Raw genomic sequence first — 226,640 nt, 5'->3', positions numbered from 1 at the left:
AGAAGAGCGTCGGGAAGACGAGCGCCGCCGCCGTGCCGTAGAGGAAGAAGTCGTACCACTCGAGCACGGTGCCGAATGCGGCCGCGGTGAGTGCCCGGCGGCCGCGGCCCGGGCCGGCGGGCGGCGGTGCGTGCTCGCCCGACAGCCCGATGCCGGGTGCGGGTGTCGGGGCCGCGACCGGCGCGCTCGCGCTCATGCGGTCACCGCCGCGGTCTGCGACGCGAGCGGCGCCGCGAAGAACGCGAGCTCGTGCCGCGCCGAGGCGACGAACGCCCGGTGCATCCGCGCGCGGTGCTCGGGCGTCGCGTCGGCCGCAGCCCGGGTCACGAAGCCGATCGCCTCCCGGGTCGCGACGGCGAAGCCGGGATCGCCGTACGTCGCGAGCCACGAGGCGTACGGGTGCGCGGGGTCGAGGGCCGCATCGCCGAACTCGCCTGCGGCGAGGCGTTCGCCGAGGTCGGTGTAGATCCAGAAGCACGGCAGCAGCGCCGCGATGAGCACGGCGTGATCGCCGCGCTGCGCGGTCGCGAGCAGGTGGTCGAGGTACGCCGTCGTCGTCGCGTCGGGCGGTGCGGATGCCGCGGTGCCGGCCTCGCGGCCGAGCCAGCCCGTGTGCAGTTCGAGCTCGCCGATGATCGAGCCGTGCGCCGAGTTCGCCCAGAAGGCCTGCCCCGCGGCATCCGGGGCGAGGCGTGAGGCCTCGGCGAGCACCCGGGCGTAGTCGCGCAGATAGTGCGCGTCCTGCGCGAGGTACCCGAGGAACGGCTCGCGGGCGAGCGTGCCGTCGGCCAGGCTGCGGATGAGCGGCAGTGCGTCGATGCCGTCGCGGATGCCGCGGATCGACGCCCACCACTCGACCTCGACCTCGGCCGGGGTCGGCGCGGTGCGGGTGCCGCCGCGCGACCAGAGCCCGGCGAAGTGGCTGATCGGGCCGTGCCCGCCGCCGACCGCGAGGGCGTCGCCGTGTCGCAGCGACTCGCGTAGCCAACGGCGGGCCTCGGTTACGGCCGCGGGCCACGGGTCGCTTTCGCCGTTGGCTCCGCTCGCGGCGAGCGTCGCGATCGCGGAGGAGAGGGAGCATCCGGTGCCGTGCGTCGCCGTCGTCTCGATGCGCGAGCCTGCGAACTCGACGATCGTCGCACTCGCCGCGTCGACGAGGGCGTCGGGTGCCGTGTCGCCGCCGAGGTGCCCGCCCTTCGCGAGCACGCGCACGCCGAATCGTGCCGAGACGGTCTCGGCCTGGGCGATCGCCTCGGCCCAGGTGGTCGCGACCGGGGGAGCGGTCGGGGCGGCCCCGCCCGGTTCGTCCGGCTCGCCGAGCCCCGCGAGCACCGCGAGCTCGGCGAGGTTCGGCGTCACGAGGTCGGCGAGGGGCAGCAGCTCACACATCGCCTGTTCGGCTTCGAGCGTGAGCAGCCGGTCGCCGCTCGTCGCGACCATGACGGGGTCGAGCACCACGACGGGCGGCCGCACCCGGCCGAGCCACTCGGCGACCACGCCGATCACCTCGGCGTTCGCGAGCATGCCAAGCTTCACCGCGTCGATCGCGATGTCATCGGAGATCGCGTCGAGCTGCTCGGCGAGGAAGGACGCCGGCGGCACGTGCACCGCCCGCACCCCGCGGGTGTTCTGCGCGGTGAGTGCCGTGATCGCGGCCATGCCGTAGCCCCCGACCGCGGCGATCGACTTGAGGTCGGCCTGGATCCCGGCGCCGCCCGAGGGGTCGCTGCCGGCGATGCTGAGCACGCGCGCGGTCATCGGGCGGGCTCCGTCTCGCGGGTCGCCCATTCGGTGGCGAACGCCTCCGCCGCGGCGCGCGGGTCGTCGGCCGCGCAGAGCGCCGACACGACGGCGACGCCCGCGGCGCCCGCCGCGCGGAGCTGGGCGACGTCGGCGAGCCCGATGCCGCCGATCGCGACGCACGGCAGCTCGGTCTCGGCGGCGACCCGGGCGAAGCCGTCGACGCCGAGGGCCGGCGGATGGTCGGGTTTCGTCGCCGTCGGGCGGATCACGCCGACGCCGAGGTAGTCGACGGTGCCGCGCGGCAGCCTGGCGACGGCGTCGAGGTGGGCGCTGCTGTTGGCGGTGAGCCCGATGATGGCGTCGGCCCCGAGCCGCTCGCGCGCAGCCACGACGGTCGCGTCGCCCTGGCCGAGGTGCACCCCGTCGACGCGGATGCGCGCGGCCCGCGCGGCGAGCGCCACGTCGAGCCGGTCGTTCACGAGCAGCGTCGCCCGCCCGTCGATCGCCTCGGCGATCGCCGCGAGCTGCGCGAGCAGCTCGGATGCCTCGGCCTGCTTGTCGCGCAGCTGCACGACCCGCACCCCGCCGTCGACGGCACGGGCGACGATGTCGACGACGCCGCGCTCGCCGCAGAGCACCGGGTCGGTGACGAGATAGAGGGAGAGGTCGAGGGCGGTGCGGGCGGTCATGCGCGGGCTCCTGCGGTCGGGCCAGCGGCGGCGGCGAGTGCGGCGTCGCCGGTGGCCGGCACCGGCGTCGTGGCATCCTCGCGAAGCTCGCCCGAGTCGGTGACGCGTGCCCGCTCGGCGAGCGTCGCCCCATCGACCGCCGCGAGCGCGTCGATGAAGCGCGGGGCGAAGCTGCCGGGGCCGGCCGCGCCCTCGGCCGCGAGCTCGGCCGCGACGGTGTAGACGAGGTTCGCCGCGACCGTCGCCTCGAAGGGGTCGTCGCTCGTCGCGAGGAACGCCGCGGTCACCGCGCCGAGCGCGCAACCGCCGCCCGTGACGCGGGTGAGCAGGGCGTCGCCGTTCGCGATCCGAGCCGTGCGCGTGCCGTCGGTGATGAGGTCGACCGGGCCCGAGACGGCGACGACCGCGCCGAAGCGGGCCGCGAGCTGCGCCGCGGCGCCGGCCGCGGCCTCCGTCGTGTCGGCGGCATCGACGCCGCGACCGCCGGCGCCGCCGCCCGCGAGGGCGAGGATCTCGCTCGCGTTGCCGCGGATCGCCGTCGGCCCGAACTCGACGAGCTCGTGCGCGAGCGCGGTGCGGATCGGCAGCGCGCCGATCGCGACGGGGTCGAGCACCCACGGCGTGCCCGCCTCGCGTGCGGCGGCGACCGCTTCGCGGGCGGCATCCCGCTGCTGCGGATTCGGCGTGCCGAGGTTCACGAGCAGCGCGCTCGCGATGCGCGCGAACGGGCCCGCCTCGCCGACGATGTCGACCATCGCGGGGGCGGCGCCGGTGGCGAGCAGCACGTTCGCCGTGAAGTTCGTCACCACCGTGTTCGTGATGCACTGCACGAGCGGCGGGCTCGTGCGCAGTCGATCGAGCAGCAGTGCGCTCGAGTGGGCAGGGTCGTGCAGGCGCGCGCTCATGGCGACATCCCTTCGCTAGTCCGAACTAGATCAGGTTCGACGGGTGTGATCTCAGCCGCTCACGCGCGGCACCCCGTGTCACTGCGAGCGAGCCTAGTGCAGCCCGAGGATGTTTCGGGGTCGATGTCGATCGCGGCCGTTCCCGTTCGACGTCAGAATGAGACGGAAACTCCGTCGCCACGAAAGGACACGTCATGCGCACCCTCATCGTCAGCGAGTTCATCAGCCTCGACGGCGTCGTCGACTCTCCCGGAGGCGGCTCGCACCCGCGTGCGGGCTGGACCTTCAAGGAGGTCCCGTTCGTCGAGGAGGCGTACGCGATCAAGGGCTCCGAGCAGCTCGAGGCCACGGCGATGCTGCTCGGCCGGGTCAGCTACGACGAGTTCGCCCCGGTCTGGCCGACCATGGTCGACGACTTCGCCGAGTACAACGCGATGCCGAAGTACGTGGTCTCGTCGACCCTCACCGAGGAGGCGCTCCTGCCCGAGTGGCAGAACTGCCACGTGCTGCGCACCCTCGACGACGTCGCCGAGCTCAAGGCCGGCGACGGCGGCCCGATCATCGTGCACGGCAGCGCGACGCTCGCGCAGGGGCTCGCCGCGGCCGGGCTCGTCGACCGCTACCACCTGCTCGTCTTCCCCGTGCTGCTCGGCAGCGGCAAGCGGCTCTTCGGCGACGACCCGGGGCTCACCACCAAGCTCGACCTCGTCGAGCACGAGGCCTACTCGAATGGCATCGTGAAGGCCGTCTACGACGTGGCGCCGTCGGTCTCCTAGCAAGGTCGGAGCATCCCGAGACGCGAGGGCCGGGCGGTGCATCCGGCCCGGCCCTCGCATCGGTTTCGAGATTTCTGCTGCGGCGACCACCCTCTTCTCGCTACGTTGGGGGAATTGGTCGGCCTTCCGGGGCCGCGCGCGAGCACGGGGTTGCGGCCGCGCGTCCATCGGAGGGCTCGATCGTTCTGTTGCAACGACGTAGTTCCAGACGAGATGAGGGCCAGCGATGAGATTCCACCACCGACCCCCGCGAGCGCGAACACGCGCGCTCGCCGCCGCCGGAGCGCTGTTGCTCGGCGCATCCCTGATGACCGCCACCGCGGCGGTCGCCGACGACGACCCCCGTGTCGACCTGCCCGCGGGTCTCTTCGACGCCGGGCTGGCGACGAGCGGCATCGACCTGCTGTCGAGCTCGCCGGGCACCGGCCCGTTCGCCTCGGGCTCCATCAACTCCGATCTCGCATTCACCGGCGACCACGCGATCGTCGGCAGCTACAACGGGTTCCAGGTGTACGACGTCTCCGAGCCGGCGGCGCCCGTGCTTCAGAAGTCGTTCCTCTGCCCGGGCGGCCAGGGCGACGTCTCGGTGTACGGCGACCTGCTGTTCATGTCGGTCGAGCAGACCCTCGGGCGCATCGACTGCGGCACCCAGGGCGCCGCGGGCTCGGTGAACCCCGAGCGATTCCGCGGGGTGCGAATCTTCGACATCAGCGACATCGACAACCCCGTGCAGCTGCCGGGTGTGCAGACCTGTCGCGGATCGCACACGCACACCGTGGTGGCCGACCCCGACGATGCCGAGAACGTCTACATCTACAACTCGGGCACGTCCGGCGTCCGTTCGCCGCTCGAGCTCCCGGGCTGCCAGAACGCGACGCTGACGGCCGACCCGGTGACCACGGGCGACCCGACGCAGTGGCGCATCGACGTCATCAAGGTGCCGCTCGACGCCCCCGAGACGGCCGCGGTCGTCAGCCAGCCGAGGATCTTCACCAACCCCGACACGGGCGCGTACAACGGTCTGCAGAACACCCTCGGCGGGCAGATGCACCCGAGCGGCACGGTCTACAGCCCGACGCCGAACACCAACACCTGCCATGACATCACCGCGTACCCCGAGATCGGGCTCGCGGCGGGCGCGTGCCAGGGCAACGGCATCCTGCTCGACATCAGCGACCCGGTGAACCCGGTTCGCATCGACGCGGTCGCCGACCCGAATTTCTCGTACTGGCACTCGGCGACGTTCAACAACGACGGCACGAAGGTCATCTTCACCGATGAGTGGGGCGGCGGATCCGGCGCTCGTTGCCGTGCGACCGACCAGCCCGAGTGGGGTGCGAACGCGCTGTTCGACATCGTCGACGGCAAGCTGGAGTTCGCGAGCTACTACAAGCTGCCGGTGCCGCAGACAGTGCAGGAGAACTGCGTCGCGCACAACGGCTCGCTCATCCCGGTGCCGGGTCGCGACATCATGGTGCAGGCGTGGTACCAGGGCGGTCTCTCGATCATCGACTTCACCGACACGGCGAACCCGACCGAGATCGCCTACCTCGACCGCGGCCCGATCAACGGGTCGTCGCTGGTGCTCGGCGGCTACTGGTCGACCTACTGGTACAACGGCAACGTGCTCGGCAGCGAGATCGCGCGCGGCTTCGACACCATGGCGCTCACCGCGAGCGACCTGATGAGCGAGAACGAGATCGCGGCCGCCGGTGAGGTGCAGCTCGGTGAGTTCAACGCGCAGGCGCAGATCGCGATCGTGCACGAGCCGAGCTTCGCGGTGGCACGGTCGTACATCGACCAGGCCGAGCGCGACGGCAGCCTGAGCGGCAACGCGCTGGCCGAGGTGCGCAAGCACGTCGACAAGGCCGAGAAGCTGGCGGATGGCCCGGCCGCGGGCCGCGCGGTCGTCGCGCAGCTCGACAACGCGGCGCGCAAGTCCGGTGCTCCGGCCGACTCGAATGTCGTGCAGGGGCTGACCGCGCTCGCGGCGACCTTCGGATGAACCGGTGAGGGGGCCGGGTGACGGCCCCCTCACCCAGAACGAGGCCCGGCGGTCGACGACCGCCGGGCCTCATCGCGTCAGGATCGCGTCAGCCCGCCCGCTCGGCGAGCATCTGCTGCATGCGGGCGATCTCGATGCCCTGGTCGGATTCGACGTGGCGGGCGAACTGGTCGGTCGCCGACTCCTGCCCGCCGCCCGCGGCGTAGAGCTCGTCGACCATCTGCACCGCGCCCTCGTGGTGCTGGATCATGTACACGAGGAACAACTGGTCGAACGCGTCACCGTCGGCCCCCTCGAGTTCGGCCATCTGCTCGTCGCTGAGCATGCCCGGCATCGCGCCCTCGCCGCTCGCGTGCGCGTCATGCCCCTGGTCGTTGACCGGCACCCCGCGGTCCTGCAGCCAGCTCACCATCAGCGTGCGTTCGTCCTGCTGGCTCGCCGACATGCGTTCGGCGAGCAGGCGGATGTCCCGGTCGTCGGTGCGCTGCTCGACGAGGGCGGTCATCTCGATCGCCTGGTCGTGGTGGTGGATCATGTCGAGCATGAAGTCGGCGTCGAGCTCGGTGTGCTCGGGCGCGGTGATCGAGCCGGCCTCGTCAGGCGAGAGCGTGTGGTTCGACTCACCCGGCGCACCGAGCTGCACGACGGGGCTCGTCGGCGCGGGGGAGTCGGGCGTCGTCGTGCACGCGGCCAGTCCGAGCGCGAGCGCGAGCGCCGTTCCGACTCCGAGGGTTCGCCGCATCGCCGTCATCCATCGACCTCGTCTTCTTTGAAGGGCACGTGGGGTCCATCTAACCAGGTGCCTCGCCGATGTCGAGGGTCGAGATCCGGCGAGCTCCGGCTACTCGGCGGCCGCCGCTCGGGTCACCCGCGGCTTCTCGCGCACGTACACCTCGCGGCGCACGCGGGCGACGACGTCGCCGTCGCGGTCGGTGATCTCGGTCTCGAACCACTCGAGCACCTTCGCGCCGCCGCGGGCCCGCTCGCGCAGTTCGTCGGCTTTCGCCTTCGGCACCTCGAAGTGCGCGGTGAGCACGCCCCGGCCGGGCTTCACGAGCTCGATCTCGCCGCAGGTGTCCCACACGACGTAATCGCGTCCGAGCTGGTGCATGATCAGCATGAAGTAGTAGGGGTCGGTCATCGCCGACATCGAACCGCCGAAGGCGGTGCCCACGTAGTTGCGGGTGATCGGGTTCACGTGCAGCTCGACGGTGGCGCTCGTCCAGTCGTCGGCGAAGCGCTTGACGCGGATGCCGCTCCACAGGTTCGGAGCCCACAGGCTCATGCCGATGGCGAGTCGTCGTGGGGTCATGCGCATGCCTCCGATTGTGCGAGAACCGGATGCCTCGGGCGAATCGTTTGTCGGATGTCGCCAGTCTGCTCGCCGGTGCTTCGTGGGGCGTAGGGTGCCGACATGAGCAGTGCAGCAGGAGGCGCCTCGCGCCGGGTACGTCAGCTCCGTCTCGTCGTCGAGGCCGAGGACTGGGAGGCGGCGGTCGCGTTCTACCGCGATGTGCTCGGCCTCACCGAGGAGGAGGCCTACGACGGCGACGACGGCGCCCGGGTGATGATCCTCGATGCGGGGCGTGCGACGCTCGAGCTCTCGAATCCCGCGCAGGTGCGGCTCATCGACCGGGTCGAGACCGACGGCGTGCAGAGTCCGCACTTGCGGGTCGCGTTCGAGGTCGATGACACCGCCGGGGTCACCGATGAGCTCGTCGAGGCCGGCGCCGAGCTGCTCGCCACGCCGCGCGAGACGCCGTGGCGCTCGATCAACTCGCGGCTCGCGGGGCCGGCAGGGCTGCAGCTCACGGTCTTCCAGGAGCCCGGCGAAGGCTGACGCGCCGAGTCGATTCGCACATCCTTCGCCGGGTTCCTCGTTTCCCGGCGACGAACCGCTTAGCATCGGAAGGCGTGCCGCACCCGAGCGCACGCCGACCTCGCCCGCCCCGGCGCCCACCCCCAGGAGCCAGATTGACGATCCCCGCCGACGATCAGTCCATGCCCGGGAGTCCTGCGCCGGCGGCCGAACCCGAGTCGCGCGCGGCGCGCCGCAGCGCCGAAGCCGGCGGAACTCTGCGCCCGCGTCGCATGCCCGATCGTGCGAGCGTATGGGCCCCGCCCCCCGTCGCGCCGGGTGGAGTCGCATCGCCCGCCGCTGCGACGCCCGCACCGGTGCCCGTGGCGCCCGCGCCAGTGGCGCCCGCGCCAGTGGCGCCCGCCGCGCCCGCCGAGGTCGAGCGCTACTACCTCTGCTGCGAGGTGCCGAGCGGCGACTTCGTCGAGGTCATCCTCGCGGTGAGCGACGGCGGTCGTCGCCGCTACTTCACGACCAGCGACGGCGACCGCCTCGCCGAGGTCGACGAGTACTACTTCGTGCGCCGCAGCCTCGGCGACGCCCGCTCGATGCTCGAGCTCGACGCCCGAGAGATGGCCGAGCTCGAGGCCGAGCTGAACTTCGTGCGGCCGCTGCGCGGGCGCGATCCGCTGGCCGAGCTCGCCGCCGAGGCGGCGGGCGCCGCGATCGACGCCGAGACGACGACAGATGCCGCGGTGCCGGCGACGCCCGACGCGGCGGTCGAATCCGTGGTCGTCGACGAGACACCCGTGCCACCCGTCGCTGAGACGCAGGCAGCCGAGCCGGCCCCCGTGGCCAAGCCGGCCCCGGTCGTCGAGCCGACCCCGGTCGTCGAGCCGACCCCGATCGCCGCGCAGACCGCGTTCGTCGAGCCCGTCTCCGTCGAGCCCACCCCGGTCGCGGAGCCCGCGCCGGCGGCCGAGTCCGCGGCCGCCGCCGAGCCGGCTCAGTCGGCCGAGGCGCCGCCGGTCTCGGAGTCCGCGCCGTCCACGGTCGCCTCCGAGGCGACTGCCGCACCCGAGACCGATGCCGAGGCATGGGTCGAACTGCTGCGTCGCGCCGGGTTCGAGCCGCCCGAGCTGGGTCTCGATCAGCTCGATCCCGCGCCGGCCGCCGAGGCCGCCCCGAGCCCGCACCCCGAGTCGCTGATGGTCGAGCCGGTGCTCATGCAGTGGGCGGAGACGATCGACCGCCAGTCCGAGTCCGTGCCCGCGTCGAGCCCGACGGTCGAGCCGGACCCCTCACCGGCTTCGGCGCCGGAACCCGGCCTCGCCCCCGCGCCGGAAGCGGCGCCCGCTCCCGTCACCGGGTCGGAGTCCGCGCCCGCTCCCGCGGCGGAGGCGCCGTCGCAGCCGGGCCTCGACGCCGAGACGGGCATCGAACCGGTGCCGTCGGCACCGCTCGCACCGCCCAAGCTGACGCTTGTGCCCGAGCCGCCCGTCGCGGTGCCCGTGGCGTCGACGCCGAGGCTGACGCTCGTGCCCGGGCCGCCGCCCGAACCGACCACCCCTACTCCCGCGCCGACGTTCCGGTCGGGCGCGGAGGTCATCCCCGAGGCCGTCCCCGCCGCGCATGCGGCGCCGGCCTCCGACCCTGACTCGAACGAGGAGACGAACCCTGTGGCGATGATGACGAACCCGACGGACGCGCTCGCGCCCGCGGCATCCGTGACCCCGATCGCGGCGCCCGCCGCCATGCACTCCGCGCCCGTGGTCGATGCCGACGCGGCGGCGCAGATCGCGCTCGCCAAGGGCATCGCCTTCGTGGCGCACCGCGGCCAGGTCGACCAGGTGGGTGCCGACTACATCGACCACCCCGGTCGCGTGGCCGAGCACTTCGATGCGGCGACCGAGCCGGTCGCGACCGCGGCCGCGTGGCTGCACGATGTGGTCGAGCGCAGTGCGGTCTCCGAGCAGGAGCTGCTCGAGGCGGGCGTGCGACCCGACATCGTCGAGATCGTGGTGCTGCTCACCCGCACCCCCGAGATGAGCGACGACGAGTACTTCGCGCGGATCCGCAGCAACCCGCTCGCACGCCGCGTGAAGCTCGCCGACGTCGCCGACAACTCGTCGCCGTGGCGCGTGCGCAAGCTCGACTACGACGCCCAGCAGCGCCTAGCCGCCAAGTACCGCCACGCCCGCGAGGCGCTCGGGTAGTCGCTCTCGGTCGTGCCCACCGGCACCCCGCGGATGCTCCCAGCAAGGGCAGCACCGAAGTACTGTGCTCCCGCCGCGCACCGCTCCCGTCGTTGCGCCTTGCGGCTTCAGCCGTCACCCGGCGGGAGTTCTCCGTGCATCTTCGGTACCGAAGTACCGAAGTACCGAAGTACCGAAGTGCCGAAGTACCGAAGTACCGGACGTTCGCCGGTGGGATGCCCGCTCGATCCTGCTCGGCGGTGCTGCGTGCGCCGTCGTCGGGATGATGTCGTCGCGCGAGCGGACCCGGGGTGCCGGGGTAGCACTACGTCACTGATGCGCGCTTGGTATCGCCGATACCGGAGGCGGATCAGTGACGTAGTGGTCGTACGGAAGGGCCGAAGTACCGAAGTACCGAAGTACCGGGACCTCGACGGGGGGTGCTTGCCGAGCGATCGCTCGCCCGAGCGATCAGTGCGTCGTCAGGCTTTTCGCGAACCAGTGCTCGGCGTAGGGGCTTTCGTTGAACGGCGTGACCTCGGCGTAGCCGAGCTTCGCGTAGAGCGCGCGGGCCTCGACGAGGTCGTTGCGGGTGTCGAGGCGGATCGTCGTGCGGCCGCTGCGGGTCGCCGCGTCTTCGACCGTTCGGACGAGCACGGCGCCGAGGCCCAGGCCGCGCGCCTCGGGGGCGACGAACACCCGGGTGAGCTCGGCCGTGTCGGCGTCGAGGTAGCGGGCGCCGGCGCATCCGAGCGGCTGCCCCGCCTCTGACGCCACGAAGAAGGCGCCCCGGTCGCCCTGCAGCTCATCGTCGTCGCCCTGGGCGAGCTCCTCGTCGATCTCGGCGTCAGTCGCGGCTCGTCCGTAGTAGCGGGTGATGATGTCGTCGAGGTAGCGGCGGAGGATGACGACGGCCGTCGGGTCGGCGGGGTCGAGTCGGCTGATCACGGGCACCGCCTCACCATACGCGAGGGACCCGCCACCGCCGTCGGATTCGCGGGGATGAGCGCCCCCGGGGTCGCTGCGCGAAGCACTGCGACCCCGGGGCATCCGCCTCGCTACTCGGTCGCGAGCGCGTACTCGCCCTCGGCGCAGCCCGTGACGAGCCAACCGCCATCGACCTGTTCGAGCTCGAGACGGCTGAGCCCGAGCTCCTCGGAGAACTGCGGCTGCGCCTCGCCGGGGATCCACACCTTGAGCCCGCAGAGCGGTTCGTCGACGACGCCGGTGAGCGCGAGCTCGCCGCCGTCGTTACCCGCGACCCCGGCCTTCAGGCTCGTGATCACGCCCGGCGCCTCCTGCGGGTAGGCCCGCGACAGGATGCTCAGCAGATGCTCCTTGCGGGGCGCGTCGTCGCCGGTCGCGCAGTCCTCGGAGAGCAGTGCGTTGCCGAGCTCCTGGATGCCGTTCTGCGGGTCGCCGCAGGCCTGCTTCCACACCCAGTAGGCGCTGCCGAGGACGCGCGCATCCTCTTCGACGGCGTACCGCGAGAGGTGCGCTGCGGTCGACTCCTCGTCGCCCCAGTACCCGTACTCGCCCGACCACATCGGCATGCCGAGTTCGTCGGCCACACGCTGGCCGAGTTCGAACTGGCGCTCGGTGCTGACGATCGTCGGGAGGCCGAGCGAGGCATCCATGGTGATCGACTCGGCGTAGAGGTGCGGCGAGAACGCGACGTTCAGGTCGTCGGTGAAGCCGATCGACGGGCCGCTGTCGAAGCCCAGGCCCGACCAGAGGATGCTCGGCTCGACGAACACGATCTGCGGGGCGCCGGCCTCGCGGATCGCGGCGATCGCCTTCGCCGAGAACTCGCCGTTCTTCTTCGACGTCGTGAGGGGCGCGGTCTCGCCGAAGCCCGGCTCGTTGAGCAGGTCGAAGCCCGCGACCGCCTTCTCGTCGGCGAACTCGCCCGCGAGCTCGCCCCACGTGCGGGCGAGGGCGGTTTGGATGCCGTCGGTGTCGAACCAGAAGTGCTCGAACGCCCGGTCGCCCGCGGGCGAGATGTCGCGGCCCGTGAATGAGCAGCGCGGTGCGCCGTCCCAGTGCGTCGCCCATTCGGGTGCGCCGTCGTAGCCCCACATCGGATCGGTGCCCGGCCGGCACTCGGTGCCCTCGGCGGTGGGCAGGTTCGACCAGCCGTCCTGGTGCATGTCGAGCACGGTGCGGATGCCGTGCTCCTCGCCCCAGGCCACGGCCTGCTTGACCTGCGCGAGGTAGTCGGGGTCGAGCTCGCCCTGCGTCGGCTCGAGCGCCGACCACGACATGCCGAGCCGCACGACGTTGAAGCCGTACGTCGCCATGTCGGCGAAGTCCTGCTCGGTGAGCTCGCGGGTCACGGGCAGGTCGGGGGTCGCCTGGTAGAAGTCGACGAGCTGGTTGACGTTGACGCCGCGCAGCAGCACCTGGTGGCCCTCGCCGTCGGTGAATCGTCCGTCTTCGACCCGCAGGAATCCCGCGGGCACGGAGGCCTCGTTCGCGACGGTCGCGACGGCCGGCGCCGCCGGGGCGAGGAGCGAGGCGGTGATCGCGGTCACCGCGACGACGGCCAGGCCGACGCCGACGGCCGCGGCGACACGTGCGGGCGAGGCATCCTGTTCGTTCGCGGCGTCGCTCGTCGCCTCGCTGCTCGATGAGCTGTCGACGCCGGCGTCGCGCGCCGTGCGCCGCGCGACCACGCGGTCGGCGATGAGGGCGACGACGGCCGCGATCCAGCCGGTGCAGGCGCCGAAGGCGAGCCCGTCGGCGACGTGGATGTAGGTGGCCATGAGCGGCCAGAGGTCGCCGCGGAACCCGCCGTCGACGACGAGGCCGATGACGCCCTGGACGAGGCCGAAGAGGCCGCCCGCGACGAGGGCGCCGAGCCAGGTGCCGAGGAACCCGGGCACGCGCCGGCGCATCCACCGGATGCAGAGCCAGGCGGCGGCGATGAGCAGCGCGATCGCGACGACCATGCCGACGATGCCGAGCGGGTCGGTGCCGGGTCGCGGGGTCGGGATGCCGGGGGCGTACGTCGCGCCGGTCCACCAGGAGCCCGCGAGCAGCGGCGCGATCGCACCGAATGCGACGGCGGCCGGCCAGATCGACCCGCCGTCGGTCGAGTAGCGAGCGCCAGCGAGCGTATCGAGACCCGCGCGCGCCGCGCGCCGCGCCACGATCCGTTCGACGATACGAACGACCCCCGCCACGATCAGCGCCGACGGCACGGCCTTCGCCGCGATGTATCCGGCGGCCCACGCCGACAGCGGGACATCCCCGGTCATCGCGAGGCATGCCGCGAACTGCGCGAGCAGCGCGGCGAGCACGACGCCCGCGGTCAGCGTCCAGAAGCGGTCGCCCGCGCGCACGGCGGCCCACCACACAACGGCGAGCATCACCGGCACGAACACGACGTAGCGGGCGACGGGCCACCACAGGTCGAAGCGCGGCGTGCCGCCGGGCCAGCCGACGAGGGCGAGCAGGCCCGTCGGGTCGATCAGCGCTTGGATCAGCAGGAGGGCGGCGGTCGCGGCGACGGCGACGATCGGGCGGCGGACCTGGGGCATGGCACTCCATCGTGACGAGGTTCGGGTCAGGCAAGCATCCGTACTCAGTACGGCCCCGTCAAGAGAAAAGTGGGACAAGTGACCCAGTTGTGACCTTCGGACTGGGGAGGTCCGGATCCGGCGCCGCGCCACGAGGAGATGGATTCGCTCGGACTTCTGAGCCACGATGGCATCGTGTGCACGCGCGTGATGTGGGAGGAAACCGGGCAGCCGGTCATCGTCGGCCGCAACATGGACTGGAGCCAGCCCATGGGCACGAATCTATGGGTAATGCCCCGGGGTGCCGAACGCGTCGGCATGGGGGTCGACGATCCGAACCCGCTGCGATGGACCGCCCGCTACGGCAGCGTGGTCGCGACAGCCTACGACGCCGCGACCTCCGACGGTCTCAACGAGGCCGGGCTCGGGGCGCACCTGCTCTGGCTGGCCGAGTCTGACTTCGGTGGCCGCGACCCGCGACTGCCGGCGCTGAGCGTCTCACTCTGGACCCAGTACTTCCTCGATCGCTTCGCGACCGTCGCCGAGGCGGTCGCCGCGATCGAGGCCGAGCCGTTCCAAGTGCGTCCCCAGGGCGACCCCAACACGGGTAAGACCGGGACGGTCCACCTGGCGCTGGACGACGCGACCGGCGACTCGGCGATCATCGAGTTCCTCGACGGGAAGCCGTCTGTCCATCACGGACACGAGTATGCCGTGATGACCAACTCCCCGCCGTTCGACCAGCAGTTGACGCACCTTCAGCGATACGCCGGCTTCGGCGGCGAGGAAGCACTGCCGGGCACGACGGAGGCCGCCGATCGATTCGTCCGAGCAAGCTACTACCTTCGCCGCCTTCCGCCCGCGAGCACACCCTCCATCGCCTACGCGGCCCTCCTGAGCGTGATGCGCAACGCCGCGCAGCCGTTCGGAGCGCCGGACCCGGAGCGCCCGAACATCTCGATGACGATCTGGCGGACGCTGAGCGACCTCAGCAACCGCATCTACGCCTTCGAATCCTCGTTCAGCCCCGACATCGTCTGGACTCACCTGGACGGAATCGACTTCACACGATCCGCTCGGCTCGATCTCAGCGCCGGTGGGCTCGTCGGCGATGTCACCGACCGCTTCGTTCCGCAGGAACCGTTCGAGTTCGCCCTGCCGTGACTCGCGCCGGCGATCGTTCTCGTGCGGGCGAACCGGTGCCGGAGCGAATCCTCGGCCCTTGACCCCTGCCCCGAATGCCCGCTAGTGCAGCAAAGCTGCGCCGACCGCGCGGCATCCCCGGAATCTGGAATGGAGGCGGCCGTGAACGTGTATCTGCAGCGCACGAACAAGCCGACCTTCGTCAAGCCCATGAACGAGCCCGCCCAGCGCGGGTTCATCCGTGAACTCGACCAGCTTCTCGACCAGGCACCCTGACGCCCGCGACCATTCGCGAATCCGTCACCCCATGCCGCTCGAGGCCCGCTCGTGACGGGTGCTCATGGGCGGATTCTAGGTGGGCGATGGGTCGGTGCAGGAGCGCATCGAGCCCCGCGCTCAGCGGCGCGGCGATACACGTCGTCTTTCGTTAGTGGCTACCGGATCGGCGAAGGTGTCGATCTCGCCCGCCCCCGTTCGACGCATGAGTAGAAGCACCTGCTTCACGAAGCATCCGAACTCGGCAAGGAGCACGATCATGACCGCACCTCGGGCCCTCCGCCCCCTGCGCAACCCCGCTTACCGGTGGCTCGCCGCCGCACTCGTCGCGTCGATGGTCGGCGCGGGCATCTGGATGGTCGCCCTCGTCTGGCAGATCGTCGCGATCGGCGGGGGAGCGGCCGAGCTGTCGCTCGTCGCCGGCGCGAGTGCCGTCGGGATGCTCCTCACGACGCTCCTCGGCGGCGCGCTCGCCGATCGCATTCCGCAGCGGCGCATCCTCATCACCGTCGAGGTCGTGCGGGCCGCGAGCGTCGGGGCGGTCGCCCTGCTCGCGCTCGCCGGAACCCTCGACGTCTGGCACCTGGCCGTCGTCGCCTTCGTCGGCGGCGTGATGGCCGGCCTCTACTACCCGGCGTACTCGGCGCTGCTGCCGAGCGTCGTGCCAGAAGATGAACTGCTCGCCGCCAACGGATTCGAGGGCATGGCCCGCCCGGTGCTCATGCAAGCCGGCGGCCCGGCGCTCGCGAGCGCGCTCATCGCGATCTCGTCGCCCGGTGCGGCGCTCGCGGTCGCCGCGCTCACCGGAGTGGTCGCGGCGGTGTGCCTGCGACGGGTTCCCGAGCAGCCCCTGCGCCGCGAACCGGCGAGCGGAACGGGGCATCCGGCCGTGGCCTTGCTCGTCGACGTGCGCGAGGGATTCGCCTACATGATGCGCACGCCGTGGCTGCTCGGCACGCTGTCGTTCGCGTCGCTGCTGATCCTGCTCATCATGGGGCCGTTCGAGGTGCTGGTTCCGTTCGTCATCAAGGATGTCGCGGGCGCCGGCCCCGAGGGCCACGCGCTCGTGCTCGCCGCGTTCGGCGTCGGCGGTGCGGTCGGGTCGATGGTCGTGGCATCCATGAGGCTGCCGCGCCGGTACCTCACCGCGATCGTGCTGCTGTGGGGCCTCGGATGCCTCCCGCTCGCCGTCTTCGGACTGACCGACCAGCTGTGGGTGATGGCGCTCGCCGCGTTCGCCGTCGGCGCCGCATTCAACGGCGGCGTCGTGATCTGGGGAACGCTGCTGCAGCGCCGGGTTCCGCCGGAGATGCTCGGACGCGTCTCGAGCCTCGACTTCTTCGTCTCGCTCGCGTTCATGCCCGTGTCGATGGCGATCGCCGGCCCCGCGGGCGAGCTCGTCGGACTGCCCGTCGTCTTCCTCATCGCCGGCATCGCGCCGCTCATGATCGGCGTCGTCGCGATCGTCGCGGCCCGCATGCGCCGCGACGAGGTCGAGCACCCGCTGGATGTCGCGGAGTCGACTGAGGTCGAAACGGTGGATGCCTCGGCGGAGCCGCAGTTCGCGTGAGCTCGTCGGTCGAGTAGGCGCGCAGCGCCGTATCGAGACCACAGCCCCGCGCCCCCTTACGGCATCGTCCAGGAGCTGATACCCATGAACATGCCCACCGACGCCGTGAACGCCGCACCCGCCGAGGCCGCCCGCCGAGTGGTCGAGGCGAACACCTACCTGACCCTCGCGACCGCCGACGCCTCGGGCACGCCCTGGGCGACGCCCGTCTGGTTCGCCGAGCACGAGCTGCGCGAGTACTTCTGGGTCTCGCGCCTCGAGACCCGCCACTCGCAGAACATCGCCGCCCGCCCGGAGGTCGCGCTGGCCGTCTTCGACTCGACGGTCGCCGTCGGCAGCGCGATCGCCGTCTACGTCGAGGGCGTCGCAGGCATCGTGCCCGACGCCGAGCTCGATGCCGCACTCGCCGTGTACGACGGGCGATCGGTCGCGCAGAGCCTGCGCAACTGGACTCGGGCCGACGTGACCGGGTCGGCGCCGTTTCGTCTCTTCCGCACGACGGCGTCGCAGGTCTCCGTGCTCGATGAAGACGAGCGGCGAGTGCCGGTGCTCTAGGAGGCTCCCGCCGCCCGAGTCCGAGGACGAGAGCGAGCCCAGATCGATCGGGCGAGGCATCCCTTCACTCGGGATGTGGAACTGTGGCCGTGTCCACACGGTACGTGTGGATATGTGGAATTGTGGCGGGTCTTCACCCGAGGGCACGCATCGCGGGCACCGGCCGTACGGCGGTGGCATGCAGCACGCCTGGCTCGGCGACATCCGGCGCGCCCAGCACCCTTCAAGCAGCGCCCGTAAGATCAACGGCATGGCTGGATTCTGGGGCAAGCGCAAGCGCGAAAATCTGGAACTGCAGGCCCAGGACGCCGATCTGGCGAAGCGGGCCGGCAGCGCGCTGGTCGCCGCAGACGAGCGGGTGCGCGTCACCACCGATGAGCTCGCCTTCGCCGATGCCGAACTCGGGCACGAGGCGACCGCCGAGCTGAGCGAGGGGCTCGCCGCGGTGCGTGAGCATCTCGGCGAGGCGTTCCGGTTGAACCAGCTGAACTACGACGAGATCCCCGACACCGCCGACGAGCTGCGCACGCGCAACGCGCGCATCGTGCAGCTCTGCGAGTGGGCCGAAGACGTGCTCGACGAGCGCACCGCGGCGCTCGCCGACAAGATCGCGCGTGCGCGCCGGGCTCCCGAGATCATCGCGGGCGTGCGCGCCGACGCCGAGCGTCTGCGCTCGCGCATCCCGCACGCGCGCGAGACCATCGCGCGGCTCGCCGCCCGCTACTCGCACGAGGCGCTCGCGCAGGTCGAGGCCAACCCGGCCGAGGCCGAGCAGTTGCTCGGCTTCGCCGAACACGGCTCCGCCGTGGCCGAACGGCGCCGCGAGGCGGGCCAGCGCGAGCAGGCCAACCTCGCACTCGAGGCGGCGACCGAATCGGTGCGCCGCGCTGCGGCACTGCTCGACGCCGTGGAGACGTTCGAGATCGAGGCGCTGCGCGCAGAGGCGACTCTCGCCGCGATCGTGGAGGACTCGCGGGCCGACATCGCCGTCGCACAGCGCGAGCCCCAGACGCCCGCGGTGACATCCGCGATGGCCGCCCTGCAGGCCGCGTTGGCCGCGCTGCCCGCGGCGGGCGTCAACACCGACCCGTTCAGCCAGCTGAACCGACTGCGCGAGGCGAACGCCGGTCTGGATGCAGCGATCGCGGCAGCCCGCGAACGCGCGGCCCGCCCGATTCCCCCGCTCGAGCACGTGCACAACGCGATCGACGACGCCGACCGGCAGCTCGCCATCGCCCGCGACGTCATCGCCGGCCACCGCGGCTGGATCGGCGCCGACGCCCGCACCCGGCTCGCCGAGTCGGAGCGCATCCGCGCCGACCTCGACCACTTCCTCGGCGCGCCCGCGGCCGCCGTCACCGTCATCGGCGAAGACCACCGCGAGCAGGCGATGGCCATGGCCCGCCGCGTCGCACAGCTCGCCGCCGCGGCGTTGCAGCTCGCCCAGCGCGACATCGACTCGTCCCGTCCGCAGGGCGGCCCCGGCCAGTGGGGCGATCCCGGCTGGGGCGGCGGTCGGCGCGGCAGCGGGAGCTCCGACGTCATGGGCGGCATCCTCGGCGGCCTCGTCATCGGCAGCATCCTCGACGGCTTCTTCGACTGATCTCGGCCGGTCGAGTAGCGAAGCTCCTCGGCCGGTCGAGTGGCGAACCTCCTCAGCCGGTCGAGTAGCGAAGCGTATCGAGACCCCCGCGCGCTGCGCTCGGCCCCTTACGGCTCCCGCTTGACGGCCCGCCGCGCCGCCCGGTTGCGCGCGAGAACCGCGTACCCCCGGAACATCGCCGGCATGACCCAGTACGAGGCGATCGGCACGACGATAAGGGTGATCACGAGTGCCCGCAGCACCGGATGCCACCCCGTCAGCAGTGGTTCGGACAGGACGCCGATGATGGCGACGAGCGGGAAGATCGTGAGCCACACGATGAGCGCCGTGATGTGGATGCCGGGTCGCGGCGGCGGAGCGGGCGGCTGGTGAGGCTCGGGGCCCGGCTCGGGGTCCGGCGCGTGCGCGCCCTGCTCGGGTGGTGTGGTCGTCATCTCGGCCTCCGCGATCGGGGCACGGCCGGAGCGGGTGGGAGGACGCGCGCGGCCGACTCCCGCATTCTCCTCCCGCGTCGCGGCCGCCGCTACGATATCGGCAACGCCGTAGCGGGTTCTGCGCGCCGATCGTAAAATCGCAGCATGGCCGGGTTCCGGGTCAGGCGCCGACTCGGCGCGCACCAACTCGAGGCACACGACGCCGATCTGGCGAAGCGGGCCGGGGCGGCCCTGTTCGCCGCCGATGAGCGCATCCGCGTCGCCGCCGATGAGTTCGGCTTCGCCGAGGCCGAGCTGGGGGCGGGTGCGATCCAGCGGTTGGGCGAGACGCTCGCCGACGCTCGCGGACAGCTGGGCACCGCGTTCCTCTTGAACCGGCTCAATCACGATGCGGTGCCCGGCACGGCCGACGAGGTGCGTGCCCGATACGAGCGCATCGTGCAGCTGTGCGAATCCGCCGAGGACCTGCTCGATGAGCAGCTCGCCGCGATCACCGAGCGCATCGCTCGCGCCCGGCGCGAACCCGAGTTCATCGCCGGTCTGCGAGCCGAGATCGAGCGTCAGCGCGCTCGCGTCCCGCTCGTCGAAGGGGCGATCGGATGCCTCGCCGCCCGCTATGCGCGCGAGGCGCTCGTCACGGTCGAGGCCGACGCAGCAGAGGCCCAGCAACTCCTCGCGTTCGCAGAGCACAGCCTGCGTGTGGCCGAGCGACGTCGCGACGCGGGGGCGCGTGAGCAGGCGCAGCTCGCGCTCGAGGCATCCGCTCAATCCGTGAGCCGCGCCGCCGCGATGCTCGACGCCGTGGAGACCTTCGAAGTCGAGGCGCTGCGCGCGGAGTCCGCCTTGGCTGCAATCGTCGAGGAGTCACGTCGGCACCTCGCCGTGGCGCTCGAGGCGCCCCCATCCCGCAGCCTCGCGACCGCGATCGACCAACTGCGAGCAGCCCTCGCGGGCCTCCCGCCCGGCGTCAACACCGACCCGTTCGCCCACCTGAGCCGAATGCGCACGGCGCACGCGGCGTTGGAGTCGGCGATGGCGGCGGCCCGCGAGCGCGCGATGATGCCGAGCCCGCCCGTCGACCAGGTGAGCCCCGCGATCGAGGCCGCCGACCGGAAGCTCGACGTCGCCCGCGACGCGATCGCCCGCAATCCGGGCCGCATCGGCGCCGAGGCCATGAAGGCGCTGGCCGAGTCCGAGCGCATCCGCATCGACCTCGGCCACTACCTCGGCAGCCCCGCGGTGACGGTCTCGGTGACCGACCAGGATCACCAGGCGCAGGTGGTGGCCATGGCCCGGCGTGCCGCGTTCCTCGCGAGCGAGGCCCTGTTCTTGGCGCGGCGCGACATCGATGCATCCCGACACCGCGGCCTCGGCCGCGGGGCGATGTCGGCGGTCTCGTGACTCCGGTCACGGCGTGTTCGTGAAGACCACGGCTGGGTAGAGGAAGCTCGGCGCCGCTTCGAGCGTGAGCGAAGTCGGGTCGTCGATCGACCAGGCGGCCCGCCAACTGACCGATGCGCCCGGCTCGAGCGTCTTGGCCGGAGGAAAGCCGACGTCATCGCCCGTTGCGAAGACGTCGCTGCCGACGTCGAAGATCTGGCTCACCTCCTGATCGCCCGCAGTGACGGTCGGCAGGGGCAGGAGCGCCACGTCCTGCGTCGAGCCGTTGGTGATCGTGAGGGTGAACACGACGCTGTTCGCTCGCGTCGCACCGACCGCGAGATCGCTCGGCGTGTACGGCTCGGGTGCCGAGACGGTGAGCGCGACACCGTCGTCCCAGGTCATCGTCTCGCCGAAGGCGAGGTCGCCCTGCCCGGGGATCTCGAGCTGCTCGGGTGCGGGCTCCGTGCCTGGGTCGTCGGGCGCGGGTTGCGGAAGCGCGGGCGCATCGGGAAGCGGATCCTCGATTCCGCCGAACACGGTGCCGAGCGACCCGATCAGCGCCGTGACGAGCATCACGAGCCCGACGATCGCGGCGATGATCGACACGACGAGCCCGATGACCGCCGGCCACTTCGCGGCGCGCAGAAACAGGCCGATCAGGGAGAGCACGAACGCGGCGGACACGACGACCCACATGAGCCCGCTCACGGCGGGGGTGAATGCGAGCGCGAGCCCCACGACCGCGGCGACGAGGGCGATGATGCCCACGAAGTTCGGGCCGGGCTTCGAGGGTTCGGTGAACGGATGCCCCGGCAGGGTTGTCAGGGGAACGGCACCGTACTCCTGAGTCGCTGCATCGGGGTTCGTGGCGGTCGCCGCGACGGGCACGGTGGGCGTGGAACCCCAACCCGCGGCATCTTGCCCCTGCGAACCCCAGACGAACGGAATCGTCGGGCTGTCGTCGCCGGTCGGCAGCACCGCCGTCACGGCCGTCACGGTCGCCGGCTCGGCGTCGAGTTGCGCCGTCGGCGCGGTCTCCGAACCCGCCGCGACGTACTGCGTCCAGGCGGCGCCGTCCCAGTACCGCCGTGCGCCGGACCCGTCTTCGTACCACCCGGCGGGCACCCGCATCGGGTCGCTCATACCTCGATGGTACGAGCGCGGGCGCGTGAAGGCACGTCGCGCACCAAGGACGGCGTGCGGCTGCGCGCGAGCTTGAGGTTCAGGCCAGGGCCGACATCACCGACGCCCACGCCGCGAGTGCCGCGAACGGCAGCGCCGCGAAGATTGCGAGCAGAGCGGCGATCGCCCACCCTCGGCGACGCGTGCGGGCACCGTCGACCTCGCGGCGCAGCCTGTCGAACGCCGCGACGTCAGCGGGTTCCAGCGAAGGAGCATCGTGCCAGGTCGACGGTCTCGCCGCAGCATCCGCAAGTTGTTCGATCGCATCGGGCGGCACGACCGCCGGGAGCGTGCACAACCACCTGACCAACTCGCGTTCCCGCAGCACGAAGATCGTGGCCGGGCGCTCGCGCACCGTGATGCGTCGGGCGCCGACGATCACGATGACCGGCGCGACGTCGACGAGCGCGTGCGCCGCGACCGACAGGCGTTGCGACGCCCGCTTCGCCTCGAAGCTCGCGTTGCGCAGGTGGTCGGTGCGCTGCCCGTTGACGAGCAGTCGCTTCGAACCGAGCCAGATGTCGCGGCCCTCGTGGTGCTTCGTGTTGATCGTGAAGACGCCGGGCGGACCGATGACGACGTGGTCGATGTCGCTCGACCCACGTCCGACGGGCACCGAGTGGAACACCCGCCAGGCGGGCCCGAGCGCCTCGAGTCGCCGGGCGACGTCGAGTTCGCCGAGCGCCCCGAGGAACCAGGGTTCCGATTCGGCGCTCAGCGGCGTGCGCCCGAAGATTCGTGCCGCCGCCGAGCGTGGCGGAGCGCTCATCTGGGCACGCAGGCATTCGGTGATCACGGATGCCGCGGCCGCGCGAGCGGCGAGCGTCGAAGTCTCGGGCTGGGTCGAGGTCACGGGGGTTCGAACTCCTGACGTTGCGTCGTTGCACGGTCGGCGGGCCGCTCGGGCAGCGGCTTGATCTCCGACCGTATTGGTCGGCGGTACCGCCGCGTGAGCCCCCGTTCGCGTGTGAAATGCCGAACGAGGTTGGCGCGATCTCGCGCTGATTCGACGGTCTCGCGGGGGTCGCCGACCCCCGCCCGGCGCCAGAATGATCAGGTGACTCGCCGCGGACTGCTCCTCTTCATCGCGCTCGGAATCGCTTGGGGCATCCCATATCTCTTCATCAAGGTCGCCGTGTCGGAGCTCGACCCGGGCATGGTCGTGCTCGCGCGGTCTGGGCTCGCGGCGATCCTGCTGCTGCCGCTCGCGATCTTCCGCCACGAGGTCGGCCCGGTGCTGCGCCGCTGGAAGCCGATGCTCGCGTACACCCTCGTCGAGATCGTGCTGCCGTGGTACTTCCTGAGCTCGGCCGAGCAGACCCTGCCGAGCTCGACCGCCGGCCTGCTGCTCGCCGCGGTGCCGCTCGCGGGCGTCGCCATCGCGTTCCTCATGGGTCGCCCCGAGCGCCTCTCGGGCACGAACTGGATCGGCATCGCCCTCGGCATGCTCGGCGTCGCCGCGCTCGTCGGCTTGGATGTCGCGGGCTCCGACCTCCTCGCCGTCGCCCAGATGGCCGTGGTCGTCGTCGGCTACGCGCTCGGCCCGGCGATCCTCGCGCGCTGGATGCCCGACCTGCCCGGCATCGGCATCGTCGCCGTCTCACTCGCGGGCGCCGCCATCGCGTACGTGCCGTTCGTGCTGCTGACCGGCGGAGTACCGACGGCGTGGCCGTCGCCGCCCGTCATCGTCTCGGTGATCGTGCTCGCTGTGATCTGCAGCGCCCTCGCGTTCCTGCTCATGGTCGGCCTCATCGCCGAGATCGGCCCGGTCAAGGCGACCACGATCACCTACGTGAACCCGGCCGTCGCGATCATCGCCGGCGTCGTCGTGCTGGGGGAGCGGGTGACCGTGTGGACGATCGTCGGCTTCGTGCTCGTGCTGGCCGGGTCGTATCTCGTGACGAGGAAGCACTCCGCCGAGCGGGTTGAGGATCGAGCGCCGGCGAGCGCCTTGAAGTAGACCGGTTGAGCGGATTGAGCGACGACCAAGAAGTGTCAAATCACCGCCGGTCACGTCGAGCCCCGTCCCCCGCGCCCCTGGCGCGGCCGGCCTCAATGGCCTACCACCCTCGATTGTCGAGCACCGAAGCAGCCGTGCCACCGAGCGATTCCCTGCGCGCGCCTCGAACGTCCGTTGAACCTCGGAACCGGGCGCCGAGGGAAGGAACGTTGGCCCTCAACTCCTGAGCCAGGCCGTTCCTCGCCCGCGGTTCGGAATTAGCGGACAGCGCTCTTCAGCTCTCGCGTCCATCGGTCGGTGATATCGTCATCGACCTCAAGGGTCAAGCGCATCTCGATCGTGAGCGACGTCGATTCACCGCTTGCAAGCTGATGGAGACCTCGCTCAAGGTCTTCCACGAATCTGTGTACGAAGTCGCGAACGGCCTGAATCGGCTGGGCGGTCATCGCGACCGCTAGCTCCGCGAGGCCGCTGGCCTTGCTTGGGAGGCGAAGCGATCGAATCTCAGTGGCCCAGTCGATGAGTTGCTCGTAGAGCTGAACTAGTCGGCCAGCCATATGCTCGATCAGCGCAGCATCTCCAGACGCCCCCGGTTCGCCGAACGCTGCCGATTGCGCCTGCAAACTGATCACACGCTCTATGTTCGAGGCGATAAATGTAAGGCGCGACAGCCTTTCTGAGAACTCGGGAGACAGGTTCTCCTGAGCTATCCGGGGCCCCACGGTCATGCTGTAGCCGAGGCTGTAATCTCGCCATTTCGGCTCGATCTCGCCCAACCGCCGGAGTAATTCGGCTCCAAATAGCAGATACTCCCACGCTGGCGGTCTAAGACCAAGAAGCTCCCTCTTTGCGGTCTCGTCCTTCGGAACGACCGTCACCCACGTGCCGTCGGCGTCACTCACCTTCGCTCGATTCAGGTCGATGAAGCGTCCGTTCCAGGTTCGCAGGAAGCATCATGGTCGCAAGTTGAGCAATCTCGGCTCGGACCCGCATCCCCCGGTCCCTTGTCAGAATGGTGATCTGATTTCGCCCGACAGCCTGCAGGTACTCCGCCTGACGAACTATCTCGTCATCGTTTCGGGCAACTCGCTGGTGACCTCGTGGCTCCGTCACAATCTGCAGTCGGACGCCGCTCCTGACGGAGACAGACTGGCTTGCTGCGCCCGAAGTGAGAAGGCGGTCTATTGCCTTTAGTGGCTGTCTTGCTCGCTCCTGACGTCCGTCCTTGAGTTTGTCCAGCTCGTCGATAATGAGGATTGGAAGCAAGATCTTTACCCGCTTCGAGTTGAGCGCGTCATTCCAGCGGACTTCATCAAACGGTCGACCGTGCACGAGCACATTTGTATCGAGAATGACAAGGGCTTCTGATTCATCGACTTCGACGACTCTGCGAGCGCGATCAAGCTCGTCCAAGAGGTCCTTGAACGAATCCAACAAACGCTCGATTTCGAGATGAATTAGCTGAAGCGGTCGTTGCGTGCGCGAGTCGATCTCACGTATGCGCCAGAAACGTTCGGTTCGCACGAGCGAGGTAGCCGTCGGGTTTCCGTAGGCGGTCGTGAGGCCGCGCTCGGCCGATTCTGACCAACGAATGAACTGACTTGCGGCGATCTCAACATCAGCATTAAGCGAACCTCGAAGACTTTCGAGATTCGCAATCTCCTCTGATAGGCGCGAACGCGCATACGCACCGTCGACTCCACGGGCAAAGAAGTGCCACGACATCCAGTCAGCCTATCGAGCAGTCTGCGCCACCACATTCATCGTCTACCAGCACGGCTGTAGCGTCATTCGGGGCAACAATGCGGGTGACGGGAGGGCGCGTCACACACGGGGTCGAGAGTGCCCCGCGTCGGATGCCATGGCAGCACCTCGTTGCCGTGGCAGTCGTTGGGACCACAGCCGAGCCCAGATCTGGATCGAACCTATGCCCTTGACGCCGGCGCCCGTCCGCGGCATCCTCGGGCGCGAGACAGGCGGGGGAGATCGCATGCAGATGCTCAAACCAGGTGACGACGGCTACGACGACGCGCGGCGCGTGTGGAACGCGATGATCGACCGCAGACCCCGCTACATCGTCGCCTGCTCGAGCGCCGAGGAGGTCGCCGAGGCGATCCGCTTCGCGCGGGCGAACGACCTCGAGATCGGCGTGCGCTGCGGCGGGCACAGCATCGTCGGGCACGCCGTGCCCGACGGCGGGCTGATGATCGACCTGCGGCCGATGGGGTCGGTCGAGGTGGATGCCACGGCCCGGCGCGCTCGTGTACAAGGTGGTGCGCTGCTCGGCGCCCTTGACCGGGCCGCGCAGGCGCACGGCCTCGCGACGACCGCGGGCAACGTGTCGCACACCGGCATCGGCGGACTCGCGCTCGGCGGTGGCATGGGCTGGCTCGCCCGCCAGCACCGACTCACCTGCGACAACGTCGTCTCGTTCGAGGTCGTGACCGCCGGCAGTGAGATCCTGCGCGTCGACCGCGACAATCACCCAGACCTGTTCTGGGCGCTGCGCGGCGGCGGCGGCAACTTCGGCGTCGTGACCGAGTTCGAACTGGTGCTTCACCCTGAGCCGGGCGAGGTGCTCTCGGTGGAGTACCTCTACCCCGTGGCATCCGGCGCGGCGGCGATGCGCCGCTGGCGCGATAAGAGCACCCGAGCCGATCGGCGAGCGACCTACAACGCGACCATCTCCGACGGCACGCTGTCACTCGGCTTCGTCTGGGTCGGCGACCCGGTCGACGGCGAGGCTGCGGCAGCCGGACTCGCGACGAGTATCGCCGAGGTCGACGCCGGCTTCGAGCGGGTGATCGTGCCGATGACGTACCTCGAGCTGCAGACCCGCGAGGACGACGTCGAGGCGCACGAGTGGCGCCGCTACTGGAAGGGCCACTACTTCAGTGAGCTGACCGACGACGTCATCGACGCGGTGCTCGCGCGCGACGGCGACGACCTGCCGAACGCCAGCCTGCAGGCGTATGGCGGGGCGATTGCCGATGTAGCGTCGGGTGAGACGGCGTTCTCGCGGCGGGATACGGCGTTCGAGTTCGTGTGTGCGTCGAAGTGGGTCGATTCCGCTGATGATGAGACGCGCATCGCGGGCGCACGCCGGTACGCCGCGGCGATGAACCCGTTCTCTAGCGGCGCGTACGTTAACGCGCTTGCCGACGAGGGCTCAGCGGGAGTTCGGCGGGCGTACGCGCCCGAGCATCTCGCGCGGCTGGCGGCGGTGAAGGGCAAGTACGACCCCGAGAACGTCTTCCACCTGAACCAAAACATCGTGTCGTCAGAGCGATAGGCCCTCGTCGCTCTCGCTCTGCGACCGAGGACAGAATGAGCAGTACACGCGGAATGAGGTGCGCTCGTCCGCAGATCTGGTCGGCCACTCTGAGCCTTCGCCACCATGTCGGGCCGTCGGTGTACGCTCCGACCGTGGTAGATCAACGGGTGGTTCAGGAGCTTCGGGACTTCGTCGAAGAACGTGAGTGGGGCCAGTTTCACTCCCCGGAGAATCTCGCGAAGAGCATCAGCATTGAGGCTGCTGAGCTGCTTGAGTGCTATCAATGGCATGCCGAGGCGCCCGCTGAGCGCGTCGTTGAGGAGCTCGCCGATGTGCTGACATATTGCCTTCTGCTCGCAGACAAGATCGGTGTCGACGCTGACCAGGTTGTGCTCGACAAGCTCCAGCAGACCCGAGCAAAATACCCGGTCGATCGTTCGCGTGGGCGGAGCGCCAAGTATGACCAGCTTTAGGGTAGAGCACTTCCCGTTCAGCAGGCAGTCGATCAAGACCTGGGCCGAGCCCGACGGGCGGCATGCAAATTGGCCGGTGGTCTATACGCTGAGCAGCAACCGCGAGATCTACGTTGGCGAAACGTTGAACGCAGCAGGTCGTCTGCGCCAGCATCTCGACGCTCCGGGCAAGAAGGATCTCAGTGCCGCCCGAATTGTGATCGACGACACCTTCAATAAGTCGGTGTGCCTCGATCTCGAGTCGTACCTCATCCGTCTCTTTGCCGGCGACGGTAAGTTCACCGTGATCAATCGCAACGAGGGCATCACAGATGCCGACTACTTCGAGCGTGTGCGATATCGCGCAACGTTCGACGAGATCTTCGAAGAACTGCGCGAAGCGGGGATGTTCACTCGTGACATCCCCGAAATCGAGAACAACGACCTCTTCAAATTGTCGCCCTTCAAAGCGTTGAACCAGGAGCAGGCGATCACGATGGAGGGCATCCTCGAGGCGCTTTTCGCTGACATTGACTCTGGTGAGCGGGGCACGATCGTCGTGCAGGGTGACCCAGGTACGGGCAAGACGATCGTGGGCATATTCCTCATGAAGCTGCTCAGCGATATCGAGCGCGCTGACCCAACTGAGCGCACCGAGAACGACTCGCTCTTCTCCGACTTCTTTATGGAGGGGTACGTAGAGAAGCTGAAGGACTTCAAGATCGGGATCGTGATTCCGCAGCAGTCGCTACGGAAGTCGGTGCAGAAGGTCTTCGCGAAGACGCCTGGCCTTGAGAAGAGTATGGTGCTGACGCCGTTCCAAGTTGGCGAGTCTGACCACGATTTCGACCTTCTGGTCGTCGACGAAGCCCATCGGCTGAACCAGCGAGCGAATCAACCGTCGGGCGCACTCAACAAGAAGTTCCCCGAGATCAACATGAGGCTCTTTGGTCATGACGACCTCGGCAAGACGCAGCTCGACTGGATTCGCGCGAAGAGCCGGCACCAGGTGCTGCTACTCGACGAGGCACAGAGTGTACGGCCGGCCGACCTGCCGAGCCACGTCGTCGGCCCACTCGTTCGCGATTCAAAGAAGCAGCATCGGTTCTATCCGCTCGTATCGCAGATGCGGGTCGCAGGGGGTGCCGACTACATCGATTTCATCCGACGGATGCTTCGGGCTGAAGCGAAGGAACCGCGCGAGTTCCCCGGGTACGAGCTTCGGATGTTCGACGACCTCGCTGAGATGCACGAGGCGATCCGTGAGCGAGACCGTGAGCACGGTCTCGCGCGGTTGGCGGCCGGCTACGCCTGGCCATGGAAGAGCAAGAATGACGCCTCGGCCGTCGACATCGAGCTCGACGGCATCGGGCTGCGGTGGAACACCACCGCCACGGACTGGGCGAGTTCGACGAACGCTCTCGAAGAGGTCGGGTCGATCCATACACTGCAGGGCTACGACCTGAACTTCGCCGGCGTGATCATCGGCCCCGACCTGCGCCTCGACCCCGTGAGTGGCGAAGTCGTCGCCAATCTCGACAGATACTTCGACAAGAAGGGCAAAGAGCACAACGCCCAACTCGGCATTAGGTATGACGGCGATGACGTGCTTCAGTACATCTTGAACATTTACGCGGTACTGCTGACGCGGGGTATGCGCGGGACGTTTGTCTACATTTCTGACCCGTCCTTGCGTGAGTACGTACGAACGGTGATCCGTGGTGCAGAACCGTGATTGCAGCCATTCCTGGGGGCCTGCGATGGATTAGGTTTCTGCGCGCCAAAGTGACCGATGATAGGCGACGTTGGACAACTCGACGCGATGATTTCTCCGCCAACTCAGTTCGTTCACCACGACACCTGAGTTTGCATCGATGGCGACCAAATCATCAGATATCAGGAGCCCGCCGAGGTCCAACTGTGAATGATGATTTGGGCAGAGGCACAAGAGATTCTCGGCGCGGTCATGACCTAGGTGAGGTCGCCCGAGCGGCCGAACATGTGCGCCCTCCGCATACACACGGCCTTCAAAACCGCCAACTTGGACACCGCATATTTGACATGAGTGGTCGTAGAGCTCTTTGATTTCACGGGACATCGCTGTATCTCGGATTCGTCGACTGACCACCGCTGTGCGGTACGCAGGGTCAAACTCAACTAGGGGTGCTGGCTCGACGGCGGTCTGTTGTTCGATGGCATCAAGCCGAAACTGCACGATCTGAAAGCCGTCTCGCCCAGTCTTGCTCCACCAGGACGTGACGCTGTAGAGGCCTGAATAGACGTAGCCACGAGACGGCGCGAATCGGGAACTACGGTGAGGTCCCCGCACGACGCGGACCGGCAGTCCGGAGATCATGCTCGTGATGAGACCGGCATTGCCGGGGGCATCGGGCGTTTGATCTGCGATTTGACGCCTTGTGTTCGGATCGTTCCCACCGTGCCCCGTGTATATGACGTAGGAGCCGTAGTCCTGGTCATCGACGTAACCGCCGGACATGACGATCGAATCCGCGCCATCTTTTCCAGTTCCGCTAATACCGGCCTGGAGCGGGCGATGGACGAACGCGTCGTGGAGTTCGCGGCGATCAATGAAGAACTGCCCAGGTGTGACACCGTCAGGTGTCCCGAAGAACCGCGCCATGCTTGCACCGTATTGCTCGCAAAGAGCGATCAAGTCAGAACACGCCCGATGCTGCGCTAATGGACTTCTTTGCCAGAGAGCGCTGATACTGCCGGGAGATCAGGAGCGGCCCAGTCGAGCTGCGGGAGCTCAGCGGGTGTGAACCACCCGAGCAAGTCATGATCTGTACTTTGTTCTGGCCGCCGGGTGCGAAGCCGCGCCGCATAGGTGGAGAGATCGATCGTTACCTCGCCGACGCGAGTGCTCGATCGATCGATGAGCTCCAGGATCTCGACTTCTATCCCCAGCTCTTCGCGGAGCTCGCGCACGAGTGCTACTCGAGGCCCCTCACCAGGTTCGACTTTCCCTCCAGGAAACTCCCATTTGCCGGCCGCAGCTCTTCCTGATGCTCGCCGGCAGGCGAGGGTAAGCCCATCGTGCACAACGGCGGCGGCGACAACCCTGAGTGCGCTTGTCATGTTTGGACCCTACCTCCGGGCAGAGGTGGCCAACACAGGCGGATGAGCGCCTGAGTTTCACTCCGGGCTCTGGGACTTCGTCTGACGGCCAAACTGCCTCGGATCAACATTCGGTACCGCTCAGCCCGCCACGGCGACCCCAAGCGACGCCGCCACCCCGAACACCACGCCCCAGATCACGATCGATACGATCTGCCACGCGATCACCGCGTTGCGGTTCGCGCCGAACGAGACCATCGCCGCCGAGGTGAACTGACTGGGCAGCACGAACGGGCCGAGCAGGCTCACGCCGGCGACGCCGTACTTGTCGAATGCGCGGCGCACCTTCTCATTGCGAGACGACGAAGCGTCAGACGACACCGAACCAGCCGAAGCGCCGGCACCAGCCGCAGCCGCCTTTCCCGCAACCACCTTCGACCGCACCCCGTGCGCGGCGAATACGAAGCCGAGCATCGAGATCACGTTGCCGATGACGGCGACCCCGATCGCGACCGCCGGCGGCAGGCCGATCAGCACGCCGACGACCGAGCCGAAGTACGAGTCGACGAACGGGATCGCCGAGATGAGCATCACCCCGAGCCACTGCATGACGCCGGGAAGCGAGCTGGCGAAGTCCTGGAGTGCGTCGATCATGACGAGTCCCTTTCAGTAGGTGAAGCGAGAAGCCGGAGCCGCACGGGGAGCGGCGAGCTGATGCTTCAAGCCTCCGAGAACCGCGCTGTTCGCGTCAGTGCCGTCGCGTCATGCGTTCCCGTGCGAAAGTGCACGCGCCCGGCGTGACAAATGTCACTGGCATAGGCTCGGCCCCATGCCTGCCGAACCAGCCGCCCGCAGCGTGCACACGACCTGGCTGTACACGCTCGCGTCGATCGTGTTCTTCTTCGGGTTCTTCGATTTGATTGTGGTGTTGGCGATGGGGGAGACGGTGATGGGTCTCGAGACGCGTCCGACTGCGTCGGGCGCTCCTCGACCAGCGGACCTCGCGATCGCGGTGCTCTTGCTCACACTCGTCGCCACGGCGACGCAGCTGCGCTATTGCTGGTTCCTCCGCGTCGGACGCGGCGGCGGACTGCCCCACCCCGGCTGGACGGCAGCGCTCATCGCCCCCGCCGTACTCGTCTGGATCCTCGGTCTCGCAGCCCCGGGCGAGGCGCTCACCGCGGCCGTGCCGCTGTGGGCCGCGGCATCCCTCATCGCCGCCCTGTTGCCGAAGACGCCGCGGCGACTGGTGCTGCTCGCAGCCCTCATCCTGACCGTGACGCACGTCGCGATCTTCACCGCGCTGCACGGCGCACCCGCCGGGCCGCAGAGCTCGAACACCTTCATGATCGGCCTCTTCGCCGTGATGCTGCCGATCATGCTGCTCACGAGCCTCTGGTGGTGGGAGGTCGTCGTGCAGCTCGACCGCAACCGGCGCACGGCCGCCGAGCTCGCCGTCACGCAGGAGCGGCTGCGCTTCGCCTCCGACCTGCACGACATCCAGGGGCATCACCTGCAGGTCATCTCGCTGAAGTCCGAGCTCGCCGAGCGCCTGCTCGAGCGCGATCCGGCGGCCGCGCGCGAGCTCGTGCATGAGACCCGCATGATCGCGAAGGAGGCCCTCGAGGAGACCCGCTCGCTCGTCGCCGGCTACCGCAAGGTCGCCTTTGACGACGAGCTCGAGAACGCACGCGAGGTGCTCACCGCCTCGGGCGCTGCGTGCGAGCTGCGGCTCGGCCCGCTTCCGGCGGATGCCGCCGCGCAGAGCGCGCTCGCCTCGGTCGTGCGCGAGGCGACGACGAACATCCTGCGCCACAGCGAGGCGACGGCCGTCACCATCGCGCTCACGACCGACGGTGGGCGCTGCGAGCTGCGCATCGCGAACGACGGCATCACGACCGCGGATGCCTCGGCGCCGCCCACCTCCCGCGGCGCCGGGTCGCGCACGCCCGGGTCGGGACTCGCGGGCCTGCGCGATCGGCTCGCCGCCGTCGGCGGCACGCTCGAGCACGACGAGGACGCCTCGGCCGGCACCTTCGAGCTCCGAGCCACCGTGCCGGTGCGAGCGGGGGTCGTGGCGTGAGCGGCGCACAGGTCGGCGCGGTCGAGAGCGACGCGGCACCTGGCATCCGCCTCATGGTCGCCGACGACGAGCACCTCATTCGCGGCGCCCTCGTCGCCCTGCTGAACCTCGAGCCCGACATCGAGGTCGTCGCGAGCGCCGACAACGGCGTCGCCGCCGTCGAGCAGGCGATCGCGGCGCGGCCCGACGTGTGCCTGCTCGACCTCGAGATGCCCGAGGCCGACGGGCTCGAGGCGGCCGCGCGCATCCTCGCGCAGGTCTCGACGCGGGTCGTCATCGTCACCCGTCACGCGCGCCCGGGCGTGCTGCGGCGGGCGCTCGCGACGAAGGTCTCTGGCTTCGTCCCGAAGTCGACGCCGGCCGAGGAGCTCGCGCACGTCATCCGCGACGTCGCCGGCGGGCGCCGCTACATCGACCCCGAGATCGCCGCGGCCGCCCTCACCGCCGAACGCTGCCCGCTCACCGACCGCGAACTCGACGCGCTGCGTTTCAGTCGTTCGACGATGAGCGTGCAGCAGATCGCCGAGCGCCTGCACCTCGCGCAGGGCACCGTGCGCAACTACCTCTCGTCGGCGATGACGAAGCTCGACGCCACCTCGCGCCACGAGGCCGCCGAGAAGGCGTGGCAGCAGGGGTGGATCTGATGGTTGCGCGCCTGCGCGCCTGCGTGGCCGTCAGGCCGCGGCCGACGCCGGCGCGGGGATCGACGACCGCTGCACGATGCCCTGAGTGATCCCGCGGATGACGAGCCACGCCATCGGTGCGGATGCCAGCATGAGCAGCTCGCCGGCGAGGCTCAACCACATTCCGGCACGGAAGCCTTCGAGGTCCTCGGCGAACAAATAGGCACGGCTGGAGAGCTGGATGGCGTAGTTGCCCACGACCCAGAGCAACCACCAGACGATGAGCCACGAGGGTCGAGTGCGCCCGAGGGCCCGCCAGAGGTCGGAGACGTTCTGGTACGGGAACCAGAAGCTGACGATGGGAATGAACCACGATCCGGCGTGCCAGCCCGGTGAGCGGCGCGTCTGCCCGGTGACCTGCTTGGCGACTCGGAACTGCCAGATGACCCAGATCACGCCCGCGGCGATGATGGCGAGCGACGACAGGATGCTGACCACGGCCGTGCCCTGGTCGTACAGGTCGAGTCGGTCGACCGTCGTGTCGATGCCGCTCAGGTAGTCCGCGACCGCGGTGAGCCCGAAGATCTCGACGCCGATGGTGGCGACCGACGTGACGACCCACACGAGAATGAGCACCTGGGTCGCCGTCGCGAGCTTGGCGATGGCATTGATCGCCGCCGGTGACGGTTCGGGCTGGTACTGCGCTTGCGTCGGCGGCTGCGTCCAGCCGGCGCCGTCCCACCACCACGTCTGCGACGATCCGTCCGGCGCCGGGTACCAGCCGGGAGCGGGGGACGTGGGGGTGTTGGTCATGCGGGCTCCTCGGATGGTCGTCTTCGACACGGCGTGCGATCCGGACGGTTCTCTCCGCTGGATCGGCTGCAACTCTAGCGATCGCGCGGGGCGCTGAGAAGACGTGGCGTCAGGGAGATCAGAGCGCGTGTCCGTCGGCCGCGCGGGTGGGGAGTCCTGCCCATTCCCGGGGCTTCCCGCCGCTGGATACGCTGACCGCGCTCGGCAACTGCGCTGAGCGACCGGCCCGCCGCGGCGTGCCGACGAACACCGAAAGGGAGCGTGCGTTGAAGACACTCAAGAGCCGACTTGCCGGGGGAGCGCTCGCGCTCGCGATCGCCGTGGGCTGCGCCGTCGCGCCGGCCGCCGCGGCCAGCGCCAACACCGGGTCGACCGGCAAGGGCTGCACCGCCTACCAGTACTCCTCGGGCGGCTACGCGACCTGCGTCGGATACATCCAGCGCATGCTGAACGGCATCGCCTACTCGCGCGGCCCGGTCTACGGCGGCTACCAGCTCGCCGTCGACAACAGCTTCGGCGGCAACACGAACACGAACGTGCGCCGCTTCCAGAGCTACGTCGGCCTGACCTCCGACGGCGTCGTCGGCCGCAACACCTGGTACCAGCTCTGCCGCTACGCGGGCACTCGCTCGTTCGCCCTGTCCAACGCGCACGCGCTGCAGAAGTCGGCGTGGAACGCCGCCTACGAGGCCGGATGCTACGTCGACGTGCCCGTGGGCCCGGCCGGCATCAAGGTGATCTCCAAGTACTAGTCGTCCGCGACACTCGTCGCCTCCGCCGGCCAGACCCGAAGGGCGGCGGAGGCGACGAACGCTGCGCTGCACCGGCCACATCGCCACATGGCCACACCGCGCGCGACCACATGGCCCATGGCCACACGCTCTGCGAAGCGATGCTCCCGACCGAGCGGGCTGCTCGAGGATGAACTCGATCGCCGCATCTGGCGCCGTATCCGCGACGGGTGGATCGCCGGGCGGCCGGTCACGGTGGTCGCGCCGCTCGATTGACCGAGTCGCCGTCAGACGGCGACGGGTCGCCTCACGCCGCGGTCGCCTCCGCGATCCACTCGGCCGCGATGCGGTCGTAGGTCTTCGCGCCCTCGGTGCGCTCGGCCGCCGGGTCTTCGGGCCACGCCGCGAGCGGGTGGGCGACGCCGTCGACGAACCGCACCTCGCCGACTCGGAGGCGTTCGAGCTCGCGCACCGCCGCGATGAAGTGCAGTTCGTCGTCGGAGCCCTCGACGATCAGCAGTCGGTCGTGGATGAGCTCGGGCGCGCGGGCGACGAAGTCCATGCGTGCGGCGACGGCGTCGGCCGCAGGGCTCCACGCGTACGGCTCAGGCAGGAACTCTGCCATCGCGTCGATCATCGGCCGCAGCTGCAGCATCGGATTGAGCAGCACGCACGCGACGATTCGGTGCGAGGTGGCATGGGTCGCGAACACCTCGGCAGCCACGGATGCCCCGGCCGAACCGCCGAGCACGGCGAGCGCCGAGGCATCCGATGCACCGAGCGTGCCGCGCAGCTCGTCGAGCGCCGCCGGGAACTCGGCGAGCGCCTGCTCGTGGATCGGGCCGAAGAAGTCGGTGACCATGTCGATGCCGCTCGTGAGCAGCGCCTCGAAGTCGGGGTGGGGCGCGCGCTCGCCGCTGAGCGGCAGGCCGAGGTAGATCACGTGCGCGTCGAGCCCGTCGAGCGGCAGCGCGGCGGCCATCCCGGCGGGCGTCGTCGGCGGGTCGAGCAGGTGCCAGCCGACGACGATCGGGGCCTCGGGGCGGGTCGCGGCGCGGGCGCTGTAGGGCACGCCGGCGGAGGTGGTGCCGTGGATCCAGGTCATGGGCGCGAGGCTAGCGCGTGCGGGGGAGCGCGGCCAGTGCCTGCTGCCGAGGGCAGCGGCGCCGTCGCGCGCGACCGATGTCCCTAGCGATGCACGTGCGACGGCTGCCCGGTGATGCCCGAGATGTCCTTCTCCGTCGTGTGCCGCAGCCGCTCCGAGAGATCGTGCAGCGCGCGGGCGACCGCGAGCTCGTCGCCGATCGCGGGCACGTTCGGATCGAGTGGATTTCGATCGGCCTTGCCGACGCCGGTCACCTCCCGACCGGCGGGCGTGCGCACCGTGGCCTCAGCCCTCGTGGTGTTCTCTTCTTCGTCGATGTCGACGGTGACGCTCCACTGCTTCGTCGCATCCATGGAACTCACCACCTTCCGGTCCGGTTCCACCTCTCAGGGTACCGACCTGCCGCCCGCGCGGCGAGAGAATCCTGCACCCATCCCGCCCCGCCAGAGGCACCTCATTCCCGACCTGAGGTACCTCAGACCGGGTAGCTCTGCCACGCCCCGCGAAGATAGGGCACCCGCCCGATACGCACTCGGTACCTCAGCGACGAGTCTGATCTCAGGCGGCCGGAACATCGGCCGCGAAGCATCCGAAAGGGATCGGAACCATGGACCTCGCAGCCGGCTTCATCGCCACCACCCTCCACCGCAACGACGCCGAGTTCGCCGCCACGGTGAACGAGCGCCGCCGCACCGAGCACGAGCGCCGTGCCGTCGAGCGCGCCGACCGCTCGGCACGCGCCGGCCGCGCGCACCGCCTCGCCGACCGCCTGCACCTGCACGCGGCGCACTGACCGAGGCATCCGGTTCACGATCACGGGTCGGATGCCTCGGCAGCGGGCGGCGGCTCGCGCAGGAGCCGGAACTCGTGGCGCCGCAGCAGCTTCAGCACCCACGACGCCGGCGGGCCGAAGGCGCGCAGGCCCGCGGCCGTCTCGATCGGCTCGACGCCGGCGACCGTGAACTCGCGGCCCCGCCAGATCACGGTCGCCCGGTCGGCCGCCACGACGTTGCGATACCAGTTCACCTCGGGGCCGTAGGTGAGCTCGGCGACGAACCCCTCAGGCACTCGCGCGAGGATGAGCGGCGTCTCGAAGGTGCGCCCGCTCTTGCGCCCCCTGTGCCGGATGAGCGCGAACGGCCCGAGGCCGCGCCGCGCCATTCCGAGCGTGAGCGGGTTGAGCGTGTGCTTGATCAGCGTCAGCCAGCCGCGCTTGAACCACCCCATCGCCATGCTCCGATTCTCGCGAGATCGCGAGGCCGTGTGAAGCCCGGCCGTCGTCGTCGATGGCCGGATGTCGGAGGGCCGGTCTAGCGTCGTGATCTTCGGCTCAGTCCGGAGTCACTTCAGGAGACGACCATGGGGTTCGACTCTTCCCGCACCGTTCCGATGGCGCCGACCACCCGCTCGACCACTCCCGCGATCGAGCTCGCCATCACCTCGGCGCGGCTCGCGGCCGCGGCCCGGGAGCGCCTTGAACACTCGAGGTTACCTCCAGCAGGCGCGACCACATGGCCACATGACCACACCGGCGTCGGCCACATGACCACACGACCACACCGAGGTCGGCCACTCGGCCACATGGCCACACCTTGGCCCGCCACATGGCCACATCGCCACAGGGTCCGCGAAGGAGAACCTCCCCTCGGAGACCTGCAAGGCGAGCGATACGAGGGTCGGCGCAGCCGACACCCCGTCAGTCGCCCAGCACTCCCTCCGGGTCCCGCACCGCGACCCGTGCACGCCCGTCGGGCGCCTGCCCGACGAGCTCGGGTGCGGCGACGAACACCCGCTTCGCGCCGTCGCCGACCCGCGTCACTCCCGAGAAGTCGAGCACGAGGCATCCGTGGTCGCCCACCAGGGGCGCGAGGCGCGTGAGCACCTCCTCGGCCTCCGAGAACAGGATCTCGCCGCGCAGCACCGCGATCGTGTCGCCGGAGTCCTCGCGCGTGAGCGACGCGATCGGCGAGAGCGGCGGGCCGTGGTGCTGCAGCATGTGCAGGCCGTGCCGCTGCGACAGCAGTTCGAGGCTCGCGACGCCGCGCACGCTGTTGCCGCGGTGGTCGAGACGCGGGCTGAAGGTCCCGATGCCGAACTGGCCGGGCTGCACCGCGGCGATGCCGCCGCCGACGCCGCTCTTCGCGGGCAGGCCGACGCGCACCATCCAATCGCCCGACTCGTCGTACATGCCGCAGCTCGTCATGACCGCGGTGGTCCAGCGTGCGGCATCCTCGCTGACGACCCGCTCGTCGGTGACGGGGTTGACGCCGCCGGTCGCGAGCGTCACCGCCATGATCGCGAGGTCGCGCGCGGTCACGATGAGCGAGCACTGGCGGAAGTACGCCGTCGTCGCGACCTCGGCGGTCGACCCGAGGGTGCCCGCCGAGCGGGCCAGGTAGGCGAGCGCGCGGTTGCGATCCCCGGTGGATGCCTCCGAGCCGAACACCTCCTCGTCGACGACGAGGTCGTGGCCGACGAACCGCTCGAGCCCGTCGCGCACGACGGCGAACTTCTCGTCGGCGGTGTCGCCCTTCATGAGCGAGCTCATCACGATGGCGCCCGCGTTGATCATGGGGTTGCGAGGCCGACCGGATGCCTCGTCGAGGCTGATGGCGTTGAACGGCTCGCCGCTCGGCTCGAGGTCAGTGTGCCGGCGCACGACGTCGAGTCCGAGCGCGTCGACCGCGAGCGCGAACACGAACGGCTTCGACACCGACTGGATCGTGAACTCCGCCTCGACGTCGCCGGCCTCGTGCACGACCCCGTGCGTGCTCGCGAGCGCGACGCCGAGCTGCTCGGGGTCAACCGTCGCGAGCTCGGGGATGTACGTCGCGACCGCGCCGTCGGTGCGATCTCGAACGGCCTCGAGCACCGACTCGAGTGCGTGACGGACCGGATCCCCCAGAGCGGCAGCCATGCGGTCAGCCTACGACTCCTGACGCTCGCGCGGCGGTTTCGGCTCGGTGCCCGCCCTGATGCGACGGTGCGCCGTTCGGCGCAGCATCGTGGTGATTCCGTCCACGATGGCCGGCCGCCGTGCGCGGCACTCGTCGCAGTCGCCCGACCGACCTCCCGGCACCGAGAGCGAGCACGATCATGGGCCTCATCGACGGCGAACAGCCGAAGGCGGCACGAACGCCGCGCGTCGAATCACGCATCATCGTCAAGGTGCGCGACGACGCGCGTCGCGACTTCACCGAGCGACGACGAACGGATGCCGCGCCACCGCGCCGAGGCAAGGGCAAAGCGGCTCCCGAACCCGAACCCGGCGATGCCGAACTGCTGGACGCGGCCGCCTACCTCGCCGACGTGCTCGCCGAGCAACAGGATGCGCTCGCGCGCGAGGCGCGCCTCGAACCGCTCGCCGGCGAACTCTCGCTCGGCCGCGCCCGCCGCGAGCGCTTCGCCGGCTACGCCGCGATCGTCGTGCCCGACCAGGTCTCGGCCCGACGGCTCGCGAAAGAGCTCGCGGCGCGCGACGACATCGCGAGCGCCTACGTCGAAGGCGGGCCCACTCCGCCGCCCGTCGACGCGAGCGACGACCCGCGCAGCGATGACCAGGGCTACCTCGACGCCGCTCCCGCCGGGATCGACGCGCGCTGGGCCTGGGGCGCGGCCGACGGCAGCGGCATCGGCTTCGTCGACCTCGAACAGGGCTGGACCCGCAACCACGAAGACCTCGTCGCGGCGAACATCACGATCATCTCGGGTGTGAGTCAGGCCTATCACGGGCACGGCACCGCCGTGCTCGGCGAGGTCGTCGGCGTCGACAACGCGATCGGCGTGGTCGGCATCGCGCCGGGGGCATCCGCTCGGGTGGTGTCGCAGTACCGCACCTCGACCTCGTACCGCACCGCCGAGGCGATCATCTCGGCGACCGACGCCATGTCGCCGGGCGACGTGCTGCTGCTCGAGGCGCAGACCACGATCGGCGACTCGGGCTACCTGCCGGTCGAAGTCGAGGATGCCGTATTCGACGCGATCCGCGACGCCACCGACGCCGGCATCATCGTCGTCGAAGCGGCCGGCAACGGCGGCAACGACCTCGACGACTTCACCGACCCCGACGGCAAGCGCGTGCTGCGCCGCGGGCACGCCGACTTCCGCGACTCGGGCGCGATCATGGTCGGCGCAGGGTCATCGACGGCGCCGCATTCGCGGCTGAGCTTCTCGAACTTCGGCAGCCGCATCGACTGCTACGGCTGGGGGCAGGGCATCACGACCACCGGCGACGGATGGACGGGCACCTCGACCACCCAGTACACGAGCTCGTTCGGCGGCACCTCGGGTGCGAGCCCGATCGTGACGGGCGCCGCGCTGCTGCTGAACAGCTGGCACCGCGCCCGCGAGGGCTGGCCGCTCGGGCCGTCGGCGATGCGCTCGTGGCTGTCGTCGGCGATCAACACCCCGAGCGCGATCCCGACGACCGACCGCATCGGCGTCATGCCGAACCTGCGCGCCATCATCGAGGCGATCATCGAGGACGACAAGTTCCGGGTGAACTTCGACAAGTACGTGCTGTGGGCCTACATCCTCTTCGGCGTGCTGAATGACGCGCCCGGAGTGATCTGGGTTCCTGGCAAGGGTCCGGTGCCGATCGACCCCGAATGGAGGCGCCTCGGCACCGCGCAACGGCGCGAACTGGTGAAGCGGCTCGCGCGACAGGTGCGCGCTCTCGATCGCGCCGGCCTCAAGCTCACCGCGAAAGAGGCCGACCGCATCGCCGAGGTCGCGATCGACGGCACCCTCGAGGCGTTCGCGAAGGAGATCTCGGCGGGCGGGATCGGGTGAGTCGGGGGCGTGGCGCCGGGAACAACTCCCGCCCGCCCACGTTGCACTCCTCATGACCACTCTCGGAATCATCGGTGCAGGACACATCGGCAGCCAGGTCGCACGCGCGGCCGTGAAGAGCGGATACGAGGTGGTGATCGCCAACTCGCGCGGACCCGAGACGCTCGAGGGCCTCATCGCCGAGCTCGGCCCCTCGGCCCGCGCCGCGACCGCCGCCGAGGCCGCGACCGCCGCCGACATCGCCGTCGTGACCGTGCCGTTCAAGGCGTACGCCTCGATTCCGGTCGAACCGCTCGCCGGCAAGATCGTGATCGACACCGACAACTACTACTGGGAGCGCGACGGCCACGTGCCCGCCCTCGACGAGGGCCGCGACACCGTCACCGGCATGCTGCAGAAGCACCTGCCGACGAGCCATGTCGCCAAGGGCTTCAACCACATCGTGGCCGCCGACATCACGACCGACGGCCGCGCGGCGGGCGATCCGGCCCGCCGTGCGCTCGCGACGGCGAGCGACCACGAGGATGCCGCGGCCTTCGTCACCTCGCTCTACGACGAGTTCGGCTTCGACACCGTGAACGTCGGCCCGCTCGACGACAGCTGGCGCGTCGAGCGCGACCAGCCCGCCTACGCGGCCGGGGCGCAGACCCGCGACGAGCTCGTCGCGAACCTCGCGAAGGCGGAGCGCGCCGCGGCGGCGTGACCTCGCAGTGCGGCCCGGAACCCGGTGGGTTCCGGGCCGCTGTCGTGTGCCGCGGCATCCGAAAGGACGGTAAAGATCGGATCTCAGTGGGGCGCTATTCCGTCGAATATCGTCGGAATAAAGGCTCTTACGCGAAGCGGGCGCCGCATCGTTGCTTAAACATCGGATAACTACTACGCTCCCCGGCAGGGCGGCAGTGTCGCTGCCCGCGAGTGATCAGCTACTGGAGTGACGTTGACGATGACCGAGCCGAGTACCACGACCGCACCACGAACACCACGGACCTCACGATCCCGCCGCCGGATCCTCGCCCTCGTCGCCGCCCTCGGCGTGACCCTCACGGGGCTCGCCCCTGCGGGCATCGCGAGCGCCGCCGAGGGCGACGACCTCGACATCCGCTTCGGCGGCTCGCTCGTCGGCACGACCGCGTACACGACGACCGAGGGCGAGTCGATGCGCGGCGTCGTGCGCCGCCTCGCCGGCGGTGAAGAGCAGCTGGCGGCCGGGGGAGTGCGCCTGCACGGCACCACCGAGGGCATCCGCTTCGAGGCGGCCGACTTCTCGTTCGGCGGCGCGACGCCGACACCGGGCTTCCTCGCCGAGGTCGAGTTCACCCCGACCGGCGCCCAGGCCGACATGTCGACCATCCTCTCGGCCGCGGGCAACCTCTACGTGCGCACCCAGGGCGGCAAGCTCGTCTACGGCTTCGACTCGTACGACGGCTCGGACTGGTCGACGCATCGCGCCGAGGCGCCGGCCCCGGCCGTGGGCGTCGCGCACCGGCTCTCGGTGCAGTACGTGACGACCGACGACGGCGCCGAGCTGCACACGTGGCTCGACGGCGTCGAGCTGCAGACCCTCGCCGCCGACGCGGGCGTCGGCGTGCAGTCGGCCTCGACGAACGCCTTCGGATTCGGAAACGAGGTGCACCCCGCCGGCGCCGGCCGCGGCATCGTCGGCGAGCTCGGCCATGTTCGCGTCGTCGGCGATGTCGGCGCCTACGACCCCGAGCTCTTCGAGTTCCAGCCGGCGCCGATCACGACGACGCTGCTCGACGTGCAGTTCGATGGCGGCACGGATGCCTCGGCGTACACGCCGGCCGCCGGCGAGCGCCTCGACGGGGCCCTCTCGCTGCGCAGCACCGCGACGGTCACGGGCGGCGACCTGCAGCTCGGCGGAGCGAACCAGGCCGCCGACTTCACGGCGAGCGAAGAGCTCTTCACCGGGGCATCCCTCGACCGTGCCTTCGTGATCGAGACCGAGTTCACCGCCTCGGGCGCGCAGGCCGACCTCGCGACGGTGGCCGCTGTCGGCGGCAACCTGAGCGCGCGCTACCGCAGCGACGGGCTGCAGTACGGGTTCAGCGCGAACGTCGGCGGCACCTGGCGCGACTACATGGGCAAGGTCGCCCTGCCCGCAGTGGGCCAGGCCCACGTGCTCTCGCTCGCCTACGTGCCCGGCTCCGCCGAGACGAAGGTCATCGCCTGGCTCGACGGCAAGGAGCTGCCCGAGGTCACCGCCCCCGCGCCCTCGACCCGCAATGCGAAGGCGACCCAGACCCTCGCGATCGGCAACGAGGTCGCCGCGATCGGCAACCGCGGCTTCAAGGGCAGTGTCGAGCGCACCCGGTTCGCGCTGCTGAACGGCGCATTCGACGATGGGGCGTTCCGCTACCAGGAGCTCGACGAGCCGATGCCGTGCCTGCCGCTCGGCGAGATCTCGCCGGCGAACTACATCCAGGTGACGAGCGCCGACTGCCCGGCGAACGTGCTCGCGAAGGCCGCGCTCGTGCGCCCGACCGACGCGCAGCTCGACTGGCAGGAGCTCGGCCTCACCGCCTTCGTGCACTTCGGCATCAACACCTTCTACAACCAGGAGTGGGGCCACGGCACCGAGGACCTCGGCCGGTTCCAGCCGACGGGCGAGCTCGACGTCGACGCGTGGGTGAAGTCGCTGCGCGATAGCGGTCACCGCATGGCGATCCTGACGCTGAAGCACCACGACGGGTTCCTCCTCTACCCCTCGCGCTACTCCGACTTCGACGTCGCCTCGACGCCGTGGAAGGACGGGAAGGGCGACATCGTGCGCGACTTCACGACCGCGGCGCACAAGTACGGCATGAAGGTCGGCCTCTACATGTCGCCCGCCGACTCGCACGAGGAGCAGTTCGGGGTGTTCGGCAACGGCAGCGCGAAGACGCCCCGGACGATCCCGACCCTCGTCGACGGCGACGACCGCACCGGCGAGGACCTGCCGACGTTCGAGTACCCGGCGACCGACTACGGCGCCTTCTTCCTCAACACCCTCTACGAGGTGCTCACCCAGTACGGCGAGGTCGACGAGGTCTGGTTCGACGGCGCCCAGGGCAACACGGGCAAGCAGGAGTTCTACGACTACCCCGCCTTCTACGACCTCATCTCGAAGCTGCAGCCGAACGCGGTCGTCGCGGTCGGCGGTCGCGACGTGCGCTGGGTCGGCAACGAGAGCGGCACCGCCCGACAGGACGAATGGGCGCCCGTGCCGATCAGCGACGCCGGCGACGGCGGCAAGATCGGCGTCGTCGGCGGTGGCACCTTCGAGCAGGTCGGCTCGGCCGCGATGCTGCAGTCGGCCGTCGCGAGCGGGGCGAACGCGCTGCACTGGTGGCCGACCGAGTCGGACATGAAGCTCACCCAGGGCTGGTTCGCGCACCCGACCGACACCCCGAAGACCCCGTCGGCGTTGCTCGGGCACTACCTCGGCACGACCGGGCGCAACTCGGTGATGCTGCTGAACACCCCGCCGACGACGACGGGCACCTTCGCGCCCGCCTCGGTCGCCGCGCTCGACGGCTTCGCGGCTGAGCGGCGCAAGGCGCTCACCCTCGACCACGCGCTCGGCGTGCCGGTCGCGGTCGGGACCGAGGGCGAGGCATCCAACGCCCTCACCGACGGTGACAGTCGCTCGTCATGGCTCAGCGCGAGCGCCGAGCCCGGCGACGTGACGATCGACCTCGGCTCGCCGAAGTCGGTGCGGCGCATCGCGCTCGCCGAGGGCGTGCTCGAGCACGGGCAGGTCGTCGAGAAGTTCTCGATCGACGCCGAGGTCGACGGTGCGTGGGTCGAGGTCGCGAAGGCGGGCACGATCGGCGTGAGCCGCATCGTGACGCTGCCGCAGGCGGTCACGGCGCAGAAGTTCCGCGTCTCGATCGACCAGGCGCGGGCACCGTACTCGCTCGCGACGCTCGCCCTGTACGAGCAGCTGGCCGACGACCCGGGCAAGCTCAGCGAGGTCTTCCTCGACTGCGCGGCACCCGCCGCGGGCGACGGCAGCGCCGAGCACCCGTTCACCTCGCTCGAGCAGTTCCGCACCGCGGAGCTCGCCGTCGGCGCGGACGTGCGCGTGAAGTCGGGCAGCGAGTGCGCCGACTCGTCGACGCCGTTCTGGGGCTACGGCACCGCCGACGACCCGATCACCGTGTCGGTGTACGACGGTGTCATCGAGCCGAGCTTCGGCGAGCGCACCCTGGAGGAAGTCTTCGGCGGCCTCGCCGCCCAGGGCTGGGTCGTCGAACTGCCGAACCCGGTCGAGCCCGGCTCGGAGGCGATCACGCTCTCGGTCTGCAAGGCCGCGATCGGCGAGGAGCTCGAGGTCGAGATCGCCGGATTCGCGCGCGGCGCGACCGTCGAGCTCGCCCTCGCCTCGAAGACGCCGAAGCACGGCCTCGCCGTCGAGCTCGGCACCGTCACCGCCGGCGCCGACGGCTCGGGCACGGCGACCGTCACCCTGCCCGCGACGAAGCCCGGCATGCGCACGCTGACGGCGACCGCAGAGGATGCCTCGGCGAGCGCCCGCCTCGTCGTGACGCCCGCTGCGGCGGCCGGGTCGGGAGGCGGCTGCGGCGACTGACCGCGACGCGACATGGGGATGTCCCGGGCTCCGGCCTGGGGCATCCCCATGTGTTTCGGTCTCAGCTGAGTTCGCTCACGAACGCCCGCACGCGGGCCGCGAGGTCGTCGGGCACCTCGGCCGCCGCGAAGTGGCCGCCGGCCTCGAGCCGGTCGAAGACGCGCAGGTCGAGGTAGTGCCGCCGCGCGAGCGACTCGGGGTAGGCGGCCTCGTGCCGCTGGATGAACACCGCCGCCGGCACGCTCGTCGGTGGGATGGGTCCGTCGTCCTGGCCCTCGAAGTACGGCCGGAACGAGGTCGCGATCGACTGGGTGACCCAGTAGATCGTCGCCTCGGTGAGGATGCGGTCGCGGGAGATGCGGCGCTCGACGAGGCGCGGGTCGCCCGGCGGGGTGTCGCTCCAGCCGACGTACTTCTCGGCGATCCATGCGAGCAGGCCCGCGGGGGAGTCGTTGAGCGCCGCGGCGAGCACGTCGGGCCGGGTGGCCTGCACGTGGCCGTACGCGCCGTCGGGCCACTCGCGGTCGGCGAGTGACGCGAAGAACGTCAGCTCGGCCGGGTGCGTGAGGGCGGCGCGTTCGGTGGAGGTCGGGAAGTGCGCGTGCGTCGCCACGATGCCCGCGACCTGCTCGGGGTGGGTGGCGGCGATGAGGTCGCTGACGTTGGCCGAGACATCCTCGCCGTAGGTGACGTAGCGCTCGTAGCCGAGCACTTCGGTCATCAGCGTGTGCATCGTGGCCGCCAGTCGCGCCTCGGAGAGCGGGCCCTCGGCGTACGGCGACGAGAAGGCGAAGCCGGGCAGGCTCGCGACGACGACGTCGAACTCGGCGAGCCGGTCGGCGAAGTCGAGCTGCAGCGCGAAGGTGTGCGGCCATCCGTGCATCACGAGCAGCGCCGGGGCGTCGGGCCGCGCTGAACGCAGGTGGGCGAAATGCACCTGGGCGCCGTCGATCGGGGCGATGAACTGCGGGTGGGTGTTGAGCCAGGCCTCGCGGGACCGCCAGTCCCACGTGATCCAGGAGTCGACGAGTTCGCGGAGGTAGGCCGCGGTGATGCCCGACGGCGGGAGCCGCGGTGAGTCGTCGAGGAGGCGTGTGCGCCCGAGGCGATCACGCAGCTCGTCGAGGACGGCGTCGGAGACGTGGAGTTCGAACCGCTCGAGCGCGCTCATGCGCCGACCGTACCGGGTGCCGGTGACGTCGAGAAGGGGGGCGATGCGCGGGGCCTGCCGGGGCTTCCGTCGCGGAGGTGTCGCGTGGATGTGCGCGGTACTTCGGTACTTCGGTACCGCTCGCGCCGGAGGGAAGGTCGCCGACCGGGGGTCTGAGGTACCTCATCCGGCGATCTGAGGTGCTCGGGCAGGGGATATAGGGCACTCGCCCGATCCGACCGCCCCACCTCAGCGAGGAATCTGAGGGTCAGGCAGCCACCACGGCGCCGCACCGAAGGGAATCGGGACATGAACCTCGCAGTCGGCTACATCGCACAGACGCTCCAGACCGCCGACGAGCGCGAAGCCGCCGTCGTGAACGAGCGCCGCCGTCGCGCCCACGAGCGCCGCCTCGAAGAGGGCGAACGCGCGGAGCGCGCGGCACGCGCCGAACGAGCGGCGGGGCGTCGAGGCAGCCTGCACCGCGGCCGTGGAGCCGCAGCGCCCCGCCCGGCCGCCTGAGCAGCGGCACCGGGGAGCGGCGGGCTCACGGTAGGGTCGTCTCGCCGAATCCGGCGCGACCCGACTGTGACTCCACGACCCGAACAGGACCCTTCCCCCATGACCCAGCTCATCCTCGCTGGCGACGACCAGCTGACCGTGCCCGTCGTCATCTCCATCGCCGAGAGCCTCGGCTACACGGCGACGACCCCGGTCCAGGGCAGCATCAAGGTCGAGCGCGGCAGTCTGCAGAAGACGCTGTGGCTCGGGGCGATGGCGGGCAAGGGCTTCCACGTCTCGTTCACCTTCGCGATCGGCATCGACCAGTACGGCAACACCTGGCTGCGCTTCGACGAGAAGGGCGGCCTCGGCGCGGTCAAGGGCGGCGCCATCGGCTACGCGAAGAGCAAGGCCGCGTTCGAGGAGTTCGTCGGCGCGGTGCGCGCGCAGACCAGCGAGCGCGGCATCCTGATCGGCGAGCAGTAGACCGACCATCCCGATTTCTCCATCGATGTGACAAACTCGATGGAAGGGCGCAGCTGCGCGAAGACGGCGGCGGGAGGGGTCGGCGCATGATCGGTTCGGCACCCCCTGCCCCGCGGCGCGGCACCAACCTCCCGCGCATGGGCGACTTCAACCGCTCGGTCATCTTCGACGCCATCCGACGAGCCCCCGAGGGCCGCAGTCGGGTCGAACTCGTCGAGCTCACCGGGCTCTCGACGCAGACCGTGTCGAACATCGCCCGGCGCCTGCTCGACGACGACTACATCGTCGAGGCCGGCAAGACGAGCGCCGCAGGCCTCGGCAAGCCCCGCACCATCCTGCGGCTGAACCCGGTGGGGCTCTACGCCGCAGGCGTGCACATCGACCCCGCTGTGATGACCTTCGTGCTGCTCGGCCTCACCGGGCACGTCGTCGCGCACGCGCGCCACCGCACCCCCGAGGCGAGCGATCCCGAGCACGTGATGGACCGCATCCGCGACCACGTCGAACAGCTCGTCGCCGACTCGGGCATCGCGCGCAAGAAGCTCGTCGGCCTCGGGCTCGCCGCCCCCGGGCCCATCGACCAGGAGCGCGGCACCATCGTCGACCCGCCGAACCTGCACGGCTGGCACCGCGTCCCGCTGCGCGAGGCGCTCGAGGAGGCCACAGGCCTTCCCGTGCTCGTCGACAAGGACGTGGTCGCCGCCGCCGTCGCCGAGACCTGGGTCGGCGGGGAGGGCGGCACCGGATCCTTCGTCTTCCTCTACCTCGGCACCGGCATCGGCGCGGGGCTCGTGCTCGGCGACGACCTCATGCGCGGGGTCTCCGGCAACGCGGGCGAGATCGGCCACATCGTCGCCGACCCCGACGGCCCGCCCTGCGCGTGCGGGCAGCGCGGCTGCATCGCAGTCACCATCACCCCGCAGGCGATGGTCGAAGAGGCTGAGCGCCTCGGCGTGCTGCGGGCCGAAGCCCCGCACGAGTCGCCGCCCGAGATCGACGCGCAGTTCGACCGGCTGTGCGCGGCCGCCGACGCGGGCGACGCGGTGGCCGGAGGCATCCTCGACCTCGCGGCCGACCGCACCGCGCGCGCCGTCGCGGTGATCACGAACCTGCTCGACGTCGATCGCGTCGTGTTCGGCGGGCCGTTCTGGGCGCGCCTCCAGGCGCGCTACCTCGAACGCATTCCGCCGCGGCTCGCGGAGTACAGCGCGACCAGCGCCCTGCGCGAGCTCGATGTCGTCGGCACCGGCGTCGGCGAGGATGTCGCGGCGATCGGCGCCGCCAGCCTCGTGCTCGAGCGCACCTTCGCGCCGACCGCGAACCGCCTGCTGCTCATCTGAGGCCGGCCCGGCTCTTCGCCGAGGGGAAACTTGGGGGTTGCCGAGTAATTCCATTCGATTTACTATGTGCGAGTGGGGATTGCGATCGCCCCGTGGAGCACGGTTCGGGGGAGCCGGCTTGCTCCCCGGGGCGAATCGCTTTCTGCCCCGCCCGAACCGGAGCATCCGCACTGCAGTACTCGAGCAAGGGAGCCGAGCACCATGCAACGAACCCGCGCCACCCTCACCTTCGCGGTCATCGCCGCGGCATCCGTCTCGCTCGTCGGCTGCAGTGCCGACTCCGGCGGCGACGACCAGACGATCCGCATCGTGTACCAGAAGACCGACGCCTTCGTCGCGCTCGACGACCTCTTCAACACGGTGAAGCCGGCCTTCGAAGACGCGAACCCCGGGATCACCGTCGAGCTCGAACCCATCGTCGCCGACGAGGGGGACTACGCCACGAAGCTCGCCCTCATGCAGCAGAGTCCCGACACCGCGCCCGACGTGTTCTACGAGGACACCTTCAAGGTGCGCAGCGACGTCGACGCCGGCTACCTGCTGAACCTCGACGAATACCTCGCCGACTGGGACGACTGGTCGAAGTTCAACGAGGGCGCGAAGGAGGCCGGCCGCGCCGACGACGGCAGCGTCTACGCCGTGCCGCTCGGCACCGACACCCGCGGCATCTGGTACTCGAAGTCCGTGCTCGAATCGGCCGGCGTCGCGCTGCCGTGGGAGCCGAAGAGCTGGGACGAGATCCTCGAGACGGCGCGGAAGGTGCACGCCGCCCAGCCCGACAAGGTCGCGTTCAACGTGTATTCGGGCAAGCCCGCGGGCGAGGGCTCGGTCATGCAGGGCTTCGGCATGCTGATGTACGGCACCGACGACGTGCTCTACGACGCCGACGCGAAGAAGTGGGTCACGGGCTCGCAGGGCTTCGTCGACTCGCTCGCGTTCATCGAGACGCTCTACTCCGAGGGCCTCGCGCCCGCACCCGACGTCGCGCTCGACGGCTCGATGTGGCAGAAGCTCTTCGGCGAGTGGTTCCCCGGCGGGCAGATCGCCGGGACCATCGAGGGCTCGTGGTCGCCGTCGTTCTGGATGGAGGGCGGCCAGTACGCCTGGCCCGAGTACGTCGACGACATCGGCGTCGCCGCGTTCCCCACCCAGGAGGGGCAGGGCGACGGGGCGGTGAGCCTCTCGGGCGGCTGGACCCTCGCGGTCGGCGCGAACAGCGGCAACCCCGACGCCGCGTTCGACTTCCTCGCGATGGCGCTGAACCAGGAGAACGCGCTGGCGTACAACATCGCGAACTCGCAGATCGCGGTGCGCACGGATGTCGCGGAGGACCCGTCGTACCTCGAGGCGAACCCGTTCATCGGGTTCTTCACCGACCTCGTGACGTACACCCACTTCCGGCCGGCCACGGCCGACTACCCCGAGATCTCGGCTGAGATCCAGGCGGCCACTGAGGCCGTCATGACGGGGCAGATGACGCCGGAGGAGGCCGCCGCCGCCTACGACGAGGCGGTGGTCGGGATCGTCGGCGAAGAGAACGTGACCGGCTAGGAGCATGGTCGCGGTCTCGTCGCCCCCGATCGAAGGCGGCCGGCCGACGCGGGATGACCCGAACTTCCGCGCCGGCCGGCAACCCCCTCGGGCGGGGCGGCGGTCGCTCGTGCGCCTGCTGCCGGTCATCCCGTCGATCCTGCTGCTCGCCCTCTTCATGGCGGGCCCGGTGATCTGGGCCGTCGTCATCTCGTTCACCGACACCGCGCTCACCGGCCGCTCGGCGCGCGAGCCGCAGTGGGTCGGGCTCGACAACTACGTCGAACTCGTCACCGACCGCGACTTCCCCGTCTCGCTCCTGCTCACCGTGGTGTTCGTGCTCGGCTCTGCCGTGATCGGGCAGAACCTCGTGGGGCTCGGTCTGGCGCTCCTCATGTCGAAGGCGAACCGCGCCGTGCGCGGGGTCGTCGGCACGACCGTCGTCGCCGCCTGGGTGCTGCCCGAGATCGTCGCGGCGTTCGCCGCCTACGCCTACTTCGCCGACGACGGCACGCTCAACCAACTGCTCGGTGCGATCGGCATCGACGGGGCGAACTGGCTCTACGACTTCCCGATGCTCGCCGTCATCCTCGCGAACGTGTGGCGCGGCACCGCGTTCTCGATGCTCGTCTACGAGGCCGCGCTCAACGACGTGCCGCCCGAGATCAGCGAGGCCGCGATCGTCGACGGGGCCGGCGGCGCGAAGCGCCTTTGGTGGGTGACGCTGCCGATGATCCGCCCGTCGATCGCCACGAACCTCATGCTCATCACCCTGCAGACCCTCGCCGTGTTCACCCTGATCTGGGTGATGACGAAGGGCGGGCCGGGCATGGCGAGCTCGACCCTTCCGGTGTTCGCCTACCAGGAGGCGTTCAAGTTCCAGCAGATCGGCTACGGTTCGGCGATCGCGGTGGTCATGATCGTCGTCGGCGCGGCCTTCTCGATCGCGTACATCAGGATGCTGCGCCCGGAGCGTCGCTCATGAGCCTCGCGTCGCCACGCCGTGCCGTGGCATCCACCGCTCGAAACCTGGCGCTCGCCCTCATCGGCGTGTGCTTCCTCGTGCCGCTCGCGTGGCTCGTGCTCGCCTCGATCGACACGAACCCGAGCCAGCGCACCGAACTGCCCGAGGGCTTCACGCTCGACCACTTCGCCGCGGTGCTCACCCCCGAGGGCACACTGCTGCCGCTGTGGAACTCGACGCTGCTCTCGACCGGCTCGGCGCTCATCACGGTCGTCGTCGCGGTGCTCGCCGCGTACCCGCTGTCGAGATACCAGTCGCGCTTCAACACGCCGTACCTCTACGCGATCCTGTTCGGCACGTGCCTGCCGATCACGGCCATCATGGTTCCCGTGTACAGCCTCTTCGTCAGGCTCGGCTACCTCGACAACCTCGCCGCGGTGACGTTCTTCATGGCGGCGACGAGCCTGCCGATGGCGATCTGGATGATGAAGAACTTCATGGACTCGGTGCCCGTCTCGCTCGAGGAGGCGGCCTGGGTCGACGGGGCCTCTGCGATGGGCACGCTGCGCCGCATCGTGGTGCCGCTCATGCGGCCGGGCATCGCGGTGGTGTTCATCTTCGTGTTCATCCAGGCATGGGGAAACTTCTTCGTGCCCTTCATCCTGCTGCTGAGCCCGGCGAAGCAGCCGGCCGCGGTCAGCATCTACAGCTTCTTCGGGCAGTACGGCACCGTCGCCTACGGCGAGCTCGCCGCCTTCTCGCTGCTCTACTCGTTGCCGGTCATCGCGCTGTACGTGCTCGTGTCGCGCGGCATCGGCGGTTCGTTCGCGCTGCAGGGCGCGGTCAAGGGATAGGAGCCCCCGATGCACGACGATTCCGCCCTGGTCGAGACCCGCATCGCGCGGTTCGTGCGTGAACGGCTCGAGCCGGCCCGCTACCGCGAGCGGGTGCCCGCGACACTCGAGCGGTGGGAGGCGCCCGGTGAACCCGTGCCGTTCGCCGAGGCGGTGGTGCAACGCTTCGAGCCCGTGTCGGCGGGCACGCCGTGGGGGCGCGCGTGGGGCACGACCTGGTTCAGGGTGTCGGTGCCGCTGGTCGCGGATCTGCTCGGCCGCGCGTCGACCGAGGTCGTCGCGACGCGGGGCGGCGGCGTGGTCTCGATCGACGGAGGCCGCCCCGAGCTCGTCGTCGATCTCGGGTTCTCGTCGGTGACGCCGGGGTTCCAGGCCGAGGCGCTCGTGTGGCGCCCCGACGGCACGATCGTGAAGGCGGTCGAGCCGCGCAACCGGGCGGTGCCGCTGGAGCTCATCGGCGCCGCCGACGGGCAGGCCGTCGTGTACCTCGAGGCCGCGTCGAACCCCGACGTCATGCAGGACTGGACCTTCGCGCCGACCCTCCGCGGCGAGTGGGAGACCGCGGGCGACGAACCCCTCTACGTGCTCGGCGCCGTCGAGCTCGCGCTCCGCGACGAGACCGTCGACGAGCTCCTGCACGACGTGCGGGTGCTCCGCCAGCTCGCCGTCGAGCTGCCCGCCGACTCCACGCGCCGCGCGCAGCTCGTGCGCGCGCTCGAGCGCATGGTCGACGCGATGGACCCCGACGACGTCGCCGGCACCGCGGCGGAGGGGCGGAGCATCCTCGCCCCCGTGCTCGCCGCGCCCGCCTGGGCGAGCTCGCACCGCCTGCACGCCGTCGGCCACGCGCACATCGACAGCGCCTGGCTGTGGCCCGTGCGCGAGACGGTGCGCAAGGTCGCCCGCACGTTCTCGAACGTCGACGCGCTCATCGCGGAGCATCCCGATTTCGTGTTCGCCGCCTCGTCGGCGCAGCAGTACGCGTGGCTCCAGCGCGACTATCCCGAGCTGTTCGAGCGGGTGCGCGCGCGGGTGCGCGAGGGCTCGTTCGTGCCCGTCGGCGGCATGTGGGTCGAGTCCGACACGAACCTGCCGGGCGGCGAGTCGCTCGCGCGGCAGTTCGTCGCCGGCAAGCGCTTCTTCATGGAGGAGCTCGGCGTCGAGCCGCTCGAGGTGTGGCTGCCCGACTCGTTCGGCTACTCGGCCGCGCTGCCGCAGATCGTGCGTGCAGCGGGCTCGCGGTGGTTCCTCACGCAGAAGATCTCGTGGAACGAGACGAACCGCTTCCCCCACCACACGTTCCGCTGGCAGGGGCTCGACGGCACCGAGGTGTTCACGCATTTCCCGCCGGTCGACACGTACAACGCCGAGCTCACCGGCGAGGAGCTCGCCCGCGCCGAGCGCCAGTACGCCGAGAAGGGTGCGGCGAACACCTCGCTCGTGCCCTTCGGCTACGGCGACGGCGGCGGCGGGCCGACCCGCGAGATGCTCGCGTCGGCGCATCGCACGGCCTCGCTCGAGGGATCGCCGCAGGTGCGGTTGTCGTCGCCGCGCGAGTTCTTCGAGGCGGCGGAGGCCGAGTACCCGGCGCCGCCGGTCTGGGCGGGCGAGCTCTACCTCGAGTTCCACCGCGGCACGTACACCTCGCAGGCGCGCACGAAGCGCGGCAATCGGCGCTGCGAGCACCTGCTGCGCGAGGCCGAGCTGTGGGCGGCGACGGCCGCGGTGCGCGGTGCGGCCGAGTACCCGCGCGCCGAGCTCGACGAGGCCTGGCAGACGGTGCTGCTGCAGCAATTCCACGACATCCTGCCCGGCTCGTCGATCGCGTGGGTGCATCGCGAGGCCGAACGCCATTACGCCGAGGTCGCCGAGGTGCTCGAGTCGATCATCGAGCGGTCGGTGCGCGCGCTCGCCGGGCAGGGCGATCGGATGCTGCGCCTGAACGCCGGGCCGTACGCGGTCTCGGGGGTGCCGGCGATGGGCGGTACCCCGGGCGGAACCCGCACGACCCCCGGTGCGATGCTCACTCGTGACGGCGACCACATCACCCTCGAGAACGCCCACCTCGAGGCCGTGCTCGACGCCGACGGGCTGCTCGTCTCCCTGCGGCACCGCGAACCCGACGGGCGCCTCGGCCGCGAGGCGATCGCGCCGGGCCGCGCCGGCAACCTGCTCCAGCTCTTCCGCGACACCCCCAACCAGTGGGACGCCTGGGACATCGACGCCCACTACGCCCGCAACGTCGTCGAGCTGCGCGAGGCCGAATCGGTCGAGGTCGTGCCCACCGCGGCGGGCGGGGCCGATGCCGAGCGAGTCGCCGTGCGCATCACGCGGCGCTTCGGGGCATCCGTCATCGTCGAGACCGTGTCGCTGGGGGCCGACGCGCGCGCCCTCGAGCTCGAGTTCGAGATCGACTGGCACGAGCGGCAGAAGCTGCTGAAGCTCGCCTTCCCGCTCGATGTGCACGCCGAGCGGGCGACGAGCGAGATCCAGTTCGGCCACATCCACCGGCCGACGCACGCGAACACCTCGTGGGACGCCGCCCGCTTCGAGACCCCGGCCCACCGCTGGGTGCACGTCGGCGAGCCCCGCTACGGCGTCGCGATCGCGAACGACTCCACCTACGGGCACGACCTCCGCCGCGACGCCGACCCCGCGCGCCCCGGTGCGACCGTGACGACCGCCCGGCTCTCGCTGCTGCGCGCCCCGCGCTACCCCGACCCCGAGGCCGACCAGGGCGAGCACCGGCTGCGCGTCTCGATCATGCCGGGCGCCGGAATCCCCGACGCGATCGCCGAGGGCTACCGCATGAACCTGCCGCTCCGCGAGATCGGCGGTGTGGATGCCTCGTCGATCGAGCCGCTCGTGAGCGTGACCGGGGCGGTCGTCGAAGCGGTCAAGCTCGCCGAGGATGCCTCGGGCGACGTCATCGTGCGCCTCTACGAGCCGCACGGTGCTCGCGCACGCGCGCGCCTCGAGGCATCCTTCGCGGCCGACGTCGTGGCGACCGACCTGCTCGAGCGCCCGCTCGACGCGGCCGACCCCGCCGGGGGAGGCGTCGGCGTCGCGCTCGCCGCTGCCGGCCCGACTGCGTGGGAGTTCGAGCTTCGCCCGTTCCACATCGTGACGCTGCGGCTCAGCCCCTCGACCGCGGAGGGCGAGTAGGCGCCGTGCAGCAGCCCTCCGCGGTGATCGGGTGACACCGCCAGTCGGCCCCTCTGACACTGACCCGCCCAGCGGGTCAGTGTCAGAGCGAGCGGCAGGAGCAACCTCCGGGTGCCGCCTCGGCCCGATCGAACTCGGAATCGCACAAGGGCAGCCGCTGTTCGCGCGACGACGTCACTGATACGTCAGTGGTATCAGTGACCCAGTGCCGCGGTGATACCACTGACGTATCAGTGACGTAATGCTTCGGCGCAATGATGCCGCGAGCCCCGGCCCCGTCTCATGGGCGTGCCGCGGCGGCGATCACCTCGTGGTGCAGGGCGAGCAGTCCCCCGGTGCGCTCGGCCGGGCCGCGGCCGAAGCCGCACTCGGTGCCGACGCCGAATGAGGCGACGCCCGCTCGGGCGAAGGCCTCGCGGGCCGGGGCGATGCGGGCCAGGGCGCCGTCGACGCCGTCCTCGTGGTGCACAAGACCGAGGTACGGCGTGGTCGCGGTGGGCAGCGTCCAGCCGGCGAGCGGCGCGAAGTAGTCGGCGTCGGTGCGCTCGATCGGCACGGGGAGGTGCACCCAGTCGATCGGGCGCCCGACCTGCGCGGCCAGCGCATTCGCGACGGCGACGAGCCGGCCGGCGTCGGTCGGTTCGACGAAGTGCTTCTCGGCGACGTCGCCGTAGCAGAGGTGGAATCCGAGCTGCGCCCCGTCGGGCACGCGGTCGGCGAGCTCCGCGGCGAGGGAGGCGATCGCCGCCACGAGCGCCGGAGCGCCCGCGCCGCCGTCGGCGAAGAACGCCTCGAGCGGTCCGCCGCCGAGGCTCACGCCCTCGAGGTAGGCGAACTCGGTGGCGAGGTCGATCTGGACGGCGAGGTCGCGGGCGGGAACGAGCTCGGCGATGCGGTCGAGCTCGGCGGCGAGGGCCCCGGCGTACGCCGGGTAGACGGCGGCGCGGTCGGCCGGGGCGACGAACGTCGTGACGGGGGCCAGCGGCGAGGGCAGACAGACCTGGAAGCGGGTGCCGTCGGCGATGAGCCCCTCCTCGCGCAGGCGCACGAAGTCGGCGTAGCTCGCGGCCGCGGCGTCGGCGTAGCCGAGCGGGCCGAACGCGAGGGCTCCGGCGTCGACCGTGCCGTCGAGCACGGTGGGGCGCAGGTCGAACCCGGCGACGATGATCGGGTCGATCGGCACCCGGCTGAGCCCGTCGACCGCGTCGAAGGCCGCGCCCTGGAAGAGGATCCAGTGGAACCGCTCGCCGACCTCGCCGTCGGCGATGCGGGCGAGGTCGTCGCCGAGCTCCGCGGCGACGACGCGGAAGGTCGCCTCCGCGCTCGGCTGGTTGATCGATCCGACGAGGTGCGCGCCGGCGACGCGGGGGAGTTCGGGCATCCCGCAATGCTAGATCGACCGGGCTGTACAGTTCGGTCGTGTTACCCGCTCTGACGCGGGCGCGGCCCGCCCACGTTCAGCCGTCGTGCACGACGAGCGCGACCTCGATCTCGTCGCCCTCGCCGATCTGCTCGGCCTTCAGTACCGCGCGCTTCAGCGGGAGCGCGTAGGTGCCGCCGCCGGGGAAGATCGAGGTGTCCCAGGTCGTTGCGCCGACGGTCGCGGTGACTCGCACCGAGTCGAAGCCCCGAGGCATCCGCGGGCGATCGGAGATGTCGGCGCTCGGCTCGGGCGGCACGTCGACGAAGAACCAGTTGCGCCGGGCCGACCACTCGTAGATCACGGCGGTGAAGTCGACCCGCATGCCGCCGGTCGGGCGAGGATCACGCATGCGGCCATCCTAGGTCGAGCCGCCGTCACGGCTCCGGGGCTCGAGCGGGCCGCCTCCGCGACGACGTCCGATTCCCGCTGCAGAATCGCCCCCTGCGCCCGCCCTTCGGGGGCAGGATGGAGTCATGTCCCGCCGCCACGCCACCCTGTCGACGCCGCTCGGCGAGCTGCTCGTGGTCGCGGACGGCGAGGCGCTCGTCGGCATCTACTTCCCGGGCCACTGGCACCCGCCGGCAGCCGGCACGATCGGCGTCGAGGTCTCCGCCCGCGACGACGCCCTCATCACCCGGCTCGGCGTCGAACTCGACGAGTACCTCGCCGGCACCCGGTCCGCGTTCGATCTGCCGACCGCGCCCGACGGCGACGAGTTCCAGCACCTCGTCTGGGGCATGCTGCGCGAGATCCCGCTCGGCGCGACCGTGACGTACGGCGAGCTCGCGACGCGGCTCGGCGATCGCAACCTGGCGCGCCGCGTGGGCAGCGCCGTCGGCCGCAACCCGCTCAGCATCATCGTGCCGTGCCATCGCGTCGTCGGCGCCGACGGTTCGCTCACGGGCTATGCGGGCGGCCTCGAGCGCAAGCGGTTCCTGCTCGAACTCGAGGGCGCCGCGGTCGTGGCGCAGGCCCGGCTGTTCTGAGCGGCCCCGCACGCCCGCCATGTCGGCAGGTAGTGGCAGCGTGACGTCATGGCGACTCATGACCACCGCATCCCGCTCACCATCGACTACGTCGAGATCTCCGTCACCGATCTCGCGGCCGCGCAGGCCTTCTACGGCACCGCGTTCGGCTGGTCCTTCACCTCGTACGGCGACGAGTACGCCGGCATCCGCACGTCGGCCGAGGCCGACGGCGAGGAGGCGGGCGGCCTCACGCTCGTCGAGGAGGTCGTGGCCGGCGGCCCGTTCGTGCTGCTCTACAGCGACGACCTCGACGGCACCCTCGCCGCGATCGTCTCGGCGGGCGGCACGGTGACGAACGGGCCGTACGAGTTCCCCGGCGGCCGGCGGTTCCACTTCACCGACCCGAGCGGCAACGAGCTCGGCGTCTGGTCCGAGCAGTAGCACGGGGCCGACGAGCCGCCTGATTCCTCCCGACTCCTTCTGTTGTGGAATGCAACGCCGAAGCGTAGCGTTGCATATGACAACAGAAGGAGTCGGCCATGGTGAAGCGCACCGCCCGTGACGATCACGCCGCAGCGATCCTGCGCGAGCTCATCGTCGTCTCCCGCCGCGGCGTCGCCGACGCGCGCACCGCGCCGCTCAGCCTGAGCATGACCGACCAGTCGATCCTCGGCTACATCGTCGACCACCCCGAGTGCCGCTCGGTCGACATCGCCGAGGCGTTCCGACTCAACCGCTCGACCGTGTCGCGCCAGCTCGCGGGCCTCACCCGGCTCGGCGTCGTGCGCGAGATCGCGGATGCCTCTGGCCGAGGCCGTCCGCTCGAACTCACCGAGTCGGGTTGGGCCGCGTACCGCGAGGCGATCGACCTCCTGCAGGCGGTCGTCGACCGGCACCTCGGCGGGTGGCGCGACGACGAGGTCGCGCGATTCGCGACCGACCTCACCCGGTTCAACGATGCCGCGACCGACGGCGACCGGCCGAGGCATCCCGAGACGAACGCGGCGGCCGACGACTGACGCGCGCGAAGCCCCCACGAGGGCACCGACCAGAGGCCCCACGAGGGCACGACAGGAAGAAGGAAGAACCATGACCGCAGTGCAGCACGTGACCGTGCTCGGTACCGGAGTGCTCGGCTCGCAGATCGCGTATCAGACCGCGTTCAGCGGCCTCGAGGTCGTCGCGTACGACCTCGACGACGCCGCGCTCGCCGCCGCGAAGCAGCGCTTCGAGAAGCTCGCCGCGACCTACGTCGAGGAGGGCGTCGCGGGCGCCGCCGACGGCGGTGCGCAGGCCGCCCTCGCGCGCCTCTCGTACTCGGCCGACCTCGCTGAGGCCGTCGCGAACGCCGACCTCGTCATCGAGGCCGTGCCCGAGAGCGTCGACATCAAGCGCGCCACCTACGAGAAGCTCGCCGCCGTCGCCCCCGAGCGCACGATCTTCGCGACCAACTCCTCGACGCTGCTGCCGAGCGCGATCGCCGACGCGACCGGCCGTCCCGACCGGTTCCTCGCCCTGCACTTCGCGAACCGCATCTGGGCGCACAACACCGCCGAGATCATGGGCACGCCCGCGACCGACCCCGCCGTGTACCGCACGGTCGTCGAGTTCGCCGAGGCGATCGGCATGGTGCCGATCGAGATCAAGAAGGAGCAGCCGGGCTACGTGCTCAACTCGCTGCTCGTGCCGTTCCTCTCGGCGGCCGGCCAGCTGCTCGTCGACGGCGTCGCCGAGCCCGAGGCGATCGACGCGACCTGGCGCATCGGCACCGGTGCACCGATGGGGCCGTTCCAGATCTACGACATCGTCGGGCTGACGACCGCGTACAACATCTCGATGATGGGCGGGCCGAAGCAGCAGGAGTTCGCCGCGCTCCTCAAGGAGCGGTACATCGACCAGGGCAAGCTCGGCGTCGCCACCGGCGAGGGCTTCTACCGCTACGACGCCTGAGCCTGGTCGCACCGACCGGGGCGCCCCGCCCCGGTCGTCCTTCGTCGACGAGGTGCACCGGCAGCGTATCGAGTCCTGTCCCAGGGTCTCGATACGCTGCGCCTCTCGACCGCCGAAGCGTCAGTCGAGCAGGTGCTCCAGGGCTCGGCCCATCCAGTCGGCCCGAGTGGCGGCATCGTCGATGCCCTCGAAGCCGAAGCCGGTCATGAGCGAGCCCGGCGTCGCGACGACCGCCGCCTCGGGGAACCCGGCGGCCGTCGTGAAGACGAAGTCGTTCGGGTTCGGTGCGCTGCCGGCGGGCGGGCCGGTGACCTCCCAGCCGCCGGTGTCGCCGCCCTCGAACGACGTCGTTCCCTCGCCGGTCGACACCACGATGTCGTCGACGAAGACGCCCAGCCCCTGTGTCGACCAGTCGCTGATGTACGCGATCGCCACCTCGACCTGGCCGCCCGCGTAGGCATCCAGGTCGACCGACCACTGCTGCCAGCCGCCCGAGTTGCCCGACGCGGCCTGCCAGACGCCCGAGGTCCCGGTCGGCTCGCAACTGGCCGCCGCCTCGTCGTAGGTCTGGTAGTGGTCGAGGTGCGGATGCAGCTCGCGCCACCCGGCCGGGCAGCTCTCGCCGACGCTGTCGGAGGTCGCTCCGCCCAAGTCGGGCAGCGTCGTCCAGTTGTCCTGGCCCGGCGTGTGGGCCTCGACGGCGACGTGATCCCAATCGACCTCGGTGTCGTACGACGTCCAGAACGAGAGATCGGCGCCGCCGGCGGGCACGTCGATCGTGCGGGTCAGCCGCTTGTACGACACGTCGCCGATCTGCGAGTACGCGTAGGCGTCGCCCGTGTGCGGCTCGAACGGACCGCCCTCGCGGTCCCACCGACCCGCGACCCAGCTGTCGAACTGCGGGTACTGCTGCGGATCGAGGATGCCGCTCGTCGTGATGAACGAGTTGCTGTGATCCTGGTTCTGCGCGCTGTCGGCGCCGCCGAAGCCCCAGTCGAGGCCGGTCAACGGGGTGTCCACGCCGAGCACGTCGAGCAGCTCGCCGTCCTCGTTCGTGCCCGCGTCGTCGATCACCAGGTAGGCGCCGAGCCAGTACTGCAGCGTGTCGTTCATGCCGTCGCCGGAGCCGTTGAGCGGGCGGCAGCGCGCTGCCACGGCCGGGTCGGCGCTGCACTGCGCGTTGGCGGCGGTCGGGTCGTACAGCTGCGCGGCCGCGTACTGGGTGCCCGCGTACTTGCCGGTGTAGAGCACCTGCCCGCCCTCGTTGAGGAAGTCGCGCACCTCGAGCGTCTGGTCCATCGCGAGCCGCGAGGCGTTGCCACCGCCCCAGCCGGGTTCGCGAGTGATGATGTCATCGCCCGTGTACCAGACGACGGCCTCGTAGTGCGAGAGCACGCCCAGGGCGTCGGGTGCGGTCCTGCCGCGTGCGTCGACGTCGTAGACGTCGTACCCGGTGCCGTTCGCGTCGAGCGCGTCCTCGTAGTAGGCGAGGTAGTTCGGCCCGCCGGCCTGCACCGGCGAGGCGCCCGTGTAGTCCTCGGACGCGAGGATCAGCACGTCGTCGTCGGACTCCTCGACGGCCTGGTAGGTGAACGAGTCGCTCGTCTCGCCGCCGCCCTCGAACCAGACCTCGACCTCGTCGCCGGGCTCGGTGCCCGTCACGAACCCGCTCATGACCCGGTAGTGCACGCCGGTCGTGCCGCCGTATCGCTCGCCGCCGGTCCATTCCTCGGTCGTGGCGCTCACCGCGGGATCGCCGTTGATCGAGTACTTCAGCGTGACGTCGCCCAGGTTGCGCCGTGCGGTGACGCGCACCTCCTGCGGGTCGCCGTAGGAGTAGTCGAACGTGAAGTTCACGAGCGGCAGGCCGGCCTTGTAGGTGTCATCGCTCTCGAGGTAGAAGGGCTTCGTCTCGAGGCCGAGGTGCGACACCGGTTCGGCGGGGTTCGCCGCCGACTTCGCGACGTCGAGCGCGAACGGCAGTGCGCGCTCGAACTCGGCCTGCACCTGCGCCTCGTCGTCGGGGAACACGAACCCGCCGCCGTCGGAGCCTTCGCCGAGTTCGGGCGTCCAGGCGAGCGTGCCGCGCTGGGAGTGCGCGAAGTCCGTCGTCTCACCGTTGGTCACGTAGAGCACGTCCGACGACAGGCCCGGTTCGAAGTCGTCGATGGCCGGGTTGTCGCGGTTGCCCGAGAGCGCGTAGTAGATCGGGTCGTCGGCCGTCGGCGTGCCGGTCTGCCAGCCCTCGGCATACAGCAGCCACTGACCGAACGAGTGGTAGTTGACCTGGAACGAGAAGTCGGCCCGGTCGAACAGCGACATCATCGCCTGCGTCTCGGGCTCTGATCCGGCCGACGGGCCGCGGTACGTGTCGCTAGAGCTCTGCGACGACGACCCCTCCTCGTCGTAGCCGAAGTGCTCGGGGTAGTTGCGGTTGGGGTCGACGCCGTCGGCCCGCGTGACCTGGCCGTCGCCGTCGTTGTCGCGCAGGTTCTTGCGCCACAGCCGCTCGTGGTCGAACGTGTACTGGTAGCCGTCGGGGTTGGCCACGACGACGAACCACAGCTCGTTGTTCTTGAGGAGGTTCTTGATCTCCTTGTCGTTGTTCTTCCAGCCGTCGATGTAGTAGTTCATCAGCCGCCGGTTGACCTCGGTCGAGATCCATTCGCGTGCGTGCTGGGTCGAGCTGTACAGCACCGCCGGTCGTGCGCCGTCGCGAGTGCCCTTCGCGGCCTGGGTGACCTTCATCGCGATGATCTCGCGACCCTCGTAGGTGTGGCCGAGCACCTCGAGCTTCACCACCTGCGGGTTCTTCTTCGCGAGCTGGTACAGCTCGTCGCGGATGCCTCCGCGCTCGTCCCACGACCGGAAGACCTCGTAGCCCGAGGCGGCTTGCTCGTCCGCGAGCTGCTTGGCCGACTTGCCGTCCTTGTTCTTCTTGACCTTGACGTCGACGCCGCGGGCCTTGAGGGCCTTCGCCTCGTCGGCGGTGAGCACCAGGTCGATGCTCACCCCGGTCTCGGTCACCGTGCGGTTCGCGACATCGAACCCGCCCGCGGCGATCTCGGCGGCTTCGTCGCCGCTGACCTCCGCCGTGTACATGTCGAGGGCGCCGTCGTCCTCGGCGGCATTGGCGCCGACGGGACTCAGTACCGTGAACGTCAGCGCGAGTGCGGCGACGACGACGGCGACGCGAGTGCGAATGGAGCGATTTCCAGCCATGAGCGGACTCCTTCGGCCCGTCCCTCGGCCGAGGTCGGATCGTGACGACGTCGTCATTCGACGGCCTGTTCGTCACGCCTCTGGCGCTCCGCGGACCCTAGGGCATAGCCTTCCGCGACTCGCGCGCGGCTGTCAAGGTGATCTTGAGGATTGCTCGCCGGAACTCGACGGGCGTCAGCTGGGATCTCGGTCGCGCCTGCGCCGGCGCGTGCGCGGCTCGTCGAGCCCCATCCGCACGCGGGTGCGCCGACGCTCGACGACGATGAACGCCGCACCCACGACCCAGAGCGGCACCTGCGTGAGGAACGCGAGGCGGAACGCCTCGAGCGAGTACGTGTCGGGGGTGCCGGCGCCCTGCAGGTCCATCGCGAGGCCGATCAGGAAGATCGCGATGAGGCCCGCGATGAACCCGCCGCCGTTGACGATGCCGGTCGCGGTGCTGAGCCGGTGGCTCGGGTTGTGAGTGCGCGCATGGTCGAACGCGATCATCGACGCCGGGCCGCCCGTCGCGAGAGCGAGGGCGAGGGCGAACAGCAGCCACAGCGGCGCGGGGCCCGGCCAGGCGATGACCACGAGCCACACGACCGCCTGGATCGCGATGGTCGGCAGCACGAGCATGCGCGAGCGGCGCAGGGGATGCCGACTCGAGAGTGCGCCCATCACGGGCCCGACGAGCATGCCGAACACGACGAACGCGCTGAGCACGAGCGACGCCATCGCGGGCGTGAGTCCCTCGCCGGCGGTCAGGAACGGGAAGCCCCAGAGCATCACGAAGGCGGTGCCCGCGAACGGCGTCGTGAAGTGCGACCAGAACGCGAGCCGGGTGCCCGGGTGTCCCCACGACTCGCGGAACCCCTGACGCAGGTCGGCGGAGGAGCGGACGACGGCGATCGCCCCGGTCTCGGTGTTGACCGAGACATCCGCATCGCTCGTCGGCGGGTGGTTGCGCACGATCGCGAACGTCAGGATCGTGAAGAGCACGCCGAGGCCGGCGAGGCTGCCGAACGCGACCGTCCAGCTCGTCGCGTGCAGGAGCGCCGCCATCGGCAGCAGCGCGAGCAGCTGGCCCGTCTGGCCGATGATGCCGGTGAGCTGCACCATGAGCGGCGCGCGCTGCTGCGGGAACCAGGTCGCGACGACGCGCAGCACGCTCGGGAAGATCGCGGCGTCGCCCGCACCGAGCAGCACGCGCGCGATGATCGCCGTGCCGACGTCGGTCGACAGCGCCATCACGAGCTGGCCCGACGCCATGAGCGCCATGCCCGCGGTCACGATGGGGCGGGCGCCGAATCGGTCGAGCAGGAGACCCACGGGGATCTGCATGCCGCCGTAGACGGCCAGCTGGATCACCGCGAACATCGACAGCGTCGAGGCATCCGCGTCGAACCTGACGGCCGCGTCGGCGCCGACGGCCGACAGCGAGGTGCGGTTCGTCACCGACACGATGTACGCGGCGACGCTGACGCCCCAGACCAGCCACAGCCGCCAGGTCGGTGCGAGCTGCGGGGTGCCGGTCACGAGTGCGGAGTCTCCTCGAGGGTTTCGGGCCGATGGCCCATCGCGTTCCAGCGTAGTCGCGTCGCCGCGACCGGGATGCCTCAGACCCAGCTGCGTCGGACCGCCTCCGCGCCGAGCTGGATGCGCGTCGACACCTTCGCGGTCTCCATGAGCTCGGCGATCCGGCGCTGCACGGTACGCACCGAGATCCCGAGCTGCGCGCCGGCGGCGGCGTCCGTGAGGCCGAGGAGCAGGAGCTTCAGCAGATCCCGGTCGATCGCATCGTGCGCGCCGGGGATCTCGCCGGAGGTGAGGAACTCGGTCGACGTCGCCCAGAACTCCTCGAAGATCGCGAGGACGAGGTCGAGCAGCCCGCTCGGGTGGATGAGCAGCGCGCCCGAGGCGCGGGCATCTCCGTGCGATCGCATCGGCAGCAGCGCCATCTGGTCGTCGGCGATGGCGAGCCGGGTCGGGAGGGTCGGCAGCACCCGCACCTCCTCGCCGTACGGGGCGGCCTCACGGGCCGATTCGATGAAGCCCGGCCGTTCGAGCACGCCCTTCTCGACGATCACGCGATAGCGCACGCCGCGGTTGAGCGCCCGATCCTCCTCCTCGTTCTCCTCGGCGCCGAGGAACGCGATCTCGCTCAGCATGAACACGCTCACCTGCTCGGTCGCCGACGCCTGCAGCTGCGCGAATCGCTGCCGCACCGCGTCGGCGCCGACGATGACGTCGACGACGTCGGGCGCGACACGCTGCGCGGCACCCTCGCGGTAGATCTCGCTGAGCTGCAGCAGCGTCTCGTGCGCCTGGGCGAGTCCGCGTTCGCGCTCGAGCAGCATGGGGCGCAGGGCGATCGAGGGTGGGGATGCCACGACGCGATCGGGTGCGGAGGCCTGACGGGCGAGGAGGCCCAGCCGTTCGAGTTCGGCGAGGATGCGCCGGATCCGGGCGCTCGTCGACTCCGCCGCGGCGGCGAGCTCGTCGACGCTCGCAGACGGCCGCTGCAGGATCAGCCGGTAGACCGACGTGTGCTCGTCGTCCAATCCGATCGCCTCGAGCACCCGGGCCCTTCCGTTCTCCGCGGCCCGGTCTCCGCACGCGACCGACCTCACGTCGAGCCGGGTCGACTGCGACCCCGTCGTGGCGGATCGAGGCCATGGCATCTCTCCGCCACCACACTAACCGGCGCCGTGTGGAAGCGTGCTCAGCAAGTCAGATCCGACATGCGAGAGGTATCCCTTACATGCCACGAAGCAACAGAACACCAGCATCGCGCCGTTCCCGTTCGATCGCGGCCGCCATCAGCGGCATCGCGATCGGCGTCGCCGGCATCGGCGCCGCCGCCCTGCCGGCGGTGGCCGATCCCGGCGATCCGGGCGGTGGGGGAGGCGCCCCGAACGCGCCCGCCGCCGCCCCAGCCGACGAGCACGCGGTCACCCTCATCACCGGCGACCGCGTGCGCGTCACCGACCTCGCCGACGGCACGCATGCCGTCGAGATCGAGACCGCGCAGCCGGGCGCCGGCGTGCAGACCATCGAGGTCGACGGAGACCTGCATGTGCTGCCCGCCGCCGCGATGCCCTACCTCGCGTCGGGGGTGCTCGATCGCGATCTCTTCAACGTGTCGCAGCTCATCGAGTTCGGCTACGACGACGCCTCGGTCGATGCGACCCCGATCATCGTCGAGCTCGAGGATGCCGCGGCCGGCCGCCGCTCGGCACCGACTCAGGTTCCCGGCGTCGAGATGGGCGCGCCGCTCGCGAGCATCGGCGGCGCCGCGGCGACCGCCGACCACGCGAGCGCCGCCGACACCTGGGCCGCGTTGACCGAGGCGCCCGCCGCGGGCGCCCGCGCCTTCAGCGCCGACCCGGCCGAGGCGAAGCTCGGCGGCGGCGTCGAGGCCATCCACCTCGACGGCAAGGTCGAGGCGACCCTCGACTCGAGCGTGCCGTACATCGGAGCCCCCGAGGCGTGGGCCGCCGGCTACACCGGCGACGGCGTGACCGTCGCCGTGCTCGACACCGGGTACGACGACACCCACCCCGACCTCGCGGGCCGCGTGCTGGCCGAGTCGACGAGCTTCGTGCCCGGCGAAGAGGTGGCGTGGGACCCGAACGGCCACGGCACCCACGTCGCCTCGACGATCGCCGGCAACGGGGCCGCGAGCGACGGCACGCACCGCGGCGTCGCCGACGGTGCCGACCTGCTCGTGGGCAAGGTGCTCGACGCGGGCGGCTCGGGCCAGGACTCGTGGATCATCTCCGCGATGGAGTGGGCCGCCGAGCGCGCCGACATCGTGTCGATGAGCCTCGGCACCCGCCAGGGCTCCGACGGACTCGACGTGATGTCCGAGGCGCTCAACACCATCTCGGCCGAGACCGACGCGCTCTTCGTCGTCGCGGCGGGCAACTCGTCGTCGCCCGAGACGATCGGCTCGCCCGGCGCCGCCGCGAGCGCGCTCACGATCGGCTCGGTCGACGACCCGAGCGGCGAGCTCTCGTGGTTCTCGAGCCAGGGTCCGCTCGTCCGCTCCGGCGCGCTGAAGCCCGACCTCGCCGGTCCGGGCAACGATGTGACCGCCGCCCGTTCGGCCGACAGCCCCGGTGACGGCGCGTACATCGGCATGAGTGGCACCTCGATGGCCACGCCGCACGTCGCCGGTGCCGCGGCGATCGTCAAGCAGCAGCATCCCGAGTACACCGCGGCCCAGCTGCGCGCGGCGCTCGTGAGCACCGCGACCGACGTCGGACTCACCCCGTACCAAGTCGGTGCCGGCGTGGTCGACGTCGCGAACGCCGTCGACTCGACGATCGTCGCCTCGGGTTCCGGCGACTTCGGCATGCTCTCGTGGGGCGAGGCCGCGGAGCCGGTCGCTCGCACGATCGAGTACACCAACTGCGGCGACGCCGAGGTCGTGCTGACGATCGAGGCCTCCCTCGTCGACACCACCCCCGGCTCGGGCGGCGGCGGCCTCGAGCCGATGTCCGCCCGCGCGGCATCCGACGTGCTCGCGATCGACGCCGATGAGGTGACCATCCCCGCCGGCGAGACCCGCACGGTGACGATGACCGCCGACCCGGCGAAGGTGCCCGCGGGCGCGCAGCTGTCGGGCGCGCTCACCGCCTCGGTCGACGGCGAGATCGCCACCCGTACCGCCCTCGGTGTGATCGCCGAGGCCGAGCGGTATGACCTCACCGTCACGGCGACCGACTTCGATGGCGAGCCGACCGACACCTACGGATGGATCTGGAACGCGGCCACGGGCTGGTACGCCTCGTTCGGGGTCGCCGGCGAGACCACCCTGCGCCTGCCGGCCGGTCTCTACTCGGTGATGTCGTTCATGAACGTCGACCGTGACGCCGACACGGCGGCGATCGCGCTCGTCGGTGACCCCGACGTCGTGCTCGACGGGGCGAAGAACGTCGCGTTCGACGCCCGCGCCGCCAAGCCGGTCACGGTCGATGTGGGCGACGACGAGGTCGAGGCGGTCGTGCGCCGCATGGACTTCAAGGTCGACGGCTTCAGCGGCAGCGCGCTCGCGCCAGTGTGGATCGACGAGCTCTACGCGCAGCCGATGGACGCCCCCGAGGCCGAGAGCTTCGACTTCACGACCCGGTGGCGCCTGCAGGATCCGCTGCTCGCGCTGAAGGCGGGCAAGGAGGAGCTCGACCTCATCGCGCAGGCCGGTTCGACGCTGCTCGACGGCGAGGTCCGCGTCCGCGCGGTCGCAGCCGGACTCGGTAGCGCCGAGGAGTTCGCGGCCGCCGAGGTGAAGGGCAAGGTCGCGGTCGTCACGCGATCCGACACGGTGTCGGCGTCGGCTCGTGCCGCGAACGCGGCCGCGGCCGGAGCGAAGCTGCTCATCGTCGTCAACGACGGCGACGGCGAGCTCAGCGAATGGGTGGGCTCGGAGGACTACACGACCGACGTCGCCATCCCGGTCGCCGCGATCAGCGGTGTGCAGGGGCGGAAGGTGCTCGACGCCATCGCCAAGAAGCCCGTCACCGTCACGGGTGAGGGCATGCCGATCGCTGAGGAAGTGTTCGACATCGCCCGGTACAGCGACGGCTCGGTTCCCGAGAAGCTCGCGTACCGTCCGAAGAAGCTCGCGCGCATCGACACCACGTACTACGGCGAGAAGGGGTCGACCGTCGGCGAGTACCGGTACGACTTCGTGCCGAGCACCGAGTACGGCACCGGATACCCGATGCGGACCTCGCGCGGCATCGAACGCACCGAGTGGGTGAACACCGACCAGGTCGAGTGGTACCAGAACGTCAACTCGGTCGACTGGGGCTGGGACATCCGAGACGTCGTCCGGGCGTACGAGCCGGGCGAACAGACCGAGGCGAGCTACTTCGGTTCCGTCGTGCGCCCCTACGTGGGTCCGGGCTACTGGGCGCCGCTGCGCTCGGGCGACGGGATCCAGCTGAACCTGCCCTCGTGGGCCGACGGCGACTCGGCGCAGCGCACCGGCGGAATCGACATGTACGCCGGCACCCCCGGCATCACGCAGTCGATCGAGCTGCACCTCGACGGTGAGCTCGTGAAGACGTCGGAGTACCAGAGCCTCAACGGCTGGGGCATCCCCGACGGCGAGCACGACGTCCGCGTGGTGAACACGACGACCCAGGACGGCGGCGCCCTGCCGTCATCGACGATGACGCGCACCGAGTGGGCGTTCTCGTCGACCTGGGATTCGAGCGACTACACCCGGCAGATCCTGCCGATGATGCAGGCGTACTACGACGTCGACCTCGACGAGCGCGGACGCGTGGGTGCCGACCGCAAGAAGGGCAAGCCCGTCGAGCTCGGGCTCGAGATCGGCCACATCAGCGGTGCCGTCGGTTCGGCGGCCGTGTCGGGCGCGACCCTCGAGGTGCGCACCGCCGGCGGCGAGTGGCAGCCGGTCGACCTCGAGATCGTCTCCACGGATGACTCGGGCCCGGGTGAGGTGCCCGATGGCGGGTTCCCGGCCGGGCGCTCGTACCTCGTGAGCTACGACGCCGACATCAGCGTGCCGGATGCCGGTGGCTGGGTCGACCTGCGGGTGACGTCGACCGACGAGGCCGGCGGCAGCTTCAGCCAGGAGATCGAGCGGGCCTTCGAGGTCGCCCCCGTGAAGAAGGGCGGTCGCTGAGTCCCGACGCCGCTGAGGCGTGCTGAGACATCCTGAGACGGACTGAGGCCCGGACGACGAAGGTCGTCCGGGCCTCAGCTCTGCGTGCCGCGTGCTCGGCTACTCGATCTCTTCGGCCATCTCGGCTTCGATGCCCTTGAGGAGACCGGCCTGCGGCTCGGCGTCGGAGGCCGTGACGACCGTCGAGTCGCCGAGCGCCTGCTCGGCGTCGAGGTCGGTCGCCGCCTGCTCGAACTGCGAGTTGTAGAGGCGGTAGTACGCGCCCTTCGCGGCGATGAGCTCGTCGTGGTTGCCCTGCTCGACGATGTCGCCGTGCTCCATCACGAGGATGAGGTCGGCGTCGCGGATCGTCGAGAGACGGTGCGCGATCACGAACGAGGTGCGGCCTTCGCGGAGCGCGGCCATCGCGTGCTGCAGCAGCAGCTCGGTGCGGGTGTCGACCGAGCTCGTCGCCTCGTCGAGGATGAGCACGCTCGGCTGGGCCACGAACGCACGGGCGATCGTGATGAGCTGCTTCTCACCCGCCGAGACGTTCGACGCGTCCTCGTCGAGCTTCGTGTCGTAGCCGTCGGGCAGCGAGTGCACGAAGCGGTCGACGTAGGTCGCCTTCGCGGCCGCGAGCACCTCGTCGTCGGTCGCCGTCTGACGGCCGTACCTGATGTTCTCGCGGATCGTGCCGGCGAACAGCCACGGGTCCTGCAGGACCATGCCGGTCTTCGCCCGCACGTCGCGGCGGGTGAGGTCGGCGATGTTCTGGCCGTTGAGCAGGATGCGCCCGCCGTCGAGCTCGTAGAACCGCATGATGAGGTTCACGAGGGTCGTCTTGCCGGCGCCGGTCGGGCCGACGATCGCGACCGTCTGCCCCGGCTCGACCCGGAACGACAGGTCGGTGATCAGCGGGTGCTCGGGCGAGTACGAGAACGCGACGTGGTCGAACACGATGGTGCCGTCACCGTCGACCGGTGCCGGAGCGTCCTTCGCGTCGGGCTCCTGCTCTTCGGCGTCGAGCAGCTCGAAGACGCGCTCGGCCGAGGCGGTGCCCGACTGCACGACCGCCGCCATGCCGCCCAGCTCCGAGAGGGGCTGGGTGAACTGCTGCGAGTACTGGATGAACGCCTGCACGTCACCCAGTCGGAGCTGGCCGCTCGCGACCATCAGGCCGCCGAGCACCGCGATGCCCACGTACGTCAGGTTTCCGATGAACATCATGCCGGGCATGATGATGCCCGAGAGGAACTGCGCCTTGAAGCTGGCTTCGTAGAGCTCCTGGTTCTCGGCCTTGAACGCCGCGCGCGAGCTCTGCTCGCGGCCGTAGACCTTGACGAGCGCGTGGCCCGAGAAGGACTCCTCGACGCGGGCGTTGAGGCGCCCGACCTTGCGCCACTGGATGCCGAAGGCCTTCTGCGACTTCGGCCCGATGACGCCGAAGATCACGCCCATGAGCGGCAGCGACACGAGGGCGACGAGCGAGAGCTGCCACGAGATCGAGAACATCATGATGAGCACGCCGACGACGGTGAGCACCGAGGTGATCACGGTCGAGAGCGACTGCTGCATCGTCTGGGTGATGTTGTCGATGTCGTTCGTCACGCGCGAGATGAGTTCACCGCGCTGCACCTTGTCGAAGTAGCTGAGCGGCAGGCGGTTGATCTTCGCCTCGACCGACTCGCGCAGGCGGTACATCGTCTTCACCATGATGACGTTGATGACGTAGCCCTGCAGCCAGGTGAGCACCGAGGCGAGGAAGTACAGCCCCAGCACGATGATGACGACCTGGCTGAGGCGTACGAAGTCGACGCCCGCGCCGACCTGGAAGTTCTCCATCGCGGCGACCATGTTCGCGAAGTCGGTCTGGCCGGCGGCGCGCAGCGCCTCGACGACCTGCTCCTGCGAGGTGCCGGCGGGGAACTGCTGGCCGAGCGCGGTGGACGCGACGCCTTCGAACAGGATGTTCGTCGCCTCGCCGAGCACCTTCGGTGCGAGCACCGTGAGCACGACGCCGAGCGCGCCGAGGATGGAGACGAACACGAACGCGAAGGCGTGCGGCTTCAGGAGGCCGACGAGGCGCCCGAAGCTCTGGCCGAAGTTCTTCGCCTTGCCCGGGGCGACCGCGCCCGACCAGTCGTCGGCGTTGATGCGCGCCTGCTCGCCGAGCTCGATCTCGAGGCGCTCCTCTTCGGTGAGCTCGGGCTCGGGCTTGGCGTTCTTGCCTGCTTCTGCGGTGCGGGAGCTCATGCGCCGGCCTCCACTCCGAGCTGGGATTCGACGATCTCGCGGTACGTCTCGCTCGTGGCGAGCAGTTCGTCGTGAGTGCCGAGGCCCACGATGCCGCCGTCGTCGAGTACGACGATGCGGTCGGCGTCGGTGATGGTCGAGACGCGCTGCGCGACGACGATCTTCGTCACGTTGGGCAACTCCCTCCAGAGTGCTTGCCTGAGTCTGGCGTCGGTCGTGAGGTCGAGCGCCGAGAACGAGTCGTCGAAGACGAGGATGCCGGGGTTGTGCACGATCGCACGGGCGATCGCGAGGCGCTGCCGCTGGCCGCCCGACACGTTGGTGCCGCCCTGCGAGATCTTCGCGTTGAGCTGGCCGTCCATCTCCTCGACGAAGTCGCGGCCCTGCGCGATCTCGAGCGCGTGCCACAGTTCGTCGTCGGTGGCCTCCTCGCGACCGAATCGCAGGTTGGATGCCACGGTGCCGGTGAACAGGAACGGTCGCTGCGGCACGAGGCCGATGGTCGCCCACAGGTGCTCGAGGTCGATCTCGCGCACGTCGACGCCGCCGACCTTGACGCTGCCGCCGGTCACGTCGAACAGGCGGGGGAGGAGGGAGACCAGCGTGGTCTTGCCTGCACCGGTCGAACCGACGATCGCGACCGTCTCGCCGGGGGCGGCCCCGAAGGTGATGCCCGAGAGCACCGGGTGCTCGGCACCCGGGTACGTGAACTCGGCGTCGGCGAACTCGATCGTGCCGGGCGTCGTGAACTCGGTGATCGGGTTCGCGGGGCGCTCGAGGGAGGTGTTCGCGTCGAGCACCTCGGAGATGCGCTCGGCGGAGACCGCGGCGCGCGGGATCATGATCGTCATGAAGCTCGCCATGAGCACACCCGTGAGGATGAGCATCACGTACTGCATGAAGGCGAACAGCGTGCCGATCTGCACGGTGCCCGCGTCGACCTCGATCGCGCCGAACCAGACGACGCCGACGACGGTGACGTTGAGCACGAGCATGAACAGCGGGAACAGCAGCACGAACAGCGAACCGACCTTGCGGCCGATCACCATGATGTCGGTGTTCGCCTCGCTGAAGCGCTCCTCCTCGATGGGCTCGCGCACGAAGGCGCGCACCACGCGGATGCCGGTGAGCTGCTCGCGCATGATGCGGTTCACGTTGTCGAGCTTGTGCTGGTAGCTGCGGAAGAGCGGCACCATGCGGCTGATGATGACGATCGCGATCACGAGCAGCACGGGCACGGCGACGGCGATGAGCCACGAGAGCTCGACGTTCTGCCGGAGCGCCATGATGATGCCGCCGACCGCGAGGATCGGGGCGGTCACGAGGAACGTGGCGCCCATCATCGCGAGCATCTGCACCTGCTGCACGTCGTTCGTGTTGCGGGTGATGAGCGAGCCGGGGCCGAACTTCGACACCTCGCGCTCGGAGAAGCTCGAGACGCGTTCGAAGACGTCGTCGCGGATGTCGCGGCCGGCCTGCATCGCCGCCTTCGCCGCGAAGTAGGTGGCAATGATCGACGCGGTGATCTGACCGAGCGAGATGGCGAGCATCAGCAGGCCGGTCGACCAGATGTAGTCGGTGTCGCCCTTCGAGACGCCGTTGTCGATGATGTCGGCGTTCAGGCTGGGCAGGTTGAAGGTCGCGATGGCCGAGGCGAACTGGAAGACCAGAACGCCGACGAGGAGCAACCAGTAGGGCTTGAGGTACTTGAGCAGGAGTCTTCCGAGCATGTGATCTCCAGGAATCGGCGAAATGGCGGATGCCTCGACCCCGACGCATTCGTGCGCGCGCGACCGTTGCGGAGCTGGTGGCTCTCCCGCCCGAACTGCATCGTCGCACCCCCGTCCGACATTGCAGCGTTACAGCCAAACACGCTGCTGATCAGGAATCAAGCGCACCGGGTCATCCGACCCATTGCGTTCACCGAGGGCGAAATCGGCGGCCCTGCGGGTGCGATTCAGCGCGCGAAGACGGGATGCCGCGCGCCGTTCTCCGGCCGCCGGTCGAGATGTTTGCCGCGCTCGAGGCCGGTACTTCGGTACTCCGGTACCGTCGCCGTCGAACCGAGGACGCGCCCTGTGGATAACCGGCTCGAACCCGCCCGCGCCTCACCTATCGTGGACGCCATGTCGATCCCGAGCACGCGCGTCGCCGCGCTCGCCGCCGCCGGCGCGCTGGCTCTCGTGCTGAGTGCATGCGCGCCCGAAGCGGATCCGTCGCCAGCGCCGACGCCGACCGCCAGCGGGGCACCGATCTTCGCCTCCGACGAGGAGGCGCTCGCCGCCGCGGTGGAGGCGTACGAGGTGTATCTCGCAGTTGTCGATGAGCTCACCCAGACGGGTGGTGAGAACTCCGAGCGGATTCGCGCATTTGCAGAGAGCGCCTACGCGGCGGAACTCGAGGAGTCACTGGCTCAGCTTCGCTTGAGTGGGAAAAGGACATCTGGCGATTCGAGCGTCGACGGCATCGAACTCATCGAGTACGAAGATAGGAGCGGTGGCGCCGCGGTGTCCGTCTATGCATGCCTGGACGTCTCGGAGGTTCGCGTCCTGGATGCCGACGGCGTCGACGTAACTCCGAGCGACAGGATCGAACGTCGCCCACTTCAGCTCGAGTTTGTCTCGGCACTTGACGACCCTGAACGATTGCTCCCCGCGGGATCTGAGCCTTGGCCCGGCGACGATTTCTGCTAGCGGGTGGCGCCATACTCGTGGCGACCGGACTGCTATTCGTTGGTGGGACTGCCGCGTATGCGGGAAACGAGGTCGACTACTTGACGGGCCAAAACACCGACGGAGCGACTGAGATTGAAGCGGGAATCCGCGGTGAAGGTGCGGACGCGCCTCATGCGGTACCCGCCTTGCCTCACGGCGATGGGGACTCGGGTTCAGGCGACGCCGGGCATAGCCCACCACCCGGCGAAGCCGACGTCTGGTCCGGCGAGGACTGGTCCCGACTCTGCGACGCCAACTTCCAGGCGGCGTGCGCGCGGCCCGAGACGACCCCGCCCCCGCCCGCACCCGGAGCACCCGCGACGGTCACGCTCCGCGACATCGCCTCGTTCCGGCCGGCGAAGCCGGGGAACGAGATGCAGCCCGGCGGATGGGCGGTCGCGGGGCTTCCGGCGAACTTCGTGGCGTCGTCCTCCGTGGAGGTCGTGGCGGGAACGCTGCTCGGCCGGCCCGCGGAGGTGCGGTTCACCCCGGTCGGGTACCGCTGGGTGCACAGCGACGGGGCGACCGTGACGAGCCCGACGGCGGGTGCGAGCTGGGAGGCGCTCGGGCTCCGTGAGTTCAGCCAGACCGGCACGAGCCACGTCTACGCCGAGCCCGGCGAGTACACAGTGACGCTCGAGGTCGCGCTCGCCGCGGAGTACCGCTTCGGCGGGTCGGGCTGGCAGGGCATCGCGGGGACCCTCGCGGTCGCAGGCGATCCGCAGCCGGTGCTCGTGGGCGAGATCGACACCGTGCTCACGAAGGACGACTGCGACGCGGACCCCGACGGTCCCGGCTGCTGAGCGCAGCAGGCGCACGGTGTCGGCGGGGCACGTGAGAATCGCGGCATGACCTTCGCGAATGTCGGGCGGCTCGGCGTGCAGCCGGGTGCCCGCGACCAGGTGATCGAGATCCTCACCCGACCGGGTGCCGAGCTCGGGCAGCACGGCTGCCTCCTCTACGAGGTCGGCTTCAACGACGAGCAGCCCGACTTCGTCTACGTCAGCGAGCTCTGGGAGTCGGCCGAGGCGCATCAGGCCTCACTGGAGCTCCCCGAGGTGCGCGCGTCGATCGCCGAGGTCATGCCGCTCTTGAGCGGCGACCACGACGGGCACCGCTTCCAGGTCGTCGGTTCGCCGCTCCGCGGCTGACCGGGGCAGGGTTGAACAGGATGAGCCTGCTGGCAACGCTGTCGGCGGGCCCGCTGCCGCGCTCATCCTGTTCACGCCATGCCCGGCAGCCGAGGCACGCGCAGCGGCGTGCCGACCGAGCGGGTCAGCGCCAGAGATACGGCGGATGCCCCGCCGGCACCTCGCCGGCGGCGACGAGCCGCGCGAGCCGCACTGCACCGTCGAGCGGTGTCGACCGTGCGACGACGAGCGAGGCGTCGGGGGCGAGCCGGGCGAACTCCGCGGTGAACGCCGCGGTGAACTCGCCGCCGGCGGCGAACACGCCGCCGAGGCCCGCCGCGCGGCGGGGGAGTGCGGGGTCGAGCGCGGCGGCGAGGGTGCGGGCGACGAGGGTGCCCGCGTCCGTCATGATGCGTGCGGCGACGACGTCGCCGACCGCGGCGAGCCCCGCGACATCCGCCGCGAACCCGGCGAGCACCGAGCCCCGGTCGTCGCGCGTGTAGAGCTGGGCGGGCCACGTCGGCGCGGCGCCGAAGCGCGACTCCGCCGCCGAGAGCAGCGCCGAGGCATCCGCGGTGACGCCGTCGTGCGTCTGGATCGCGGCCTTCAGGCCCTCGATGCCGATCCACGCGCCCGAGCCCCGGTCGTCGTAGAGGTGGCCCCAGCCGCCGACGCGTCGCCACACCTCGTGCAGGTCGGTGCCGAGCGCGATCGTGCCCGTGCCGACGGCGACGACCGCACCGGGCTCACCCGCGAGCGCGCCGAGATGCGCCGTCACCGCGTCGATCGCGAGCGCGACGGGCGCACCGCCGGCCGCCTCCGACAGGGCGGCGAGCGACGCGGCCGGATTCGTGACGAGCGAGGCGATCCCGGTCGCGCCGATCGCGACGGCGACGATCCGCGCATCGGGCCACCGCACCTGCAGCGCCGCGCGCGCCTCCTCGATGAGCGCCCCCGTCACGGCGAGCGCCGAGCTCCCGCCCGAGGTGATCGCGACGGGCGGCCCGCTGATCAGCACGCGCTCGTCGCCGAACGCGCCTGCGAGCGGCTCGAGCGCCGCCCGGCCGCCGGTGCCGCCCACGTCGATGCCCAGCACGACTTCCGACCGTTCGGAAGTTTCTTGCAATCTTGGCGCCATTCCCGAATACTACTTCCAGAGAGTCGATCTGTTCGCGGATCACGTCTGTCCAGAGAATCACAGCCAGGGCCCCTGCGCCCACGACCAGTTTCAACGAGGAGACCATCCTGATGAACAAGCGCTTCCTCCCGATCGCCGCGCTCGGCGTCGCCGCCGCGCTCGGCCTGACCGCCTGCTCGGGCGGTTCCGGCGACAACGGCGACGGCGGTACGAACGCCGAAGGCCAGACGCTGACCGTCTGGATCATGGAAGGCACCAACCCCGACTCGGACGCCTACTTCGACGAGGTCGCCGACGCCTTCACCGAGAAGACCGGCGCCGAGCTCGACGTCGAGTTCGTGCAGTGGGCCGACGCCCACGACCGCTTCGTCACGTCGATCGCGGGCGGCACCACGCCCGACGTCGCCGAGACCGGCACGACCTGGACCGCGGAGTTCGCCGACGCCGGCGCACTGGCCTCGATCGACGAGTACGTCGCGGCCGACGACCTGGGCGACGACCTCGTCGAGGGCCTCGTCGCTGCGGGCACCTACGACGACGAGCTCTACGGCATGCCTTGGTACGCCGGCGTCCGTTCGCTCGTCTACCGCTCCGACATCTTCGACGAGCTGGGCCTCGCAGCCCCGACCACGTGGGACGAGATCGTCGCCGCGGGCGACAAGATCAAGGCCGCCCACCCCGAGATGATGCCCTTCGCCGTCCCCGGTGACGCCGAGTTCGGCGTGTACCCCTGGGTCTGGGGTGCGGGCGGCGAGGTCTCGACGCTCGAGGGCGACGAGTGGGTCTCCGGCATGGCGAGCCCCGAGTCGCAGGAGGGCGTCGGCTTCTACACCGGCCTCGCGACCGAGCACGGCTTCTCGTCGGCCGGCGCCACCACGTGGAAGGAGACCGACGTGCTCGACAACTTCGCGCAGGGCAACGTCGCCATGGCCCTCATGGGCTCGTGGACCCCTGCCGCGATCGTCGAGAAGAACGCCGAGCTCGAGGGCAAGTTCGCCGCCACCCCGATCCCCGGCAAGGACGGCGGCATCGCCCCGTCGGTGCTCGGCGGCTCGCACCTCTCGATGTTCGAGACGGCTGAGAACAAGGACCTCGCCTGGGAGTTCATCAAGCTGATGACCACGGGTGACTTCGCCAAGCAGTGGGGCGACGAGACCGGGTACTTCCCCGGCCAGACCTCGCTCCTCGACGAGGCGATCGCCTCCGACGACCCGCTGGTGCGCCCCTTCGCGCAGCAGATGGTCGAGGGCGGCGGCACCCCGCCGGTGACCCCGAAGTTCGGCGCCGTCCAGGCGAAGAAGACCACCAACACCGCCATCCAGGCGATCCTCTCCGGGCAGAAGACGGTCGAGCAGGCGCTCACCGACGCGGCCGCGGAGATGGACGAGATCATGAACGGCTGACCTCGTGTCGAACACCCTTCAGGTTCCGACGGCCGCGCCGGGAGCTTCGGCTCCCCGCGCGGCCGGCGGGGCCGCCCGCAAGAGCCTCCTGACCCGGAGCCGCCCCTGGCTCCTCCTCGCCCCCGCGCTCGCGGTGCTCGCCGTGCTGCTGCTGTGGCCGCTCGTGCGGGTGCTCCTCTTCTCCCTCCAGGACTACGGCCTGCGCGAGATCGTCTCGGGCGAGCCCAACTGGATCGGCCTCGCCAACTACGGCGAGATCTTCACGAGCCCAGAGCTCTACACCGTCGTGCTGCCGAACACGGTCGGCTTCGCGGTGCTGGCCGTCGCCGGCACCGTCGCCCTCGGCACCGCGGTCGCCGTGCTCATGGCGAGCCTCGGCGGCTTCTGGCGCACCGTCGTCGGCAGCGCCATCATGATCGCCTGGGCCATGCCCGCGGTCACCGGCACCTACGTCTGGATCTGGATCTTCGACGCCGACCGCGGCATCGTCAACGAGACCCTCCAGGCCCTCGGCCTCCAGGACGAGCCCGTCAACTGGTTCACCAACCGGTACACCTTCTACGGCATCGTCCTCCTCAACGTCATCCACCACGGCTTCCCGTTCGTCGCCATCACGATCCTCGCCGGCCTCCTCGGGGTGCCGAAGGAGATGCTCGAGGCCGCCGAGATGGACGGCGCCGGCCCCTGGCGCCGCTTCTGGCGCATCATCGTGCCGAACCTCAAGCAGGTCTTCGCGGTCGTCATCATCCTGTCGACGATCTGGGACTTCAAGGTCTTCGCGCAGGTCTACCTCATGCCCGGCGGCGCCGGCTCGAATCGCGAGGCGCTGAACCTCGGCGTCTGGTCGTACGTCGAGTCCTTCGGCCAGAACCGCTACGGCTTCGGCTCGGCGATCGCCGTGCTGCTCACCCTCGTACTGCTCGGCATCACCGTCGTGTACGTGCGCACCATGCTGAAGGAGGAGGAGCTGTGAGCACCACCACCACGAACACGCGGTCGGATGCCTCGCGCAGCACCCGGCCCGAGGCATCCACCGATGTCGCGCAGCTGCGCAAGAGCCGCAAGTCGGCGCGCAAGGCGCGCATCGCGGGCGGCAAGGCCGTGCTCGTCGTGCTGCTGCTCGGCTTCACCCTGTTCCCCGCGTTCTGGATGCTCTCGAGCGCCTTCGACGCCCAGGCCGGCGCGGGCGGGCAGCAGCTCCTGCCCCGTGAGTGGTCGCTCGAGAACTTCGAGTACGTGCTCACCGAGGGCGGGTTCGACGTGTTCCTGCGCAACTCGGCGATCGTCGCCGTCGTGACGGTGCTCGCGAGCGCGCTGCTCGCGCTGCTCGCCTCCGTCGCGGTGGCTCGCTTCCGCTTCAAGTTCCGCACGGCGATGCTCCTCATGATCCTGATCGTGCAGATGGTGCCGCTTGAGGCGCTCGTGATCCCGCTGTTCGTGCAGGTGCGCGACCTGCAGCTGCTCAACACGCTGCTCGGCATCATGGTCGTCTACGTCGCGCTCTCGCTGCCGTTCGGCATCTGGATGCTGCGCGGCTTCGTCGCGGCGGTGCCCGTCGAGCTCGAGGAGGCCGCGTACATCGACGGCGCCAGCTGGGGCCGGATGTTCCGTTCGGTGCTGCTGCCTCTCGTCATGCCCGGCCTCGTCGCGACGAGCGTGTTCTCGTTCATCACCGCCTGGAACGAGTTCATCTTCGCCATGACCCTGCTCGGCGGGGCGACCGAGAACTACACGGTCGCGATCGGCCTCAAGCAGTTCTTCGGCGAGCACTCGAACGAGTGGGGCTACATCATGGCCGCGTCCACGATCATCACGATCCCGGTCATGATCTTCTTCGTCATCGTCCAGCGTCGCTTGTCGAGCGGCCTCGTGGCCGGCGCGGTGAAGGGGTGACCGCCGCGGACGATCCCACCATCAGGTCACAGGTGGGCGGAGTGCTCTGGCCCGGCTTCCTCGGCCGGAGCATTCCGGACTGGCTTCGCCGCGAGCTCGACGCGGGCCTCGCGGGCGCGGTGCTCTTCGCGCACAACCTGCACGACACGGCCGGTCGAGGAGCTCCGACCCTCGCCGCCGAGTTCGCCGCCTACTCCGCGGCGACCCGGCCGCTCCTCGTCGGCATCGACGAGGAGGGCGGCAACGTCACGCGCGTCGACGCGGCGCTCGGTTCGACGCTGCCCGGCGCGGCACAGCTCGGCTTCGTCGACGACCTCGCGGCGACCGAGGCGGTGGGCGAACAGCTCGCTGACCGGTCGCGCGCCGTCGGGGCGAACGTGGTGCTCGGGCCGGTCGCCGACGTGAACACCGACCCGCGCAACCCGGTCATCGGCGTGCGCTCGTTCGGGGCCGACCCCGAGCTCGTCTCGCGGCACGCCGTGGCGCAGCTCCGGGGCATCCAGCGGGCCGGTGCGGCCGCGTGCGTGAAGCACTTCCCTGGGCACGGGGACACGCACCTCGACTCGCACCATGCGATGCCCGAGCTCACGATCTCGCTCGACGAGCTCGAGCGCATGCATCTGCCGCCGTTCCGCGCGGCGATCGCCGCGGGGGTCGCCGCCGTGATGACCGCGCACATCATCGTGCCCGAGTGGGGCGCCGCGCCGGCGACCCTGAACCCGATCGCGCTCGGTCGGCTTCGCGAGCTCGGCTTCGAGGGCGTCATCATCACCGACGCGCTCGACATGGCCGCGGTGCGCGAATCGGTCGGGGCCGGCCCCGGGGCGGTGCAGGCGCTCCGCGCGGGCGCCGACCTGCTCTGCATCTCGAACCCGACGAACCTCGGCGCGGCGGCCGTCGCCGACCAGGACGTGCGCGACTTCCGCGAGGTGCAGCAGGCGATCTTCGCCGCGATCGACGACGGGACGCTCGACGTCGCGATCGTCGAGCGCGCCGCCGATCGGGTGCGACGGCTCGCGGTCTCGCTCGACGAGGCTCCGTCGAACACGCGGATGCCGCTGGACACCCGCCGGGTCGCCCGCGAGGCGATCACGGTGGACGCTGAGATCCCGGCGCTCCCGGGATCCCGTTCGGTGCTCGACGTGCGCGGCCGCTCGACGCTCGCCGTCGACAGCGACGCCGACTACGTCGAGCGGGCGCTCGCGGCCGGCGGCCGGGTGCTGCGCGGAAACGCCGCGGTGCCGGGCGACGGACAGCTGGTCGTGATCGTCGACGCCGTCGGCGCACCGGGACCGCAGCGCGACCGGGTCGAGAACATCGCGGCGATCCGTCCCGATGCCGTCGTGGTCGACACCGGGATGCCGGGCGAGCCGCTGCCGCTGCCGACGCTGCACACGCGCGCTGCGAGCCGGCTCGCCGCCGAGGTCGCGAGCGAACTGCTCGAGTCGGGAGCCGGCGCGTGATCGTGCTCTCGCTCCAGTCGGGCACCTCGGCGGACGGCATCGACGTCGCCGTCGTCGAGATCGAACCTGCGCGAGCCCCCGAGCGAGCGAGTGACGCGACGCCGTTGCGGCTGACGCCGCTGCACACGAGCACCGTCGACTGGGACCCCGCGCTCCGCGCGAGGATCCTGTCGGTCGCGGCCGGCGAGGCGCTCGACGCGGGCGGGTGGAACCGGCTCACCACCGAGCTCGGCCAGGCCTTCGCCGAGGCGGCGGCCGGGGGCATCCGTGCCTCGGGCGCGACGCCCGAGCTCATCGTCTCGCACGGCCAGACCGTGCATCACTGGGTCGAGGACGGGCATGCCCGCGGCACCCTGCAGCTCGGGGAGCCCGCGTGGATCGCCGAGCGCGCGGGCGTGCCCGTCCTGTCCGACGTGCGCATGGCCGACATCGCGGCGGGCGGCGAGGGCGCGCCGCTCATGGCGTTCTTCGACCGGCTCTGGCTGGGAGGCGAGGCCCGCGGCGTCGGGCGCACGATCGCGACCGTGAACCTCGGCGGCATCGCGAACGTGCAGCTCGTCGGCGCCGATGGTTCGGTCGTGGCCTTCGACACCGGCCCCGGCAACTGCCTCATCGACGCCGTGGTCGACCGTCATTCGGCGGGCGCGCAGGGCTACGACGAGGGCGGACGGCTCGCCGCCGCCGGGCGGGTGCACGAGGGACTCCTCGCCGCACTGCTCGCGCATCCGTACTTCGCGGCGCGCGCGCCGAAGTCGACGGGGCGTGAGACCTTCGATCTCGGGGTCGTCGACGCGGCGCTCGCCGCGATGGCTGCGACGGCGGGCGGCGAGACCGGGGCCGACCCCCGGGGCGTGCTGCCCGTCGCCGACCTGGTCGCGACGCTCACCGAGCTCACCGCGCGCACCGTCGTCGACGCACTCGTCGACGACGCACCCGTCGTCCTCGTCTGCTCGGGCGGCGGAGCGTTGAACCCGGTGCTGCTCGCGCGCATCGCCCAGCACGCGACCGCGCGCGGCATCTCCGTCGAGTCGAGCGCCGCCCGCGGCCTCGACCCGGCGTTCAAGGAGTCGCTCATGTTCGCGCTCCTCGGGTACTGCAGCCGGCACGGCGTGCCGATCGAGCTCCGCCCCGACCCTGCGGGCGCGCGCGTGCTCGGGCGGTTCTCGCCCGGGCCCCAGCCGCTCGACCTGCCCGCGCCGCTCGCCGGCGTGGCATCCATCGCCATCGAACACCGCACCATCGAACACCGCACCGACGAACACCGCACCAACGGGGGAGCAACACCATGAGCGGTCACGCACCGCAGCAGTCGTCCGAGCATCACGCACTGCGCGAACTGCTCGGCGAACTCTCGACCGAACAGGTCAACGACGCCCACGCCGGATTCGACCTGCTCTCGACCGAGGCGCAGCTCGCCGCCATGCAGGCCGAGAGCGCCCAGGCCGTCGCGGCCGTCACCGAGGCGACCCCGCAGATCGCCGCGGCCGTCGACGCCATCGTCGCCCGCCTGCGCGGCGGCGGCCGCCTCGTGTACGCCGGGGCCGGCACCGCCGGGCGCATGGGCGTGCTCGACGCGAGCGAGATCCCGCCGACCTTCGGCACCGACCCCGCGCTCGTCGTCGGACTCATCGCCGGCGGCGACGGCGCGCTGCGCACGGCCGTCGAGAACGCGGAGGACGACCCGGCGCTCGGCGCCGCCGACCTCGAGGCGATCGGGCTCGGCCCCGCCGACGCGTTCATCGGCATCTCGGCATCGGGGCGCACCCCGTACGTGCTCGGCGCCATCGAGTACGCGAAGCGCGTCGGGGCGCTCAGCATCGGCTTCGCCTGCAACGAGGACTCCGCGATCGGCGCGGCCGCCGACCTCGCGATCGAGACCGTCGTCGGCCCCGAGATCGTCGCCGGCTCCACGCGGTTGAAGGGCGGCACCGCGCAGAAGCTCGTGCTCAACGCGATCTCGACGATCGCGATGGTGCGCCTCGGCAAGGTGCACGGCAACCTCATGGTCGACGTGCAGGCCACCAACGCGAAGCTGCGTGCGCGCGCCGAACGCATCGTGATGCAGGCGACCGGGGTGGACGCCGCTGCGGCCTCCGCCGCGCTCGCCTCCGTCGACGGGCACGTGAAGGCCGCGATCCTCGTCACCATGACTGGGGTGGATCCGAAACTCGCGCTGGCGCGCCTCGCCGCCGAAGATGGAGTGCTGCGCGATGCTCTCTCCAGCGTGCGCGACACGACCGTCGAATAGGGCGCGCGATCACAAGGAGAAGGAACGGAAGGCTGGAGATGTCGGCGAACGTGCTCTCGACCGTGCGCGAGGCGGTGCCGCGCCTGAGTTCGTCCGAGGCGCGCGTCGCCGAGGCGATCATCGCCGACCCCACGCTCGTGGTCGACCTCACCATCACCGACCTCGCGCGCGTCTGCGGCACCTCGCTGTCGACGGTCGCCCGGTTCTGCCAGACGCTCGGGTACTCGGGCTACCGCGAGTTCCGCATGGAGGTCGCGAGTGCCGTGAGCCGCGAGGCCGCGGAGCGCGACCGCTTCGGCCTCGCGAACGCCGACATCGACCCCGACGACACGGCGTCCGACGTCGTGGCGAAGATCGCCTTCCACGAGGTGCTCGCCATCGAGCAGACGGTGGGCGGACTCGACACGACGGTGCTCGACGGGGTCGTCGATGCGATCGTGGCGGGCGCGCACGTCGATCTCTACGGGTTCGGCTCGAGCGGGCTCACCGCCCAGGACCTGCAGCAGAAGCTCTCGCGCATCGGCATCTCGGCGTTCTGCTCGGTCGACGTGCACCTCGCGCTCGTCTCGGCGGCGCTGCGGAAGCCCGGGGACGTCGCGATCGGCATCTCGCACTCGGGGCTCACGGCCGAGACGAACCACGCGCTCGAGGTCGCCCGCGAGGGCGGGGCGACGACCGTCGCCGTGACGAACTCGCCCGAGTCGCCGATCGCCGAGCTGGCCGAGTTCGTGCTGATGACGCACGCACGCGAGTCGAGCTACCGGGTGGGGGCGATGTCGAGCAGGATCGCGCAGCTCGCCGTCGTCGACTTCCTGTTCGTGCGGCTCGCGCAGCGCCTGGGCGACTCGGTCTCGACCCCGCTGCAGCGCACCTTCGAGGTCACCGCGAGCCACCGGGTCCCGTCTCGGCGGCGTCCGGCCTGAGGCCCGGCCGTACGAGTCGCGCGCCGAGCCGCTCGTGGGAACCGTCGCGCGAGCCGTCGCGCGTACGGCGCCGGCTCAGCGTTCGGCCGTGAACGTCGAGGTGTAGAGCTCCCGCAGCGCAGGCATCCCGCCGGCCGTGAAGGCCGCGCGCTGCCGTGCCCCGCCCGTGCCCTCCTCGCGCAGGCGCGCGAAGCCGGCCGCGACGAGTCCGGCGTCGCCGCTCGCGTCGAGTGCGGGGGCGAGCAGCAACTGCGCGCGATCGAGCACCTCGTCGGCGGGGCGGAGCTCGCCGAGCACGGGGTCGAGCACGAGTGCGTCGAGCCCGCTGTGGGCCGCGTGCAGCAGCGCGGCGTTGAGGAGCTCGGGGCCGGGGGCGGCCTCGGCGCTCGGCACGACCGCGTCCGCGGCGCCGAGCGAGACGTCGATCACGCTGTCGACGAGCGCCCGGTACACGGCGGCGTGCAGCACGGCCGACCAGGCCTCGAGCTGGGCGTCGGCGACCCTGACCTCGACGGTGGGCACGTGGTCCGACAGCCGCGCCGCCCACATGATGATCGCGTGGTCCTTCATCCCGCCGATGCCCACGAGCCGTTCGAGGCGCCGGTCGTAGTCGGCCGCGTCGCGGAACTCCGGCGGGCACCCCGTCGTCGTCCAACGGCGCTGCCCGACGTTGCGCCAGCTCTCGTAGCCGGTGTCGTGGCCGCGCCAGACGGGGGAGTTGCCGGTGAGCGCAGACAGCAGCGGCAACCAGTTGCGGATGGCGTTCAGCGCACGCACGCCGTCGTCGCGATCGTCGATCCCGACGTGCACGTGCAGCCCCTGGATCTGGTGGTCGGCGATCACGCCCGCCATGTCGTCGGCGATGCGCTGGTAGCGGGGGGTGTCGGTGATCGTCGGGAACGGCAGCGCATCGGGCGGGCAGCCGACGCTCGCGGCGATCACGCCGTATCGCTCCGCCTCGGCGGCGACCCCGCGGCGGAATCCGACGAGCGCCTCGTGCGCCTCCGTCATGTCGGTGAAGACGGCCGACGCGTGTTCGACCTGCGCGGCGAGGAACTCGCGGTGGGCGAGGGGCCGCAAGCGGGGGTCGGCGGCGAGGTGCGCGAAGGCGCCGTCGGCCACGTCGGCCGGGCGCAGTGTCTCACGGTCGAGGAAGACGAACTCCTCCTCCACCCCGAAGGTGGTCATCGCGGCTCCCTCTTGATGCTCACACTCTCGTCAGCGAGGCGGCGCGCGTCAAGGGCTTGCCGGCATCGCGGCGTCGGAGCAGCGTCGGGGCGGCGCCGGGTCAGAAGAGCAGCAGCACCGCGACGCTCGACGCGAGGGTGACGACGAGCGACCCGGCCACGAGGGCGGCCACGACGATCAGCGCCACACGCCCCCGCGGGAGGCGGTCGCCCGAGTGCACCGGTCTCGTCGTGAACGGCGACGGGGATGCCACGGCGCCGCCGAGCGGAGTCGGCACGGTCGTGTGCTCGGGTACGAGGCGCATGGTCTGCATGAGGGGGTGGGCCAGTTCGTCGGCGCCGTCGGGGGTCGCGGCGAGTGCGCCGACATGCGCCGGTGTGAACGCGGCGACGAGGGCCGGCTCGGAGATCGGCGCGCCCGGCGTCGCGGGTGACGGCGCGCCCGCCTTGGACGCCGTGTGCGGAGTCCAGCCGCGGCCGTCCCAGTAGCGCAGCCACGCGGCATCCGCCTCGTCGTCGTACCAGCCCGCCGAGCGCTCAGCCATACGCGGCCGCGGCGTCGGGAGAGGTCATCCGCCCACTGTAGAGCCGCGCGTCAGGCCGCGCGATCGGCAGAACTCCCCATGGCGACGAGCAGGTCTTCGTGGTCGCGCGGGGTCGCCTCGGCGCCGAGGTCGTGCAGCGCCTCGGCGCCGAGGGCCGCGGTGGGCGGAACGACCTCGGAGGCGGCCACGGCGCCGGCCCGGCGCACCATGCGGGCGGTCTGGACGAGCACCACGCCGAGCACCGCACCGGCCGTGTTCATGACGAGGTCGCGGGGGTCGGAGATGCGATCGGGCTCGGGCACCTGGATGAGCTCGATCACGGTGGTGAACGCGAGGCCGGCGAGCAGGGCGAGCGGCCAGGCCCGCCGGGGGAGGAGGAGGGCGGCGAGCACGCCCACCGGAACGAACAGTGCGACGTTGAACGCGATCTCGGCCAGGTAGCCGGTGGTCCACGTCACCTGGGCGGTCCAGGCGTCGGGGTTCAGGATGCCGCCGTCGACCTGGTTGCCCGTCGTGGTCCAGGGCGCCGGACCGACGGTCGCCCACAGCACGAGCGCCGCATATGCGGCAGCGACGAGACCGAGGGGGCGGCGATCCATGGCCCGATTCTCCTCCTTCGAGCCTTCGAACGGGCTGGATTCACCCCGGGAGTCCGATCCGAACGTCACAATCCGGTCGCGACCGGTGTGCTGCGGCGAAGAAATCGATAGTGTATCTTCACTGATTCCTCCATCAAGCGGGCGCTTGCCCGCGCCTCCATTCGATTGCCCGGAGGCGGACCGATCCGCGTGGCATGACCCGATACGAGACGGCGGATGCCTGCATGGCACCCCGCCCCTCGCCCCCGCTCCGTCTGGCAACCCGCCGTGCGGGGCAGCGATCGACCGTCGATCGCATCGGGCTTGCACCAGCGGCCCATAAGGACAGAAGGACAGCAGTATGGCAACTGGAACCGTCAAGTGGTTCAACGCCGAAAAGGGCTTCGGCTTCATCGCTCCCGACGACGGCTCGGCCGACGTCTTCGCGCACTTCAGCGCGATCTCGGGCAACGGCTACCGCTCGCTCGAAGAGGGCCAGAAGGTCGAATTCGACGTCGCGCAGGGCCCGAAGGGCCTGCAGGCGGAGAACATCCGCGGCCTCTAAGCCCAAAGGCAGTCGAACGCCGTCGCAGCCTCGTGCTGCGGCGGCGTTCGGCGCATCCGGGCGGTATCACAGCTTCACCGTCTAGTGTGGGGCTCGCGAGCCGTCGTCATCTGCACGAACGGCACGCGAGCTCCCGCCGACGGACATCGTCGCTGGGAACCCGCACGACTTGGAAGTCGTGCACGTCGCAGCCGCTCCGGCGGCTCGGCTCTACAGAAGGAAAAGAATATGGCAACCGGAACCGTCAAGTGGTTCAACGCCGACAAGGGCTTCGGCTTCATCGCTCCCGACGACGGCTCGGCCGATGTCTTCGCGCACTTCAGCGCGATCGCGTCGGGCGGCTACCGCTCGCTCGAGGAGAACCAGAAGGTCGAGTTCGAGACCGCCCGCGGCCCCAAGGGCCTGCAGGCAGAGAACATCACCGTCATCGGTTAAGTTCTCCCAGCGCGTTTCAGACGACGGATGCCTCGGCGCCCTCCCGTTCCCGGGAGATGCGCCGGGGCATCCGTCGTTCGTGTGTTCGGCGCCACCGGGCGTCTTCAAAGCTTCGATGCCTACGATCGGAACACATCGACCCCGGCCCGCGGTCGGCCCCGAAGGAGGAGCCCCCATGCAATGCCCCAGTGACGGAACCGTGCTCGTGATGAGCGAGCGCAGCGGCATCGAGATCGACTACTGCCCGACCTGCCGCGGCGTCTGGCTCGACCGCGGCGAACTCGACAAGATCGTCGAGCGGGCCGGCCGGGAGTTCGGCGGTGCGCAGGCCGCACCCGCCGCCGCACCGCAGGCACCGCCCGCCCCGCCGCAGCAGCCGGCCTACGGTCAGCCGGCGTACCAGCAGCCCTACGACAACCGCGGGTACGACAATCGCGGGTACGACAACCGCGGCTACGGCGACAACGGGTACGGCCGCAAGAAGAAGAAGGAGAGCTGGCTCTCCGAGCTCTTCGACTGAACCGTCGAACCCGCGAATGCCGCGTCGGCCGCCACTCGGGCGGCCGGCGCGGCATTCGTCGTCGGTGCGGCCGGCTCAGGCGGCGTTGAACTCGGCCGGGTGGGGGCCGGTGCGTCCGTCTCGCTCGAGCGCGTCGATCGCGGCGAGATCGGCGTCGGTGAGCTCGAAGCCGAAGACGTCGAGGTTCGCGGCGATCCGCGCCGGCGTCACCGACTTCGGGATCACGACGCGGCCCTGCTGCAGGTGCCACCGCAGCACGACCTGCGCAGGGGTCACGCCGAGGCGCGCGGCGATCGACGTGACGGATGCCTCGCCGAGCACGGCGCCCTGCGCGAGCGGGCTCCACGCCTCGGTGACGACGCCGTGGCGGGTGTTCGCCGCGACGGTCGCGCGGTTCTGCAGTGCAGGGTGCAGCTCGATCTGGTTCACGGCCGGCACGGTGCCGGTCTCGGCGATGAGCCGCTCGAGGTGGGTCGGCTCGAAGTTCGAGACGCCGATGGCGCGCACCCGTCCCTCGTCGAGCAGGCGCTCGAGCGCCCGCCAGGTGTCGACGAAGCGGTCGCGCTCGGGCGTCGGCCAGTGGATCAGGTAGAGGTCGACACGGTCGAGCCCGAGCTTGCCGAGACTTGCGTCGAACGCGCGGAGGGTGGAGTCGAAGCCCTGCTCCGAGTTCCAGACCTTCGTCGTGACGAACAGTTCGTCGCGCTCGATGCACGACTCGGCGAGGGCGCGGCCGACGCCGGACTCGTTGCCGTAGATCGCGGCGGTGTCGATGCTCCGGTAGCCCGCTTCCAGGGCGGCGGCGACCGCCGCGGTCGTCTCGGGGTCGGGGACCTGGAAGACGCCGAAGCCGAGCTGCGGCATCTGCACGCCGTTGTTGAGGGTGACGGTGGGCATGGTGGTGGTGGTCATGGATTCGCTTTCCTGGTCGATCGAGCGGGGTGTGGAGGCGGCGCGCTGCGCCGAGATCATGCGGCGGGGACGGGGGTCGGGGAGGTCGCGGGGAAGGCCGGCGCGGAGGCATCCGCTCGCTGCGAGCGACGCGCCGTCGCGGCGGCGACCGCCATCACGAGGAGGGCGGCGAGCGTGATCCCGGCGCCCACCCAGATCGGCGAGGTGAAACCGAGGCCGGCGGCGATCGTGAGGCCGCCCGCCCAGGCGCCGAGCGCATTGCCGAGGTTGAACGCCGCGATGTTCGCGCCCGAGGCGAGCGTCGGCGCTCCGGCTGCGAAACGCATCACCCGGCTCTGCAGGCCCGGCACCGTGCCGAAGCCGAAGGCGCCCATGAGCACGAGCAGCACCACCGTCGCGATCGGGCCGGTGGCGAGCCATCCGAAGAGGGCGAGCACGACGACGAGCGCGGCGATGAAGGCGAGGAGGGTGCCGTCGATCGAGCGATCGGCGAGGCGCCCGCCGGCCCAGTTGCCGACGACGAGACCGGCGCCGAACAGCACGAGCAGCCACGGCACGGCGGTGGCGGCGAAGCCGCTGACCTCGGTGAGGGTGAAGGCGATGTAGGTGAAGGCGCCGAACATACCGCCGAAGCCGAGCACGGTGACGGCGAGCGAGAGCCAGACCTGACCCGAGCGGAAGGCGCCGAGCTCGCGGCGCAGGCTCGGCGCGGGGCCGGCGGCCTTCAGGCTCGGCACGAGTGCGGCGATGCCGGCCAGGGCCACGACGCCGATCGCGGTGATCGCCCAGAAGGTCGCGCGCCAGCCGAACTGCTGGCCGATGAAGGTGCCGAAGGGCACGCCGAGCACGTTCGCGGCCGTCAGCCCGGTGAACATGATCGCGATGGCGGCCGCGGCCTTCTCGGGGGCGACGAGGTTCGCTGCGACCACCGAGCCGATGCCGAAGAAGGCGCCGTGGCAGAGCGCGGCGATGACGCGGCCGGTCATCATGAGCTCGTAGCTCGGCGCGAGCGCCGAGACGGCGTTGCCGGCGATGAACAGCACGAGCAGGCCCATGAGCACGGGCTTGCGGGGGAGTCGGATGGTGGCGGCCGTGAGCCCGAGTGCGCCGACGACCACCGCGAGGGCGTAGCCCGAGATCAGCCAGCCGGCGGTGGCCTCGCTCACGCCGAAGTCGGTCGCGACCTCGGGAAGGAGTCCCATGATGACGAACTCGGTGAGTCCGATGCCGAATCCGCCGATGGCGAGTGCGATGAGTCCGAGTGGCATGGCGAAGCTCCTGCTAGAGTGGAGGGAATTAGTTGCAAGCGCGTTCTATTGCGCAAGCGACGTTAATACTTGCACACGCAAATACAAAGCGCAAGCAACTAAATTTCGAGGAGGCAGCATGGGGATCGCCGACGACGCCGTCGAAGTGCGCGCACAGGGGTGGCGCACGCTCGCCGCACTGCACGGCCTGATCGAGTCCGAGCTCGAGCGCGCGCTCGGGGCATCCGTCGATCTCTCGGTCGTCGAGTACACCGTGCTCGACGCGCTGAACCGGCAGGACGGCTGGCACATGCGCATGCAGCAGCTCGCCCGCGCGACGGCGCTCAGCCCGAGCGCGACGACCCGGCTCGTCAATCGGCTCGAGGACCGGGCGCTGCTCACGCGCATCCTCTGCGCCGACGACCGGCGCGGCATCTACACCGAGCTCACGCCGGCCGGGCTGGCGCTCTACGAGCAGGCGCGCCCGATCCACGATGAGACGCTCGAGCGCGTGCTCGCCGAGGCGGCCGCACAGCCCGAGCTCGCGCCCGTCGTCGACGCGCTGCACGTCGCGGCGCCCGTCGCCGGCTGAATCCGCCGCGCAACGCCGAGCGCGCCCGGGCATCTCGCCCGGGCGCGCTCCGTGTTCGTGGTGCGGCGGGGATCAGCCCTGCGCCTCGCCGGCGATGTTGACGAGCCAGGTGACGCCGTAGGCGTCGGTGCACATGCCGAACGCGTCGCCCCACGGAGCGACTTCGAGCGGCACGATCTGGGAGCCCGACGCCAGCAGCTTCTCCCAGTAGCCGCGCAGCCTCGCATCGTCGTCGTGGCCGCCCGAGAGTGACACCGAGATGTTGCTGGTCTCCGGCGCGGGCGGCATGTGGCTCGGCGTGTCGGCGACCATGATCCACATGCCGCCGTCGCCCTCGACCTGGCCGTGCATGACCTTGTCGGCGTCGGCGGGGTCGTCGGCCTGCCCGAATTCACCGAAGGTGCTGACGGTGAGCTCGCCGCCGAACACCGAGTGATAGAACTCGAGCGCCTCGCGCGCGTTGTCCTTGAGGTTGATGTAGGGGTTGAGCCGTGCCATGGTGCATTCCCTTCGCCGAGTGAGCGGACAGTGCTGATGATTCTCGTCCGCGCGCCGCGCCGCAAGCCCCGATTCGAACCGCTCCAACGGCCTGAAGCGGCGGGATGCCTCGCGGCCGAGCGGGTCTCGACGCGGGTCTCGACGCGGGTCTTGACCGTGGCATCCGATCGTCGTACTCTGTAATCAACCAAATGGTTGATCAATGAACAGGTTGAGGAGGAGCGATGATCGTGGACCCGAGTTCGGACGACCGGCTCGATCGCGCATTCATGGCCCTCGCCGATCCGGTCCGCCGACGCATCATCGCCCGGCTCAGCCGGGGGCCGGCGACCGTCAACGAGCTCGCCGACCCGTTCGAGATCAGCAAGCAGGCCGTCTCCAAGCACATCCAGGTGCTCGAGCACGCCGGGCTCGTCACGCGAACGCGCGACGCCCAGCGGCGCCCCGTGCACCTCGACCCGGCGGCTCTCGAAGCCCTCACCGCGTGGATCGATCGTTACCGGTTGATCCACGAGCAGCAGTTCCGCTCGCTGGACGCACTGCTCGCCGATGACCGCGGTGCGAACGCCGCGGCATCCACCGCCGACCAGGTCGGCGACCTCTCCGAGCGCGGCCGGCCGGCCGCGCCGCACAGGAAAGAGACAGGACAATGACGAACCCCGTCACCATCACCGCCCCCGAGGGGCTTCCCTTCATCGAGATCGAGCGCGAGTTCGCAGCCCCCGTCGCGGCGCTGTTCAACGCGCACCGCGACCCCGCGCTCGTCAAGCAGTGGCTCGGGCCGAACGGCTACGAGATGGACATCGAGCGCTGGGACTTCGTCTCGCAGGGCGGCTACCGCTACGTGCACACCGACGAGAAGGGCGACGCCTGGGCGTTCAACGGCACGTTCCACTCGGTGCGCGAGAACGAGCTCGCGATCCAGACCTTCGAGTTCGAGGGCTACCCCGACGTGGTGGCCATCGAGTCGATGACCTTCGAAGACCTCGGTGACGGCCGGTCGAAGCTGCGCATCCACTCGGTCTACCCGACGGTCGAAGCCCGCGACGGCATGGTCGCGAGCGGCATGGAGACCGGCCTGACCGAGGGCTACGCCCGGCTCGACGGCCTCGTCGGCTGACCTCACCACCACTCCGGGCCGCCTGCGTCCGCTCGTGGGCGACCCGGACCGACCGAAGCACCGACAAGAAGACCGAAGCACCGACAAGAAACGGAGCGCATCATGGACTGGACCCTGGAAGTGGTCATCGTGCCCGTCAGCGACATCGAGCGGTCGATCGAGTTCTACCGCGATCGCGTCGGGTTCGACCTCGACCATCACACCGTGACCGAGCACCTGGAGATCGCGCAGCTGACCCCGCGCGGTTCGGGCTGCTCGATCGTGATCGGCTCGCTGCCCTCGCAGCAGGAGATGGCGCCCGGCTCGCTGAAGGGCGTGCAGCTCGTCGTCGCCGACGCCGAGGCTGCTCGTGCCGAGCTCGTCGAGCGCGGCGTCGACGCGAGTCCGATCCAGGTGATCGACCCGCGCGACGGCGGCACCTTCTTCGGCTTCGCCGACCCCGACGGCAACACCTGGTCGGTGCAGCAGATCAAGGCCAGGGGCGAGCACCCGCTCATCCCGGTCGAGGCGCGTCAGCGCTTCGGCGCCGAGCAGGAGTACTGAGCGGGCGAGCGGGCCCGGCGGAGAGTGCCGGGCCCGCTCGCGCTAGCGCGCCGAGACCCGGGCGACCGGCTGCCGCAGGATCGTCCGGAGCTTCTCAGGCGCCGAGCGCCGCGGGTCGCCGAAGTAGACCTCGTGGTGCCGTCCGTTGAAGCGCAGGCCTTCGGCGGGCATGAACTCGTCGTGCAGGCGTGCGAGCGTCGGGCCCTCGTCGTCGTAGGCGCCGCGGTGCAGGGTCTGCACGCAGAGCCCTTCGTCGAGCGTCTCGAATCGCAGCCGCGCGACGGCCGGTGCTTTCGCGAGCGCCTTGGCGATCGCGGCCTCCTGCACCTCGGGCGTCAGCCAGTCGGGCTGCCAGATCATCATCGTCCAGCTCCAGGCCGACTTCTCGCGCGTCACGAAGGTCGACGGGTCGTCCGCGCTCCACAGTCCCTCGAGCGGGCCGACGGCGTAGTCGAGCTCGAGCTCGCGCTTGCTCTGGAACTTCGCCGCATACGAGACCGCGTAGAGCGCCTCGACCGCAGCGGCGTACTCGGGCACCGTGTTGGGATCGCCCTCGCCGTCGACCATCGCGTAGCGCAACGGCGGCACCTCGACGAGGTCGAAGCGGCCGTGCGCGGCGGTGTAGCTCGGAATCTCACGTTTCGGATCGAACTTCGTCGTCGCCATCCGGCCATCCTCCCGGGCGCCACCGACACCCGCGGGCGTCTGCGCGCGTCAGGCGTCGACGACGGCGGTCGGCGAGGTCGGCGTCGCCGGCGTCGTCTCGCCGGGGGTCGGCCGACGCCGCGCCTGCCCGGCGACGGCGAGGCTCAGGATGATGACGGCGCCCACCACGAGCAGCGCCGAGCGCGCCCCGACCTCGTCGGCGAGCAGCCCGAAGAGCGGCGGGGCGGCGAGCGACGAGATCGTCGAGAACGAGGTCACGACCGAGACGCGCTGGCCGGCACGATCGGGGTCGTCGGAGGCCGCGGAGATCGCGATCGGGTTGCCGAGTGCGGTGCCGCACCCCCAGAGCACGAGCCCGATCCAGGCCACCGCGAGGTCGGGGCCGAAGACGAAGAGCAGGAGGCCGGCGAGCGAGGAGAGCCCTGAGGCGCGCAGCACCGCGACGCGCCCGAACCGGTCGATGAGCCCGGTGCCGATGAATCGGAACACCGTCATCGCCCCGACGAAGGTGCCGTACGCCATCGCGCCCGTCGCCTCCGCTGCGGCGAAGCCGTCGACGACCGCGAGCGAGATCCAGGTGGTCGCCGCCCCTTCTGCGAGCGAGGCGGCGAGCAGCACCACACCGAGCAGCAGCGTGCGGGGTTCGAGCCATGCGCCCAGCGCCGAGCGCACGGCGCTCCGGTTGCGCTCGCGCGTCGAGAGCGCGTCGACCGATCCTGTGGCCGTGGTGACCGGTGCCTGCGGGGTGAGCGTCGTCGCCGGCGCGACGAGCAGTGCGCGCAGCAGGGTCACGACCGCGGTGACGACGAGGATCTGCATCGCGACGTGGGCCCCGGCGAACGCGAAGCCCGCCGCGACGAGCGCGCCGAGCGCGGCGCCGATCGAGAAGGCCGCGTGGAACTGCGGCAGCACGGCCTTGCCGAGGCGCTGCTCGACGGCGGCCGCGTTGATGTTGATCGGCACGTTCACGAGCGCGCCGCACACGCCGTTGACCGCCATGCCGGCGATGAAGAACCCGAGTCCGAAGCCGAGCAGCCCCGTGGCATCCAGGCCGAAGCCGACGACGTTGCCCACGATGCCCGCGATGAGCACGTTGCGGCTGCCGAATCGCGCGATGACCGCGCCGACCGTGAGTGCGCCGATGAGCGAGCCGAGACCGCCGATGATGAGCAGCGAGCCGAGCTGCAGCGAGGTGAGCTCGAGGGCGTCGCGGATCGACGGCATCCTGCTCATCCAGGAGACCTGGATGAGGCCGAACAGGGCGAACTGGGCCATGAGCGCCCAGCGGGCTGAGGAGACGGTCGGCATCCGTCGAACGTAGCAGTAAGGAATCCTTACCGATGGCGGAATCCGGCCATCGAGGCGGGACATCCTGCCGCAGCGCCCGCCCGCCCGCGGCGACCGTCACCCGCCGCGCTGCAGCTCGAACCGCCAGTCGGTGATCCACGCGGGATCCTCGCCGTGCTCGTAGGCGTACGCGCGAGCCGAGACGCGGGCGGCACGCCACTCCTCCGCGAGCGCTTCCACCCCGGGGCGCTCCGCCAGGCCGGGCACCCGGTGGAGGACGTCGAGCGCGAGCCGGTACCGGTCGAGGTCGTTGAGGAGCAGCATGTCGAACGGCGTCGTCGTCGTGCCGCGCTCCGCGAAGCCGCGCACGTGCAGGTTCGCGTGGTTCGTTCGGCGGTACGTGAGCTGGTGGATGAGCGACGGGTAGCCGTGGAAGGCGAAGACCACCGGGGCCGACGTCGTGAAGATCGCGTCGAACGCGTCGTCGGTCAGCCCGTGCGGGTGCCGCGACCGGTCCTGCAGTCGCATCAGGTCGACGACGTTCACGAGACGCACGCGCAGCTCGGGCAGCCGCTCGCGCAGCAGCTGCGCCGCCGCGATCGCCTCGACGGTGGGCACGTCGCCCGCGCAGGCGAGCACGACGTCGGGCGCGGATGCCGCGGGGTCGTCGGCCTCGAACCCGGGTTCGCCGCCCGCCCAGGCCCACACCCCGAGCCCTGCGGCGACATGGGCGTCGGCCTCGTCGGGGGAGAGCCACTGCTGCTGCGGCTGCTTTCCTGCGACGACGACGTTGATGCGGTTGCGGGTGCCGAAGGCGTGCCGCATCGTCGCGAGAAGGGTGTTCGCGTCGGGCGGCAGCGACACCCGCACGATCTCGGCCTGCTTGTTGACGACGACGTTGAGGAAGCCCGGGTCCTGGTGGGAGAAGCCGTTGTGGTCCTGGCGCCACACATGCGACGAGAGCAGGTAGGTGAGGCTCGCGACGTCTTCGCGCCACGGGACCTCGCGGGCCGATTCGAGCCACTTCGCGTGCTGGTTGAACATCGAGTCGACGATGTGGACGAACGCCTCGTAGCTCGTGATCAGCCCGTGGCGCCCGGTGAGCAGGTACCCCTCGAGCATGCCCTGCATGAGGTGCTCGCTGAGCGCTTCGACGACCCGCCCGCGCCGCGCGAGGTGCTCGTCGAGCGGATGCAGCGCCTCGGCCCAGACGCGATCGGTCATCTCGAACACCGCGCCGAGCCGGTTCGACAGCACCTCGTCGGGCCCGAACAGACGGAACGTGTCGGGGTTCTCGCGCATGACGTCGGCGAGCCACTCCCCGAACACGCGCGTCGCCTCGCCGGTGAGCCCGCGCTCGTCGGCCGGCACGTCGAGTGCGTGCGGCCGGGTCGGCGGCAGCTGGATCGGGCGCACGATGCCGCCGTTCGCGTGCGGGCTCGCGCTCATCCGCAGCTCGCCCGACGGTCGCAGCGCGTCGAGCTCCGCGACCGGGCGCCCGCCATCGTCGAAGAGCTCCTCGGCGCGGTACGAGCGCAGCCAATCGTCGAGCATCGCGAGGTGCTCGGGATTCTCGCGGACGCCCGCGAGCGGCACCTGGTGCGCGTGGAACGTGCCCTCGACCTGTACGCCGTCGACGACGCGCGGCCCCGTCCAGCCCTTCGGGGTGCGCAGCACGATCGCGGGCCACCGGGCCGCGCGCGCCGCGAAGGCCCCCGCCGCGGCATCCGCCCTGATCGCGGCGATGCGGTCGTACGCGACGTCGATCGCGTCGGCCATGCGCGCGTGCACGGCCATCGGGTCCTCGCCGTCGAAGCCGCCCGTCACGAGCAGCGGCTCGTAGCCGTTGCCGCGCAGGAAGTCGACGAGCTCCGACTCGGGGATGCGGGCGAGCAGCGTCGGGTTCGCGATCTTGTAGCCGTTGAGATGCAGGATCGGCAGCACGGCCCCGTCGGTCTCGGGGTCGAGGAAGGCGTGGCCGCGCCAGCTCGCGGCGAGCGGGCCGGTCTCGGCCTCGCCGTCGCCGATCACGCACGCGACGACGAGCCCCGGGTTGTCGAGCGCGGCACCGTAGGCGTGCATGAGCGAGTAGCCGAGCTCGCCGCCCTCGTTGATCGAGCCGGGCGTCTCGGGCGCCGCGTGCGACGGGATGCCGCCCGGGAACGAGAACTGCCGGAACAGCCGCGCCATGCCCTCGCGGTCGGCCGTGACCTCCGGGAAGAGCTCGGAGTAGGTGCCGTCGAGCCAGGTGTTCGCGACCATCGCGGGCCCGCCGTGGCCGGGGCCGCACACGTAGAGCGTCGGGGTGCCGCGCTCGACGATCGCCCGGTTGAGGTGCGCGTAGACGAGGTTGAGCCCGGGCGAGGTGCCCCAGTGCCCGAGCAGCCGCGGCTTGATGTCGTCGCGGGCGAGCGGCTCGTCGAGCAGCGGGTTGCGCATCAGGTAGATCTGCCCGACGCTCAGGTAGTTCGCGGCCCGCCACCACCGGTCCACGAGTTCGATCGGCACCGTGCCGCGAGCCCCGCGATCGGATGCCTCGTGCTCGTCGCCCGCCCCTCGCACTGTTCGTTCGTCAGCTCCGGCCATCGTCCCCACCCCGTTCGATCGTCCGCCACCCCGAGCCTAGGTCGGGCCCACGACGCCTGGCCAGCCTCGGCCCCGGGGCGCGCCGTCATGGCACGGCTAGGCTCGAGGGCGATGGGATCGGTGCTCACGGGATTCGCGGTGATCGCGCTCGCCGTGTTCGCGGGCTGGCTGGCCGGGCGCACCGGGGTCCTCGGGCCCGAGGCCCGCCCCATCCTCGCGCGGCTGACCTTCAACGTGCTCGCGCCGTTCCTGCTCTTCTCGGTGCTCGCGACCGCCGACGTCGGAGCCCTCTTCTCCGTGCTGCTGCCGGTGTCCGCCCTCGCCGCCGTCACGATGATGCTCGTGTTCGGACTGGTCGCGATGCTCCTCTGGCGGCGAGACCTCGCCCGCACCGTGATCGGTTCGCTCGCATCCGGCTACGTGAACGGCAACAACTTCGGCATCCCGATCGCGGTGTACATGCTCGGCGACGCGGCCTACTCGGCGCCGATCGTGCTGTTGCAGCTGCTGCTCTTCGCGCCGGTCGCGCTCGCGATCCTGGGCGCCCGGGTCGAGGGGAGGACCTCGGCCCGGCAGATCGTCCGCGGCACCTTCACCAACCCGATCATCATCGGTTCGCTCGCCGGGGTCGCGGTCGCGGTGTCGGGCGTCGAGCTGCCGCCGATCGTGCTCGAACCGGTCGAGCTGCTCGGCCACGCCGCCGTGCCCCTCATGCTCATCGCCTTCGGCCTCTCACTGAACGGCCAGCGGATGCTCGCCGCCGGCAGCGGTCGCCGCGAGGTCCTGCTGGCCTCGACGCTGAAGCTCATCGCGATGCCCGCGGTCGCGTGGCTGCTCGGCCGCTTCGTGTTCGGGCTCGACGACACGGCGCTGTACGCGGTCACCGTGCTCGCGGCGCTGCCCACGGCGCAGAACGTCTTCAACTTCGCGCAGCGCTACGACACCGCCGAGATCGTGGCGCGCGACACCGTGTTCCTCACGACCGTCGGCTGCCTGCCGGTTCTGCTCGGGCTGGCGTTGCTGCTCGGCTGACGTCGGCAGCACGCGGCATGATGGGTCGCGAGCCGAGGAGGTCGCATGCCGTTCCACGCCGACGACGGCGATCGCCTCGCCGAGCTCGGCCTCGCGCAGCGACCGGCGGATGCCCCGAGCTTCGAGCTCACCGCGGCGATCGTCTACCTCGACCCCGAGACGGGCCGCCGCTACCGGGTTCCCGCTCGCGGCGAGGCATCCGCCGCCCCGACCGACCTCGCCTCGGTGCCGACGCCGCTCTGGGGGCTCATCGCGAGCTACGGGCGGCAGTCGGCCCCAGCCGTGCTGCACGACGCGAGATCCCGCGAGGCGGCCGCGCTCGGCGATCGCCGGGCGGCGCTCGTGCAGCGGCGCGAGGACGACCGCGTGTTCCGCACGGCGCTGCGTGAGCAGGGCGTCCCGCGCCTGCGTGCGCGGCTGATGTGGGCGTGGGTGTCGGCCGATCGCGAGCGCGAGTTCGGCGGCGTTCCGGGATGGCTCGTGATCTTCCAGTCGGCGATCGGGGCGCTCGTGCTCGTGGGCACCCTGATCGCGGCGTTCGCGAATCCGATCTGGCTCGTCGCCTGGCCCCTCGTGGGGCTGGCCTCGCTCGTGCGCGGGCGGCTCGCGCCGCTCGTCGCGACCCTCACCTTCTCGCTCGCGCTTCTCGGGCCGCTCGTGCTCGTGCAGCTCGCCGCCCTCGTGCCGTTCCGGCTCGTCGAGGCGGCGGTCGAACTCGTCACCGGCGGCCGGCCGGGCGAGGTGTGGCGGCCGACGGTGGGCTTCGACCGACGCCGTCGCGGCGAAGATCAGGGTTAACCCTGATCCTCGGGCGGCCACTCGCCCAATACCGTTGTGAGCGATCGCCGCCCGTGCACCGCAGGGGGAACTGTCAGCACGGAACCTCGGTGATCCCAGGCCGGCCAGCACCTCGTACCCGAACACGAGGTGCGGCCGGCTTCCCTGTTCCACCGGGCACGATCCCGGTTCGCGCACGATGCCCGAGCGAACGAGAGGATCGGCGATGGCCGAATGGATGACGGCGCCCGTCCGGGCCGAGCGGGTCCCGAGCGACGACGAGTCTCGGCCGGCCGACCTGTTCCTCGTCGCCGCCGCCGCGATCGGCGCGAAGCGCACCGAGCACGGCTGGCTCGGCGAACCCCGGGGACGGCACGAACGACTCGGCGAAGGCCAGCAGTACCTGCGCCGCTTCGACGGCGGGGCCGTGTGCTGGTCGAGCCGCACCGGTGCGCACGAGGTGCACGGACCCGTCGCCGAATGCTGGGAGGCCCACGGCGCGGAGACGTCGATCCTGGGGTTCCCGATCACCGACTCGGCACCGGTCGCATGGCCCGACGGATCGACCCGGCCCGGCGGGCACGCCCACTTCGAAGGCGGCTCGATCTACTGGAGCCCCGAGCACGGCGCCCGCGTGGTGCGGGGCATGGTGCGCGACATCTGGGCGCTGCTCGGGTGGGAGCGCGGGGCGCTCGGCCTGCCGGTCGGCGACACGGAGCTCGGCGACGAGGGGGTGCTCTCGGCCCGCTTCGAGCACGGCCGCATCGCCTGGTCGTCGGCCGACGGGCCGCTCGTCGAGATCTCGGGCTCCGAGGCATCCGCCCACCGCGCCGGTGCGAGCGACGCGACGAGCGCCCTCGATCCCGCGAGCGAGCGTCTGCTCGGCCGGCTGACGCCGGGGTTCGCGCCGCAGGACTGACTCAGCCCGGCTTGGTGACGCGAGAGTGCGGCCGGTGCCTCGAACTCGCACGAGGCACCGGCCGTGATCTCGTGCCGATCAGCCCTTCGGGCCCGCCTTCCGCTCGAGTTCGAGCGTGCGCTCCGCCTCGGCGTTGCCGGCGGCATCGACCGTCCGGTACGCGATGGTCGTCGCACTCTTCGCCGCCTGGATCGGCCCCGAGTAGACCTGATAGGCGCCGTCCGCGATGCGGTACTCGATTCGTCCGACACCCGACGTCGCATCCGTCGCGGTGAGCGTGACGATGCGCTTCTTCGTGTCGACGCGGGCGGTCGTGACGGGATCGACGGTGTCGCGGCGCACGGTGAGCGTCACCACCTCCGAGACGTTGCCCGCGGCGTCGGTCGCCCGTGCCGTCACCGCGGTCTCGCCGTCGGCGGCGATCTCCAACGGTGACGTGTACGGCTGCCAGCCCGAACCGGTCGAGATCTCGATCGCGGGCGCCTCGTCGACCTCGTCGCTCGCGGTCGCCGTGACCGAGACGGCGCCCGTGAACCAGCCGCCCTCGGGCACCTCGGGCGACGTCGCGAGGGCGACGGTCGGCGCCTCGACGTCGGGGACGAGCGGGTGGGTGCGGAACGCGTCGACGATCATGTAGCTGCCTGACTTCATCGTGCCCGTGATCGTGTGCACGCCGGGCTCGAGATCGTCGATCGAGAGCACCGTCTGCTGGTGCAGCCGTGTGGGGCTCGAGAACGACTGTGTCTTCAGGAATTCGCCGTCGATGCTGATGTCGACATCGCCGAGGTCGCTGTTGATCTGCGAGATCACGTCGACGCCGGTGCCGTGGAAGGTCAGCTCCCACGAGTCGCCGAGGTTCTGCGTCGCGTCGATGTCGTCGAGCCAGGCGCCGCCTCCGCCACGAGCAGCGTCGCGCCAGAGCCACGTCTCACGCGTGGGCGAAGCGGCCGTGCGATAGACGACGCCCGCGGTGTTGTTGAGCAGCTCTGGCTCACTCGGCTTCGTGAGCGCAATGGTGACGTCGGTCGAGGCCCGGCGGACGCCGAGCGTGATCGCCTCGCCGGCCGGCAGAGCGTTGTACGCCTGCCAGAACGAGTTGCGCTGCTCGGTGATCGCAGTGCCGTTGATCGTGCGCACCAGGTCGTCGGTGCGCAGACCCGCGGCCGCCGCGATGCTGCCGTCCGGCACTGCGACGAACTTCACGCCCTTGAAGTCGCTGATCGCATACGACGACTGCTCGGCGGTCGTGGTGATGTTCGCGATGCTGCCGCCCCAGAGCCGCTCGACGTACTTGCGGCGGGCGAGCTCGACGGGGTCGGGGCCGGTCGTGCCGGTCGGCAGCACCGCCGCGGGCGGGAGTGCGCCTCCGGGTGCGCCGAAACCGGTCATCGGGATGTTCTCGTAGCCGAGGGCCAGCGCGGGCGATGAACCGCCGACGGTGAAGTCGTACTCGCCCGCCGGATCGGTGCTCGTGAACAGCGGGTTGCCGACGACGGAGTCGCGGTCGAGCCCGGCCGCGTACCAGCTCGTCGCCGTGTTGAGCGTCGTGCCGTCGACGGAGAGCTTCTCGGCGACGCCCCCGCGCGGCCGGATGTCGATCGCGGCGCCGGCGTTCCAGAACAGGTTCTTCCCGATCGCGTACTGGGCGCGGGTCGGGTCGTTGAGCACGTTGTCGTAGGGGACGCGCCCGAGGGTGATGTTGCGGTCGATCTCGTCGCCGCCGGGCATGTAGCTGACCTGCTCGTACGTCGACCCGTCGAGGATCAGGTTGTTGCGGAGCGTGCGGTCGAATCCGTCGCGCAGCTTCACGCCGCCCTTCAGCAGAACGTTGTTCGTCATGACGAAGTTCGACGAGCCGTCGTCGAGGTCGATGGCCCAGTCTCCGTCGTGCCAGAAGCGGTTGTGGTCGATCGTGATCGGCTCGATGGTGTCGAGCTTCATCATCTCCCTGGCCTGCTCGGCGGTCAGCGCGCCGCCGGTGTTGCCCATGAACTCGACGCCGTCGGCGAGGCTCGCGAAGGCGTTGTTCGCTGCTCCGGTCTTCCAGAACCGACTGCGACCCCAGGCGTTGATCGAGCCGTTGTCGCCCGTCTCGCGGACGCAGTCGAAGATGTCGTTGTCCTGGACGAGGTGCCCGCCCCAGGTCGTGTCGGAGAAGTTCAGGCAGGCGCGCGGGCTGTCGGAGAGCGAGTTGCCGCGAACGGTGACATCGAGCGCCATCGAGATGTTGACCGACGACGTCTGCTTCTCGTATCGCCCGTTGTTGCGCATGACGTTGCCCTCGATGAGCACGTCGCGCGGGTAGTCCTCGGTCTTCGGCCCCGCGGCGAGGTCGGTGATGCGGGGCGTCGTGAAGTAGTTGCCGGCGTAGTCGCGCACCGCGGAAGGCGACCCGACGACATGCACATCGGTGGCGCCGTTGTTCTCGAACCGGCTCGCGGTGATCTCCGTGCCGCTGTTGTAGCCGTCGAGGAAGATGGCGTTGCCGCCGAGATCGGTGAAGGAGGTGCCCGTGAACGAGACGCTCCGGCTGTTCTTGACGGTCGCCGCGCCCTTGCGCACGACGGACCAGTCACCGCGCGAGAGGCTCTCGAAGGTGTTGTCGAAGAGGGTCCGATGGGTGCGCTCGAAGGCGAGGTTCTCGAACTCGATGTCGTGGATCGGGTCGCTCGGCGAGGTGCCGGTGAGGGTCACGAGCTCGTCGAGCTCACCCACCTCGACGGTCGCCGAGGCGAGGTCGACGCCCGCAGCGGGCTTCAGGTAGAGCTTGTTCGTGTCGCGGTCGAGGAACCACTCGTTCGCGGCATCGAGCTCCTCGCGGATGTTCTCGACCATGACGGCGCCGCTGTTCATCGGCAGGCCGGAGCCGCAGTCCTGCGGGCGGTTGTTGTCGCCGACGAACTCGAGCTGCAGGGTGTCGGCACTGCGTCCCTCGATCGTGAACGACACGCTGCCCCAGTCGTGGCAGTGCATCGCCCGGACATAGCCGGTCGTCGGCTTCGACCAGCTCGACGACCGGGAGTTCAGCGTCGCCATGGTGGTCGTGCCCTCGAGGCGCTTGGCGCTGTCGTCCCAGTTCGGGTATCGCGCCATCACCTGGCGGGCGTCGTCGACGAACAGCTCGTCGAAGTCGATGCCGGCCGGGACGTCCGTCACCATGATGCTCGAGTCGGCCCCGGTCGGCGTCCACTCGCCGCTGAGCGTGCGCCCGCCGTTCAGGGTGGCCCCGTCGCCGGCGCCGACCCAGCGCACCGGGGCGGCCGCATCGCCCGAGTCGGCGTTCGTGAGCGCGAGCGTGTCGTCGAGGGAGTACTCGCCCTCGGCGAGCAGCACCGTGATCGGCGCGCCGGCGGGGAGGGCGTCGCGGACGAGCTCCTGCGCACGGGCGAGCGACTTCACCGACGACTCCACCGAGTCGCCGGACGCGGCGTCGTCGCCGTCGGGCGCGACGTGGACGGTGACGGGCTCCGCCGCGTGCGCGGGAAGGGCTGTCAGGGTCGAGAGGGCGAGAGCGGCGAGCCCGGCCATCGCGACCGCGCCGAGGAGATGGCGTGGCCGCTGCCGCGTGAACGATGAGTCGATCTGGTCTGACACGGGTGAACTCCCTTGTTCGTCGTGGTGTCGAGCGCCGAGAATCGGCAGAAACATCCGATCTATCGCGCCCACGCTAGACCGCAATTGGCGATATCGTCAAGGATTGGATCCAGAATATCCGTTGATACCTCCGATGTTCGCGGCGCTGACGAGGGGGATCGGCGGCGCGTGACAGACTCGACGGATGACCCAGCCCCTCCTCGACCGTGCCCCGCGCCCGTACGACGCCGATGCGATGTACGACGCCTTCGTCGAGTGGGCCGACGACCGGGGCTTCGCGCTCTACCCCGCGCAGGACGAGGCGGTCATGGAGATCGTCGCGGGGGCGAACGTCATCCTCTCGACGCCGACGGGCACCGGCAAGTCGCTCGTCGCGGTCGCCGCGCACGCGACGTGCGTCGCGCGCGGCGGTCGCTCGTACTACACGGCGCCCATCAAGGCGCTCGTGAGCGAGAAGTTCTTCCAGCTCGTCGAGGTCTTCGGCGCGCAGAACGTGGGCATGGTCACGGGCGACAGCTCGGTGAACTCCGATGCGCCGATCATCTGCTGCACGGCCGAGATCCTCGCGAACCTCGCGCTGCGGCACGGCGCCGACGCCGAGGTCGACCAGGTCGTGATGGACGAGTTCCACTTCTACGGCGACTCCGACCGCGGCTGGGCCTGGCAGGTGCCGCTCATCACGCTGCCGCGGGTGCAGTTCGTCCTGATGTCGGCGACCCTGGGCGACGTCGACGCGATCGCCGACGACCTCGCCCGTCGCACGGGCCGGCCGACGGCGCAGGTCACGGGCGTCGAGCGGCCGGTGCCGCTGCACTTCTCGTACGCGAAGACGCCGGTGCAGGAGACCGTGGAGGAGTTGCTCGAGACCCGGCAGGCGCCCGTCTACATCGTGCACTTCTCGCAGGCGGCGGCGATGGAGCGCGCGCAGGCGCTCTCCTCGATCCGCGTCGTCACGCGCGAGCAGCGCGACGAGATCGCCGAGGCGATCGGCGGGTTCCGCTTCACGACGGCGTTCGGCAAGACCCTGTCGCGCCTGGTCCGGGCGGGCATCGGCGTGCACCACGCCGGGATGCTCCCGCGCTACCGCCGGCTCGTCGAGACCCTCGCCCAGCGCGGGCTGCTCCGGGTCATCTGCGGCACCGACACCCTGGGCGTCGGCATCAACGTGCCCATCCGCTCGGTGCTCATCACGGCGCTCTCGAAGTTCGACGGGCAGCGGATGCGGCAGCTCAGCGCCCGCGAGTTCCACCAGATCGCGGGGCGGGCCGGCCGCGCCGGGTACGACACCGCCGGCACCGTGGTCGTGCTCGCGCCCGAACACGAGATCGAGAACGAGACGGCCGTGCGCAAGGCCGGCGACGACCCGAAGAAGCTCAAGAAGGTCGTGCGAAAGAAGGCGCCCGCCGGCTTCGTCACGTGGAGCGAGGTCTCGTTCGACCGGCTCATCGCCGCCCAGCCCGAGGCGCTCACGCCGCACCTGCAGCTCACCGCGGCGATGCTCATCAACGTGATCGCGCGAGGCGGCGACGTCGTCGGAGACATCCGCGCCCTCGTGTTCGACAACCACGAGTCGCGGGCGCGACGCTTCGAGCTCGCCCGGAGGGCGCTCGAGATCCTGCGCACCCTCCGCGACGCGGAGGTCGTCGTGATCGCCCCGACCGCGGATGCCGCGGCGCACCCGCTGGGCGTCGAGCTGCACCTCACCGTCGACCTCCAGCCGAACTTCGCCCTCAACCAGCCGCTCTCGCCGTTCGCGCTCGCCGCGATCGAACTGCTCGACCCCGACGCGGCGCCCGGCACCGGCATCGCGACCGGCCACTACGCGCTCGACGTCGTCTCGGTCATCGAGTCGACCCTCGACGACCCGCGGCCGATCCTCTCGCAGCAGCAGTACAAGGCCCGCGGCGAGGCCGTCGCCGCGATGAAGCAGGACGGCGTCGAGTACGAGCAGCGCATGGAGGCCCTCGAGGACGTCACCTGGCCGAAGCCGCTCGACGAGCTGCTGCACCAGGCGTTCGAGACCTTCGCGTCGAGCCAGCCGTGGGTGCGCGACTTCGCGCTCTCGCCGAAGTCGGTCGTGCGCGACATGTTCGAACGCAGCATGTCGTTCGGAGAATACGTCTCGCACTACCAGCTCGCACGCAGCGAGGGCCTCGTGCTGCGCTACCTCTCCGACGCGTTCCGCGCGATCCGCCAGACGGTGCCCGACGACGCGAAGGACGAGGAGCTGCTCGACGTCATCGAGTGGCTCGGCGAGCTCGTGCGCCAGGTCGACTCGAGCCTCGTCGACGAGTGGGCCGAGCTCATCGACCCGTCCGCCCACCTGCCCGAGGACGAGCAGGCCGTCGTGCCGCCCGCGCCGCCGTCGGTCGTCACGAACCGCCGCGCGTTCACCGTGCTCGTGCGCAACGAGCTGTTCCGCCGCGTGCAGCTCGCCGCGCTCGAGCGTGACGACGAGCTCGCCGAGCTCGACCCCGAGGTCGACTGGCCGAGCGCGCTCGACCGCTACTACGACGAGCACGACGAGATCGGCACAGGGCCCGCGGCGCGCTCGCCGCGGATGGTCGCGATCGACGAGTCGGATGCCTCGAGCGGGATCTGGCGCGTCGAGCAGACGATCGACGACCCGGCGGGCGACCACGACTGGCGCATCCGCGCCGAGGTCGACCTCGAGGGTTCGGCCGAGGAGGGGGCGGCGGTCGTCCGCGTGACGGAGGTCGTGCGGCTGTAGTCGCGCGGCGAGCCGGCGGCCGTTCGGGGGGCGCGGAGTCGGCGCCAGCCCCTTCCGCTGTCGGCGACGCGAGCCTATGCTGCTCACATCGTCTGCCCGATACCCGAAGGCGGCGAACGCGAACGCCGGAGCGAGCATCGCGAACTCCGGCATCGTCATGCAGAGGAGATCATGCAATGAAGCAACGTTCCCCCGGCGCAGAACCCGCTCGCGCCGATGCCGTCCGGAGGGCGCCCCGTCGTGCCCTCGCGGTCGCCGCACTCGCCACGGCGTCGGCCGTCGGCCTGTCGCTTCTGGGCGCCGTACCGGCGCACGCCGTCCCCGTCACCCACACCATCGCGCAGGTGCAGGGCACCGGCTCGGCATCGCCGGTCGTCAACACGACCGTGACCGTCGAGGGCGTCGTGACGGCGGATCACCGCGTCGGCGGCTACGCCGGCTTCTATCTCCAGACCCCCGGTCCCGACACCACGCCCGGCGCATCCGACGGCATCTTCGTGTCGGTCGGCGCCGCCTCCACGCCCGCCTTCACGATCGGCGATCTGGTGCGCGTGAGCGGGCTCGTGCAGGAACAGGGAACGGTCACCCGGATCAACGCCTCGGGCGCGGGGGCCTCCTTCGAGGTCGTTCAGGTCGGAGTCGGCTCGCCGGCCCCGACCTCACTGGCCGCGACCGTGCTCGGCAGCTCGCGCGAGGCGTTCGAGGGCATGCTCGTACGACCGACGGGCACGTACCGACTGGTCTCCACGCACAACGCGCAGAACTTCGGCGAGATCTGGACGAGCGCCGGCAGCGCCATGCCGGTCGAGGCGTTCGAGACCGGCGCGCCGGGCTCGACGACGGCCAACGGCGTCACCACGGCGAACAACAATGCGCGGCTCCTCCTCGACGACGGCTACAGCATCCGCGTCGACAACGCGGCGCACCCCGGGGACCAGCCGTACCTCACGAAGAACACGGTCGTGCGCAACGGCGACGCCGTGAACTTCCCGGCCGGCGGCGGCGTGCTGAGCTTCGAGTTCAACCAGTGGCGCGTGCAACCGCCCACACCGCTGAACGACGCGAGCCCGGCGGCGTCCAAGCCGACGTTCACCGCGGGCAACGCGCGCCCGGCCACGGCGCCGGTCGTCGGCGGCGACATCACGGTCGCCGCGTTCAACGTGCTCAACTACTTCACGACCCTCACGACGCAGAACCCCGACGCGCGCGGCGCCACGACGGCTGCGGAGTTCGCGATCCAGAAGTCGAAGATCGTCACGGCCATCAACGGCCTCGACGCCGACGTCGTCGCCCTCCAGGAGATCGAGAACTCGGTCAAGCTCGGCGAGAAGGCCGACGAGGCGCTCGCCGACCTGGTGGCCGGCCTGAACGCCGCCGCGGGCTCGCGGGTGTGGGACTACGTGCGCACCCCCGACGCGCTGAAGGATGCGGCGATCACCGACGTCATCACGAACGCGATCATCTACAAGCGCGACGTCGTGAAGCCGTCGGGCGAGGCCAAGACGGTCGTCGACGAGACCGTGTGGGACATCGCGCGCGAGCCGATCGCGCAGACGTTCAAGTACGGCAAGTCGTTCGTGACGGTCGTCGCGAACCACTTCAAGTCGAAGTCGAACAACCCGGCCGACCCGACGCCCGAGACCGGACAGGACCCGTACAACGGCGAGCGCGTCGAGCAGGCGGAGTCGCTCCTGGCGTTCGCGAACACGCTCTCGGAGGGCCGCAAGAACGCGGTGTACCTCGTCGGCGACTTCAACTCGTACGCCAAGGAGGCCCCGATCAAGGTCTTCACCGACGCCGGCTGGAGCGACCTGCTCTTCACCTCGGCGCGCGGGCAGTACACGTACACGTTCGACGGCGAGCTCGGCTCGCTCGACCACGTGATCGCGTCGCCCGCGGCCGCCGACCGGGTCACCGGCGCCGGGGTCTGGACGATCAACTCGCCCGAGTGGTCGCAGCGCGAGTACTGGGGCACGGCCGCCGAGGCGGGCACGCCCTACCGCTCGAGCGATCACGACCCGATCGTCGTGGGCGTCGGCACCCAGCAGCTGCCCGGCACCGTCGACATCGACCTCGTCACGGTGAACGACTTCCACGGGCGCATCGAGCAGGCCACGCCGTCCGGCGGCATCGCCGCGCTCTCGACCGCGGTCAAGCAGATCCGCGCGGGCAACCCGAACACGATCTTCGCCGCCGCAGGCGACATGATCGGCGCGTCGACGTTCACGTCCTTCATCCAGCAGGACACGCCGACGATCGAGGCGCTGAACGCCGCGGGCCTCGACGTGAGCGCCGTCGGCAACCACGAGTTCGACCAGGGCTTCGCCGACCTCACCGACCGGGTGATGCCGCTCGCGCTCTGGGAGTACCTGGGCGCCAATGTGCGCAACGCCGACGGCTCCGCCGCGCTGCCCGAGTACTACACCCAGACCTACCAGGGTGTGACGATCGGCTTCATCGGCGCGGTGACGGACGAGCTCCCGTCGCTCGTGAGCCCCGCGGGCATCGAGGGCCTCGTCATCGAGGAGCCGACCACCGCGGTCAACCGCGTCGCCGACCAGCTCAGCGACGGCAAGCAGGGGAACGGCGAGGCCGACATCGTGGTGCTGCTCGTGCACGAGGGCGCCGCGACCACGTCGCTCGCGTCCGCGACCGACCCCGCCTCGCGCTTCGGCAAGATCGTGCTCGGCGCGAACGACAACGTCGACGCGATCGTCTCGGGTCACACCCACCTCGCCTACAACCACGTGATCGACGGGCGACCGGTGATCTCGAGCGGGCAGTACGGCGAACGCTTCTCGGTCATGGACATCACGTACGACAAGAAGTCGAAGTCGTTCACGATGAAGAACGAGATCCGCGCCCTCATGGACGGCACCACGGCGCTCTACGCCGACGACCCGGCCGTCAAGCCGATCGTCGACGAGGCCGTGGCGGTGGCCAACGAGCTCGGCAGCGTCGAGCTCGGCACCGCGACCGCCGACTTCGGTCGTGCTGTGGCGGCGAACCCCGTCGGTGCGCCGTCGTTCCCCGAGAACCGTGGCGGCGAGTCGACGCTCGGCAACCTCGTGGCCGACGTGCAGCTCTGGTCGCTCAACTCCGACCAGCCGCGCGGGGTGCAGATCGCGTTCATGAACCCCGGCGGACTGCGGGCCGACCTGGCGAGCGGATCGGTGACCTACCGCGAGGCCGCCGACGTGCAGCCGTTCGCGAACACCCTGGTGACCCTCAAGCTCAAGGGCTCCGAGGTGAAGCAGGTGCTCGAGCAGCAGTGGCAGCCCGCGGGCGCCTCGCGTCCGTTCCTGAAGCTCGGCGTCAACAAGGAGTTCACCTACACCTACAACCCGCTGGGAACGCCGGGCAACCGCATCACCGAGATGTTCCTCGGTGGGCAGCCGATCGACCTGGGCGCAACGTACACGATTGGGGCGAACGCGTTCCTCGCGGCGGGCGGCGACAACTTCACCGCCCTCACGCTGGGCACGGAGAAGGCCGACAGCGGCAAGATCGACCTCGCCGCGATGGTCGACTACTTCGCCGCGGCCCCGGCCAAGACGATCACGCCCGACACGGCGCAGCGCGCGGTCGGCGTGGCGGTCGTCGGAGATGGCACCTACGCGCCCGGCGAGACGGTGACGGTGAACCTGTCGTCGCTCGACTTCAGCCGCACCGAGACGGCCGCGGGCACCGTCGAGGTCCGGCACGGCGCCACCGTGCTCGACACCTCGCCGGTCGACCGGGCCTACACGCCGACGGTCGACGAGATCGGCAAGGCGACGGTCGAGTTCCAGGTTCCCGCGGGGCTCTCGGGCGTGCAGCGGTTCGCCGTGGTCGTTCCGAGCACGGGGACGACGAGCTCGTTCACGCTGAACATCGGCTGACCCCGACCACGACGGCCCCGGGCGCGAGCCCGGTGCCGTCGTGGCGTCCGGTGCCGATGCACGAGGTCATGAGAGTGCGAGCATCGCCGCCGCAGCGAGGGCGAGCACGAGCCCGGCCCACTGCACGGGCGCGATCCGCTCCTTCAGCACGATCGCCGCGAGCAGGATCGTGCCCGCCGGGTACATCGCCCCGAGCACGGCCGCGACGGCGAGGTCGCCGGCGCGGATGCCGAGGAGGAGCAGCGTGTTCGCTGCCGCGTTCACGACGCCGCCGGCGAGGGCGAGCCGGATGCCACGGGCGCGGCCCCGTGCGGCGGCGTCGACCGGTTCGGCGTCGGCCCGCGGCATCCGCTCGCGCTTCGAACGGGCACGCAACGCGAGCCCGCCGGCGACCGCGAACATGACGACGGCGGTGACGACGGAGTTCACGAGCAGCGGCGCCAGCCCGCTCTCGTCGGAGGTCTGGTCGATGATGATGAAGAACGCGCCGATCGCGGTGCCCGAGCCGATGCCCATCGCGATGCCGGCCAGGCTCGGGCGCACCGCGCCCTTCTCGGGCACGAAACCGACGAGCACGACGGCGACGAGGGCGAGTCCGAGCGCCCACGGCGCGAGCGGGCCGAGCACGTCGCCTCTCGCGAGGCCCCACACCATCGGCACGATCGCCGAGACCACGGCGGTGAGGGGTGAGAGGATCGACATCGGGCCGATCGCGAGGCAGGCGTAGAGCAGGCCGATCGCGATCGCCCCGACCGCCCCGGCTGCGGCGCCCCACCAGAGATCGGCCGGGCTCCAGACGCCGCCGACGAGCGGGGTGAGCACGGTGAGGGCGGCGACGCCCGCGAGCGCGGCGACGGCGGTCGAGAGGACGGCGCCGATGCGCTTGGCCGCGAGCCCGCCGAGGAAGTCGGCCGCACCGAACACGAATGCCCCGGTGAGCGAGAGCACGGCGGTCAGCATGGTCGGAACAGCGTATCCGGTGCAGGCGGAGCGTGGATCACGCTCGTTCGCGCGGGCCTGCGGGCGGCTCGTGCTCATCTGAGCAAGACGCGTGAATTCCGCGTGAAATCAGGGCGAGCGGGCGATGGAAACCCCTTGGCAGTGTCACAGGGCGGCCATAGGCTACGGAACATTCGTCCTGCCGCCCGGGCGCGCGCTCGGCGCGATCGCGAGGCGGCAAGGTGGTCGTTCGATGAGGAGAGTCATGCAACGTCGCACAAGAAGCAGCCTGCTCGGGGTGGCCGCCGCCGCCGCGGGCGCGCTCGTCGCCGGCACGCTCGGCGCCGCGCCCGCGTTCGCCGCGGTCGACGGCTCGGGCGTGGTGATCAGCGAGATCTACGCGCGGGGCGGCAGCGCCAACCAGCCGTACACCCACAAGTTCGTCGAGCTGTACAACCCCACCGACTCGGCGGTCTCGCTCGAGGGTTGGTCGGTCCAGTACCGCTCGGCCGCGAGCACCGCCCCGGCGACGGGCGTGGTCGAACTGGGCGGGTCGATCCCCGCGAAGGGCAACTACCTCGTCGCCCTGAACAGCAACGGCTCGATCGGAGCGGCGCTTCCGACCCCCGACGCCTCCGAGGCGGTCGCGATCAGCGGCACCGGCGGTTCGCTCTTCCTCGCGAACGTGACGACGGCACTCAATCCCGGCACCGGCTCCATCATCGGCGCCGCCAACGTGATCGACTACGTCGGCTACGGCACCTCGTCGAACTTCGAGGGCGCGGCGGCTGCGCACCCGAACGCGAACACCGTGCCCGGCAGCATCTCGCGCACGGGCGGCGCCGACACCGACGACAACTCGAAGGACTTCAGCTTCAGCTCGACTCCGACCCCGACGAACTCGGGCGCCGGGCCGGTCGACCCCGAGCCCGACCCCGAGACCGCGTCGATCGCCGAGGTCCAGGGCGACGGTGCGGCGAGCCCGCTCGTCGGCAAGACCGTCACGGTCGAGGGCGTCATCACCGCCGACCACCGCACGGGCGGCTACAACGGCGTGACGATCCAGACCCCCGGCGCCGACACCACGCCCGGCGTCTCCGACGGGATCTTCGTCTTCCAGATGCCCGCCGTCGGCTCGATCGGCGACCTCGTGCGCGTGACCGGCACCGTGAGCGAGTACTTCGGCCTCACCCAGCTCACGACGAGCGCCGGCGGCGCCAAGGTCGTGACGGCCGCGGTCGGGCTCCCCGACGCGGTCGAGCTTCCCGCATCGACCGTCGGCTCGGCCCGCGAGCCGCTCGAGAGCATGCTCGTCGCGCCGACCGGCTCGTACCTCCTCTCGAGCACGCACGAGGCGTACAACTTCGGTTCGCTGTGGATGGCCGCGGGCGACACCCTGCCGGTCAAGAGCACCGAGCAGCTCGACGCCGGCGACAGCGCGAACGCGCAGGCCGCCGCCAACCGCGACCGCCTGCTGATCCTCGACGACGGCTGGGGCAGTGCGGTCACCTCCGCCGCGCACCCCGCCGAGCAGCCGTACCTCACGAAGGACGTGATCGTCCGCAACGGCGATCGCGTCATCCTGCCCGAGACGCCGTACGTGCTGAGCTACGGGTTCAACGCCTGGCGCCTGCAGCCCTCGACGCCGATCGACAGCGCGAGCCCGGCCTCGGTCAAGCCGACCTTCGAGACGCTCAACCCGCGCCCTGAGACGGCGCCGGTCGTCGGCGGCGACCTGCAGGTCGGCGTCTTCAACGTGCTGAACTACTTCACGACGCTCCAGAGCGAGAACGCCGCCGCGCGCGGTGCTGCCACGCCCGCGGAGTTCGCCCTCCAGGAGAAGAAGATCGTCAACGCGATCACCTCGCTCGACGCCGAGGTCGTCGCGCTCCAGGAGATCGAGAACTCCTTCAAGCTGGGCGAGGCCCGCGACGAGGCGACCGCGTCGCTCGTCGCGGCGCTCAACGAGGCCGAGGGCTCCGACATCTGGGCGTACATCCCGACGCCCGCCGCACTGACGGCGGCGACGACCGATGTCATCCAGAGTGCGATCATCTACCAGAAGGCTGCCGTCACCCCGAAGGGCGACGCGCAGACAGTGGTCGACGAGAGCGTCTGGGGCAACGCGCGCGAGCCGATCGCGCAGGTCTTCGAGCTGCCGAACGGCAACGACTTCTCAGTGGTCGCGAACCACTTCAAGTCGAAGAGCGGCACGGGCACGCAGCCGGCCGACGGCCAGGGCTTCTTCAACGCCGACCGCGTCGCGCAGGCCAATTCGCTCCTGACGCTCGCGGACTCGCTCGCGGCCGAAGCGGGCGAGGTCTTCCTCCTCGGCGACTTCAACTCGTACTCCGAGGAGGACCCGATCCAGGTGCTCACCGACGCCGGGTACAGCGACCTGCTGCCCGACCGCACCGACGACCAGTACACCTACACCTTCGACGGTGAACTCGGCTCGCTCGATCACGCGCTCGGCAACGCCGCAGCCGTGCAGGGCGTCACGGGCATCGGCCGCTGGGCGATCAACTCGCCCGAGTGGAGCGACCGCCAGTACGAGAACGGCTCGCCCGACGACGGCTCGGTGTTCCGCTCGAGCGACCACGACCCGCAGGTCATCGGTCTCGACAGCTCGAAGCTCACCGACGTCGTCGACATCAGCGTGATGACGATCAACGACTTCCACGGTCGCCTCGAGCAGGCGGCCCCGGCCGCCGGCGCCGCGGTGCTCGCGGGTGCCGCCGACGCCGTCCGCGCCGAGAACCCGAACACGGTCTTCGCCGCTGCGGGCGACCTCATCGGCGCCTCGACGTTCACCTCCTTCATCCAGAAGGACTCGCCGACGATCGCCGCGCTCAACGCGGCCGGACTCGACGTGAGCGCCGCCGGCAACCACGAGTTCGACCAGGGCTGGGCCGACCTGCGCGACCGCGTGCAGAACGAGGCCGACTTCGAGTACATCAGCTCGAACGTCTTCCTCAAGGGCACCGACGAGACGGCGCTCGCGCCGTACTACACGAAGTCCTTCGAGGGCGTCACGGTGGGCTTCATCGGAGCCGTCACCGAGGAGCTGACCTCGCTCGTCAGCCCGGCGGGCATCGCTGAGCTCGACGTCCGTCCGATCGTCGCCTCGGTCAACGCCCAGGCCGCGAACCTCACCGACGGCGACCCCGCCAACGGCGAGGCCGACGTGCTGATCCTGCTCGTGCACGAGGGTGCGGCGACGGCCGACCTCGCGAGCTCGACCGACGCCTCGGTGTTCGGCAAGCTCGTCGCCGGTGTCGACCCCTCCGTCAACGCCATCGTCTCGGCGCACACCCACCTGCCGTACAACCACGTCGTCGACGGCCGCCCGGTCGTCTCGGCCGGCCAGTACGGCGAGCGCTTCGGCCTCATGAAGATCGAGGTCGACGGCAAGACGAACGACCTCCTGTCGATCAGCAACGAGCTGAAGCCGCTCATGACGACGGCGACGACGAACCCGCCGGTCCCCGCCAAGCCGCTCTACCCGGCTGACGCCGAGGTCGCCGCGATCGTCGCTGCGGCCGCGAACACCGCCAACGAGCTCGGCAAGGTCAAGGTCGGCGACATCACCGCCGACTTCAACCGCGGCCAGATGCCCGGCAAAGACGCGAACGGCAACCCGATCATCGTCGAGGCGCGCGGCGCCGAGTCGACGATCGGCAACTTCGTCGCGGATGTGCAGCTCTGGGCCGCGCAGCAGGACGGCACGGCCGACATCGCGTTCATGAACCCGGGCGGCATGCGCACCGACCTGAAGTTCGCGAGTTCGAACGCGACCGACCCCGACGGCAACGTCACGTACCGCGAGGCGGCGAACGTGCAGCCCTTCGCGAACACGCTGTTCGTGCAGACGCTCACCGGCGCCCAGGTCACGCAGGTGCTCGAGGAGCAGTGGCAGCCCGCATCGGCAGCGCGACCGTTCCTGAAGCTCGGCGTCAGCGCCGGACTCGAGGTCGTCTACGACCCGACCGCGGCGGCAGGGTCGCACGTGACCAGCGTGTCGCTGAACGGCGAAGCGCTCGACCCCGCGGCGGAGTACAAGGTCGTGGCGAACTCCTTCCTCGCTGCGGGCGGTGACAACTTCTTCACCCTCGGCAAGGGCACCGGGCGTGCCGACACCGGCAAGGTCGACCTCGAGGCGATGGTCGACTGGTTCACGGCGAACAAGACCGCGACGCCCGACCAGGCGCAGCGCTCGGTGGGTCTCGTGCTGCCGGCTCCGGCCAACGGAACCGCCTACGTGGCCGGCGAGACGGTCGAGCTCGCGCTGAGCTCGCTCGACTTCAGCACCAACGAGGTCGCCGCGGGCGAGGTCTCGGTATCGATCGGCGGCATCGCCGTGGGCACCGCAGCGGTCGACCGCACCGTCGTCGCCACCACCGACGAGGGCGGCCGCGCGAACCTCACGATCACGATCCCCGAGGGCGTCGGCGGCGCGCAGTCGCTCGCGATCTCGGTGGCCTCGACCGGCACCTCGGTCGAGGTTCCGATCACGATCGAGGAGCCCCCGGTGGTCGAGGAGACCGACACCTTCGTGATCGGTCTGCCGAACAAGCTGATCGCCAAGGCGAACTCGGCGGTGCTGTACAAGGGCCAGGTCTTCGCGCAGGACGGTTCGAAGCCGGTCGGCACGCTGACCGTCTCGGACGGGTCGACCGTGATCGCCACGGTCGAGGTGACCGAGAAGGACAAGGGCCGCTTCAGCGTCAAGCTGCCGAAGCTCTCGCGCGGCGTGCACGTGCTGAGCGCGAGCTTCGACGGGGCGACGCCGTTCGCCGACTCGTCGGCGATCCCGGTGCCGATCCTCATCTGGTAGTCACTACCCCTGGGGTGAGCAGTTCTCCCTGACAATGGGGCGGGCGGAGATTCTCCGCCCGCCCCATTGGCGTCCGGGCTGGGCGTCCGAGGTGCTCAGTAGACTCGTCGGGTGAGCAGGAACGCCGAACCCGATCGGGCCGAAGAGGCCGCGTGGAACCTCGACGAACTCGCTCCGCCGCCCGACGACGAGTGGCCGCCGCCGCCGCCCGACGACTACGCGGGCGGGCCGGTCGACTGGGGTACTCCGACGGGCCGTGTCGTGGCGAGCTCCTCGACCGAGCCGCCCCGCACCGCAGCATCCGGCCTGCAGCGGGCGGCGACCGCCGCGCCGGCCCGCTTCGCGAGCGCACAGGAGGCGCTCCACACCGTCTTCGGCTACGACGCGTTCCGCGGCGAGCAGGCCGAGATCATCGAACAGGTGGCCTCCGGCGGCGATGCGGTCGTGCTCATGCCGACGGGTGGCGGCAAGAGCCTCTGCTACCAGATTCCGGCCCTGCTCCGCGAGGGCACGGGCGTGGTGGTGTCGCCGCTCATCGCGCTCATGCACGACCAGGTCGACGCGCTCGTGCGCAACGGTGTTCGTGCCGCGTACCTGAACTCGAGCCAGCAGGCGGGTGAGCGCGCGGCCGTCGAGCGCGCCTACCTCGACGGCGAGCTCGACCTGCTCTACATCGCCCCCGAACGTCTGAACACCGAGGGCGCCAAGCAACTGCTCGCCCGCGGCACCGTGTCGCTGTTCGCGATCGACGAGGCGCACTGCGTGGCGCAGTGGGGTCACGACTTCCGGCCCGACTACCTCGCCCTCGCCGAACTCGCCGAGCGTTGGCCCGAGGTGCCGCGCATCGCCCTCACCGCGACCGCGACCGAGGCGACGCATCGCGAGATCACCGAGCGGCTCTCGCTCGGCGGCGCGAAGCACTTCGTCTCGAGCTTCGACCGGCCGAACATCCAGTACCGCATCGCGCCGAAGCTCGAGGTGCGCCGCCAGCTTCTCGACTTCGTGCGCAGCGAGGGCGTCGACGCCGAGGGCAAGCCGGTGCCGGGCATCGTGTACGCACTGAGCCGCGCGACCACCGAGAAGATCGCGGCCTTCCTCGCCGCGAACGGCGTCAACGCCCTGCCGTACCACGCCGGTCTCGACCCCGAGCTGCGCCGTTCGACGCAAGACCGCTTCCTCCGCGAAGACGGGGTTGTCGTCGTGGCGACGATCGCCTTCGGCATGGGCATCGACAAGCCCGACGTGCGATTCGTCGCCCACGTCGACCTGCCGAAGTCGGTCGAGGGGTATTACCAGGAGACGGGACGTGCGGGTCGCGACGGCGCCCCCGCGACGGCGTGGCTCGCCTACGGCCTGCAAGACGTGGTGCAGCAGCGCCGCATGATCGACGACAGCCCGGGCGATCTCGCGCATCGGCGTCGTCTGTCGGCGCACCTCGACGCGATGCTCGCCCTCTGCGAGACCGTGCAGTGCCGCAGGCAGAACCTGCTCGCCTATTTCGGCGAGGCGAGCGAACCCTGCGGCAACTGCGACACCTGCCTCGAGCCGCCCGCCTCGTGGGACGGCACGGTGCCGGCGCAGAAGTTCATGTCGACGATCGTCCGACTGCAGCGCGAGCGGCGCCAGAAGTTCGGGGCCGGCCACCTCATCGACATCCTGCGGGGCAAAGAGACGCCGCGCGCGCGCCAGTACGGCCATGACTCGCTCTCGACCTGGGGGCTCGGCGCCGATCTCAGCGATCAGCAGTGGCGCGGCGTCGTGCGCCAGCTGCTCGCCCAGGGGCTGCTCGCGACGCACGGCGAGTACGGCACGCTCACCATCACCGACGCCGCAGGCGAGGTGCTCTCGGGGCGGCGCAGCGTGATGCTGCGCACCGAGGTCGAACGCGCATCCCGCTCGCGCGGCGCCAAGGCGGCTCCGGCTGCGGCCGATCTCGAGCCCGCACAGGCCGAGCTCTTCGAGCAGCTCCGCGCATGGCGCGCGGGGGAGGCGCGTGACCAGGGGGTGCCCGCCTACATCGTGTTCGGCGACGCCACCCTGCGGGCGGTCGCCGTCGCGAAGCCCGCGAGCCTCGGCGAGCTCGACGGCATCACGGGCATCGGCGCCAAGAAGCTCGAGGCCTACGGCGAGGCGCTGCTCGCGGTGGTCTCGGCGGCCTGAGCCCGCCGACGCGCGTCAGCGCGTCCGGTGTCGCTCGGGGTTCCGCCGTCGGTGTCCCGAGCCACGGCGCCCGGCACGAACTCGGGCGTGACGAGCTCGCGGAAGTACTCGCGCAGGTGCGTTCCGACATCGATCGACCGGTCGTACAGCCACTGGATCTGCAGTCCGTCCCACACCGCGGGCAGCCACGCCGATTCGTGACGGGGATCGCGATCATCGCGCAGGGTGCCCTCGTCGCGCATGCGACGGAGGAGGCTCAGGAAGTAGCGCCGACTCTCTCGGAATCGGCGTGCGAAGTAGTCGTGCGCCGGATGACCCGGTGTCGCCCCCTCGCACGAGAGCACCGCGTACAGCTCGATCAGCCCGGGCTCGTCGCGGGCCGTGCGGTCGGCCGTGTCGGCGAGGGCGAACAGGCGGTCGGCCGCGGTGTCCGCGCCGACCGGTTCGGGCGTGATCGTGCGCCGGTCGCGGAGGCGCAGCACCGAGGTGAGCAGTTCGTCCTTCGATCCGATGTGGTGCAGGAGCGTCGACTTCGACATTCCGGCGTGCTCGGCGAGCTCGCGCAGGCTCGTGCCGTGGAAGCCGTCGCGGGCGAAGAGCTCGATCGCGCTCGCGACGATGCTCGCGCGGCGCTCACGGCCGAGCCGGCCCGCGGGTTCCTCGTCGACGATCACCGTCGGTGCGATGGCCTCGGCCGGCGCGGAGCGTTCGCCCGCGTCCACGGGGAGCGGATCGCCGAGGAGTCGCCGCTCGTGCCGCTCGAGGTGGGCGACGAGATCGAGCTCGGGGTCGAAGCGCTGCTGCAACTGGAGGCCGTCCCAGGCGGCGACGACGAGGGTCGCCTCGGTGACCGGATCGAGGCCGCCGCCGAGCGGCAGCGCCGCGAGCTGCTCCGTGATCGCATCGCGTACCTGCGCGTAGCGCTCCCGCAGGTGCTCGTGGGCGGGGTGAGTCGTGCTCGCGGCTTCACCGGCGAGCGCCGTGTACAGCTCGAGGTATCCGGGCGTGCGGGCGTTGCGCTCGGCGAGCGCTGCCATGCCGAGGGTGCCTGGCGCGAGTTCGACCTCATCGATCCACTCGGCGTTCGCGCGGTCGAGACGTTCGACGACGGCACCGAGCAGTGCGTCCTTCGAGGCGAAGTGGCGGAGGAGGCCCGGATGGGTGACGCCGGCGAGGCCCGCCACGTCGCGGAGCGACACAGCCGCGATGCCATCGCTGACGAATGCGGCGGTCGCCGCGTCGAGGATGCGCGTGCGGGTCTCGCCGGATCGCGCCTGCCGGGTCGGTGCGGCGGCGCCGCCGAATCCCGCGGTGCTCATCGGGTCATCCTCATCGTTCTCGAGGCTACCGTCGCGGTCGCAGGAGATTTTGTTACCAAGCGGTCGAATTTCGATTAGGCTCCCTGCAATCGCACCCCCAACCCGATCCGAAAGGTCACCGGACAATGTCGTCTCGTCGTTTCATCCGCCTCGCCGCGGCCGGCACCGTCGCCGTCGCCCTCTGCTCGCTCGCCGCGATGTCGGCGCAGGCCGTCGAGCCCGTCGCGAAGAAGCCCAAGGGCCAGCCCGTCACGATCTACCTCACCCGCCACGGCGAGACCATGCTCAACGCGCTCGAACGCGTGCAGGGTTGGTCGGACTCGCCGCTCACCGACGAGGGGCGCCAGGTCGCCGAGCACCTCGGCGCCGGGCTCGCCGAGGCCGGCATCGACTTCGAGGCCGCCTACTCGGCCGATATGGTCCGGCATTGGGAGACCGTGTCGCTCGCGCTCGACGAGGTGGGCTACCGCGGCGAGGCCGTGCGCGACGAGCGCCTGCGCGAGATCTCGTTCGGCAAGTACGAGGGCGGCGACGGGCTCGAGATGTGGAACGAGATCGCCGTCGAACTCGGCTACGCGCACGTCGGCGAGCTCTTCGAGGACCCTGAGTTCGACATGGGCGAGGCGCTCGACGCGATGGCGCGCCTGAACGAGGGCTCGGGTCTGAAGGCCGAGACATCGGGCGAGGTCGCCGAGCGCGCACTCGCGGCGCTCGAGGAGATCGCGGCGAAGCAGTCGAAGAAGGGCGGCGACGTGCTCGTCGTCTCGAGCGGCATCACGATCATCGCAGCGCTCGACGCGCTCGGCGCCGACCTCAGCGAGGTCGTCGAGGGCATCGAGAACGGCGCCGTGTCGGAACTCGTCTACCAGGGCGGCAAGTGGACCGTGCGGACCGTCAATGATCTGAGCTACGTCGAGGCCGGCTCCGACTGAGTCGTCGGAGAACCCGCTGGAAATCGACCGAGCGGCATTCAATACCGAATGCCGCTCGGTTTATGATCGAAGTGTGCCGCCACCTCGGCGGCCTCCCAGCCCGAAGCATGAAGGAGTGCCGGCATGACCGATCTGCAGAACAGGGATGCCGCGGCATCCGCCGATGACACCGCCCCCATCGACACGCGCTACCTCGACGCGAGCCTGCCGATCGCCGAGCGCGTCGAGATCCTGCTGTCGCAGATGACGCTCGAGGAGAAGGCCGGCCTCTTCTTCCAGACGGTCATCGGCATCAACCCCGACGGTACGCTCGCGGAGGAGCGCGGCATGGCTGGCGGCGGTTCGACCGACGAGTTCGTCAACGGGCTCAAGATGAACCACTTCAACATCCACCAGGCGCCCGCCGACCCTGGCGCCTTCGCCGAGTGGCACAACCGGCTGCAGGAGCTCGCCGCCGCGACGCGGCTCGGCATCCCGGTGACGATCTCGAGCGACCCGCGCAACTCGTACAGCGACAACCCGCTCGCGGCGCTGTTCGCCGGCGCCTTCTCGGTGTGGCCCGAGCCGATGGGCCTCGCGGCGATCGGCGACGAGGCGACGGTCGAGCGCTTCGCCGACATCGCCCGCCAGGAGTACACCGCCGTCGGCATCCGCGTCGCCCTGCACCCGCAGATCGACCTCGCCACCGAGCCGCGCTGGTCGCGGGCACTGCAGACCTTCGGCGAGGACGTCGAGCTCGCCTCGCGGCTCGGCGCCGCCTACATCCGCGGCTTCCAGGGCGAGACCCTCGGCCACGACTCGGTCGCGACGATGACGAAGCACTTCCCGGGCGGCGGCCCCCAGCAGGACGGCGAGGACCCCCACTTCGGCCACGGGCGCGAGCAGGTCTACCCGGGCGGCGAATTCGAACTGCACCTGAAGCCCTTCGAGGCGGCGTTCGAGGCCGGCACCAGCCAGATCATGCCGTACTACGGCATGCCGGTCGGCACGGAGTACGAGGAGGTCGGCTTCGGCTTCAACAAGTCGGTCGTCACCGGGCTGCTGCGCGAGCGCTACGGCTTCGACGGCATCGTCTGCACCGACTGGGGCCTCATCACCGACGACGAGATCATGGGCGAGCCGTTCCCCGCGCGTGCATGGGGCGTCGAGCACCTGAGCCCGCGCGAGCGCGTCAAGAAGGTCATCGACGCCGGCTGCGACCAGTTCGGCGGCGAGGCGTGCCCCGAGCTCCTCATCGAGCTCGTGCGCGACGGCGAGATCGCCGAAGAACGGGTGGATGCCTCGGCCAGGCGCCTGCTCCGCGAGAAGTTCGTGCTGGGACTCTTCGACCACCGCTTCGTCGACGTCGAGCGCGCGAAGCGCGTCGTCGGCTCCGCGGAGTTCGTCGCGGCGGGCGAGGCGGCGCAGCGCGCGGCGATCACCCTGCTGGTCAACCGCGAGCGCACGGATGCCACGGGCGCTGCCGCGCCCACCCTGCCGCTCGGCCGTGGGCTGAGGCTCTACGTCGAGGGCGTCGCGCCCGAGGTCGCGGGCGAGTACGGCGAGGTCGTCGCGAGCCCGGCCGAGGCCGACGTCGCGATCCTGCGTCTCGCCGCGCCGTTCGAGGAGCGACCGACCTTCTTCGAGAACTTCTTCCACTCGGGCTCGCTCGACTTCCCCGAGGAGCGCCTCGCGCACCTCCGCGAGATCGCGGCCGCGGTGCCGACCGTCGTGGACGTGTTCCTCGACCGTCCGGCGATCCTCGCGCCGATCGTCGACGAGCTCGCGGCGCTCACGGGCAACTGGGGCGCGAGCGACCGGGCGCTGCTCGACGTGCTGACCGGGGCCGCGGCGCCCGAGGGTCGCCTGCCGTTCGACCTCCCGCGCACCATGGCGGCGGTCGAGGCGAGCCGTCCCGACGTGCCCTTCGACACCGTCGACCCGCTCTTCCCGCACGGGTACGGTCTCCGCTACGAGGGTTGAGCCCGGCATCCGAACCGTCGCAATCGGTCGATCCTCATGACCGGATCTCGCCGATTGCGACGGTTCGCGGGTGCGCTTCGCCGCACACGGGGCTAGCATCGCGCCATGACCGCGAAACGACCCGCCGGGGTGACGATCGTCGCCGTGCTCACCTGGATCTCGGGCCTGCTGGACATCATCGGCGGCAGCATCCTCCTCTTCCAGACGAGCGTCGCCTCGACCGTCGAAGCGTTCGGCGGGGCGAGCCAGCTCATCACCTCGGCGATCGTGTCGATCCTGATCGGCGCCATCGTCATGATCGTCGGCGTCGGCCTCCTGCGCGGCAGCTCGGGGGCGCGCCTCGTGATCACCGTGTTCCAGGTGCTCTCGATCGGCGCCAGCGTCTTCTTCGCGATCACCTACCCGCCGGGTGCGATCGGCGAGTACTTCAGTGCAGCGGTCTCGGTGATCGTCATCGCGCTGCTCTGGACCGGGCGGGCGAACGAGTTCTTCCGCGACTGAGTCGGGGCGGATGGCGGTCGCGGCCTCCCGAGCTCGCTTGTGGATGCCCCAATGCTCGCGCCGCTCGTCTTTGTAGAGGGCGCACAGTCGCTTCCGAGTGCCCTCCGCTCGGGTTTGTAGGGGCCGGACGCACTGTTTCGGGCACGCCGGGCACCGTCCTACCGTGGAATGAGGCGCGCACCGCACGCGCCGGACCGCAGACGAAGGACGAGACCGACGATGGTTGACACGGCACCCCGCACCGCGAAGCAGACCCCCGCGCCGACGCGCGCCGCCGCCCCGACCCCCACGACGGCGTCGAAGCCGGCCGACACCGAGGCATCCTCGCCCCGCATCGACGTCGCTTCGCTGGGCCGCCAGCTCCTCGGAACCTGGCCCGAGGTGCGCCTCGCGGCGCGCGAGCGCGCCGCCCAGCCCGAGCTGCAGCGCATCGAGGGGCTCTCGATGGCCGAGCACCGCGAGCGCGTGCTCGGCCAGCTGAAGATCCTCGTCGACCAGGGTGCCATCCAGCGGGCGTACCCGAAGTCGCTCGGCGGCCTCGACGACCACGGCGGCAACATCGCAGCCTTCGAAGAGCTCGTCATCGCCGACCCGAGCCTGCAGATCAAGTCGGGCGTGCAGTGGGGCCTCTTCGGCGCCGCGGTGCTGCACCTCGGCACGAAGCCGCACCACGACAAGTGGCTCCCCGCGATCATGTCGCTCGAGGTGCCGGGCGCCTTCGCGATGACCGAGATCGGGCACGGCTCCGACGTCGCGGCGATCGCGACGACGGCGACCTACGACGAGGAGACGCAGGAGTTCGTCATCCACACGCCGTTCCGTGCGGCGTGGAAGGAGTTCCTCGGCAACGCCGGGCTCCACGGCAAGCACGCGACCGTCTTCGCGCAGCTCGTCACCAAGGGCGTGAACCACGGCGTGCACTGCTTCTACGTGCCGATCCGCGACGACGAGGGCGAGTTCCTGCCGGGTGTCGGCGGCGAGGACGACGGGCTGAAGGGCGGCCTCAACGGCATCGACAACGGCCGGCTGCACTTCACGAACGTGCGCATCCCGCGCGAGAACCTGCTGAACCGCTACGGCGACGTCGCGCCCGACGGCACCTACTCGTCGCCGATCGAGAGCCCCGGCCGCCGCTTCTTCACGATGCTCGGCACGCTCGTGCAGGGCCGCGTCTCGCTCGACGGCGCCTCGACCGTCGCGAGCGCCATGGGCCTCACCATCGCGATCACCTACGGCAACCAGCGCCGCCAGTTCACGGCGTCGAGCGACACCGACGAAGAAGTGCTGCTCGACTACCAGCGTCACCAGCGCCGACTCCTCCCGCGCCTCGCGACGACGTACGCGCAGGTCTTCGCGCACGACGAGTTCCTCGTGAAGTTCGACGCGGTGTTCAGCGGCAAGGCCGACACCGACGACGACCGCCAGGACCTCGAGACGATCGCGGCCGCCCTGAAGCCGCTGTCGACCTGGCACGCCCTCGACACGCTCCAGGAGGCGCGCGAGGCCTGCGGCGGCGCCGGCTTCATCGCCGCGAACCGCCTCGTCGGCCTCCGCCAGGACCTCGACGTCTACGTGACGTTCGAGGGCGACAACAACGTGCTGCTGCAGCTCGTCGCCAAGCGCCTGCTCACCGACTTCTCGAAGCAGTTCAAGGACGCCGACGCCGGCGCGATGGCCCGCTACGTGGTCGCGCAGACCGCCGAGCGCGCCTACCACGGCACCGGCCTCCGCCGCCTCGCCCAGACCATCGCCGACTTCGGCTCGACCGCCCGCTCGGTGAGCGAGCTCCGCGACGAGAAGTCGCAGCGCGAGCTGCTCACCGACCGCGTCGAGACGATGATCGCCGAGATCGCCGGTCGCCTGCGCGACGCGCGCAAGCTGCCGAAGGCCGACGCCGCGGCCGCGTTCAACCGCAACCAGAACGAGCTCATCGAGGCGGCACGCGCGCACGGCGAGCTGCTGCAGTGGGAGGCGTTCACGCGCGGCCTCGCGAAGGTCTCCGACCCGGGCACCAAGCAGGTGCTGACCTGGGTTCGCGACCTGTTCGGCCTCGGCCTGATCGAGAAGCACGCGGCCTGGTACCTGATGAACGGCCGCCTCTCGCCCCAGCGGGCGCAGTCGGTGACGGCCTACATCGACCGGCTGATCGAGCGCCTGCGCCCGCACGCGCAGGACCTCGTCGACGCGTTCGGCTTCGCACCCGAGCACCTGCGCGCGACGATCGCGACCGGCATCGAGCAGGAGCGGCAGGACGAGGCGCGCGCGTACTTCGACGAGCAGCGCCGCGCGGGCACGCTGCCCGTGCCCGAGAAGGCGAAGTCGAAGAAGAAGAAGTAGCTACGGCCGCAGGGCCGGTGAGCGGGGCCGGGGCATTCGAATCGAGGATGCCCCGGCCTCGCGTCGTTCGGGCACCTGCCCAGTCGCCCGGCGCGGTCGTCGGGCGGCAGACTTGAACGCATGTCGCGTTCCATCCGGATCCTCATTGCCGTCGTCTCGGTGATCGCCCTGCTCGTCGTCGTGTTCCTGGCCTACGCCCACGCGGTGATGCAGGGCGAACGGCCCGAGGCGCTCGAGGCCTGGCGCGACGACGCCGTCGTGATCACCTCCACCGAGACGGGCATCGTGATCGAGCCCGTCGACGGCGCCACCGGCGAGGGGCTCGTGTTCATCCCGGGGGCGAAGGTCGACCCGTACGCCTACCTGTACAAGCTCTCGGGGGTGTCCGAGGCATCCGGCCTCACCGTCGTGATCACGAAGCCGACGCTGAACCTCGCCTTCTTCGATCAGCGCCCACTGTCGACGTTCACGGCGCTTGCGCCGGGCGTCGGCGACTGGTCTGTCGGCGGGCATTCGCTCGGCGGGGTGCGGGCCTGCCAGCTCGCCGCCGAGGGCGCGAGCGGCGCGGGTGACGAGCTGGTGGTCGGCGTCATGCTGTTCGGCTCGTACTGCGCGGACGACCTCGCGGGGTCGGGCCTCGCGGTGCTCAGCATCTCGGGTGCGAACGACGGACTCTCGACGCCCGAGAAGGTCGCGGGGGCGGCGCACCTGCTGCCCGCCGACGCCGATTTCGTGGAGCTCGAGGGCGTGAACCACGCCGACTTCGGCGACTACGGCGTGCAGCCCGGCGACGGCGTCTCGACCCGCGACGACGCCGAGGTACGGCGCGAGATCGCGGCGGCGGTCGCCGCGTTCGTCGGCTGAACCGAGCCGGCGCGGCGATGAACATCGTGCCCCGTACGGGGATTGTATGCTGGCCCGCATGGCCGCTGACACGACCGGGCGCGACGAGCCCGACCTGACGCTCCGACTGCTCTGGCGCGAGCGGCTCGGCCGCCCCGTCGGCAGCCGCGGGCCGAAGCAGAGCTCGAGCATCGACGAGGTGCTCGAAGCGGCCATCCGCCTCGCCGACGACGAAGGCATCGAGGCGCTCTCGATGCGCCGCGTCGCCGACCGGCTCGGACTCAAGCCCATGTCGGTCTACACCTACGTGCCCGGCCGCGCCGAGCTCATCGACCTCATGGTCGACCACGTCGCCGGCGAGGTGCCGCTGCCGCGCCCCCGCGGTGCGCTGCGCGACCGGCTCGCGCTGATCGCCCGGCTCCAGTGGGACGAGTACCTGCGGCACCCCTGGCTGCTCGAGATCGACACCAGCCGGCCGCCGCTCGGCCCGCACATCTCGGACCACTGGGAGTGGTGCCTGCGCACGCTCGACGGCTTCGGCCTCGACGACGTCGACCTCGACCGGGTGCTCACGATGGTGCTCGGGTTCGTCGCAGGACCGGCGCGGTCGCACCTCGACGCCGAGCGGCTGCAGCGCAGCTCGGCGGAGACCGACGACGACTGGTGGGCGCGCAACGCGCCGCTGCTCGATCGCATCATGGACCCCGACCGCTACCCCGTCTCGGGCAGGGTCGGTCAGGCGGCCGGTGCGGTCGTGAGCGCGCCGAACGACTCGTTCGAGTTCGGGCTCGCCCGCCTCATCGACGGCATCGAGGTGTACGTGCGATCGAGCCTGCGCGAGACGGCGTAGAGGCCGAGGCTACTCGGCCGGCGGGCGCATCAGGAGGCCCGCGACGACACCGACGACCGCGCCCGCGGCGAGCCACAGCCAGAACCCGGTCCAGAGGCTGACGCCGACGCCCACCAGCAGGCCGACGACGAGGCCGACGATGATCTGCTTGCGGCGGGCTGCGGGCGACGGGGATTCGGCCATGTCCCCAGTCTAGGAGGCCGGCCGCAGCCCCTCGCGGCTCACCTGCCGGCGAGCAGCTCGGCGCGGGCGGCGGCGCGCTCCTCGCCCGTGATGACCCCTCGGGTCGCCAGGTCGTCGAGCTCCGCGAGCCGCTGCTCGAGCGTCTGCTTCGGCGCGAGCAGCTCGCTGTCGAGCGCACGGGTCGCGAGGTCGGTCTGCAGCGTGAACGGGTCGTGCCCGGCCGAGCGGGCCTTGTTGTAATTGCGGATCGCCAGCACGATCGACACGACGATTCCGCCGACGACGAACAGGCAGGCGAGCACGAAGACCGTGCCGAAGGCGCCGGAGGCGGCCATGAACGGGTCGGGGGCGACGGGGGAGGGCAGGAAGGGGTCGTCCACGGGGATCCTGACATCGGCTCGACGGATGGGTGGGCTCAGCCTAGGGGCCGTCAACGGTCGGAGGGAAGGGCCTCGTCAGATGAGCCCGAGCGCGCGCACCGCCGCCCGCTCCTCCTCGAGCTCGGCGACCGACGCCGCGATGCGGCCGCGCGCGAACTCGTCGACGGCGAGGCCCGGCACGATGCGCCAGCCGCCGTCGACCGACTCGACCGGGAACGAGGAGATGAGCCCCTCGGGCACGTCGTACGAGCCGTCCGAGACGACCGCTGCGCTCGTCCAGCCCTGCGGGGTGCCGAGCACCCAGTCGCGCACGTGGTCGATCGTCGCCGAGGCGGCCGACGCCACCGACGACGAGCCGCGCACCTCGATGATCTCGGCGCCGCGCTTGGCGACGCGCGGAATGAACTCCTCGACGAGCCACGCCCGGTAGCCTTCGGCGCCCAGGCGCGCCGTGAGCAGCGCCGGCACCGAGTCGCCCGCCGCCGTCGCGTGCGCGAGGTCGGGGAACTGGGTGGCCGAGTGGTTGCCCCAGATCGTCACGCCGCGGAGCTCGTGGACCGCCGAGTCGACGGTCGCGGCGAGCTGACCGAGCGCCCGGTTGTGGTCGAGGCGGGTGAGCGCGGTGAAGCGCTCGGCCGGGACATCCGGAGCGTGCGACGACGCGATGAGCGCGTTCGTGTTCGCCGGATTGCCGACGACGACGACCCTGATGTCGTCGGCGGCACCCGCGTTGATCGCCGCGCCCTGCGGGCCGAAGATGCCGCCGTTCGCGGCGAGGAGGTCGCCGCGCTCCATGCCGGCCGTGCGCGGTCGCGCCCCTACGAGCAGCGCGACGTTCGCGCCCTCGAACGCGGCCCTCGCGTCGTCGAAGACCTCGACGCCGTGCAACAGCGGGAACGCGGAGTCCTGCAGTTCGAGCGCCGCGCCCTCGGCCGCCCGCACCCCCTGCGGGATCTCGAGCAGGTGCAGCCGCACCGGGGTGTCGGGGCCGAGCATCGCCCCGGAGGCGATGCGGAACAGGAGTGCGTACCCGATCTGGCCGCCCGCGCCCGTGAGGGTGACGGTGACCGGCTTCTTCGCTGCCATGGTTTCGAGCCTAGCCGCGACCGCGGGTGCCCTGCGGCGCGGCGCCGGGGCGCGGCATCCGGTGCTCGCTAGCGTTGCCGCATGCGAGAGATGTATCCGGAGATCGAGCCGCTGGAGACCGGCATGCTCGACGTGGGGGACGGCCAGCACATCTACTGGGAGGTGTCGGGCAACCGCGAGGGCAAACCCGTCGTGTTCCTGCACGGGGGCCCCGGGGGAGGCACCAGCCCGTCGCACCGACGCCTGTTCGACCCCGAGCGCTACCGGATCGTGCTCTTCGACCAGCGCGGCTGCGGCTTCTCCATCCCGCACGCCTCCGAGCCCGAGGCCGACCTCTCGGCCAACACGACCTGGCACCTCGTCGCCGACATGGAGCGACTGCGCGGGCACCTCGGCATCGACCGCTGGCAGGTGTTCGGCGGCTCGTGGGGGAGCGCGCTCGCCCTCGCCTACGCGCAGACGCACCCCGAGCGGGTGACCGAGATGGTGCTGCGCGGCATCTTCACCCTGCGCAGGCAGGAGCTCGACTGGTTCTACGAGGGCGGCGCCTCGGCGATCTTCCCCGACCTGTGGGAGGAGTTCCTGGCCCCCGTGCCGCCGGCCGATCGCGCCCACCTCATCGAGGCCTACGGCCGGCTCCTCACCGACCCCGACCCGCTCGTCTACGAGCCCGCCGCGATCGCGTGGTCGCGCTGGGAGTCCTCGACGATCACCCTGCTGCCGCAGGCCGAGACCATCGCCCGCTTCACCGCGCCCGAGTACGCGGCGGCGTTCGCGCGCATCGAGAACCACTACTTCCGTCACGGCGGCTGGTGGGAGGAGGGGCAGCTCATTCGGGATGCCTCGCGCCTCCGCGACATCCCAGCGGTGATCGTGCAGGGCCGCTATGACATGTGCACGCCCGTGATGACCGCCTGGGACCTGCACCGCGCCTGGCCCGAGGCCGAGTTCACCATCGTCGACGACGCGGGCCACGCCTTCGACGAACCCGGCATCCTCGACGCGCTCATCACCGCCACCGACCGCTTCGCGGAGGAGTCGGCGCTCGCCGATCGCGCCGTTCGCGCCGGTCGCGAGGACCAGGCCGAGGCCGAGGCTCCTGCGGATGACGCGGATGACGCGGATGACGCGGATGACGCGGATGACGCGTCGGACTCGGCGGACGCCGGGCCGGATGACCCCACCGCCGCCGAGTCGGAGTAGCGTCGGGACATGACGTTCAACCCCGACGCGGACATCAGCGGCGGCAAGGCCTCGAAGCGCGGACGCAACACGGGCATCGCCGTCGGCGGCGGCCTCGGCGTCATCGCGCTCTTCGTGCTCTCCCAGTTCCTCGGCGTCGACCTCACGGGGCTCCTCGGCTCGGGCGGGGGCGGCGCGCCGGCGGCGAGCGACTCGTCGCTCGAGCACTGCCAGACCGGCGCCGATGCGAACGAGTACGTCGAATGCCGCATGCAGGGCGCCTCGGCCTCGCTCGAGGAGTACTGGGAACGGGAGTCGGCGGAGCTCGGGTTCGACTACGCCGGCCCACAGGCGTTCATCCTCTTCGACCAGGCCACGTCGACGGGGTGCGGCAGCGCGTCGTCGGCGACGGGCCCGTTCTACTGCCCGCCCGACCAGACCGTCTACATCGACGTCACGTTCTACGACGAGCTGCGCCAGCGCTTCGGCTCGACCGGCGGACCGCTCGCCGAGATGTACGTGATCGCCCACGAGTGGGGCCACCACGTGCAGAACGTGCTGGGCATCCTCGAACGCGCACAGGACGGCCAGACCGGGCCGGCGTCGAACGCCGTGCGCGTCGAGCTGCAGGCCGACTGCTTCGCGGGGGCGTGGGCGGCGGATGCCTCGACGGTTCCCGACGACAACGGAGTGCCCTTCCTCCAGCCGATCAGCCAGTCCGAGTACCGCGACGCGCTGAGCGCCGCCGCCGCCGTCGGCGACGACCGGATCCAGCAGGCCGCGCAGGGGCAGGTGAACCCGCACACCTTCACGCACGGCTCGAGCGAGCAGCGCGTGCGCTGGTTCGAGACCGGCTTCGAGCAGGGGGCCGCGGCGTGCGACACCTTCTCGGTGTCGGGTTCGCAGCTCTGAGGCGACGAATCCGATGATCGGCGTCATGATCGGGGCGTCGCACGGTCTCTTCTGATGAGGGACGCCATGGAGCGCGTCCGACGGGAGATCCGAGCCATGCGACGACGACGTGCTGTTCCGGTTCCGCACCGCGAGTTCTTCCGCGCGGTGACGATCGAGGAGACCGTTGCGCTCGCCTGCAGCTGCCCCAGGGGCGTGGACCACTGGTACGCGGAGGCGCGCGCCGGAGCCGAGCGGGGTGCGCCGCGCCAGGCGCCGGCCGACGGCCGGGCTGGAGACCCGCTCGACGCGTCGACCGCCGCCCTCGTGCCGCGCCCTACTCGCTGATCGCGGCCGCGATCGCCTGGCCGAGCTGTACGGGCTTCGTGAATTGGGGCCAGTGGCCCGTTGGCAGGTCGACGTAGTCGACGCGCTTCACCTTCGCGAGCTCGCGGGTGAAGGGCACGTCCCCGGCGATCCACTCGGTCAGCATCGCGCTCGGGAACTCGCAGGCGATCACCGTGACCGGAACGTCGTAGCGGCGCTCGTCGGAGAGCTCGATGCCGTCGGTGGCGACCGCGGCCGGCTCGGGGATCGCCCGCGCGCGGAACTCGGCGCGCAGCGTCTCGTCGAGGTCGACGAGGTCTTCGTCGCCGAAGAGCTCCCAGGGGGGCAGCGGGATCTCGCCGTCCACGATCGGCAGTTCGTCGTTGATGGAGTCGCCGTGCGCGAGGGGGCCCGCGTCGACGTAGACGACCCGGGCGATGCGATCGGGGCGGGTGTCGGCGACGCCGTGGGCGATGGCGCCCCCGCCGGAATGCCCGACCAGCACGACCTGCCCGGGCAGCGCGTCGACCGCCGCGACGACCGCGTCGATGTGGGTGCGCAGCCCGATGCCCGCGCGCTCGGCGTCGCGCGACTCGAGGCCGGGCAGCGTGAGTGCGTGCACCGTGTGGCCCGCCTCCTCGATGAGTGGGGTCACCCGCTGCCATGACGAGGCATCGAGCCAGAATCCGGGGATGAGGATGACGTCCATGCTCCGACGTTAGCGGGGCCCGCCGACACGGGAGGGCGGCGGTGCTCGACACCTGTACTGGGGCAGACGCGGGGCATCCCGATGTGAGACCATCGGCGCATCGGGATGGCTCGACCGCTGGAGCGGAGGATGTCATGACAGGACTCGAAGGGGCGAACGTGCTCGTGACCGGCGGAGCCGGCACGGTCGGATCGACCCTGGTCGACCGACTGCTCGACCAGGGGGTCGGCTCGGTCGTCGTGCTCGACAACCTGGTGCGCGGCAGGCTCGCGAACCTCGACGGGGCGAGATCGACCGGCCGGGTCACCCTCGTCGAGGGCGACATCCGGGATCGGGACCTCGTCCACGACGTGACCCGGGGCCGGGACCTCGTGTTCCACGAAGCCGCGATCAGGATCACCCAGTGCGCCGAGGAACCCCGTCTGGCGCTCGAGGTGCTCGTCGACGGGACCTACAACGTCGTCGAGGCCGCCGCGGACGCGGGCGTCTCGAAGCTCGTGGCGGCCTCGAGCGCCTCGGTCTACGGCATGGCCGAGGAGTTCCCGACCGGCGAGCGCCATCACCACCACAACAACGACACCATGTACGGCGCGGCGAAGTCGTTCAACGAGGGGCTCATCCGCAGCTTCCGTGCGATGCGCGGGCTCGATTTCGTCGTGCTCAGGTACTTCAACGTCTACGGTCCGCGGATGGACGTGCACGGGCTGTACACCGAGGTGCTCGTCCGCTGGATGGAGCGGATCGCGGACGGCATCCCGCCGCTCGTCTTCGGCGACGGCCGGCAGACGATGGACTTCGTCTTCACGGACGACGTCGCCCGGGCGAACGTCCTCGCCGCCGCGAGCCCCGTCACCGAGGGCGTCTACAACATCGCGAGCGGGACGGAGACGAGCCTGCTCGAGCTCGCGCAGGCGCTGATCCGGGTGATGGGCGCCGACCTCGAGGTCGAGCACGGGCCGGAGCGCGAGGTGAACGGCGTGGTCCGGCGGCTCGCCGACACCCGCGCCGCCCGCCGCGACCTCGGCTTCGAGGCGCAGGTCGGGCTCGAGGACGGCCTGCGGAGCCTCGTCGAGTGGTGGCGGCCGCTCCGCGAGGAGATCGCGCTCGGGCGCGGACTCGTCTCATGACCGACCGCGTGAACGTAATGCTCCCGTGGCTCGGCGAGGAGGAGATCGCGGCGGTCGCGGCGGTGATCGCGAGCGGGTGGGTCGCCCAGGGCCCGAAGGTCGCCGAGTTCGAGACGCGGTTCGCCGCGGCGATGCAGGCCGACCACGCGGTCGCGACGACGAGCTGCACGACGGCCCTGCACCTCGCGCTCGTCGTCGCCGGGATCGGCCCGGGCGACGAGGTCGTGATCCCCTCGTTCTCGTTCGTGGCGACGGCCAACGCGGTGCGGTACGTGGGCGCGGTGCCCGTCTTCGCCGACGTCGACGCCGTCACCGGTGACCTCGACGCCGCCACCGTCGCCGCGGCGCTGACCCCGGCCACGCGGGCCGTCATCGTGGTCGACCAGGGCGGAGTGCCGGTCGACGTGGAGGCGATCCGCGCCGTCGTCCCCCGGGAGGTCGTGCTCATCGAGGATGCGGCTTGCGGTGCGGGCTCGACGTACCGGGGCGCGCCGGTCGGGCGCGGCGCCGACGTCGCGGCGTGGTCGTTCCACCCCCGCAAGCTCCTGACGACCGGGGAGGGCGGAATGCTCACGACCGGCCGGCGCGAGTGGGCGGACCGGGCGCGCCGGCTGCGGGAGCACGCGATGAGCGTGTCGGCGGCTGAACGGCATCGCTCGGTGCTCCCCGCGCTCGAGGAGTACGGGGAGGTCGGCTTCAACTACCGGATGACCGACCTGCAGGCCGCGGTCGGGATCGTGCAGCTCGCCCGCCTGCCCGAGATCGTCGCGCGTCGTCGCGAGCTCGCCGCACGCTACGCGGACGCGGTGGCCGACCTGCCGGGCCTCCGGCTCGTCGGCGACCCCGAGTGGGGCGAGGGCAACTTCCAGTCGTGCTGGCTCGAGGTCGGCCCCGAATCCGGTCGGACCAGGGAGGGCCTGCTCGAGGCGCTCGCCGCGAGCGACGTCTCGGCGCGGCGGGGCATCATGGCCATCCATCGGCAGCCCCCGTACCGCGACGCGGTCGCCCCCGGTCGCCTGCCGGTGACCGAGCGGCTGACCGACCGGACGCTGATCCTGCCGCTGTTCCACCAGCTCACCGAGACGCAGCAGGATCGGGTCATCGCGGTGCTGACCGCGTGAGCCGCGACATCCGTCGACCGGCCGGGCACCCGGGCGCGGTCGTCGTCACCCGGCGCGCACCGCGGCCACGAGCGCCTCGGCGACGCGCTCCTGCTGCGCCCTGGTGAGGTGGGGCGACATCGGCAGCGAGAGCAGCCGCGGCGCCTCGGTCTCGCTCACCGTGAGCGGGACGGTCCGAGGGCGGTCCCGGAACGCGGGCGTGCGGTGGATCGGCGAGGGGTAGTGGATGCCGGCGCCGATGCCGGCGGCGGCGAGCTCGTCGAGGACGCGGTCTCGCTCGTCGAGACGGACGACGTAGAGGTGCCAGGCATCCTCGTTGCCCGGCAGGACCGTCGGGAGGACGACCTCGTCGACCCCGCCCAGCAGTTCGGCGTAGTAGGCGGCGACGGCACGACGTCGGGCGTTCCACTCGGGGAGCCGCCTGAGCTTCACCGCGAGCACGACGGCCTGCAGGGCATCGAGCCGGGAGTTGAAGCCGACCAGGTCGTGGGCGTACTTCGTGCGGCTGCCGTGCGCGGCGAGGGTGCGCACCGTGTCGGCCAGCATCTCGTCGTCGGTCGTGACGGCACCGCCGTCGCCGGCCGCGCCGAGGTTCTTCCCGGGGTAGAAGCTGGTCGCGGCGATCGCGCCGAGCCCGCCCGCCGCGCGGCCGAACCGCGTCGCGCCCTGCGCCTGCGCGGCATCCTCGACGACGACGGCGCCGCACGCCTCGGCGATCGGGGAGTAGCGCTCGATCGGCGCCACCTGCCCGAAGAGATGCACGGGGACGATCGCCCGGGTGCGATCGGTGACGGCGGCCGCCGCGCTCGCCGGGTCGAGGAGCAGCACATCGGGCAGTGCATCGGCGAAGACGGGCGTCGCGCCGGCACGGACCACCGCTTCGGCGGTGGCGATGAAGGAGTTCGCGGGAAGGATCACCTCGTCGCCGGCGCCGAGGCCGAGCGCCCGGAGGGCGAGCTCGAGCGCATCGGTCCCGTTCGCGACGCCCACGCAGGAGCGGACGCCGATGCTCTGGGCGTACGCCGCCTCGAACGCGGCGACGTTCGGACCGCCGATGAAGGTCGCCGTGCGGAGCACCTCGAGGAGCGCGGGCTCGAGCTCGTCGCGGATCTCCTCGAACTGGGCCGCGAGGTCGAGGAACGGGACCGGTTCGGGTGCTCCCGACGCAGTCGGGTGCCGGGCGGGCGAGGGTCCGTCTCGGGTGCCGATGGGCATGGCCGCCTCCAAGGGTCGTGCTGCTGCCATCGTCCTCGCACGACGTGGCGACGACGACCCCCCGTACGGGTAGGTGCGGCCGGCGACGGTCGGGCCTACGCTGCACGGATGGGGGAGGCGACCCCGACGAGCGGCGCCCCGGACGAGCCCGTCGGCGACGACGAGGGCGCGACCGGACCGTCGCGACTCCGGCGGGCCGCCGCGGTCGCGCTGGTGCTCTACGCCGTGGCGCTCGCGGCGTTCCTGCTCGTGCCCGGCGCACCCAGCACGGCGCTCGACACGTCGTTGGGTGTCGTCCAGGAGGGACTCGGCTGGTCGAGCGTGCGCCGCGGCGCGATCGAGGTCGCCGCGAACGTCGCCGTCTTCATCCCGCTCGGGTTCCTGATCGCCGCCGTCACCGGGCGGCGATCGATCGGCATCCTCGTTCCGGTCGCGCTCTCGCTCCTCGCCGAGGCGGTGCAGCTGATGCTGCCCGATCGCACGGCGAGCCTCCGGGATGTCGCGGCGAATGCGGCGGGAGCGGTGCTCGGAGCGCTGCTCGCGTGGGCGGTCGTGCCGCATCGCCGTCGACCGGCGCGTCCTGCCGCCGAGATTTCGCCCTCGAACGGGTGACGTGCGCGCCGGGCGCGCACGGACGATAATCGGCAGCAGAGCCATTCCGAGCAATCCTCAGCTCATTCCCGGAGTGACGGGAGGAACCCCATGAGCATCGAAGACGTCCCGGTCTTCATCCTCGCCGGTGGCCTGGGAACGAGGTTCCGGGAGCAGACCCACCTGCTGCCGAAGCCCATGATCGAGGTCGGCGGCAAGCCGATCCTGTGGCACATCATGGACACGTACGCGGGCTTCGGCTTCCGCCGCTTCGTGGTGTGCGCCGGCTACAAGGCCGAAGTGATCAAGGACTACTTCCTCAACTACCAGAAGATCCACTCCGATTTCACGGTCGACATGCGCCGGCGAACCGTGACGTTCCACTCCAACGGAGTGGAGGACTGGTCGGTGACGGTCGCGGACACCGGGGCGACGACGATGACCGGGTACCGCGTGCACGACGCAACCGACCGATTCCTCGCCGACTGCGACACGTTCGCGCTCACCTACGGCGACGGGCTGACCGATGCGAACCTCGGGGCGGAACTCGCGTTCCACCGTGCGCACGGCAAGATCGGCACCGTGCTCGGGATCCACCCGCCCTCCCGCTTCGGCGAGCTGAAGGCGAAGCACGACGCCGTCACCACGTTCGCCGAGAAACGGCCGCTCGCGAACAGCTGGATCTCGGGCGGGTTCTTCTTCCTCGACCGCCGCTTCACCTCCTACCTGTCGTCCGACCCCGACCTCGTCCTCGAGGAGTCGCCGATGCGGTCGCTCGTCGCGGACCACGAGCTCATGATGTACCGGCACGAAGGATTCTGGGCCTGCATGGACACCCAGCGCGACCGCGATCAGCTCGACGCCCTCGCGAACGGGCCGAACCCGCCGTGGCGCCCGGAGCTCCAGATCGAGTCGGACCGGCCCCTGCGCATCACGGTCGGTGCCCATTGAATCCGGTCGATCCCAGGGCGGAGGACCTCGCCGAGATCCACGAGCGCTTCACCTCCCGCGCCGCCCTCAGGGACAGCACGGTCGTGGTCACGGGAGCGGGCGGATTCCTCGGCTACACCCTCGTGGGCTACCTCGTCGAGTACGCGGCCGAGCTGGGTCTCGCAGGCGTCGTGGCCGTCGACCGCGCGGCGGGCGCCGACGGGCACTGGCTCACCCGCCTGGCCGCACGGCACCCGCACCTCGAGGTCGTCGCCGGCGATGTCGTCGAGTTCGCGCACGGGCCGCTGGCCGAGGTCCGGGGCCGGGTACATCTCGTGCACGCCGCCTCGATCGCGTCCCCGACCACGTATCGCCGATTCCCGCTCGAGACGATCGACGCGAACGTGTGGGGACTGCGCGCGATGCTCGACGCCGCGCGCGAGGTGGACCTCGGAGGGTTCCTGTTCTTCTCGAGCAGCGAGATCTACGGAGACCCCCCGCCGGAGGCCGTCCCCACCCCCGAGGAGTACCTCGGCAACGTCTCGTGCGTCGGCCCCCGGGCCTGCTACGACGAGTCCAAGCGGATCGGCGAGACGCTCTGCTGGGTCTACGCCACGCAGTTCGGCCTGCCCGTCACCGTCGTGCGGCCCTTCAACAACTTCGGGCCGGGGATGAGCCCCATGGATCGGCGGCTGCCCGCCGACCTCGCGTCACGCGTCCTCGCCGGCGAAGACCTCGAGCTGTACTCGTCGGGTACGCCGAGCCGGACCTTCTGCTACGTCGCGGACGCCGTCGTCGGCTACCTGCTCGCCCTGGCGCACGGCCGTTACGACTGCTTCAACATCGGGGCCGACGGGCCCGAACTCACGGTCGAGGCGTTCGCCGAGCGATTCCGCGCCGTCGCCGCCGAGCTGATCGGCTACCGCGGCTCGGTCGTCCGGCGCACCTCCGACGACCCCGACTACCTGACCGGCAACCCGCAGCGCCGATGCCCGGATCTCACCAGGGCGCGCGCCGTGCTCGGCTACGAGCCCCGCGTCGAGGTGGACGCCGGGATCGCCCGCTTCCTCTCGCACCTCGTGCTCGAGCGCGACGGGGCGATGGCATGAACGTCACGATCATCGGCACGGGCTACGTCGGACTCGTCACGGGGCTCGGCCTCGCCGCGGCCGGGCACACCGTGCTCGGCATCGACTCCCGCCCCGAGGTCGTCGAGCGGCTGAACGCCGGACGCCCCCACATCTACGAGGACGGGGTCGCCGATGCCCTCGAGCGGATGCTCCTGGCCAGGAGCATCCGATTCGCGGAGCCCGACGTGGAGCAGATCGCGGCGACCGACGTCGTGCTGATCGCCGTCGGCACGCCGTCGACCGCGGACGGCATCGACCTCGCCCAGGTGCGCAGCGCGGTGCAGCTCGCGGCCCACGCGCTCCGACGGTCGACCACCCCGATGAGCGTGATCATGAAGAGCACCGTCGTGCCCGGGACCACCCGCGAACTCGTCCCGCGCGTCATCCGGGAGACCACGGGCATGGAGCCGGACGAGTACGGACTCGGGATGACGCCGGAGTTCCTCCGCGAGGGCTCCGCGCTCGCCGACTTCTCGACGCCGGACCGCCTCGTGCTCGGGTACGAGAACGAGCGGGGGCTCGACGCGCTGCGGGAGCTCTTCGCGCGCTTCGAGGCGCCTCGACTCGAGGTGAACACGTCGACGGCCGAGCTCATCAAGTACGCGAACAACCTCTTCCTGGCGCTGCAGATCTCGGCTTCGAACGAGATCGCCGCCGTGGCATCCTCATTGGGCGACGTCGACCCCCGCGTCGTGATGCAGGGCGTGCTCGCCGACCACCGCTGGAGCGGTGCGCCGCAGCCGGGCAAGGCCGCACCGCCGATCGAGCGGTACCTCGTGCCGGGGCCGGGGTTCGGCGGGAGCTGCTTCCCGAAGGACGTGCAGGCGATCCGCGAGTTCGGACGGCAGCTGGGGGTGCCCATGGCGATGGCCACGGCCATCCTCGAGGTGAACCGCCGCCAACCGCGCGCGAGCCTCGACGCCATGCTCGACGGACTCGACGCGATCGCCGGGGCCGAGGCGCTCGTGCTGGGCCTCGCCTTCAAGCCGGGCACGGACGACGTCCGCGAGACGCCGGCGGCGGAGATCGTCCGCGGTCTCCTCGACCGCGCCGCCTCCGTGCGGGTGCACGACCCGATGGCGGCGCGCACGTTCACCGAGGCGTTCGGCCCGTCGGTGCGGGTCGCCGAGCGTTGGGAGGAGGCCGCGCGGACCGCCGACGTCGTCGTGGTCGTGACCCCGTGGCGGGAGTACGTCCGCCTGCCGGAGTTCGTCGGCGGCGGGGCGATCGTGCTCGATCCGCGGCGGGCGTTCGAGCCCGAATGGTTCGCGGTCGGCGTGCGCTACCGATCGATCGGGGTGCGTGCGCCATGACGGAGGTCCAGGAGACGCCGATCCCGGGGTGCGTCGTCGTCGGCTTCCACCGGGCGCACGACGACCGCGGGTCGTTCGAGCGGGCCTACAGCGCCGACGAGCTCGCCGAGGTCGGCCACGGGTTCTGGATCGTGCAGGCGAACGTCGCGACGACCACGCGCGCCGGGACGGTCCGCGGCCTGCACTACCAGCTCGCGCCGTACGGCGAGCAGAAGCTCGTGCGCTGCGTCCGCGGCGCGGTCTTCGACGTCGCCGTCGACCTGCGCGAGGGGAGCCCCGCGCGCGGGCGATGGTTCGGGATCGAGCTCACGCCGGAGAACGGCCTGGCGATCCTGATCCCGCGCGGGTGCGCGCACGGCTATCTCAGCCTGCTGCCGGACAGCCAGATGGTCTACTTCAGCGACGCCGCGTACTGGCCTGCGGCCGAGCGGGTGCTCGCCGCCGAGCACGAGGAGACCGGGATCGCCTGGCCGATCCCGGTCGTCGAGTCGAGTGCGAAGGATGCCGCGGCGTCGCGCACCGACCGGCCGGAGTGGTCGGGCTACTGATGTCCGGCCCCGTTCGGCTGCTGATGACCGGGGCGACCTCGTTCAGCGGTGCCTGGATGGCCCGCGCCTGCGCCGAGGCGGGCATCGAGGTGCATGCGGCGATCCGGTCGGACCGGGCCGCGTACGACGGGGTGCGCTCGCATCGGCTCGCCATGCTCGGCGGCTCGGTGACCCTGCACCCCGGCGCGGTGCACCGCGCCGGGGCGCTCGCCGCGCTCATCGCCGAGGTCGGGGCGGATGTCGTCGGGTACCACGGGTACCCGATGGAGGGCTTCCGCTCGCCGGACTACGACGCCCTCGGGGCCGCGGCGGCGCTGACCGCCGATCTCGACGCCGAGCTCGCCGCCGCCGCCGATGCCGGGTCCGCGATCGTGTACACGGGGACCGTGTACGAACCCGGCCCGGTCGCCGGGGCGGAGGCCCGCGCCGCGGTGTCGGCCTACGGGCTCTCGAAGCGCGTCGCGTACGAGCGGCTCCGTCTGGCGGGAAGCCGCGCCGGGGTGCCGGTGCACCGCTTCGTCATCCCCAACCCGTTCGGACCGCTCGAGGAGGGCCGCTTCGGCAACCACCTCGCGACCGCCTGGGGACGCGGTGAGACGCCGGTGGTGCGCACGCCGCGCCTCATCCGCGACAACATCCCGGTGCGGGAGCTCGCCGTGCGGTACGCCGCCTTCGTGCTCGCGGGCGACGGGCGGGGCGTCTCGCTCGAGCCCTCCGGGTACATCGAAAGCCAGTTCGGCTTCGCCGGGCGCCTGGCCGAGGCGGTCGGCGTCCGCCTCGGCCGCGTCCTCCCGCTCGAGGCGCTGTGGGATGCCCCGGTCGAAGAGCCGCTCGTCGTGGTGAACGACGGCCGCACCTCGGCCTCGTTCGCCGCGAACGAGTCCGCCTACTGGGACGAGTACGCCGAGCACCTCCGTCAGCTGATGGCGGTGAGCGGTTCGTGAGCCGGCGCCGCTTCACCCGTTCGGGGGGACGCGAAGACGCGGGAATCGTGCCATGTTCGAACTGAGCAATTCTCACTGAAGGGTTGGGGCCCGTGACCGACTCGCTGGGCATCGCCGTCATCGGCGCAGGGTACTGGGGACCGAACCTCGCGCGGAACCTCCACGCGAGCGCCGACTGGCGTCTCGACGTGATCTGCGACCTGGATCCCGATCGGGCGGCGGCGCTCGCCGCCCGATTCGGCGGAGCGCGACCGGAGACGGACGTCGGGGCGGTGCTCGCCGACCCGCGCATCGACGCCGTCGCGATCGCGACTCCAGCGCGCACGCACGCGTCCCTCGCGTGCGCGGCGCTCGAGGCGGGCAAGCACGTGCTCGTCGAGAAGCCGCTCGCGGACAGCGGCGCCCACGCGGAATCGATGATCGAGGCGGCGAGCGCGAACCGCCTCGTGCTCATGGCCGACCACACGTACTGCTACACCCCGGCCGTGCTCAAGATCCGCGAGCTCATCGCCGAGGGGGCGCTCGGCGACATCCTGTTCCTCGACTCCGTCCGCATCAACCTCGGCCTCATCCAGCCCGACGTCGACGTCTTCTGGGATCTCGCCCCGCACGACCTGTCGGTCATCGACTTCGTCCTGCCCGACGGGCTCCGGCCCGAGTCGGTCTCCGCGATCGGCGCCGACCCGCTGGGAGCGGGCCGGGCCTGCCTCGGATACCTCACCCTCCCGCTCGGCGGCGGGGCGGTCGCCCACGTCCACGTCAACTGGCTCAGCCCGACGAAGGTCCGGCAGATGATCATCGGCGGAACGCGTCGCACGCTCGTCTGGGACGACCTCAACCCGCAGCAGCGGCTGAGCGTCTACGACCGGGGCGTGGACCTGGAGCTCCAGACGCTCGACGGCGTGGAGCGGGCCGAGGCGACCGTGTCGTACCGGCTCGGCGACACCTGGTCTCCCGCGCTTCCGGAGCGAGAGGCGATCGCCGTCATGGTCGGCGAGTTCGCCGCGAGCATCCGAGAGGGCCGCGCCGCCCGCACCGACGGCGCCGCCGGCGTGCGGGTGCTGCGCGTGCTCGAGGCCGCGACCGCGAGCGCCGCCGGCGGGGGAGCGCCCGTCGCCGTCCGAATCCCGGAGCCGGTGTCATGAACGAGGTCGTGCTCATCGGGGCGAGCGGGCTCGCACGCGAGGTCGTCGCTTCCGTGCAGGGCGCGAACCGCTACATCGGCATCCTCGACGACGACCCTTCCATGCACGGCCGGACGATCGCGGGGCTTCCCGTGCTCGGCGGAGTCGAGCTCGCCGCCGACCGCGCCGAGCGGCTCCTCGTGTGCGTCGGCGCCGGTGTGCTCCGACGCGCGATCGTGCGTCGGCTCGCCCTGCTCGGCGTCGGGGCGGATCGCTACGCCGTCCACGTCGCCGACCGCGCCGTGATCGGCACGGGCAGCCGGATCGGAGTGGGCGTCGTCCTCCTCGCCGGCGTCGTCGTCACCGCGGACGCCGTCGTCGGCGATCACGTCGTCGCGATGCCGAACGCCGTGGTGACCCACGACGACGACGTCGGCGACTACGCCACGCTCGCCGCCGGCGTGGCCCTCGGGGGCGGCGTCCGGCTCGGCGAGGCCGCCTTCCTCGGCATGAACGCCGCCATCGCCCCCGGCGTCGTCATCGGACGGGACGCCGTCATCGGCATGGGCGCGGTCGTACTCGCGGACGTGCCCCCCGCACAGACCTGGGCCGGGGTTCCGGCCCGTCCACTCACCCGCAATGACCCGAAGATCGCGAGGTCGGGATCGTGAGCAATCCCCATTCCCCCAGGAGCCTGACGGCGGTGCTCGCCGCCGGCATCCTCATCGCGGCATCCCTCGTCGTCGCCCCGACCGCCGCGACCGCGGCGGTGGGCTGCGGCACGGCGCCGAACCCCATCGTCTGCGAGAACGCGCTGCCCGGAACCGACCCGTCGGTCTGGGACATCGACGGCGCCGGCGACAGCGGCATCCAGGGATTCGCCACGGACATGAGCGTCAACGTCGGCGGCACGATCGGGTTCAAGATCGACACCTCGGCGAGAAACTACACGATCCAGATCTTCAGGATCGGGTACTACCAGGGCGACGGCGCCCGCAAGATCGCGGATGTCACGCCGTCGGCGACACTGCCGCAGAGCCAGCCCGCGTGCGTCACCGATGCCGCGACCGAGCTCTACGACTGCGGCAACTGGGGGCTCTCGGCCTCATGGGCGGTGCCGGCCGATGCGGTCTCCGGCGTGTACATCGCGCTGCTCGAGCGGCCCGACAACCAGGACTCCAGCCACATCACCTTCATCGTCCGCAAGGACGGGAGCCGCGCCCCCGTGCTCTTCCAGACCTCCGATCCCACGTGGCAGGCCTACAACACGTACGGCGGCTCGGACTTCTACCAGGGCGCCTCGAACGGGCGCGCGTACAAGATCAGCTACAACCGTCCGATCGTCACCCGGGACGCCCAACGCGGCCGGGACTTCTTCTTCGCGAACGAGTACCCGATGGTGCGGTTCCTCGAGCAGAACGGCTACGACACCGCCTACATCAGCGGGATCGACACGGACCGGCGAGGCGGCGAGCTCCTGAACCACAAGGTGTTCCTCTCGGTCGGACACGACGAGTACTGGTCGGGCGCGCAGCGGGCGAACATCACGGCCGCGAGGGACGCGGGCGTCAACCTGCAGTTCCTCTCGGGGAACGAGGGGTACTGGCGCACCCGTTACGAGCCGTCCACCGTCGGAGGCTCGACGCCCTACCGGACGCTCGTCTCCTACAAGGAGACCTGGTCGAACGAGAAGATCGATCCCGCTCCGGAATGGACCGGAACCTGGCGCGACCCGAGGTTCGCCGGAAACGCCGCCGGCGGCGGCCTTCCGGAGAACGCCCTGACGGGTACCGCGTACCAGTCGAACTTCACCGACCTGCCAATCAAGGTCTCCGCGGCCGAGGGGAAGGCGCGACTGTGGCGCAGCACGAGCCTGGCGTCGATGGCGACCGGGACGACGGCGACCCTCGCCGCGCACACCATCGGCTACGAGTCCGATGAGGACGTCGACAACGGGTTCCGCCCGCCGGGCCTCATCCGGCTCTCGACCACGGTCGGCCCGACCCCGCAGTACCTGCAGGACTTCGGCAACGACGTCGCCGAGGGCACCACGACGCACAACGTGACCCTCTACCGGGCGGCGAGCGGCGCGCTCGTGTTCGGCGCGGGCACGGTGCAGTGGACCTGGGGTCTCGATGCCACCCACGACGGCGAGGGCGCGGCGGCCGATTCGCGGATGCGGCAGGCGCAGGTCAACCTGCTCGCCGACATGGGCGCGAGTCCGGGGTCGCTGGCGAGCGGGCTGGTCGCGACCGCGGCCAGCACCGACCAGACCGCGCCGACCGCGACGATCACCGCTCCGGCGTCGGGCGCGATCGCGCACGGCACCGCGGTGACGGTCTCCGGCACCGCGTCCGACGCCGGCGGCGGCATCGTCGCGGGCGTCGAGGTCTCGACCGACGGCGGCGCATCCTGGCGGGCGGCGAACGGCACCACCTCGTGGTCGTACTCGTACGTCCAGAAGGGCGCGGGGGCGCAGACGATCCTCGCGCGGGCGATCGACGACAGCGCCAACCCCTCGGCTCCGGCGTCGCGCGCGATCACCGTGGGCGGGCCGTACTCGGTGTTCGGCGCCACCGTGCCGCCCGTGCCGGATTCGGGCGACACCTCGGGGGTCGAGCTCGGGCTCCGGTTCACGCCCTCGCAGGACGGGTACGTCTCCGGCGTCCGCTTCTACAAGAGCACGGCCAACACGGGCACCCACGTCGGGTCGCTCTGGAGCAGCAGCGGCACCCGTCTCGCGACCGTGACCTTCTCCTCGGAGAGCGCCTCGGGCTGGCAGACGGCGACGTTCTCGACCTCCGTCGAGGTGCTGTCGGGGCAGAGCTACGTCGTCTCCTACACGGCGCCGAGAGGGCGCTACGCGGTGACCCAGTACGCGTGGGCGTATCGCGGCGAGAACGCCGGGCCGCTCCTGGTCGCCGGCGGCTTCGGCGCCGCATCGGCCGGCGTGTACGGCAATGCCGGTGCCTTCCCGTCGTCGAGCTACCGCGGCGGCAACTACTTCGTCGACGCCGTCTACACGACGACCGACGGCTCGCCGCTCACGGCTCGATCCCATTCGCCGCTGCCCTCGTCGTCGAGCGTGCCGACTGACACGGCGATCTCCGCCATGTTCTCCAAGCCGGTGCAGCCCGCCTCGATCGACCTCCGGGTCGTCGACCAGAACGGCACGGCGATCGCCGGCACCACGGGCTACGCGGCCACCACCCGCACGGTCACCTTCACGCCCGCTGCACCGCTCAACGGCAACACGACGTACACGGCGACCCTCAGCGCGACCGATACCACCGGGAGCCCGCTGAGCTCCGGCGGCTCGTGGAGCTTCGTCACCGTGAAACCGGCACCTCCCGTCGGCACCTGCCCGTGCGGGGTCTTCACCGACGCCACGACGCCGGCCGTGCTCGAGGTGAACGACGCGGTGGCGCTCTCGCTCGGCATGCGGTTCACGAGCGCGGTCGACGGCACCGTGACCGGGATGCGCTTCTACAAGAGCGTGAACAACACCGGTGTGCACGTCGGCACGCTGTGGTCCGGCACCGGCACCCAGCTCGCGACGGTCACCTTCGGACCGGAGTCGTCGGCCGGCTGGCAGAGCGCGAGCTTCTCGTCGCCGATCGAGATCACCGCGGGCACCGAGTACCTGGTGTCGTACCGCAACACGGTGGGGATCTATCCGGTCACATCCGGGGTCTTCACCGGCGCGGGCGTGACTCGGACCCCGCTCACCGCGGGCAATAACGCGGGCGCGTACACCTACGGCACCGGGTTCCCGGCGTCGACCTCCACGTCGAGCTATCTCGTCGACGTGATCTTCGAACGCGGCCCGGAGCCCATCTCGCTCGTCTCGACCAGTCCGGTCAACGGCGCGATGAGCGTCGCGGTCGACACCACGGTCTCGGCGACGGTGACCACCGCGATCGTCGCCGGCTACGCGCTCACGGTGCGGCGCGCCGGCACCGCCGTCCCCGGAGCCACCACGCTCTCGGCCGACGGCAAGACGGTCATCTTCACGCCGGCGGCCCCACTCGCCGACGGCGCCACCTTCGAGGCGTCGCTCACGAATGCGACGACGTCGCAGGGCGTCAAGCTGCCGACGCAGACCTGGACGTTCTCGACCGGCGGCCCCGGAGCCACGAGCACGACACTGCTCGGCGACCGGACACCCGCGGTGACCGCGTCGGACGACTCCGCGGCGGTCTCGCTCGGGATGGCCTTCCGGCCGAGCGTCGACGGTGCGGTCACCGCGATCCGGTTCTTCAAGGGCACCGGCAACACCGGCACGCACACGGGCACGCTGTGGTCGGCCGCGGGCACGGTGCTCGGCCAGGTGACGTTCGAGAACGAGTCGGCACTCGGATGGCAGACCGCGACGCTGGCGGCACCGGTGCTGCTGAGCGCGGGACAGGACTACCTGGTCTCGTACCACGCGCCGAACGGCCACTACGCGTACACGAGCGGGGCCTTCACCGATCCGCTGACGGTCGGGCCGCTGACCGCGCTCGGGGGCGACAACGGCCGCTACCTGTACGGTGCGACGCCGGGGCTTCCGGTGAACTCGTGGCGTTCGACGAACTACTTCGTCGATGTCGTCTTCTCGCCGACGGCCGGGCCCGGGCCGACGCCGACCCCGACGCCGACGCCGACGCCCACCCCGACGCCGACGCCGACCCCGACGCCGACGCCCACCCCGACGCCGACGCCGACCCCGACCCCGACGCCCACGCCGACCCCGACGCCCGTACCGACGGTCACGCTCTTCGCGACCTCCGCCGTGCCGGCGCAGCCGAGCCGGCTCGACCTCCGGGCCGCGACCCGGGCCGTCCGCTTCCGCACGAGCGCCGCGGGCGTCGTGACCGGCCTGCGGTACTACCGCGGCCCCACCGACACCGCGCAGCACGTCGGCCGGCTGTGGAGCGCGACGGGCGCCTCGCTCGCCACCGCGACGTTCCCGGCCTCTTCGACACCGGGGTGGCAGGAGGTCTCGTTCGCGACCCCGGTGAGGCTGACCGTCGGTGCCGAGTACCGCGCGAGCTACGTCTCGGGCACGAGATACGCCTACACCGGAAGCGCGCTCTCCGCCGCCGTGCAGAACGGAGTGCTCTCGACGATCCCGAACGGCGGCGCGTACATCTACAGCAGCACCGTGTTCCCGAACAACCTCACCGCGCACAAGTACTGGATCGACGTGAGGTTCAGGCCCGATTGATGCGCATCGTGATCTGCCCGCATTCGCTCGAGCTCGGGGGAAGCCAGCGGAACGCGATCGACCTCGCGACCTCGTTCGTGCGACGCGGTCACGACGTGACGGTATTCGGCCCGGACGGTGAGCTCGTCGAGGTGCTCGACGCCCGTGGCATCCCGTTCGTCGAAGCGCCGCGGCCGCGGATGCGACCGTCGTACGCCGTCATGGACGCCCTGTGCGAGCTCGTCGACCATTCGTTCGCCGACCTCGTGCACGCCTTCGAATGGCCGCCGATCACCGAGGCCGTGTACGGGCCGTACGCACGCCGGCGCATCCCGGTCGTCGGGACCGTCATGTCGATGTCGGTCGCCCCGTTCATTCCCGAGCGGCTGCCGCTCACGGTCGGGACGCGGCACCTCCTCGAGACCGAGTCGGGCGTGCGCCGGAGGCTGCACCTGCTCGAGCCGCCCATCGACACCGCCCACGACCGTCCCCGCGATGTCCGTGAGGCTCGCGCGAGCCTGTCGATCCCCGACGGCGAGCTCGTCCTCGTCATCGTGGCCCGCCTCGTCAGGGAACTGAAGCTGGAGGGCATCCTCGCCGCGATCGCCGCGGTCGGCGTGCTCGCGCGGGAGCGACCCGTCCGGCTGGTCGTGGCCGGCGACGGGCCCGAGTCGGAGGAGGTGGCCGCCGCGGCCGCCGCGGAGAACGACCGCCTCGGCCGACGCGCCGTCGTCCTGCTCGGCAGCGTGCCCGACCCTCGCCGGGTCTACGCCGCCGCCGACGTCGTGCTCGGGATGGGGGGCTCCGCGCTGCGGGCGATGGCCTTCGCCAAGCCGGTGATCGTCCAGGGCGAGCTCGGGTTCTGGCGCACGCTGACGCCGGAGAGCGTCGACGGGTTCCTGGTCGACGGATGGTACGGCCGGGGCGAGGGCGACGACGGGGTCGCCGCGCTCCTGGGTGAGCTGGGGCCGCTGCTCGCCTCTGCCGCCACCCGAAGGGAGCTCGGCGAGTTCTCGCGGTCGGTTGTTGTGCGGCACTACAGCCTCGATGCGGCGGCGGATCGCGTCGAGGAACTCTACGTCGACGCCATCGTCAGAGGCCCGGAGATCGCACGCTGGAGGCTCCTCCGGCCATATCTCGCCGTCACGGCGTACGACCTCGATCGCAAGGTCCGTCGCCGGTTCGGCGCCGGCGTCGCCCGTGACGACTTCAACGCCCGCCCTGCGATCCGCACGGCGCGCGAGGTGGCGCCATGACCGACCCGGCGGAAGGCGAACTGGAATCGGCGATCGGCCGCGGCCTCGCCTGGAGCCTCATCAACACCGCGACCGCCCGGCTCGGTTCGTTCCTGACCGGGATCGTGCTGGCCCGGATCATCGCGCCCGACGCGTTCGGGGTGTACGCCGTCGCCCTGGTGGCGCTCAACGTGCTGCTCAGTGCGAACGAGCTCGGCGTCAGCGTCGCGCTGGTGCGCCATCCCGGGAGCGTCGACCGGATCGCCCCCACGGTGGCGGCCCTCTCCTTGGCCTCCAGCCTCGTCCTGTTCCTCGGGGCGCTCCTGGTGGCCGGCCCGTTCGCCGCGGCGCTCGGCGCGCCCGAGGCGACCGGCGTCGTCCAGCTGATGAGCGTCGCCGTGCTCCTCGACGGCATCGCGGCCGTCCCGAACGCGATGCTCACCCGGGCGTTCGCGCAGCGCGTGAGGCTCAGGATCGACCTCATCGCCTTCGCCGTGAGCACCCCGGTGACGATCGGGCTCGCGCTCGCCGGTTTCGGCGTCTGGAGCCTCGCGTGGGGGGCGGTCGTCGGCAACGCGACCGCCTCGATGCTCGCCCTGCTCTGGACCCCCGAGCGGCACGGGCTCGGATTCGACCGGGCGGTCGCGGCCGAGGTGCTGCGGTTCGGCCTCCCGCTCGCGGGATCCAGCCTGCTGCTGCTCGTGCTCGTGAACGTCGATTTCGCGGTCGTCGGCCGGGTGCTCGGCACCGAGCAGCTCGGCTTCTACTTCATGGCGTTCAACCTCGCCGCCTGGCCGCTCGTGCTGGTCTCCTCGATCGTGCGACGGATCACGACGGCGAGCTACGCCCGCATGAGCGACCGCGGCGACGGCGGCGCGACCTTCCGCACCTCGCTGCGCCTGGTCATGGGCGTCGCCGCGCTCCTGTGCACGCTGCTCGCTGCGTATGCGCCGGCGATCGTCGTCTTCCTCTACGGCGAGCGGTGGCGGCCCGCGGCCGCGGCGGTCCCGGCGCTCGTGGCGCTGAGCCTCGGGCGGATGCTCGTCGAACTGGCCTACGACTACCTGTCGGCCGTCGGCCGGACGGTCGGAACGGTGTGGCTGCACGCGGTCTGGCTCGTCGCGCTCGTGCCGGCGCTGTGGCTCGGCGCAGAACTCCTCGGGATCCGCGGCGTCGCCGTCGCGCATGCCCTCGTCGTGGTCGCGGTCGTCGTGCCCGGGGTCGGCATCGCCCTGCGCCGAGCCGGTGTGCCGGTCTTGCCGCTCGTGCGCGATCTGCTGCTGCCGGCCGGCGGTGCCGTCGCGGTGCTGCTCAGCGGCCTGCTGCTGACCTCGCTCCTGGAGGAGGGGTTCGTGCTGCTCGCCGTCGGCGGGGTGGTCGGCGTGCTCGTCTATGCGGCGATCGTCGGCCCCTGGCTGCTCAGGACCGCTCGGGCCTTCGCGGGCCGGCCGCCGCTCGAGGTGCGGCGTCGCCCACCGCGCCCCCGGAGGGCGCGGTCGGCGCGTTGAGGATGCGTTCGCGTCGCATCGTGTTCGACAGGGCGCCGATCACGCCGAGGGCGAGGAAGAGCACCGAGGTGACCTGTGAGAACGCGAAGGCGTCGAACGTCGCGTAGCCGCATGCGGCGGCGGCCACGAGCGCGAGGAGGGATTGCGCCAGGCTGCGAGTGCGCGGGTCGACGCTCGCACGTCGGCAGCCGACGGCACTCCACATCGCCACGACGAGCAGGCCGATGAAGGCGACCGTGCCGATGACGCCGATCTCGATCAGCAGGCCGAGGTACTGGTTGTCGAGGATCCGGTAGCGGGGCAGGAACGTGCCGAAGCCGCGACCGAAGAGCGGTGACCGCTCGATGAACTCCCACGCCAGGACGTAGCTGTCGGTGCGGGAACGCGCACTGCCGTCGGCGGCGATCCCGGTGAAGAGCCGGGTCAGCGTGCCGAGCATCCCCGGGATCGCGACGTAGACGAAGCCGAGCAACGAGACGATGACCGCGTAGGTGACCCTCCGGCGACCGCGCGGCCAGGTGGGCAGGACCACGGCGAGCGCGATCACGACGGCGAGCATGGCGGAACGGGAGACCGTGATCGGGATGGCGAGGGCGATCGCGGCCACCGGGAACCATCGCATCACCCGGCTGCGATGCGTGTCGAGGATCGCGAAATGCAGCGCGAGGGGGAGGATCATCGCGAGGAGCACGCCGAACTCGAGCGGATGGATCGAGGTTCCCGCCGCACGATTGAATCCGTCTCGGTCGTAGATGCTCGTGAGGTCGGTGTTGGGGGTCAGCCCGGGGATCTGGATCAGGTCGACGATGGGTGCTCCCGTCGCGAACTGCAGGATGCCGACGACGGCGACGACCCCGCCGAGGGAGACGAGCAGCCGGAGGGGCGACTCCATCCTTCGCACGCCGATGAGCCCGTCGCTCGCGAGCAGCATGATGCCGAACAACGAGGCGATGAGGATCAGCCCACGATCCGCCGCGCTCAGCTCGATCGCCTCGATCGGGCGGGTCGTCGCAGCGACGAAGCTCACGAGCACTGCGACCGCGAAGTACAGCATCGCCCGCCGGACGGGTTGCACGGGCGCGAGCGTCGCCGAGGTGCGATTGAGTTGTGCGACGAGCCACCACACCAGTGCGATCAGTCCGAGGACGGTGGCGGGCGGTCCGACTGCGCCGAGGGCGGGGATGGTGAGATTGGAGGGGATCAGCATCACCGCGAGGATGTAGGCGCCGATGAACCATCCACTGTCGATCGCGCCGGTCGGCTCCGAGTCCGAACGGAAGCGGGGCGCCGTTCGCCGGCGATCGCGTCGCACCGCGGCGGCTTTGGCGCGCACCGCGATCACCGACCGCGGGTCGAAGCGGGTTCGGCGGCATCGTCCTCGACGACGTCGCCATCTTCGGCGGAGGCCTCGTCCGGCGGGTCGGCGCCGGCCGACGCGGTCGGAGCCGGAACGCGGGGTTCTGCGGGTTCGGGTTCTTCGTCGGGTTCCGTCGGCTCGGGTTCTTCGTCGGGTTCCGTCGGCTCGGGTTCTTCGTCGGGTTCCGTCGGCTCGGGTTCTTCGTCAGGTTCTGCGGGTTCGGGTCCTTCGTCGGGTTCCGTCGGCTCGGGTTCTTCGTCGGGCTCGGATGTCTCGGGTGCCTCGATCGGATCCGTCGAGGGGTGATCGGTGGGAGTGTCGTCGTCCTTCGACGACTCGTCGGAGGAGGCCCCCTCCGCATCGGCCTGGGGCGTTGCATCCTCAGCGACGGCTGCCGCAGCCCGCTGAGCGATCTTGGCCCTGCGGCGCCGGCGCAGGGCGTCGAACGACACGGCGAACAGCAGCGTGAGCACGAGCCCGGCGGCGCCGACCACGATCATCGCGCGCACCAGGTTGCCGGGATTCGGCTCGGCGACGGTGTTGTCGGTGACCGTCATCAGCCTGAGCTGGAACGCCGGGGCCGCCGCGACCTCGTCCTGGAGCTGCAGCAGGCGTGCCTCGCCGAGTTCGAGCAGTTCGGCGAGCGCGCCCCTCGCCTCCGCCTCGGTGCGGGCGTTCACGGCGAACTCGAGCACCGAGCCCGAGACGCTCGCGTCCTCTTCGACGGTGTACTCGATCCCGGAGCCCTCCGGCGCGATCTGGTCGACGGTGCGCGTGTCGGTCAGCGAGTTCGCGAGCACGCCGGCGGCGATGTCGAGCCCGCCGAGGTCGAGGAAGGGATTCAGGACGGGCTTCGTCTCGCCCGTCGGGGCCACCGCGTTCGCCGGCGGCAGCAGCAGGACCGACGCCGTCAGGTCGTAGGTGACCGGCACGTAGCGGGGCACGAGGGTGAGGAGCCCGGCCGTGGCGATGAGGCCGGCGAGCAGGATGTACCAACGTCGGCCGGCGGTCCGCAGAACGCTCCCCGCTCCCAACATCACCTCCACGATTTGTCGACGATGTTAGGTTGAGTCTATGCTACGCACCCGCGTGTGGTGGAGTGTCCCGTTCGGGGGGTTCCGGTGACCGTCTGGGACCTCCTCGCGCGGCTCGGCCGCCGGTGGTACCTCCTGCTCGCGGTGGCGCTGCTGACGGCGGTCGCCGCGTGGTGGGCGGTGTCCGTGCCCCCCACGTACTTCGCGAACGTGCGCGTCGTCTTCGTCCCGCCGGCGTCCACCGAGGAGAACGTGCTGGTGCACCCGCCGGGGTCGCTCATCGACTTCGCCGGCGTCGTCGGCCGGTCGATCGAATCGACGGGAACGTCCGAGCCGGTCTCCGCGGAGGTCACCCTGCTCGGAGAAGGACGCACCGAGGGCTACCTCGTGCGCCAGGCGAACAGCGGCGGACAGTGGCAGTACGCCTTCGACGACCCGGTGCTCGAGGTGCAGGCCGTCGGCCCGACGCCGGAGGCGGCGATGGCGAGCCTGGAGGAGGGGGTCGCCGCGGTCCGCTCCACGACGATCGAACTGCAGGACGACATGGGGGTCCCCTCCGGGGCGCGGATCGTCACGACGCTCAATCCGTCGACGCCGCGGCTCGAACGCGAGTCGGGGAGCAAGATCCGGGCGGTCGCCGCGATCGCGCTGGTCGGTGGCATCGCCATGCTGGTGGTCGCCGGCGTCCGGCCGCGCAGCGGTGGCGGGGCATCCCCGCGCTCACCGCGCGGAACCGCTGGACCGGCGCTCGATGAGCGCGGCGAAGTCCGCCGCACGTGAGGCCCAGCTCTGCCGCTGCGCATACGCCGCCCGACGGGCGGCGGCGTCGCGATCCGGCTCGGCCCGAAGCGCCCTGAGCGTCAGCTCGGCGAACTGCGCCGGGCTCGACGCGATGTCCACCAGCCCGGGCGGGATCCTCCGCGTCGAGGGAAGGTCGCTCACGACGGCCGGACGCCCGGCAGCGAGGTACTCGAGCGTCTTGAGCGGATGGCTCGCGCGGTTGAACTCGCTGTCGGTGTACGGGGTCAGGCCGACCGAGATCTGTCGCAGGTACGAGGGCAGCGATTCGAACGGCTGTGCGCCGACCCACTGCACGTTCGGGCGTTCGAGCAGGGCCCCCACCCGGTCGAGGTCGAAGGTGAGCTGTCGTGGGCCGACGAGCAGCAGCGACGCGCCCGTGTCGGCGACGGCTTCGAGCATCGTGAGATCGATCCGCTCGGAGAGGTGCCCGATGAACCCGGCGATCGGTGCGGGCAGCGTCACGTCGGCGGCGGGGACCGCTGTGTCCACCGCGGCGAAGCGCTCGGTGTCGCAGCCGTTCGGGATGATCTCGATCACCCGCCCGGGGGCCGCCCAGCGATCGGCGATGACGTCGGAGACCGCGACCGCGAGGTCGGCCTTGCCGAGCTGCCGGGCCTCCCGTCGGCGGAGCGAGGCCGCCGACAGTCCGAGGATGTCGGCGCCCGCCGACCAGTCGTCGGTGCCGTACAGGATCTTGACCGCGGTGGGGCACGCGTCGAACACATCGTCGAGCGAGCCCACGATCAGTGCGCGCGGTTCGCCGCCGAGCCGCCGGACGGCCCGGGCGATCGCGCGCCGCGTCACCCACTCGCCGACCTCGCGGAGGACCGGCCTGGTGATGCCCGGCACGGTGACCGGCGTGAGCCGGACGAGCCCGGGGGCGATCCGTCGCAGGCGCGGCGCGCGCCCGCGGCGGAGGGCGGGCTTTCGCAGCGGGGTGAGCACCGACATGGCGGGGTCGACGAACAGCACGGGCGTCGTCGTCGACAGGTGCAGGGCGAGGTGCTTGTCCGAGAGCCAGGTGTCGTCCCACGAGTTGCCGGACGCGAGGACGACCAGCCCCTCCCAGCCTTCGAGGTCGAGCCCGCCGTCGTCGGCTCCGGCGCGCGTCATACGACCCGGCTCGTCTCGTCTCGGAGCCATCCGCTCCGACCGGAGCGCCGTGCGCGGCGCTCCGCGGAGCGAGCCGCGACGGTCATGAGCAGGAAGACCGGCATGCGGAGGAGCATCCGCGGTTCGCGCACCACGATCGCGGCGAGGTCGCGCGGATGCGTCGCGGAGGACTCCGGCGAGCGGCCCGCCGCGCGCAGTTCCCGCATCCCCCCGATCGCGCGGATGCGGCGCTTCAGCAGCGACGTCCACGTCCGTGCGGGCCAGACGCGGGACTCCGCGCCGAGCGTGATCGTGCGTTCCTCGGGGCGGAATGCGTCCGAGAACGCGGCGTCGTCGGCCGTGTACCGAGGCAGGGCGGAGACCCGCGCCCAGCCCGGTTCCGAGAGCGCGATGACGCCCCGGCCGAACAGCCCCGTCCGGACCTGCGGCAGTCGCTCCCAGACGTCGTAGTACCACTTGGCGGGCATCGAGACCCCGGCGCGGTCGAGGCGGCGGCGGGGGGCCGTCGCGAGGATGCCGCCGTCGTCGCGGAGCGTCGCGACGAGCGCGCGGAGGGCCGTGGTGTCGAGCGCGACGTCGGCGTCCACGAACACGATCGGGAAGGCGTCGGTCGCCGCGCCTCCCGCCTCGATGGCGGCGTACTTCGACGCGGTGGGGATGCTCAGCACCTCGACCCCGGCGAACGTCGCGGCGACCTCGGCAGTGCCGTCGGTGCATCCGTTGCAGACCACGAGCACTCGGAACTCGCCCGGGTGCGCGTCCTCGAGCAGCGGACGCAGCAGCCGCGGGAGGGCGACCTCCTCGTCGTGGGCAGGGATCACCACGGTGCACGCGGTTCCCTGCCGGACCATCTGGGGTGCTCCTCCCCGCAACGGTGGGAATCAGACTACTCTCGCGCTCCTGCGCGGGGCAGTGCCGGAGACGCCCCAGCACGAGGGTCATCCGCCCGGTGCGGCGCCCTTCTTCCGGGCCGCCTCGCGCAGCCGGCCCGCCCACGAGGTGTTCCCGAGCAACGAGTACGCGAGCGCCCTGGCGCCCTGCAGCAGGCTGAGCAGGGCGCCGACGGCGAGGGCCTTCGGCCGCGCCGCGAGCAGGACGACATCGCGCTGGTCGACGGTGCGGGTGGCGTAGTCGCGCTTGTACTCCGCATCGCCGTGGCCGAAGTCGATCGTCCGAGCGGAGGGATCCCTGCAGAGCTCGTCGAACATCGCGTACATCACCGACGTGCCGACCCGATCCTTCGCGTAGGCGCGATCGAACGCGGTGACGTCGACCGACAACGTCCCGCGGTAGAGCGTGCCCCACCAGAACGCGACGGGGGCGTCGTCGAGGTAGAGCATCCAGATGCGTGCCCAGCCGCGTTCGACCGCGAGGGTCGCGAGCGCGTCGCTGAGCGGGGTGCGCTCGGCCCCGACGCCGATCGTCCGCTGGTACGACGCGGCCGCGACGGTCTCCACATCCGACCAGATGCGCTCGATGCCGGTGTCGTCGATCCGCTCGAGTCGAACCGCGTCGGGATACCGCCGACGGAGCCGGCGGTCCTTGAAGCGCGCCTCCTTCGGCGCGCCTGCCGAGCGCCGCAGCAGCATCTCGTCGAGCGTGTCCGGGAGTTCCGCGAACCGGTGCGTCGTCCGCACCATGCCGTGGACGCGGGTGAACGGAGTGGATGCGGCCAGCGCGGCCTGCTCGGTCGGGCCGTCGCAGTCGACCTTCTGCAGCAGCACGGCGTCGGCCGTGCGGTCGTCGAGGGCGCGTCGCAGCGCCCGGATTGCGAGGCGACGGTCGGCGTCGGAACGTGCACCGAGCACGCCGTCGAACGAGACGACGACGGTGCGCAGGCCGAGGTCGGCGACCGTCCGGTAGCCGGCGCGGACGACGAAGCGGTGATCCTCGAGTCGGGCCATGACCATGAGCGGCGAGGCCCCGTCGCGCTCGACGAGGACGATGTGGGGCGCGATCGCCTGGGGCAGTCCGGCGGCGACGGCGAGCACGTGGTCGAGGTCGGCGTCGAGGGCGTCTCCGCGCAGCGACTCCCAGACGGGGCGCAGCGCCTCGGCCTCGGCCGGCGTCGACGCGACCCGCACCCGGATGCCGCTGTCGGCGGGCGACAGCAGCGGACGGGAGGCTGTCGGCCGCGCCATGGTGATGACTATACTGACCGTGCTCTTCCGCGGCGAGCGTCGTGCGCCCGGTCCGCGGCCACCCGGCGAAGGGAGGGGGCGATGGCCCGCGATGCGCGGATCGGCGTCGTCGTCGTCACGTGGAACTGCGTCGACGACATCCCGGGGCTCGTCGAGTCGCTCTCCGAATCGCGCGTCGAGGGCGCCGCGATCGAGGTCGTCGTCGTCGACAACGACTCGCGCGACGCGACGCTCGAGCTCGTGCGGGAGGCGGCTCCGGCCTTCGGCATCGTCCAGCTGGGGCGCGACGGGGGCTATGCGGCCGGCGCGAACGCCGGCATCGCCCACCTGGTGGAGTGCGACGCCTTCCTCATCCTGAACCCCGACATCCGCTTCCGGCCCGACACGATCGAGGCGCTCTGGGCCGAGATGCGTTCGTCGCAGGCGGGCATCACCGTCCCCGTCCTCACCGATGAGCACGGGACGGTGCGCCATTCGCTGCGGCGGGAGCCGACGATCCGGCGCGCATGGGGGGAAGCCCTGCTCGGCGGGGGACGCGCCGGGCGCTTCCCGTCGCTCGGCGAGATCGTCACGGATGCCTCCGCGTACTCGGCGCCGACGGTCGCGGACTGGGCGACCGGGGCCGTGATGCTCGTCTCGGCCGAGTGCTCGGCGGACGTCGGGGAGTGGGATGAGTCGTACTTCTTCTACTCCGAGGAGACGGATTTCGCGCTCCGCGCCCGCGACCTCGGCTATCGACTGGAGCTGGCGCCGCGCGCGGTCGCCATGCACGAGGAAGGCGAGTCGCACCAGTCGCCGGCCTTGTATGCCAGGTTGAGCATCAATCGCGTGAAGCTGTACCGATCCCGGCATGGAATGCTCGCCTCGGCGCTCTTCTTCTCGGGGGTCGCGGCCGGGCTCGCGCTGCGCGCCCACCGGCCGACGCATCGGGCCGCGCTGCGCGCGCTCTTCGGCGCCCAGGGCATCGCCGAGGAGCCGACCCCGCCGTCGCGTCCGGCCCATTCGACAGACGCTCCAGAGGGCGACGACGGCCCACCGCGGGGCAGTCAGTACGCGAGCGGGGCACCCGACGTGACGCCGTCGTCGGAGTAGGCGTTGCCAGACCACTCCACGTCCTCGCCGACGTAGGCGTGCGTGCCGAAGTACCCGACGTCCGGCGAGAACTTCGTCCAGAACAGGTTGCCGGTGATGCGGGTCCCGTATCCGCCGCCGTAGAGGGCGTAGTTGCCGCCGGCGAGCACGTTGTGCTCGGCGACGAGCTCCGGCGAGTAGGCGGGCAGGCCGAGCGCCGCGGTCATGCCGCTCGTGCCGGCGTCGAGCACCCACATCTCGACGGTGTTGTCGGCGACGCGCGCGGCGCGCTCGAGCCGATCACCCGGGTAGTGGAGCCCGTCGTAGTGCACGCCGTCACCGCGAGCGACGAAGTCGTGCACCCAGTTGCCGATCACCTGGGCCCCCTCCCCGTAGATGCTCACGCCGTCGCCCGCGATCAGGTGGAGATCGTTGCGGCTGAACTCGGGGTCGGCGCCGACGAGCTTCACCCCGCTGACCGGCGTACGCCGCCAATCCGTCGCGGACTCGCCGCGGATCTCGTTGTCGACGATCCGAACCCGGTCGCCCGTCGCGTGGATGGCGGCCTGATCCCATTCGACCTCGGTCGGCCCGGTGATGAGGTTGCCCTGCACGGTCACGTCGTCGGCCTCGATCCGGAGTCCGGCCGGGATGACCGAGTTCGTGATCACGGTGCCGTCGTCGGTGACGGTCATGGGCCCCGCGTACGCCGCCGTCGGTGCGAACCCGGCGGCCGCGGGGCCGGTGTTCGACGCGCCGGCGAACGGCCCCGAGGCCGTCGGAGCGCCGGGCGAAGGGCTCGCGGCGGGCTCGTCGGACGGCGGGGCGGTGGCCGGGTCCTGCGGGGCCGGGCCCGGCTCCGGACGGAACTCGACATCGACCCAGTAGCTGCTCGACTGCCAGCTCTGCGTCGGGAAGGTGCCCTGCTCGCCGTACGAGTAGACGCCGCCGGCGCCGGGGCCCACGGTGGAGAGGGACGCGGAGCTCGCCGGCTCGTCGACGTCCGTGGTGCTCGTGTAGGCGCCGTTCGGCGCGTGGTACGACGCCACGTAGGTCTGCCCCGCAGCGATCGCGACGCCCCTCTCGAACCTCACGGTCTGCCAGCCCTGCTCGCTCTCCTCCGCGAAGGTCGCGCTCGCCAGCCGCTCGCCGCGCGAGTTCCAGAGACTGCCGACGTGCTCACCCCGGTTCGCCGGCGTCTTCCAGAAGCGCACGCCGAGCACCCGGCCGTCGCGCGACGCGCGGAAGGCGGTTCCGAGCTCGACGGGCTGGACGTCGTCGGCGACGGTGGTGCCCGTCGGATCCCGGTTCCCGTACAGGGACTCCGTGGTGGCCATGGTGCACGAGCCGAGCGATCCGGCCATCCCGAGCGCGACGACGAGCGCGAGGGCCGCGGCGGCGCCGGGGAAGCGGGCGGGGCGGCGTCGGCGAACGCGGGGCGTGCATTCCGACCGCATGGCGACCTCAGCGCGCACCCCAGTTCAGGCTCCGCTCGGTCTCGCGCTCAGGCTTCCGCATGGCGGCCCGCGCGGGCTGCACCGCCTCTCGCAGCGGGACGACGAGTCGGCTCAGCACCGGGTGCGCTCTCGGCCGGCGGCTCGTCGGTCGGGCCTCGGCCGAGGCGGCTCCGGCGGCCTCCCCGGCGAACTCCTCCAGCGGCTCGTTCAGGCCGAAGTACGCGCCGAGCGCGCCGAGCACGCGCTCCGAAGCCCGCCCGTCGCCGTAGGGATTGACCGCGCGAGCCATCTCGAGGTACCGCGCGGGCTCGTCGAGGAGTTCGCTCGCGGTGTCCACGATCCGATCCTCGTCGGTGCCGACGAGCGCGACCGTTCCGGCTTCGACCGCCTCGGGGCGCTCGGTGGTCTCGCGGAGCACGAGCACCGGCTTGCCGAGGCTCGGCGCCTCCTCCTGGACGCCGCCGCTGTCGGTGAGCACGATCGTCGACGCGGCGACTGCGTGCGCCATGTCGACGTAGTCGAGCGGGGCGGTCACGACCACATTGTCCAGCCCCTCGAGCGGCGGGAGCAGCGACTCCCGGACGATCGGGTTGAGATGGGCGGGCAGGAGCACCCTCGCCTGCGGATACCGCCGTGCGAGCCGGGCGACGGCGCGCCCGATCCGCTCCATCGGGGCACCCCAGTTCTCCCTGCGGTGACTCGTGACGAGGATGAGCCGTTCCGCGTCCCCGATCCGGTCGAGCGCCGGCTCGGTCGTCGGCAGATGCATCCCGTGCACCTGGAGCAGTGCGTCGATGACGGTGTTGCCCGTCACGTGGATGCTCGCCGGATCCACGCCCTCGTGCTCGAGATTGCGGCGGGCGTTCGAGGTCGGCGCGAGGTGCAGGGAGGCGAGCACCGTCGCGAGCCGCCGGTTGATCTCCTCGGGGTAGGGGTCGTAGCGGTGCGAGGTGCGGAGTCCCGCCTCGAGATGCGCGACGGGCACCTGCGCGTAGAAGGCGGCGAGCGCGGCCGCGAACACCGTCGTGGTGTCGCCCTGGACGAGCATCATGTCGGGCTTGTACTTGGCGAGCAGGGGTTCGATCCCCTCGATCGTGCCGGCGGTGATCCCGGTGAGATTCGGCCGCTCGCGCAGCAGGTCGAGATCGTGATCGGGTCTGATGCCGAAGATCCCGTTCACCTGGTCGAGCATGAGCCGATGCTGGGCGGTGACCGCCACCACGGTCTCGAAGCAGTGCGTCCGTCGGAGGGCGGTCACCACCGGGGCGAGCTTGATCGCCTCGGGGCGTGTGCCGTAGACGACGAGGATGCGGGGCATGGGTCCTCCGTTCGTCACCGCCACGCGCCCCGGGTGTCGAACACCACCCGGCCTTCCAGGCGCGATCGCGGAATGGATGTGAATTGGGAATGGTCGACGAGGAGCACCACGATGTCGGCCTCGTCGATGGCCTCGCCGACGGGCTGCATGCGCACGTTCGGCCGCCCCGCGAGGGTGGCCGGCAGTTCTCGGGCGAACGGTTCTGAGACGCGGATGTCGAGTTCGGGGGCGAGGTCGGCGAGCGTCTCCACGACGTCGACCGCGGGCGACTCGCGGAGGTCGTCGATGTCGGCCTTGAACGCGAGGCCCAGGCAGGCGACGGTCGGCTGCCGGAAGCGCGCGGCGCGCTCGAGCACCATCTCGGCGACGTGCCGCGGCTTGGAGTCGTTCACCTCGCGTGCGGTACGGATGAGGCGCGAGAGCTCCGGTGCCATGCCCACGATGAACCAGGGGTCCACCGCGATGCAGTGGCCGCCGACACCCGGGCCGGGGTTCAGGATCTGCACGCGCGGGTGGCGGTTCGCCAGGCGGATGACCTCCCAGACGTCGAGCTTGGCCTGCTCGCAGATGAGCGAGAGCTCGTTGGCGAAGGCGATGTTCACGTCGCGGCTGGCGTTCTCGACGAGCTTCGCCATCTCGGCGCTCGCGGCGTCGGTGGTGAAGATCTCGCCCTGGGTGAAGACGCGGTAGAGCGCGGCCGCCCGCGCCGCGCAGCGTGGCGTCACGCCGCCGATCACGCGGTCGTTCGTGATCATCTCGATCATGATCCGGCCCGGCAGCACCCGCTCGGGGCAGTGCGCGACGTGCACGTCGGGCACGCCCTCGTCCTCGTGGGGCATGGCGAGGTCGGGGCGGAGCCCCTTGATCCAGCGGCTGACCTGCTCGGTCGTCCCCGGCGGCGACGTGGACTCGAGCACGACGAGCTCGCCGCCGCGGAGCTTCGGCGCGATCGAGGCCGCCGCCGCGCGCACGAAGGAGAGATCGGCGGTCCGGTCGCCGTTGAAGGGCGTGGGCACGGCGATCACGTAGGCGTCGGCCTCGGGCACCGTCGTCGTCGCGGTGAGCCGCCCCATGCCGACCGCGCCGCTCACGCCGATCGCGAGATCGGGTTCGACGAACGGGATGCGTCCGGCCGCGACGGCCTCGACGGTCGCGTCGTCGACGTCGACGCCGATGACGTCGACCCCCCTGGTCGCGAGGGCGACCGCGGTCGGGAGTCCGATGTAGCCGAGCCCGAGGATCGCGACGGTGCCGCTGAAGGGTTCATCCATCGGAGTCTCCGGAGTCTCGTGCGCCGGCCGGGTCGGCGGGGTGGGCCGCCGGGCGGTAGGGCGGGGTCGCGTGCAGCCGTTCCCGCACGGTGAGCACGATGAAGGCCGTGTTGGTCGACAGGTATCGTCCGGCGAGCCGCCGGGGCTCCTGCAGCAGTCGGTAGAGCCACTCGAAGCCGAGCCGCTGCCACCGGTCGGGCGCGCGCCGGGTCACCCCGGCGAGCACGTCGAACGAGCCGCCGACGCCGTGCAGGATCGGCACGTCGAGCTCGTCGCCGAAGTGCGCGAGGAACTTCTCCTTCTTCGGGGAGGTGATCCCGAGGAACAGCATGTCGGCCCCGCTCTCGGCGATCTCGTGGGCGAGGTCGCCCGCCGAGGCATCCGGGAAGTAGCCGTCGTGCGCGCCCGCGATGCGGACGCCGGGGAATCGGGCGCGGACCTCCTCGAGCATCCGATCGAGCACCTCCGCCCGGGCGCCGAGGAAGTAGACCGCCCGGTGGTCCGCATCGGCCACCGCGAGCAGGCGCTCGAACAGGTCGCAGCCCGCCACCCGCTCCGGAAGGGGGTGGCCGAGGAAGCGGCTCGCCCAGACGACCGACTGGCCGTCGGCGAGCAGGACGTCGGGCTCGAGCAGGGAGTCGCGCAGCTCGTCGTCGGCGCGCATGTGCACGATCTTGGCGGCGTTGACGACGCCGACGAGCAGCCGGCGATGCGCGCTGATCGCCTCGCGCGCCCTCGCCAGGACGTCGTCCATCGTCAACGGGTCGAACTCGAGGCCGAAGAGGGGTTGGCGGCGGGGGGAGCCGAGGTTCGTCGTCGTCATCGGATCCGCCCCTCCTCGAGAATCGGATGCCACGCGTAGAGCGCCCAGCCGAGCTCGTAGGGCCGGCACTCGTGATCGATGCGCTCAGGCGGGAAGGCCGCGTCGAGGCCGGGCAGGTGCCAGCCGGGACGCAGCGCGGTCGTCGCCGCCGAGATCGTGCGCACGGCCTTCCTCGGCTCCCGCCGGCCGAGCTTGCGCCAGACGAGCGAGTGCGTCTCGGCGACGAGCTCTCCTGCGCCGGGCCGGTCGAGCCAGCCCATGCCGCGCTCGATCGGGGCGAGGTGCTCGACGCCGCCTGCGCGCGCGAGGTCGAAGAGCGCCATGGGCGCCATCGCGTGCTGGTGGACGCTGTACACGGGGTAGCGCTCGACCACCTCCCCGGTCCGCGCGTCGTAGTGCCACCACCACTCGCCCGACCCGCCCTGCAGTCCGATGATCCTTCGTGCGGTGCGCTCGGCCCGCTCGAGGGCGTCGGCGTCGCCGGTCAGCGAGGCGAGTCGTGCGAACGCCTGGAGCGGGTAGACCTGGTCGGCGAAGCTGCCGACGTGCGCGCGGAGCCGCCCGCCGCGTCCCGCGGGGACGGTGTGCGGGTAGCATCCGTGCTCGCCCTGCGCCTCGGCGAGGCGCCGGGCGGACGACTCGGCGAGGCGGGCGGCGTCGGCGTCGGCCGGGTCGAGGCGGAGGGCGGCGACGGCGGCGGTGAGCATCCACGCGAGGTCCACCGTCGGGGTCGCGTCGTCGTCGTCGGCGGCGCCGGCGAGGCGGGCGAGCGGTGCGGGCTCGATCCGGCCGAGCGCTTCCGCGGTCGCCCACACCGACAGGGCGACGGCGCCGAGGTCGCCTCCGGCCATGACCGGACCGCGGAGCCGGAGCAGCAGCGCTTCGAGTGAGCCGCCGTCGAGCGCGGACTCCCGGGCGGCGGCCGGGGCGACGGAGAGCCCGAGTACCGCGATCGCCGTGTAGCGCAGGCTCGTTCCCTCCGCGCGGAGCACTGATCCGGCGTGATCCGGTACGAGGCGGACGGTGTGCGCGAAGGTCTCGGAGCGGGGGTCGTAGGCGAGGCGCAGGCCGGCCGGGGCGAGGCGGAGGATCCGCTCGGCGGTGCGGCGGGTCGTCGGCGAGAGTCGGGACTCAGTGCTCTGCTGCGACTCGCTCATGGGGGATCCGACCGGCGTGAGTGCCGAGGCCTCGGCACGCGTTTCGGGGACGCTGGGTATCGATCGAAGTCGGGCTCACGGGTGCTGCCTCTCCGTACGCGATGGAGTCGGGTGGGGGCGTGGGCTCGGGTCGCTCACCGGTGGGTACCGAGGGTGAAGAAAACTCACGTATTCCCTGTCGTCACGGTAACCCCTCGTGCCCCCGGTCTTCGCGCCCCAAGTCGGGGGGCACTAGCGGACGACCGAGGGGGAGGAGGCGTGCCTGAGGTACTCCGACGCCTCGGAGCGGCCGTCGGCGGCGATCCGCCAGAGGTCGCCGTCGCCGACCTCGGCGCCGGGCATGCCGTAGAGCAGCGTCTCGTCGTCGAGCCACTCGACCTGGTCGTCGACGCTCCGCTGTTCGGGCAGGATCGTCACCTCGCCGCTGTCGAGGTCGAGCACCGCGATCCGCCAGTCGGGGACCGTCGATTCGGCGACGTCGCGCTTGAAGGCGATGCGGGTGCCGTCAGGCGACAGGGACGGGCACTCGGCGTCCTCCTCGATCGAGGTGAGCGTCCGCGCCGCCACATCGCCCTTCACGAGCCAGGTCCGGCCCCCCGAGGCCGCCGTCGCGTAGAAGGTCGCCCCGTCCTCGGCGAAGGTGACGCCCCAGAGGTTCCGGTCGACCGCGTCGAGACGGCTGCCGTCGACGGTGAGCGCGAAGTCCTCGAGGTTCTCGCGGGCGTCGCCGTCGACGGGGCCGACGACGGTCTGGGTCGAGAACCCGGTCGTGGCGTAGGAGTGCCCGGTCACGAACGCCGTCGTCGCCACGAGCTCGCCGTCGGGAGAGAGGCGGGCCCGGCTCGGGATGCCGGCGAGTGGCCAGCTCCGCACAGCCTGCCAGTCGGCGGTGTAGAGCGTGGCGCCGAACGTCGTGACCACGCCGCGATCGGTGTGGAGGCAGATCGCGGCCGCGTCGCTCGCGTCGATGCGGTCGCAGGCGATCGGCAGGATCGTGCGCGCCCCAGCGGGGTCGTCGAGGGCCACGACGGCGGCGTTGCCGTACCCCTGGCCGGCCGCGGTGTTCCGGAACACGAGACGCGGCTCGTCCGCGGCCGGCGCGTCGGTGGTCGTCACCGCCTCGCTGGGAGACGAGGCGCGGGCGAGCTGCGCGAAGTAGGCGGTGAGCCCGTAGGCGAGGGCGCCGGCGAACAGCGCGATCGCGACCAGCGCGATGGTGAGTCGTCTTCGGGGGGTCACGACGTCGTCCCGGCCTTCCGGCGCAGCAGCACCGCGATGACGGGGATGGCCACGGCCAGGCCGCACGCCATCACGAGCACGGCGGTGGTCGGGCCGAGCAGGTACCAGAGCACGCCGAATCCGGTCGAGGCGATGAGGCGCGCGAGCGCGACGACGGTCTGCGCGGCCGCGATCCCGGTGGCGCGCGCCTCGGGCGGGGTGACCATGGCGGCGATGGCCGCGAGGATGCCGTCGGTCGAGGCGTAGAAGACCCCCAGGAGGACGAGGCAGAGCAGCGTCGACGCGAGGCCGAACGAGGGGGCCGCGGCGGCCAGGTACGCCGCGAGCAGGGCGACGTAGCCGAGCACGAACACCCGCGTGCGGCCGAACCGGTCGGCGAGCCGGCCGATGGGCACCGCGAGCGCCAGGAACACCACGTTGGTGCCGACGTAGAGGAGCGGGAAGAACTCGGCGGCGAAGCCGTCGCGCGCCTGCAGCAGCAGGTAGAGGAAGCCGTCGCCGATGGTGAGCAGGCCGAGCACGCCGGTGACGACGAGGAGCCGCCGGAGTTCGGGAGCGAGCAGCGACCGCCAGCGGAACGGGGTGCGCGGTGTCTGCGTCCGCGCGGCGCGGTCGGCGCGCGGGCGCAGGTTCGGCACGGCGAGTCCGAGCAGGACCACGCCCATGACGGCGAACGCGAGGGACACGACGAAGACCGTGCTGAAACCGTCGGGGATGAGGAAGAGGATGAGGAAGGCGATCAGCGGGCCGGCGGCGGCGCCGACGGTGTCGAGCATGCGATGGACGCCGAACGACCGCCCCAGGTCCGACGGGTCGGACGCCGCCGAGATGAGGGCGTCGCGAGGGCCGGTGCGGATCCCCTTGCCGATCCGGTCGGCCGTGATCACCGCGAGCAGCGCGCCGAACCCGGTCGCGAAGACGAGGGCGATGCGGGCGAGCGCCGAGCATCCGTAGCCGATGAAGGCGATCCACTTCGGCTGGTCGATCCGATCGGCCGCCCAGCCGCCCGTGATCCTGACGAGCGCGCTGACGCCCTGATACAGCCCGTCGAGGAACCCGAAGGCGATCATGCCGAGACCGAGCACGCTCGTCACGTAGAGCGGCAGGACGGCCGCGGTCGATTCGGAGGAGACGTCGGTGAGGAGGCTGACCACGCCGAGCACGACCACGGTGGCGGAGACCCGCGCGCCCGAACCGCCGCGGGTCCCGTCCCCGGTGGCCGGGGTGTTCGAGAACGAGATGTACATGGCCGCCGCTCACCCGCCGCCCGAGGTGAGCGTGCCGAAGAGCTCGTAGCTCGAGCCCTTCCCGTCCGGGGTGATGACGAGCGTGACCTGGTCGTCACCGCGCGTGAAGGCGACGGCGGTGGTGCCGGAGGCGGCCTCCGCGGGCAGCTCGGCCATCCCGTAGGCGGCGAGTGCCGTGCGGTAGTGGACGAGCAGCTCGTCGACTCCGCTCGTGGAGCTCGCCGTGAGCGAGGCCTGCACCCGGCCGTCGTCGGTGCTGAGCGAGCTGTGCTCCACCGTCGACGCCGGTGGGGGCTCGAGGCCGTCGGGGAACCCGTCGACCACCTCGCCGTCCGCCGCGGCGTCCCGTGGGGCGGGCCCGGGGATGAGCGTCGGTGCGGCGGTCACCGGCGGCAGCGTGTACCCGGCGGGCGCTTCGGATCCGTCCTGCTCGCCGTCCGACGCGTCGTCCTCGGGGTCGGTCGCCTCCGCGGCGGAATCACCCGCGGGTGTCTCGCCGTCGACCGCGGCTCCTCCGTCCTGCGGCTCCGCACCGGGATCCGCCGTCCCGGAAGCGGCGGTCCCGCCGGTGTCGGACGCGGTGCCCGCCTGCCACACCGCGAGTCCGACGCCGCCCGCGGCGAAGAGCACGGCGACGAGCACGGCGACGACGATCGCGGTCGAACGTTTCATGAGCGGCAGCCTTCCGGTCTCTCAGTACGCGCCCTTCGGACGGACGAACACCTTCACCGTCCTCCACACGATCACCAGGTCGCCCATCAGCGACCAGTTCTCGACGTAGTAGAGGTCGAGTCGCACGCTCTCCTCCCAGCAGAGGTCGGAGCGGCCGCTGATCTGCCAGAGTCCGGTGAGGCCGGGCTTGATCAGGAGTCTCCGCGAGACCGGGCCCTCGTACCCCGCCGCCTCGGTCTCGAGGGGTGGGCGGGGGCCGACGACGCTCATGTCGCCGACGAGCACGTTCCAGAACTGCGGCAGTTCGTCGAGCGAGTACTTGCGCAGGAACGCGCCGACTCTCGTCACCCGGGGGTCGTCCCGGATCTTGAACAGGGCGCCGGCGCCCTCGTCGAGCGCGCGGAGCTCCGCCAGCCGCTGTTCGGCGTCCGGCACCATGGTCCGGAACTTCAGCATCCGGAACGTCCGGCCGTCACGGCCGCACCTCGTCTGCCGGAAGAGGATCGGCCCGGGGCCGTCGAGGCGGATCAGGAGGGCGACCGCGAGGTAGACGGGGATGAGCAGCACCAGCGCGACCGAGGCGAACACGACGTCGAAGCTGCGCTTCAGCGAGTGCCGCCACCCGTCGAAACGCGGGATCTCGACGTGGAGGAGGGGGAGCCCCTCGACGGGGCGGAAGTGGAGCCGCGGTCCGGCGACGTCGGCGAGCCGCGAGGAGAGCACGAGTTCGGCGCCGGTCCCTTCGAGGTCCCAGCCGAGCTGCCGCAGCCGGGCGCCGTCCTCGCTCAGGCGTCCGCTCACGATCACCGCGTCGGCCCGGAGGGCGGAGACCGCCTCGGCCACGCCGTCGAGGTTCGCGAGCCGGGGGATCGCCGCGAGTTCGGGGGAGTCGGCGGAGCGATCGACGTCGGTGGGAGTCGGACGCTGCTCGACCGCACCGTCGTCGACGGCCACCCCGACGACGCGGAATCCCGCGGCGGGGCTCCGGCCGATCTGCGCGACGGCCCACGAGACGTCGGCCGGCCCGCCGACGACGACCGCGCGGGAGAGGTAGCGTCCGGCCAGGCGCTCGGCCATGAGCCACTTGCGCCAAAGCCACCGGGAGAGGATGAGCAGGACGCCGCCGAGCGGCACGGCCACGATGAGATACCAGCGGGCGTCGCGGGCGTCGGCGAGCTGGAGTGCGATGGCGATGAGGGCGAACGCGGTCGCGGTCGCGTTCAGGGTGCGGCGGTACTCGCTCGCACCCACCCCGATCACGTGGCTCGCCCTGGTGTGGAAGTTCGCCAGGGCGAGCAGCCAGGTCACGGTGATCAGCACGGGGACGACGACCGTGGACGGCGTCGGCCGCGTCGCGACCGCGGTGTCGCCGAGCATCGCCATGCGGACGCTCGCGGCGGCCAGCGTCGCGCCGGCGACGATGAGCGTGTCGGTGATGCGGAGCCGGGCGCGGTAGTGGCGGTGCCAGTCTGTGGCGAGTTCTGCCGTGTCGGCCTGTTCCGACGGATGCCGGCGCCGCTCCGCATGGGGGCGGACGAGCCCGCCGATCCGGCGGGTCGAACCGGGCATCGTGCTCATGGCCGTGGCTGTGGCTGTGGCGGTCGGGTGAGCGGGCTGCGGGGCTGGTGGGGGCGGGGCGTCGCGTCGGCCATCGGGAGTCCATCGCTTTCGGGCATGGGGGCGTCGCCGCATCCGGGCGGCGCCGTTCGCGCCCCAAGGCGCCGGGTGTGCCGGTGGGACGGCCGAGCGTGCGTCGCCCTGCGACCGTGGGGTCGGGCGAATGCGGTGTCGAGGTTGGCGAGTACTCGAATATGAAGATAGCTCAGAATAAGATCTTTCGGCTCACCCAAAACGGGGGTGCCCGGCCGGTGCGCGGGTGATCGGATCGTCGCTCCGGGTCACGCCCGAGCGGAGCTCGTGCTCGCTGCCGAGGGTCGTCCTGGGGGCTGATCCGCGCGCCCGCTGCGCCCCGCGGTGCCGGTCGCGAGCACGACGATCCCCGTCGCGAGCACGGCGAGGCCGAGCACGGCGCCGGCGGGGAGGTGCTCGCCGAGCACGAGTACGCCGAGCAGCCCTGCCGTCAGCGGCTCGGCGAGGGTCAGCGTCGAGACGGTCGCGGGGACGAGGCCCGTCAGGCCGAATCCGAAGAGGAGGTAGGCGATCGTCACCGTCACGAGCCCGAGCCAGAGCGCCATCGCGAGGCCCGCGGGCTGCGCGAGCCACGAGGCATCCGTGGCGATGAGCAGGGGGAGTGCGAAGACCGCACCCGTGCCGAAGAGCGCGCCCATGCTGCCGGTGGCGCTCCAGCCGCGGTCGATGAGCGCCTTCGCGGCCAGCGTGTAGACCGCGTACGAGGCGCCGGCGCCGAGTGAGGCGAGCAGTCCCAGCGGGTCTGCCGGGGCGGCGCCGCCGCCTGACGGGGCGCTCGCTGCGGCGATGACGGCGACGCCGGCGGTCGCGATCGCGGTGGCGACCGCCCACCTGTGCCCGGGGTAGCGGCGCCGGAGAGCCCAGTCGAGCGCGCCCGTGAGCACGGGCGCCGAGCCGAGGGCGACGACCGTGCCGATGGCGACGCCGTTCGCCTCGGTGCCGGCGAAGAACGTCGGCTGGTAGGCGAGCACGCCGGCCGCGCCGGCTCCCACGAGCAGCAGTTCGACGAGCGGATGCCTCGTGGCCCGGGTGGTACCGGTCGGCGACGCGACGGGTGTCCCGTCCGCGTCGCGTCGCCGACCGAGTCGAAGTGCGAGCGCGAGCGCACCGAGCGCCCCGCCGCCGATGACGAGCCTCGCCGCGCCGAGCGAGGTCGCGTCGACCTCGGGGCCGAGCGCCTGCGCCGTGCCGGTGGTGCCGAAGCACACCGAGGCGAGGAGGACGGCGATCACGAAGCGCATGCGGAATTGTTACACAATATCGCCGTGTCCACGAGGATTGAGGGACGAATATTGATTAGGGCACTAATCGTCAGTACACTGAAGATCATGAGCAGCACGATGAACCCGTACAAGGGCCGCCCCGGTTTCTGGAATCGGTTGAGTGCTGCGATCTACCCGATCACGGGCCCGGCCGAGGTCGGCATCGGCATCGGCGTGACCGAAGCGCCGTACGTCCCGCCGGAGAACCCGCTGTGCCCGATCTGCTCGGCGCCGATGGCCGGCCACGACATCAAGCGCGGCGACGCCTCGACGCCCACCTACTTCACCTGTCCGCGTCCCTAGCTCTCGCGCGGCCCCGGTCGTGCGCGTGCCGCATTCCGCCACGGTGCCGGTAGGCTCACGGATGTCGCGAACGCGGTGCGGTGAGGGGGCCGCCCGGTCACGCGGCATCCCGGCCCGACCCGACGGGCCCGCCTGACCCGAGAGGACCCCCGTGCGCGCCGTGCTCTTCACCGAATTCGGCGCCCGGCCCGAACTCGCCGACGTCCCCGAGCCCGTCTGCCCGCCACGCGGCGCGATCATCCGCGTGCGCGCCACCGGCGTCTGCCGCAGCGACTGGCACGCCTGGATGGGACACGACGAGGGCGTGAGCCTGCCGCACGTGCCCGGCCACGAGTTCGCGGGCGAGATCGCCGCACTCGGCTCCGAGGTCTCGGCGGAGAGCGGCTGGAACGTCGGCGACCGCGTCACCGCCCCCTTCATCTGCGCCTGCGGGCGGTGCGCCGAGTGCCTCTCGGGCAACGAGCAGGTCTGTGACCACCAGTCGCAGCCGGGCTTCACCCACTGGGGCTCGTTCGCCGAGCTCGTCGCGATCGACGAGGCCGAGCTCAACCTGATCCGGCTGCCCGACTCGCTCGGCTTCGTCGAGGCCGCGTCGCTCGGCTGCCGCTTCGCGACCGCCTACCGTGCGATCGTCTCGCGCAGCCGGCTCGCCCCCGGCGAGCGCATCGCCGTGCACGGCTGCGGCGGCGTCGGCCTCTCGGCGATCATGATCGCCGTCGCCGCAGGGGTCGAGGTCTACGGCGTGGATGTCTCGGACGCCGCGCTCGCCGCGGCCGCGAAGCTCGGTGCGGTACCCGTGCAGGGCGGCGACGGCGCCGCCGAGCGCATCATCGAGGCCTCGGGCGGCGGGGTGGATGTCTCGGTCGACGCCTTCGGCTCGAGCCAGACCTCGTTCGCCTCGGTGCGCAGCCTGAAGAAGCGCGGCCGGCACGTGCAGATCGGCCTCATGGTCGGCGACTCGGCGCTGTCGGCCATGCCGATGGACGCGGTCATCGCCGGCGAGCTCGAGATCCTCGGCAGCCACGGCATGTCGGCGCACGAGTACCCGTCGATGCTCGGGGCCGTCGCCTCGGGCGACTTCCGCCCGATCGAGCTCGTCGGCCGGCGCATCACGCTCGACGAGGTGCCCGAGGCGCTCATCGCGATGGGCACCGGCTCGGGCGGCTCGGGCATGACGGTCGTCGAGCTGTAGCGGCGCTCCGCCGTCGTTCCTCGGGGTACCGGTGCGCTCTACGATGAGCTGGACCCGACAGGAGCAAAGATGAGCGACCCCCGCACGGCCCCGGCCGGCTGGTACCCCGAACCGAGCGGCGCCGAAGGCCAGCGCTGGTGGGACGGCACGCAGTGGACCGAGTACGCGACGCCGCTCGCGGCCCCGCCGGCCGCACCCCAGCCCGTGCAGCAGCAGCCGGCGTACGGCCAATACGCGCCGCAGCCGGCGCAGCAGCCCCTGCCGTACGGCCAATACGCGCCGCAGCCGGCGCAGCAGCCCCTGCCGTACGGTCAGGCGACGGTGTCGACGGTCGACGCTGCGACGCCGACCTCGACGGTCTGGATCTGGCTCATCGTCGCGCTGCCGGCGCTCGGCTTCGTGCCGTTCCTCCTCGTCGACTGGCAGCGGATCCTCGAACTGAGCGTGGACGCGCAGTATTCGTCGTCTCCGGCGGCGCAGCTCGCCGTGTACTCCGACCCCTGGTACATCGTGAGCTCGCTATCGGGCTGGGCGATCGCCGCCCTCATCGTGCTGTTCGCGTACTTCGACCGGCGCGAACTGGTCGAGCGCGGGTTCGAGCGTCCGTTCCACTGGGCGTGGGCGTTCTTCGCCCTGTTCACCTCGCTCGTCTACGTGATCGGCCGCAGCGTCGTCGTGAAGCGCCGTTCAGGGCGCGGCATGGCGCCGATGTGGGTCGCGATCGCGGTCACGGTCGTGATCATGGTCGCGGGCATCGCGTGGTTCGCGATCTTCATGATCATGGCGTTCGAGGCGGCCTACGAGCAGGCGTCGCTGTACTGACCCCTCGGGTCGCGCTACGGTGACGTCACAGTCCACAGGAGGGCGGCTCATGGATCTCGGCATCTTCGTACTCATCGGCATCGTGATCATGTTCGCGATCGTGGCCGCGACGGTCTGGCTCGCCGTCCGCGGGCGGCGGACGCGCTCGCTGCCCGGCGACCCGCACACGGCGTACCACGGTGATCGGGCGAACGTCGATGCGGCGGCCCGGGCGTACGGCGTCGATTCGGCGCGCGACGGCGGCGGCGCGTTCTGAGCTGAGGCGCGACGCGGCGCCCGCACCGGTCGAGCCGGGCGGGCGCCGCACCATGCCGATCAGGCGTCGACCGTCGCTCGGGACGCCGTGTCGTCGGCGCCCGAGGCCGTCGAACGCACCCCGCGCAGCAGGGCGGCCGCCGCGACGAGTCCGCCGAGGGCGACGACGCCCGCCCCGAGGAACGCCGCCGAGAACCCGCTCGTCAGCGCCGTGGCATCCGTGCCGCCCGCCGTGATCGCGGCGCCCACCGCGGTGAGCACCGCGAGGCCGACGGCCGAGCCGATCTGGTAGCTCGTGTTCACGAGCCCCGACGCGACGCCCGTCTCCTCGGGACGTGCGGCGCCGATCGCAGTGCCGAGCGAGGGAACGAAGGCGAGGGCCATGCCGAGCGCGGCGACGAGGGTCGCCGGCAGCACGTCGGCGACGTAGCTGCCGTCCGGGCGGACGAGGGCGAGCCAGCCGAGCCCGGCGGCGAGCAGGGCGAAGCCCGCCACGATGAGCGGCTTCGCGCCGAAGCGGGCCTGGAGCCGCGGCGCCAGCGCGACCATGCCGATCACGATGAGCGCCGTCATCGGCAGGAGCGCGGCGCCCGAGGCGAAGGCACCCGCGCCGAGCACCTGCTGCAGGTAGAGGTTCAGGAAGAACCACATCGGCACCCACGCGGCGCCGAGCAGCAGCTGCGCGAGGTTCGCCGCACCGAGCTGCGGCGCCCGGAAGATGCCGAGCCGTAGCAGCGGCTTGCGACTCCTGGCCTGGATCACGAAGAACGCGACGAGGAGCGCTGCGCCGGTGACGAGCGCGGCGATCGTCTCGATCGAGCCCCAGCCGACCTCGGGGGCACGCACCACCCCGTAGACGACGGCAGCAAGGCCGGCGGTCGCGGTGATCGCGCCGGCCAGGTCGACCGATCCTCCTCCGCCGCGGACTGCGGGGAGTGCGAGCGGGGTGAGCGCGATCACGAGCGCTGCGATCGGCACGGTCACGTAGAACACCCAGGGCCAGCTCGCGTACTCGGTGAGGACGCCGCCGAGGAACACGCCCGCGGTGCCGCCGATCGGTGCCGCGGCGCCGTAGACGGCGAAGGCGCGGGGGAGTTCGGAGGTGCCGCCGAAGAGCACCATCAGGAGGGTGAGGGCGGCGGGGGCGATGAGTGCGGCGCCGGCGCCCTGCGCGGCGCGGCCGGCGATCTCGAGGCCGACGTCGGTCGCGGCGCCGGCGAGCACCGAGCCGAGCGCGAGGGTCACCCAGCCGGCGATGAACACGCGGCGGGCGCCGAACACGTCGGAGAGCCGGCCGCCGAGCAGCAGCAGTCCGCCGAAGGCGACGACGTAGGCGTTGAACACCCACGAGAGCGATTCGGGGGTGAAGCCGAGCTCGGCCTGGATGTCGGGCAGGGCGACGCCGATGATCGACGTGTCCATGATGACGACGAACTGGGCCGCCGCGATGAGTGCGAGGCCGAGCCACCGGCGAGGCGCCGGGGCGGTGGAGGTGGACATGGTCTGCTTCCTTCTCTCGATCTAAATACCCCTAGGGGGTATAGATATACCGAGGTTCCGACGCCGGTGTCAAGCCCGGGCGCTCCGAGCCCGACGGCGCGAGCACTCGCGGCGTGCAGTGCCGCGCGTCACAATGAGGGCATGGACCCCGTCGCGGCGCTCGAGGAGATCGCCTTCCTGCTCGAACGCGACCGCGCCTCGGCGTACAAGTCGAAGGCCTTCCGCAAAGCGGCCGATGCGATCCGCGAGTTCACCCCCGACGGCCTGGCCGTGCGCGCCGCCGACGGCCGGCTGCGGCGAACTGCGGGCGTCGGCGACTCGACCTTCGCGGTGATCGAACAAGCGCTCGCCGGCGGGGTGCCCGAGCGCCTCGCCGGCCTGCGTGCCGAGGCGGGGCTCTCGGCCGAGGGCGCGGTCGCGGGGTTGCGCGCCGAGCTGCGCGGCGACCTGCACAGCCACACCGAGTGGTCCGACGGCACGACGAGCCTCGCCGTGATGGCGAAGGCCGCTGAGGCGCAGGGACTCGAGTACCTCGCGATCACCGACCACTCGCCGAGCCTGAGGGTCGCGAACGGCCTCAGCGCCGAACGGCTGGCCGAACAGCAGGAGCTCATCGAGGTCGTGCAGGCGGGCCTGCCGAAGCTGCGGCTGCTCGCCGGCATCGAGGTCGACATCCTGCTCGACGGCGCCCTCGACCAGACCCCAGAGATGCTCGGGCGTCTCGACGTCGTCGTCGGCAGCGTGCACTCGAAGCTGCGCATGGAGCGTGCCGAGATGACCGGGCGGATGCTTCGCGCCATCGCCGATCCGCGGCTGAACGTGCTGGGCCACTGCACCGGGCGCCTCGTCGAGGGTGCGCGCGGGACCCGTCCGCAGTCGGAGTTCGACGCCGAGGCGGTGTTCGCCGCCTGCGCCGAGCACGACGTCGCGGTCGAGATCAACTCGCGCCCCGAGCGGCAGGACCCGCCCGACGAGCTCATCGCGGTCGCGCTCGACGCCGGCTGCCTCTTCTCGATCGACAGCGACGCGCACGCGCCCGGCCACCTCTCGTTCCTCGAGCTCGGCGCCGCCCGCGCCGAGGCGAACGGGGTGCCCGCCGATCGGATCATCACGACCTGGCCGGTCGAGCGCCTGCTCGAGTGGGCGAGCGGGCGGGCTTGAGCGCCGCCCGGGTCGCGCGGAGTTCGCCTCGTGCTCTTGTCGGTGCCGTCGCGGGCCTGCAGGATCGGGGTATGGGACGCCGACAGGATGGGGAGGGGCGGACATCGCCGAGCGAGACGCGCGCCGCGCAGCTCTCGCTCGTGCGCGATCAGGCGGGGCGTCGGCGGCTCGTCGACGTCGCGCGGCAGTACGACACCGATGCCTTCGTCGCGCCGGCGCCGATCGGCCTGCGCCTCGCGAACACGCTCGATCGGCTCGCCCTCGACGCCGCGGCCGATTTCGAGCCGCTGCTGCTCTCGCCGCTGGCGCCGCTCGGCGCGAGCTCGGTCATGGCGCCCGGTTCGCAGGACCGGGTCGTCTCGACGACTCGCACCACCGAGGTGGTCGCCGACCCCACGAACGTCCTCGCCCTCGAGTGCGCGCGACGGCTCGGGAGGGCGCCCGGGCTCGGGAGTGCCGGCGACCCGCGGCTCGCCACCGTGCAGCAGACCGTGCGCGCGCAACCGATCCCGGTGGGCGGAGGATCGGCCCTCTCGCGGCCCTTCCGGATGTTCGCGCTCGCCGAGGCCGGGCGAGGCCGGCCCGACGACGGGTTCGAGGTCGACGCGGTCGCGCGGCAGCTCGCCGTCCACGATCGGTTGCTCGACGCCTGCGCGACCGAACTGCAGATCGAGATCGGACGGCGACGGGCGATCGTCCGGGCGGCGCCCGGCGCCGAGACCCTCGGAGCGCGGGTGCGCGAGCGCATCACCGAGACCCTGCCCCACGTCGACATCGTGTCCGAGATGCTGGACTCGCCCTACTACGACGGTCTCCGAGTGGGCTTCGGCGCGTTCGGCGCGAGCGGCGGCTTCGTCGAGATCGCCGACCTCGGGCGGTTCGACTGGGTCGCCAGGCTCCGCAGCGATCACCGGCTGCGTTTCGTGGCGAGCGGCTTCGGGCTCCAGCTCGTCCCGCTCCTGTTCGAGGCCTCCGGCGCCTCGTCGTGACCCGGTGGGTCCCACCGCGCACGGCAGCCGTCGTGTGCTCGCGCTCGACGGCAGGTCAGGCGGTCTCGGGCTGCAGCGCCAGATAGCGGTGCGCGTAGGCGATCGCCATGCCGCCCTCGCCGACGCCGGCGGCGACGCGCTTCACCGATCCTGATCGAACGTCGCCGATCGCGAAGACGCCGGGCGCGCTCGTCTCGAGCGAGAACGGGCGGCGCGCGAGGGGCCACGCGCCCGCCTCGGCCGCGTCGGCGCCGGTCACCACGAAGCCGTGCCCGTCGCGGGCGATCTCGGCGGGCAGCCACTCCGTCGAGGCATCCGCGCCGATCATGACGAACACGACCTGGCACTCGCGACGAGCGGTCGTGCGGTGCTCCCGATCCGCGACCTCGATGCCCTCGAGCGAGCCGTCGCCGTGCAGCGCGGTGATCTCGCTGCGGAGCTCGACCCGGATCGCCTCGTGCTGCGCGAGCTGGTCGATGAGGTAGCGCGACATGCTCGCCTCGAGCGAGGGGCCGCGCACGAGCATCGTGACCGAACGGGCGTGGCGTGCGAAGAACAGCGCGGCCTGCCCTGCCGAGTTCCCGGCGCCGACGATGCAGACGTCGGCGCCCTGCGCGACCGCCGAGTCGCTGCGGGCGGCGCCGTAGTAGACGCCGTTGCCGAGGTAGCGGCCGACGCCCTCGACGGGCAGGGTGCGCCAGTCGACGCCCGTCGCGATGAGCACGACGGCGGTGCGCAGCGTGGTGCCGCCGTCGAGGCGGACCTCGTGACGCATCGGGTCGATCGCCTCGACGGTGCGCGTGACGACGATCTCGGCGCCGAGCCGTCGCGCCTGCTTGAGCGCCCGGCTCGCGAGGTCGTCGCCCGAGATCCCGAACGGGAATCCGGTGTAGTTCTCGATGCGCGTCGACGTGCCCGCCTGGCCGCCCGGCGCGAGCGCCTCGATCACGACGGTGCGCAGGCCCTCGGCGGCTCCGTTCACGGCCGCGGTGAGCCCGGCGGGCCCCGCGCCGAGGATGACGACGTCGTATTCGTTCGCCGCGGGTTCGACGTCGAGGCCGACAGCGGTGGCGACTTCGCGCATCGTCGGGTCGACGAGCCGGTCGCGGCCCGTCAGCTCGACGACGGGGTACCGCCCGCCCGCCTCGCCGGGCTCGATCACGAGGCGCTCGAACGCCACTTGGTTGCGGGTGAGGAACGTCGCGACCGCGTGCACCCCCGGGTCCTGCCGGGGCCCGATGACGCGCACCTCGCTCGTGCGCTGCTCGGCGGCGATCTCCTGCAGCGAGTCGAGATAGCGCCGCGCGAGGCCCGCGACGAGCGCCGGCACGTTCGGCGCCATCGCCGCGAGCGTGTAGTACGCCGTGACCTCCAGCTTCACGATCCGGGATGCCTCGGCGGCGCGCCCGCTCGCGGGGAACGGCGTGCTCAGGGTCATCGGCACCTCGCCGAAGAACCGGCCGGGCGTGCGGGTTCCGATCACCCGCTCCTCGCCGTTCACGATCTTCGTGATCTCGGCCCGCCCCTCGATGACGACGAAGAGCGCGCGCTCCTCGCCCTCGTGGGCGAAGTACTCGCCGGGCGCGAGCCGGATGTCCTCGACGGCTCCGGCGAGGTACTCGAGCGTCGGCTCGGGCAGCGACGCGAAGGCCGGAACACCGCGGAGCATTTCGGCCGTGATCATGCTCGGACGCTAGCGAGCGCCGAATCGCGCCGTCAAGGAATCGGGCGTCCCCACTTGTCGGGGCAGCGCGCGGATGAACGGATGTTTACGTTCCCTTTACGGGGCATGTTTACGTTGACATTCGCGCGCTCCGGCCCATAGCCTGACGATTCAGGAGCCGGGTCGGCGCCCCCGCACGACGGCGACGGCGCTGCCCACGGCAGAACAGAGAGGTTCGCAGAATGCATCGTCGTCTCCTCAGGGCAGCGGTCGGTCTCACGACCGCCGTGGTCGCGATATCGATCGCGAGTCCCGTGTACGCCGCAACCCCCGAGAGCCCGATCCCGCAGCTCACGGGCCCCGAGCTCGCGGCATCGTGGACGGCGCCGCTCAGCACCGTCGGCCGCTACATCGTCGACGCCGACGGCGACCGGTTCAAGCTCGAGTCCGCCAACTGGGACGGCGCGCAGGGCCACTGGAGCGGCAGCGGCGACAAGAACGACCCCGCCAACCACAACAGCGGCATGAGCTACGACATCCCCATGGGTCTCGACCGCGTGCCGATGGCGACGCTCATGAGCGACTTCCACGGCCTCGGGCTCAACAGCATCCGGCTGTCGTACTCGAACGAGATGCTCGGCCTGACAGCGCCGGTGCCCGACGTCGCCGTGGCGGCGAACCCCTCGCTGAAGGGCAAGACCCCGCTGCAGGTCTTCGACGCCGTCGTCGACGCCCTCACCGCCGACGGCTTCGCGGTGATCCTCAACAACCACACCACGACGTCCCGCTGGTGCTGTGGCGCCGACGACGGCAACTCGAAGTGGTACAGCAGCCAGACCACCGAGAAGTGGATCAGCGACTGGGTGATGCTGACCGAGCGCTACGAGGACAACCCCCGGGTCGTCGGCATGGACCTCCGCAACGAGGTGCGCCGCGACGTCTGGAACGACGCCAACTGGGGCATGGGCGACGGCAACGACCTCTACCAGGCGTTCCAGCGCGCAGGCGTCGCCATCCAGCAGGCGAACCCCGACGTGCTCGTCATCATGGAGGGCATCAACTGGCAGGGCGTCCCGCTCGACGGCCTCTTCCACGACCGCCCGCACCTGAAGCCCGTCGCGAACCTCTCGAACGCCCTCCCGTACCCCGACAAGCTCGTCTACGCAGCGCACATCTACGCCTACACCGGGCCGAAGCACACCGGGGCGACCGGGCTCGGCGAGACCCACGATCCCCGGTACCGCGACCTCAGCCAGAGCGAGCTCGTGGCCGAGGTGAACCGGGCCGCGGCGTATGTCAACACGGCCGGCCAGCACTACACGGCCCCCGTGTGGTTTAGCGAGTTCGGCATCGGCCACGCCGCCGACACCGGAGCCCTCGACAAGGCGTGGTGGGTCAACTTCACCGACATCCTCGCGGCCAACGACAGCGACTTCGCCGCGTGGCCGCTCGTGGCGCAGGCCGATGCCGCCGGCAACTTCGCCGACGGCTACGCGCTGCTCGCCTACAAGCCCGACGGCACCAAGCTCAGCATCGCCGACGACTGGCGCTACCCGCAGTGGGTGAAGCTCGTGAACGCGAACGGCAAGACCGGCTCCGTGGCATCTGTGCCGCGTTGGAACATGATCGGCAGTGGCAGCTTCGTCGACAGCCAGTCGTCGCTGCGGATGCTGCAGGCCGGCGACTGGTCGCCGGGTCAGTGGAAGGGCACGTGCCCCGACAGCCAACGCCTGCAGGGCATCGCGCGGAGCACCAACCGGGGCCTCTGCACCGACGTCGGCGGCATCGCCACCTCGAACCCGCGCGTGCAGAGCGGGCAGGGCAACATCACGAACGACTGGGCCTCGGGCTACGACAAGCTGCAGTGCAACCCCGGCGAGGTCGCGGTCGGCTACAGCCTCGGAACCGGGACCGGCACCAAGGCCGCGATGTGGAAGCTCGTCTGCGCGACGAGCACCACGGCGCTGCCGGCGAGCCAGGGCCGCCTGATCTGGTTCGACCAGGGCGACAACCGCCCGGCCGGCGGCGGCTCCACCGCGAGCGACTGGGCCCCCGGCAAGTACAAGGGCCAGTGCAAGGACACCGAGTACATCGCCGGCGTGGCCTACACCTACCGCTGGAACCACGGCGGCGTGCCCGACGCGCTGCTCTGCAAGCCGCTCAGCTGATCGGCGGATGGCGAAGGGGCCAGGTCGCGATCGCGACCCGGCCCCCTTCGCGTGTTCGAGGTGTCAGCCGCCGAGGCTGAGGCGGAAGACGCGGGTGTCGAACGCGGCGACCTCGACCGAGACGGATGCCTCGTGCAGTTGCTGGAGCGAGCCGGCCCAGACGTCTCGGGCCACGACCGTCGCGTGGACGGGCACGCCGAGCAAATCGAACGATGCGCTGATGTGCGTCGATTCCGCGGTCTGGTTGAACAGCGCGACCGCGAAATCGCCGCCCGCGAGTTCACGCACCCAGACCTGCCCCGCATCGCCGGTGGCCACGCGGCGGGCCTGGCGCCCGAGCGGGTCCTGGTCGATCGCGACGAGGTCGGCGTTGGTGAGCACCTCGATGAGCTCCTCGGCGAGCGAGGCGACGTTCGTGCCGAGGAACAGGGGCGCGGCGAGCATGCACCACATCGCGAAGTGCGAGCGGTTCTGGGCGAGGGTGAGGGCCCCGTTGCCGAACTGCAGCATGTCGGGGTCGTTCCACGCGCCCGGTCGCGCGAACTCGGCGAGCGCGGCTTGCTGCTCGATGATCGACACGATCGACGGCCACTCGGGCGCAATGTCGGCTGTCGTGCGCCAGAGGTTCGCGATCGGCGGCGCCCAGCGCCACGGCTCGCCCTCGCCGTACTCCGAGATCGCGTAGACGATCGGGCGCCGCAGTCGCGCGAGCTCATCGTGCATCAGTGCGAACGCCTCGGGGCGTGTGTACGGCGTCGTCTGCTCGGCGCGGCACCAGTCGTACTTCAAGTAGTCGACGCCCCACCCGGCGAACGTCTCGGCATCGAGCCGCTCGCGGCCGTAGCTGCCGAGGTCGAGGTCCGGGTAGTCGTCGTAGTAGTTCGCACAGGTCTGCGCGCCCGGCACCGCGTAGATGCCGAAGCGAAGCCCCAGTTCGTGCACGCGGGCCGCCAGGTCCGGGATGCCGCTGGGGAACCGCACCGGGTCGGAGACGAGCCGGCCCGACTCGTCGCGACCGCCCTGCCAGCAGTCGTCGACGACGACGTAGCGGTAGCCGGCCGCTGCCAGGCCGCGATCGACGAGTGCGGTCGCGGCCTCGAGCACGACTCGCTCGGTGAGTCCTTCGCAGCGCACCTGGTTCCAGCTGTTCCAGCCCATCGGCGGGGTCGCGGCGAGCTGCTGCTGCATCTGGTCGCTCATTCGCGTGCCTCCTCGACGTCGTTGCCGACGAGCGGCGCGAGCCGCACCTCCTGCAGCACCGTGCCGGCGAGGTCGCGCATCGTGAGCACGAGCTCGTCGGCGCTCGCCTCGCCGTCGATCCAGGATGCCGCCTCGTCGCTCGTCACGTCGAAGTCGGGTCCGCCGCCGATGAGCTGCGCGTACGGGAACTCCTCGGTCCCCGGCATCCACGTCTGGTAGTGCGTGTGACCCGAGACGACGATCTGCGCGCCCCAGCCGACGAGCGCGTCGTGCCAGGCGTCGCGGCTCATCCGGCTGAACCAGTCGTAGCCCTCGGCGTCGTAGTCGACCTCGGTCTCGTCGATCCAGCGCAGCGGGATGTGGCAGAAGACGACCCGGTACGGGGCATCCCGGAATTCGGGGCGCGCGGTGACCTCGCGCAGCCACTCGGCCTGCTCGGCGCGCAGCGGCTCGAAGGCGACGCGGCCCTCGAACGTCGGGTGGGCGTCGGGCTTGTCCTCGCCGGTGTGCAGCACGATGCAGGCCACCGGTCCGATGCGGAACGCGGTGAACGGCCGCCCTTCGGGCGTCGCCACGAAGTCCTCGAGCTGGTAGGCCCAGGTGCCGCGCACGTCGTGGTTGCCCACCACGATCGCGAGGGGGCGCCCCGCGCTGACGTCGAGGCCCGCCGGGTTCAGCACCGTCGAGGTGAACCACGACGGATCCTTCCAGTCGTTGCAGAGGTCGCCGTTCCAGACGAGCACGTCGACCTCGGGGGTTGCCTCGTGGAGTGCGCGCAGGGTGTCGTCCCGCTGGTGGGTGTCGTTCCACACGGCGAAGCGAGCGCGGTCGGATGCCGCGTCGAGGGTGCGCACGGGCTTCCACTCGCTCTCGTGGCGCCTGCCCGGCGCCTCGACCGCCTCCGTGACCGAGCGCACGCGGAGGGCGGTGCCCGCGGGCCATCCGGCGGCGCGCACGCGCAGCACCCGGTCGCCCTGCGGCACCATGCCGAAGGCGTCGGCGGTCGCCGTGCCGCTCGATCCGTCGGCCGCCTCCCACTCGAGCCATCCGCGGCTGAGCCGACTCACGCCCCAGACGACCTCGAACCCGTCGGCGCGCGGCGCCATCACGACGGGCGGGCTCGTCACGAGCGGCTGGGTCATCGAGTGCTCCCGAGGTCGAGGGTGAAGCGGAATCGCAGGTCGTCGTCGAACCACATCGTGAAGTTCGTGCCCCACATGTTGTTGTGCAGGTTGACGTGGAGGCCGTCGTTCGGGTCGGGCACGGTGTTGTCGAAGCGATAGAGCGCCGGACGGCCGACCGCGACGAGCGCCGCATCGAGCGGGCGCAGCGCGAACGTGCGCTCGGCGGTGTGGGTGACCTCGGCGACCGCGTGCAGGCTGCGGTTGCCGTTCCGCACGACCTGCTGCGGGTCGACGGGCGAGTCGATCTTCGTGAGCCGCCAGTCACCGGGCTCGGTGCGCGGGCGGAAGCCGAGCCAGCCCGCCTCGGGCAACCGGGAGGCGTCCTTGTCGCGAAGGTCGAGCGTGATCGAGATCGGCCCGGCCGCGGCCGGGAACCGGTAGGCGAGCCGGATGTCACGGGCTCCGCCCCAGGTCTCGCACGCCGCCTCGGGCAGGGCGAGCCAGAGCGAGATGACGGTCGCGTCGTCGTCGTCGAACCGCTCGGCCGAGACGACCCGCGGTGCGAACGTCGTCGCTGGCAGCGTCTCCGCGATCGCGAGCCCGGGCTTCGCCTGGTCGGGGATCGCCCACATCGCGTGCTGGTCGAGGTCACGGCAGTACTCCTGTACCCATCGGGTCTCGTCGCGCTCGTCGAAGGTCTCGTAGCGGTACGCGGCGAGCGGATGCTCCGGCCCCGCCCATTCCGTGCCGTCGGCGTCGACCAGGGAGACGAGGGCGCCGTCGGCGCCGAAGCGCACGCGGTAGGCGCCGGCGCTGTGCTCGGCGTCGGCATCGATCGGCTCGAACGTCCCCGCGGCCGCGTCGTCGGCGGGCCGGGTCTCGGCGATCGCCGCCTCTGCCTCGGCGCGACGCTCGGGCGAGAGCGCGGCGAGCGCGCGGTCGAGGTGGGCGCGCTGCTCGGCCCAGGAGCGCTCGAACGTCGAGTAGCGAAGGCCCTGCGGGTTCGGATGCTCGGTGTAGGCCCACGCGTACTGGTCGAACTCGGCGGGGTTCGCGGCCGGGTCGATCACGTCGGCCGCACGGGCGCGCTGGAAGTCGGCCTTCTCGTAGTTCACGTAGTCGGGCAGGTGGGTCTTCAGGTCCTCGCCCCACGTGTGCTCGGGCACGAGCAGCAGGCCGTCGCTGAAGGCGTCGCACTCCTCGGTGCCGGGCACGAGGGTGCCGGCGGCCACCCACTCGGCGCGGAGCCGCAGGAGCGCGCGCAGCCGCGCGGTCTGCACCGGGTCGCTCGCGACGCCGTGGATCCAGGAGTCGCCGACCTCCTGCTCGAGCACGGGCAGGCTCTCGCGCACCGCGACGACTCCGGCGCTGAACGTCTCGAGCGTCGAGGCGACCACTCGCGCCTCGGGGTAGGCCGCCTGCAGTTCGGCGAACAGCGCCTCGACGTCCTCCACCGGGGGCGGGCCGAAGTTGTCGCCCGTGTGCGCGAGGTGCAGTGCGTCGGTGCCGCCCGGCACCATGGCCACGCCGAGGTCGGTGGCGCCGTAGCTCAGCGCGTAGTTGACGACGACCTCGCTGCCGTCGGGGGCGCGCCACACGAAGAACTCGGGCACCTCGGGTACCGCCGAGGCGCCGTTGACGCCGAGGTGCAGGTATTCGATGCCGCCGCGGGCGAGGAAGGGCACGAGGCCGATCGTGTGGCCGGGGACGTCCGTCATCTTCGCCGCGGTCGTGCGGTGGCCGAAGCGGGCGTCGAGCTTGCGGCCGATCGCAATGGCGTGCTCGACGAGTCCCGGGTCCATGAGCTCGGTGTGCGTCGTCAGGGGCAGTGCGTGCCAGGTGACATGGCCCGCGCGGATCGCGCGCTCCAGCGCCTCGCGCTCATCGGGGCTGCCGAGGCGGAGCGCCTCGTGGATCAGCCACGAGCCGGTCGTCCAGACGAATCGGGCTTGGCCGCCGCGGCGCTCGAGCTCCTCCGCCAGCGCGATCGCGCGCGGCAGGTACTCGTGCACGTAGCGGTCGGTGACGTTCGCGGCGGTGTCGGTGAAGCCCAGGTCGAGGTGGGTCTTGAAGACGACGTGGACGGTCGAGATCATGCGTGAATCCAAACTGCGGTGTCAGGGGCGAGGGTGGTGAGCGCGGTGAGATCGTGCGGCGTGCTCGTGAGCAGCACCTCGCCGGCGGGCAGCGGCACGGGCTCTGCTCCCGTGTTGATGAGCACGGTCACGTCGGCGTTCCTGAAGGCGAGGACGTCGGCAGCGTATCCCGGCAACCATTCGAGCTCCCCGGCGTCGAGCCCGCGCTCGCGGCGGAGCGCGATCGCGGCCCGGTAGAGGTTCAGCGTCGAGTCGGGATCGGCCTGCTGCCGGTCGCGAGCGAGGCGACCCCAGATCTCGGGCTGCGGCAGCCACGAGGCATCCGTCGTGCCGAAGCCGTACGAGGGCGACGCGGACTCCCACGGGATGGGCACGCGGCAGCCGTCCCGCCCGTACTGCTCGCCTTCGGTGCGGAAGAAGGTCGGATCCTGCCGTGCGGCATCGGGGATGTCCGTGGCCTCGGGCAGCCCGAGTTCTTCGCCCTGATAGAGGTAGGCCGAACCCGGCAGCGCGAGCATGAGCATCGCCATCGCGCGGGCCCGCGGGATGGACTGGTCGTAGGAGGGGATGCCGGTCGTGCGCGGACCGACGCCGCCGGCGCGCTCGGCGGGGGTGAACATGAGCGTGGTGACCGTTCGGATGCCGTCGTGGTTCGAGGCCACCCAGGCCGTCGGTGCGCCGACCGAACCGAACGCCGTGAGTGCGCCGTCGATGGATGCGCGCAGTGCGGAGGCGTCCCAGAAGTTGAGGACGTCGTTGAAGGCCTGATGCATCTCGTCGTGACGCACCCAGTCGGCGCGCCGTGCGAGCGGCTTGATCCAGGCCTCGGCGGCGAGGATGCGCTCGCCCGGGTACTCGTCGAGGAGTCGTCGCCAGTCGCGGAAGATGTCGTGCACGGCCGCTCGGCCTTCGTACGGCGGCATCTCGTCATCGTCGCCGGGGTGGTAGTCGGGCAGGCCCTCGGCCTTCACGAGGCTGCTCGCGACGTCGACGCGGAAGCCGTCGACGCCACGGTCGAGCCAGAAGCGCAGGATGCGGCGGAACTCGTCGTGGACCTCCTCGTTCGTCCAGTCGAAGTCGGGCTGCGACGAGTCGAAGAGGTGCAGGTACCACTGACCGGGCGTGCCATCGGGCTCGACGACGCGGGTCCAGGCCGGCCCGCCGAAGAAGGACGCCCAGTTGTTGGGCGGCAGTTCGCCGGCCGTGCCGCGGCCCTCACGGAACAGGTACCGGCCGCGCTCGGCGCTGCCGGGTGCGGAGGTGAGCGCCGCCTGGAACCACGGATGGGCGTCGGACGAGTGGTTGGGCACGATGTCGACGATGACCCGGATGCCGCGGGCATGCGCCTCGGCGACCATCGCGTCGAAGTCGGTGAGGGTGCCGAAGAGCGGGTCGACGTCGCAGTAGTCGGCGACGTCGTAGCCGCCGTCCTTCTGCGGCGAGGTGTAGAACGGCGAGAGCCAGATGGCGTCGATGCCGAGATCCTGCAGGGCGCCGAGGCGCGCGGTGACGCCGGCGAGGTCGCCCATGCCGTCGCCGTTCGCGTCGGCGAAGGAGCGGGGGTAGATCTGGTAGATCGCGGCGGTGCGCCACCAATCCGGGTTCGCCACCACCGTCGATGCGTCGGGCCGCGATACCGGAAGATCACCGGATTCATGGGCAGGAGCGGGGGCTGTCCGTGTGCGTGACGTCATTGTGACCTTCGGATCGAGGGGATTCTGTTTGCGTAAACATCATTCTCGCCTATACTGCGATGGGAACGCAAACATTCACGAAGGAGTGCGTACGCGCATGACGAAGAAGTCGCCCACCCGAGGCGCGGAAGCAGGCCGCAGATGAGCGTGGCCCACGTGCACGCAGAACCACCGGTCGGTGTCTCGACCGAGACGTACGCGTTCTCGACGGCGAAGGCCGCCGAGACGCCCGGCCGCCGTCGGAAGAAGTCCCGCCGCGACTGGTCGGGCTGGTGGTTCGTCGGGCCGTTCATGCTCGTCTTCGCCCTCGTCTTCATCGCACCGCTCGTCTACGCGATCTACCTGAGCCTCTTCCGCGAGACCCTCATCGGCGGCAACTCGTTCGTGGGGCTCGAGAACTACGCGAAGGCCCTCGTCGACCCGAAGTTCTGGGACGCCATGCTGCGCGTCACGGTCTTCCTCCTCGTGCAGGTGCCGATCATGCTCGGCCTCGCGCTCTTCGCCGCACTCGCCCTCGACAGTGCGCGCCTGCGCTGGGTGCCGTTCTACCGGCTCTCGATCTTCCTGCCCTACGCCGTCCCCGGTGTCGTCGCGGTGATGATCTGGGGCTACATGTACGGCTCGCAGTTCGGTCTCGTCGCCGACATCAACCGGTTCTTCGGCGTCGAGCTGCCCTCCCCGCTCGCCGAGAACCTGATCATGATGTCGATCGGCAACATCGTGACGTGGGAGTTCGTGGGCTACAACATGCTCATCTTCTTCTCCGCGCTGAAGGCCGTGCCGCACGAACTCTACGAGGCCGCCGAGATCGACGGCGCCGGAGCCTTCCGCACCATCTTCTCGATCAAGCTCCCGTCGATCCGCGGTGCCATCATCATCGCGACGATCTTCTCGGTCATCGGCAGCTTCCAGCTCTTCAACGAGCCCTCCATCCTGCAGACCATCGCGCCGAACTCCATCACCTCGTACTTCACGCCGAACCTCTACGCCTTCAACCTGTCGTTCACGGGCTCGCAGTTCAACTACGCCGCGGCGATCGCCATCGTCTCGGGGATCATCACCATGGTCGTCGCCTACCTCGTGCAACTCGGCGGCGAGAAGAAGGAGAAGAACGCATGAGCGCCGTCGAATCGAGCGTTCGCTCGGGCCGTGCGCCGAGCAAGCTCGCGAGCGGCGCCCTGCCGCCGCGCGCGGTCGTGAAGCGGTCGGCCCGCAACCCCCGGCACAAGCGCGCCTCCGTCACCCTCGCCATCCTCATGACGGCGATGCTGCTCTACTGCCTCGTGCCCCTGTGGTGGCTCGTCGTGAACTCGACCAAGACGATGGACTCGCTCTACGACTCCTTCGCCTTCTGGTTCAGCGGCGAGTTCGCCCTCTTCCAGAACATCGCCGAGACGTTCACCTACGCCGACGGCATCTTCCTGCGCTGGCTCGGGAACACCGTGCTCTACGTGGTCCTCGGGGCCGGCGGTGCGACCCTGCTCGCGACCCTGGCCGGCTACGGGCTCGCGAAGTACAACTTCCCCGGTCGCAAGTGGGTGTTCGCCGTCATCCTGGGCGCAATGGCCATTCCGGGTTCGGTGCTCGCCGTGCCGCAGTTCCTCCTGTTCAGCAACCTCGGCCTCACCAACACCCCGTGGTCGGTGGTCATCCCCTCGATGGTGAGCGCGTTCGGTCTCTACCTGGTCTGGGTGTACGCCCGCGAGGCGATCCCCGATGAGCTCATGGAGGCCGCCCGCCTCGACGGTGCGGGCGAGATCCGCATCTTCTTCCAGATCTCACTGCGCCAGCTCGCTCCGGCCCTCATCACGGTGCTGATGTTCGCGGTCGTCGCGACGTGGAACAACTACTTCCTGCCCCTGATCATGCTGAGCGACGAGCGCTGGTACCCGCTGCCGGTCGGTCTCGCGCAGTGGTCGGCACAGGCGAGCGGCGTCGGCACCGACCCCATCCCGAACCTCGTCATCACGGGCTCGCTGCTCACCGTCATCCCGATCTCCGCAGCCTTCCTCTACCTGCAGCGCTACTGGCAGTCGGGCCTGACCGCCGGAAGCGTCAAGTAGCCCGGCGTCGCCGACTCAGAACCCGCACCACACCCCCGACCTGCACCACAACCCGTACCGAAGACCCACACCAAGAAAGGGAAATCACACTCATGGAACGAATCACCCCTCGCCGATGGGCGCGACTCGGAGCCGTCGTCGGCACCGGTGCGCTGCTCGTCGGAGTGCTCGCTGGCTGCAGTGGCGCAGCGCCGGGCGCCGACAGCGGTTCGACCGACACCGATGCAGCGCTGAAGGAAGACGTCACGCTCACCTGGTGGACCTGGAGCGACAGCACCCAGGAGCAGGCCGACGCCATCTCCAAGGTGTACCCGAACGTCACCTTCGACGTCGTCAAGCTCGAGAACCCCGACGCCGCGGTCACCAAGCTGCAGAACGCCATCAAGGCCGGCAAGGGCGCCCCCGACCTCGTGCCGGTGGAATACCAGACGCTGCCGCAGCTCGCCCTCGGCGACGCGCTCGCCGACCTGACCCCCTACGGCCTCGGCGACTACGCCGACTCGTTCACCGCATCGACGTGGAACGCCGTCAACGTGCAGGACCAGCTCGTCGGCCTGCCGCTCGACTCCGGCCCCATGGTCATGATCTACAACAAGGATCTCTACGACAAGGCCGGCATCACCGAGGCGCCCGCCACGTGGGACGAGTTCGCGACGGCCTCCGCCGCGATCCACGCCTACGACCCCGAGGCCTACATCGCGAACAGCGGCGACGCGGGCTTCTTCACCAGCATGATCTGGGCCTCGGGCGGTCAGCCCTTCAAGACCGAAGGTGAGAACATCACCATCGACCTGCAGGACGAGGGCACCAAGAAGTTCGCGGACTTCTGGAACGAGCGTCTCCACGCCGGCGAGCTCTCGGGCGTTCCGACCTGGTCGGACGAGTGGTCGAAGGCCCTCACGCAGGACAAGCTGGGCACCCTGATGATGGGCTCCTGGATGATCAGCGGCATGAACGACTACGGCACGCTCGGCAAGTGGCGCGTCGCGCAGATCCCCTCGTGGGACGGCCAGCCCGCCTCGGCCGAGAACGGCGGCAGCGCGCTCGCCGTCAGCTCGCAGAGCGAGAACAAGGCCGCGGCAGCCGGCATCCTCAAGTACCTCGCCGAGGGCGAAGGACGCGAGCTGGTCAACGCGAACGGCTTCCCGTCGACCATCGCGGACCTCGAGAACCCCGAGTTCCTCGACTTCCCGTTCGACGCCTACGCCGGCCAGCCCGCCAACCAGCAGGGCGCGCTCTCGTCGGAGTCGGTCATCGAGGGATGGCAGTATCTGCCCTACCAGGGCTACGCCAACAACGTCTTCACCGACTCGGTCGGCAAGGCGCTCGGCTCGGACGGCGACCTGAACGCGGCGCTCGTCGAGTGGCAGGACACCCTCGTCGAGTTCGGCAACGAGCAGGGCTTCACCGTCAACAAGTAGCAGTACACGCAACACTCCGCGGGGCAGTCGCCGTCACGGCGGCTGCCCCGCGGTCCGTTTCTCGACACAGGATCAGCGCATGCCCACTTTCTCCATCGGTGACACCGACTTCCTCCTCGACGGCTCGCCGTACCGCGTGCTCTCCGGTGCGCTGCACTACTTCCGGGTGCACCCCGACCAGTGGAGCGATCGCATCCGCAAGGCCCGGCTCATGGGCCTGAACACCATCGAGACGTACGTGCCCTGGAACGAGCACTCCCCGACGCGCGGCGAGTTCCGCACCGCGGGCAACCTCGACCTGGCACGTTTCCTCGACCTCGTACACGGTGAGGGCATGCACGCGATCGTGCGCCCCGGCCCCTACATCTGCGCCGAATGGCACGACGGCGGGCTGCCCTCGTGGCTCGTCTCCGACCAGTCGATCGTGCTCCGATCGCACGACGACGCGTACCTCGAAGCCGTCGGCGAGTATCTCGACGCGGTGTACGACATCGTTCGGCCCCGCCAGATCCAGCACGGCGGACCGGTGATCCTCGTGCAGATCGAGAACGAGTACGGCGCGTACGGCGCCGACAAGGACTACCTCCGCCGGCTCACCGAGCTGACGCGCGAGCACGGCATCGACGTGCCGCTCACCACCGTCGATCAGCCGATCGACGAGATGCTCGAGCACGGCAGCCTCGACGAGCTGCACCGCACCGGCTCGTTCGGCTCACGCGCCGCCGAGCGACTCGCGACGCTGCGCCGATTCCAGCCGACCGGGCCGCTCATGTGCTCCGAGTTCTGGTGCGGATGGTTCGACAGCTGGGGTGAGATCCACCACGTCACCTCGGCCGAGGACTCGGCACGCGAGCTCGACGAGATGCTCGCGGCCGGGGCATCCGTCAATATCTACATGTTCCACGGCGGCACGAACTTCGGATTCACGTCCGGTGCGAACGACAAGGGCACCTATCGTTCGATCGCGACGTCGTACGACTACGACGCCCCGCTCGCCGAGGACGGCACGCCGACCGAGAAGTTCTGGCGGTTCCGCGAGGTCATCGCCAAGTACGCACCGGTGCCCGCCGAGGTGCCGGCCGAGCGAACGGATGCCCCGGTGCTCGAGGTCGATCTCGACCGGAACGCGTCGCTCTGGCAGATGCCGATCATCGCCGCGCAGCGATTCGACCACCTGCCGGTCGCGGCCGAGTTCGGCTCGACCCGTGGCTTCATGTGCTACTCGACACGCGTCGAGCACGGCGGCCTCCTCAGCTTCGGCGAGGTGCGCGACCGGGCCCAGGTGTTCCTCGACGGTGCGCTCGTCGGCGTGCTCGATCGTGAGCTCCATGAGCGGGTGCTGCCGCTGCCCGACGGCGACGGCGGCGAGCTCACCGTGCTCGTCGAGAACCTCGGGGGAGTGAACTACGGCTCGCGCCTCGGCGAGGCGAAGGGACTCATCGCCCCCGCGACGCTCGACGGGGTGCCGCTGACCGAGTGGACGGCGGGCGCGATCATGCTCGACGACCTCGATCCCATCCGGGAGGTGCTGGCCGCCGGGCCGCGCGTCGAGGCGGGCGAGCGCAGCGAGGCCGGCACAGCCGGGGCCGTGCCGCTGTCGGGACCGGTGTTCGCCAGCGGGGTCTTCACGCTCGACGAGCCGACCGATCTGCACATCGAGCTGCCGGGCTGGAACACCGGGGTCGTCCGCGTCAACGGCGTCAACCTCGGTCGCTACCGCAGTCGCGGGCCGCAGCGCACGCACTACGTGCCCGCGCCGGTCGTGCGGGCCGGCGAGAACGAGATCCTGGTCTTCGAGACCGTCGGCGCGACCGCCTCGGCGGTGCGCTTCGCAGCTCGGCCCGACCTCGGTCCCACCGAGGCGTGACGGCCCGCGCGCAGCACCGCCCGGCGCGATCGGCGCTATGCGCCGCGTGCCGGGCCGGTGCTGTCCCGCTCCACGAGGTGGGTCGGGATCAGCTTGTTCTTCGGCGCCTGCTCGCCGTCGATGAGCGAGACGAGCAGGGCGGTCGCCCGCTGGCCGACCTCGTCGAAGTTCTGGTGCACGGTGGTCAGCGACGGCCAGTAGGCGACGCTGTCATCGGCGTCGTCGAAGCCGACGACGCTGATGAACTCGGGCACGGCCCAGCCGTGCTCGTGGAAGGCGTGCAGGAGGCCGAGTGCCATCTGGTCGTTGGCCGCGAAGACGGCGGTCGGCGGGTGCTCGGAGGCGGTGATCTCACGACCGAGCGCGAGGCCGGAGGCGGCCGTCCAGTTGCCGACGAGCATGGGCCGGGGTGCGAGGCCCGCCTCCGCCATGGTGCGGAGGTAGGTGTCGGCGCGTCGTCGGGCCGAGAAGGAGCGCGCGGGCCCCGCGACGTGCAGGATGTCGCGGTGGCCGAGCCCGAGCAGGTGCTCGACGGCGAGACGTGCGCCCTGCTCCTGGTCGGTGTCGACGATCGTGTAGGGCTGGGTGGCGTCGGAGTCGACGATCACGAGCGGCAGGCCGGCGGTCAGCTTCAATTCGTCGGGCGAGCCGATCTCGGCCGACATGATGAGGATGATGCCGTCGACGGCCTGCTCCTCGAGCCGGCCGAACGCGCCGGCGACCTCGAGCTGCGTGGGGTCGGCGACCGGGATCAGCGTCGTGGTGTAGCCCGCGGCCGCCGCCGACTCGGCGACCGCGTCGAGCGTGCGCTCGTTGCCGAGCGTCTCCAGGTTGAAGGTCACGACGCCGATGCTCCGGAACCGGCCGGACTTCAGGTTGCGGGCCGCGCTGTTGGGGCGGTACCCGAGCTCGTGCATGGAGGCGAGCACGCGGTCGCGCGTGGCCGGTCGCACGTTGTTCTGGCCGTTCGCGACCCGCGAGACGGTCTGCGCCGAGACGCCGGCGTGCACGGCGACGTCGTTGATCGAGGCGCGAGCCTTGGGAGCCGACGCGTGTCCGGACAAAATGTTCGATTCAACCGTCATGGTGACGTAAACACTACTCTGAAGCCACCCCTGAGAGGAATCCGATGATGACCCCGATTTCCAACTCCGGCGTCGTGATGCGCGCTGGCGACGTCGCACTCGTGCTCGACCTCGGCGGAGGCCTGCCCGCCGTCGTGCACTGGGGGGCCGACTGCGGCGAGCTCGACGGGGCGGGCTACTCAGCGCTCCTCGCGAGCGGCGTCCTGCCGGTCGCACCGAGCGAGGTCGACGAGCCCGTCCGCATCGCGATCCTCCCCGAGCACGCCCGCGGCTGGATGGGGCGCCCCGGGCTGAGCGGCTCGCGCGAGGGGACCGCGTGGTCGCCGATCTGGCGCGTGACCTCGGCGAGCCTCGACGGCACGGTGTTCCACGTGGCATCCGATGCCGGTGTCGTGAATCACGGTGCGGGATCGCTCGTCGTCACGGCGGTCGACGACGCCGCCCGGCTCGCACTCACCCTCACCGTCGAGCTCAGCGAGGCCGGCGTCGTGCGCACCCGCGCCGAGGTCGAGAACCTCGGCGAGCTGCCGTACCAGCTCGACGACCTCCTGCTCTGCCTGCCCACCCCCGCCATCGCGAGCGAGGTGCTCGACTTCGCCGGCCGGTGGTCGGGCGAGCGCGCGCCCCAGCGCCGGGCGATGACCGTCGGCGCCCACCGGCGCGAGGGGCGGCGCGGCCGCACCGGGCTCGACTCGGCGATGATCCTCTCGGTGGGCACGCCGGGCTTCGGCTTCGATCACGGCGAGGTCTGGGGCGTGCACACCGCATGGTCGGGCAACCACGTGCACCAGGTGGAGCGGGTGCTGACCGGCGAGCAGCTGCTCGGCGGCGGTGAACTGCTGCTGCCGGGCGAGGTGCGGCTGGCGCGCGGTGAGCGATACGAGAGCCCGTGGGTCTACGGCATCTACGGCGCCGGTCTCGACGACTCGGCGAGGCGGATGCACCGCCACCTCCGTGCGCGCCCGCAGCACCCGCGCACGCCTCGCCCGGTGACCCTCAACGTCTGGGAGGCGGTCTACTTCGACCACGACGTCGACACCCTCGTCGAGCTCGCCGACCGTGCGGCCGAGCTCGGCATCGAGCGGTTCGTGCTCGACGACGGATGGTTCGGCGCGCGCCGCAACGACCGGGCGGGTCTCGGCGACTGGACCGTCTCGAGCGAGGTCTGGCCCGACGGGCTGCACCCGCTCGTCGACCGCGTGCGCGGCCACGGCATGCAGTTCGGCCTCTGGTTCGAGCCCGAGATGGTGAACCTCGACTCCGACCTCGCGCGGGCGCACCCCGAGTGGATCATGGCGACCGGTGGCCGGCTGCCCGTCGAGTCTCGTCACCAGCAGGTGCTGAACCTCGGAGTCCCCGAGGCCTACGCGTACGTCAGGGACGCCATGTGCGCCATCCTCGACGAGTACGACATCGCGTACATCAAGTGGGATCACAACCGCGACCTCGTCGATGCGGGCACACAGTCGACCGGGCGGCCCGGCGTGCACGAGCAGACCCTCGCGTACTACCGGCTCGTCGACGAGCTGAAGTCGCGCTACCCCGACCTCGAGATCGAGTCGTGCTCGTCGGGCGGCGGCCGGGTCGACCTCGGGGCGATCGACCGCACCGATCGCATCTGGGTCTCCGACAACAACGACCCGATCGACCGGCAGCAGGCCAACCGCTGGACGACCCAGCTCGTGCCGCCCGAGCTCATGGGCTCCCACATCGCCTCGGGGGCGTCGCACATCACCAACCGACTCCACGCGCTCTCGTTCCGCGCGATCACGGCGCTCTTCGGGCACCTCGGGGTGGAGTGGGACCTGCGCACCTCGGACCCGGCCGAACTCGCGGAGCTCGGGGAGTGGATCCGCCTGCACAAGGCGCACCGCGAGCTGCTGCACGGCGGTGATCTCGTGCGCCTCGATCACCCGGACCAGACGACCTCGGTCAACGGCGTCGTCGCATCGGATGGCTCGGCCGCCCTGTTCGCGTACGTGTCGCTCGCTCGGGCCACGGTCGCGAGCCCCGGGCGCATCCGGCTGCCCGGCCTCCTGCCGACCGCCGTCTACCGCGTGGAGCCGGCGCTCGTCGGCGGCCTCCCGCACGGCGCCGACCCGGCGCCGTGGTGGGAGGAGGGGCCGATCGAGCTGAACGGTGCCGCGCTCGGCGCGATCGGCGTCGTGATGCCGAGGCTGCGTCCGGAGCAGGCGGTGCTGCTGCGCGTCGAACGCGTCGACGGCGGGGATTCGCACGGTTCCGCCGCGTGAGCGGCGGCATCGTCCTCGCCGTCCTCGGGGCGGCGCTGCTGCACGGCAGCTGGAACGCCATCGCCAAGGCGATTCCGGCCCGGCTGGTCTCCTCGGCGCTCATCGGCACGGTCTACCTGCTGGTGGGGGCGATCGGATGCCTCGTCTTCCCGCTCCCACCGCAGGAGGTCTGGCCGTACCTCCTGATCTCGGCCGCCGTGCAGACCGCGTACCTCGTGCTGCTGACCGCGGCCTACGCGAAGACCGAGTTCGGCCGAACCTACCCGCTCACCCGCGGCATCGCCGTGCTCGGCATCACCCTGATCTCGACGATCTTCCTCGGCGAGCGGATGACCCCGGCCCAGTTGGCCGGCGTCGCCGTCGTCGCCGTCGCGCTGTTCGCGCTGTCGTGGTCGCCGAAGGGGGGCCGCGGGGGACTGGCAGGAACCCTGATGGCGGTGGCGGTCGGTGTCACGATCACGGCGTACTCGGTCATCGACGGCATGGGCGTGCGCCTCTCGGGGGAGCCGTTCGGCTACGCGTCGTGGCTGTTCCTCATGCAGGGCATCACGATCCCGCTCGTCTGCTTCATGCTCTCGCGCGACAAGGCCGAGATGCTGCGCGGGATGCGGCGACACGCGCCGATGGGCGCGCTCGGCGGCATCCTCTCGCTCGCGGCGTACACGATCGTGGTGTGGGCGCAGTCGCTCGCCCCGCTCGCGGTAGTCTCGGCGCTCCGTGAGACCGGGGTGCTCGCGGCCGGCGCTATCGGCTACCTCGTCTTCCGCGAGCCGCTGAGCCGGTGGCGCATGACGGCGACGGCGTGCGCGGTCGCGGGCATCGTCGCGATCAGACTCGGGGGGTGATCGGGCGGGGCGGCGCCGGTCTCGTCCGGCGTCGCCTCCACCCCGCGCGGCGATCGGTCAGGAATCGAGAAGCGGCCCTGCACGGCCCGGAAATAGCGTGAACGACATGAACACGATCACCGCATCCACCGCCATCGACTCCATCATCATCGAGGCCGCCGACCCGGCAGCGGCCGAGCGCTTCTACGCCGAGGCCTTCGGTCTCGGTCGCCGCATCCGCGTGCGTGCGACCGACTCGCCGTCCACCGGGTTCCGCGGATACATGGCCTCGCTCGTGGTCTCGCAGCCCGCCGCCGTGCGTCGCCTCGTCGACGCGGCGGTCGCCGCCGGCGCCACCGTCGTGAGGCCCGTCGCGAAGTCGATGTGGGGCATCGGCGGCGTCGTGCAGGCGCCCGACGGCAGCGTCTGGAAGATCGCGACCTCCGCGAAGAAGGACACCGCGCCCGACACCGGCGAGGTCGAGCGGATCGTGCTGCTGCTCGGCGGCGACGACATCCTCGCGAGCAAGCGCTTCTACGTCGAGCAGGGCTTCCGCGTCGGCAAGAGCTTCGGCCGCAGCTACGTCGAGTTCGAGAACCAGGCGGGCGCGATCCAGCTCGGCCTCTACCGGCGTGGCCCGCTCGCGAAGGACGCCGGAGTTCCCGAGGAGGGCACGGGGTCGCACCGCCTCGTCCTCGTCGGCGGCGGCTCGACGGTGACCGACCCCGACGGGTTCGCGTGGGAGCCCGCCGAGCGTTGAGCCCCCGTCCGAGGCGACGCGCGGTGCCGGAGTGCGGCACCGCGCGTCGTCGCGTGCATCCCAGCGGCGCCGGGAGTTCGTCGGGCGGCTCAGCCGTCGAACAGCGGCCGCTCGGGAGGCTTGCGCCCGGTCTCCTGTTCCCATGCCTCCAGCTGCTGGGTGAGCGCCTTGGCCAGTTCGAACACCTGCTCGGGTGGGAGGCGGATCCGGCTCACGATCTGGCCGGGCACGGCGACCGCGCGCGTCCCGTCGGGGTCTTCGACGGTGGTCGGCGGTTGCGTCAGTGCGACGTAGTCCATGACGAAGACGTTCGGCGTGTGCCAGACGCGAGCGAAATCGGCGAACACCCCCTGGGCTCGGTCCGCCGGCAGATCGATCTGGAATCGACGCGGGAGATGCTCGTCATTCATCGTGCTCCTTCGCAACCGCTCGGCGACGTGACTGTTCGTCGTCGCATTCTCGTCCACCGGTGAAGGCGCGACAAGCGAGGTCGTATCCGGAGGCCGCGCGTCGCCGCGCGAATCCCGAGCACGGCGCGTGATCGTCGCTATCGTTGAGCCGATCCGACCTGACGGCGAGTCGGCCGACGGGCGGCACCGTTCGAGGAGGACCATGCCCCGCGACATCGTCGAGAGCGCGCGCTCATGAACATCGATCCCGCCGTCGTGACCACCATTGCGCTCGTCGTCGCCGACTGGACGATCCGCATCGTCGCGCTCATCGTCATCCCGCGCGACCGCAAGCCGACCGCCGCGATGGCGTGGCTGCTCGCGGTCTTCCTCATCCCGTTCGTGGGCGTCGCGCTCTACCTCCTCATCGGCAACGTGCGCCTGCCGAAGCAGCGCGTCGAGCGCCAGCGCGAGATCGACGCGGAGATCGCCGCCCGCACCGCCGGCCTCCCCGCGGTCGACGGCCAGTCGGAGTGGCCCGCCGCCTTCAGTTCGATCGCCGAGCAGAGCCGGGTGCTCACCGCCTTGCCCGCCGTCGGCGGCAACCGCGCCGAACTCATCGGCGACTACCAGGCTTCGATCGACCGCATGGCCGCCGAGATCGACACGGCTGAGCACTTCGTGAACGTCGAGTTCTACATCGTCGCCTTCGACGAGACGACCCGCGGCTTCTTCGCCGCGATGGAGCGTGCGGTGGCGCGCGGCGTGAAGGTTCGACTCCTCGCCGACCACGTTGCATCCCGCCGGGTGACCGTGAGCGACGCGACCGCCGTCGAACTCGACCGCATCGGGCTCGAGTGGCACTACATGCTGCCGGTCCGCCCGCTGAAGGGCGAGTTCCAGCGCCCCGACCTGCGCAACCACCGCAAGCTCGTCGTCGTCGACGGACGCGTCGCGTTCACGGGATCGCAGAACCTCATCTCGCGCGACTACGACTCGCCGAAGAACCAGAAGCGCGGGCTCATGTGGCAGGAGCTCGTCACCCGCGTCACCGGGCCCGTCGTGGCATCCGTGAACGCCGTCTTCTGCTCGGACTGGTACATGGAGACGGGGGAGTCGCTCGTCGAGACCGCCCACGTGCCGGCCGCCGAGGTCGTGGCCGAGGGCGGCCCCGGCGAACTCGTCTGCCAGATCGTGCCGAGCGGACCGTCGTTCCCGCAGGAGAACAACCTGCGGCTCTTCCTCTCGCTCGTGGGCGCGGCGCAGGAGCGGGTCATCATCACGAGCCCCTACTTCGTGCCCGACGAGGCGATGATGTACGCGATCACCTCGGCCCGCTACCGCGGCCTCGAGGTGCAGCTGTTCGTCTCCGAGATCGGCGACCAGGGGTCGGTGTGGCACGCCCAGCGTTCGTACTACACGCCGCTCCTCGAGGCCGGGGTCCGCATCTTCCAGTACCCGGGCCCGTACATCCTGCACTCGAAGCACCTCTCGATCGACGACGACGTCGCCGTCATCGGCTCGAGCAACATGGACATCCGCTCGTTCAACCTGAATTTCGAGATCTCGATGCTCGTGCGCGGCGCCTCGTTCGTGCGCGACATGCGTGAGGTCGAGGAGGGATATCGCTCGATCAGTCGTGAGCTCACGCTCGAGGAGTGGAAGCAGGAGCCCGGGACCGCGACGTTCCTGGATGGGGTGGCACGGCTGACGTCGGCGCTGCAGTGACGGTCGTGCGCGGGCGACGCGCGGGTGCGTTGCGTCACGGAGTCGCGGCCCTCGCGCTGCTCGCCCTCGTGTTCGGGGTGTCGGGATGCACCCGCGGGCCGTCCGAGGCCGAACTGGCCGGCGCAGCAGACGCACGAGACGACGGCCACCAGACGCTCGCGGGGTTCGACCTGGCCGCTCCGGCGGGATCGGTTCGGGCCGCGCATCGCACGGTGGATGCGTGCGGCTCGCCGACGAGTGATCGCGGTGGTTTCGATGATCGACACGTCATGGGATACGAGTGCTTCGTCGTCGAACGGGTCGTGTACACCCCGGCCGACAGGAACGGCCAAGGTTTCGACGTCGATGCATCCACCCAGGAGCTCAGCGGGCGACTCGGCCTCACGGCCGCCGAAACGTGGGGCGGGGACCTGTATGCCCACGGGCGGATCGAAGTGGATGGATTCACCGTCATCGTGGAGATCTCGCATGACCGGATCGATGAGCCCTCGACCGTCGGCCAGCTCCCGGTGCAAGGCTGGCACGCGAACGACGTCGTCCATGAGGACGATGGCGATCTGCTCGATCGGCTTCCCGAGTTGGTCGCAGCCGGTGAGTCCGAGGTGCTCGTCGCAACGGTCGCGGTTCGCTACTTCCGCGATGCACCCGGTGCTCCCGACTAAGGCCTGCTCGACAGCTCGCGGAGGTCTCAGACGGCGACGAGCCGGCGGTGCGGGACGGCACGCGCCTCCGCCGCTCGCAGCGGGCCCGCTCAGTGCATGTTGTCGTTGCCGGTGACGTGGGTGGCGTAGCCCGCGCAGCCCGCCTCATCCCACCGGTAGGCGGCCCCTGCGCCGGTGTCGCCCCACATCGCGAGCTCCCACGCGGCGGTGCCGTCGTCATCGACGCCGAAGCCGTGTTCGATCATGCAGGCGTCGACCTCCGCCTGGTAGACGGCGGCCGCCTCCTCCCAGGTGAGTGCCTCGGGGTCGGGCTCGGGCAGCGGCGCGGAGAGCGGGGTCCCGGCTGCCCGTGCGACGGCGACCGCGTGATCGCCGACGCCGAGGCATCCGCGTCGCTCCCAGTCGGAAGCGGGGACCGACCAGCTCTCGCGCGACTCGCCGAACAGCGCATTCAGGAAGATGACAGACTGCTCGAAGCTGAGGCCCTTGGGCTGCCTGTGCTGGTTCAGCCAGGGCGCGGCGGGCAGGTACTCGACCCCCTGCTGGCCCATGCACTCCGCGATGACCTGCTCGCGGCCCATGTACTCCGAGCGCTCCTCGGTCGACTCGAGCTCAGCGGTGAACGGCTCGACCACGACGACGTCGTCGTCATCGTCGGTCGTCGCGCTCGCCGCGGCGGCGTCGAGCCCGCCGGACACCCCCGCCGACTCGACCTCGCCGAAGGGCAGTGCGAACGGCGTGACGCCGTACGCACCGGCGACGGTGAGCCCGGCGGCCGCGGCACACACGACGAGGCCGCCGATCGCGATGGGGGCCATGATGCGCTTGAGGTTCATCGCGACACCTCGTCGGGCTCGGGGGCGGTGCGTCTCGGCGCCGCCCACCACGCGCTCATCGAGAGGAAGAAGAGCACCGCGGCCCCGGTCGCCAACCGGTTCAGCAGCACCATCTGCGCGGTCGACGACGAGTAGAACTCGGTGAACGTCAGGCTCGTGTCCACGAGCGCGTACGTGCCGAAGCGGATCAGCAGGTAGGCCGCGACCGCGAGCACGAGCCCCGCGAAGCCGCGGCGTCGCGCGACCATGAGTAGCCATGACCCGACGAGTGCGAGCACGAGGCCCACGATGGTGAGCTCGGCCATGTCGGCCGCGCCGTGCCAGTTGCCCAGGAGCATGCTGCGTGCGACACGCCAGACGACGAACCCACCCCACGCCACGAGCGCGATCGCCGCGAGGTGCGCGAGCGCCGGCATCGCGAGCGGGAAGGTGCCCCTCGGTGCGTCGAGCGTCGCCCCGCGAAGACGAGCACCGCGCCAGGCGAGGTCGGCGGGGATGCCGCGAACGGCCCTGCCGAGGATCGACGCCCCCGCACCTGCCCCGGAGTTCGCACGCTCTTCGAAGAGGTCGGAGGCGAGCTCGGCCCGTCGCTCGGCTGCGACCTCGTCGGGCAGCTCCGCGGTGTACCAGCGGCACCAGCCGATCACGGCGGCGTCGATGCGCCCGGCTGCGGGGTGCCGTGTGCGAGCGGATGCCGCGAGCTCACGTGCTCCCTCGGCCTCGAGCGCTCCATCGGGCTCGAGTCTGATGTCGCTCATGCGAATGCCGACCGGGGGCTGAGTGCGGGCGCGGTGCGCTGCTCGATCTCAGTGCGACATGCGGCCGCGCCGGCGCCGGTCACCCGGTAGAGCCGCCGTCGTGGGCGGCCTTCGGCCGCGGCGATCCCGGGATCCTCCCACGCGGATTCGACCAGGCCGCGCTCGGCGAGGCGGCCGAGCGCCTTGTAGAGCGTGCCGTGCGCGGTGAGCGCCGAGGCCTCGGAACGGTCGGCGATGCGCTTCGCGAGGGCGAAGCCGTAGAAATCGCCGTCCTCGGCCTGGAGCTCGATACCCGCGCCGAGGATGTCGACCTCGAGGTCGACCAGTCGGCCTTCTCGTCTGCGTGGCATGGAGTCAGTATAGGAAGATATCTCCGGGGTGTATAGGAAGATATCGGACCGACTTATAGGAAGATATCGGACAACCTATAGGAAGATATCTGCCCATATGCTAGCGTCCCCCTCGAGCCGCCTGATCTGGCGGCGCAGAAGGGAACGACATGAACACCAAGAGGGTGATGTTCCAAGCAGCCGTCGGAGTCGCGCTGACGGTCGTGCTCACCGGGGGATCGGCGCTCGTCGCGGGCGCGCTCGACGCCGGCGGCGCGAAGGCCCCTGCAGCAGCGGCATCGGCACCCGCGCCCGCCGCCGACATCGTGACGGCCGACGCCCGTGCGACCTCGGCCGCCGTGAGGGTGGCGAACGCGGACCGTGGGCAGGTCACCGCACAGGCGCACAAGAAGGACCGCCCCGCGCAGGGAGGACCCGTCCACTGCGAAGACGTGCAGCTCACCATGGACTACGTCGAGCGTCCCGACCGCTCGACGTCCGCGACGAACGCCTTCGACCTCGTCTTCACGAACACCGCGTCGCAGCCGTGCTCGTTCGACGGGTGGCCCGGCCTCGTCGCGGAGGACGCCGACGGCGCGACGCTGACCTGGGCGCTCGCCTCGGGGAACACGAGCAAGCGCGCGGTGCTGCCGCCGAACGGCGGCCGTGCCGTCGCCGAGGGAACGGCCGAGGTTCCTGCCGCGATCGGGTGCGCCGAGGCGACCTCCGACCACCTGCGCGCCTACATCTCGTCGGACGGCGCCGGCGGCGGCATCGTCGACGACGTGCAGATCCCGGTCTGCATCGACGGAACCTGGACGCTGTCGCTCGGACCGCTGACCGCGCTCCACGGAGCACCCGGCGAGGTGACTCCGCCCGCTGAGCCCGAGCCGCAGCCCGAGCCCGAGCTGCCCGCCAAGTGCCAGGACGAGCAGCTGAGCCTCGAGTTCGTCCCGCGGCCCGACCGCTCGGCCGACGGTGCGGACGCATTCGAGTTCGTCTTCACGAACGCGAGCGACACGTCGTGCGCGATGTGGGGTTGGCCCGGACTGGTCGTGGAGGCGGCCGACGGTACGCCCATCGGCTTCTCGTCCGCGGTCGGAGCGGACGGCGAGCCGTTCGTCCTCGCGAACGGCGACGTCGCCACCGTGTTCGGCACTGCCCTCACTCCGAAGTCATTGAGCTGTGAGGCGATCACCGCCGACCACGTGCGGGCGTACATCACGTCCGACGGGGCCGGACCCGGCGTCGTCGCCGCTGCTCCGTTCGAGGTGTGCGCCGACGGCTCGAGCAATCTCGAGATCGGGGCGCTCACCCCGGCGTGAGCTGTCGCACTCAGTCGGAACGGCGTCGCGAGTCCGCTCGCGGCGCCGCTCCCGCGCTGGAACCGACGTCACTGCGCCGCAACCCTTGAACTGGGCTATCGGCAACTGAGCACTCCTCCGCGCGCCGAGGTGGGGGCACCCCAGGCGAAGGCCTGCGCCGAGGCGCTCGCGTCGGTGCAGGCCCGCGCGTCCGTGCGTGTCCGACGGGGAACCGGTCGGACACGCACGACGTGGCGAGGTCCGGTGCGGGGGCCTCAGACGATCGCGGCCCGGAGCGCGGCCGCGGCCGCTCCGACATCGGGCGCCCCGTAGATCGCGCCGCCGGCGACGGCGATTCGCGCCCCGGACTGCTGCACGGCCGGGATCGTGCCGGCGGTGACGCCGCCGGCGACGGAGAAGGGCACTCCCGCGCTCGCGCCGTCGTGGAGCAGGGAGTCGAGCGTGTAGCCGTCGCCCGCCTGTTCGTCGAGTCCGGCGTGCATCTCGACGAGGTCGACGCCGAGCGCGACGACCTCCTTCGCGCGCCCCGCCTTGTCGTGCACGCCGATGAGGTCGACGACGACGCCTTTGCCGTGCTTCCGGGCGGCCTTGACCGCGCCCGCGATCGTGCTGTCTCCGGCGGAACCGAGCACCGTCACGAGGTCGGCGCCCGCCGCGAAGGCGATCTCGGCCTCGAGCTCGCCGGCGTCCATCGTCTTCAGGTCGGCGAGGACCACCTTGTCGGGGTGAGCCGCCTTCACCGCGGTGACCGCCGACAGGCCCGCACTCTTGATCAGCGGAGTGCCGAGCTCGAGGATGTCGACGTGAGGGGCCGCGGCAGCCGCGAGCTCGAGCGCCGACTCGGTGCTGAGGGTGTCCATGGCGAATTGCAGTTTCATCTCTGTTCCTTCGATCTCAGGGTGTTGGTGTTCGGGGCGGCGTCACTCGAGGTTCGCGTGACGCCGCCACAGCTCCTCGGGGTCGGCCCCCGAGCGCTTCCAGAGCGCGTGGAAGACGGCGTCGCCGATCAGCATCACCGACTGCTCGAAGAGGCCGGCCGCGTACTGGGCAGAGGCGGCCCCCGATCGATCGAGCTTGTCGGAGGCGGGCACGATGACGACGGCGTCGGCCGCGGCGGCGAGAGGCGAGTCGGCGGTGGCCGTGATCGCGGCGATCCGCGCGCCGCCGTCGGTCGCGGTCCGGACGGCATGGACGATTCCGGCGGTCGTGCCGGATCCGCTGGCCGTCAGGAGCAGGTCGTTCCGCGCGATCGCCGGTGCCGTGGCCTCACCGACCACGTGCACGTCGAGTCCGAGGTGCATGAGGCGCATCGCGGTCATCCGGAGGGCGAGGCCCGAACGCCCCGCGCCGAGCACGAAGACCCGCGGCGCCGCGCTGATCTCGGCCGCGACGGCGGACAGCGACGCGGGTTCGTCACGGCGGAGTCGATCGACCACCCGCTCGAGCTCGTCGCGGATCGTCGCCAAGGCGTCGCCGACGGGGGTGTCCTGTGCGTGCATGGCGTCCATGCTGGACGCTCGTCAGCGGTGATCGGACTACCCGAACGTCCGGTTCTCCCCGTTCGAAAGGATGGGAAGCCGCTCGGGGCGGGTAGTTTGTCCGCGTGAGCAACCCGAAGCCGTTGTCCCGCCGGATGCTCGGCGAGCAGGCGCGAATCCTCGCCGACCAGGCCGACCGCCATGCGGTGACGCTCGAGTCGATGCTGGCGATCCTCCGCTCTTCCCGGCTCGACGATCGCGCGGCCCGGAACATGGCTGTCGAGATCGCCGCGAGTGCGCTGGTCAGCCTGCGCGTGGCGACCGACGAGCGCGACAGCGATGCGCTCGAGCCGGTCGTGGGGGCCTTCGCCCGCCTGCGGAACGACCTCCGCCCGCTGGTGCGGTTCGGCGACCTCGACGTGCAGTTCGTCGAGCCCCCGGCCACCGGCCGCGCCCTCCCGGGCGAAGTCGCCCATGCGGCGCGGGCGATCGTGCGCAACGCCGTGCTCGGATTCGTCGACCAGGGCGAGACGCGCCGTGTCCGGATCCAATGGGACTGCGACGGGCTCAACCTCCTCATCGGCATCCGGGACGACGGCCCCGGCCGCCTCTCGGCCCATGACGACGTCCTCCGGCCGATCGCCGAGCGGGTGACGGCGCTGGACGGCGAGTTCGGCGTCGCCTCGACGCCCGGCTGGGGATCGTCCCTGGAGGTGCGGCTGCCGCTCGACCCACCGGCCGATCCGGAGGCGCTGCCGTCCGCCGGCGCGTTGTCGGAGCGGGAGCGCGAAGTGCTGAGGTTCGTCGCGGCGGGCGCGAGGAACGACGAGATCGCGGCAGAGCTCGGCATCAGCGCGAACACGGTGAAGTTCCACGTCTCGAACCTGCTGCGCAAGTCGGGCGCACGTTCGCGCGCGCAGTTGGGGGCGCTCACTCGCTGAGCTGTCATCGCGGCCGCGCTCCGCCGGCGTTCGTCGGGTGCGGATGTTGCGAAAAGGCTTCGATCCGATGTCCGGGCCGGAACGAAAGGCATTTCCCTCTCGACAGACGGCGACTTTGGTCCTACTCTTGCAAAAACGTTTTTGAGAACTGCTCGAAACGTTCCGCACCGCCGCGGAGCCTCACGCGGCACTGTCCCAAGGAGTGATCATGCGAGCTCGTCGTTCCACAGCACTCGCCGCGTCCGCGGCAACCGTCATGCTCTTCGCCGGATGCTCCGGAGGGGCGGACGCGTCGCCGCCGGACGCCGACGCCCAGCGCGTGCTGCTCGTCTCGAACCAGCCCCTCGACCCGGGCACCTCGGGCGGTGAGATCGTCGCCGACGGGCTCGACGTCTGCGCCGAGGAGGGCTGGGAGACCCAGTCGATCGTCGTGGCCGACGTCAACCAGTACGAGTCGACGCTGCGCACCGCCGCACGAGACGGCTACGACCTCATCGCCACGACCTTCCCCCCGATGAGCGATGCCACCGTGGCCGTCGCCGACGAGAGCCCCGACACCGACTTCGTCGCGATCTACCAGTTCACGAACACCGAGGGCGAGGAGGTGCACCCGAACATCGCCAGCAGTTCGTTCTCGTACGAGCAGACCGGGTACCTCTGGGGGGTCGCTGCGGCGACGCTCAGCGAGGCGGGACGCACCGGCGTCGTGAACGGCATGGCCGAGCCCGGCAGCAACACCGTCATCAACGGGGTCATCCAGGGGGCGGCGAGCGTGCGGCCCGATCTCGGGCTGACCGTGACCTACACGAACTCCTACACCGACCCCGCGAAGGGCAGCGAGAACACCGCAGCCCTGCTCAACGACGGCGTCGACCTGGTCTTCGCCATGGCAGACCAGTCGAACATCGGGGTGATCGACACCGCCAAGGACGCGGGAGCACTCGTGATCGGCGACACCGCGCAGCGCATCGAGAGCTACCCCGAGGGCATCGTCGCCACGCAGCCGCTGACCTTCGGCGAACCGCTCGCCGACGCCTGCCGCGGAGAGTTCGCGGGCGGCGAGCACACGGTCTACCAGCTGAGCGAAGCCGGCGGGCAGCAGATCCTCGACGAGGTCGCGGCCTGGGCCGAGGCATCCGGCTCGCCCCGCGGCGGCGAGGCCGTCGATGCCGTGAACGCGGCATGGGAGGCCATCCGGTCCGGCGAGCTCGTCGTCGAGGCCGACCCGTCCGAGCCCGGCACCGGGAACTGATCCGGCATGCCGAGCACTCGGATCGACCCAGGCCGGACACCGGGACAGCCCGCCGTGGAGGTGATCGGCGTGACCAAGCGGTACGGCGAGCTCATCGCACTCGACGAAGTCTCGTTCGCGGTGCGGCCCGGCACCGTCCACGGACTGATCGGCGAGAACGGCGCGGGCAAGTCGACGCTCTCGAAGATCATGTTCGGCATGGAGCAGCCGGATCACGGCTCGGTCCGGGTGCTCGGCACCTCCACCACGTCCGCCCCGGCTGGACGCGTCGCCGGAGTGGGCATGGTCCACCAGCACTTCGCGCAGGCCCCGTCGATGACGGTGCTCGAGAACCTCGCGCTCTCGGCGAGGTCCGCCGGCGAGCCGCGACGGCTGAGCCTCCGCGAGGTCGGCCGACACGCCCAGGAGGTCGCCGCCGGGCTCGGGTTCGCCCTCGACCTCCGAGCGCGAGTCGACAAGCTCTCGGTCGGGGCTCGGCAGCGGATCGAGATCGTCAAGGCGCTGCAGCACGGGGCCGGGGTCCTCCTGCTCGACGAGCCGACCGCCGTGCTCGCGCCCGGCGAGATCGCGGAGCTGGTCGAGCTCATGCGCGGCCTCGCCGCCGCGGGCACCGCCGTCGTGTTCGTCTCGCACAAGCTCGACGAGGTGCTCGCCGCGTGCGACGAGGTGACCGTGCTGCGGCGCGGTGCCGTCGTCGCGCGGCTCGACTGCGTCGGGCTCGAGGCCGCGGACCTCGCCCGCGCCATGACCGGCGACGACCCCGTGCGCCGCCCGAAGGCGGCCTTCGACCCGGGACCGGTCGCCCTGGCGGTGCGCGGGCTCCGCGCGCGCGGCGATCGCGGACGCCCGGCGGTGGCCGGGGCCGACCTGACCCTGCACGAGGGCGAGATCGTCGGCGTCGCCGGTATCGACGGCAACGGACAGGAGGAGTTCGTCGAGGTCATCGCCGGACTCCGCGGGCTCGAGGCGGGCGAGGTCGAGCTGCACGGCGCCGCGCTCGCCGGGCGGAGTCCCCGCGAGATCAGGGCGCTCGGCGTCGCCCACATCGCCTCCGATCGCCTCGAGACCGGTGTCGCCCCGACGCTCAGCATCCAGGACAACCTCGTCGCGACCCGCTTCCGCGATCCCGAGCACGCGCGCTTCGGCTTCACCCGCGCGAACGCCGCCCGGGAGGCCGTCGACGCCGCGATCGCCGAGTACGACATCCGCGGCGCCTCCGCCGCGCTGCCGATCGGCGCGCTCTCGGGCGGAAACATGCAGAAGGTCGTGGTCGCCCGTGAGCTCTCGACCCGTCCCGCAGTGCTGCTCGCCGCCCACCCCACACGGGGCGTCGACCTGAAGGCGATCGAGTGGATCCACGCCGCGATCGCCGGCGCGCGGGCGCGCGGGTGCGCCGTCCTGCTGCTCTCCACCGAGCTCGACGAGCTGCTCTCGCTCGCCGACCGCATCGTGGTCTTCTCCCGGGGGCGCATCGTCGTCGAGCTCGACCCGGCGACCACCGGCCCGGCCGAGATCGGCGTGTACATGACCGGCGCCGCTGCGGTGTCCGCAACGCCGCCGGGCTCGGAGACCGAGGCAGATCGCGCCCTCGAACGAACGGCTGCGGCCTCATGACCACACGGATGCTCCGCTCCATCGCGCTCCGCCTCCTCGGCCTCGCGGTGGGACTGGCCGCCTCGGCGCTCGTCATGCTCGCCACCGGCAACGACGTCGTCGGGTTCATCGAGGCCATCGGGGCCGGCTTCGGCGCCAACCTCGACTCGACACTGCGTTGGTTCGCGCCGCTGCTGCTCGCCGGCGTCGCCGGGGTCATCGCGTTCCGAGACGGCGCCTTCAACCTCGGCCTGGACGGCCAGATCTACCTCGGAGCCGCGGCGAGCAGCGTCGTTGCGCTCGGCATCGGGCGCGAGCTGCATCCCGTCGTCGGCATCGCCCTCTGCATCGCTGCGGCGATCGTCGCGGGCGCGGCGGTCGCCGGGGTCTGCGCCCTGCTCCGGCTCCTCTTCGGCACGCCCGAGGTGATCACGACGCTCGTGATGAACCCGCTCTGCGCGATCGTCGTGACCCTGCTGGTGACCGGCCCGCTCGCGCCGCGCGGCGACGCCGGCAACACCGAGTCGAGCGAGGTGATCCCCGAGCAGCTGTGGCTGCCGTCCCTCGCCCCGCACTCGCTCGCGACCGTCGCCGTGGCGCTCGCCCTCGCCGTCGTCGCGATCGTCGCCGTCTACTACCGCTTCACGGTCTGGGGCCTCGAGTCGCGCCTCTTCGGGGCCGCACCGTCGTTCTCCTTCTACGCGGGCGTGCCGAACGTGCGGGTGTTCCTCAGGGCGATGCTCGTCAGCGGCGGCATCGCCGGGCTCGTCGGCGCGACCGAGGTGCTGGGCGTGCAGCATCGCCTCGCGAAGGGGTTCAACCCGGGGCTCGGGTTCGACGGCATCGCGGTCGCGCTCGTCGGCGGGCTCTCGGTCGTCGCCCTCGTCGGTGTCGCGTTCCTCTTCGCGCTCCTCCGCCAAGCCGGCGAGGTCTCCCAGATCACCCTCGGCATCCCTTCCGAACTGGTCGACGTCATGATCGCGCTCATCATCCTGACGACGAGTGCGCACGTCGTCATCCGCTGGTCGGGGCGCCGGCGGATCGGGCGCCATCCACGTCCGCCGGCGCTGTCGCCGCCCACTCCACTGCAGACCGAGACCGAGGAGGCCGTGGCGCCATGACCATCGACGCGCAGTTCTTCGGCTCGGTGCTCACCACCATGGCGCCGCTCGTGCTCGCGGCGCTCGGGGCGCTGGTCTGCTTCCGCTCGGGCTTCTTCAACATCGCCATCGAGGGGCAGATGCTCGTCGCCGCGTTCGCCGCGGCGGCGACCGCCGTCGCCACCGGCAACGCGCTGCTTGCCGTGCTGGCAGGCGCCGCGGCATCCGTCGCGCTGGTCGCCGTGGTCGCCGTGGCCACTTACTGGGCCGGCGTCGACGCGATCGTCGCCGGCATCGCCGCCAACCTGCTCGCAGCGGGGCTCACCGCGCTACTCACCCGCGAGATGACGGGCGGCAGCAGTTCGATCGTCGTGACCGACGGGCGGCTGCCACGCATCGAGGCGGGCTGGGTGTCCGGATGGGGGTTCCTCGGGGACCTGTTCCGCGGGCAGACGCCCCTCGTGCTCGTGGCCGTCCTCGCGATCCCTTCCGTCTGGTGGTTCCTGACGCGCACTCGCACGGGACTCGGGGTCCGGGCGCTCGGCGAGAGCGAATTGGCGGTGCGCTCCTCTGGGCTCTCAGTGGCGCGGGTGCGCCTGACGACGACGGTGCTCTGCGGCGTGCTCGCCGGGCTCGCGGGCGCCCAGCTCTCGCTCGGCCCCGCGACGAGCTTCTCGGTCGGCATGACCAACGGGCGCGGCTTCACGGCGATCATCGCCGCGATGATCGGCACCACGGTGGTCGCGGCTGTCCTCGGCTGCGCGCTCTTCGGCATCGTCGAGGCGCTCGGGCTGCGCATCCAGCTCGGCGACACCGGCCTGCCCCAGGTAGTCGTGCAGGCGATCCCGTACCTGCTCGCCCTCGTCGTGCTGTCGGCGGCCTCGGCCGTGCAGCAGCGCCGCATCGACCCCGTCCGCCGACGCGTGCTGCGGCACTGATCATGGGAGAGTGGCGAGTCCATGCGGCGCCGGCGAGCGACGAGTTCCTCCGGCTGCGACGCACGCTCGAGGTGCCGTCCGGCCCGCCGCCGACGCGGCTGCGCGAGGAGCGCTGGGCCTTCCGGGCCTGGGCGTCGCGCCTGCAGCTTTCGCCCGACGTCGTGGTCGAGCCGGCCGAAGGCATGCCCGAGCGCGGGACGGAGTGGGTGCGGCCGATCGGCGCTGACGTGCGGCAGGACGTGATCCTGTACCTCCACGGCGGCGGGTTCCGCGTGGGGGCGCCGTCGACGGCGCGGTCGATCACGAGTCACTTGTCGGCCGCGTGCGGCCTCGAGCTGTTGAGCACGGCGTACCCGCTCGCCCCCGAGGCGGCGATCGACGACATGGTCGCGAGCGCCGTGCGCACGCTCCACGCGCTGCGAGCCGAGCGGCCGCGGGCGCGGGTCGTGCTCGCGGGCGACTCGGCCGGCGGATACCTCGCGCTCGCTCTCGTGGCCGAGCTGGAGCGCCGCGGCGAGCCGCTGCCGGCCGCCGTCGTGCTGTTCTGCCCGTTGACGGCGATCGATGCGAGGGCCGAGGGCGAGCGCGAGATCCGCGATCCGATGCTGAACGAGGAGATGCTCACGGCGGTGCGACGGGACGCACGGCCGCGCCGGGCCCGGCGCCTCGCGGTCGCACCGGCCCCGGCGAAGGCCGCCCCGCCCGATGCGGCGGCGGTGCCGATGCTCATCCAGTACGGCGGCCTCGAGCTGCTCGCCGGCTCGATCGAGTCGTTCGCCGAACGTGCGCGCCCCGGGCGCGAGCGGATGCTCGTCGAGGAATGGTGCCACGCGTTCCACGTGTGGCACCTCTTCGCCGGGATGCTCCCCGAGTCGGATGCGGCGATCGCCTCGGCGTCAGCCTTCGTGCGCGACGCGTTGCGCTGAGGCGTCTGTGCGCAACAGCTCGCGGAGGCGGTCGTGGGGGAGGGCGTGCGCCGTGGCGCCGTCCCTCCCCGTCATCGTGGCGGCGGCCAGCATCGCGTTGACGACGGACTCCTCGGCAGCATCCACGACGGCGTCGAAGAGCAGGCCCGCGGCCCGGTTGGAGAGGCTCGTCAGCTCGAGGAGCTCGGCGCGGCCGTCGTGTCCGTCGTCGGCCGGGATCGCACCGCGGGCGGCGGTCGAGAACGCGAGGAAGAGGTCGCCGCTCGAGTGCTCGCCCACCGCCCCGCAGCGGGCGATGCCGAGGCCGGCGCGCTGCGCGAGGCGCCTGCACTGGTGGGGGAGCAGCGGGGCGTCTGTCGCGATGACCCCGATCACCGATCCCGCGCCCTGGCCGGGCGCGGAGGCGGGCACCGGGAACTCGGCCTCCGGGATGAGCCGGCCGACGGGGACGCCCGCGATGCTGAGGCGCTCGCGGCGGCCGTGGTTGGCCTGGAGCAGCACGCCGACGGTGTACCGGTCGTCGCCGACGGCGACGACCCGCGAGCTCGTGCCGATGCCGCCCTTGAAGCCGTGGCAGATCATGCCGGTGCCGCCGCCGACCGACCCCTCGGGAACCGCGCCGCCGTGGGCGTCGCCCCACGCCTCGCGGACGTGGCGCGGGGTGACGTGCTGCCCGACGATGTCGCTCAGCACGCCGTCCCACGTCTCGCCGACGAGCGGGAGGAACCACTCGTCGCCCCGTGAGCCCAGGCGTCTCGCCGCCATGTCGACGAGGGTGTCGCGAACGACGCCGACGGAGTGGGTGTTCGTGAGGCCGATGTCGCCCGTGACGAGACCGGACTCCTCTACCCAGTGGATGCCGGTGAACTCGCCGTTGCCGTTGAGTCGATGGAACCCGCCGAAGACCGGTTCGGCGAAGGGCTCGCCGCCGTGCGGCCGAATGACGGTGATGCCCGTGCGGACCGGGCCGTCGCCGACCCGCAGCGCGCCCTCGCCCTCGATCACGGTGCTGTGCCCGACGAGCACCCCCGGCACGTCGGTGATGGCGTTCAGCGGGCCGCGAGGGAGGCCGCCGAACCGCACGCCGAGGTCTGTCGCCCGCATCTTCCGGCCTCCTCGCCGATCAGTCGCCGTCGGCCATGCCGAGGGCGAAGAAGTCGAGCCCGCCGACGAGCAGCACGTTGCCGTAGGGGGTCGTCTCACCAGTCTGGACGATGAGCTGCGCGGTGGGCAGCAGCGCCTCGATGTCGTCGTGCGGCAGTTCGCGCACGCGGGTGCCTGCGGCGGCGAAGACCTCGTCGACGGAGGCGCTCACGGTCGGGTTGACCTTGCGCATCTCGGCGGCGACGATCACCTCCTCGATGACGAGCTCCGCCTGGAGGACGCGGGCGACCGCGTCGACCGAGGGGATGCCGTTGGTGAGGGCGAGGTCGACCGTCGCCACCCCGGGAGGAACGGGGAGGCCGGCGTCGGCGATCACGATGATCTCGCCGAACCGCAGGCCGGTGACGGCCGCGCTCAGCTGCCGGTTCAGAAGTGCACTGCCACGCTGCATGAGGTCTCCTTTTGCAAAAACGTTATTGCTCCAAGTAGAGCCCGCCGCGACGGTGATGTCAAGAGGGTGCGCGGAGTCGTCGGAGCCAGGACGCGAGCGACCGTGCGGGCGCGGACGGCGGTCGGCGACCGGCTCAGCCGGCGGCTGCCGTCGATTCGCGCACGACGAGCTCGGGCTGCAGCAGCACGTGGCGACCGGGTCCGCCGTTGCGTTCGAGCAGCAGGCGCGTCGCCTCGCCCGCGATTCCGTCGACCGGCTGGCGGACGGTGGTGAGGGGCGGCCACGAGATGCCCGAGTACGAGATGTCGTCGAAGCCCACGATGCTGAGGTCGTCGGGGAGGGCGATGCCGGTGCGGTGCGCTTCCGCGATCGCGGCCAGGGCGAGCATGTCGTCGCCCGCGCACAGCGCGGTGAAGGTCGACGCCAGGCTGATGAGGCGGCGGGCCTGATCGACGGCGTCGTCGATCGTGAAGGCGCTGAAGCCCTCGGTGACGACCGAGAGCCCGTGCTCGGCCATGCGCGCCCGCACGGCGGCATGCCTGGCTCGCGCGCTCGAGAGCTCCTGGTCGCCGGCGAGCTGTGCGATGCGGGTGTGGCCGAGGGAAACGAGGTGGTCAACGGTCATTTCCGCACCGCGGCGATGGTCGCAGCTGACGAAGTCGCCCGTCCAGCCGTAGACCTCGCGGTCGACGACGACGGTTGGCACCGCGTCGGCCAGCGTGTTCAGGCGCGCGAGCTTCGTGCCGGCGGTCGGGATGAGGAGGAGCCCGTCGACGCGTCGGTCCTCGAAGGCCCGGAGGTAGTGCTCCTCACGCTCGGCGTCGTTGCCGCTGTCGCCGATGAGGAGCGAGAGCCCCTCGTCGGCCACCGCGCGTTCGACGGCGCGCACGAGCTCGGTGAGGAACAGGTCGGTGACGTCGGGAACGACGATGCCGATCATGCCCGAGCGCTTGCTCGCGAGCGACCGGGCGACGAGGTTCGGCTCGTAGCCGAGCTCATCGGCGATGCGGCGGACCTTGGCCCTGGTCTCGGCGTTGACACGCCGGACGCCGGTCAGCGCGTTGGATGCCGTGGAGACCGAGACGCCCGCGGCCTTCGCCACATCGACGATCGTCGGTCGCTGCGACTTCGCCATCCGCCCTCCAGCACCCGTCGAGGAGAAATCCGTAAACCGACCCTAGACCAATCGACGGTCCGGGCGTATGGTTGCAAAAACGTTTTAGGAGCAGCGTGGACCTGAAATTCGGATTCAGCATGAACCCCGGCGACCTCGGCGAGGTGCGCGACGTCGGTCGCGCCGCCGAGACGGCCGGATACGACCGAGTCGGCGTGTGGGACTCGCCCGCGCTCTTCCACGATCCGTGGGTGACGCTGGCCTCGCTCGCCGAGCACACGCGGTCGATCCGGCTCGGGACGTGGGTCACCAACCCGCTCACCAGGCATCCGGTCGTGACGGCGAGCGCCGCGGCATCCCTCGACGAACTCGCACCCGGCCGGGTCGTCCTCGGCATCGGCACCGGCGACAGCGGCGTCTACAACCTCGCCCGGTCGGCAGCCCCGCTCGACGCCCTCCGCGAGTACGTCGAAGCGGTGCGGGGGCTCCTGACCGAGGGCGAGGCGACCTGGCAGGGCGGCACGCTGCGGATGCGCCCGGCGCGCAACCCGGTGCCGATCTGGATCTCGGCGCACGGCGCCCGCTCCATCCGCATGGCGGGGCGCATCGGCGACGGCGTCGTGTTCGGGCTCGGCGTCAGCCCCGAGGTCGTCACCCAGAGCCTCTCGATGCTCGAGCGGGGCGCCGAGGAAGCAGGCCGCGATGTCGCGGAGCTCGAGCGCTGGTTCACCGCACCCTGGTACGTCGACCGCGATCGGGCGGAGGCCCGCGAGGGCGCGCTCTGGCACGTCGCGAGCCTCGCCCACCACATCTCGCGAAGCGGCGTCGCCGGCAAGTTCATGCCAGAGCGGATGGCCGCCGGCGTGCTCGAGCTCGGCAACGCCTACGACCTGATGTCGCACGGCGACCCGTCGGAGTCGCTCCGCGCCGAGTACCGGGCCCTTGCCCGCTCGTCCGGGGTCGCCGACTACCTGATCGACCGCTTCACGATCTCGGGCACCCCCGAGGAGTGCGCGGGAAGGGTGCTCGCCTCCGCCGAGGCGGGCGCCGAACGCCACGACTGCGCCAACGACTCGCCGGTCGGCGGGCTCGGCGAACGGCCGCATGTCTGGGCCGCCGAGGTGATGCCGCTGCTCGATCCGCACCCGACCACTCCCCGCATCGAAAGGACCGCCCATGTTTGACCTCGCCATCCGCAACGGCCACGCCGTCACACCAGAGATCGAGGGACCGATAGACATCGGCGTGCGCGACGGGCGCATCGTCGAACTCGCCGAGGCCGGCACCCTCGGGCCGGCGCGCACCGAGGTCGACGCCACCGGCCTCCTCGTGCTCCCCGGCGGCGTCGAGGCGCACGCCCACATCCTTGAACCCGCCCACCGCGGGTGGACGAAGGGGGAGGAGATCTGGCTGCAAGGCCCCGAGGGCGCGAGCAGGGCCGCCGCGTTCGGCGGCACGACGACCGTCGCCTCCTTCGCCTTCCTCGGCGTGCACGACATGAACAGCGACGACCCCGTGGAGGCGGTCGCGCGTCGTCGAGAGCTTTTCGAGGGCCGCTCGTACGTCGACTTCACCTTCCACCCCGGCATCGTGGGCAACCCCTCGGCCGAGCTGCTCGCCAACGTCGGGCGCGCGGTCGAGGCCGGCATCCCGACTTTCAAGGCCTTCACGACCTGCGTCACCACCGCGCAGGAGGGGGTGAAGATGGACGACGGGCCGCTGCTCGAGCTCATGGGCGTGCTCGCCCAGTCGGGCGGGATGCTCCTGGTGCACGCCGAGTCAGACGAGCTCGTCACCCACATGGAGGCCAAGCTCAAGCACGAGCACCACGACGAGTGGTACAACCTCCACCTGGTCCACTCCTCGCTCTCCGAGGAGCTCGCCTTCCACAAGGTGTGCCGCCTCGCACGCGAGCACGGCACCGCCGTCTACTTCGTGCACGTCACCGGGGAGAGCGGTGCCGACGTCATCGCCGCCGCCCGCGCCGGCGGACAGCCGATCTACGGCGAGGTGCTGCACAACTACCTCTGCTTCACCGCCGAGGACTACAAGCAGCCCGACGGCGGCAAGATCCAGACGTACCCGGCGCTCAAGGAGGACCGCGACCGCGACGCGCTCTGGGAGGGCCTGCTCGACGGCTCGCTCACGACCGTTGCGACCGACGAGTACACGACCGACTACGCCGTGAAGGTCGGTGGCAAGACGATCGAGACCGCGTGCGGCGGCCACGCCGGCATCGAGACGCGCGGCATCATCACCTACACCGAAGGCGTCGCCACCGGGCGGATGACGCTGCGCCAGTTCGTCGACGTCTTCTCGACCCGCCCCGCCAAGGTGCTCGGCCTCTACCCGAGGAAGGGCGCGATCGCCGTCGGCTCCGACGCCGACTTCGCCATCTGGGACCCGTCGGTCGAGCGCACCATCACGATCGACGACCTGCACCACGACGGCGACTACAGCATCTGGGAGGGCTGGAACGCCCGCGGTTGGCCGGTCACCACGATCGTGCGCGGCGAGCTCGTCGTCGATCGCGGACGCCTCGCCGGATCGCCGGAGCACGGCGCCTGGCAGTGGCGGAAGCTCACCGCCGAGGTGCTCGACGGGCCCGGCGCCTGAACCCATCGCGGCGCGGCGTCGCCGCACCACTCCACGACCCATCCGACCGAAGCAACAGCGCCGTCGCCGGACCATCCGGACGGCCGAGAACGAGAGAGACGAACCATGAGAGCAGTGGTCTACAGCGCCCCGACCGAGTTCGAGGTGACCGACGTACCCGACCCCATGCCCGGCCCCGGCGAGGTACGCTTCCGCGTCGAGCTGGCCGGGGTCTGCGGCACCGACCTGCACGTGCACGACGGCACCTTCTTCGCCGAGTTCCCGCTCACGCCCGGCCACGAACCCGTCGGCGTCGTCGATGCGATCGGCGAGGGCGTCGAGGGCTTCGAGCTCGGCCGTCGCATCGTCGCGACCGGCGTCGGCGGATGCGGAACGTGCGAGAACTGCCGGCGCGGCAAGCGGCTCCTGTGCACGTCGCTCACGGCCCTCGGCGTCACGGGCCCCGGAGCCTTCGCCGAGTACATGATCGCCCCGGCGCGGTGGTGCTTCGACGCCGCCGACCTCGAGCCGGAACAGGCCGTGCTCGCGGAACCGACCGCCTGCGCGATCCACGGCGTCGAACGTCTCGCTCTCGAGCCCGGGTCGAGCGCGCTCGTGATCGGCGCCGGCCCGACCGGCCTGATCCTCGCGCAGTTGCTCGCGCACGGCAACGCCGCGACCGTGACGGTCGCGGCGCCGTCCGCGCACAAGCTCGCGCTCGCGGCCCGGTTCGGCGCCGACGAGGTCGTGCGCATCGGGCGCGACGGCTCGGGCTACGACGAGCTGCGCGCGATCGCCCCGAACGGCTTCGACGTCGTCGTGGATGCGACGGGCGCGGCCGCCGTCACGCAGCGCGCCCTCGGGCACGTACGCGACGGGGGCACGCTGCTCGTCTACGGTGTCACCGACCCGACCGACACGGTGGAGTTCAGCCCGTTCGACGTCTACCGGCGCGAGATCAGCATCACGGGCTCGTTCGCACAGATCGACTCGTTCCCGGCGGCACTCGCGGCACTGCGGTCGGGACGCGTCGCGACCGACGGGCTGATCAGCCACGACTTCGGCCTCGACGAGTACGACCGCGCGCTCGCGACCCTTCGCGACGAGCCGACGGCCCACAAGGTGGTGATCCGCCCGTGAGCGGGGCCCCCCATGTCGTCGTCGCCGGGAGCTACGGCTGGAGCACCCGCTACGTGCTCGCCGCGGCACCCGCGCCCGGTGAGACGGTGCTCGCCGACGACGTGCAGTTCGAGCACGGCGGCAAGGGCTCGAACCAGGCCGTCGCGGCCGCCCGGCTGGGCGCCTCGGTCGACTTCGTGACGGCGATCGGCCGCGACCACGCCGCCGACTCGGCCGTCGCGCTCTGGACGGCGGAGGGCGTGCGCGCCGAGCCGTTGCGCCCGACCGGGCTGCCGACGATGACGGGCACGATCCTCGTCGAGGGCGACGGCGAGAACCGCATCGTCGCCGCGCTCGGGGCCATGCTCGCGCTCGGCGCCGACCAGGCGGGCGCCGTCGACGAACTCGTCACGGCGGACTCCACGGTGATCGTGCAGAACGAGGCGCCGCTCGCCTTCACCCGCGCCGTGCTCGAGCGGGCGAACGCGGCCGGCGCGCGCACGGTCTACAACCCGGCGCCCGCCAGTGCCGCCCTCGACCACCGCGATCCGGTGTGGTGCGCCGTCGATGTGCTCGTGCCGAACGAGCACGAGGCGAGGTCGCTGCTCGGTGCCGACGGCATGGCATCCGACGCCCCGGCCGCCGAGCTCGCAGGTGAGCTCGCCGAGCGCACGGGATGCCGCGTGGTGATGACCCTCGGCGAGCACGGGGCGCTCATCGCGGCCGGCGGGAGCGTCGAGCACGTGCCCGCAGTGCCGGCGACGGCGGTCGACACGACCGGTGCGGGGGACTGCTTCACCGCGGCGCTCGCCGTCGCGCTCGCCGAGGGCGCGGTGCTCCGCGACGCGGTGCGCTTCGCGTGCCTCGCCGCCTCTCGCGCCGTGGCGGTCCCGGGCGTCATCGACGGACTGCCCCGTCGTGCCGAACTCGCCGAGACGGTCGCCGGGCGCGGTGATCGACGTGGCTGAGCTGCGCATCGGGTACTCGGTCATGCTCGAGCAGTTCCATCCGACCGAGGCGATCGAGTACACCGTGCTCGCCGAGCAGCACGGCTTCAGCGGCGCGATGGCCGCCGACCACTTCCAGCCGTGGGTGCCCGCGCAGGGGCAGTCGGCGTTCGTCTGGAACGTGCTCGCCGCGCTCGGCGAGCGAACCGTCGGCGACCTCGGGCCGGGCGTCACCGCACCGACGTTCCGGTGGCATCCCGCCATGGTCGCCCAGGCCTCGGCGACGCTCGAGGCGATGTACCCGGGCCGGCACTGGCTCGGTCTCGGTTCGGGCGAGGCGCTCAACGAGCACATCGTCGCGGGGTACTGGCCGGAGACGGCCGAGCGCATCGAGCGCATGTTCGAGGCCGTCGAGCTCATCAGGAAGCTCTTCTCGGCGTCGATCGCCGGGCGCGACGTGAAGCACCACGGCCGCTTCTTCACGCTCGAGTCGACGAGGCTTTGGACGATGCCGGACGTCCCGCCGCCCATCCACATCGCCACGGCGGGGCCCATCACGGCGAAGCGCTCGGGCCGGGTCGCCGACGGCCTGATCACCGTCGGTGCGCCGATCGAGAAGGTGTCGATGCTGCTCGACCGCTTCGCGTCTGGTGCGCGCGAGGCCGGCCGCGACCCCGACACCATGGACCGCACGCTGCAGCTGCACCTCTCCTGGGCGGAGACCGATGAGGAGGCCCTCGCCAACGCCCTGGTCGAGTGGCCGAACGGCGGAATGAAGTTCCCGAAGGCCGACATCCGCTCGCCGTTCGAGTTCGAGCAGATCGCGAAGCTCGTGCGGCCGGAGGACTTCGAGGGCCGCATGGTGATCTCCTCGGATCCCGACGTGCACCGCGCGCACATCCAGCAGTACGTCGACCTCGGCTTCGACCGCATCTACCTCCACAACGTGGGCCGCAACCAGCGGGAGTGGATCGAGGAGTTCGGTGACAGCGTGATCCCGCGGCTGCGTCGATGAGCGGCGGTGGCCGGACGTGGACGGTCATCGTCCCGCTCACCGCGGCCGGGCAGCGCCGTCGAGCGGCCTGGCCGTCGCAGGCGCTCGCGACCGCCGTGGTGCTCGACACGGTCGAGGCGGTCGCAGCTGCCGAGTCCGTCGGGCGGGTCGTGCTCGCGGTCGACGGCGAGGTGCATCGTCGGCTGGGGGCGGTGGAGGCCGCCGGTGCCGAGGTGAGCAGGGTGCTGGTCGGCGATGCGGTCGGTGCCGACGAGATCGCGGCGGCAGCGCGACGACACGTGCTCGGCACCTGGGGAGCGCACCGCACCGCGGTGATCGCGGGCGACCTCCCGTTCCTGTGCCCACCGGAACTCGACCGCACCCTCGGCGAAGCGGCGAGGTTCGCCGTCGCGACGCTCGGGGACGCGGACGGACGGCGCTCCGTCCTGCAGACGTTCCGCGACGGCGATCGGATGCCGGAGGGCGCCGACTCGGACGCCGGCCACGCCGCGCAGGGTTGGGCGGAGCTCGACCGGCTGCCGAACCGCTCGCTCCGGCGGGACGTCGACACGCTCGACCACCTCGCGATGGTGATCGACTCGGACCGGGGTCGCGAATGGGGTTGGCCGGGGTCGGCGCCGCGCACCCGGGCCGCGCTTCGCGCACTTGGGCGGGCCGGAGTGGAGCCCATCGCTGGGTGGCGGGCGCTCGCCGTGCCCGACGGTGGCGTCGCTGTGTAGGCGGGGTGAGGTGCAGCTCGCGTTCTGGGAGGGCGACGGAGACCCCGAAGCACCGGGGGAGTTGGTCATCGTGTGGCTCCGACCGGCATCGATCGGGTGACCTTTCGATTTTCAGTGAGCCCGGGCGGTTTTCGCTCAGTTCTTGTGGTTGCGATATCGCGCTGATCAGGGATTATTCGAAACGGTCACAGTTGGTTTCAGATGGTTTTCGCGCATTTAATGGCACATTAATGGCACAGATTCTGCCTCGCGTCCGTGGTGTGGAGCCCGAGATGGTTCGTGCGGTCAGACGAACTCAGGTGGCGTTGTCTCATGTCGAGAGGGCGCTTGTGATCCTCAGCGTGGCCACCTCGGTCGCCATAGGCTCGGGGGTGTGGATACACCTCTGTCAGCCTGGCACTACACCACCGCGCACGGACTGATCCAAATAGTGACCCAGCATCGGTTGTGGGCGACTAGCGCGGCCTACATGAACGACCGGAACGAGATTCAAAGCGGCAGAAAGGCGCTGGCGGACGCAATTGATGCACGGCCAACTCCATTGGAGAAGTGGCAGCTCGATCAGCTGAAGGGAATGGGCGTTCTTAGCTCTCCCAACCAGCTGCAGACGTTCTTGCTTTGTGCTTCGGAAGACGGCGATTCGCTCACATTGTGGCGGAGTTACGGTGCCGGTGGCGATGCGGAGTACGCGGTGGAGCTGGATCCAGGCAAGTCCCTCTATCCGGTGATCCAGAACGATGCTGACGCTCACCCGTACCCACCGCCCGGATGGGAGGTTGAGCTTGAGTACGGGCCGGACGGCGAGCAATTCGTCGGGTATGACCCCGACGAGGCATATGCGTACGGCGGGCAGTGGGGCTTGGTCAAGTACCTAACGCCGACAAGCAGTACCGCCGGAGACGAGCTTGAGGACCTAGTCATTCAGCTTAGGAAGCCGGCTGCGCCCGACAAACGTATGATCCCCTTAATTTTCGACTACTTGGCGGGGCCCGAGCCGACGGCGCTCTGGAAGGATCCGGGGTTCAAGGACGAAAGAGAAGTCCGGATGATGTGGCACGTGAACCCGTGGTGGAAGGTGGTGAAGTATCGACCTGGGCGGTTCGGCGTGACTCCATTCATCGAAGTGGCCGCTTCGCGAGAGCCTCGCGAATATCGAGGTCTGGTGGAGCCTGCAGCTGTAACGCGCCTTCCAATCAAGACGGTCCGAATCGGGCCGACTCGCAACGAGAAATCCGCGATTCAGGCCCTGCGACAGATGCTCGACGCGCATGGCTATGGGGGCGTGGAGATTGAAACGAGTGAAACGCCCTATCGATGAAGCGATCCTACTGAGAGCAAGTCGGTCGAGATGGCTCGTGCTCCGGGTATGGTCGTCCGGTGGGCAACCTGGGGAACTACCAAACAATGACCTGGCTCGCCAAGAAGGTCGGCGGGCCGGTGATTCTTACCGGCGTGACAATGTTCACCGGGTGGGCGATCGGGCGGACTGCCGAACTCGGTGGCAAGTGGACGTTCGCTCGCGCGAAGGCAGCGATGACGAATCGCTCCGTCCCGTGCGCATCGCAGGGGCAGATGTTCGCGATTATGGCCGATGCAGAGGCCGGTGGCGGCTTCACGCTCAAAGCGGGGGACCGGTTCCGTGTACTCGAGTGTGATGGCGATGCCGTCCTGATCGAAGTGATCGGTGACACAGATAATCCATACGTTGTCTCGGGCGAACTTCTCGCAGCTTTTTCGGATTTCCCTGGGCAAGACGCGGTCTGAACGCGCAAATTCGCATCGTTCGAGCTACTGATTCTGGTCGACAGCGCGAATGATCGTGCGCTCAGCACTGTCTTCGGGCGGCGAGGATGGACGCCGCCAGGGAGCCTACGGCTTTGGGCGGCCCTGCGACGGTTCGGAATCGATCTTGCCGTAGCTTCAATCGCCACAAGATGGCGCAGCTAGGACAGGAAGAGTCCGAAGAAGCGGTTGGCGATTTCCGAGCACGCGCGGGCAGACGTGCGCAACTCATCGATCCCAATCATGACCCGTTGGCCTACCCGGAACTTGTGGTCACCGGACTGGTCGATGTACTTCGAGTCGGCCGCTCCGAGACCGTGTTGGTAGAGGTGCCGTTTCTGGAAAACTCGACAGACGTCGCGCCAGGCGTCGAGGCTCAATCCATCTGTGACCCACCGCTCTATGTCGCTTCCGGTTGAGCACGCGTCGACTTGAGCGCCGCGATGTTGCGGGGTGCACCGGCACGTTGCTTCGAGCAGATTCTTCCGCGCGCCCGGAAGATTCTGAAACGAAATCGTCCCTGGCCACCGTGCGATTGTGTCGGTCAATCCATAGCGGGTGGTCGAGAGAGCCCCCTGGGGTGCCTCATTTTCTCCATGCTGCATCAGGCGATGCTCGATGTTTGCGGCGTGCCCGCGCGCCATCGCGCGCATTACGCCGTCGAAGGTGGCGACGAGGTCTTTGGTGAGGGTGATGAGGGACTCATGCTCCGGTTGTTCGGGGAGGTTTCCGATCTCCCGCACTACGTGGTTCAAAGTCTGTCGGTAGTTTTCAATGCCGCAGACTGGGCATCGCGCCGCCGGCGTATCAGCCCAATATCGCGTGCAGTGCAGGTTCTCAATCCAGTCTGCCGGCGGCGCTTTCACCGGGCGTGGGTGGAAGCCCACGAGTGACGAGCCCGAGAAGCAGTGGTTCGCGCAGGTTACGGACACCTTGCCGTCGAGGACCAGCGGAATACGCACCGAGTCACTCTCGGGAAGCTCCATTACGAATGCCACTGAGCACGTCGGGCAAGTGAGGCGAACCAGTTCACCGGGGCCTAACCCGACCGTCGCCAGAGAGGCCTCATACGGGCCGCCGGCCAACGGCTGCTTAGTACTCTTGCGGGCCCGCTTGTGGCCTATTCGCACATTGCCGCCGCGCAATCGAGCCAACAGCCCCATGACTTCCCCATTCAGATTCTGTGCCCGGCACTATTGTGCCCGGCACACTTCGAGTATCGAAGACCCGTGTTGTCCGTGGTCCATGCTCCTGGCGGACGACGCGGTGGACGTCGGTGTCAGTTCCTTCGCATGTCAGGTGACAGTTGGCCTTCGTGGCCACTCGCGGCTACCCCAAGACGAGTTGAGAAGCGCGAGTACTTTCGCAAGCGGTCTTTGCCCTCCTGGAGCCATCATGGCCCGGGGGACGTTGCGGGCAGCGCGCATGGAATCGAGTCGCGCGATCGCTCGTACGGGTATGGTCGTGGCGATGAACCGCTACTCGGGCGACGCATCAGTTCTGCCCGGCGATTGGCGGATTGCGTTGCGCAAACAAGGATACGACCCTTCTGATGCGGAGGCACTCGCAGCTCAACTCTGTGCCGCGCCTGGCGCGCCGGTCTGGCCGGAACCGGAGCTTGTGTTTCGCGCCTTTCAAGAGACTCCGCTGAGTAAGGTGCGCGCCGTCATCCTGGGCCAGGACCCTTATCCACAAGCTGATCGTGCCACCGGGCTCGCCTTTGAGCTTGCCGCAGGGCCCACGCCAGGTGATTCACTCGACTTGATCTTCGCCAATCTTGAATCGGACCCCGAGGTTCGTTTCCGCCGACCGGTGGCCGGAGGCGAGCTCAAGGCCTGGGCAGACGAGGGTGTGCTTCTCCTGAACGCGGCGCTTACAGTACGTCAGTCCAGGCCGAAATCGCATCGAGGCGCCTGGCGCGCCTTCACCCAGGGGGTCATACAGGTAATCAACTCTCAGCGCGACTCGATCCCGGTCTTACTGTTGGGCACCAGTACCTCGGACTGGCTTCGAACTCCCATCGACGGCACACGCCACCGGGCGATTCCGACTACACACCCGATCGCCTGGTACTCCCCACGGATTCCGCTGTTCCGGGAATCGAAACCGTTTTCGGATGCGAACACCTTTCTGTCAGCAGTTGGCAAGCGCCAGATCGACTGGTGTCTTTGAGGACCCGAACCGAGTGACGTTTGCGGAATCCACTCGACGGTCTGCCGGCACTGGGAGCTCAAAGGCGACCAGGGCATGAGTCGGCGCGCAAAGGGCTCCTCATCCACCGAGCGTTGCTGCCGGTGTCGTCTTGGATGCGGTGGGGTTTGCGAGGCCGTGCACAGACTCGCGAGCAACCGCGGCGGCCATGGCGAGTCCACGATCTGCGCGATCTCGATCCATCGCAATGCAGAGTTGGTCGCGTGCCTCATCGATGTCTGCCGCCACGAGGTGCACACGGTTCACGTTCCGCCCGCGCGTCATCCCTACGTACACACCCGCCGCACTCATCGCATCGCCGACAACTGTGTGCGACTCATCCACCGTCATCCCCTGCACCCCATGGGCTGTCGCGGCGTACGCGAGATGCGTGTACTCAGCGACGTACTCGCTTGGCAGCCGCAATGATCGCGGCCGATATCCGGCGGCGCACTCCGTCGCCCATACCGCGCCATCCTCACCGACGCTCTGAACAACCCACACCTGCCGATTCGCCACCCGCACGCCAGAGTCATTCCGCCGCGTCTGAATCACATCGCCGCGCCCGATGCTCAGCCCATCGCTCCCGATCACCGTGCGGCTGTCATCGACCTCGCCGGTGCGCACGCGCTCCTCGCGAATCCGCGCATTCAGCTCGCGCGCCTCATCGTTCGTTGCAACGGTCATCGCGCAGTCCTCGCGCCACTCACGCGCAAGCGCCTCAAGCTGCGCATCCGGGCTTTCATGAATCGCAACGAGACCGAGCGCGCACAGCCGATCGAAGACCGCCTCCGCATGGTCCCCGCGCCGCATCTGCACGGTGAGCGCGGCGTACTCCGGGTCGACGAATCGGTGCACGGCCGTCATGCGATGCACGCGGGGGAGGAGCTGCGCCGCCATGTCGAGCACGCCGCCGCGGCCGACCGCCGAGAGCTGCGCACGGTCGCCGACCAGGGCGACCGTAGCGCCCGCCTCATCGGCAACGGTCAGCAGCGCGAGCGCGGAGTCCTGGTCGAGCATGCCCGCCTCGTCGACGACGATCCGCTCGCCGCGGCGCAGCCGAGCGGATGCCGCGGGGCCGGCGTACGCAGCATCCGTGTCTGGGTCGCGGTCGCCGATGGCGAGCCGCGTCCACGCGCCGTCGCGATTCCACCGCCACCCGTGCTCGTGCACGAGCTTGGCGACGCTGTTGGCCGCAACGCCGAGCTCCTGGTGCGGAACGTCGGCCGCCTTCTTCGTCGGCGTGACCACGCGCGTCCGGCGACCTTGCATCGCCGCCGCCTTGATTGCAGCGGCGAGCATCGTCGTCTTGCCAGCGCCGGCCGCGCCCTCCACGACGACAAGCGATTGAGTGGATGCCGCAGCCGCAGCCGCGCGCGCCTGCGCCGGGTCGAGCCGGAGTCGCTGTGCAATTCGCGACAGGTCCGGCGTGCGCACCTGCGGCCGCTCGGCCGGGCCCGTGAGCAGATCGCGCAGCCGGGTCTCGATGGCGATGACGTGCACGCTCGTCAGGTGCGCGACGTGCTCAGGTCGCGGACCATCGGGCGGCAGTACCGACAGACAGTTCTCCTCGGCCAGTGCCGTCGCGAACGTGACGAACTCCCGCAGCGACGTCGGGTCGGCACGCACGCCGGCTTCGGTGACAAGGTGCGACACGTGCTCCTGGATGTCGTGCACCGTCCACGTCGACGCGGCCGCCGCGCAGCGATCGAGCGCGCGGGACGCGACATCCTGCACGCTCAGCCCATCGAGCGCGACCGCCCGTTGCGCCCGCACTTGTTCGAGATCAGGTCGATAGCCGGATGCCTCGAGCTCGCGTCGCCACGTTTCCTCGCTGCCGAGCCGGGTCGGCTTCTTGTGCGGTCGCTCGTGATCCCACGCCATAGCGGTCAGTCGCGACATCGCGGCGGATTCGGGTTCTTGGTCCGGATGTGCTGAGCGCCAGTCCTTCTCGAAGTGCGCGCGGTTTCGCGCAACCTGCTCGGCACGCTTGCTCATCGCCGCGTTGAACGGCTGAAGCTCGGTGACCTCGGCCGTCACCGGATCGAGCGTCAGGCGATGCGCGTCGAGCGCGGCCGCGAGGTGCGGGTGGGCCGCGATCACGGCCGTGCCGAGCGCGCGGATCGCGCCTTGCTGCCGGAACAGTGCCGCGGTGTCGAGACCTCGCCGCGCGGCATCCGCCCACACTCGGGTGCCGATCTGGAAGTGGATGTGCCGGTGCGGGTCGCCGGCCCGCGAGGTCTTGTGCGAGACCGCGACCGTCTCGAGCTGCTCGACCGGCACCACTCGCTGCGCACCGCGCGGGCCGACGCGCGTGACCGAGTGCTGGCCGAGCCAGACCCGGATCTCGGCGACCGCGTCGCGCTGCGCCGCATCGAGGGCATCGGATACCTCGGGGTGCAGTGCCGCGGCGATAGACAGCGACTTCGGCGCGTTGACGACCATCTCGGCGAACCGCGGCGAGCCATGGCGTGCGTCGCCGGCGTGGCGGGGCGTGCCCATCGCCTCGCCTGTGAGCGGGTTGATCCAGTCGACCCATTGGGCGTACTGATCGGGAGTGAGTGCGCCCTCGCCGATCAGGTCGCCGTTGCCGTCGACGACGGAGAACTCGGCCAGCGCCGTGCCGCCTTCGAGGTAGTAGTCATCGGCGCGGGAGCGATCGGACTCGAGGTAGCGGCGCGCGTCGGCCCCGGAACCTCGGTACAGGATCACTCCACCTCGCATCGCCTTCCTCCGAGCTAGCTCAGGTTCTTGCAATTACCTACGGTAGCATACGTCCATTCAGATTCGGTGGATTGGCGGCGCCGAAAAGCCAGAACTTAGGTGCGTGAACGGATCCTCTGATGAGGGAGCGGACGCTGAGCTCTCTGACGACGCCTTGGACAAGGACACGTCGATTGTGGGCCACTAGGATTTCCAGAAGTGCCTACCGACTCGTCCACCGTCGGTGCAATGTTGCGAGCCGGGGGTGTACATGACTGATTCAGTCCAGGTTGTGGGGCCGGGCGCGATTGAATTCGCGTTTCTTATCCATCGTTTCGGCGGGGAACC

193 protein-coding genes, 1 pseudogene and 1 riboswitch (2 of these 195 only partly in view) are annotated in these 226,640 nt (G+C 70.9%); of the genes and pseudogenes, 114 read left to right on the top strand and 80 right to left on the bottom strand.

Annotated elements, in window-relative coordinates; all coding sequences use genetic code 11:
* From ACFVTR_RS07830 to thiM, 4 genes are all read right to left on the bottom strand, one after another.
* Nucleotides 1-196, bottom strand: partial view of an MFS transporter gene (locus tag ACFVTR_RS07830; RefSeq protein WP_387036218.1) — the start only. 1,133 nt of this gene lie to the left of the window's left edge; 196 of the gene's 1,329 nt are visible here — the first part of the coding sequence; the start codon lies at nt 194-196; its stop codon lies off the left edge, out of view.
* Nucleotides 193-1,758, bottom strand: a complete 1,566-nt coding sequence (locus ACFVTR_RS07825) for a bifunctional hydroxymethylpyrimidine kinase/phosphomethylpyrimidine kinase (protein ID WP_387036216.1) — start codon at nt 1,756-1,758, stop codon at nt 193-195. Before ACFVTR_RS07825 ends, ACFVTR_RS07830 begins: the two co-directional genes overlap by 4 nt.
* Entirely contained in the window at nt 1,755-2,432 is a 678-nt protein-coding gene (gene thiE / locus ACFVTR_RS07820; protein WP_387036214.1) for a thiamine phosphate synthase, read from the bottom strand. Before thiE ends, ACFVTR_RS07825 begins: the two co-directional genes overlap by 4 nt.
* A complete protein-coding gene (gene thiM, locus ACFVTR_RS07815; protein WP_387036212.1) occupies nt 2,429-3,337 on the bottom strand; it encodes a hydroxyethylthiazole kinase in 909 nt (302 codons plus the stop codon). The genes thiE and thiM overlap by 4 nt, the downstream gene beginning before the upstream one ends.
* Nucleotides 3,328-3,423, bottom strand: a riboswitch (TPP riboswitch). (Overlaps the previous gene by 10 nt.)
* Before the next feature lie 108 nt (nt 3,424-3,531).
* Between thiM and ACFVTR_RS07810 the strand changes: the two genes are divergently transcribed.
* Nucleotides 3,532-4,113 (top strand): dihydrofolate reductase family protein, encoded by a 582-nt coding sequence (locus ACFVTR_RS07810; RefSeq protein WP_387036210.1) that lies wholly within the window; start codon nt 3,532-3,534, stop codon nt 4,111-4,113.
* Between the two features lie 307 nt (nt 4,114-4,420).
* Nucleotides 4,421-6,118, top strand: coding sequence for an LVIVD repeat-containing protein (locus ACFVTR_RS07805; protein ID WP_387036208.1), 1,698 nt, complete (start codon nt 4,421-4,423; stop codon nt 6,116-6,118).
* Nucleotides 6,119-6,206: 88 nt separating this feature from the next.
* Here the strand turns inward: ACFVTR_RS07805 and ACFVTR_RS07800 are convergent, their stop codons facing one another.
* Nucleotides 6,207-6,860, bottom strand: a complete 654-nt coding sequence (locus tag ACFVTR_RS07800) for a DUF305 domain-containing protein (RefSeq protein ID WP_387036206.1) — start codon at nt 6,858-6,860, stop codon at nt 6,207-6,209.
* A 99-nt stretch (nt 6,861-6,959) separates the two neighbouring features.
* Nucleotides 6,960-7,430, bottom strand: a complete 471-nt coding sequence (locus tag ACFVTR_RS07795; protein WP_387036204.1) for a PaaI family thioesterase — start codon at nt 7,428-7,430, stop codon at nt 6,960-6,962.
* 102 nt (nt 7,431-7,532) lie between these two features.
* Here ACFVTR_RS07795 and ACFVTR_RS07790 point away from each other — a divergent pair, with 102 nt between their 5' ends.
* Nucleotides 7,533-7,958, top strand: a complete 426-nt coding sequence (locus tag ACFVTR_RS07790; RefSeq protein WP_387036202.1) for a VOC family protein — start codon at nt 7,533-7,535, stop codon at nt 7,956-7,958.
* A 356-nt stretch (nt 7,959-8,314) separates the two neighbouring features.
* Nucleotides 8,315-10,132, top strand: a complete 1,818-nt coding sequence (locus ACFVTR_RS07785; protein WP_387036200.1) for a hypothetical protein — start codon at nt 8,315-8,317, stop codon at nt 10,130-10,132.
* Between the two features lie 450 nt (nt 10,133-10,582).
* On the opposite strand, the gene ACFVTR_RS07780 is transcribed toward ACFVTR_RS07785, so the two are convergent.
* Both ACFVTR_RS07780 and ACFVTR_RS07775 read right to left on the bottom strand, forming a co-directional pair.
* A complete protein-coding gene (locus tag ACFVTR_RS07780) occupies nt 10,583-11,065 on the bottom strand; it encodes a GNAT family N-acetyltransferase (RefSeq protein ID WP_387036198.1) in 483 nt (160 codons plus the stop codon).
* Nucleotides 11,066-11,169: 104 nt separating this feature from the next.
* Complete coding sequence (locus ACFVTR_RS07775; protein ID WP_387036196.1) at nt 11,170-13,653, bottom strand: glycoside hydrolase family 5 protein; 2,484 nt, start codon at nt 13,651-13,653, stop codon at nt 11,170-11,172.
* Between the two features lie 138 nt (nt 13,654-13,791).
* Here ACFVTR_RS07775 and ACFVTR_RS07770 point away from each other — a divergent pair, with 138 nt between their 5' ends.
* The 4 genes from ACFVTR_RS07770 (at nt 13,792) to ACFVTR_RS07755 (ending at nt 18,779) form a co-directional block, all read left to right on the top strand.
* Nucleotides 13,792-14,796 carry a linear amide C-N hydrolase gene (locus tag ACFVTR_RS07770; protein WP_387036194.1) on the top strand — a complete coding sequence of 335 codons (1,005 nt, stop codon included), beginning with the start codon at nt 13,792-13,794 and terminating at the stop codon, nt 14,794-14,796.
* Between the two features lie 514 nt (nt 14,797-15,310).
* Entirely contained in the window at nt 15,311-16,621 is a 1,311-nt protein-coding gene (locus tag ACFVTR_RS07765) for an MFS transporter (protein ID WP_387036191.1), read from the top strand.
* Nucleotides 16,622-16,705: 84 nt separating this feature from the next.
* On the top strand, nt 16,706-17,176 hold the full coding sequence (locus ACFVTR_RS07760) for a pyridoxamine 5'-phosphate oxidase family protein (protein WP_387036189.1): 471 nt from the start codon (nt 16,706-16,708) through the stop codon (nt 17,174-17,176).
* A 250-nt stretch (nt 17,177-17,426) separates the two neighbouring features.
* Nucleotides 17,427-18,779 carry a hypothetical protein gene (locus tag ACFVTR_RS07755; protein WP_387036187.1) on the top strand — a complete coding sequence of 451 codons (1,353 nt, stop codon included), beginning with the start codon at nt 17,427-17,429 and terminating at the stop codon, nt 18,777-18,779.
* A 107-nt stretch (nt 18,780-18,886) separates the two neighbouring features.
* On the opposite strand, the gene ACFVTR_RS07750 is transcribed toward ACFVTR_RS07755, so the two are convergent.
* Nucleotides 18,887-19,213 (bottom strand): hypothetical protein, encoded by a 327-nt coding sequence (locus ACFVTR_RS07750; RefSeq protein WP_387036185.1) that lies wholly within the window; start codon nt 19,211-19,213, stop codon nt 18,887-18,889.
* 144 nt (nt 19,214-19,357) lie between these two features.
* On the opposite strand from ACFVTR_RS07750, the gene ACFVTR_RS07745 reads away from it, so the two are divergent.
* Nucleotides 19,358-20,614 carry a hypothetical protein gene (locus ACFVTR_RS07745; protein ID WP_387036183.1) on the top strand — a complete coding sequence of 419 codons (1,257 nt, stop codon included), beginning with the start codon at nt 19,358-19,360 and terminating at the stop codon, nt 20,612-20,614.
* Between the two features lie 6 nt (nt 20,615-20,620).
* Here the strand turns inward: ACFVTR_RS07745 and ACFVTR_RS07740 are convergent, their stop codons facing one another.
* Both ACFVTR_RS07740 and ACFVTR_RS07735 read right to left on the bottom strand, forming a co-directional pair.
* A complete protein-coding gene (locus ACFVTR_RS07740; protein ID WP_387036181.1) occupies nt 20,621-21,739 on the bottom strand; it encodes a DUF2510 domain-containing protein in 1,119 nt (372 codons plus the stop codon).
* 79 nt (nt 21,740-21,818) lie between these two features.
* The gene (locus tag ACFVTR_RS07735) at nt 21,819-22,631 is read right to left on the bottom strand and encodes a nuclease-related domain-containing protein (protein WP_387036178.1); all 813 of its coding nucleotides are present in this window, start codon (nt 22,629-22,631) and stop codon (nt 21,819-21,821) included.
* A gap of 204 nt (nt 22,632-22,835) precedes the next feature.
* On the opposite strand from ACFVTR_RS07735, the gene ACFVTR_RS07730 reads away from it, so the two are divergent.
* Nucleotides 22,836-23,738, top strand: coding sequence for a DMT family transporter (locus ACFVTR_RS07730; protein WP_387036176.1), 903 nt, complete (start codon nt 22,836-22,838; stop codon nt 23,736-23,738).
* Nucleotides 23,739-23,995: 257 nt separating this feature from the next.
* Here the strand turns inward: ACFVTR_RS07730 and ACFVTR_RS07725 are convergent, their stop codons facing one another.
* The gene (locus ACFVTR_RS07725) at nt 23,996-24,640 is read right to left on the bottom strand and encodes a hypothetical protein (RefSeq protein WP_387036174.1); all 645 of its coding nucleotides are present in this window, start codon (nt 24,638-24,640) and stop codon (nt 23,996-23,998) included.
* Complete coding sequence (locus tag ACFVTR_RS07720) at nt 24,633-25,463, bottom strand: PIN domain-containing protein (protein ID WP_387036172.1); 831 nt, start codon at nt 25,461-25,463, stop codon at nt 24,633-24,635. The genes ACFVTR_RS07725 and ACFVTR_RS07720 overlap by 8 nt, the downstream gene beginning before the upstream one ends.
* A 265-nt stretch (nt 25,464-25,728) precedes the next feature.
* Between ACFVTR_RS07720 and ACFVTR_RS07715 the strand changes: the two genes are divergently transcribed.
* The 3 genes from ACFVTR_RS07715 to ACFVTR_RS07705 all read left to right on the top strand — a co-directional run bounded on the left by ACFVTR_RS07715 (nt 25,729) and on the right by ACFVTR_RS07705 (nt 29,199).
* Entirely contained in the window at nt 25,729-27,030 is a 1,302-nt protein-coding gene (locus ACFVTR_RS07715; protein ID WP_387036170.1) for an FAD-binding oxidoreductase, read from the top strand.
* Between the two features lie 134 nt (nt 27,031-27,164).
* Complete coding sequence (locus ACFVTR_RS07710) at nt 27,165-27,485, top strand: nucleotide pyrophosphohydrolase (protein WP_387036168.1); 321 nt, start codon at nt 27,165-27,167, stop codon at nt 27,483-27,485.
* Nucleotides 27,472-29,199 (top strand): DNA/RNA helicase domain-containing protein, encoded by a 1,728-nt coding sequence (locus ACFVTR_RS07705; RefSeq protein ID WP_387036166.1) that lies wholly within the window; start codon nt 27,472-27,474, stop codon nt 29,197-29,199. The genes ACFVTR_RS07710 and ACFVTR_RS07705 overlap by 14 nt, the downstream gene beginning before the upstream one ends.
* 30 nt (nt 29,200-29,229) lie before the next feature.
* Here the strand turns inward: ACFVTR_RS07705 and ACFVTR_RS07700 are convergent, their stop codons facing one another.
* From ACFVTR_RS07700 to ACFVTR_RS07690, 3 genes are all read right to left on the bottom strand, one after another.
* The gene (locus ACFVTR_RS07700; RefSeq protein WP_387036164.1) at nt 29,230-30,105 is read right to left on the bottom strand and encodes a YDG/SRA domain-containing protein; all 876 of its coding nucleotides are present in this window, start codon (nt 30,103-30,105) and stop codon (nt 29,230-29,232) included.
* Between the two features lie 56 nt (nt 30,106-30,161).
* Nucleotides 30,162-30,563 (bottom strand): (deoxy)nucleoside triphosphate pyrophosphohydrolase, encoded by a 402-nt coding sequence (locus ACFVTR_RS07695; protein WP_387036161.1) that lies wholly within the window; start codon nt 30,561-30,563, stop codon nt 30,162-30,164.
* Between the two features lie 120 nt (nt 30,564-30,683).
* Nucleotides 30,684-31,196, bottom strand: coding sequence for a hypothetical protein (locus ACFVTR_RS07690; protein ID WP_387036159.1), 513 nt, complete (start codon nt 31,194-31,196; stop codon nt 30,684-30,686).
* A 175-nt stretch (nt 31,197-31,371) separates the two neighbouring features.
* Between ACFVTR_RS07690 and ACFVTR_RS07685 the strand changes: the two genes are divergently transcribed.
* Together ACFVTR_RS07685 and ACFVTR_RS07680 are read left to right on the top strand one after the other, a co-directional pair.
* A complete protein-coding gene (locus ACFVTR_RS07685) occupies nt 31,372-32,625 on the top strand; it encodes a sensor histidine kinase (protein WP_387036157.1) in 1,254 nt (417 codons plus the stop codon).
* A 53-nt stretch (nt 32,626-32,678) separates the two neighbouring features.
* Nucleotides 32,679-33,269, top strand: a complete 591-nt coding sequence (locus ACFVTR_RS07680; RefSeq protein ID WP_387036599.1) for a DNA-binding response regulator — start codon at nt 32,679-32,681, stop codon at nt 33,267-33,269.
* A 30-nt stretch (nt 33,270-33,299) separates the two neighbouring features.
* Here ACFVTR_RS07680 and ACFVTR_RS07675 read toward each other — a convergent pair whose 3' ends face one another.
* Nucleotides 33,300-34,061 carry a DUF4328 domain-containing protein gene (locus ACFVTR_RS07675; protein ID WP_387036155.1) on the bottom strand — a complete coding sequence of 254 codons (762 nt, stop codon included), beginning with the start codon at nt 34,059-34,061 and terminating at the stop codon, nt 33,300-33,302.
* 266 nt (nt 34,062-34,327) lie between these two features.
* Between ACFVTR_RS07675 and ACFVTR_RS07670 the strand changes: the two genes are divergently transcribed.
* Both ACFVTR_RS07670 and ACFVTR_RS07665 read left to right on the top strand, forming a co-directional pair.
* Nucleotides 34,328-34,813, top strand: coding sequence for a peptidoglycan-binding protein (locus ACFVTR_RS07670; protein WP_387036153.1), 486 nt, complete (start codon nt 34,328-34,330; stop codon nt 34,811-34,813).
* A gap of 117 nt (nt 34,814-34,930) precedes the next feature.
* On the top strand, nt 34,931-35,068 hold the full coding sequence (locus tag ACFVTR_RS07665; RefSeq protein ID WP_387036151.1) for a hypothetical protein: 138 nt from the start codon (nt 34,931-34,933) through the stop codon (nt 35,066-35,068).
* A 31-nt stretch (nt 35,069-35,099) separates the two neighbouring features.
* Here ACFVTR_RS07665 and ACFVTR_RS07660 read toward each other — a convergent pair whose 3' ends face one another.
* Both ACFVTR_RS07660 and ACFVTR_RS07655 read right to left on the bottom strand, forming a co-directional pair.
* A complete protein-coding gene (locus ACFVTR_RS07660; protein ID WP_387036149.1) occupies nt 35,100-35,897 on the bottom strand; it encodes a hypothetical protein in 798 nt (265 codons plus the stop codon).
* Between the two features lie 83 nt (nt 35,898-35,980).
* Nucleotides 35,981-36,250, bottom strand: a complete 270-nt coding sequence (locus ACFVTR_RS07655; protein ID WP_376943790.1) for a DUF1876 domain-containing protein — start codon at nt 36,248-36,250, stop codon at nt 35,981-35,983.
* A 254-nt stretch (nt 36,251-36,504) separates the two neighbouring features.
* Here ACFVTR_RS07655 and ACFVTR_RS07650 point away from each other — a divergent pair, with 254 nt between their 5' ends.
* Complete coding sequence (locus ACFVTR_RS07650) at nt 36,505-36,690, top strand: hypothetical protein (protein ID WP_387036147.1); 186 nt, start codon at nt 36,505-36,507, stop codon at nt 36,688-36,690.
* A gap of 20 nt (nt 36,691-36,710) precedes the next feature.
* Here ACFVTR_RS07650 and ACFVTR_RS07645 read toward each other — a convergent pair whose 3' ends face one another.
* Both ACFVTR_RS07645 and glsA read right to left on the bottom strand, forming a co-directional pair.
* Entirely contained in the window at nt 36,711-37,130 is a 420-nt protein-coding gene (locus ACFVTR_RS07645) for a nitroreductase/quinone reductase family protein (protein ID WP_387036145.1), read from the bottom strand.
* Between the two features lie 463 nt (nt 37,131-37,593).
* Nucleotides 37,594-38,814, bottom strand: coding sequence for a glutaminase A (glsA, locus tag ACFVTR_RS07640; RefSeq protein WP_387036143.1), 1,221 nt, complete (start codon nt 38,812-38,814; stop codon nt 37,594-37,596).
* Nucleotides 38,815-38,993: 179 nt separating this feature from the next.
* On the opposite strand from glsA, the gene ACFVTR_RS07635 reads away from it, so the two are divergent.
* From ACFVTR_RS07635 to ACFVTR_RS07625, 3 genes are all read left to right on the top strand, one after another.
* Nucleotides 38,994-40,688, top strand: coding sequence for a S8 family peptidase (locus ACFVTR_RS07635; RefSeq protein ID WP_387036141.1), 1,695 nt, complete (start codon nt 38,994-38,996; stop codon nt 40,686-40,688).
* 52 nt (nt 40,689-40,740) lie between these two features.
* Nucleotides 40,741-41,391 (top strand): NADPH-dependent F420 reductase, encoded by a 651-nt coding sequence (locus tag ACFVTR_RS07630; RefSeq protein ID WP_387036139.1) that lies wholly within the window; start codon nt 40,741-40,743, stop codon nt 41,389-41,391.
* Between the two features lie 240 nt (nt 41,392-41,631).
* Nucleotides 41,632-45,279, top strand: coding sequence for an alpha-L-fucosidase (locus ACFVTR_RS07625; protein WP_387036137.1), 3,648 nt, complete (start codon nt 41,632-41,634; stop codon nt 45,277-45,279).
* 61 nt (nt 45,280-45,340) lie between these two features.
* On the opposite strand, the gene ACFVTR_RS07620 is transcribed toward ACFVTR_RS07625, so the two are convergent.
* Nucleotides 45,341-46,450 (bottom strand): epoxide hydrolase family protein, encoded by a 1,110-nt coding sequence (locus tag ACFVTR_RS07620; protein ID WP_387036135.1) that lies wholly within the window; start codon nt 46,448-46,450, stop codon nt 45,341-45,343.
* Between the two features lie 288 nt (nt 46,451-46,738).
* On the opposite strand from ACFVTR_RS07620, the gene ACFVTR_RS07615 reads away from it, so the two are divergent.
* The 7 genes from ACFVTR_RS07615 to ACFVTR_RS07585 all read left to right on the top strand — a co-directional run bounded on the left by ACFVTR_RS07615 (nt 46,739) and on the right by ACFVTR_RS07585 (nt 55,269).
* Nucleotides 46,739-46,951, top strand: a complete 213-nt coding sequence (locus ACFVTR_RS07615) for a hypothetical protein (protein ID WP_387036133.1) — start codon at nt 46,739-46,741, stop codon at nt 46,949-46,951.
* Between the two features lie 99 nt (nt 46,952-47,050).
* Complete coding sequence (locus ACFVTR_RS07610) at nt 47,051-47,416, top strand: hypothetical protein (RefSeq protein ID WP_387036131.1); 366 nt, start codon at nt 47,051-47,053, stop codon at nt 47,414-47,416.
* An 86-nt stretch (nt 47,417-47,502) separates the two neighbouring features.
* Complete coding sequence (locus tag ACFVTR_RS07605) at nt 47,503-48,756, top strand: ROK family protein (protein ID WP_387036129.1); 1,254 nt, start codon at nt 47,503-47,505, stop codon at nt 48,754-48,756.
* Nucleotides 48,757-48,957: 201 nt separating this feature from the next.
* On the top strand, nt 48,958-50,307 hold the full coding sequence (locus ACFVTR_RS07600) for an extracellular solute-binding protein (protein ID WP_387036127.1): 1,350 nt from the start codon (nt 48,958-48,960) through the stop codon (nt 50,305-50,307).
* A gap of 157 nt (nt 50,308-50,464) precedes the next feature.
* The gene (locus ACFVTR_RS07595) at nt 50,465-51,271 is read left to right on the top strand and encodes a carbohydrate ABC transporter permease (protein WP_387036597.1); all 807 of its coding nucleotides are present in this window, start codon (nt 50,465-50,467) and stop codon (nt 51,269-51,271) included.
* Complete coding sequence (locus ACFVTR_RS07590) at nt 51,268-52,104, top strand: carbohydrate ABC transporter permease (RefSeq protein WP_387036125.1); 837 nt, start codon at nt 51,268-51,270, stop codon at nt 52,102-52,104. Before ACFVTR_RS07595 ends, ACFVTR_RS07590 begins: the two co-directional genes overlap by 4 nt.
* Nucleotides 52,105-52,113: 9 nt before the next feature.
* Entirely contained in the window at nt 52,114-55,269 is a 3,156-nt protein-coding gene (locus ACFVTR_RS07585; RefSeq protein WP_387036124.1) for an alpha-mannosidase, read from the top strand.
* Nucleotides 55,270-55,549: 280 nt separating this feature from the next.
* Here the strand turns inward: ACFVTR_RS07585 and ACFVTR_RS07580 are convergent, their stop codons facing one another.
* Both ACFVTR_RS07580 and ACFVTR_RS07575 read right to left on the bottom strand, forming a co-directional pair.
* Nucleotides 55,550-56,650, bottom strand: a complete 1,101-nt coding sequence (locus ACFVTR_RS07580; protein ID WP_387036122.1) for a hypothetical protein — start codon at nt 56,648-56,650, stop codon at nt 55,550-55,552.
* A gap of 76 nt (nt 56,651-56,726) precedes the next feature.
* The gene (locus ACFVTR_RS07575) at nt 56,727-57,041 is read right to left on the bottom strand and encodes a DUF1905 domain-containing protein (protein WP_387036120.1); all 315 of its coding nucleotides are present in this window, start codon (nt 57,039-57,041) and stop codon (nt 56,727-56,729) included.
* A gap of 124 nt (nt 57,042-57,165) precedes the next feature.
* Here ACFVTR_RS07575 and ACFVTR_RS07570 point away from each other — a divergent pair, with 124 nt between their 5' ends.
* The 4 genes from ACFVTR_RS07570 to ACFVTR_RS07555 all read left to right on the top strand — a co-directional run bounded on the left by ACFVTR_RS07570 (nt 57,166) and on the right by ACFVTR_RS07555 (nt 59,610).
* Nucleotides 57,166-57,678, top strand: coding sequence for a methylated-DNA--[protein]-cysteine S-methyltransferase (locus ACFVTR_RS07570; protein WP_387036118.1), 513 nt, complete (start codon nt 57,166-57,168; stop codon nt 57,676-57,678).
* Nucleotides 57,679-57,726: 48 nt separating this feature from the next.
* A complete protein-coding gene (locus ACFVTR_RS07565) occupies nt 57,727-58,101 on the top strand; it encodes a VOC family protein (RefSeq protein WP_387036116.1) in 375 nt (124 codons plus the stop codon).
* 98 nt (nt 58,102-58,199) lie between these two features.
* Nucleotides 58,200-58,679 (top strand): MarR family winged helix-turn-helix transcriptional regulator, encoded by a 480-nt coding sequence (locus ACFVTR_RS07560; RefSeq protein ID WP_387036115.1) that lies wholly within the window; start codon nt 58,200-58,202, stop codon nt 58,677-58,679.
* A 70-nt stretch (nt 58,680-58,749) separates the two neighbouring features.
* Nucleotides 58,750-59,610: a 3-hydroxyacyl-CoA dehydrogenase gene (locus ACFVTR_RS07555; RefSeq protein ID WP_387036113.1), complete on the top strand. Its 861-nt coding sequence runs from the start codon at nt 58,750-58,752 to the stop codon at nt 59,608-59,610.
* A gap of 120 nt (nt 59,611-59,730) precedes the next feature.
* On the opposite strand, the gene ACFVTR_RS07550 is transcribed toward ACFVTR_RS07555, so the two are convergent.
* The 3 genes from ACFVTR_RS07550 to ACFVTR_RS07540 all read right to left on the bottom strand — a co-directional run bounded on the left by ACFVTR_RS07550 (nt 59,731) and on the right by ACFVTR_RS07540 (nt 65,393).
* Entirely contained in the window at nt 59,731-62,832 is a 3,102-nt protein-coding gene (locus tag ACFVTR_RS07550; RefSeq protein ID WP_387036111.1) for a M14 family zinc carboxypeptidase, read from the bottom strand.
* Nucleotides 62,833-63,006: 174 nt separating this feature from the next.
* Entirely contained in the window at nt 63,007-64,350 is a 1,344-nt protein-coding gene (locus ACFVTR_RS07545) for a nitrate/nitrite transporter (protein WP_387036110.1), read from the bottom strand.
* 80 nt (nt 64,351-64,430) lie between these two features.
* Nucleotides 64,431-65,393 (bottom strand): helix-turn-helix domain-containing protein, encoded by a 963-nt coding sequence (locus ACFVTR_RS07540; protein WP_387036108.1) that lies wholly within the window; start codon nt 65,391-65,393, stop codon nt 64,431-64,433.
* A 182-nt stretch (nt 65,394-65,575) separates the two neighbouring features.
* Here ACFVTR_RS07540 and ACFVTR_RS07535 point away from each other — a divergent pair, with 182 nt between their 5' ends.
* A complete protein-coding gene (locus ACFVTR_RS07535) occupies nt 65,576-69,472 on the top strand; it encodes a S8 family serine peptidase (protein ID WP_387036106.1) in 3,897 nt (1,298 codons plus the stop codon).
* Nucleotides 69,473-69,571: 99 nt separating this feature from the next.
* Here the strand turns inward: ACFVTR_RS07535 and ACFVTR_RS07530 are convergent, their stop codons facing one another.
* Both ACFVTR_RS07530 and ACFVTR_RS07525 read right to left on the bottom strand, forming a co-directional pair.
* The gene (locus ACFVTR_RS07530; protein ID WP_387036104.1) at nt 69,572-71,707 is read right to left on the bottom strand and encodes an ABC transporter ATP-binding protein; all 2,136 of its coding nucleotides are present in this window, start codon (nt 71,705-71,707) and stop codon (nt 69,572-69,574) included.
* Entirely contained in the window at nt 71,704-73,437 is a 1,734-nt protein-coding gene (locus tag ACFVTR_RS07525) for an ABC transporter ATP-binding protein (RefSeq protein ID WP_376943836.1), read from the bottom strand. Before ACFVTR_RS07525 ends, ACFVTR_RS07530 begins: the two co-directional genes overlap by 4 nt.
* A gap of 396 nt (nt 73,438-73,833) precedes the next feature.
* Here ACFVTR_RS07525 and ACFVTR_RS07520 point away from each other — a divergent pair, with 396 nt between their 5' ends.
* From ACFVTR_RS07520 to ACFVTR_RS07510, 3 genes are all read left to right on the top strand, one after another.
* The gene (locus ACFVTR_RS07520) at nt 73,834-74,400 is read left to right on the top strand and encodes a hypothetical protein (protein WP_387036102.1); all 567 of its coding nucleotides are present in this window, start codon (nt 73,834-73,836) and stop codon (nt 74,398-74,400) included.
* 395 nt (nt 74,401-74,795) lie between these two features.
* Nucleotides 74,796-75,224: a PKD domain-containing protein gene (locus ACFVTR_RS07515; RefSeq protein WP_387036100.1), complete on the top strand. Its 429-nt coding sequence runs from the start codon at nt 74,796-74,798 to the stop codon at nt 75,222-75,224.
* Nucleotides 75,225-75,269: 45 nt separating this feature from the next.
* Complete coding sequence (locus tag ACFVTR_RS07510; protein WP_387036098.1) at nt 75,270-75,572, top strand: putative quinol monooxygenase; 303 nt, start codon at nt 75,270-75,272, stop codon at nt 75,570-75,572.
* 124 nt (nt 75,573-75,696) lie between these two features.
* Here the strand turns inward: ACFVTR_RS07510 and ACFVTR_RS07505 are convergent, their stop codons facing one another.
* On the bottom strand, nt 75,697-76,647 hold the full coding sequence (locus ACFVTR_RS07505; RefSeq protein WP_387036097.1) for an N-acetylglucosamine kinase: 951 nt from the start codon (nt 76,645-76,647) through the stop codon (nt 75,697-75,699).
* 152 nt (nt 76,648-76,799) lie between these two features.
* On the opposite strand from ACFVTR_RS07505, the gene ACFVTR_RS07500 reads away from it, so the two are divergent.
* The 7 genes from ACFVTR_RS07500 (at nt 76,800) to ACFVTR_RS07470 (ending at nt 84,619) form a co-directional block, all read left to right on the top strand.
* The gene (locus ACFVTR_RS07500) at nt 76,800-78,092 is read left to right on the top strand and encodes a sugar ABC transporter substrate-binding protein (RefSeq protein ID WP_387036095.1); all 1,293 of its coding nucleotides are present in this window, start codon (nt 76,800-76,802) and stop codon (nt 78,090-78,092) included.
* Between the two features lie 4 nt (nt 78,093-78,096).
* Nucleotides 78,097-79,065, top strand: a complete 969-nt coding sequence (locus ACFVTR_RS07495) for a carbohydrate ABC transporter permease (RefSeq protein WP_157422955.1) — start codon at nt 78,097-78,099, stop codon at nt 79,063-79,065.
* Nucleotides 79,066-79,139: 74 nt separating this feature from the next.
* Nucleotides 79,140-79,985, top strand: a complete 846-nt coding sequence (locus ACFVTR_RS07490) for a carbohydrate ABC transporter permease (RefSeq protein WP_376944638.1) — start codon at nt 79,140-79,142, stop codon at nt 79,983-79,985.
* Between the two features lie 41 nt (nt 79,986-80,026).
* Nucleotides 80,027-81,448 carry a glycoside hydrolase family 3 protein gene (locus ACFVTR_RS07485; RefSeq protein WP_387036094.1) on the top strand — a complete coding sequence of 474 codons (1,422 nt, stop codon included), beginning with the start codon at nt 80,027-80,029 and terminating at the stop codon, nt 81,446-81,448.
* The gene (locus ACFVTR_RS07480) at nt 81,445-82,737 is read left to right on the top strand and encodes an anhydro-N-acetylmuramic acid kinase (protein ID WP_387036092.1); all 1,293 of its coding nucleotides are present in this window, start codon (nt 81,445-81,447) and stop codon (nt 82,735-82,737) included. The genes ACFVTR_RS07485 and ACFVTR_RS07480 overlap by 4 nt, the downstream gene beginning before the upstream one ends.
* Entirely contained in the window at nt 82,734-83,696 is a 963-nt protein-coding gene (gene murQ / locus ACFVTR_RS07475; protein ID WP_387036090.1) for an N-acetylmuramic acid 6-phosphate etherase, read from the top strand. The genes ACFVTR_RS07480 and murQ overlap by 4 nt, the downstream gene beginning before the upstream one ends.
* A 38-nt stretch (nt 83,697-83,734) precedes the next feature.
* A complete protein-coding gene (locus ACFVTR_RS07470) occupies nt 83,735-84,619 on the top strand; it encodes a MurR/RpiR family transcriptional regulator (RefSeq protein ID WP_387036089.1) in 885 nt (294 codons plus the stop codon).
* Between the two features lie 75 nt (nt 84,620-84,694).
* Here ACFVTR_RS07470 and ACFVTR_RS07465 read toward each other — a convergent pair whose 3' ends face one another.
* The 3 genes from ACFVTR_RS07465 to ACFVTR_RS07455 form a co-directional block, all read right to left on the bottom strand.
* Nucleotides 84,695-85,807, bottom strand: coding sequence for a YbdK family carboxylate-amine ligase (locus ACFVTR_RS07465; RefSeq protein WP_387036088.1), 1,113 nt, complete (start codon nt 85,805-85,807; stop codon nt 84,695-84,697).
* Nucleotides 85,808-85,907: 100 nt separating this feature from the next.
* Nucleotides 85,908-86,351 carry a DUF2510 domain-containing protein gene (locus ACFVTR_RS07460; RefSeq protein WP_387036085.1) on the bottom strand — a complete coding sequence of 148 codons (444 nt, stop codon included), beginning with the start codon at nt 86,349-86,351 and terminating at the stop codon, nt 85,908-85,910.
* A 50-nt stretch (nt 86,352-86,401) separates the two neighbouring features.
* A complete protein-coding gene (locus ACFVTR_RS07455; protein ID WP_387036084.1) occupies nt 86,402-86,950 on the bottom strand; it encodes a VanZ family protein in 549 nt (182 codons plus the stop codon).
* A gap of 340 nt (nt 86,951-87,290) precedes the next feature.
* Here ACFVTR_RS07455 and ACFVTR_RS07450 point away from each other — a divergent pair, with 340 nt between their 5' ends.
* The 3 genes from ACFVTR_RS07450 to ACFVTR_RS07440 all read left to right on the top strand — a co-directional run bounded on the left by ACFVTR_RS07450 (nt 87,291) and on the right by ACFVTR_RS07440 (nt 88,449).
* Complete coding sequence (locus ACFVTR_RS07450) at nt 87,291-87,494, top strand: cold-shock protein (protein WP_022888560.1); 204 nt, start codon at nt 87,291-87,293, stop codon at nt 87,492-87,494.
* A 228-nt stretch (nt 87,495-87,722) separates the two neighbouring features.
* The gene (locus tag ACFVTR_RS07445; RefSeq protein ID WP_159602901.1) at nt 87,723-87,929 is read left to right on the top strand and encodes a cold-shock protein; all 207 of its coding nucleotides are present in this window, start codon (nt 87,723-87,725) and stop codon (nt 87,927-87,929) included.
* Nucleotides 87,930-88,104: 175 nt separating this feature from the next.
* Complete coding sequence (locus tag ACFVTR_RS07440) at nt 88,105-88,449, top strand: zf-TFIIB domain-containing protein (RefSeq protein ID WP_387036082.1); 345 nt, start codon at nt 88,105-88,107, stop codon at nt 88,447-88,449.
* A 75-nt stretch (nt 88,450-88,524) separates the two neighbouring features.
* On the opposite strand, the gene ACFVTR_RS07435 is transcribed toward ACFVTR_RS07440, so the two are convergent.
* Both ACFVTR_RS07435 and ACFVTR_RS07430 read right to left on the bottom strand, forming a co-directional pair.
* Nucleotides 88,525-89,361 carry an aldo/keto reductase gene (locus ACFVTR_RS07435; RefSeq protein WP_387036080.1) on the bottom strand — a complete coding sequence of 279 codons (837 nt, stop codon included), beginning with the start codon at nt 89,359-89,361 and terminating at the stop codon, nt 88,525-88,527.
* 56 nt (nt 89,362-89,417) lie between these two features.
* On the bottom strand, nt 89,418-90,629 hold the full coding sequence (locus ACFVTR_RS07430) for an MFS transporter (protein ID WP_387036078.1): 1,212 nt from the start codon (nt 90,627-90,629) through the stop codon (nt 89,418-89,420).
* Between the two features lie 118 nt (nt 90,630-90,747).
* Between ACFVTR_RS07430 and ACFVTR_RS07425 the strand changes: the two genes are divergently transcribed.
* On the top strand, nt 90,748-91,200 hold the full coding sequence (locus tag ACFVTR_RS07425) for a MarR family winged helix-turn-helix transcriptional regulator (RefSeq protein WP_376943868.1): 453 nt from the start codon (nt 90,748-90,750) through the stop codon (nt 91,198-91,200).
* 72 nt (nt 91,201-91,272) lie between these two features.
* Here the strand turns inward: ACFVTR_RS07425 and ACFVTR_RS07420 are convergent, their stop codons facing one another.
* Nucleotides 91,273-91,698, bottom strand: coding sequence for a VOC family protein (locus ACFVTR_RS07420; RefSeq protein WP_387036076.1), 426 nt, complete (start codon nt 91,696-91,698; stop codon nt 91,273-91,275).
* 224 nt (nt 91,699-91,922) lie between these two features.
* On the opposite strand from ACFVTR_RS07420, the gene ACFVTR_RS07415 reads away from it, so the two are divergent.
* The 3 genes from ACFVTR_RS07415 to ACFVTR_RS07405 all read left to right on the top strand — a co-directional run bounded on the left by ACFVTR_RS07415 (nt 91,923) and on the right by ACFVTR_RS07405 (nt 93,361).
* A complete protein-coding gene (locus ACFVTR_RS07415) occupies nt 91,923-92,351 on the top strand; it encodes an ArsR/SmtB family transcription factor (RefSeq protein ID WP_387036074.1) in 429 nt (142 codons plus the stop codon).
* On the top strand, nt 92,348-92,818 hold the full coding sequence (locus tag ACFVTR_RS07410) for an SRPBCC family protein (protein WP_387036072.1): 471 nt from the start codon (nt 92,348-92,350) through the stop codon (nt 92,816-92,818). The genes ACFVTR_RS07415 and ACFVTR_RS07410 overlap by 4 nt, the downstream gene beginning before the upstream one ends.
* 102 nt (nt 92,819-92,920) lie before the next feature.
* A complete protein-coding gene (locus ACFVTR_RS07405) occupies nt 92,921-93,361 on the top strand; it encodes a VOC family protein (RefSeq protein WP_387036071.1) in 441 nt (146 codons plus the stop codon).
* 42 nt (nt 93,362-93,403) lie between these two features.
* Here the strand turns inward: ACFVTR_RS07405 and ACFVTR_RS07400 are convergent, their stop codons facing one another.
* The 3 genes from ACFVTR_RS07400 to ACFVTR_RS07390 all read right to left on the bottom strand — a co-directional run bounded on the left by ACFVTR_RS07400 (nt 93,404) and on the right by ACFVTR_RS07390 (nt 97,900).
* Nucleotides 93,404-94,027: a GyrI-like domain-containing protein gene (locus tag ACFVTR_RS07400; protein ID WP_387036069.1), complete on the bottom strand. Its 624-nt coding sequence runs from the start codon at nt 94,025-94,027 to the stop codon at nt 93,404-93,406.
* Nucleotides 94,028-94,075: 48 nt separating this feature from the next.
* Nucleotides 94,076-95,335 carry an MFS transporter gene (locus ACFVTR_RS07395; protein ID WP_387036068.1) on the bottom strand — a complete coding sequence of 420 codons (1,260 nt, stop codon included), beginning with the start codon at nt 95,333-95,335 and terminating at the stop codon, nt 94,076-94,078.
* Nucleotides 95,336-95,431: 96 nt separating this feature from the next.
* Nucleotides 95,432-97,900 carry a phosphoketolase gene (locus ACFVTR_RS07390; RefSeq protein WP_387036066.1) on the bottom strand — a complete coding sequence of 823 codons (2,469 nt, stop codon included), beginning with the start codon at nt 97,898-97,900 and terminating at the stop codon, nt 95,432-95,434.
* A gap of 111 nt (nt 97,901-98,011) precedes the next feature.
* Between ACFVTR_RS07390 and ACFVTR_RS07385 the strand changes: the two genes are divergently transcribed.
* From ACFVTR_RS07385 to ACFVTR_RS07375, 3 genes are all read left to right on the top strand, one after another.
* Entirely contained in the window at nt 98,012-98,932 is a 921-nt protein-coding gene (locus ACFVTR_RS07385; protein WP_387036064.1) for an AEC family transporter, read from the top strand.
* Between the two features lie 45 nt (nt 98,933-98,977).
* Complete coding sequence (locus ACFVTR_RS07380; protein ID WP_387036062.1) at nt 98,978-99,730, top strand: DUF1353 domain-containing protein; 753 nt, start codon at nt 98,978-98,980, stop codon at nt 99,728-99,730.
* Nucleotides 99,731-99,935: 205 nt separating this feature from the next.
* Complete coding sequence (locus ACFVTR_RS07375; RefSeq protein WP_387036061.1) at nt 99,936-100,628, top strand: LGFP repeat-containing protein; 693 nt, start codon at nt 99,936-99,938, stop codon at nt 100,626-100,628.
* A gap of 78 nt (nt 100,629-100,706) precedes the next feature.
* Here the strand turns inward: ACFVTR_RS07375 and ACFVTR_RS07370 are convergent, their stop codons facing one another.
* Entirely contained in the window at nt 100,707-104,222 is a 3,516-nt protein-coding gene (locus tag ACFVTR_RS07370) for an OmpL47-type beta-barrel domain-containing protein (RefSeq protein ID WP_387036058.1), read from the bottom strand.
* Between the two features lie 184 nt (nt 104,223-104,406).
* Between ACFVTR_RS07370 and ACFVTR_RS07365 the strand changes: the two genes are divergently transcribed.
* On the top strand, nt 104,407-106,953 hold the full coding sequence (locus ACFVTR_RS07365; RefSeq protein ID WP_387036056.1) for a DEAD/DEAH box helicase: 2,547 nt from the start codon (nt 104,407-104,409) through the stop codon (nt 106,951-106,953).
* 176 nt (nt 106,954-107,129) lie between these two features.
* Nucleotides 107,130-110,834 carry an ExeM/NucH family extracellular endonuclease gene (locus ACFVTR_RS07360; protein ID WP_387036054.1) on the top strand — a complete coding sequence of 1,235 codons (3,705 nt, stop codon included), beginning with the start codon at nt 107,130-107,132 and terminating at the stop codon, nt 110,832-110,834.
* 66 nt (nt 110,835-110,900) lie between these two features.
* Here the strand turns inward: ACFVTR_RS07360 and ACFVTR_RS07355 are convergent, their stop codons facing one another.
* Nucleotides 110,901-111,794 (bottom strand): EamA family transporter, encoded by an 894-nt coding sequence (locus tag ACFVTR_RS07355; RefSeq protein ID WP_387036052.1) that lies wholly within the window; start codon nt 111,792-111,794, stop codon nt 110,901-110,903.
* 244 nt (nt 111,795-112,038) lie between these two features.
* Here ACFVTR_RS07355 and ACFVTR_RS07350 point away from each other — a divergent pair, with 244 nt between their 5' ends.
* Nucleotides 112,039-116,610, top strand: a complete 4,572-nt coding sequence (locus ACFVTR_RS07350) for an ExeM/NucH family extracellular endonuclease (RefSeq protein ID WP_387036051.1) — start codon at nt 112,039-112,041, stop codon at nt 116,608-116,610.
* Between the two features lie 111 nt (nt 116,611-116,721).
* Nucleotides 116,722-118,770, top strand: coding sequence for a DNA helicase RecQ (recQ, locus tag ACFVTR_RS07345; protein WP_387036049.1), 2,049 nt, complete (start codon nt 116,722-116,724; stop codon nt 118,768-118,770).
* Here recQ and ACFVTR_RS07340 read toward each other — a convergent pair.
* Nucleotides 118,731-120,089 (bottom strand): TetR/AcrR family transcriptional regulator, encoded by a 1,359-nt coding sequence (locus ACFVTR_RS07340; protein WP_387036047.1) that lies wholly within the window; start codon nt 120,087-120,089, stop codon nt 118,731-118,733. The two genes, recQ and ACFVTR_RS07340, sit on opposite strands and share 40 nt — an antisense overlap.
* A gap of 125 nt (nt 120,090-120,214) precedes the next feature.
* Here ACFVTR_RS07340 and ACFVTR_RS07335 point away from each other — a divergent pair, with 125 nt between their 5' ends.
* The 6 genes from ACFVTR_RS07335 (at nt 120,215) to ACFVTR_RS07310 (ending at nt 127,514) form a co-directional block, all read left to right on the top strand.
* Nucleotides 120,215-121,021 (top strand): histidine phosphatase family protein, encoded by an 807-nt coding sequence (locus ACFVTR_RS07335; protein ID WP_387036045.1) that lies wholly within the window; start codon nt 120,215-120,217, stop codon nt 121,019-121,021.
* Between the two features lie 123 nt (nt 121,022-121,144).
* Nucleotides 121,145-122,983: a glycoside hydrolase family 3 protein gene (locus ACFVTR_RS07330; protein ID WP_387036043.1), complete on the top strand. Its 1,839-nt coding sequence runs from the start codon at nt 121,145-121,147 to the stop codon at nt 122,981-122,983.
* 105 nt (nt 122,984-123,088) lie between these two features.
* Nucleotides 123,089-123,484 carry a hypothetical protein gene (locus ACFVTR_RS07325; protein ID WP_387036041.1) on the top strand — a complete coding sequence of 132 codons (396 nt, stop codon included), beginning with the start codon at nt 123,089-123,091 and terminating at the stop codon, nt 123,482-123,484.
* Nucleotides 123,485-123,703: 219 nt separating this feature from the next.
* Nucleotides 123,704-125,821, top strand: a complete 2,118-nt coding sequence (locus ACFVTR_RS07320; RefSeq protein WP_387036039.1) for an acyl-CoA dehydrogenase — start codon at nt 123,704-123,706, stop codon at nt 125,819-125,821.
* Nucleotides 125,822-125,941: 120 nt separating this feature from the next.
* Nucleotides 125,942-126,685 (top strand): alpha/beta hydrolase, encoded by a 744-nt coding sequence (locus ACFVTR_RS07315; RefSeq protein ID WP_387036037.1) that lies wholly within the window; start codon nt 125,942-125,944, stop codon nt 126,683-126,685.
* A 58-nt stretch (nt 126,686-126,743) separates the two neighbouring features.
* On the top strand, nt 126,744-127,514 hold the full coding sequence (locus tag ACFVTR_RS07310; RefSeq protein ID WP_387036034.1) for a TetR/AcrR family transcriptional regulator: 771 nt from the start codon (nt 126,744-126,746) through the stop codon (nt 127,512-127,514).
* A gap of 9 nt (nt 127,515-127,523) precedes the next feature.
* Here ACFVTR_RS07310 and ACFVTR_RS07305 read toward each other — a convergent pair whose 3' ends face one another.
* The 3 genes from ACFVTR_RS07305 to ACFVTR_RS07295 all read right to left on the bottom strand — a co-directional run bounded on the left by ACFVTR_RS07305 (nt 127,524) and on the right by ACFVTR_RS07295 (nt 129,163).
* Complete coding sequence (locus ACFVTR_RS07305) at nt 127,524-127,697, bottom strand: HPP family protein (protein ID WP_376943921.1); 174 nt, start codon at nt 127,695-127,697, stop codon at nt 127,524-127,526.
* A 38-nt stretch (nt 127,698-127,735) separates the two neighbouring features.
* Entirely contained in the window at nt 127,736-128,077 is a 342-nt protein-coding gene (locus ACFVTR_RS07300; protein WP_387036031.1) for an SHOCT domain-containing protein, read from the bottom strand.
* A 75-nt stretch (nt 128,078-128,152) separates the two neighbouring features.
* A complete protein-coding gene (locus ACFVTR_RS07295; RefSeq protein WP_387036030.1) occupies nt 128,153-129,163 on the bottom strand; it encodes a malate dehydrogenase in 1,011 nt (336 codons plus the stop codon).
* 81 nt (nt 129,164-129,244) lie between these two features.
* Here ACFVTR_RS07295 and pip point away from each other — a divergent pair.
* The 3 genes and pseudogenes from pip to ACFVTR_RS07280 form a co-directional block, all read left to right on the top strand.
* Nucleotides 129,245-130,198 (top strand): annotated as a pseudogene (gene pip / locus ACFVTR_RS07290) (prolyl aminopeptidase); the annotation flags it as partial.
* Nucleotides 130,199-130,375: 177 nt separating this feature from the next.
* Nucleotides 130,376-131,257 (top strand): neutral zinc metallopeptidase, encoded by an 882-nt coding sequence (locus ACFVTR_RS07285; RefSeq protein WP_387036028.1) that lies wholly within the window; start codon nt 130,376-130,378, stop codon nt 131,255-131,257.
* Nucleotides 131,258-131,353: 96 nt separating this feature from the next.
* Entirely contained in the window at nt 131,354-131,584 is a 231-nt protein-coding gene (locus tag ACFVTR_RS07280; protein WP_387036026.1) for a hypothetical protein, read from the top strand.
* On the opposite strand, the gene ACFVTR_RS07275 is transcribed toward ACFVTR_RS07280, so the two are convergent.
* Complete coding sequence (locus ACFVTR_RS07275) at nt 131,574-132,272, bottom strand: alpha/beta fold hydrolase (protein ID WP_387036025.1); 699 nt, start codon at nt 132,270-132,272, stop codon at nt 131,574-131,576. The two genes, ACFVTR_RS07280 and ACFVTR_RS07275, sit on opposite strands and share 11 nt — an antisense overlap.
* Nucleotides 132,273-132,406: 134 nt before the next feature.
* Between ACFVTR_RS07275 and ACFVTR_RS07270 the strand changes: the two genes are divergently transcribed.
* Nucleotides 132,407-133,399, top strand: coding sequence for an NAD-dependent epimerase/dehydratase family protein (locus ACFVTR_RS07270; RefSeq protein ID WP_387036023.1), 993 nt, complete (start codon nt 132,407-132,409; stop codon nt 133,397-133,399).
* Nucleotides 133,396-134,520 carry a DegT/DnrJ/EryC1/StrS family aminotransferase gene (locus tag ACFVTR_RS07265; RefSeq protein ID WP_387036021.1) on the top strand — a complete coding sequence of 375 codons (1,125 nt, stop codon included), beginning with the start codon at nt 133,396-133,398 and terminating at the stop codon, nt 134,518-134,520. Before ACFVTR_RS07270 ends, ACFVTR_RS07265 begins: the two co-directional genes overlap by 4 nt.
* 45 nt (nt 134,521-134,565) lie before the next feature.
* On the opposite strand, the gene ACFVTR_RS07260 is transcribed toward ACFVTR_RS07265, so the two are convergent.
* Nucleotides 134,566-135,735, bottom strand: a complete 1,170-nt coding sequence (locus ACFVTR_RS07260) for a DegT/DnrJ/EryC1/StrS family aminotransferase (protein ID WP_387036019.1) — start codon at nt 135,733-135,735, stop codon at nt 134,566-134,568.
* A 108-nt stretch (nt 135,736-135,843) separates the two neighbouring features.
* On the opposite strand from ACFVTR_RS07260, the gene ACFVTR_RS07255 reads away from it, so the two are divergent.
* From ACFVTR_RS07255 to ACFVTR_RS07205, 11 genes are all read left to right on the top strand, one after another.
* Nucleotides 135,844-136,347, top strand: coding sequence for a VanZ family protein (locus tag ACFVTR_RS07255; RefSeq protein ID WP_387036017.1), 504 nt, complete (start codon nt 135,844-135,846; stop codon nt 136,345-136,347).
* Nucleotides 136,348-136,437: 90 nt separating this feature from the next.
* On the top strand, nt 136,438-137,277 hold the full coding sequence (locus ACFVTR_RS07250) for a sugar phosphate nucleotidyltransferase (RefSeq protein WP_387036016.1): 840 nt from the start codon (nt 136,438-136,440) through the stop codon (nt 137,275-137,277).
* Nucleotides 137,274-138,365, top strand: a complete 1,092-nt coding sequence (locus ACFVTR_RS07245) for an NAD-dependent epimerase/dehydratase family protein (protein ID WP_387036015.1) — start codon at nt 137,274-137,276, stop codon at nt 138,363-138,365. The genes ACFVTR_RS07250 and ACFVTR_RS07245 overlap by 4 nt, the downstream gene beginning before the upstream one ends.
* Nucleotides 138,362-139,699, top strand: coding sequence for a UDP-glucose dehydrogenase family protein (locus ACFVTR_RS07240; protein ID WP_387036014.1), 1,338 nt, complete (start codon nt 138,362-138,364; stop codon nt 139,697-139,699). The genes ACFVTR_RS07245 and ACFVTR_RS07240 overlap by 4 nt, the downstream gene beginning before the upstream one ends.
* The gene (locus tag ACFVTR_RS07235) at nt 139,696-140,247 is read left to right on the top strand and encodes a dTDP-4-dehydrorhamnose 3,5-epimerase family protein (protein ID WP_376943947.1); all 552 of its coding nucleotides are present in this window, start codon (nt 139,696-139,698) and stop codon (nt 140,245-140,247) included. Before ACFVTR_RS07240 ends, ACFVTR_RS07235 begins: the two co-directional genes overlap by 4 nt.
* The gene (locus ACFVTR_RS07230; protein ID WP_387036012.1) at nt 140,247-141,191 is read left to right on the top strand and encodes an NAD-dependent epimerase/dehydratase family protein; all 945 of its coding nucleotides are present in this window, start codon (nt 140,247-140,249) and stop codon (nt 141,189-141,191) included. Before ACFVTR_RS07235 ends, ACFVTR_RS07230 begins: the two co-directional genes overlap by 1 nt.
* A 92-nt stretch (nt 141,192-141,283) precedes the next feature.
* The gene (locus tag ACFVTR_RS07225; RefSeq protein WP_387036010.1) at nt 141,284-142,336 is read left to right on the top strand and encodes a Gfo/Idh/MocA family protein; all 1,053 of its coding nucleotides are present in this window, start codon (nt 141,284-141,286) and stop codon (nt 142,334-142,336) included.
* On the top strand, nt 142,333-142,986 hold the full coding sequence (locus tag ACFVTR_RS07220) for a NeuD/PglB/VioB family sugar acetyltransferase (RefSeq protein ID WP_387036008.1): 654 nt from the start codon (nt 142,333-142,335) through the stop codon (nt 142,984-142,986). The genes ACFVTR_RS07225 and ACFVTR_RS07220 overlap by 4 nt, the downstream gene beginning before the upstream one ends.
* A complete protein-coding gene (locus ACFVTR_RS07215; RefSeq protein ID WP_387036006.1) occupies nt 142,983-147,524 on the top strand; it encodes a DUF4082 domain-containing protein in 4,542 nt (1,513 codons plus the stop codon). Before ACFVTR_RS07220 ends, ACFVTR_RS07215 begins: the two co-directional genes overlap by 4 nt.
* Nucleotides 147,524-148,759 (top strand): glycosyltransferase family 4 protein, encoded by a 1,236-nt coding sequence (locus ACFVTR_RS07210; protein ID WP_387036004.1) that lies wholly within the window; start codon nt 147,524-147,526, stop codon nt 148,757-148,759. Before ACFVTR_RS07215 ends, ACFVTR_RS07210 begins: the two co-directional genes overlap by 1 nt.
* Nucleotides 148,756-150,246: an oligosaccharide flippase family protein gene (locus ACFVTR_RS07205; RefSeq protein ID WP_387036002.1), complete on the top strand. Its 1,491-nt coding sequence runs from the start codon at nt 148,756-148,758 to the stop codon at nt 150,244-150,246. Before ACFVTR_RS07210 ends, ACFVTR_RS07205 begins: the two co-directional genes overlap by 4 nt.
* Here ACFVTR_RS07205 and ACFVTR_RS07200 read toward each other — a convergent pair.
* On the bottom strand, nt 150,158-151,579 hold the full coding sequence (locus ACFVTR_RS07200; RefSeq protein WP_387036000.1) for an O-antigen ligase family protein: 1,422 nt from the start codon (nt 151,577-151,579) through the stop codon (nt 150,158-150,160). The two genes, ACFVTR_RS07205 and ACFVTR_RS07200, sit on opposite strands and share 89 nt — an antisense overlap.
* Nucleotides 151,580-151,584: 5 nt before the next feature.
* Nucleotides 151,585-152,640 (bottom strand): hypothetical protein, encoded by a 1,056-nt coding sequence (locus ACFVTR_RS07195; RefSeq protein ID WP_387035997.1) that lies wholly within the window; start codon nt 152,638-152,640, stop codon nt 151,585-151,587.
* Between the two features lie 84 nt (nt 152,641-152,724).
* Here ACFVTR_RS07195 and ACFVTR_RS07190 point away from each other — a divergent pair, with 84 nt between their 5' ends.
* Nucleotides 152,725-153,417 (top strand): hypothetical protein, encoded by a 693-nt coding sequence (locus ACFVTR_RS07190; RefSeq protein WP_387035994.1) that lies wholly within the window; start codon nt 152,725-152,727, stop codon nt 153,415-153,417.
* Here the strand turns inward: ACFVTR_RS07190 and ACFVTR_RS07185 are convergent.
* The 3 genes from ACFVTR_RS07185 to ACFVTR_RS07175 all read right to left on the bottom strand — a co-directional run bounded on the left by ACFVTR_RS07185 (nt 153,358) and on the right by ACFVTR_RS07175 (nt 156,692).
* Nucleotides 153,358-154,551 (bottom strand): glycosyltransferase, encoded by a 1,194-nt coding sequence (locus ACFVTR_RS07185; protein WP_387035992.1) that lies wholly within the window; start codon nt 154,549-154,551, stop codon nt 153,358-153,360. The genes ACFVTR_RS07190 and ACFVTR_RS07185 overlap by 60 nt on opposite strands.
* Entirely contained in the window at nt 154,548-155,402 is an 855-nt protein-coding gene (locus tag ACFVTR_RS07180; RefSeq protein WP_387035990.1) for a glycosyltransferase, read from the bottom strand. Before ACFVTR_RS07180 ends, ACFVTR_RS07185 begins: the two co-directional genes overlap by 4 nt.
* 87 nt (nt 155,403-155,489) lie before the next feature.
* Nucleotides 155,490-156,692 carry a GNAT family N-acetyltransferase gene (locus tag ACFVTR_RS07175; protein WP_387035988.1) on the bottom strand — a complete coding sequence of 401 codons (1,203 nt, stop codon included), beginning with the start codon at nt 156,690-156,692 and terminating at the stop codon, nt 155,490-155,492.
* 81 nt (nt 156,693-156,773) lie between these two features.
* On the opposite strand from ACFVTR_RS07175, the gene ACFVTR_RS07170 reads away from it, so the two are divergent.
* Complete coding sequence (locus ACFVTR_RS07170) at nt 156,774-157,784, top strand: glycosyltransferase (protein WP_387035986.1); 1,011 nt, start codon at nt 156,774-156,776, stop codon at nt 157,782-157,784.
* Here ACFVTR_RS07170 and ACFVTR_RS07165 read toward each other — a convergent pair.
* The 10 genes from ACFVTR_RS07165 to ACFVTR_RS07120 all read right to left on the bottom strand — a co-directional run bounded on the left by ACFVTR_RS07165 (nt 157,739) and on the right by ACFVTR_RS07120 (nt 169,838).
* Nucleotides 157,739-159,220 (bottom strand): DUF4082 domain-containing protein, encoded by a 1,482-nt coding sequence (locus tag ACFVTR_RS07165; protein ID WP_387035984.1) that lies wholly within the window; start codon nt 159,218-159,220, stop codon nt 157,739-157,741. The two genes, ACFVTR_RS07170 and ACFVTR_RS07165, sit on opposite strands and share 46 nt — an antisense overlap.
* A 7-nt stretch (nt 159,221-159,227) precedes the next feature.
* Nucleotides 159,228-160,538, bottom strand: coding sequence for a non-hydrolyzing UDP-N-acetylglucosamine 2-epimerase (gene wecB, locus ACFVTR_RS07160; protein ID WP_387035982.1), 1,311 nt, complete (start codon nt 160,536-160,538; stop codon nt 159,228-159,230).
* Nucleotides 160,539-160,552: 14 nt separating this feature from the next.
* Nucleotides 160,553-161,809: a UDP-N-acetyl-D-mannosamine dehydrogenase gene (wecC, locus tag ACFVTR_RS07155; RefSeq protein ID WP_387035981.1), complete on the bottom strand. Its 1,257-nt coding sequence runs from the start codon at nt 161,807-161,809 to the stop codon at nt 160,553-160,555.
* The gene (locus ACFVTR_RS07150) at nt 161,802-162,632 is read right to left on the bottom strand and encodes a WecB/TagA/CpsF family glycosyltransferase (protein WP_387035979.1); all 831 of its coding nucleotides are present in this window, start codon (nt 162,630-162,632) and stop codon (nt 161,802-161,804) included. Before ACFVTR_RS07150 ends, wecC begins: the two co-directional genes overlap by 8 nt.
* The gene (locus ACFVTR_RS07145) at nt 162,629-163,789 is read right to left on the bottom strand and encodes a hypothetical protein (RefSeq protein WP_387035977.1); all 1,161 of its coding nucleotides are present in this window, start codon (nt 163,787-163,789) and stop codon (nt 162,629-162,631) included. Before ACFVTR_RS07145 ends, ACFVTR_RS07150 begins: the two co-directional genes overlap by 4 nt.
* A 231-nt stretch (nt 163,790-164,020) precedes the next feature.
* Nucleotides 164,021-165,028: a hypothetical protein gene (locus ACFVTR_RS07140; RefSeq protein WP_387035975.1), complete on the bottom strand. Its 1,008-nt coding sequence runs from the start codon at nt 165,026-165,028 to the stop codon at nt 164,021-164,023.
* Nucleotides 165,025-166,275, bottom strand: a complete 1,251-nt coding sequence (locus ACFVTR_RS07135; RefSeq protein WP_387035973.1) for an MFS transporter — start codon at nt 166,273-166,275, stop codon at nt 165,025-165,027. Before ACFVTR_RS07135 ends, ACFVTR_RS07140 begins: the two co-directional genes overlap by 4 nt.
* Before the next feature lie 9 nt (nt 166,276-166,284).
* Entirely contained in the window at nt 166,285-166,947 is a 663-nt protein-coding gene (locus ACFVTR_RS07130; protein ID WP_387035971.1) for a hypothetical protein, read from the bottom strand.
* A gap of 21 nt (nt 166,948-166,968) precedes the next feature.
* Entirely contained in the window at nt 166,969-168,525 is a 1,557-nt protein-coding gene (locus ACFVTR_RS07125) for a sugar transferase (protein ID WP_387035970.1), read from the bottom strand.
* A 320-nt stretch (nt 168,526-168,845) separates the two neighbouring features.
* Nucleotides 168,846-169,838 (bottom strand): EamA family transporter, encoded by a 993-nt coding sequence (locus ACFVTR_RS07120; RefSeq protein WP_387035968.1) that lies wholly within the window; start codon nt 169,836-169,838, stop codon nt 168,846-168,848.
* Nucleotides 169,839-169,925: 87 nt separating this feature from the next.
* Here ACFVTR_RS07120 and ACFVTR_RS07115 point away from each other — a divergent pair, with 87 nt between their 5' ends.
* From ACFVTR_RS07115 to ACFVTR_RS07100, 4 genes are all read left to right on the top strand, one after another.
* Nucleotides 169,926-170,162: a hypothetical protein gene (locus ACFVTR_RS07115; RefSeq protein ID WP_387035966.1), complete on the top strand. Its 237-nt coding sequence runs from the start codon at nt 169,926-169,928 to the stop codon at nt 170,160-170,162.
* 151 nt (nt 170,163-170,313) lie between these two features.
* Nucleotides 170,314-171,354: a zinc-dependent alcohol dehydrogenase family protein gene (locus tag ACFVTR_RS07110; RefSeq protein ID WP_387035964.1), complete on the top strand. Its 1,041-nt coding sequence runs from the start codon at nt 170,314-170,316 to the stop codon at nt 171,352-171,354.
* 69 nt (nt 171,355-171,423) lie between these two features.
* Nucleotides 171,424-172,176 (top strand): DUF2510 domain-containing protein, encoded by a 753-nt coding sequence (locus ACFVTR_RS07105; protein ID WP_387035962.1) that lies wholly within the window; start codon nt 171,424-171,426, stop codon nt 172,174-172,176.
* Nucleotides 172,177-172,225: 49 nt separating this feature from the next.
* Nucleotides 172,226-172,432 carry a hypothetical protein gene (locus ACFVTR_RS07100; RefSeq protein WP_387035960.1) on the top strand — a complete coding sequence of 69 codons (207 nt, stop codon included), beginning with the start codon at nt 172,226-172,228 and terminating at the stop codon, nt 172,430-172,432.
* A gap of 59 nt (nt 172,433-172,491) precedes the next feature.
* Here the strand turns inward: ACFVTR_RS07100 and ACFVTR_RS07095 are convergent, their stop codons facing one another.
* The gene (locus ACFVTR_RS07095) at nt 172,492-173,931 is read right to left on the bottom strand and encodes an MFS transporter (protein ID WP_387035958.1); all 1,440 of its coding nucleotides are present in this window, start codon (nt 173,929-173,931) and stop codon (nt 172,492-172,494) included.
* A gap of 141 nt (nt 173,932-174,072) precedes the next feature.
* Here ACFVTR_RS07095 and ACFVTR_RS07090 point away from each other — a divergent pair, with 141 nt between their 5' ends.
* Nucleotides 174,073-175,092: a PHP domain-containing protein gene (locus tag ACFVTR_RS07090; protein WP_387035956.1), complete on the top strand. Its 1,020-nt coding sequence runs from the start codon at nt 174,073-174,075 to the stop codon at nt 175,090-175,092.
* A 71-nt stretch (nt 175,093-175,163) separates the two neighbouring features.
* A complete protein-coding gene (locus ACFVTR_RS07085) occupies nt 175,164-176,081 on the top strand; it encodes a hypothetical protein (RefSeq protein ID WP_387035954.1) in 918 nt (305 codons plus the stop codon).
* A gap of 55 nt (nt 176,082-176,136) precedes the next feature.
* On the opposite strand, the gene ACFVTR_RS07080 is transcribed toward ACFVTR_RS07085, so the two are convergent.
* Nucleotides 176,137-177,765: an FAD-dependent oxidoreductase gene (locus tag ACFVTR_RS07080; protein WP_387035952.1), complete on the bottom strand. Its 1,629-nt coding sequence runs from the start codon at nt 177,763-177,765 to the stop codon at nt 176,137-176,139.
* 293 nt (nt 177,766-178,058) lie between these two features.
* Here ACFVTR_RS07080 and ACFVTR_RS07075 point away from each other — a divergent pair, with 293 nt between their 5' ends.
* Entirely contained in the window at nt 178,059-179,912 is a 1,854-nt protein-coding gene (locus ACFVTR_RS07075; RefSeq protein WP_387035950.1) for a glycoside hydrolase family 5 protein, read from the top strand.
* 63 nt (nt 179,913-179,975) lie between these two features.
* On the opposite strand, the gene ACFVTR_RS07070 is transcribed toward ACFVTR_RS07075, so the two are convergent.
* Genes ACFVTR_RS07070 through ACFVTR_RS07055 form a run of 4 tightly spaced genes read right to left on the bottom strand, consistent with a single transcriptional unit; the run spans nt 179,976 to nt 186,026 of the window.
* On the bottom strand, nt 179,976-181,112 hold the full coding sequence (locus tag ACFVTR_RS07070; RefSeq protein ID WP_387035948.1) for a glycoside hydrolase family 27 protein: 1,137 nt from the start codon (nt 181,110-181,112) through the stop codon (nt 179,976-179,978).
* Nucleotides 181,109-182,254, bottom strand: a complete 1,146-nt coding sequence (locus tag ACFVTR_RS07065; RefSeq protein WP_387035945.1) for a metallophosphoesterase family protein — start codon at nt 182,252-182,254, stop codon at nt 181,109-181,111. Before ACFVTR_RS07065 ends, ACFVTR_RS07070 begins: the two co-directional genes overlap by 4 nt.
* Nucleotides 182,251-184,332 (bottom strand): DUF5054 domain-containing protein, encoded by a 2,082-nt coding sequence (locus ACFVTR_RS07060; protein WP_387035943.1) that lies wholly within the window; start codon nt 184,330-184,332, stop codon nt 182,251-182,253. The genes ACFVTR_RS07065 and ACFVTR_RS07060 overlap by 4 nt, the downstream gene beginning before the upstream one ends.
* On the bottom strand, nt 184,329-186,026 hold the full coding sequence (locus tag ACFVTR_RS07055; RefSeq protein ID WP_387035941.1) for a glycoside hydrolase family 13 protein: 1,698 nt from the start codon (nt 186,024-186,026) through the stop codon (nt 184,329-184,331). Before ACFVTR_RS07055 ends, ACFVTR_RS07060 begins: the two co-directional genes overlap by 4 nt.
* Nucleotides 186,027-186,167: 141 nt before the next feature.
* On the opposite strand from ACFVTR_RS07055, the gene ACFVTR_RS07050 reads away from it, so the two are divergent.
* From ACFVTR_RS07050 to ACFVTR_RS07035, 4 genes are all read left to right on the top strand, one after another.
* Nucleotides 186,168-187,145, top strand: a complete 978-nt coding sequence (locus tag ACFVTR_RS07050; protein ID WP_387035939.1) for a carbohydrate ABC transporter permease — start codon at nt 186,168-186,170, stop codon at nt 187,143-187,145.
* On the top strand, nt 187,142-188,089 hold the full coding sequence (locus tag ACFVTR_RS07045) for a carbohydrate ABC transporter permease (protein WP_387035937.1): 948 nt from the start codon (nt 187,142-187,144) through the stop codon (nt 188,087-188,089). Before ACFVTR_RS07050 ends, ACFVTR_RS07045 begins: the two co-directional genes overlap by 4 nt.
* A gap of 92 nt (nt 188,090-188,181) precedes the next feature.
* Entirely contained in the window at nt 188,182-189,510 is a 1,329-nt protein-coding gene (locus ACFVTR_RS07040; RefSeq protein ID WP_387035936.1) for an ABC transporter substrate-binding protein, read from the top strand.
* Nucleotides 189,511-189,589: 79 nt separating this feature from the next.
* A complete protein-coding gene (locus ACFVTR_RS07035) occupies nt 189,590-191,377 on the top strand; it encodes a beta-galactosidase family protein (protein ID WP_387035934.1) in 1,788 nt (595 codons plus the stop codon).
* Nucleotides 191,378-191,412: 35 nt separating this feature from the next.
* Here ACFVTR_RS07035 and ACFVTR_RS07030 read toward each other — a convergent pair whose 3' ends face one another.
* Nucleotides 191,413-192,462 carry a LacI family DNA-binding transcriptional regulator gene (locus tag ACFVTR_RS07030; protein WP_387035932.1) on the bottom strand — a complete coding sequence of 350 codons (1,050 nt, stop codon included), beginning with the start codon at nt 192,460-192,462 and terminating at the stop codon, nt 191,413-191,415.
* A 44-nt stretch (nt 192,463-192,506) separates the two neighbouring features.
* Between ACFVTR_RS07030 and ACFVTR_RS07025 the strand changes: the two genes are divergently transcribed.
* From ACFVTR_RS07025 to ACFVTR_RS07015, 3 genes are all read left to right on the top strand, one after another.
* Nucleotides 192,507-194,714, top strand: coding sequence for an alpha-galactosidase (locus ACFVTR_RS07025; protein ID WP_387035930.1), 2,208 nt, complete (start codon nt 192,507-192,509; stop codon nt 194,712-194,714).
* Nucleotides 194,711-195,559 (top strand): SMR family transporter, encoded by an 849-nt coding sequence (locus ACFVTR_RS07020; RefSeq protein WP_387035929.1) that lies wholly within the window; start codon nt 194,711-194,713, stop codon nt 195,557-195,559. The genes ACFVTR_RS07025 and ACFVTR_RS07020 overlap by 4 nt, the downstream gene beginning before the upstream one ends.
* A 106-nt stretch (nt 195,560-195,665) precedes the next feature.
* Complete coding sequence (locus ACFVTR_RS07015) at nt 195,666-196,298, top strand: glyoxalase (protein ID WP_387035928.1); 633 nt, start codon at nt 195,666-195,668, stop codon at nt 196,296-196,298.
* Between the two features lie 89 nt (nt 196,299-196,387).
* Here ACFVTR_RS07015 and ACFVTR_RS07010 read toward each other — a convergent pair whose 3' ends face one another.
* On the bottom strand, nt 196,388-196,912 hold the full coding sequence (locus tag ACFVTR_RS07010; RefSeq protein ID WP_387035926.1) for a DUF3467 domain-containing protein: 525 nt from the start codon (nt 196,910-196,912) through the stop codon (nt 196,388-196,390).
* A gap of 30 nt (nt 196,913-196,942) precedes the next feature.
* Between ACFVTR_RS07010 and cls the strand changes: the two genes are divergently transcribed.
* On the top strand, nt 196,943-198,415 hold the full coding sequence (gene cls, locus ACFVTR_RS07005) for a cardiolipin synthase (RefSeq protein ID WP_387035924.1): 1,473 nt from the start codon (nt 196,943-196,945) through the stop codon (nt 198,413-198,415).
* On the top strand, nt 198,412-199,077 hold the full coding sequence (locus ACFVTR_RS07000; RefSeq protein ID WP_387035922.1) for a hypothetical protein: 666 nt from the start codon (nt 198,412-198,414) through the stop codon (nt 199,075-199,077). The genes cls and ACFVTR_RS07000 overlap by 4 nt, the downstream gene beginning before the upstream one ends.
* An 89-nt stretch (nt 199,078-199,166) precedes the next feature.
* On the opposite strand, the gene ACFVTR_RS06995 is transcribed toward ACFVTR_RS07000, so the two are convergent.
* The 3 genes from ACFVTR_RS06995 to ACFVTR_RS06985 are packed head-to-tail and all read right to left on the bottom strand — an operon-like array spanning nt 199,167 to nt 201,021.
* Nucleotides 199,167-199,913, bottom strand: coding sequence for a hypothetical protein (locus tag ACFVTR_RS06995; protein ID WP_387035919.1), 747 nt, complete (start codon nt 199,911-199,913; stop codon nt 199,167-199,169).
* A complete protein-coding gene (locus ACFVTR_RS06990; RefSeq protein ID WP_387035917.1) occupies nt 199,910-200,671 on the bottom strand; it encodes a hypothetical protein in 762 nt (253 codons plus the stop codon). The genes ACFVTR_RS06995 and ACFVTR_RS06990 overlap by 4 nt, the downstream gene beginning before the upstream one ends.
* Nucleotides 200,668-201,021 carry a PadR family transcriptional regulator gene (locus tag ACFVTR_RS06985; RefSeq protein WP_387035915.1) on the bottom strand — a complete coding sequence of 118 codons (354 nt, stop codon included), beginning with the start codon at nt 201,019-201,021 and terminating at the stop codon, nt 200,668-200,670. Before ACFVTR_RS06985 ends, ACFVTR_RS06990 begins: the two co-directional genes overlap by 4 nt.
* A 149-nt stretch (nt 201,022-201,170) precedes the next feature.
* Between ACFVTR_RS06985 and ACFVTR_RS06980 the strand changes: the two genes are divergently transcribed.
* Nucleotides 201,171-202,325, top strand: a complete 1,155-nt coding sequence (locus ACFVTR_RS06980; protein ID WP_387035913.1) for a DUF4232 domain-containing protein — start codon at nt 201,171-201,173, stop codon at nt 202,323-202,325.
* A gap of 254 nt (nt 202,326-202,579) precedes the next feature.
* On the opposite strand, the gene hxlA is transcribed toward ACFVTR_RS06980, so the two are convergent.
* Nucleotides 202,580-203,203: a 3-hexulose-6-phosphate synthase gene (hxlA, locus tag ACFVTR_RS06975; RefSeq protein WP_387035910.1), complete on the bottom strand. Its 624-nt coding sequence runs from the start codon at nt 203,201-203,203 to the stop codon at nt 202,580-202,582.
* Between the two features lie 42 nt (nt 203,204-203,245).
* Nucleotides 203,246-203,824, bottom strand: coding sequence for a 6-phospho-3-hexuloisomerase (gene hxlB, locus ACFVTR_RS06970; protein ID WP_387035907.1), 579 nt, complete (start codon nt 203,822-203,824; stop codon nt 203,246-203,248).
* 104 nt (nt 203,825-203,928) lie between these two features.
* Between hxlB and ACFVTR_RS06965 the strand changes: the two genes are divergently transcribed.
* The 6 genes from ACFVTR_RS06965 (at nt 203,929) to ACFVTR_RS06940 (ending at nt 210,553) form a co-directional block, all read left to right on the top strand.
* The gene (locus tag ACFVTR_RS06965; RefSeq protein WP_387035905.1) at nt 203,929-204,744 is read left to right on the top strand and encodes a LuxR C-terminal-related transcriptional regulator; all 816 of its coding nucleotides are present in this window, start codon (nt 203,929-203,931) and stop codon (nt 204,742-204,744) included.
* Nucleotides 204,745-204,952: 208 nt separating this feature from the next.
* Complete coding sequence (locus ACFVTR_RS06960) at nt 204,953-205,996, top strand: BMP family ABC transporter substrate-binding protein (RefSeq protein ID WP_387035903.1); 1,044 nt, start codon at nt 204,953-204,955, stop codon at nt 205,994-205,996.
* Nucleotides 205,997-206,065: 69 nt separating this feature from the next.
* The gene (locus ACFVTR_RS06955) at nt 206,066-207,610 is read left to right on the top strand and encodes an ABC transporter ATP-binding protein (protein WP_387035902.1); all 1,545 of its coding nucleotides are present in this window, start codon (nt 206,066-206,068) and stop codon (nt 207,608-207,610) included.
* On the top strand, nt 207,607-208,710 hold the full coding sequence (locus tag ACFVTR_RS06950; RefSeq protein WP_387035899.1) for an ABC transporter permease: 1,104 nt from the start codon (nt 207,607-207,609) through the stop codon (nt 208,708-208,710). The genes ACFVTR_RS06955 and ACFVTR_RS06950 overlap by 4 nt, the downstream gene beginning before the upstream one ends.
* Entirely contained in the window at nt 208,707-209,627 is a 921-nt protein-coding gene (locus tag ACFVTR_RS06945; protein ID WP_387035896.1) for an ABC transporter permease, read from the top strand. Before ACFVTR_RS06950 ends, ACFVTR_RS06945 begins: the two co-directional genes overlap by 4 nt.
* 2 nt (nt 209,628-209,629) lie before the next feature.
* Nucleotides 209,630-210,553, top strand: a complete 924-nt coding sequence (locus ACFVTR_RS06940; RefSeq protein ID WP_387035894.1) for an alpha/beta hydrolase — start codon at nt 209,630-209,632, stop codon at nt 210,551-210,553.
* Here the strand turns inward: ACFVTR_RS06940 and ACFVTR_RS06935 are convergent.
* The 3 genes from ACFVTR_RS06935 to ACFVTR_RS06925 form a co-directional block, all read right to left on the bottom strand.
* Entirely contained in the window at nt 210,524-211,657 is a 1,134-nt protein-coding gene (locus ACFVTR_RS06935; protein WP_387035893.1) for a P1 family peptidase, read from the bottom strand. The genes ACFVTR_RS06940 and ACFVTR_RS06935 overlap by 30 nt on opposite strands.
* A gap of 19 nt (nt 211,658-211,676) precedes the next feature.
* The gene (gene rbsD / locus ACFVTR_RS06930) at nt 211,677-212,108 is read right to left on the bottom strand and encodes a D-ribose pyranase (RefSeq protein WP_387035890.1); all 432 of its coding nucleotides are present in this window, start codon (nt 212,106-212,108) and stop codon (nt 211,677-211,679) included.
* A 133-nt stretch (nt 212,109-212,241) separates the two neighbouring features.
* Nucleotides 212,242-213,243 carry a LacI family DNA-binding transcriptional regulator gene (locus ACFVTR_RS06925; protein WP_387035888.1) on the bottom strand — a complete coding sequence of 334 codons (1,002 nt, stop codon included), beginning with the start codon at nt 213,241-213,243 and terminating at the stop codon, nt 212,242-212,244.
* Between the two features lie 95 nt (nt 213,244-213,338).
* Between ACFVTR_RS06925 and ACFVTR_RS06920 the strand changes: the two genes are divergently transcribed.
* The 8 genes from ACFVTR_RS06920 to ACFVTR_RS06885 all read left to right on the top strand — a co-directional run bounded on the left by ACFVTR_RS06920 (nt 213,339) and on the right by ACFVTR_RS06885 (nt 221,381).
* The gene (locus tag ACFVTR_RS06920; RefSeq protein WP_387035885.1) at nt 213,339-214,406 is read left to right on the top strand and encodes an LLM class flavin-dependent oxidoreductase; all 1,068 of its coding nucleotides are present in this window, start codon (nt 213,339-213,341) and stop codon (nt 214,404-214,406) included.
* A complete protein-coding gene (locus tag ACFVTR_RS06915; protein WP_387035883.1) occupies nt 214,399-215,838 on the top strand; it encodes an amidohydrolase family protein in 1,440 nt (479 codons plus the stop codon). The genes ACFVTR_RS06920 and ACFVTR_RS06915 overlap by 8 nt, the downstream gene beginning before the upstream one ends.
* Nucleotides 215,839-215,943: 105 nt before the next feature.
* The gene (locus ACFVTR_RS06910; protein WP_387035881.1) at nt 215,944-216,957 is read left to right on the top strand and encodes a zinc-dependent alcohol dehydrogenase family protein; all 1,014 of its coding nucleotides are present in this window, start codon (nt 215,944-215,946) and stop codon (nt 216,955-216,957) included.
* Nucleotides 216,954-217,904 (top strand): ribokinase, encoded by a 951-nt coding sequence (locus tag ACFVTR_RS06905; protein ID WP_387035879.1) that lies wholly within the window; start codon nt 216,954-216,956, stop codon nt 217,902-217,904. The genes ACFVTR_RS06910 and ACFVTR_RS06905 overlap by 4 nt, the downstream gene beginning before the upstream one ends.
* Nucleotides 217,897-218,898, top strand: a complete 1,002-nt coding sequence (locus tag ACFVTR_RS06900) for a TIGR03557 family F420-dependent LLM class oxidoreductase (RefSeq protein WP_387035876.1) — start codon at nt 217,897-217,899, stop codon at nt 218,896-218,898. The genes ACFVTR_RS06905 and ACFVTR_RS06900 overlap by 8 nt, the downstream gene beginning before the upstream one ends.
* The gene (locus ACFVTR_RS06895) at nt 218,895-219,617 is read left to right on the top strand and encodes a hypothetical protein (RefSeq protein ID WP_387035874.1); all 723 of its coding nucleotides are present in this window, start codon (nt 218,895-218,897) and stop codon (nt 219,615-219,617) included. The genes ACFVTR_RS06900 and ACFVTR_RS06895 overlap by 4 nt, the downstream gene beginning before the upstream one ends.
* Nucleotides 219,618-220,086: 469 nt before the next feature.
* Nucleotides 220,087-220,935, top strand: coding sequence for a hypothetical protein (locus tag ACFVTR_RS06890; protein WP_387035872.1), 849 nt, complete (start codon nt 220,087-220,089; stop codon nt 220,933-220,935).
* A 59-nt stretch (nt 220,936-220,994) separates the two neighbouring features.
* On the top strand, nt 220,995-221,381 hold the full coding sequence (locus ACFVTR_RS06885) for a hypothetical protein (RefSeq protein ID WP_387035869.1): 387 nt from the start codon (nt 220,995-220,997) through the stop codon (nt 221,379-221,381).
* 179 nt (nt 221,382-221,560) lie between these two features.
* Here ACFVTR_RS06885 and ACFVTR_RS06880 read toward each other — a convergent pair whose 3' ends face one another.
* Nucleotides 221,561-222,361 carry a hypothetical protein gene (locus ACFVTR_RS06880; protein WP_387035867.1) on the bottom strand — a complete coding sequence of 267 codons (801 nt, stop codon included), beginning with the start codon at nt 222,359-222,361 and terminating at the stop codon, nt 221,561-221,563.
* A gap of 508 nt (nt 222,362-222,869) precedes the next feature.
* Between ACFVTR_RS06880 and ACFVTR_RS06875 the strand changes: the two genes are divergently transcribed.
* The gene (locus ACFVTR_RS06875) at nt 222,870-223,571 is read left to right on the top strand and encodes a uracil-DNA glycosylase (RefSeq protein WP_387035864.1); all 702 of its coding nucleotides are present in this window, start codon (nt 222,870-222,872) and stop codon (nt 223,569-223,571) included.
* Nucleotides 223,572-223,670: 99 nt separating this feature from the next.
* On the opposite strand, the gene mobF is transcribed toward ACFVTR_RS06875, so the two are convergent.
* Nucleotides 223,671-226,301 (bottom strand): MobF family relaxase, encoded by a 2,631-nt coding sequence (gene mobF / locus ACFVTR_RS06870; RefSeq protein WP_387035862.1) that lies wholly within the window; start codon nt 226,299-226,301, stop codon nt 223,671-223,673.
* Nucleotides 226,302-226,563: 262 nt separating this feature from the next.
* On the opposite strand from mobF, the gene ACFVTR_RS06865 reads away from it, so the two are divergent.
* A protein-coding gene (locus ACFVTR_RS06865) for a hypothetical protein (RefSeq protein ID WP_387035860.1) crosses the window boundary here: on the top strand, nt 226,564-226,640 show its beginning. The gene runs 985 nt beyond the window's last position; the window shows 77 of its 1,062 coding nt (coding positions 1-77); it begins with the start codon at nt 226,564-226,566; its stop codon lies off the right edge, out of view.

It is taken from the genome of Agromyces sp. NPDC058126 (genome assembly GCF_042884595.1).
Lineage (GTDB): Bacteria > Actinomycetota > Actinomycetes > Actinomycetales > Microbacteriaceae > Agromyces.
This window is presented reverse-complemented; position numbering and strand designations above follow the sequence as displayed.

Coding starts and splice junctions, on each gene's coding strand:
- ACFVTR_RS07645 (WP_387036145.1), bottom strand. CDS start 37,130: ATGGCGATGGGGTGGTTCAAGCGCGGCTGGCTGACGCTGATCAAGCAC.
- ACFVTR_RS07100 (WP_387035960.1), top strand. CDS start 172,226: ATGGATCTCGGCATCTTCGTACTCATCGGCATCGTGATCATGTTCGCG.
- ACFVTR_RS07440 (WP_387036082.1), top strand. CDS start 88,105: ATGCAATGCCCCAGTGACGGAACCGTGCTCGTGATGAGCGAGCGCAGC.
- ACFVTR_RS07340 (WP_387036047.1), bottom strand. CDS start 120,089: ATGAGCACCGCGGGATTCGGCGGCGCCGCCGCACCGACCCGGCAGGCG.
- ACFVTR_RS07385 (WP_387036064.1), top strand. CDS start 98,012: ATGGGATCGGTGCTCACGGGATTCGCGGTGATCGCGCTCGCCGTGTTC.
- ACFVTR_RS07325 (WP_387036041.1), top strand. CDS start 123,089: ATGACCGCGAAACGACCCGCCGGGGTGACGATCGTCGCCGTGCTCACC.
- ACFVTR_RS06940 (WP_387035894.1), top strand. CDS start 209,630: ATGGGAGAGTGGCGAGTCCATGCGGCGCCGGCGAGCGACGAGTTCCTC.
- ACFVTR_RS07375 (WP_387036061.1), top strand. CDS start 99,936: ATGGCCGAATGGATGACGGCGCCCGTCCGGGCCGAGCGGGTCCCGAGC.
- ACFVTR_RS06875 (WP_387035864.1), top strand. CDS start 222,870: ATGAACCGCTACTCGGGCGACGCATCAGTTCTGCCCGGCGATTGGCGG.
- ACFVTR_RS06950 (WP_387035899.1), top strand. CDS start 207,607: ATGACCACACGGATGCTCCGCTCCATCGCGCTCCGCCTCCTCGGCCTC.
- ACFVTR_RS07145 (WP_387035977.1), bottom strand. CDS start 163,789: ATGAGCGAGTCGCAGCAGAGCACTGAGTCCCGACTCTCGCCGACGACC.
- ACFVTR_RS07560 (WP_387036115.1), top strand. CDS start 58,200: ATGGTGAAGCGCACCGCCCGTGACGATCACGCCGCAGCGATCCTGCGC.
- ACFVTR_RS07310 (WP_387036034.1), top strand. CDS start 126,744: ATGGCCGCTGACACGACCGGGCGCGACGAGCCCGACCTGACGCTCCGA.
- ACFVTR_RS06890 (WP_387035872.1), top strand. CDS start 220,087: ATGAACGACCGGAACGAGATTCAAAGCGGCAGAAAGGCGCTGGCGGAC.
- murQ (WP_387036090.1), top strand. CDS start 82,734: ATGAGCGGTCACGCACCGCAGCAGTCGTCCGAGCATCACGCACTGCGC.
- ACFVTR_RS07800 (WP_387036206.1), bottom strand. CDS start 6,860: ATGCGGCGAACCCTCGGAGTCGGAACGGCGCTCGCGCTCGCGCTCGGA.
- ACFVTR_RS07470 (WP_387036089.1), top strand. CDS start 83,735: ATGTCGGCGAACGTGCTCTCGACCGTGCGCGAGGCGGTGCCGCGCCTG.
- ACFVTR_RS07235 (WP_376943947.1), top strand. CDS start 139,696: ATGACGGAGGTCCAGGAGACGCCGATCCCGGGGTGCGTCGTCGTCGGC.
- ACFVTR_RS07685 (WP_387036157.1), top strand. CDS start 31,372: ATGCCTGCCGAACCAGCCGCCCGCAGCGTGCACACGACCTGGCTGTAC.
- ACFVTR_RS07135 (WP_387035973.1), bottom strand. CDS start 166,275: ATGTACATCTCGTTCTCGAACACCCCGGCCACCGGGGACGGGACCCGC.
- ACFVTR_RS07615 (WP_387036133.1), top strand. CDS start 46,739: ATGAACCTCGCAGTCGGCTACATCGCACAGACGCTCCAGACCGCCGAC.
- ACFVTR_RS07590 (WP_387036125.1), top strand. CDS start 51,268: ATGAGCCTCGCGTCGCCACGCCGTGCCGTGGCATCCACCGCTCGAAAC.
- hxlB (WP_387035907.1), bottom strand. CDS start 203,824: ATGCACGCACAGGACACCCCCGTCGGCGACGCCTTGGCGACGATCCGC.
- ACFVTR_RS06990 (WP_387035917.1), bottom strand. CDS start 200,671: ATGAGCGACATCAGACTCGAGCCCGATGGAGCGCTCGAGGCCGAGGGA.
- ACFVTR_RS07650 (WP_387036147.1), top strand. CDS start 36,505: ATGGACCTCGCAGCCGGCTTCATCGCCACCACCCTCCACCGCAACGAC.
- ACFVTR_RS07415 (WP_387036074.1), top strand. CDS start 91,923: ATGATCGTGGACCCGAGTTCGGACGACCGGCTCGATCGCGCATTCATG.
- ACFVTR_RS07715 (WP_387036170.1), top strand. CDS start 25,729: ATGCAGATGCTCAAACCAGGTGACGACGGCTACGACGACGCGCGGCGC.
- ACFVTR_RS07065 (WP_387035945.1), bottom strand. CDS start 182,254: ATGACCCAGCCGCTCGTGACGAGCCCGCCCGTCGTGATGGCGCCGCGC.
- ACFVTR_RS07595 (WP_387036597.1), top strand. CDS start 50,465: ATGGCGGGCCCGGTGATCTGGGCCGTCGTCATCTCGTTCACCGACACC.
- ACFVTR_RS07690 (WP_387036159.1), bottom strand. CDS start 31,196: ATGATCGACGCACTCCAGGACTTCGCCAGCTCGCTTCCCGGCGTCATG.
- ACFVTR_RS07525 (WP_376943836.1), bottom strand. CDS start 73,437: ATGCTCGGAAGACTCCTGCTCAAGTACCTCAAGCCCTACTGGTTGCTC.
- ACFVTR_RS07515 (WP_387036100.1), top strand. CDS start 74,796: ATGCAGCCCGGCGGATGGGCGGTCGCGGGGCTTCCGGCGAACTTCGTG.
- ACFVTR_RS07395 (WP_387036068.1), bottom strand. CDS start 95,335: ATGCCGACCGTCTCCTCAGCCCGCTGGGCGCTCATGGCCCAGTTCGCC.
- ACFVTR_RS07770 (WP_387036194.1), top strand. CDS start 13,792: ATGGATTCGCTCGGACTTCTGAGCCACGATGGCATCGTGTGCACGCGC.
- ACFVTR_RS07570 (WP_387036118.1), top strand. CDS start 57,166: ATGTCCCGCCGCCACGCCACCCTGTCGACGCCGCTCGGCGAGCTGCTC.
- ACFVTR_RS06995 (WP_387035919.1), bottom strand. CDS start 199,913: ATGAACCTCAAGCGCATCATGGCCCCCATCGCGATCGGCGGCCTCGTC.
- ACFVTR_RS07350 (WP_387036051.1), top strand. CDS start 112,039: ATGCAACGTCGCACAAGAAGCAGCCTGCTCGGGGTGGCCGCCGCCGCC.
- wecB (WP_387035982.1), bottom strand. CDS start 160,538: ATGCCCCGCATCCTCGTCGTCTACGGCACACGCCCCGAGGCGATCAAG.
- ACFVTR_RS07105 (WP_387035962.1), top strand. CDS start 171,424: ATGAGCGACCCCCGCACGGCCCCGGCCGGCTGGTACCCCGAACCGAGC.
- ACFVTR_RS07090 (WP_387035956.1), top strand. CDS start 174,073: ATGGACCCCGTCGCGGCGCTCGAGGAGATCGCCTTCCTGCTCGAACGC.
- ACFVTR_RS07400 (WP_387036069.1), bottom strand. CDS start 94,027: ATGGCGACGACGAAGTTCGATCCGAAACGTGAGATTCCGAGCTACACC.
- ACFVTR_RS07130 (WP_387035971.1), bottom strand. CDS start 166,947: ATGAAACGTTCGACCGCGATCGTCGTCGCCGTGCTCGTCGCCGTGCTC.
- ACFVTR_RS07420 (WP_387036076.1), bottom strand. CDS start 91,698: ATGGCACGGCTCAACCCCTACATCAACCTCAAGGACAACGCGCGCGAG.
- ACFVTR_RS07530 (WP_387036104.1), bottom strand. CDS start 71,707: ATGAGCTCCCGCACCGCAGAAGCAGGCAAGAACGCCAAGCCCGAGCCC.
- ACFVTR_RS06935 (WP_387035893.1), bottom strand. CDS start 211,657: ATGCGGGCGACAGACCTCGGCGTGCGGTTCGGCGGCCTCCCTCGCGGC.
- ACFVTR_RS07660 (WP_387036149.1), bottom strand. CDS start 35,897: ATGACCTGGATCCACGGCACCACCTCCGCCGGCGTGCCCTACAGCGCC.
- ACFVTR_RS07115 (WP_387035966.1), top strand. CDS start 169,926: ATGAGCAGCACGATGAACCCGTACAAGGGCCGCCCCGGTTTCTGGAAT.
- ACFVTR_RS06945 (WP_387035896.1), top strand. CDS start 208,707: ATGACCATCGACGCGCAGTTCTTCGGCTCGGTGCTCACCACCATGGCG.
- ACFVTR_RS07175 (WP_387035988.1), bottom strand. CDS start 156,692: ATGGCGCGGCCGACAGCCTCCCGTCCGCTGCTGTCGCCCGCCGACAGC.
- ACFVTR_RS07210 (WP_387036004.1), top strand. CDS start 147,524: ATGCGCATCGTGATCTGCCCGCATTCGCTCGAGCTCGGGGGAAGCCAG.
- ACFVTR_RS07360 (WP_387036054.1), top strand. CDS start 107,130: ATGAAGCAACGTTCCCCCGGCGCAGAACCCGCTCGCGCCGATGCCGTC.
- ACFVTR_RS07050 (WP_387035939.1), top strand. CDS start 186,168: ATGAGCGTGGCCCACGTGCACGCAGAACCACCGGTCGGTGTCTCGACC.
- ACFVTR_RS07170 (WP_387035986.1), top strand. CDS start 156,774: ATGGCCCGCGATGCGCGGATCGGCGTCGTCGTCGTCACGTGGAACTGC.
- ACFVTR_RS07825 (WP_387036216.1), bottom strand. CDS start 1,758: ATGACCGCGCGCGTGCTCAGCATCGCCGGCAGCGACCCCTCGGGCGGC.
- hxlA (WP_387035910.1), bottom strand. CDS start 203,203: ATGAAACTGCAATTCGCCATGGACACCCTCAGCACCGAGTCGGCGCTC.
- ACFVTR_RS07260 (WP_387036019.1), bottom strand. CDS start 135,735: ATGCCCATCGGCACCCGAGACGGACCCTCGCCCGCCCGGCACCCGACT.
- ACFVTR_RS07760 (WP_387036189.1), top strand. CDS start 16,706: ATGAACATGCCCACCGACGCCGTGAACGCCGCACCCGCCGAGGCCGCC.
- ACFVTR_RS07635 (WP_387036141.1), top strand. CDS start 38,994: ATGGGCCTCATCGACGGCGAACAGCCGAAGGCGGCACGAACGCCGCGC.
- ACFVTR_RS07550 (WP_387036111.1), bottom strand. CDS start 62,832: ATGGCTGGAAATCGCTCCATTCGCACTCGCGTCGCCGTCGTCGTCGCC.
- ACFVTR_RS07320 (WP_387036039.1), top strand. CDS start 123,704: ATGGTTGACACGGCACCCCGCACCGCGAAGCAGACCCCCGCGCCGACG.
- ACFVTR_RS07445 (WP_159602901.1), top strand. CDS start 87,723: ATGGCAACCGGAACCGTCAAGTGGTTCAACGCCGACAAGGGCTTCGGC.
- ACFVTR_RS07765 (WP_387036191.1), top strand. CDS start 15,311: ATGACCGCACCTCGGGCCCTCCGCCCCCTGCGCAACCCCGCTTACCGG.
- wecC (WP_387035981.1), bottom strand. CDS start 161,809: ATGGATGAACCCTTCAGCGGCACCGTCGCGATCCTCGGGCTCGGCTAC.
- ACFVTR_RS07270 (WP_387036023.1), top strand. CDS start 132,407: ATGACAGGACTCGAAGGGGCGAACGTGCTCGTGACCGGCGGAGCCGGC.
- ACFVTR_RS07205 (WP_387036002.1), top strand. CDS start 148,756: ATGACCGACCCGGCGGAAGGCGAACTGGAATCGGCGATCGGCCGCGGC.
- ACFVTR_RS07085 (WP_387035954.1), top strand. CDS start 175,164: ATGGGACGCCGACAGGATGGGGAGGGGCGGACATCGCCGAGCGAGACG.
- ACFVTR_RS07125 (WP_387035970.1), bottom strand. CDS start 168,525: ATGAGCACGATGCCCGGTTCGACCCGCCGGATCGGCGGGCTCGTCCGC.
- ACFVTR_RS07705 (WP_387036166.1), top strand. CDS start 27,472: ATGACCAGCTTTAGGGTAGAGCACTTCCCGTTCAGCAGGCAGTCGATC.
- ACFVTR_RS07500 (WP_387036095.1), top strand. CDS start 76,800: ATGAACAAGCGCTTCCTCCCGATCGCCGCGCTCGGCGTCGCCGCCGCG.
- ACFVTR_RS07810 (WP_387036210.1), top strand. CDS start 3,532: ATGCGCACCCTCATCGTCAGCGAGTTCATCAGCCTCGACGGCGTCGTC.
- ACFVTR_RS07295 (WP_387036030.1), bottom strand. CDS start 129,163: ATGGCAGCGAAGAAGCCGGTCACCGTCACCCTCACGGGCGCGGGCGGC.
- ACFVTR_RS07425 (WP_376943868.1), top strand. CDS start 90,748: ATGGGGATCGCCGACGACGCCGTCGAAGTGCGCGCACAGGGGTGGCGC.
- glsA (WP_387036143.1), bottom strand. CDS start 38,814: ATGGCTGCCGCTCTGGGGGATCCGGTCCGTCACGCACTCGAGTCGGTG.
- cls (WP_387035924.1), top strand. CDS start 196,943: ATGAACATCGATCCCGCCGTCGTGACCACCATTGCGCTCGTCGTCGCC.
- ACFVTR_RS07015 (WP_387035928.1), top strand. CDS start 195,666: ATGAACACGATCACCGCATCCACCGCCATCGACTCCATCATCATCGAG.
- ACFVTR_RS07575 (WP_387036120.1), bottom strand. CDS start 57,041: ATGCGTGATCCTCGCCCGACCGGCGGCATGCGGGTCGACTTCACCGCC.
- ACFVTR_RS07795 (WP_387036204.1), bottom strand. CDS start 7,430: ATGACCCCACGACGACTCGCCATCGGCATGAGCCTGTGGGCTCCGAAC.
- ACFVTR_RS07185 (WP_387035992.1), bottom strand. CDS start 154,551: ATGACGCGCGCCGGAGCCGACGACGGCGGGCTCGACCTCGAAGGCTGG.
- ACFVTR_RS07585 (WP_387036124.1), top strand. CDS start 52,114: ATGCACGACGATTCCGCCCTGGTCGAGACCCGCATCGCGCGGTTCGTG.
- ACFVTR_RS07035 (WP_387035934.1), top strand. CDS start 189,590: ATGCCCACTTTCTCCATCGGTGACACCGACTTCCTCCTCGACGGCTCG.
- ACFVTR_RS07010 (WP_387035926.1), bottom strand. CDS start 196,912: ATGGTCCTCCTCGAACGGTGCCGCCCGTCGGCCGACTCGCCGTCAGGT.
- ACFVTR_RS07790 (WP_387036202.1), top strand. CDS start 7,533: ATGAGCAGTGCAGCAGGAGGCGCCTCGCGCCGGGTACGTCAGCTCCGT.
- ACFVTR_RS07535 (WP_387036106.1), top strand. CDS start 65,576: ATGCCACGAAGCAACAGAACACCAGCATCGCGCCGTTCCCGTTCGATC.
- ACFVTR_RS07435 (WP_387036080.1), bottom strand. CDS start 89,361: ATGACCACCACCACCATGCCCACCGTCACCCTCAACAACGGCGTGCAG.
- ACFVTR_RS07070 (WP_387035948.1), bottom strand. CDS start 181,112: ATGAGCGACCAGATGCAGCAGCAGCTCGCCGCGACCCCGCCGATGGGC.
- ACFVTR_RS07240 (WP_387036014.1), top strand. CDS start 138,362: ATGAACGTCACGATCATCGGCACGGGCTACGTCGGACTCGTCACGGGG.
- ACFVTR_RS06925 (WP_387035888.1), bottom strand. CDS start 213,243: ATGGCGAAGTCGCAGCGACCGACGATCGTCGATGTGGCGAAGGCCGCG.
- ACFVTR_RS07405 (WP_387036071.1), top strand. CDS start 92,921: ATGGACTGGACCCTGGAAGTGGTCATCGTGCCCGTCAGCGACATCGAG.
- ACFVTR_RS07675 (WP_387036155.1), bottom strand. CDS start 34,061: ATGACCAACACCCCCACGTCCCCCGCTCCCGGCTGGTACCCGGCGCCG.
- ACFVTR_RS07255 (WP_387036017.1), top strand. CDS start 135,844: ATGGGGGAGGCGACCCCGACGAGCGGCGCCCCGGACGAGCCCGTCGGC.
- ACFVTR_RS07740 (WP_387036181.1), bottom strand. CDS start 21,739: ATGAGCGACCCGATGCGGGTGCCCGCCGGGTGGTACGAAGACGGGTCC.
- ACFVTR_RS07150 (WP_387035979.1), bottom strand. CDS start 162,632: ATGACGACGACGAACCTCGGCTCCCCCCGCCGCCAACCCCTCTTCGGC.
- ACFVTR_RS07655 (WP_376943790.1), bottom strand. CDS start 36,250: ATGGATGCGACGAAGCAGTGGAGCGTCACCGTCGACATCGACGAAGAA.
- ACFVTR_RS07600 (WP_387036127.1), top strand. CDS start 48,958: ATGCAACGAACCCGCGCCACCCTCACCTTCGCGGTCATCGCCGCGGCA.
- ACFVTR_RS07410 (WP_387036072.1), top strand. CDS start 92,348: ATGACGAACCCCGTCACCATCACCGCCCCCGAGGGGCTTCCCTTCATC.
- ACFVTR_RS06960 (WP_387035903.1), top strand. CDS start 204,953: ATGCGAGCTCGTCGTTCCACAGCACTCGCCGCGTCCGCGGCAACCGTC.
- ACFVTR_RS07305 (WP_376943921.1), bottom strand. CDS start 127,697: ATGGCCGAATCCCCGTCGCCCGCAGCCCGCCGCAAGCAGATCATCGTC.
- ACFVTR_RS07465 (WP_387036088.1), bottom strand. CDS start 85,807: ATGACCACCTTCGGGGTGGAGGAGGAGTTCGTCTTCCTCGACCGTGAG.
- ACFVTR_RS06915 (WP_387035883.1), top strand. CDS start 214,399: ATGTTTGACCTCGCCATCCGCAACGGCCACGCCGTCACACCAGAGATC.
- ACFVTR_RS07040 (WP_387035936.1), top strand. CDS start 188,182: ATGGAACGAATCACCCCTCGCCGATGGGCGCGACTCGGAGCCGTCGTC.
- ACFVTR_RS07510 (WP_387036098.1), top strand. CDS start 75,270: ATGACCTTCGCGAATGTCGGGCGGCTCGGCGTGCAGCCGGGTGCCCGC.
- ACFVTR_RS07605 (WP_387036129.1), top strand. CDS start 47,503: ATGATCGGTTCGGCACCCCCTGCCCCGCGGCGCGGCACCAACCTCCCG.
- ACFVTR_RS07805 (WP_387036208.1), top strand. CDS start 4,421: ATGACCGCCACCGCGGCGGTCGCCGACGACGACCCCCGTGTCGACCTG.
- ACFVTR_RS07095 (WP_387035958.1), bottom strand. CDS start 173,931: ATGTCCACCTCCACCGCCCCGGCGCCTCGCCGGTGGCTCGGCCTCGCA.
- ACFVTR_RS07450 (WP_022888560.1), top strand. CDS start 87,291: ATGGCAACTGGAACCGTCAAGTGGTTCAACGCCGAAAAGGGCTTCGGC.
- ACFVTR_RS07025 (WP_387035930.1), top strand. CDS start 192,507: ATGATGACCCCGATTTCCAACTCCGGCGTCGTGATGCGCGCTGGCGAC.
- ACFVTR_RS07755 (WP_387036187.1), top strand. CDS start 17,427: ATGGCTGGATTCTGGGGCAAGCGCAAGCGCGAAAATCTGGAACTGCAG.
- ACFVTR_RS07720 (WP_387036172.1), bottom strand. CDS start 25,463: ATGTCGTGGCACTTCTTTGCCCGTGGAGTCGACGGTGCGTATGCGCGT.
- ACFVTR_RS07335 (WP_387036045.1), top strand. CDS start 120,215: ATGTCGTCTCGTCGTTTCATCCGCCTCGCCGCGGCCGGCACCGTCGCC.
- ACFVTR_RS07045 (WP_387035937.1), top strand. CDS start 187,142: ATGAGCGCCGTCGAATCGAGCGTTCGCTCGGGCCGTGCGCCGAGCAAG.
- ACFVTR_RS07390 (WP_387036066.1), bottom strand. CDS start 97,900: ATGGCCGGAGCTGACGAACGAACAGTGCGAGGGGCGGGCGACGAGCAC.
- ACFVTR_RS06980 (WP_387035913.1), top strand. CDS start 201,171: ATGAACACCAAGAGGGTGATGTTCCAAGCAGCCGTCGGAGTCGCGCTG.
- ACFVTR_RS07180 (WP_387035990.1), bottom strand. CDS start 155,402: ATGGTCCGGCAGGGAACCGCGTGCACCGTGGTGATCCCTGCCCACGAC.
- ACFVTR_RS06895 (WP_387035874.1), top strand. CDS start 218,895: ATGAGCGGCGGTGGCCGGACGTGGACGGTCATCGTCCCGCTCACCGCG.
- ACFVTR_RS07625 (WP_387036137.1), top strand. CDS start 41,632: ATGACCGAGCCGAGTACCACGACCGCACCACGAACACCACGGACCTCA.
- ACFVTR_RS07120 (WP_387035968.1), bottom strand. CDS start 169,838: ATGCGCTTCGTGATCGCCGTCCTCCTCGCCTCGGTGTGCTTCGGCACC.
- ACFVTR_RS07080 (WP_387035952.1), bottom strand. CDS start 177,765: ATGATCACGGCCGAAATGCTCCGCGGTGTTCCGGCCTTCGCGTCGCTG.
- ACFVTR_RS07610 (WP_387036131.1), top strand. CDS start 47,051: ATGACCCAGCTCATCCTCGCTGGCGACGACCAGCTGACCGTGCCCGTC.
- ACFVTR_RS07365 (WP_387036056.1), top strand. CDS start 104,407: ATGACCCAGCCCCTCCTCGACCGTGCCCCGCGCCCGTACGACGCCGAT.
- ACFVTR_RS06910 (WP_387035881.1), top strand. CDS start 215,944: ATGAGAGCAGTGGTCTACAGCGCCCCGACCGAGTTCGAGGTGACCGAC.
- thiE (WP_387036214.1), bottom strand. CDS start 2,432: ATGACCGCCCGCACCGCCCTCGACCTCTCCCTCTATCTCGTCACCGAC.
- ACFVTR_RS07230 (WP_387036012.1), top strand. CDS start 140,247: ATGTCCGGCCCCGTTCGGCTGCTGATGACCGGGGCGACCTCGTTCAGC.
- ACFVTR_RS07220 (WP_387036008.1), top strand. CDS start 142,333: ATGAACGAGGTCGTGCTCATCGGGGCGAGCGGGCTCGCACGCGAGGTC.
- ACFVTR_RS07280 (WP_387036026.1), top strand. CDS start 131,354: ATGCGACGACGACGTGCTGTTCCGGTTCCGCACCGCGAGTTCTTCCGC.
- ACFVTR_RS07775 (WP_387036196.1), bottom strand. CDS start 13,653: ATGCCCCAGGTCCGCCGCCCGATCGTCGCCGTCGCCGCGACCGCCGCC.
- ACFVTR_RS07250 (WP_387036016.1), top strand. CDS start 136,438: ATGAGCATCGAAGACGTCCCGGTCTTCATCCTCGCCGGTGGCCTGGGA.
- ACFVTR_RS07055 (WP_387035941.1), bottom strand. CDS start 186,026: ATGACGTCACGCACACGGACAGCCCCCGCTCCTGCCCATGAATCCGGT.
- ACFVTR_RS07285 (WP_387036028.1), top strand. CDS start 130,376: ATGACGTTCAACCCCGACGCGGACATCAGCGGCGGCAAGGCCTCGAAG.
- ACFVTR_RS07555 (WP_387036113.1), top strand. CDS start 58,750: ATGACCGCAGTGCAGCACGTGACCGTGCTCGGTACCGGAGTGCTCGGC.
- ACFVTR_RS07355 (WP_387036052.1), bottom strand. CDS start 111,794: ATGCTGACCGCCGTGCTCTCGCTCACCGGGGCATTCGTGTTCGGTGCG.
- ACFVTR_RS07665 (WP_387036151.1), top strand. CDS start 34,931: ATGGCCACACGCTCTGCGAAGCGATGCTCCCGACCGAGCGGGCTGCTC.
- ACFVTR_RS07380 (WP_387036062.1), top strand. CDS start 98,978: ATGCCGTTCCACGCCGACGACGGCGATCGCCTCGCCGAGCTCGGCCTC.
- ACFVTR_RS07580 (WP_387036122.1), bottom strand. CDS start 56,650: ATGCCCGAACTCCCCCGCGTCGCCGGCGCGCACCTCGTCGGATCGATC.
- ACFVTR_RS07520 (WP_387036102.1), top strand. CDS start 73,834: ATGTCGATCCCGAGCACGCGCGTCGCCGCGCTCGCCGCCGCCGGCGCG.
- ACFVTR_RS06985 (WP_387035915.1), bottom strand. CDS start 201,021: ATGCCACGCAGACGAGAAGGCCGACTGGTCGACCTCGAGGTCGACATC.
- ACFVTR_RS07750 (WP_387036185.1), bottom strand. CDS start 19,213: ATGACGACCACACCACCCGAGCAGGGCGCGCACGCGCCGGACCCCGAG.
- ACFVTR_RS07680 (WP_387036599.1), top strand. CDS start 32,679: ATGGTCGCCGACGACGAGCACCTCATTCGCGGCGCCCTCGTCGCCCTG.
- ACFVTR_RS07565 (WP_387036116.1), top strand. CDS start 57,727: ATGGCGACTCATGACCACCGCATCCCGCTCACCATCGACTACGTCGAG.
- ACFVTR_RS07695 (WP_387036161.1), bottom strand. CDS start 30,563: ATGACAAGCGCACTCAGGGTTGTCGCCGCCGCCGTTGTGCACGATGGG.
- ACFVTR_RS07430 (WP_387036078.1), bottom strand. CDS start 90,629: ATGCCACTCGGACTCATCGCACTCGCCATCGGCGGATTCGGCATCGGA.
- ACFVTR_RS07275 (WP_387036025.1), bottom strand. CDS start 132,272: ATGGACGTCATCCTCATCCCCGGATTCTGGCTCGATGCCTCGTCATGG.
- ACFVTR_RS07315 (WP_387036037.1), top strand. CDS start 125,942: ATGTCGCGTTCCATCCGGATCCTCATTGCCGTCGTCTCGGTGATCGCC.
- thiM (WP_387036212.1), bottom strand. CDS start 3,337: ATGAGCGCGCGCCTGCACGACCCTGCCCACTCGAGCGCACTGCTGCTC.
- ACFVTR_RS07330 (WP_387036043.1), top strand. CDS start 121,145: ATGACCGATCTGCAGAACAGGGATGCCGCGGCATCCGCCGATGACACC.
- ACFVTR_RS07195 (WP_387035997.1), bottom strand. CDS start 152,640: ATGTTGGGAGCGGGGAGCGTTCTGCGGACCGCCGGCCGACGTTGGTAC.
- rbsD (WP_387035890.1), bottom strand. CDS start 212,108: ATGCAGCGTGGCAGTGCACTTCTGAACCGGCAGCTGAGCGCGGCCGTC.
- ACFVTR_RS07700 (WP_387036164.1), bottom strand. CDS start 30,105: ATGGCGCGGTTCTTCGGGACACCTGACGGTGTCACACCTGGGCAGTTC.
- ACFVTR_RS07060 (WP_387035943.1), bottom strand. CDS start 184,332: ATGATCTCGACCGTCCACGTCGTCTTCAAGACCCACCTCGACCTGGGC.
- ACFVTR_RS07745 (WP_387036183.1), top strand. CDS start 19,358: ATGGCCGGGTTCCGGGTCAGGCGCCGACTCGGCGCGCACCAACTCGAG.
- ACFVTR_RS07630 (WP_387036139.1), top strand. CDS start 40,741: ATGACCACTCTCGGAATCATCGGTGCAGGACACATCGGCAGCCAGGTC.
- ACFVTR_RS07620 (WP_387036135.1), bottom strand. CDS start 46,450: ATGAGCGCGCTCGAGCGGTTCGAACTCCACGTCTCCGACGCCGTCCTC.
- ACFVTR_RS07030 (WP_387035932.1), bottom strand. CDS start 192,462: ATGACGGTTGAATCGAACATTTTGTCCGGACACGCGTCGGCTCCCAAG.
- ACFVTR_RS07455 (WP_387036084.1), bottom strand. CDS start 86,950: ATGGATCGCCGCCCCCTCGGTCTCGTCGCTGCCGCATATGCGGCGCTC.
- ACFVTR_RS07265 (WP_387036021.1), top strand. CDS start 133,396: ATGACCGACCGCGTGAACGTAATGCTCCCGTGGCTCGGCGAGGAGGAG.
- ACFVTR_RS07460 (WP_387036085.1), bottom strand. CDS start 86,351: ATGGCTGAGCGCTCGGCGGGCTGGTACGACGACGAGGCGGATGCCGCG.
- ACFVTR_RS07165 (WP_387035984.1), bottom strand. CDS start 159,220: ATGCGGTCGGAATGCACGCCCCGCGTTCGCCGACGCCGCCCCGCCCGC.